The organism is Arthrospiribacter ruber (assembly GCF_019343195.1).
In the GTDB taxonomy this organism is placed as follows: domain Bacteria; phylum Bacteroidota; class Bacteroidia; order Cytophagales; family Cyclobacteriaceae; genus Arthrospiribacter; species Arthrospiribacter ruber.
The window spans coordinates 1-230,686 of sequence record NZ_RPHB01000006.1; the positions used below are offsets into that span (position 1 = coordinate 1).

The following is a 230,686-nucleotide window of genomic DNA, read 5'->3' on the forward strand; positions in this document are numbered from 1 at the left end:
CAATGCCTACGCTATCGGTGTTCCTTATGGTATCTATGCATTTCACCGCTACACCATAAATTCCATGTACCCAGAACGCACTCAAGCCAAACAGTATCAACGGCAATTTTAGGGTTGAGCCCCAAACTTTCACCGCTGACTTATATGGCCGCCTACGCACCCTTTAAACCCAATAAATCCGGACAACGCTCGCACCCTCCGTATTACCGCGGCTGCTGGCACGGAGTTAGCCGGTGCTTATTCATCAGGTACCGGCAATCTGCCACGCATGGCCTTTTTCTTCCCTGATAAAAGCAGTTTACAACCCGTAAGGCCGTCTTCCTGCACGCGGCATGGCTGGGTCAGGCTTCCGCCCATTGCCCAATATTCCCTACTGCTGCCTCCCGTAGGAGTCTGGCCCGTATCTCAGTGCCAGTGTGGGGGACCTTCCTCTCAGAACCCCTAAGGATCACAGCCTTGGTAGGCCGTTACCCTACCAACCAGCTAATCCTACGCATGCCCATCTGTTACCGATAAATCTTTAATTGGACAACGATGCCATCGTCCAATACCATGGGGTATTAATCCGGGTTTCCCCGGGCTATCCCCCTGTAACAGGCAGGTTGCATACGCGTTACGCACCCGTGCGCCACTCTCAAGATCCCCGAAAGAATCTCTACCGTACGACTTGCATGTATTAGGCCTGCCGCTAGCGTTCATCCTGAGCCAGGATCAAACTCTCCGTTGTAAAGTTTGTTTTGCCCCATGTACCATCCTTATCAGTGGACACAGAGCCAGTCTCTATCAACCCAAAAGCTGTTCCCGGCCTATCTGTATTCTTTATTATTCTCTGTCACAACATTTCAATGAACTTAACGCATTACTTTCTCAAATGCATCCGCGGTCTTTCTATTGAAAACCCTTTCTTCTTATTTCCCTCAACTCTTTAGCTGATTGGGTTTGCAAAGGTAATTCAAAATTTTATTTTTCCAAAGAAGAAAAAAGAAAATATTTTTTCTTCTTTGGCAACTACTTTCGCTTTATTTCAAAATTTTCTAGCAGTTGTTTTGCTAGCGTTCCATCGTTTTGGGAATGCAAAGGTGCAACTCTTTTTTTCATCTGCAAAACCTATTTTGAAAATAATCCTCAAAAATTGTTAAGTACATTGATAATCAACAGAAAAAATATCAATACCTAAAAGCAGGCGTCCTTCTTTTGCTTTTTTGATAAAGCTGATCTATAAAAGAGTACCTCATTGAAACTTCATGGGCCCCGCCTGAATTTCTCCACCCAAGCCTCGACAGCGTGAAATCGTAGCTATATCCTATATCCAGTCCGCTCTGAAATGAAAAACCTACCAATCCTATAATGGCATCGTTATTTGGAAGGGCATTAAAAGAAGGTAAGCCCCTATACCAAATCCCTAATACGATCGGCTCAAAATAAAGCTCTGAACCAATATCCAACTGATCAAATAAACCTTGCTTTTTATAATTAAAAGCAAAGGAAACTGTTCTTTCCTGCTGGGTATTGTTAAAATAGTCATTGATAAAGCCTGGCTTCAAGTTAAACCTCACCCCTCCATGTGCAGAATATTTTCTTGGCAAACCATCATAACCATCCATTAAATAGGATAAATCAGGCTCTGTCAAGTGATGACTGGAAATACCCACCCAGAATTTATCATTGTAAAACAACAGGCCGGAATGTAAATCAAAAAAACTGTTTTGCCTGTCGTCTATTATTCCGGAACCGGGAGAAGGCAAAATCACCCCTCTATCAATATCAAGCTGAGTCCCTAAAACCACCTCATCAAAAGCAGCTGCCCTTAATCCATAGCTGCCCTGCACACCGAAGTTTAGAAAGCTTTTCTCCCCAATCCGAAGCCTATACGTATACATAAGCCCGATTTCGTTATTCTGAAGATTGGAGAAAGACTCCCTGCTTCCATTTACAATCACACCTACCCCCGAATTGTAGTCTTCAAAAAAATGGTCAACATAAGCACTGTAAGCAATAAAACTTTGATCAATAGAAGGCCATTGATTTCTGAAATTCAAACCCAGCCTGGTAATCTCCGCACTACCTGCAAATGCAGGATTCAAATACATAGACGCCGCATAAAACTGAGAAAACTGTATATCCTGCGCTTTCAGCAGTGGCACGTACAATAGCATGATCAGCATCCAGAATATTTTCCTCATCTTATCAATTGAAATTTACCTGTTTGCTCAAATACTTCCCCATCCACTGACAGCATCTTTACTTTGTATACATAACTGCCTCCAGGTGCCAATTCCCCTTTAAAACTTCCATCCCAACCTTCAGTTTTTAAATCATTACTTTGGAAAACCATATTTCCCCAGAGATTGAAAACCAATAATTCCATTTCCACGATCCCTCTTACCTTTGGTCTAAAATACCTGTTTTCAAATTGGGTCGGTGTAAACCCTGTCGGAATCATCACCCTGTAGGAAAGGTCCAAAACCAAAGTAATCTCATCTGTAGTTGAACAGCCAAATTCATCTATCGCGGTAACCTGAATCAAATACTCTCCCCTTTCACCAAAAACATGACCGGGAGTTAAACCTGAGGCAGTTGACCCATCCCCAAAATCCCATTCTGATTCGACAATAGTCCGATTGGATTCAAAAGAAAAGCTTATCTCATCATCTATAAAAATATCCGCATCAGACGGCCTTGAAGGATCCATCAGTTGATAAGAAATCGCTAACATCAATGGCTCCGTCACATAATTGACTACAAAATTTGAGGGAGGACCAAAACACTCAAGCCCTTTTCTCTTGGCCTCAAGGGTAAACTCCCCGGGTGGCAAATCAACAGAATCAATCGCCTCCTCAATCCGAGTTTCCCCGTTAGGGCCAATTAATCTATAATCAAAAGAATCAGGATCAAAATCTTCCAAATAATCCAAAAGGTTAGGTGCTTCTTCCGGAAGGCAAGCTATTATTTCTTCCTGAATGGTAACTTCTGGAAGCTCAGGTATAGAGATCAAAATCTCCTCTGATACTACAAAACATTCATTTCTATTGGTATACCCTTCCACCTTGTAGGCTCCCGGCAATCCTGACTCATAAAAAGGCTCTTGAGTTTCTCTAACAAAAACGTCATTCAAATACCATTTGAAACTCGAATAAAGGTCATCCCCGAACGCTTCCATTCTGACTGACTCCCCCTCACATATGGAGACTTCATTGGTCTCTGTATCAAAATCCTCAAACTTTATATTCACCGGATTAGGGGATTCCTGGATAAAAAGATTGAGAGCACTCCCATTGGACTGCCTACCATAAGTGTCTATTATGGTATAATAAACTGTCAGGGTCTGGTCTATAAAATCTGCACTTGGAGTAAAAGTATAGCCAACCGCATTTCCATTTGCTCTCAATACTCCTTGCTCCAGCTCGAGTACATCAGACCGGCACCTACCTTGCAAACAAATGTCATCCAAGACAGCGTCAATCTCCTCCAATGATCTGTAAAATTGAAGGCACCTCACAGTAGAGTTTTCATTAGGCAGGTCAATGGCATCAGCTGGAATCTCAAAAAAATTGTCCTGTCCTGCGCATGTGGCCAAATCTTCAAATTCACGGGTTACAGGATTTTCCAAGCCTTCCTGATCCGCTACCTCTACGGTCAACTCCCCTATTTCGTGGATATTGACAATTGAGCCAGTTGAGGCCGCAAATCCTATTTTTAAATTTTCTGGAGCAGATTGGGTATAGGGCTGGTTTGAAAATATCACTACTCTTCTGAGTCCCGCCCCATTGTTGATATCCATTTCAAGATTTAGTAAATAACCATTCCCATTTGGATTGGGAAGTAATTCCAAATAAACCTTTCTATATCCCAGCTGATCAGGATTTGTGACACGTGGGGTGCCCTGTATCCCTGAGTTAAGGGCAAACATTTCATTCAATGGTAAAGAAATGGGAGTCTCCTCTACCGCAAGGGTTGTTTTGGCTACCAGAAAATTGTAGCCTGAAAACCCACTCCCACCAGTCCTAACCGCAATCGTGTTTGGGTAAGTAAGGTCTGTCGATAAGCCACCGTTTTTATTTTCCGAAGAATTTGAAAAATTGCCGAAAACATCAAAGCCTAAGCCGAAATAGGCTCCCGTAAGACCGGGAATTTCATTTCTTGGAGCATACCCCAAGGACCCTCCAAATCCTCCGGGAGCAAAATTTTGGGTTGCTGCATCAAATAAAAAAACCGTCATCCCATCACCTCCAGTACCACCATAGATATACATTTCAAAAGTGGCCTTGATACCAAAATTAGAAGGGAATGGAATATCAATGTATGCATACCCACTTTGATCTTGGTCTGCATCCGTCAATCGTAAGACCCCATCATCTATCCTAGCTGATCCCCCTGTGATAAATAATGGATTGGAATCGTCAGAAAAGTCCCCGCAAAAAGGAAAACCTGTTTGGGCAAATGAAAAAGATGCCATAAATAATAGGGTATAAAAAACAGCAAAAACAAAAGAGACCAGCTTTATACTTTTACTTTCAGCACTAAAATAAAATATATCCTTCAAAACCTAATTAAACTTTATGTATGCAAATTAGATCTTTTAGGTCAAAAAAAAAGCCTCCCGATTACAAGAGGCTTTTTTCCTTATCTTAAAATTGTCTGTTTCCTATCAGGACCTACCGAAACCATCCTGATTGGGACTTCCAGTGCTTTTTCCAACATGTCTACATAGTCCTTCAGCTCCTTTGGAAATCCATCATAGCTACTTATATCAGCCAAGGATTGGTTCCAGCCGGGTACGGTTTGATAAACAGGCTTCACTTCTACTGAATCCAACTCATAGGTCAACCTGTCCACCATTGTTCCATCAGGCAATTCATAGTGCGTGCAGACTTTTATTTGTTCGAAAATATTGAGTACATCAGCTTTCATCATAAACAACTGGGTCACTCCATTGATCATGATAGAGTACTTCAAAGCAGGCAGATCTATCCAACCACACCTTCTTGGTCTTCCAGTGGTGGAGCCAAATTCATTTCCTTCTTTTCTCATTGCTTCCCCATCTTCATCGAAAAGCTCCGTAGGGAAAGGACCACTACCTACTCTAGTACAGTACGCTTTAAAAATTCCGTAAACCTCTCCAATCCTGGATGGGGCCACTCCCAACCCTGTACATGCTCCTGGAGCCATTGTAGTGGAAGAGGTCACAAAAGGATAACTGCCAAAATCAATATCCAAAAGAGAACCCTGCGCGCCCTCAGCCAATACCCGCTGACCTTCTTTGAGGTACCTATTCACTTCGTACTCACTGTCCACAAGATTGAGTGTCTTGAAGAATTCTACCGCATCAAAAAACGTAGCCTCCAGCTCTGCCAATTGGCTTAGGTCAAAATCGTAAAATGACAGTATGGTTTTGTGCTTATCTACAAGACCTAGATATTTTTCCTTAAAATCAGGAGAGAGAATATCTCCTACCCTCAAAGCGACTCTTCCTATCTTATCCTGATAAGTCGGCCCTATACCTTTTAGTGTAGATCCGATTTTTTTATCCCCTTTGGATTTTTCATAAGATGCGTCCAACAACTTATGGGTTGGAATGATAATGGTGGCCTTTTTTGAAATAAAAAGGTTCTTTTTGAATGCTATATTGAACTTGTGAAGCCCTTCAATTTCCTTTTTGAGGATTACAGGGTCAAGCACTACCCCATTTCCAATAATATTGGTGATGTTTTCTCTAAAAATCCCGGATGGAATCTGATGAAGCACATGCTTGATCCCGTCAAATTCCAAAGTATGACCGGCATTGGGCCCTCCCTGAAACCTGGCGACTACATCGTATTGCGGCGCTAGCACATCCACAACCTTACCTTTTCCTTCGTCGCCCCATTGCAGGCCCAAAAGCACATCCATTTTCATTGATTTATATTTAAAATGTCTTATTGATTTCTTTTAAGCCGTGAAATTTGGAATAAGGTTAAATAATTGCAAGGAAAACAGCTTATTTATTATAGAACCTATACAGAGAAGTATGAAAGGCTAATGCTATCCTTTCAAAAATCAACTTCCACAAAATAGTAATCCATATAATTTTCATTGTCCTGTTCTTTAGCTTTGAAAAATAGCCGGTCTCCTATGGCAAAAAATAATGTACTTAAATTAGGTTCCAATTCTGATAAACTAACTTCACCAATTTTATCCCATTCATTATTAAATACTTCTAAAAATAACTGTGGATCAGTCTTGTCTTCACCCAAAGTAGCACCTCTCACCAGCCTGCAAAAGCCTTTACCATTCGGCAGTTTTTCAAAGTTTCCAAATGCAACATCTTTGTCCCATTCATCAATTAAATCCATAACGCGTTTAAAATCTTCAGGATCAATTAATTCAGTGTCCAAGTCAATTTTCTGAAAAGTCCTTTTCCTTAAAGGAAATAGTTCTGAAGCAAATTTTTTATTTCTTTCAGATTCCGTATTTAAATCAACAATTACAAACTCGTTACTGTAATTGTATGATAGAACTAAAATATCACCCTGAATAAAAATAAAAGGCATGTGGTTTTTTGAAACATTTTGAATTTCAACCTCATAGTTGTTAATCAATTCAAAGTTTGCCCACATTGGCATTTCCTTAAAACTTTTTCCCTCCAAATCAAACTTGATCAGTTTAAAATCTTTTGACTTAAAATCCCGTGCAAAGAAAAATAAATTCTCACGGTTTTGGTCATAGCCTTTATAAAACCAATCTAAATAGTAAGAAACACCACCACTTGCTATGCTATAAAAAACATTATCTCTAAATAAGTCCGACTCTATCAACCTAAAGTTTTCAATATAGGAAGGACCATCTTTATCGATCATAACATTTTTGGCATTAAATAAAACAAGCCCCAAGGATGTATATACCAAGTTATTAATTCCTTCTGTACGTCTTGGACCATCCTTTTCTAAATAAAAACCCTCTTTTACTTTTAAAGTATCTCCCTCAAAATAAATAGTGTCCAAAGAATTTCTCAACATATTATAGGATATCATTAAGCTTGAATCCAAGAAACTAGAATGTGGAAATGGATACTGGGAGCTCAGGTCTGTGTCAGCAAAATACACTGTTATTTTCGGGCTGATATCAACAAAAATTTCCTGCCCTGAAAATCGTTTTTCTTCGGAGCAGGAAATAAGGTGTGCTGCTAAAATTAAAAGAAGTGAATTTCTAAACCACTTATTTTTCAACTCAGCCTATTTTTTCTTTTGCCTCTGCTACTGTATCAAACACCGTAAAAATATTATTGAGCTTGGTGATGATCAAAAGCTTTTTTACATGGTCTGAAGGTGAAGTAAGGTACACTTCCCCTTCTACATTTCTCATTTTGGTCAGCATGGTGATCAAAAGACCGATTCCACTGGAACTGATGTACCTTACCTCACTCAGGTCCACTACAAAATTCCTGACACCGTCATTGACTGCATCTGAAACCATTTCTACCAACTTAGGCCCTACTTCATCTCCAATAAGGTCCCCTTGGATATGTAAAAAATAAGCTTTTTCTTCTTTGTCTAATTGATAGGTCAGTTTCATACAGTAGGTCTATTTTCACATTGTTCTTTTTTACAATTGCCATACAAAATCAGTGAATGGTGCAAGACTTGAAAGTTCAGAACTTCCCCCACCGTATTTTGTATGTTCTGCACTCTAGGATCGCAAAACTCCAAAACTTTATTACAATCAGTGCAGATAAGATGGTCATGCTGCTTGTAGCCATATGATTTCTCGAATTGTGCCAAGTTTTGGCCAAACTGATGCTTGGTCACCAAATCACATTCAACTAATAAATCTAAGGTATTGTAAACCGTAGCCCTACTGACCCGATAGTTTTTGTTTTTCATGCTGATATACAGCGACTCCACATCAAAATGTCCGGTTCTTCCATAGATTTCCTCCAGGATGGCGTATCGTTCAGGGGTTTTGCGTAGCTTTTTGTTTTCCAGATAGGCAGTGAATATTTTTTTTACCTCCTCAAAAACACTTTCATTTAAGGCCATGTAATGCTTTTTTTTTCAAATATAACTGATCTTATTTAGAAAAGATTCAAATAAAACCCAAAGCATGAATTAATCAAACCTCGTGACTTTTATTATACCTTCGACTTTGGAAAGATTGTCCACGAGCTTCTCCAGGTGCTGGGTACTGTGCACATACAATTTGATCGTACCCTCAAATATCCCACTGTCGGAGTCTACAGTGATGGAGCGCATATTTACTTTCAGCTCATTGGAGATGACTTTGGTGACATCATTGATCAAACCTACACGGTCTGTACCCACTATCCTCAATCCGGCAAGAAATGCTATTTCCTGTTGGCTGGTCCATCGTGCTTTTATTACCCTGTTGCCATGGTTGGAAAGTAATTCCAGCGCATTTGGGCAAGAAGTTCTGTGAATCTTGATACCCTCATTGACCGTCACAAATCCAAACACATCATCACCGGGAATAGGATTACAGCACTTGGCAAGAATATAATCCACCACGTCCATATCTTCCCCGATCAACAACTGATCATGATCCGGTCCTTTGAGGTTTTTAATTTCTTTGGTAAAAGACGACTCATCTTTTACCTTGTCCAATGAAGGTTTGCTCTTTTGTTTTTTCTGTTCTTTAAACTCCTTAAAGCTTTTGATGGAAGTCGCATCTATTACCCCCTTCCCCACTTTGTAATAAAACTCATTGGGTGTCTTTGTCTCAAAATATGCCCTCAACTGCTCCACAACCTCAGAATTGAAATCCATTTTCATCTGACGGAGTTTCCGCTGTACGATTTCTTTGCCGTCAAGCATGGTGGACTTTTTCTCCTCCTTAAGGGCATCTTTGATTTTTGCCTTCGCCCTCGAAGTTACCACAGAATTCAGCCAGTCTTCAGTAGGTTTTTGTTTATTTGAAGTCAGGATTTCTACCTGATCACCGTTTTTCAGCTTATGATTAATAGGTACCAGTCTTTGGTTGACTTTGGCACCTATACACTTAGCCCCTACTTCTGTATGGATTTCAAATGCAAAATCCAAAGCTGTCGCCCCAAAGGGCAACACCTTGAGTTCACCTTTTGGGGTAAACACAAACACCTCATCGTGGAATAGGTTGCCACGGAAATCATCCATAAACTCTATCGCTGACCCGTCATTGGACTCTAAAAGTGACCTGACCTGCATGATCCATTCATCCAGACCTGAGCTTCCTTTCGCTTGGGCAGCTTCTATTTCTTTGTATTTCCAATGTGCCGCATACCCTCTCTCCGCAATGTCATCCATCCTTGAAGTCCGGATCTGTACTTCCACCCATTGTCCGGTGTTACTCATTACTGTGGTGTGAAGGGATTCATACCCATTCGCTCTTGGGGTACTGATCCAATCTCTAAGCCGGTCAGGATTGGGCCTATAAAAATCCGTCACTATGGAATAAACCTGCCAACAATCTGCCTTTTCGTCCTCGAGCTCACTGTCAATGATGATCCTGACTGCAAAAAGGTCAAACACCTCTTCGAAGGGGATATTCTGTTTTTTCATTTTGTTATAAATAGAATAAACAGACTTAGGTCTTCCTTTTACAGTGAATTCAAAACCTTGTGCATGGAGCTCTTCCTCAATAGGAGTTATAAAGGCTTTTATAAATTTATTTCTAGATAACCGGGTTTCGTTGATTTTTTCTACAATATAGCTGTAGGTATCAGCATCCGTGTATTTGAGATAAAGATCCTCCAGCTCAGACTTGATGGCATATAGTCCGAGCCTGTGCGCAAGTGGCGCATAGAGGTACATGGTTTCCGATGCAATTTTAAGCTGCTTGTGCCGCGGCATGCTTTCCAGCGTCCTCATATTATTGAGCCTGTCCGCCAATTTGATCAGAATCACGCGCACATCATCAGAGAGGGTGAGAAGCATTTTGCGGAAATTCTCCGCCTGCTGGGAGGAGCCATAATCAAAAACTCCTGAAATCTTGGTGAGTCCATCTATGATCTGGGCAACTTTGGCACCAAAATCTCTTTCTATATCCTCCAGCTCCCAATCAGTATCTTCCACTACATCATGAAGCAGGGCAGATACAATACTGGTAGTGCCGAGCCCGATCTCCTCCACACAGACCAATGCCACTTCAAGAGGATGGTAAATGTAAGGCTCTCCGGATTTTCTCCTCATTTCCTTATGGGCCTCACTCGCTACATTAAAAGCCTTTTTGATCAGCTTGGCATCGCCTTCCTTGAGCATTGGCTTGGCCATTCGCAGTAGCCTTCTGTACCTTTTGAGTATTTCTTTTCTCTCTTCTTCTAAATCTACCTGAATCATATAGTGGTATTGAATCCATAAGCACCAATCAAAATTAGGCGCTTATTTTAATTTTTTTTTCAACTTCTTGAGGAATTTTTTCAGATGCTATTGCAAGTTAAAATTTCCTTATTACCTTTGCCCCACGTTAATGCGGATGTGGCGAAATTGGTAGACGCACTAGACTTAGGATCTAGCGCCGCGAGGCATGGGGGTTCGAGTCCCTCCATCCGCACACATCTTAACCCTCAATCACAATTCCGATTAGAATCCGGCACCGTCGGAAGCAAAATGGAAAAGAGATTGAGGGTTTTTAATTAAAATCTAACCAAAATCAATTTACCTTGGAAATCTCTTTAGACAAACATTCAGCAAATCAAGCTTCAGTTAAAATTAAATTAAATGAAGCAGATTATCAACCGAAGGTTGAGGCGAAACTTAAAGATTATGCCAAAAAGGCCAATATCAAAGGTTTTCGTCCGGGAAAGGCTCCTGTCTCCATGATCAAGAAAATGTACGGTACTTCTGTTTTGGTAGATGAAATCAATGACATTCTTTCATCTTCACTCAACACCTATTTGAAAGAGCAGACTTTTAGGATTCTTGGTGATCCACTTCCTGTATTTGAAGACGCTGACAAGATCGACTGGAAAAACCAAAAAGAATTCGAATTCGAGTATAAAATCGGATTTGTAGAAAATATAGATTTCAAATTGGATGATTCTCTTAACGCCACTGCTTACAAAGTAGAAATGTCTGACTCAGAGCTTGAAGAAGCAATCGCCAATCTTAGAAGCCAATACGGAAAGATGACCAACCCTGAGGTAAGTGAAGAAAACGACTTCATTTACGGAGACCTAAAATCTGAAGATGGTTCATTTGAAAAGACTTTCAGTCTTCCGCTTTCCAAGGTGGAGAAAAAGTCCCTGAAGAAATTTGTGGGCGTAAAGAAAGGTGATGTAATCGAAATGGATCCTTCAAAAGCTATCACTGAAGATCTAGCTCAGACTGTAGGAGTGGAAGAGGATGAGGTATCCAAACTTTCCGGAAAATTCACTTTTACGGTACAAAATATCAACAGAACTGAACTGGCAGAATTCAATCAGGAATTCTTCGACAAGCTTTTCGGTCCTGATCAGGTGAGCAGCGAAGAAGAAATGAGGTCTAAAGTACAAGAAATCATCTCTGACAACTACAACAAAGAAGCCGCTGTCTACAGCGATGAGCAATTGAAAGACAAAATCATTGCTTCAGCTAAGATTGAACTTCCTGAAGAATTTTTGAAAGAATGGTTATTCAAAGCCAACGAAGGCAAAGTAACTACTGAGCAGGTAGAAAAAGAATATCCCATCTATGCCAAGCAGCTAACCTGGACCTTGATTTCAAATCAGGTGGCAAAAGACAATGACATCAAAGCTGAACACGAAGATGTCATTGAAAAGACCAAAGAGATGATCAGAGAGCAATTTGCTTCATCAGGCATGGGCGCTCAGATGGAAGACAGCATGGACATGTTTGTAGACAATTACCTAAAAGGTAACGAAGGACAGAACTACATGCAGATGCTCACGTCTGTTCAAAATGATAAAGTATTGGCATTTGCTAAAGAAAAAGCTGGAGTGAAAGAAGAAACTATCAGCACTGATAAATTCAAGGAGATGTTGGAAAACTAATCCTGATTCAAAATCGTTATTGAAAAGTCCTTCTTTTAGTAAGGGCTTTTTTTATTTTTGTACAAGACTAAAAACGCGATTATGATCAACAGAGACGAATTCAGAAAATTCGCTGTCCACAATAGAGGAATCAGCGGAAATGCATTTGACCAATACAGTACATTTGTAGAAAATATGACCAGATCGGTCATTGAGGAAAGACCTACCAATTTCAGGGAAATCGACGTGTTTTCCAGGCTCATCATGGACAGGATTATTTTCCTCGGAACACAAGTTGACGACTTTATCGCCAATATCATCACCGCACAGCTTCTCTTCTTGGAATCCACCGATCCCAAAAAAGACGTGCTTCTTTATATCAATAGCCCTGGGGGTTCGGTGACTGCCGGACTGGGGATTTATGATACCATGCAATACATTCAGCCCGAAGTTGCCACCATTTGTACCGGCATTGCCGCTTCTATGGGAGCTGTACTTTTGGCAGGAGGAGCTAAAGATAAAAGATCTGCATTGAAGCACAGCAGGGTAATGATTCACCAACCTTCAGGAGGAATGCAGGGACAATCCAAGGACATGGAAATTTCCCTTAAACTGATTTTATCCATGAAAGAAGAACTTTACCAGATATTGGCTGACCATTCAGGAAAAACCTTTGAAGAGATCGAAAGAGATTCTGACAGAGATTACTGGATGAAAGCACCCGAAGCCAAGGAATATGGCTTAATTGATGAAGTATTGATAAGAAAATAATAAAAATGGCACAAATTACCTGTTCCTTTTGTGGGAGAAATAAGAAAGATGTGGATCTGATGGTATCAGGTATTTCAGCACATATCTGTAATTACTGTATCGATCAGGCCTATCAGATTCTGGGGGAAGAAGAAAAAAACAAAAAGCCTTCTGCCAAAAACCTGAAGCTTAAGCTTAGAAAACCAAAGGAACTCACCGGATTCTTAAATGAATATGTCATAGGACAATATGACGCCAAAAAAGTTCTGACTGTAGCGGTGTACAATCACTATAAAAGATTGGTGCAAAAAACTACCGAAGAGGACGAAATCAAGATTGAAAAATCCAACATAATCATGGTAGGTGATACAGGTACGGGAAAGACTTATCTGGCAAAAACACTCGCCAAAATTCTTGAGGTACCTTTCTGTATCGCAGATGCTACTGTCCTTACAGAGGCCGGATACGTTGGAGAAGATGTGGAAAGCATACTCACCAGACTACTTCAAGCTGCCGACTACAATGTGGAAGCGGCAGAAAGAGGGATTGTCTACATTGACGAAATAGATAAAATCGCCAGAAAGTCAGACAATCCATCCATTACGAGGGATGTCAGTGGAGAGGGTGTGCAGCAAGCTTTGTTAAAACTCTTGGAAGGTACTGTAGTCAACGTACCACCACAGGGCGGCAGAAAGCATCCTGATCAGAAAATGATTGCTGTAAATACTGAAAATATCCTGTTCATTTGCGGTGGGGCTTTTGATGGTATCGGCAGACATATTGCCAACAGGCTCAACACGCAGCCGCTTGGTTTCAGCAAAAAATCAGAAAGCAAGCAGGTGGACAGAAGCAATCTCCTTCAATATGTCACAGCACAGGATCTGAAGTCTTTTGGACTTATCCCGGAACTGATAGGAAGGCTCCCTGTAGTGACCCATTTGGATCCTCTTGACAAAGCTGCGCTAAAAAGCATCCTTACGGAACCCAAAAATGCACTTACTAAGCAGTATACCAAATTACTCGCTATGGAAGATGTCACGCTCAAGTTCGATGAGAGCGGGATTGACTACATAGTAGAAAAGGCAATGGAGTACAATCTTGGTGCCAGGGGATTGAGGTCTATTTGTGAAGCAATCATTACAGATGCCATGTATGAACTGCCATCAGACGAATCCGTAAAGGAATTGGTCATTGACAAAAAATACGCAGAGGAGCAATTTGAAAAATCCAAATTCAAAAAGCTTCAAGTAGCATAAAAAAGAGGCTGTATCATAAGTCAATGCTTTAAAAAATTGCTAAAATTTTATTTGGTTTGCAATAAGTGAAACTTTGTGTCTTAGAGTCTTCGTGGCATTATTAGCCACAAAGCCACTAAGTCACAAAGAAATTGACTCTTAAAACAGAATTTTGTTTGGTAAATAAATCTGAAGATCAATTTATGATACAGCCTCTTTTTTTATTTATCTGCATTTAGCAGCATAATCAATCTCCTGATATCCGCCTTTTCTTTTAGGTCCAAATTATACTTATTGCTAAGCTCATTAATGGTCTTGTAAACCTCATCCCCAAAATATTCAACCATTATTTTTTTCCTCGTTTTCCAAAGAAATGCTTCCCCATCTTTAAACACATAAAGATCTTCAGCATTAGAAAATGCTTTTGCCCGCTGTGAGCCATAAGTAGCTCCCGGATCATCAATCATTTTCTTGTATTTATGGTTTACCAGGGTATAATCCCCATCTACCAACACTTCAACAAACCTGTTTTTCCCAGTCCCCGGAATATCATATCCTGAACGGTACAGTTGAGGATTGGAGCTAGGGTTAAGGATAAACCCGTTGATCTTACCTGGTGAATAGGCCATCAATTCTCTGCCCTGTCTGTATTCCAAGGTGTGGTTAAAAGCGTTAAATGCGATCACCACATCACTGAGTGTATCTTTGTCCGAAAATATAATGGTTCCCGAATCAAATTCGGTCCAATATTGGGAACCTTTTACTTCAGGGTAAGGATTGGCCATCACTGGATTGCCTGTTGCCTGATCTCTGAGCATTTGCAGCTGTGCCATGGACTTTCCACAGCAAATAGTCACTGATAACAGAAGAATTAAACTAAACTTTTTCATATCCAAATATAAAAAAAGACCAGAGATTATCTGGCCTTTTTTACTATTAAATATTGGAATAATGATTAATCTTCAGAAGGATCAGGACGGGTAATCCTCAACTGCACTCTCTTGTAGTTTTCGCTTGGCTGGATTTCAGAATTTCCTTCCAATTCCAACAACAAGTCTACAGATCCACCAATAGCTCCGGTGTCAATCACATCTACAGTCAAGGAAGCTGTAGAAGAATTGGCAGGAATCACCAAGGAACCAGAAACATTGTAATCAGTACCTTCCACTGCTGTAGTACCTTCAGAAACCACTCTATAGGCTATGGTTTCATCATTAGCTCTTTGTCTAGCGACCAGGTTTACCTGGAAAGAGTGTGAGCCTACAGTATTGGCTACTGTTACCCTTGGATAATTTTGGCCAGCTACAGGAGCAGTAACAACTGCTGTCTGAAACTCTACCTCAGCACCTTCCCAGATAGGATAGTTTTGGTCGATACAAGAACCGAACGCAAAAACCATCATTACAGAAAATATAGATAATATCTTTTTCATGTTGTTATTCAATTTTAGTATCCTCTGTTTTGATTAAGGTTAGTATTACCATCAACTTCACGCTGAGGAATCAAAGGAAGGATTCTGAAATCGTCGAAAGGCACAAAGTTGTTAGCTCCCAAATATCTCTTATCCAAATCTCTTCCATATCTCTTTAGGTCAAAGAACCTGTGTCCTTCAAAAGCAAACTCTTTGAATCTTTCCAAAAGGATTTCTTCCAGGATATCTTCACCGCTTACGCTTACAGCTTCCAATCCTCTCAAAGACTTGAAGGCGTTCAATTCCGTCAATGCTTCACCGGTATTTCCCAACTGATAGTTGGCTTCCGCTCTGATCAGATGCATTTCTGACTTTCTGATTACAGGTACGTTGTCACCGTAAGCAAAACCAGCTTTTGAGATAAATTTGACACATTCGATATTTCTTGCACCTCTTACAGTACTTCCTGTAGTGTATAAATGAGCCCTTACATCATCATTTCTGGTTACATCCCAGTTGTTGTTATCTGAAGCTGGCTCTCCGATTTGCAAAGGAGCCAATCCAAAGAAATCCAACACCCTTTGGTTAGGGATAAAGTCACCCCATCCACCTTGAGCATTTTTATTATCCAAGTTAAGCAATACAGTATAAGTAGACTGAAGAGATTCATTTACACCGATAGCTTCACCGGCAATCTGGAACCTTACTTCAAACATAGCCTCAGGATGGTTTTGTGCTCTCCAACCCGCTACATAATCCATTCCACCAAGTACAGTACCTACTTCTGATTCCAAAGCCGCAGCAGCAGCATCACGGGCAGCGGCCCAGTTGCCTCTGTACAATTGAACCCTAGCCAAAAGACCTTGAGCGGCACCAACAGATGCAAACTGAGTACCTGCACGGCTGGAAGTAGACAATGCTGCAATGGATTCATTGATATCCTGTACAATCTGATTGTAATTTTCATCAATGGTCGATCTTGGAGAATTTCTCACAAAAGCTATATCCGAAGTAATGGAACCTTCCAAAGGCATTGGAATACCACCTTCATCAACCAAACCTGGCTGATAGATAGCTGTCGGAATGTAAGTATAAACTTTTACTAAATCGAAGTAATACAAAGCTCTTAAAAACTTCAATTCACCTTCCCACCTGGCTAATTGCCCTGCTGAAGCACCTTCAACACCTGAAGCAATCGCATCTAGGATCAAATTAGCTTCATTAATAGCAAAGTAAGAATTTTGCCAAAAACTTAGTCCTGAACCAGGAATAGAATTGAAGTGCGCATTAGGCTGATTATTGTTTTCCTGAATCAATCGACCAGAATTGGATGTAGTTCTTCCCACGTCTGCCAAAGCATCAGATAATCCCAAAAGATTTCTACCGTAATTAGTTGATTGCCTAAGCCTTGCATAAACTGAATTCACCGCGGCCTCTACACCGTCGGGCGTATTTAAGGCCTGATCTGCATCAATCGACTGTCTTGGATCTACATTAAGGTCACAGGAAGAAACTGCAACACCTAGACCTAAGAGCAGTGCAAATGCATACTTATATATATATTTTGTCATTTTCATTGCTGTCTGTTATTAAAATCCTAACTGTACACCGATCTGATAACTTTTTACGATTGGAATCTGACCGAGACCTCCGCCTGCAAACTCCGGATCGTAACCAGGGTAGTCAGAATATGTCCACAAATTCATACCCTGTGCGTATACTCTCGCTCTGGACAAACCTAAGTTTCTGATGGTATTTGGATTGAAAGAGTATCCAACTTGCAATTGGGCAAGACGGATAAAGTCTGCTCTCAACAAAGCTGCAGAACCGAAGTTTCTTCCTTGGCTTCTCACCTCATTACCACCGTTGGCATTACCCACGTGTCTTGGAATATCGGTCATATCACCAGGAGCTGTCCATTGTCGGTCCACTACATCTCTAAGTGCATTCAGCGCCAATCGGGTACCTGACTCTCTCAGGAAGTTGTACTGACCATCTGATACTATAGCTCCATATTCGTAAGTGAAGAAAGCAGTCAATTCAAAACCTTTATATCTGAAGGTATTGTTGAAACCACCATAATAAGGTGCCAAGTTGGATCCAAAATAAACCCTGTCAGCAGCTACCGGGAGATATGTTCTGTTTCCATTTGCATCTAACCACATTGGACGACCAGTAGCAGGGTTGACTCCAACATATTCAGCCACAAAATGTGATCCTGGAGCTTGAACTCCTGGGAACGGAGGGTTACCGACAGGCTGTCCTACTGCAATACCTGGGTTAGCTGGAAGGAAGTCCAAATCATCATACAAGGAAACTACTTCGTTTCTGATGTATGTGAAATTGAATGAAGTTCTCCAAGAGAATCCATTTCTGTCAAAATTGACCGTGTTCACTTCAAATTCCACACCTCTGTTCATCAATTCTCCAACGTTGTTAGCAATATCACTAAAACCATTGGTCCATAGGATAGGCTGATTCAACAAAAGATCTTTAGTTCTTTGGTCGAACAATTCGATGGAACCCGTTACCCTGTTATTGAAGAAACCGTAATCAATACCCAAATTGATGGTTTGGTTTGTTTCCCAACCAAGGTCAAGGTTGGCCAAAGAAGTAGGTCTGATACCTGCGTTTCCGGCATAGTTACCTGCAGTAGGAGCGCCGTAAAGGCCTCTTGCTGCGAAGTTACCGATCTGATCATTACCTGCTCTACCCCAAGATGCTCTAAGCTTCAGGTCAGTGATGATTTCTGAATCTTTCAAGAAGTCTTCCATGGCAATATTCCAACCAGCTCTTACTGAAGGGAAGATACCGTATTGTGTATTGGCACCGAATCTGGAAGATCCATCATAACGTGCAGTGGCTGTAAATAGGTATTTTTCTTTGTAGTTATAGTTCGCATTGGCAAATACACCTTGTCTTCTATAACCGGTCCAGAAACCACCCACAAATTCAGGAGTAGCACCTGAATCGATGTATCTGAATTGGAAAGTTGGGAAACCAATCGCTTCACCGTTCAATCCTTCTCTTGTTTCGGACACATATTCAAACCCACCAAGCACCGCAAGGTTATGTACATTGTTGAAGGTCTTGTTCCAGTTTACAGTATGAGTGGTGATAAATCTTGTTCTCCAGTCATTGGCAGCAGTTGCTCTACCTCTTACACCGGCTCCGTCAGGAGTCCTTGGGTCTCTGAACCTGTTTTCAGTGATCAGTCTGTAGTCGATACCTACTAAACCTCTGTAGGTAATGTTGTCCGCGATTTTATAAGTAGCTACCCCGTTACCCACTACTGCATTTGTAGTAACAGTACCAGAGTTGAAGTCATTTACCAATACAATATTTTGGTTCAATACACCTCTGATAGTGGTATTGTAGCTTCCGTCTTCGTTGAAGATGGCATTGTGTGGCAATACTGTTGAAGCAGAGAAAGCCGGGTTACCCAAGAAAGAACCATCGATAGAGAATGGTGCATTTTGGGTGATAGTTGACATGTTGATATTGGTTTCCAATGTCAATCTGTCATTCGCTTTGTGCTGTAAAGAAGTCCTAAATGTACCTCTTTCGAAGTCAACAGGACGGAAAGAAGACTCTTGATAATTATAAGAACCAGATACAAAGAAGGTAGTCCTGTCATCACCACCGGATACGTTCAGTTCATAAGTCTGAAGTCGACCTCTGCCCATCACTTCTCTTTGCCAATCGTATGTAGGCAAACCTAAGCCGATAGCGTCAAGTTCTGCCGCACTAAGAGACTCCCAGTTACTTGGACGAACTCCCATAGCATTCAAGGCATTGGCTTGAGGATTGGCTATTCCTGCATTGGTCAGACCATCTCTTCTCATTGCATACCACTCATCACCACCTAGCACATCCAAAAATTTCATTGGCTGCGTTTCACCGGCAAAAGCATTGAATTCAAATCTTGCTTTACCTTGCTTACCTTTTTTAGTAGTAATGATCACAACACCGTTAGCCGCCTGTGAACCATAAATTGCCGCAGAAGCAGCATCTTTAAGGATCTCCATAGACTCAATGTCGTTGGGATTCAAGAAAGCCAATGGGTTATCTTGTGTAAAGCTTGCGTTACCTTGGTTATTCAACTGTACACCATCTACGATAAACAAAGGCTCGTTACCGGCAGTAATTGAACCTACACCACGGATACGGATGTTTACCGCACCACCTGGAAGACCGTTGGCAGATCTTACCTGTACACCTGATGCCCTACCTTGTAATGCACGGTCAAATGACTGCATAGGAAGGTTTTCGATCAATTCTCCTTTTACGGAAGATACCGCACCGGTCACTTCTCTTTTAGGCTGCGTACCATAACCGGTCACGATCACCTCTTCCAAACTTCTCGTGTCAGGCTGCAACACCACATTCAATTGTGACCTGTTGCCTACATTGAGCTCCTGCATTTCCATACCCACAAATGAAAACACCAAGGTGTTGCTTCCTTGGGGCACATTCAGTGAAAATTGACCGTCTAAGTCTGTAGCCGTACCGATGGTGGTACCTTTTACTACGACTGACGCACCTGGAATCGGCAATCCATCCTCAGCAGAGGTTACCGTTCCAGTCACTACACGTTCTTGGGCAAATGCCGTACTGGCTGCCATCAAGAACGCTAGTCCTAGAAGTAAAATTTTCCTCATAATTATGTTATTTGATTTAATGAACTTTCAATTCTATCTATAATCTCCAAATAATGCAAAACCTTTAAAAGAAATTACACTTATATGTTTTGGTATTTAATTTAATTTTATTCTGAAAAACGGAAATATGTAGAACAGATATGTATTATTTGGATGTTATTCTCTTCAGGTAAAGAATATTATTCAAATAATCTATATTTAATAAAATATTATTCTTTTTTAACTTTCCTTAACATTGGGATAACGAAAAGTAACTAATTGATAAAATTAAATAGTACCAATTTTAATTTTTTGAGTATGAAACATTAATTATCAAACCAAAAACTATCCATTTATACTTTTTTTGAAAAATTTAATTTTATTTTCTTCCGAAAAATAGAACAATTACAAAAGCATTGATTGAAATAAATCATATTGCTATAAAATTAAACTGTTAAAGCTAAAAATTATATTTTTTTAATGGATAAAAAGAGGAAAATTAGAAATAAAATTCTGAAATAAGGCAACTAACTAAATAAACGATCACCAAATAGTATTGTTTCAATCATTTCTACCTAATTCTTTAAAAATTTTCTTGGCGACGCATGAAGATGCCGGTAAATCCCCCAAATTTTCTTTTACCAAATCATAGCCCTGCAAGACTTTCGCTTTCTGAGAAATGTCACTCAGGAGGAGATTGAGTTCACGTGCTACAGAATTACTTCTAAAATCACTTTGAATAAGTTCTTTAACCACCTCTTTTCCCGCTATAAGGTTAACCAATGAAATAAACGGAACCCTGATAAGTCTTTTGGCTATGGCATAACTTATCGAACTGGTCTTATACACGACGACTTGTGGTACCCTGAAAATCGCTGTTTCCAGTGTAGCCGTACCAGAAGTCACGATCGCAGCGGTGGCATGATGTAATAGGTCGTAAGTTTGGTCAAAAACAATCCTGATTCCGGCTTTGATGGCTGGAGTATATGCATCAGGCTTGAGATTGGAAACCCCCGCAATTACAAACTGTGCATTGGGGAACTTTCTAACCACTTCCAACATAACAGACAGCATGTTGTCCAGCTCCTGCTGACGGCTGCCCGGGAGCAATGCTATGATAGGCTGATAATTAAGCTCGTTCTTCTGATGAAAAAATGGATGAGGTTCAAACTTGGCTATTTCATCCAAAAGGGGATTGCCTACATAATAGGCTTCGACTTCGTATTTTTGAAAAAATTCCGGCTCGAATGGAAGGATGCAATACACATGATCGGTAAACCTTTTGATTTTAAGCGCGCGGCTCTGGTTCCAGGCCCAAACCTTTGGTGGAATATAATAATGCACCGGAATACCTTTGGATTTGGCAAATGCCGCTATTTTCATGTTGAATCCTCCGAAGTCTACCAAAATCAAAGCATCCGGCCGGAAACTCATTAAGTCTGACTTGACCAAAGACAGGTATTTGAGAACCTTCCTGAACCCGAGTACCACTTCCACAAAACCCATCATGGACACCTCTTTGTAATGAACCAACAGGTCCATACCGGCATTTTCACAATAGCCACCACCCATACCTCTAAAAACTGCTGCGCTGTCCAGTTTCTGGAGTTCGGTCACAAGATTGGACGCATGTAAGTCTCCGGATCTTTCGCCGCAGATGAGGTAGTATTTCATTGGAAATTTTTATAAAAAAGAATCGGCCAAAAGCCTATTCACCATAGTACTCCACAAAATTTCTGGGCGTCTCATACAAGGTCAGCTTGTACAGACTTCCTTCAGACACGATATTATTGATAGCTGGCTCAAGGATTTTCCAAAACTCCACTACCAGATTTTCGCAGCTTGCCATTTTACCTTTCATAAAATCCACATCCATATTGAGGTTTTTATGATCTACTTTGTCAATGACCAGTTCCTTAATCAAAGTACTCAATGCCTTAAGATCAACCACAAATCCTGTCTCAGGATCAGGCTTTCCCTTCACAGTAACGATAAGCTCAAAATTATGCCCATGCCAATTCACATTGGAACAAGGCCCAAACACTTCTTTATTTTTCTCTTCTGACCAGTTGGGATTCCAAAGCTTGTGGGCAGCATTGAAATGCTCTTTTCTGCAAACGTGTATCATTACTCTATTCAATTGAGTCGCAAAAATAAGGAAAAAGATGGGGAAATGATACTGTTAACGCAAATGAGAATGAAAACCAGACAGGTCTGTCCATAGGTAAATTCAAAAAACCAAAGCAAACTCAAAAGATCCGTCATGTTCGACACCCACTTAATTCATTATTAAAACCCAAAATATCAGTTGGTATCAGAAGCCTCTGCAAACCTTATCACAATCAATAATTCTCCTGAATAGAAATTGTGATCCTCCTGTTCATTGCCCTGTTTTCAGCAGAGTCATTAGGACGGATGGGCTCTCTATCTCCCTTCCCAAGTGGAATTGCCCTGCCTTCTTTGATCCCATTTTCCAACAAATACCGTTTTACACTTTCTGCCCTTCTGAGGCTAAGGTTCTCATTGTATGATGCACTGCCCACATTGTCGGTATGTCCTACTATATATATATTGACATTATAATTGGTCATCAAAAAATCCCTCAGACGCTTCAGAGAGCTCATAGACTCCGGTTTCAATTCATCTTTGTCAAAATCAAAGAAAATATTTTCAAACACAAATTCTTCACCCGGACCTATTGGGGTAAGGGAAATTTCCAGATCCTCCTGATCCTTAAGATTATCCCGGTCCACATTGTAAATTTTGGGCAGGTATCCTTCTTTTTCTACATAAAGCCCCGAAAATGATTTATCGGGATACAACATCATAAAATCTCCCGTTTTGCCATCAGATCTGAATTGGTACATTGTGCTGTCATTGGCAAGGCTCACCAAAGATAGCTTCGCGGCTACTGGCTCGCCTGTTTTGGAATTGAGCACTTTTCCTTGGGTGACAATCAACTTTTCTCCCAAAGCGATTTCTTCTGGGAATTTAAACCTGTACAGAAATGAACGTTCTACTTTTCCTTCATTGTAAGAGGTCTCAGTATAGTAGGCATAATCCCTCTGCGCAGTAATAAACAAAGAAAACTGATCCTGATGGTCATTGATGGGATAACCCAGGTTTTCCGGTTCGGTAAACTCTCCATCTACCACCCTCGATACAAAAAGATCCATCCCACCAAAACCCTGATGGCCATTTGAAGCAAAAAATAAAATCTCATTATTGAAATAGATAAAAGGGGATACCTCGTCCCTGGGTGTATTGACTGTAGGGCCCAGATTTTTGGCTTCTGCCCATGAACCATCCTCATTTCTAACGCTGTACCAGATATCATTTCCTCCATAGCCTCCCCTTCTGTTGGAAGAGAAAAACAAAATCCTGCCATCGGCCGACAAAGATGGCTGAGATTCCCATGAACGGGAATTCACATTTTTGCCCATATTGGTAGAACGCTGCCACTGCCCATTGACCCTATATGCTACATAGAGGTCGCAGCTGCCAAATGAATCCGGTGCATCACAGGAAGTATAAATCAGGATATTCCCATCTGCGGAAATGGTACAGGTCCCTTCATTATAATAAGTGTTTATATTTTCCGAAATACCTGCCGGGAGCGTCCAAGTTTCCCCGTCGTCCCCTAGGTAAGATACATAAATATCTTCTTTCTGATTGTCCATCACCCCATCCCTTTTAGTGAAAAGAATCTTTCGGCTGTCCGCAGTAAGGACAGGAAAATATTGAAGCGTAAACTGATTGATGGGGTCCGGAAGTTTTTCTTTTTTGATAACCAGTTCCTTTTGGAGGTGTTCATTCAAGAAATCCATCTGATCCTTGGAGTCTCTGTAGTTTTTTGATCTCTTGAAGTCATCCGAAAGAATAGGGTCAATATCCTGAAATTCCCTCAAAGCTTCCTGAAACTGACCTAATGAAAGGTAAATATGAGTTTTGAGCCATCCAAAATCCCCTTTTACCTGATCTGAGGCTTTGGCTGCACGCCTTTCCCCCCTTTCGACCACTTCCAATGCCTCTTTGGATCTGCCGGTGGTCAGCAATAATCTGCCCCACTTGATATAAGATTCCAAAAAATTTGCCTCTCTGTTGATTGACGCCTTATATTTTTCTATGGCTTCATTGTACTGCCTGCGAAGAACCAGTTCATCACCTTCTTCATGCATCTTTATCGCCCTATTGTCTATAATAGAGTATTTCTGTCCAAAACTTGCCTGGGACAGAAACATGAAGAGAAGAAATGCCAGCGTTAATCTCATGTTTATGGAATATCCATAAACTTATGCGTCTGAAGTGAAATTTTCCAATCCGGATGGCTTTTCACGTATTCTATGATGCGATCAAGGTGCACACTGGATTTGCTCCATTCAGGCTGCAGGAGTTTATGGCAACTTTTATTTACCAAATCTGCATGTTTTTCTGCAAAATCAAAGTCAGATGGATGAAAAATAACCACTTTTAACTCATTTGCATGTTCATAAATGCTTGGATGCGGCTTTTTGAATTTTTTAGGAGAAAAACAGACCCAATCAAAAGTACCCGAAAATGGATGTGCTCCAGATGTCTCTATATTGATGGTAAAACCATTTTTCTTCAATAATCCGGTCAATGGCCCCAGCTCATACATTAAAGGTTCACCACCTGTTATCACAACCAATCTCCCAGGATATTCAAGGGCTTGGTTGACAATATCCTCAACAGATAATATAGGCCACTTCTCTGCCTCCCAGGATTCTTTCACATCACACCACACGCATCCTACATCACATCCACCCAATCTTATAAAATAAGCAGGGGTGCCAGTATGCACCCCTTCTCCTTGAATGGTATAAAAAGCTTCCATTACCGGAAGCATAATTCCTTGATCTACTGCCTGCTTCTTGTCCATTTCAATTTTTGATAAAGCGGGTAATTGAACCGCTTGGTCTATGATTTATTAAAAGGACTGCAAAGCTACTGCAATTAATTCCAGATACAAAACCTCACCCTAAAATCGGTCATTTGGCCTGGCTCTTAACCTTATTGATATAGGCAACACTTTGCGGAATCTGCTCTACAGATCTAGAGGACTCATCTTCTATCACCAAATAGTCTATTTTATGCTTGACCGCCAATTCTATCAGTGTTTTGATATCGACATCTCCTTCTCCAAGAACCACATTAGTCTCCACATCCCCTCTACCGTCTTTGGATCCTGGAGTTCCTTTTTCCCGGTCTTTCAGGTGAAGTAATGGATACAGTTTTGGATTTGCTTTGAAATAGGCCACAGGATCTCCTCCGCCCATTTGCACCCAATATACATCCATGTTAAACTTGTAGTTTTTGGCATTTTTGACCATTTCGTCAAACAATACACCTGAGCCATGTGAAGTAAATTCATAACCGTGAGGATGATACAATAGGGTGATACCTGCTTTTTTCAACTCTGCCCCTGCTTTATTGAAAATCTCTATCGCTTCTTTGGTTTCCTTTATCGAAAAGCTTCCATCTCCATCATGTGGTATCCAAAAGCAAGTCGCATATTTTGCTCCATAAGCTTTTGCCTGGTCAATGATCTTCTGGATATTATTGTTTTTCAGGTCATTGTAATCAGCCCCGACTCCTATGACAGAAAGACCCATTTCGGAGATCATTTTCTTGTATTCTTCTTGGGTCATTCCGTATGTACCTCCTCCTTCAAGATATTTGATTCCCCAGTCAGCTACAAGCTGGTGCGAACCTTTGACATCATCTTTGGTCTGGTTGCGGAGACTGTACATTTGCAGGGCTATTTCCTGCGCCTGCACTTGGGCTGTCAAAAGAATGGCAAGCCCGAGCATTAGTGTTGTTATTTTGTTCATGGTCCAATTGGGTTTGATCTGGAATATTGTCAAAAAGCAACAGATTCCACCTTATTTTTTTACGAGTGGAATATTTACTTTTTCAATTCTGATTAGATCAATGAAAATACATAAATTGTGTATCAAAGAGCAGGTTTGATATACATTCAAAATAAGGAATCCCAAAACACTAACTTAGAAAAAATGAAACATGTAGTAGTCAGCTGGTTTGAAATACCTGTCTCAGATATGGAAAGAGCTATGTCCTTTTACGGAAAAGTTTTTGATTGTCAATTGGAAAGAAACCAAATGGGCCCTTTTGATATGGCATGGTTCCCTTGGGACCATGAGCAAAAGGGCGCTGGCGGTAGCCTGGTCAGACACAAGGAGGACTACCAGCCCAGTGACAAAGGTGTTTTGGTTTACTTTTCTTCTGAAGACATTGATACTGAACTTTCAAAAGTCAAAGTAGCCGGAGGCAAAGTCCTTCAGGAAAAAACACTGATTGCAAAGGATGTAGGCTATATGGCACTTTTCACAGATTCTGAAGGAAATAGGATTGCCCTGCATTCGCAACAATGATCTTCAGTTAAAATATAGACCTGTCAGGTTTTTGAACCCTGACAGGTCTATTTTGTTACTTCGAATCGATACCTCCCTGATCCAAGTAGAATCTTTACAATACCTTCTTCCTGATCCAGTACTTTAATACCCAATGCTTCTTTAAGCAGCTTCCCACTTAAAATTACTTGAGCAATGTCCGAAGCTTGCAGCTTTAGTATTGCCTCGGTATTGGTAGGTACGGAAAATTCATAAATGATAGAATCCTCCTCGATCTTCCAGCTGCTTTCAATTCTTCCGTACATGGAATCGTAATGACCCTTTGCCCAATTCATGACTTCATCTGGGTCAGGTTTGGGCTGCAATACAAATTTTTGAAATCCCGGAGAGCTTAGATCTCGCTGTATTCCCAAGGAATAATTTATCATCCAAGCTCCAATAGCACCAAACGAATAATGATTGAAAGAATTCATGCTATTATTGCCGCCAAAGCCATCTTCTACTGTAAAAGAATTCAGCCTTTCCCAGATGGTAGTAGCACCATTGACTACAGAATATAGCCAAGAGGGATAAGAGGTCTGTTGCAATAAACGATAAACTGTTTCATGTTTGCCAGCCTCTGAAAGTGCTGTCGCGATAGAAGCCGTTCCGATAAAACCTGTCATCAAAGAATACTCGGGCCTACTCTGGCCCAGGTCATCTACATTTTTACGCTGTATGGTTTCCAAAAAATTTGACAATGTCCTCTCTTTATATTTTTCCTCCACTGCCCTCATATCAAGAGCAATTGCATAGGAACCTTGTGTGTCCACCAATTGCCCTTTAGCCGATTGATGAACTGCGGCTGATTCTCCTGGAGGAAGTATTACTCCAGTTTGCATTCCGGATTTAATGGTCTTGCCGTCACTATTCAAATACGTCTTGTTAAAAAAGGCTCTTCTTTCAGCCCATTTTAAGTGGTATATTCCCCTCTCTGACTCATTGCCTAAAATCTCTGAAACCTTCTCCATGATTTCCAAACAGTAAATCTGATATGCAGTCCAAAGCAAAGTATTGTCATTTTTATTGTTTTCGGGACTAAGCCAGTCTCCTAATGGGCCTTCATTTAAAATCCCTTCGCCAGAGGTTTTATTCTCCAAAAAATCCACATACCGCTGCATAGCACTGTAATGATCTGAAAGCACTTTTTCATCTCCATATTGGAGATAAGTTTCCCAAGGAACGATAATCCCAGCAGCTCCCCATAATGTCCCTCCAAAACCACCACCCACTGGAGCCACATCTGGAAAGCGACCATCAGGTTTTTGAATATCCCTCATAGCCAACAGATGCCTTTTAAGAAAAAGGTTGACATCAGCCATATAAGTAGCTGTTCGGGCAAAAACATTGATATCACCCGACCAGCCCATACGTTCATTTCTTGCGGGAGTATCAGTAGGAATAGAAAGGAAGTTCCCTCGCATAGACCAAGTAATATTTTCCCAAAGTTTATTCACCAGTGGATTTGAAGTTTCATAATGTGCTGTCAGCTCATCAATGGAACTGACCACCAACCCTTGTACATCTTCTATTGGAATAGCATTATCAATTCCGGAAATTTCCAAATACCTATACCCATGAAAAGTGAAGCGGGGTTGGATGACTTCATTTCCTCCTTTAGCAATAAAAATGTCCTGAGCCAAAGCAGCACGGATATTTTCCAACATAATCATTCCTTCCAATCCCTCATGTTCAGGCAAATTAGGATACTTTACCTCAGCAAAACGCATAGTAACCTTTTGACCCGGTCTTGCATCCTTCAATTGGATTTTTGGAAAACCAACCAAATTCTGCCCCATATCATACACAAAAACCCCAGGTCTTACCTCCTCCACACTTTTTGCCTGAAGTGTTTTTACAATTTTAGGGCTAGGATCCTGATGATAGATGAATTTCATTTGATCATAGCCGCGGATAAGCTCAGCACTTTGGGGATTTCCATTGGGATCCATAAAAGCTGTTCCTTCTAAGGGCACTTCCTGAGAAAATTTCCAGTCACTATCATCAAACCCTTTTTCAGTCCAACCATTTAATTCCTTTCCAGCATCATATACCTCTCCCTGAAAAAAACTTCCATACCTAATCGGGCCATCGTGATAAATTTTCCAAGTCTCAGGATCTGAAATCACAATCTGATCAGAACCATCTTCATAACTAATAACCAATTTCGCCAAGAGCGATTGCCTGTCTCCAAAATAATTCCAATTCTCACCACTGTAAGTAATATTGCCAGACCACCAGCCTTCACTCAACCATGCCGCAATTACATTTTCAGAATCCTGTTCCAGATCAATGGAGTAAACCTGATAGGGATGATGTTTGTCATATTGGGTCAGGCCAGGATTGAAATAATCATTCCCTACACGGTATCCGTTTGCATATACTTCATAAATTCCCCTTGCTGTGATATACAATCTAGCATTTTCAATTTTCTTATTTTCAGTTCTAAAGACCGTTCTTAACATTGGACTTGCATTTCTACTGGGATCTGCCAGTATCAATGTACCGTTTTGACCTCCACTCAGCTGATATTTATTTCCGCTGATGCTTAAGCCTGGACCATAAAAAATACTTTTAGAATCATTTAATTTTTCAAAAAAAAGCAAATTGGAAGGCTGTCTGAAATTGCGAATCTGTACTTCGAAGAAATTCGCATTCTGTCCAGCCTTTAACCAAAAACCGATATCACCAAGCATAGGGAAGCTGATAAAATTATTCCCTGCTCCAATCGGATTAAGATTAAGTCCCTGTTGTTGGAAACGAGGTGCATTTGGATCAAAAGGGGAGATTCTGTTTTCAGGATTTTCTCCATTGATGTAAATGGTAAAAACTCCAAAATTGGATTCTGCAAAAATGTCATGTCGCTCATGCATATTCCCTAAATTGATAATTGACTTAGGAATCTCTAGACTTTTGAAGATCTCATCTCTCTTGTCCGAAAGGTCATAACCCACACGATATACATGCAACTTAGCCAATCCTTCTGCTTCCTTCAAGCCGGAAATATCCAATTCAAAAGCAATGAAACTATCATTCTTTCCACTTTCTACTCCTTGGATATTCAAATTTGAATCCATCAACCTTGCATCATTTGCACCAAAAACAAAAGCTGCTTGATCAGAGTTTTCCGCTATCTGAATACCATAGTGGAATTTATAGACAGAGAAATAGTGAGAATAAAATACCAGGTCATTATCTCCCCCTCCTATCCACTTTGCTCCTGACCAAGCATCATAGGAATCATCAAAAAGCCCCGTGAAAAAATTACCCTCATGGACTGCTGCATAGCCTTCATTATCCCATACCCGAAGACGATATGTGTAATTACTATTGGGCTTCAATAAATTGCTGCCATTCAAGTTGATACCAATAGCGGAAGAACTTGCAATCTTTCCTGAGTTCCAGACTTCGAAGCCTTTTTTATCATTTACTTGAATCGAATAAGCCTCTTGTACAACTCCATTTCTTTCTTCTCCAGCCAACAATTGCCAGGAGAAACGCGGGTTGGGAGTATTTATAGTAATGCCATCTTTTGGCACGCCGTATTCTACTCTGACATTTTGAATCTTTAGCTGTGCAAAAACTTGCCCGTAACTCAGCATCAATGCCAAGAATAAAAGGTATATTTTTTTCATAGAAAGTGACAGATCTTTTTTACCGAGTGAAAGTATATGTCCCAGATCCTATTTCAACTTTGACATAACCATTTTCCTCACCTAGGATTTCTAGTGATTGATTGGATGAAATGGATTTGTTGTTTTCTTTGACGGCTGAGCTGCTCGATGATGGGATATATACTGTTGCCCGTGTATTGACAGGCACTTGAACCTCTAGGCTGAATTGCCCATTGTCAAGCTTCCACTCTGAAACAATCTTTCCATAATAGGTATCAAGAGCTCCCTTTGCATGGGTAAAACCTCCCCCAAGTAATGGCTTTACTACAAATCTTTTGTACCCGGGATGTTCAGGATCAGTATCGATCCCAGCAAGATTTCTATACATCCAATCGCCGATAGCACCATAAGCATAATGGTTGTAGGAGTTCATGCTTGGCACCTGCACATCACCGTTGGGTTTGATCCCATCCCATCTTTCCCAAATGGTGGTGGCTCCCATGGTGACCGGGTACAGCCAAGAAGGATATTTTTCTCTTAGCAAAAGTTCAAAGGCTAGGTCATCATACCCAAACCTGCTTAGCACATGATTGAGGTAGGGGGTACCCAAAAATCCAGTAGTCAAGTGCACCCCATAGGATCTGATGTTCTCCACCAACCTTTTTGCTGCATCTTCCCGCATACTTTCAGGCAACATATCAAAGTGTAAAGCCAATACATAGGCTGTCTGTGTGCTGGACACCAAGCGCCCATTAGGAGTGACATACTCTTTCAAAAAGGCATCTTTTACATTTTTCAATAATGCTTCGTAATTCTTTTGGTCAGCTTCTTTCCCCAATACCTTTGCCGTATGGATCATGATCTGTACGGAATGGGCGAAAAAACATTGAGCAATCAGGTACTTATCCGTAACCGCAGCCCTTCCGTCATTGTCGTCGTCCGGTCTATAAAACAACCAGTCTCCAAAGTGAAAACCGGTATTCCAAAGGTGATCTTTTGAATTACTTTCCATAAATCCCACCCAATTCACCATACTCTCATATTGTTCTTCCAGTATTCTTCTGTCGCCATATACCATATACATGTCCCATGGAATGATTGTAGCAGCATCTGCCCAACCAGCAGAACCGGCCGCATCTTTCCCAAGCACATTCGGAATGACAAAAGGCACCGCACCATCCTCTCTCTGATCCAGTTCAAGATCTTTAAGCCACTTGGTAAAAAAGGAGTGGACATTGAAATTATAGGCCGCAGTTCTGGAAAATGCCTGAGCATCTCCCGTCCAGCCCAATCTTTCATCCCTTTGAGGGCAGTCAGTGGGTACATCCAGGAAATTACCCCTCTGCCCCCATTGGATATTGTGCTGTAATTGGTTGATCAATTCGTGAGAACTGGCAAACTCGCCGGTCTTTTCCATATCGGAGTACAATGCCACAGCGGTAAAATCTTCAGGAATGATATCTCCTTCAAAATCATCGATCCTGATATACCTAAAGCCAAAAAATGTAAAATGTGGCTCGTAAGTCTGCTCTCCTTCTTTGAGCGTATAAATCAACTCCGCTTTTGCCGCCCTTAGATTTTCGGTGTAGAAATTCCCGTCCTTATCCAGGATTTCGGCATGCGTCATCCTGAATTTATCACCGGATTTTCCCTTCACTTTGAATTGCACCCACCCTACCAGATTCTGCCCAAAGTCAAGCACTTTTTCTCCTTTGGGTGTTGTGATCATCTCTATCGGCTTGAAAGTCTCCTGCTTCCTTATAGGTTCATTGTAGGTAGCCACTAAGCTTTCATATCCGTAATCTTTGATTTGTACCGCTTTCCAATTTGTCTGGTTAAAACCTTCCTTGTTCCAACCTTCCATTTCCATACGGGCATCGTAAATTTCTCCATTGTAAATATCTGCACTAAGGATCGGTCCATAATTACACCTCCAGGAATCATCTGACAGGATCTTTTCCTTTGTCCCGTCGGTATACTCCAAAACCAGCTCCATCAAGAAGGAGATTTCATCTCCATAAAAGTCTTTCTGCCCTGAAAAACCTATGTAGCCCCTATACCAGCCAGATCCTAAAACGACTCCAAGCGCATTTTTGCTTTTGACTTTTTCAGTCACGTCATAAACCTGATACTGTATCCGGTCTTGGTAGGCTGTCCAGCCCGGAGTGAGATAGTCATCTCCGATTTTCTCACCATTAAGATACGCTTGATACAAACCTCTAGCTGTGATGTAAGCTGTTGCGGACTTGATTTTTTTAGTACTGGAAAATTCTTTCCTGAAATAGGGACTGGACCTATTTTCATCTTCCTCAAACCCCAAGCCTACCCAATCAGCCGACCAGTCTGCCGGATGAAAATAACCAGTCCTAAAGCTTCCTGTTTTGCTCCAACCAGATGACTGCCCATGATTATCCCAAGTCCTTACCTGCCAGAAATAAGTTGTATTGGACTCAAGTGGAGAGCCTTCGTATTCAACTAAGACAGATTGATCGGACTCTACTTTGCCGGAGGCCCATACCATTTGTCTAAAATTTTCACTTTTGGAAACCCTAATTTCGTAAGCTGTCTGAAGCGTGTTTCTTTTTTCAGATTCCAGATACCAGGTAAACCGGGGCACTTTGATATCCATTCCAATTGGATTTACCTGGTTTTCTACCCTCAATTGTGTGATTTCAAGCTTGGCGTGTAACCAATGGGTAGAGATCAGCAATACCGCAATTATCAAAAATGTTTTCTTCATGGCATTTTGGGTTGTCTGTAGATTTTAATCCAATATAGTCAATATGTACAATTTACAGCATCCTGAACTGTCCTGCTATTTGAATGAAAAAGCCGATTTTTATGAATTTAATGAGGTAATTGCGCTTCCATTTTGGAGCGGAGGCATCATGACTTACTTTTGGAGAAACATTTATGACTCTCGATGCACAGAATTCTACTGCTGTTCTTTCCGTTGATTTTTGCTGTTACCTCAATTTTGCCTGCTCAATCAAATGAGCCATATGTGATATTGATTTCTCTCGATGGCTATAGGTATGACTACTCAGAAAGGTTTCAGCCTGAAAATATCAGCAAACTGATATCATCAGGAACTGCAGCACAGGCACTCATTCCCTCATTTCCCACCAAGACATTCCCCAACCATTACACAATAGCGACGGGAATGAAGCCTGAAAACCACGGATTGGTCAACAATTCCTTTTTTGAACCTGAAAAAGACCAAACCTATTCAATCCGAGACAGAAGTATTGTAGAAGATGGATATTGGTATGGTGGCACACCTCTGTGGGTCTTGGCTGAGCAAAATGGCATTAAAGCAGCGAGCTACTACTTTGTGGGCAGTGAAGCTCCTGTCAGTGGCGTCCATCCCAGTTATTACTACACTTATGACGCCAGTATACCAAACCTGACCAGAATCAGCAAAGTATTCGAATGGTTAATGCTGCCAGAAGATGAAAGACCAAGACTCATTTCCATGTATTTTTCTGACATGGACGACATCGGCCATAGGTATGGACCTGATAATGACGAAGAATTGGGAAAAAGACTCTTGAAGTTGGACAGAGAGTTAGGTGCCCTTTTTGAAGGGTTAAAAAGCCTGGAATTGGATGTAAATATCTTCATCGTGTCTGACCATGGCATGACCAATGTACCAAGGGAAAACCTTTTGGACCTTGATCAGCTTACAGATGGCATCAATGCAAAAGTGGTAAACAACGGAGCACTGGCTCACCTTTATGTTGACAACCCGTTAGAAATAGAAGAAATTTATCTGAAGCTCAATACACGTGAGGGTCCATTTAAAATAAGTAAGGTGCAGGATCAGGAGTACTATAAAAATACCACTACCTACAAAAACAGGCTGGGAGATATTCTGATATTACCTGATCTGGGCTTTTACCTGGCCACCGCACAGGATATGGTCAAATACCAAAACCGGTCTGCCATGTTCAAAACGAATATTTTTGGGGAGCATGGATACAGCCCCCGATATAAGGAGATGCATGGTATCTTTTATGCAAATGGTCCAAAAATCAAAAAAGGAAAAGAAATTCCCGCATTCGAGAACTTTCATGTATATCCATTGATTTGTAAAATATTAGATCTACCTATTCCAAATGATATTGATGGTGATTTAGATGTTCTGGAAAGTATTTTAGAAAATGTACAAGATTAGAAAAGACATAGTACATAGGGATGATGTAAGTCTTCTCGTGAGGAGTTTTTATGCCAAAGTAAGGAGGCATGAAACTTTGGGACCTATTTTCAACGGAAAAATTGAGGACTGGGACTCTCACCTGGAGCGCCTGACTGATTTTTGGGAAATGGTCATCCTTAATTCAGGTCCAGGCGCTGGAAAATTCAATCCTGTCCCCGTACATAAAGAAGTAGACAGGTTTACGCAAAACAGCATCACTCAGGCCCATTTCGGAAATTGGCTTGAGCTATGGTTCAGCACACTGGACACTTATTTTTATGGAACAAACACGGATTTTGCCAAAGAACACGCAAGAAGGATGGCCCATATCCTATTTTTTAGGATAATGGAAGGTAGAGGGGCAAAAGTTTGATAAAATTATAACATGATTATCAGGTTTCTTGCCAGTAGAACCTAAATAGTGGAATAAACCTATGATTTCAAACCAGTCCCGATAAACCGGGACAAGTTATCAATGAATATCCATTAGTATCGGATTGATCAAGGCTCTCATTTAAACTAGTTTGTGGTCTAATTGCAGATACACATAAAAGACAAGTTAAACCCCTATCAACTTGAAGTGGTAATCTTGATTTTCCTTTTTCTGAAGGCTGATTTCTTTTCTTAAATGATAGACCGATTCCAAAAGCCTGGCATTTTCCAGCCCACCTGCGTCCACTCCTTTGAAACCTATGGCAGCAATTAGCCTGGCTACAGTCTTTTTTTCAGGAATGTCAGGTCCACAAAAATAAGTTTCTTTAACCAACCCCATAGGATCTGAGTTGGGATAATCCAATCCCAGGTTATTGAATGCCTTAAAAAGGCTGGCAGCTCCTGCGACATCATTTAAACGACAAGTGTTGCATTCCTGCGCTTTGGTATACTCTGCATTGGTGCAGTCAATGAGTATTTTGCCCTTCAAATCCTGCTTTCCAAGTTCTTCGGAAACTTGTGAAAGATAAGAGTTTTCGCAGCAAATCATCAATAGATCAGTTTCTGAAATAACTGTTTGAAAATTGTTTATTTTTCCAGGCGTCATGTGGAGGATTTTCCATTCAATTCCTCTTGCCTCAAAATTTTTTCTGACTCCGTATCGGACAACATTAGCTCTTGAAGATAAAGTCTCTCCAAGATATAAGGCCAATCTAGTGCCTCCTATTATTCCTATTTCCATAAAATTGAAAATTTGGGTAATGGAAAAACTGCCAGTTTTGTAATGAAAGTTTGAAGGGGTGAGTGGCAGATTTACCAAAATTATTCTTGGAAGTTAAAGTATAATAATCAACTATGCAAAATTTTCTTCGTTAAGTTTCTGTAAACCAATTTTTTAGATCTAGTATCAAAAGTTAACATTTTAAATCCATCTATTTTCAAATTGAATAATCCTACCTGAAAATAGGATTTATTACCAGTTTCAGAAACTTAAAAATCAGTTTTTCTACAGAAAAATTACCTCTTACAACACTGGAAAATTAAAGCTTTGAAGCAAAGTCTTTAGACACTTACCCTATCCTTTCCTCAGTAATATCATCAAAGGATTGGTCTTTCTATTGATAAAAGCATGATAAGATGCCGAAATAGCCAAAATTCCCGCAAATGCAAAAGCCACATAAGCTACTGAATTTTCATTATCAAGTTGTTTTGAAGCAATAGCGACAAAAGCCCACACTCCTACCCCAGCCGCTTCCCGCATATTTCTTGAAAAAGTCAAAAACAGATAGATCCCAGTTGCTATACCTAAAATCAAAACGGTCCAGAATACCTCATTTTCGAAAAATCCCAACTGATAAAGAAAAACCGAACTGTTGACTACTGAGGCGACAACGATCCATCCAGTATAAATGCAGATTGGCCACCATACAAAGGCAATGATATCCAATGGCGCATCCCAGATTTCAAGCTTAAGCCTAAAGACCAATACCATCAGACAGCCCAGCAAGGCAAAAATAACAAGTACAGAAGTACCTATCATTTCAGAAGTCCACACAATGATCCAGAGTCCATTAAAAATATTTGACAGGCCAAACCATACAGAGGAAGGCAACAATGACCTTTCTCCCTGACCTTTAAAATAAGTAATCCATTGGTAAACCAAAAACCCAAAAAGTAAGAAGTAAATCAAAGCCCAAATGGAAAAGGCATATCCGGCTGGAGTTATAAGCGTGTCATATTGCCTACTGATCTCACCTACCGATTGTCTATCTCCCACACCGGCACCATACAGGTAATTTAAATAAAGGGTTAAAGCAAATGTAAGGGTATTGAAAATCAACAGGGAAATATTCTTCATAAGTGTAATGCTTTAAGGTATAAATGAAAAATGCTTTGAATTGTTTGAACAAAATAGTTTGGTTAAAGGGATTTAGATTTAGTGAACCGTTTCGTAAAGACCTAATGCTTTTTTAAAAAACCAGGACCATAAAAAAGATTTTTGATCCAAACTCTGCTTTTTTTTAATAAATTATAAAAAAATTAAAGCATGAAAAATACCATTTATTTGTCATTGTTTTTCACCTTCATTTTCACCGCCAATAGTCCGGAGTCATGGGGCCAATCCAATAAAGTGATTTTTCAAAATGTAAGGATTGTGGATGTCCAAAGTGGAAAGCTAGGCGAACCAACAAGCGTAAGCGTAGAAGGAAACAAAATACAATCCATAAACACCGGCATCACCAACACATCAGATGCACTTGTCATAGATGGTTCGGGAAAAACACTTATGCCAGGCCTGATAGATGTACATGTCCATATGGCATTTGGAGCACTGACCATGCGGGAAATGATGTCACCAATGCTTTCTGAAGGAGTGATCATGGAGAAGGTTGGCGGCAATGCAGAAAGGATGCTGATGCGAGGCTTTACCTCTGTAAGAGATGCGGGCGGCCCTATCTTTCCTTTGAAAATGGGAATAGATGCGGGTAAACTGACAGGTCCAAGAATTTGGCCCTCGGGAGCTACGATTTCGCAGACAGCCGGACATGGAGACTTCAGAACGCCCGACGAAAAGTCGAGAAGGTTCTTCGGTGAGCCTTCAAGGGCTGAACGTTTCAATGCTACTTTTATTGCAGATGGGCGTGATGAAGTTTTGACAGCAACAAGAGAAAACCTGCGCTTTGGTGCCAGTCAGATCAAGCTGATGGCAGGTGGGGGGACTTCTTCTGCTTACGATCCTGTAGATGTGACCCAATATACCTTTGATGAAATGCGGGCTGCTGTCGAGGCAGCGGAGGATTGGGGGACCTACGTGATGGTACATGCCTACACACCTAGAGCCGTGCAGAGGGCTATCAAAGCTGGTGTCAAATGCGTGGAACATGGACAGATGCTGGATCAGAAGACTTTAAGATTGATGAAAAGAAAAGGGGTGTGGTTGAGTACACAAAACCTTGTGGAGAGTACGCCTGACATGGATCCACAAAGAGTAGAAAAACGTAAGCCTGTGATTGAAGGACAGGCGCAACTTTGGCCTATGGCCAAAAAGATGAAATTGAAGATCGCTTGGGGGACAGATTTTTTGTTCGAACCAGAGCTGAACGAACAGCAGAACTCCTATATTCTACGCCTTCAGCAGTGGTTCAGTAATGCCGAGATTCTCAAGATGGTCACAGCTGACAATGCTGAGTTGCTACAGCTTTCGGGGCTAAGAAGTCCCTATCCCGGCAAATTGGGTGTGGTGGAAGAAGGTGCATTGGCAGATTTGATTTTAGTGGATGGTGACCCTTTGGCTGACCTTTCATTGATTGCCAATCCTGCCGAAAAGTTTGTGGTGATTATGAAGGATGGGAAGATTTATAAAAATTTGGTGGAGTAAGCGGCTGGTATATTTCCTTCACTGCTAATGTTGTAAATTCTCGAATACTTCGGTAAGATCAAGTTCAAAACCAGCTACAGCATTGGACTTTACTATGTCACCTATGGTAAATAGTCGTGAAGCTATATACTTTTCATTGACCAAGGTGTAGATCAACAAAGTACATTCATTGGGATGAATTACCCAGTATTCTTTCACGCCTGATTCTTCGTACACTTCATATTTATTTTGAAGTTCTTTTTTGTTGTTTCCCGGAGATAGGATCTCTACGACTAGGTCGGGTGCGCCGATACATCCTAGTTCATCTAATTTATCAGGATCACATACCACGCAGATATCTGGCTGAACAACCGTATCAATGTCTTCGTGTTTTTTTGACTTCACAGGGAGCCTTACATCGAAAGGAGCAGCAAAAACTTCACATTTATTCCCCTTTAAAAAATTAAAAAGCTCATTCGATATTTTTAAAGATAACCTCTGATGGTTGACTCTAGGAGCTGCTGCCTGTTTGAACACCTTACCTTTGATCAACTCGACCATTTCTTCCATCTGCCAAGTCAGGTAATCCGCATAGGTATAGTGGCCATACGCCGAGGCTGGCTCTTCTACTCTGTTTTTTAAATCATCCTTTTCCATAAAATAAATTTACTCGTTTTGAAACAGAAATGAAAGACTCTAATTCCCAGTCCCTATTTCTCTCAATGTTTCAAGACTTTGTCTTGGACCTGTTACTACGACAGTCTTCAGACTGTGGTTTCTAATAATCCATTCGCCGCGGCGAATTGAATCACTCCACCTTAGTGCTTACTCCACCAAAATCACATCTATTAATCTATCAGGAAGCACTGCATAATTTGCAGCACTGCTGTACAGATATTCTTCAGGCGAAAGTACGATTCCCGCTTCTACTGGGTTATAGTGGATATAGTTTAGACACCTTAGTAGCTTGTTATTAGTGTTCAGTTCTATAGGATGACTGTGTTGCTGCCATACTTGAAAGCTTTTATTGTTGGGGTTGAATTTACCTGCTTTACTAAAATGCCAGAGCAAAAAATCTTTTCTGCTTTCCTAGGAATTCATTTGGATTTCTTCGATGATTTTTACTGAAGTGAATTTCTTGATATCTCTTATGATTCCTTCCAGAGGTTGTTCGCCACTTCTACCGGTAATAAAGTGTGCATGGGAAGACATAATGCAATAAGCACATAGATCTAAACCTTTGTTCTGCTGACAGTAACGCAATGAATCTATTAAAATGTCTCTGTAAACCCGTCATGTGAATAAATCTATCCATTCAACGATAGTAAAAGTCACAAAGTAAAGTTTTTCCTGATCTCTGATTTTGTATTTTCTGCTCATGGATAAAAGTTTTGATTGAAAAATGTAAATTAATTTCGTTCTTTCTACTTAGATAATCAATGGTGTTAGTTGATTTTTTTAGGGATTGGTTCAAGACTTAGTCTTGGACCAACTTTACGACAGTCTTCAGACTGTCCCTGTGCAGTCTGAAGACTGCAATAGTCATGGTTCAAGCCTTCAGACTTGAACCAAGCACGGCTTGAACCAATTATCCACATTTCAATCACCCGCATTCCAATACGCCATCCTTTCGCAACGCTCCACCTCAATGCTATAAAAATCAAATTCCTGTGTCACCTTACCTCGGATCAGGTAGATACCACGGCCTTTGAAGGGGTGTTTTTTGACCACAGGAGGAAAATGTACGGTGTCTATCCAGTCTCCCTCCCGGTCGACAAAGGTGCCGAAGTTCATCACATCGCCCTTCACCGTACGGGTGTATTTGATCGTAACGAGATAACCGATAATCTGTACTTGTTTGCCCAAGTACTGCTTCAAATCCCTTGCCTTGATGCTAGGTACCGTCTGATCCTTGACCAGATGAAAAGGAGAGTCTAAAGGAAACTCCAGGATATCGATCTGATCTACGATCTCTTGCCTCAGATCAGCCTCCTCAAGCTCAGGAACCTCCAATTCCCGAAATCCGGCCTGTCGGAAGAGCTCGTTGCCTGTAGCTACCGACTTGCGCTTGTTCAGGATAAAGTGCGCCTCCCAAAGCAATTCCTGCTTGCTCTTGCCCGTAAAGCGAAAACAACCAATGCGGATCAGAATCAGGGCTTGCTCCAAGCTGATGTCTACCCTAGCGATAAAGTCTGACAAGCCCGCAAACAAACCATTGGTTCTCCTCTCGCTGAGAATTTTTTCAATGCTGGCTTTTTCCAAATATTTCAGATGAACAAAACCAAGGTATACAGTTTTCCCTTTGATATTCGTCAGATGATCGCTCTCGTTGATATGCGGAGCCTGGATATCTGCCCCGTTCATGCGAAGTTCGTGGATGTAGAATTCCGTATGGTAAAATCCCCCGAAGTTATTGATCACCCCCACCATAAACTCCAGCGGGAAGTAGGCTTTCAGGTACAGACTCTGATAACTCTCCACTGCAAAGGATGCAGAATGTCCCTTGGCAAAAGAATAGCCCGCAAAACTCTCAATCTGATACCAGACTTCTTTGGTGATTTTCGGGTCTCTTCCCAATTTTTCACAATTCAGAAAAAACTGATCTTTTACCCGCTGGAATTCATCTTTGGAGCGGGACTTCCCGCTCATGCCCCGTCGCAGAATATCTGCTTCCGATAGGCTGAGTTGGGCAAAGTAATGCGCCACCTTGATCACGTCCTCCTGATAGACCATGATGCCATAGGTCTCGGGCATGATGTCCATCATCACGGGATGGGCTTGCTTGCGCCGCTCTTCATTCACATGTCTCAGGATGTATTCCCGCATCATTCCTGAGCGGGCCACTCCAGGACGGATGATAGAGCTAGCGGCAACAAGCTCAAGATACTCTTCCGCTTTCATCTTGGCCAGCAGCATGCGCATGGCCGGAGACTCTACGTAAAAGGCCCCAATGGTGTGTCCTGTTCGGAGCAGTTCCTTGATTTTGGGGTCTTTCTTGAATTGCTCTACCTGTCGGATATCAACTTGTATCCCTTGATTCTGATAGATGATCTCTAAGCTGCTTTTGATGTGGCCAAGTCCACGTTGGGATAAAATATCAAACTTATGCAGCCCGATATCCTCCGCTGTATGCATATCAATATGTGCTAGTGGAAATCCCTTCGGGGGCATTTCAGTGGCAGTATAGTAATGAATGGGTTTGTGGGAAATCAATATCCCGCAGGCATGGATGGTCAGGTGTGAAGGCATCCCGTGCAATACCTGACTGTACTTGAGAATCAGCTTCCCGTATTGATCGGGAATATGATTAGGCTTGTCGGCATGGTAGATCAGCGATTCGATCTCAGTTTTGGGCAATCCAAATACTTTCCCCAATTCCCGCAACATGGAATTGGCCTGAAAGGTGCTGTAAGAGCCTAGCAATGCCACATGCTCTTGCCCTTCCTTGTTGTATTTTTCAAAAATGTACTTCGTTACTTCATCCCGGTCTGTCCAGCTGAAGTCGATATCGAAGTCTGGCGGATTTTCCCGATACAAGTTGATAAAGCGCTCAAAATACAAGTCCAGCTCAATGGGGTCCACGTCTGTGATACCCAGGCAGTAAGCCACGATGCTATTGGCACCACTGCCACGGCCTACATGGTAGTAGTTACGTTGCTGGGCAAAGCTGACGATATCATAATTGATCAGAAAGTAGGAGACAAAGCCCTTCTGTTGGATAAGCTCCAGTTCTTTTTCCAGCCGCTTGCTGATTTCCTGCGTGAGATCTGGATAGCGATTGATTGCACCTTTGAAAGTTTCCTGTCTCAGGTAATCAAAATCCTCCCAGTCTGAGCCCAAGATGTCCCGCTTGTTTTTGACTGCTTGGAAATAGAAGGAAAATTGGCAGGCTTCCAGCAAGCGCTGAGAATTGTACAAGAGATAGCTATGACCTTCGCAGCGCGCCACCATATCCGCATAGGAATAGAGTTGATCGCTGATGTCTCCCTGTTCCTCAAGTTCGAGCTTGCTGAGCAGGGTGTTTTTGTCCACTGCCCGCAGGAGGCGATGGGCATTGAAGCCAATCTTGGAAGAGAAGCTGACAGGTTGTAGCAGTACCAGTTTATCCTTGTACCGGTACCAAGGGGACTTGAGCAGGCGATTGAGCTGGTAGGGATGGATGCCGATGAATTCATTTTCCCGTAGGGAGAATACTTTTTCCCTAAATGGATACACGACAAAGCTATGTTGAAAAGCAGGAGCTTGAGTGTCAAACTCTAGCCCTTTGGTCCGTCTATGGGAAAGGTGGCGATTGAGTTCGTAGAAGCCTTCCTGATTTTTGGCCAGTCCTATATACTGCTGCTTGACCCCATTGCGGAAGTCAATCCCAATTACAGGATGTATGCCATTCTTCTGTGCTTCACGGATAAACGGGAACACCCCAGCCACAGAGTTGATATCTGTCAAGGCCAGCGCATCCAGTTTTTTGCTTTTGGCCTCGAAGACCAGTTCTTCGATCGAGAGCGTGCCGTATTTGAAGCTGTAGTAAGAGTGGCAATTGATAAACATATACTTGGTGAAATATGCCTCCCCTTGGTCAGGGAAATAATTGGATATATACTGCGTGACATAAGCGAAGCGATATATCTTGGTATTTTCTACAAATGTTAATAAAATTAACATTTATATGTTTATAATTTAAACAAAAAGGATTTCAAAAGTCAAAGGGAACCGGGAAAATCTTTTTGAGGTCAACAAAACCGAAAAAATAAATGTTTTTTTTCGATTACAATCGAATAATTACATAATTATTTTCGATTACAATCGAAAAAATGCATATTTTTGTAAGTAATTAGATTGGAAATGATCAAGAGAATCTTAGAAGGAGAACTTAAAAGCCGGCTAAATCAAGGGAAAGTTTTGCTGGTGACTGGGCCTAGGCAGGTTGGGAAGACTACATTACTTAGGCAGTTGATAGAACGAGAGAAATTGAATGCATTATGGCTCAATTGCGATAACCCAGATGATAGGTCAGATTTGCAGGAGGTCACAATCACTCAACTCAAAGCTCTGGTAGGAAATCATGCTTTGGTCATCATTGATGAAGCTCAGCGGGTAAAGAACATAGGACTGACGCTTAAGCTTATTGCGGATGGAATGCCCCATGTGCAAGTGATAGCTTCTGGTTCATCTGCCTTGGATCTGGCAAATGAGATCAAAGAGCCACTTACAGGACGGAAAAGAGAGTTGAGCTTATATCCTATTTCTAGCGAGGAAATGATTACTTACAGTTCAGAGAGGGAAGAGAAAAGGATGTTGCATACTAGGCTGGTCTATGGATTTTATCCTGAAGTAGTCAAGAACCCAGCGGAAGCAGAAGAGATTCTCGAAGAACTCACTAATAGCTATTTATATAAAGATATTCTGACCTTGGATCAGGTGCGTAAGCCAGTCATTTTGCAGAAATTATTGCTTGCTTTAGCTTTGCAATTAGGGTCTGAGGTAACATTTAATGAATTGGGGAATACTGTTGGTATTGATAAGGAAACTGCCGAAAAATACATAGACCTGCTTGAGAAGAGTTATGTTATTTTCAAGTTGAACTCCTTTAGTCGTAATATGCGAAGGGAAATCAAAAAAGGGAAGAAAATTTATTTCTGGGACAATGGAATCCGAAATGCGATCATCAATAATTTCAATTCATTGTCCTTGAGGAATGATGTTGGAGCACTCTGGGAAAATTTCATTATTTCTGAACGTATGAAGTTTTTGCATTACAATAAGATCAAATCGAATATTTACTTTTGGAGAACCACCACAGGAATGGAGATGGATTGGCTGGAAGAGAGGGGAGGTATCATCCATGCTTTTGAGGCCAAATGGAATCCCAAAAGGAGGGCTTCACTTCCGAAGAGTTTCATAGAAGCATATCCCGGTACAGTGCACCAAGTCGTCAGCCCGGAAAACTACATGAACTTTCTTTTGTGATTCACCAAAAGTACGTTTAGCTTTACTTTTTGGCCATGGAAAACTGGATAGAATACCTAAACGACATAGTAGCATACGAAATCAGATGGAATATCTTCAAAACCATCCTGATAATCCTTGTTTTGTGGTTGATCAAAAAAGGAGCTTACCAGCTTATAGGCATAGGAAAAGACACCGATATGAAAAAGGTGTACCATTGGCGGAAAACCGTACAGTACACTCTGGTATTCATAGGGCTTTTGCTTGTAGGCAACATCTGGATCAGCAACTTCCAATCAATTACTACCTTCCTCGGGCTTCTTTCAGCGGGCATAGCCATCGCTTTGAAAGATATTTTTGTCAACATTGCCGGGTGGATTTTTATTTATTGGCGAAAACCCTTTGACGTGGGTGACAGAATTCAGATAGGTGAGCATAAAGGAGACGTGGTAGACCTTAGGTTATTTCAGTTTTCTCTTTTGGAAGTAGGCAATTGGGTTGATGCGGAGCAAAGCACAGGCAGAATTATTCATGTCCCTAACGGAAAAGTTTTTTCTGACCCTCAGGCCAATTACTCCCAAGGATTTGATTATATCTGGAATGAACAGCATCTGTACATAAGCCTTGACTCGAATCATAAAAAAGCCCAATCCCTGCTCAAAAGTATCATGACCGGATTATGCCAGGCAGATTTCAAAAACATTGAAAGGGCCATTATGAAAGCTCATAAAGAACATTTTATTTCCTTCAGCCAATACACCCCTACAGTATATCTCAAAATCCAGGAACGGGGCATCCAACTTTCGCTCCGCTATCTTTGTCATCCCAGAAAAAGGCGCGTCCTGGAGCATCAAATAGCTGAGGCAGTTTTGGAAAAATTCAGAATGGAAAAAGACATCAAAATCGTATATCCTATCACTTCTGTATACCTGGAAAAAGGTCTGGAATAAGCAAGCCCCCGAAACCGAAGTTCCTGGGGGCCCCGTCGAGGGAAGTATTTTCCCTCAATCAATGATGGTCATGTTGTGCATATTGGCAACTCACATTAGGATTGAAAGGGAAGTACATACCGGAAGGATTGGCTTTCCATATCCAAACATGTAGCTGGTAATGTGGTAATGGAGGCCCGCCCATATCAGGCTGAAACCTTAACACAGGCTCATTATTTTCATCCAAAACCTCATTACCGTGTTCATCAAGTACAGGAACCATCTGTCCTCTGCGGTGATTGTCAAATGGCACATCTCCGAGCATAGGTGGATCCAAAGTATCTACTTCATCCCCAAATAACGGTGTAGAAGGAATAATATATTCCACACCCACAAGTTTTAGCTTGCCATTTGGCATTGGTTCGTATAGCAAGACTTCTGGCGTGAGCGGATCAAATTCAGACATGATCAGTCCCATATTTGCTGCATGATGCCCCATCCCTCCCAACAGAGGGTGTTCTACGCAATGATCCAGCATATATCCATCATTTACCGCTGTTTCAAACTTTTGATACTTGACTGTAGCCTGCCGGATCTGGGCAAGCAATCGGTTTTGGTTCGAAGGATTTTGCCTAAGAAATTGTCCTATTTCATCGTTTTCCCATAGAAAAACACCCTCCTGAATTTCAGTGAGATCTTCTTCAATATTGTCAAAGGAGTCCTCAATGAAACTTTCCGAACATGCTGTCCATATGAACAGGCCAGTCAACATAATTGACACCTGATAAATCTTATTTTTAAATTTTCTCATGACTAGGTATTTGTTGTTTTGATAATCAGTAAAAAACTACTTCAATAACATCCTGTACATGGATGTACCTTAATCAAAAACCCATTTTCTCTCAACGGGTACAATTCTTAACATGAGGCCTGCATGTGTAGCTAAAGAAGAAAATCGACTTCATCATTTAAGCTGTATAAAGCTCAGTATTCAAAAAAAAAATTGCTTCACCCGATCGGGTGATTTTATCCTAAACCAGAAAAATCAATATAGTTTATGCATTCTTAAGATAGGAGAAAGAGACATTCCTCCTGGATTAAGGCCTGGCTTGCCTTCAGGCACCTCTATTCCCAAAGTCCCAAAGTACTCTTCCCAAATACTGAATAGCATCCCTGTCTCAGGGTCAACATAGGTCATCGGTTGCGGCTCAAAGACATCCACGCCATCATTGGCCTTTTTGAATGCAAAGTGAATCAACTCCGAACAATAATAGGCATCGTTTTCAAAATCAAATTCATGATCATACGGTTTCCCGATCTTGGTCTTTGCTTCAAGGATTGCATCAGGTATCAAATACCGGTAATCATCCTTTAATCTTCCTAACATGACCTTCGGACTGCCTTTTTCATCCACATACCTTTCCAAAAACTCACTTAGCAGTGTTTGACTCACTCCTTGACCAATAGCCTCAAGTACATACCACTGGTCATTTTCCATCATGAGCAATCCATTATGTGTGAAATTTTCTCCCTCGTACCCATTGGTCACTTTCCGGATAGCTTCGCAAAAATCACCACAATTCCCATCCTGAAAGAGAATATCCCCCTCCTGCCATTCAAAATCAACCTGGGCAGTAGAATTAAAATAAATTAGAAATAAAAGTAATATAAGCCTGCACATCTCTAAAAACTAAACAACCATAAAGAAGAAAATCAAAGCCACTCCAAGTACCAATATCATTTTTTTGGCTTTCTCCTTGGTCTTATCACTAATCTTTCTTTTTCTTAATACCAACACCGCTATGCTCAATCCAAAAAATTGCAGGGCTATCCCAACTCCATTCAAAGGCCCCATTGGAGCGTCCAATAAACCCAAATTGATATTGACCAATGCCAAAAGACACAATACTATTCCTGTAATCCCGAAAATAAAAGAACGCTGCAAAAGCAGGCCTTCATCCTTATCCATCCAATTCATCTTCTCTATTTTTTGCTTTTTCTTTCTTTGAAATATGCCGAGACAGCCTCCCTACCCAAAGCATTAAATGTCATATCCCTGGTGAGTCCCCCTTTTCTTCCGACTATCACTCCATACTTCATGTCCGCATATCCTTCCATTTCATGGGCATCAGGATTGAGGGAGAGCATTACATTTTTTTCAAGGGCATATTGTATCCATCTCCAATCCAGATCCAACCTCCACGGATTGGAATTGATTTCTATCACGACCTTGTTGGCAGCACAGGCGTCAATGATTGCTTTATGGTCTATCGGGTAGCCCTCTCGCCTCAACAAGAGCCTGCCTGTGGGATGTCCAAGAATGGTAGTATAGGGGTTTTCTATCGCTTTGAGCAGACGGGCAGTAGCCTTCTTCCTGTCCATACTCAGCCCTGAATGAATGGATGCAACCACAAAATCAAAACCTGACAACACTTCATCAGGATAATCCAGGCTTCCATCGGTAAGGATATCACTTTCTATACCTTTAAAAATTTTAAATGGAGACAACTCTTCATTCAGTTGATCTATTTCTTCCCATTGTTTCCGGACTTTTTCGATTTCAAGTCCACCAGCATAAGAAGCGGTCCTACTATGATCAGATATTCCAAGATATTCATATCCCTCAGCCTTGCAAAACTCCGCCATTTGTCTGAGGGTATGCTTACCGTCACTGTAAGTGGAATGGTTGTGCAAAATTCCTTTCAAATCTTTATCTGTCACTAGATCCTGAAGCTTCTCTTCTTTAGCTAAATCAAATTCTATAAATCCTTCTCTTAATTCCTCCGGAATCCAGGGCAACCCCATACTGGCATATACTTCTTGCTCTGTTTTGAATACTTCTGAACTCTTCAACCTCTCCGCAAGTGTCTGATTATCCTTGACAGGGTAAAGCAGGTGCGCCTTACTACCTGTTCTGATCATTTTCTCCATTAGAAATTTATCCTCTGAAGCAAAATGAATCAACAGATTCACCTCAGGATCAGATGCCTTCCCCCTCCACTTAAATGGGCTTGATGTTTTTTGATCCTTTTCCAATCCCTCCAGTTCTGAAAGTGCTCCTATTACATTCCCATGGTGATCCGTCTGGATGAGCCACTCCACTGTTTCAATGATTTCAATCTTTCGGGCAAATTCACCTACCGGAACGACATCTTTTACCCCTTCAATGTCCTTAATTTTTCCGGTAAGCTCCATCATGAACATTTCAATATCTGCATACAGCCATTTGCCCATATTTGCTGCCCGGAATTCCAAAGCCTGAATGATGCTTTCCTGAGTCTTTTCTCCAAACCCTTTGACTTTTGCTACCTGACCTGCCCGACAAGCTTCCATCAACTCGTGGGTGGATGTGATCCCCATTTCCTCCCATAATACTTTCACTTTTTTTGGACCAAGACCTTTGATTTCGAGAATTTCCAAAATCCCCGCAGGAGTTTTGGACATCAATTCCTCCAAATATTCACTTCCACCTGTAGTCCCAAGAGAATAAATCACCTCTGCAATACTTTTTCCTACACCATTGATTTTTTGCAGTTCTTCCAAACTCTTGTTTTCTATGGTAATGTCATCACCACGGTCTATCGCATTGACTGCGGATTGGTAGCTTCTGATTTTAAAAGTGTTTTCATCATGTAACTCCATGAGTTTTATGATGAGCTTGAGATGACGGAGTATGCTTTTTTGATCCAAAACTTTCTATCGATTGATGTACTTACAGGACAAATGTCATCAATAATTGTTTTAAATTAAAATCTTAAAAACTATCTTATGCCAGACTTCTAATCTAAGTACTATGAATTACTGGCTAGTCAAATCAGAACCTGAAGAATACAGCTACAAAGACCTCGAAGCGGCCCAAGATACCATTTGGGACGGTATCAGAAATTACCAGGCAAGAAATTACCTCAAAGAAATGAAAATCGGAGATCAGGTATTATATTATCATTCCGGTAAAGAAAAATCCATTGTCGGCCTGGCCGAAGTCAGTGAAGAAGCGTTTCCTGACAAGAAAGACACCGACGGCAAAGGCTGGGTCGCTGTAAGGATAAAGGCAAAAGCAGTACTGAAAAACCCACTAAGTCTCGAAAAAATCAAAGAAGACCCTATGTTAAGCGAACTACCTCTCTTGAAACAACCTAGGCTGTCCGTAATGCCAGTTGCGAAGGATGCTTTCGACCTTATCATCAAAACCTGCTCATGAAAACCCTTTTCCTTTCCCTCGCTTTTGCCTTCACTCTAACGCTTTTAGAAGCGCAGGTAATGTTTGTGGAAAGGTTTGAGTTTGAGTCCAAATATCAGGAAAAAGACTTCATGGTCATGAATAAGCCTGGTGGTATTATTGCTTTCAGGGCCCAGCCAGATAAAGGCTTCAACCTGCGCTCCAAGCTTCAGATTATCCTTACCGATTACCTTTTGGAGTCGGAGCGATTATCTGAAGTACGGATCAAAGACAATTTTGACCTGGTAGGTTATGACCTTGAAGGAGATTTTTTTATACCCTTTTCCAAAAAGGCTCCACAGCTACATCAGAAAGGTATCTGGTAGAAATCAACCTGAATACGGAAGAAGCCAAAGAAATTTCACTGGAGTATGTACATGCCATGGATCTTCAGGAGTTTTTTGTTCTCAATAGAAAAGCGGTTTTTTTGGGGATTTCTGAAATGCGCCCTTTGGTACAGGTTTTTGACACGGAGAGCAAGGACCTTATAACGGTGCAAGGAGTGTATTCCAAAGACACCAAAGTACTTCAGATCAGAAAAGACAGCGAGTTGGGCCTGATAGATATTCTGGTAAGCAAAAGAGACAGATTTAAAGAAAAACAGCTGACAGTATTCAGCTTTGATGAAGAAGGGAATAAAATCCGGGAAATAAACATTTCAAACCCCAGTCCTCGTGAAAAAGAATTCACCGAAGGTCTGCTCACCCCCTATTTCGAATATCAGCAAAGCATTATCGGTACTTTTGGTCGGAGAAGGAGAGAAGCATATATAGGATTTTACCTTACGGACATCAATGAATTCGGGGAGTACAACACCAAACTGTACACCATGGAAGATTTTCCGAATTTCTATAATTACCTAAAAGATAGGCCTAGGGAAAGAAAGCTTAGAGAAATTGAAAAAAAACTCCATCAGGGCAAAACTCCCTACATTAATGATGTACTGACCACCCGAGAAGTGATCCCTATGGAAAATGGTTTTCTTTTGCACAATGACCACTTCAATGCTACCAATCCCAGGTATATCCCTAGAGACGGAGTATATGCAAATGATGCCTACCGCTTCTTTCCAAACAGAACCCTTCTCCACGGCCCTCTTAACGGCTTCCATTACAACCCCATGATGTATGGCAACAGGTATCCTTATTCTACCTGGCAGCAGAATGGTTCCTATAGATTCCTTTCTTCTTATTTTATTTTCATCGACCGGGAAGGCCAAGTGATATGGGACAATGCTTTCAACCTGGACAACAAAACTGTAGATTATCCAGGCAAATTTGGTGAAGTAGCCTACGATGGACAAAGACTGCACTACCTTTTTCTCGATGAAGGCAAAATCAAAATGAGCTATATGAAAAATGGTGAGGTGATTTTTGAAAATATCCCTTTCGAACTGGAACTTATCAATGAAAGCGAAAGGATCAGAGATACGCAGGACAATAGCCTAAGTCTCAACTGGTGGTATGATGACTATTTTTTACTTTCAGGTAAACAAAGAATCAGATTTTTGAACGAGCAGGGCAGAGAAGAAAACAGGGAAGTATTTTTTATGACCAAAATCAAAGTAGACGGGGATCAGTATGTCCCGGAGGAGGGAGACTAAAATAAAAAACAAATCCCTGAAGTATTTTTTGGAATTTAAGGATACCAATACCTCCTCCCCTTCCTACTTCTTCAATAATGTTTATATTTGCATCCAAAGCAAAGCCATGCAAAAACGACTTGTACTGGATCAACAGCAAATAGACATTATCCTTAAGCGCTTTTGCCATCAGTTGATCGAAAATCACGACAATTTCGAAAATACTGTATTTTTAGGATTACAGCCTAGAGGACCTATCGTTTTAGACAAAATCACTAGCCTTCTGGAAGAAATTTCCGGAAAAAAAGTCCCTTTTGGTTACTTGGATGCTACTTTTCACCGGGATGATTTCAGACGTAGGGATCTCCCGCTCAAAGCCAATGAAACCAGGATAGAATTTCTCATAGAAGGCAAAAAAGTCATTCTTATTGATGATGTATTGTATAAAGGACGCTCAGTAAGGGCAGCCTTGGATGCCATGATAGCATTTGGCAGACCGCAAAAGGTAGAACTCATGGTGCTGGTAGACCGGAAATACACCAGAGATTACCCTATCATGCCGGATTATTACGGGATCAAAGTCAATACACTCGAAAGCCAATATGTATCTGTAGAATGGGCCCAAAACGGGTTCAGCCAAGACGCCATCTGGATCACTGAAAAAGCATAAAGACACACATGTCACAACTCAGCAGCAGACACCTCTTAGGAATCAAAGACATCAGCCCGGAAGACATTCAGCTGATTTTCGAAACAGCCGATAATTTCAAAGATGTCCTAAATAGACCCATCAAAAAAGTCCCCTCTCTCAGAGACATCACTATAGCCAATATTTTTTTCGAAAACTCCACCCGTACTAAGCTTTCCTTCGAACTGGCAGAAAAAAGGCTCTCTGCAGATGTGGTCAACTTCTCTTCCAGCAACAGCTCAGTAAAGAAAGGGGAAACCCTGATTGATACCGTCAATAACATCCTTTCCATGAAAGTGGATATGGTGGTCATGAGACACAGCAGCCCTGGTGCACCGCATTTTTTATCCAGAAACATCAAAGCCAATATCGTCAATGCAGGAGACGGTACCCACGAACACCCCACTCAGGCACTCTTGGATGCTTTTTCGATCAGAGAAAAACTGGGAGATGTGGCCGGGAAAAAAGTAGCCATCATCGGTGACATTTTACATTCTAGAGTAGCCCTATCCAATATCTTCTGTCTCCAGAAACTCGGCGCTGAAGTGATGGTATGCGGACCGGTTACTTTATTACCCAAGTACATAGACACTTTAGGAGTGAAAGTAGAGCATGATGTACAAAAAGCACTCGAATGGTGTGATGTGGCCAATATTCTAAGAATTCAATTGGAAAGACAGCAGATCAAGTATTTTCCTTCTTTGAGGGAATACTCCCTTTACTATGGAGTCAACAGAAAAATGTTGGATAGACTGAACAAGGAAATTGTCATCATGCACCCTGGACCTATCAATAGAGGAGTGGAACTAAACTCTGACGTCGCTGACTCCGAACATTCCATCATTCTCCATCAAGTAGAAAACGGCGTGGCTGTAAGAATGGCTGTATTGTACCTTCTGGCGGGGGTAAAATAAGCACAATAAAAAGGGCTACCGATTTGGAAGCCCTTTTTTTAGGGCTTCTTGGAAAATTCCTCCGGAATTAGAAAGTAGGATTGAAACTAAATTCTACTTTCTTTTTTTATGTATTTGGCCCTTGACCCAGGAGTCAATTTCAGGTTGAAAAAGTACAATTAACGGTCTGGTACTGTATGAAAATGACCTGGATTTTCCGTATGGGCACACCTATCCCATAAAGTTGCTTTTTGGATGCTTTTCTAGGCTGCTTTTTGCTTCGGTGGACTTTCTTTGGCTTTCCTTCTTTTAGCGATCAGAACAGCGTTGGCCGTCATAATACCAAAAAATATCATCAGCTTCTCCCTCTTTTCCCCTTTGACTTTGATTTTACCCAGACCGTAAAAGTTTTTGTTTGTTCCAAAAACACCTTCCATAACAGTGGCCCTCTGTTTGGATATTTCCGAGCTCAGGGTTTTTTCAGCTTTGCTTAGTTTTTTAGGGCCTTTTTTGGGGAAGCAGGTAAAGATCTTTTTCCCAGTGCAGAATACACGGTTTTTGTTGGTAGCATAGATCCTGTCAGCTCCAAGCTGTTTTGCAGGACCGAAAAACCTTTTATGTTTGGCTACCGACAGCTTAAGCCTGGTACACTCGTTGAAGGCATTGAAATCCAGTTTGTCAATAAAAGTTAGGCCATCAACCTGAAGAATGTGGGCTTTGGCGCCGAACTCCACAGGCTTTTTTTCTTTCCCTCTTACTATTGGCCGTAGATATGGTTTATGGAGTGATACAATTCTATCCTTCAGTTTTGAAGGAGGATTATCCAGTAAAAACTCCTGTTGCTGACATACTTTCTTTATCACACCGAATCTTGCAAAATCTTTCAGGTCAAGTCCTGCCCCTTTGTTTTTATCCAGAATATCCTGCAGCTGACCGATCCCTTTATTAAGAAGATAGACAAGTGCTTTTCTTCTTCTCAGCGTTTCCTTAAAGCTGTTCTTCCTTTTTCTGGAATATGACATCTGGGCCAGTTTCTGCTCCCTGAACTTGGATCTTGGTCTTTTGATACCATATTCTGAACAAATACTGAATAACTGACTCTCAAAAACCCATTCACAGCACTCCCAAAGAAGTTTTACATCGGTTGGGAAACGAATATAAGATTCATAGCAGGTGGCATCCATCAGCAGAACATGGCTGTTGCTGACATCATATTTCCAGTGGTTGATCAGGATCTCCTGAAGCTTTTCCCATTCACAGTGGCTTTCTATATATGCCCTTATACGGGTCATTATAGTCATGTCTTTTATCTGCTGGTCTTCGGCCAGTACTTTACCGCAGAAATACTGAAGTGACCAATCCGTATTGAAACGTTCCAGCAATTGCCTGTCACTGATATTAAAGTAGGCCTTCAAAAACATGAGTGCAAACATACCCTTGGAACCGAACCAGCTTGGGGCACCCCTGCCCACCCGTTCGTCCGGAAGACAGTCGATAAGTTCGTCCCAGGGAATGCTGTCATGGATTCTGCCTAACAAAGAATTCTTGAAAAAGTTATATTTTGGAGAATATCCTTCGAAATTTTTGAAAAGAGAAAGTTGCGCCATATCTTCAGATGTATTTTATTCTGCAACCTTAAAATACAAAAAAGAAAACCCCGAAAAAAGCTTAAAACAGCCGATTTCGGGGTTTTTGTGTTATGTTTTTATTAATTATTTAATTGAATATCAGTTGGTTGTGCTTTTAACAAGAAGCCCTTTTTATTCCTGCTCTTAATATAATATGTCTTAGCTGTGCAGCCTCAAAGAAACATTGCCCCTACTACAATCAGCAGTTTTCTGCACTTTTTTCTTTATAAAATATACTGGGACAAATCCCTGTTTTGAACAAGAGTGCTCAACCTTTCCTGTACCATTTCTTTGGTAATCATGATCTTGGAATTTGGCTCTATGGTATCCGGTACATCAAAGAGGAAGTCATTTAGCAAATGGCTCATGACCGTATGCAACCTTCTCGCCCCGATATTTTCTACTTCTTCATTGATCTTGAATGCCAGTTTGGCGATTTCTCTAATTGACTCGTCATTAAATTCCAGATAAACCTCTTCAGCCTCAAAAAGCGCCTGATACTGCTTGGTCAGGGCATTTTTAGGTTCTTTCAGAATTCTGTAAAAATCCTCTTCGGTCAAGCTGCTCAACTCCACCCTGATCGGGAACCTGCCCTGAAGCTCCGGAATTAGGTCTGAAGGCTTGCTGACGTGAAAAGCTCCAGCAGCTATAAATAGCACATGGTCGGTATTGATGATACCATACTTGGTATTGACCGCACTTCCTTCAACAATCGGGAGTAGATCTCGCTGCACACCTTCCCTACTTACGTCCGGGCCACCACTGCCCTTACCACTTTTGGAAGCAATCTTATCTATTTCATCGATGAATATGATACCGTTGTTTTCAGCAAGCTTTATGGCTTCTTCCTTAACCTCATCAAAGTCTATCAGCTTGGAAGCTTCTTCCTCCATCAGTACTTTCCTTGCTTCGGCAATGGTAAGTTTTCTTTTCTTGGTTCTCTTGGGCATCATACCGGAAATCATGTCCTGAATACCTGCCATGGAGGCATCGTCCATCATCCCATTACCGATCATGCCTATTCCTACCGGAGGACTTTGCTTGACATTGATTTCGATTTTGCGGTCTTCAAGTTCACCGTTTTTCAGTTTCTCCCTAAACCTATCCCGGGTTCTTTCATTAAGCTCATCTTCGGAAGCACTTTCAGGATTGAAATCCTGAACTCCCTGTGCGGCAGTAGGCTTCATAAACCCAGGAGATTTTACAGGTGGGATGAGAATATCCAATATGGCTTCTTCTACTGCTTCTGCTGCTTTTTCTTTAACCTGCTCGTTTTTCTGCTCTCTGACAAGATGTACTGATTGCTCTACCAGATCTCTCACCATACTTTCCACATCGCGTCCTACATACCCGACTTCTGTGAATTTCGATGCTTCTACTTTAGTAAATGGTGCATTGGCCACTTTGGCGAGTCTTCTTGCAATTTCAGTTTTACCGACACCTGTAGAACCTATCATAAGAATGTTATTGGGAACGATATCCTTCTGGATATCGGAATTCACATTCATTCTTCTGATCCTGTTTCTTAAGGCAATAGCCACATTCCTTTTGGCATCATGCTGCCCAATGATATATTTATCCAGTTCGCCTACTATCTGACGAGGCGTTAGGTGATTGATATCGTTTCTCATTTTCTATTCATGGTTAAAATGTTCTCCATTCATTGATTGCAGTGGAAATCCCAAATACATTGGAACCTCCTGGTATATTGTAAAACATCCTTGCGTAGGATAGTTCGAATCTTTTCACTTTAAATGCAAAGCCACCTGAAAACCCTCCTGCTCCGGCACCTGCTGCAGTTTCAAACTCTTTTCTGATAAGATGGTTGTAACCCAATCTCAAACTTAGGTGATCACTTGGCAAAATTTCCACACCGAAAACTGCCCTTCTGAAAACCTTATCCGCTGTACTTATTTGTGTTTGCCCGCTTATTGAGCTCGGAATATAAAAATCCACTTCTCTCGATTGCAGATTTCTCAAAGTCAAGTGAAACCTAAATGGGGCGTGCTCAGGCTTAAAGCTTCCTCCTACCCTGAGGTCTGAAGGCAACTGCAACTGGTGTCCTTCCAGGTAGGAACTGAGGCCAAAACCAACATTTCTTGCATTGATTCCCAAAACCAGATCCATCTCTGGATGATGGTAATTGATTCCAAAATCAAAAACCAAAGCATAGGCTTGATAACTCTCCAAAGCCGAACCCAAAAGCTTGAGGTTGGCTCCATACCTGAACACAGGTGTGCCTTGACTGTAGCCCAAAGAAAAGGCAAACTCATTTGCCCCAAACTCTCCCAAAGGCATCCCTATGGCATCATATCCCTGAAAACTTCCATAATCCATATATTGAAGTCCCAGTCCCCACACCCCGCCGGAAGCTCCGCTGAAAGTATATCCAATTGTCGCACTCTGAATTCCACCGGGAAAATTGAGGTAGTGAAACGAAGGTATGTTTGCTACAGAACTGTCCAATAGTGCAGGAGAAGCCAAAAACATCAATGGGTCACTGCCCGCAGTGATATTCACTCCTCCCAGTGCTGCCAATTTTGCCTGGCTTGGATTGTCTATGAAATTGAAAGCTGACTTGGAAGTCTGCCCATAAAGTGACCCAATCAAAAAGTACAGCCCTCCCAGACATAGTATCTGGAAGAGGCTGCCTGATTTCATAGTCTTTTTATGATTAGACCTCAACTTCTTGTTTTTAGTCGGCTGACACCGCAATTTTGGAATCCTTTGGAAAATAGAACTCCATAGGATTATCCACTTTGGATTTGAGCAAGGCCAAATCAAGAACTTCTTCCACCTTGTCCACAAAATGGAAGTTGATCCCTTTCAGGTATTCTTCGTCGATTTCTTCAATGTCCCTCTTATTCCTTTCACAAAGAATGATTTCTTTGATACCTGATCTTTTTGCAGCCAATATTTTTTCTTTGATACCACCGACGGGCATTACTTTCCCCCTCAAAGTGATTTCACCTGTCATGGCTATCTTGGATTTTACTTTCCTCTGGGTAAAAAGAGAAGCCATAGCAGTCAGCATCGTGATGCCTGCGGATGGTCCGTCTTTTGGCACTGCTCCGGCAGGCACGTGGACATGCAGGTCATAATGGTCAAAGATCCTATAATCGATACCAAGCTGATCAGATTTTGACTTGAGGTATGACAGTGCTGTCACTGCCGACTCTTTCATCACTTCACCCAATTGGCCTGAAAGGGTAAGCTTACCTTTGCCCCTGCTTAGCGAAGTCTCGATAAATAGAATTTCTCCACCTACCGAAGTCCAGGCCAGCCCTGTCACTACTCCTGCTATACTATTGTCTTGGTATATTTCTTTATCAAACATTTCACTACCTAGAATCCTTCGGACAGCTTCAGCAGTGATTTTTTTACTGTACTCTTCCTCCATTGCAATGGATTTGGCTACATTCCTAATCACCTTACCAATGGCTCTTTCCAAGCTCCTGACACCTGATTCCCGGGTATAGTGCTCGATAATCTTGACCAATGCCGCTTTGTCAAAAGCCACGTCCTTTGCTTTGAGCCCATGCTCTTTTCTTTGCTTGGGCACTAGGTGCTTTTTGGCTATTTCCAGTTTTTCTTCCATGGTGTAGCCTGTCACCTCAATGATTTCCATCCTATCCCTTAATGCAGGCTGAATGGAATCCAGTGAATTGGCTGTGGCGATAAACAAGACTTTGGAAAGGTCATATTCCACCTCAAGGTAATTGTCCACGAAGGTGCTGTTTTGTTCGGGGTCCAGCACTTCCAAAAATGCAGATGAAGGATCACCTCTAAAATCAGAACTCAGCTTATCAATTTCGTCCAACACATATACGGGATTGGAAGTCTTGATTTTTTTCATGTTCTGAATGATCTTACCCGGCATTGCCCCAACATAGGTTTTCCTATGCCCACGGATTTCGGCTTCATCATGTACGCCCCCCAGAGACATCCTGACATACTTTCTTCCCAAAGCTTTTGCAATTGACTTGCCTAACGAGGTTTTACCAACTCCCGGAGGGCCATAAAGGCATAAAATAGGCCCCTTGAGGTCATTTTTCAACTTCAGTACAGCCAAATATTCTATGATTCTTTCTTTGACTTTTTCAAGTCCATGATGATCTTTGTCGAGGATTACCTTGGCTCTTTTCAGGTCAAAATTATCTTTGGTAAACTCGTTCCAAGGAAGTTCTACCAATGTTTCTGCGTAATTGAGCGCTATGGGATATTCAGCCGCCGATGGGTTGATTCTGAGAATTTTATCCAGCTCTTTACTGAAATGTTTGGCTACTTCAGCGGGCCAGTTTTTCTTCATCCCCTTGGCGCGCAGTTCTTCAACTTCCTTTTCGGGACCCTCTTCTCCAAGTTCCGTTTGCAGGACTTTCATCTGCTGCCTGAGGAAGTAGTCTCTTTGCTGCTGATCAATATCGGTATGCACCTTTTTTTGGATTTCAGACTTCAGCTCAAGCATCTGAATGTCTTTCATCATAAATTCAAGCAGCAATGTAGCCCTTTCTACGCCATCATTGATTTCGAGAAGCTTTTGTTTGGCTTCTACGGGAGCGTTGATATTAGAAGAAAGGAAATGTGTCAAAAACGAGGTACTGTCAATGTTATCCAAAGCCACCTGTGCTTCTCTTGGAATTTCAGGATTGAGGTGGAGTATCTTGGCTGCTGCATCTTTGAGGGACTCTTCGAGCGCCTTTATTTTTCTGCTGTTTTTGGGGAAATTTTCCTCTAGATATTCCACATTGGCGGTGAAGTATGGATCTTCACTGATGGGGTTGGTTATCTGAAACCTTTTTTTCCCTTGGATGATAATAGTGGTATTGCCATCAGGCAGTACGATCATCTTTATGATCTTGGCTACTGTACCTACGTGGTAAATATCATCCCAGGATGGGTCATCGTTTTGAGGATTGATCTGTGCGCAAACACCGATCATTTTATCCCCTTTCTGGGCTTTTTTGACCAAACGAATGGAACGCTGACGCCCAACAGTAATAGGAATCACCACACCAGGAAACAATACTGTATTACGGACTGATAAAATCGGTATCTCATCGGAAAAAACTTCCTTTTGACCTGAATTTTCCTCCTCATCATCTGTAATGAGCTGGATCAGATCTCCCTCTCCTGCAAACTCCCCTACCATAAGCGATTGATATAAGTTATTTTCAAATTTGTTCATAAAGGACAATATGACAGTATAACTGTCACAATTTGTGTAAAATAAAGAAGAACCCTCAAAATACGAAGGTTCTCCCATTAAATTCAATGTATATGCCAATGTTTAATATTGTACAAATTGACAGATTTAAAATAACCTGTCCATTTTTTGAATTTTAATTCCCCCGCCAGATCAATTCAAATTAAAGTGTAAGAAACCAAGTTAGTAATCTAAAAACCCAAGAACATAAGTATTCATCTTCCTTTCCGAAATTACCGATCGATGAAAATTTATCCGTCGACCATCCACAGGCACTTGCACAACCCTCTTATTCCCAAAAAAACAAGCTAATAGCAACAAAAAAATATGGATGAACCTCCAAAAGCCCATCCATACTTAACTAACTGATCACAAGGAGATAAATTTTAAATCAACCCGTAAAAATCTTCAAAATATCATTACCAATGGCAAATACCATCAATGCCAGCAACAGTACCATACCGACTTTTTGGGCATTTTCCAGAAAACGGTCCGAAGGTGCCTGGCCGGATATCATTTCATAAAGCAGGAACATTACATGTCCTCCATCCAGCGCCGGAATCGGCAGTAGGTTCATAAATGCCAAAATCATGGAAATCAGACCCGTGATACTCCAAAATTTTACCCAATCCCACCGGCTGCCGTAAATTTTAGCCATACCAATTGGGCCACTGACGTTTTTCGCAGAAACTTCCCCGGTAAACATTTTACCCAGTGCTCTGGCGTTGACAATTACAACCCCGAAAGCCCTCTCCGTACCTTTGACTATGGACTCGCCAACAGTATACCTTTGGGTAACCAAATCAAGATTTTGGTTCAAGAATCCTATAGTTCCCTCTTCGGTCACCAAAATTTTCTTTTCAAGCTCCTGCTCATCACGTTTGATCAAAAAGCTGGCTTCTTGGTTACTGAATTCAGGCAATGCTTTTTGCAACTCATCAATATAAGTCACAGGCTGGCCATTTACTGCCAAAATCTTGTCTCCCTGCTGGAGTCCGGCTTTGGCGGCAGGACTGTCGGGAGAAATGTCATACACTTTGATAGGATGCCGGATATCAATAAACTGAGACATACTCTCCTCATCTGAAAATGAATTGATAAAACCTCTAGGGATTTCAATCTGAAGCGTCTCAGCTCCTCTCTGAACTGTATAAAAGCCTCCACTACTCAGCAAAGCTTCTCCACCCGATAACTCTCCCAAGGACCTATATGGCTGGCCATTGATATCCAATATTCGATCTCCATCCTGAAAACCTATCATCTTGCCTATATCATACGCTACGATTCCATGCTCTACTACCTGGTCTCTTGAATAATAAGTCTCACCTTTTTGATACACCAACACCACAAAAATCACAATTCCCGTAACCACATTGACAATAATCCCGCCAAGCATCACAATCAGCCTCTGCCATGCCGGCTTAGCCCTGAATTCCCATGGTTGTGGCTCGGAGGACAATTGTTCAGTATCCATGGACTCATCGACCATTCCGGAGATTTTGACAAAACCTCCCAAGGGGATGGCCCCGATAGAATATTCAGTTTCCCCCCATTTGAATCCTGCGATCTTGGGTGGGAATCCTATTGAAAATTTTTCTACCCGCATACCAAACATCTTGGCTGTGAGTAAGTGGCCAAGCTCATGCAAGCCGACCAGTATTGATAATCCCAGCAGAAGCTGGCCCACCATAATCAGTGTATCCATTATACTTTACTCTTAATTAGTTCTTGTGTAATTCTTCTAGACTCTTTGTCCGTATTTTTGTAATCCTCCAAAGAAGGATTGGCTATAAATGTTGCTTTATCGAGTGTTTCCTCAATTAAGTCTGACATTTCCAGAAATCCAACTTCATCCTTCAAAAATGCTGCCACGGCTATTTCGTTGGCAGCATTAAGAATGCAGGGTGCATTTCCTCCTTTATCCAATGAAGTGTAGGCCAACTGCAGGTTTTTGAATGTCTTCAAATCCGGCTGTTCAAATGTCAGGTTAGGATATTGGGTAAAATCAAACCTTGGGAAGTCTGCCTTCAAGCGCTCGGGATAGGTAAGAGCAAACTGAATAGGGATACGCATATCCGGCAGTCCAAGTTGTGCTTTGATCGATCCATCTTCAAACTGTACCAGAGAATGTACGATAGATTGGGGATGTACCACCACTTCGATCTGATCTTTTTCTACTGCAAAAAGCCACTTGGCTTCTATCACTTCCAGCCCTTTGTTCATCAAGGAAGCAGAGTCGATGGTGATTTTGGCTCCCATATCCCAATTGGGATGCTTGAGGGCCTGTTCTTTGGTAACAGCCTCCAAAAAACTTTTGTCTTTCCCCCTGAATGGTCCACCAGAGGCGGTCAGGATGAGCTTTTCGATTGGATTATGAAACTCCCCTACCAGGCACTGGAAAATCGCAGAATGCTCGGAATCCACAGGGTAAATGTTGACACCTTTATCCCTTGCCAGGGAGGTCACCAACTCTCCGGCCACCACCAAGGTCTCCTTATTGGCCAGTGCGATTTGCTTTCCTGACTGAATGGCATTGATCGTAGGAACCATACCTGAGTAACCCACCAAAGCAGTAAGAACCACATCTATGGTATCCATTTCTACCACCTGAGCCAAAGCCTTTTCACCGGCATAAACTTTTATATCCATCTGCGAAAGTGCCTCTTTAACCTTTTGGTAAAGACTCTCATTCGCAATGACGACACAATTGGGAAGAAATTCAATGGCCTGCTGGATAAGCAGGTCTGCATTATTCTGGGCAGTAAGTACCTCCACTTCAAAATTGTCCCTGTGCGACCTGATCACTTCAAGGGTTTGTGTCCCGATACTTCCTGTGGAGCCTAAAATGGCTACGTGTTTTTTTTCTGACATGCATTAGTGGTTGAATCAAAGACCAGAATCAGTCCCTTTTTTTCAATCTGACAAAATTACAAGGTTCAGGGAGTTTTCCTGCTTATTTTTCCGTCTTTTTGAAAAGGCTTAGATTTGGTATATTAATAGTTGTTAAATGCTTTAAGAATTTTAGGCTTTGCTTTTAACTTGTATTTGGCACTTATCGTTATGCAAAACATGAAGAATAACCTGAAAATTATACTACTGGCATTTTGTGGGGGCATTCTCGGCGCTTGGGCTTTTCAAGCTTTGAATTCTGCTGAGGAAATCCAGCATCAAGCCGCCATGGTAACTGAGACAAAAACTCCTTACAATGTCAATCATTATTCATCTGAGGACGATGGTCCAAGCTCCTACAATGCTCCCTTTTCTTTTGTAGAAGCATCGGAAAAAAGTACCCCTTCTGTAGTTTTTATAAAAAACTTCTCCGGAACGGACCAGAGAAGATACAGTATTTTCGACTATTTCTTCGGTTCAGGCCCCACCCAACGCGTGAGCACCGGATCAGGTGTCATCATCAGCAAGGATGGATACATCATCACCAACAACCATGTCATTGATCGGGCAGAAACGATTGAAGTCGTACACCAAAGGAGAACTTATCCCGCCAAGTTGATAGGGACTGATAAAAACACAGACATCGCCGTGCTAAAAATAGAGGCAGACGACCTGCCTGCCATTAAGCAAGGAAGTAGCAGGGACTTAAGAATCGGAGAATGGGTCATTGCGGTCGGAAATCCGTTCAACCTTACCTCCACGGTGACCGCAGGAATTGTCTCCGCCAAAGAAAGGCAGATCAATATCCTGGGAGGAGAATTTCCTTTGGAATCCTTCATTCAAACCGATGCGCCTATTAATCCCGGAAACTCCGGAGGAGCTCTGGTCAATGTCAAAGGGGAATTGGTAGGTATCAATACAGCCATCTTATCCAGAACTGGGTCTTACACTGGCTATGGTTTTGCCGTGCCGGTGGATATTGCTGTCAAAATCGCAAATGACCTCATTGAGTTTGGAGAAGTCCAAAAAGCAATACCTGGACTTGACGTGGTAGAAATCACGCCTGAGCTGGCCGAAGAAATGCGCTTGAGAGATTTGGATGGCGTGATAGTGACGCATGTGATCAGAAATGGTGGAGCAGAAAAAGCAGGACTTCAGAGAAATGATGTCATTACCTCCATTCAAGGCAACAATATTACAGGCAAAGGAAGCTTTGAAGAGGCCCTTTCTTATCACTATCCCGGCGACCGTATCAGGATCAATTACATCCGTAATGGAGAAAGAAGATCCGCTGACCTCACCCTTCAAAATCTTGAAGGCGGAACCGGAGTTCTTAAACGGGAGTTTTACTCTTCCAACCTTCTCGGTGCAAGATTGGAAGCTGTCAATGCCATAGAAAGAGATAGGCTGGGCATAGAATATGGAATAAAAATCACAGGAATGACAAGAGGATACCTGAGAGATCTGGGGTTAAACAATGGTTTTGTTCTCACTCAGATCAATGGAGAACCAGCCAAAAACCCAGAGAGAATCGGCAAATATCTGGAAGAGTTTAGCGGCAGACTAAGGTTAGAAGGAGTGACACCAACCGGGCAGACTTTCATGCAATCATATAATATCAGATAGACTAGTCAGGAATCACACGGAATTTTGGTAAATTGGAAAAACAGAATGCCCGGGCATTCAAAAATGAAAGAGCCGATTAGTGATACTGACTCCGATAAAAACCCAATAGAAAGATGAAAACTCCCGAATTGACCTGCGAAAAGTGTTTCGAAGACTTCAAAGAATCCATGGAAGAGCTTGGGTCGCTGGTAAAAGATGCCGAAAACCATCAGATAGATTCCAGACGCCAAAAAAGACTGATACGATCATTTGAAGTCACCCATGAACTGGCCATGAATACCATAGGTGAATATTTCCGGAAAAATCGGAACACCACTTTCAGCGGGTCAAGGGATGCCACGATTGAGGCTTTTAATGAAAACCTCATCGATGATGGTAAAGGATGGCTGGATATGATAATTGACAGGATCAAGTACAACCCCTTGTATCCAGAGGATTTTGACACTGAATTGATTTCCAATATCCGGAAGAAATACTATAGACTTCTGCTCAATTTTGAGCGCATCATGCAAGAAAAGCTGGACTGAAAAATCCGGCTTTTTTCTTTTTACAAAATTTTTTTGCACTGGTTGACACATTTCACAAGTTGGCTCCGTCTATGGAAAACAGGTCTCATCCTGAATCAACTAAACAGAAGCCCTATGAAAACCTCTTCACCACTGCAAGTCAAATGGCCTCTTTTTTATGCTTTGGCAGCTATCCTATTTCTTACACTGCCTTCCTGCCACGATGAAGTCAAAAGCTCCCATACTTTCAGGGCTATGGTCCCTGTCTATCTCAACATGGAATCCGTCAGAAGTGCTGACATCCTGATAGAATCTCCAAAGCCTCTGGACAATCCGGGAAAAATCTACATCTACGAAGAATACCTGCTAGTGAATGAGCCTCAAAAAGGAATTCATATTTTGGACAATACTGACCCCTCTTCTCCCCAGCCGGTCAATTTCATCAATATTCCGGGCAATGTAGACCTCGCTATCAACAGCGGGTATCTCTATGCAGACAGCTACGTGGACCTGCTTGTGTTTGATCTGCACGATGTGCGCAATATCACCTTGTCAGAAAGGGTCAAAGACGTTTTTGAACACATGTATATGGATATGGCACGCTCTACTATTCTCACCTTCAAAGATACTGTTATGACCTCAGAAACCGACATGATGTGGGGGTGGCAAGGAAGGCCGGGAACCTGGATGACTATTGACAGGGCCATGACCGCTTCAGCCAACTCCTCGGCATCCCAAAGCTATGGACAAGGTGGATCCATGGCGAGGTTTACCCTGCAAAGCGGACACCTCTATGCCGTCGATGATTACAGCTTGAGGGTTTTTGACGTCATACAGGCCCAAGAGCCAAAACACCTTAAAAACATCAATCTAGGTTGGGGAATAGAAACCATCTTCCCGTTTCAGGAAAAGCTGTTTATAGGCTCACAGACAGGGATGCACATTTATGACGCCAGCGACCCTTCCAACCCCCAGAAAATGTCTGTGTACGAACACATCACTGCCTGCGACCCAGTAGTGGTCAATGAGCAGCATGCATTTGTTACACTCAGAACAGGTCCAATGTGCAGATTTGGAGTGGACGAACTCCATGTCCTGGACATTCAAAACCTTTATGCGCCAAAACTGGTCAAGGCCTATCCTATGCTCAATCCCCATGGACTCTCTCTTTTTGAAAATTACCTATACCTGGCGGAGGGGAAACATGGACTGAAAAGCTTCAATGTATCTGATGTCAGGGCCATTGATGCCAACCAAATTGAATTTTTGAAATCCATGAAATCTGTAGATATCATTGCGGGACCAAAGTCCCTGATTGTAATCGGAGCAGATGGAGTATGCCAGTTTGACTACAGCAATCCCGCTCAGCTCAGAAAACTTAGCTGTATTCAGGTAAAACAACCGGCAATTGTATAACTCATGAAGACTGGCCTCCTTGTCTCTGTTCTGATACTCTGTGTACTGTTTCCTTTCATGAGCTCAGCGCAGCAGGATCGTCCATATTTCAACCTAACAGAGACCGGTCTGTCATTCGGTCAGGTCAAAACCTGGAATGACCAGTCCGATACCCGAGTGAATTTTTCTTTTCAGACCATCAATGGCGTACACATCAATTCAAAAAATGCAATAGGGCTTTTGCTGGGTATCGACAGCTATCCCGGACTGATATTGGCACCTATAGGGTTTGGCTGGAGAGGCAGCTACGGAAAGCCTTCCAGAAACAGACTGCTCTTGGGACTGGATATGGGTTATGGCTCCGCTTTTTTGGAAAAAAGGGTTGAGGATCAGTTTTTTGAAAACTGGTATGAGGGAGGTTTTATGATAAGTCCATCAATAGGATGGAGATTAAAAGGAAAATCCGGAAAAAGAGACTATGCCCTTTCTGTGGCATTTAGAAGGCAACACGCATACTACTATGAAGGCGTAAAAGGAGAGGGAGGGAATCAGCCCGGACTTCCTCCGGGATTTACTTCTATCCGTGAAGAATCCTATATTTTCAACAGTCTTATAAGTAAATTTGGAATATTTTTCTAGGAAAAGAATCCATATTCTTAGTGTATTTAGGTTATACTAGAGCAGGATCAATAGGTAAGAACAGTAAAATGTCCAATGAAATCTTCGAATTAGATTATCAAGGAAATCCCTTAGCTTACTATCAGCTGGATAGGCAAATTTACAGTATTGCAGTGGATGAAGAGGAAAGAAAAATTTATGCGGTGACCTATGATGAAGATCCGGGAATTGCGGTTTTTGAATATTAAATAACATGATTATACGCTTCTTTACCGGAAGCCTCAATTTCTGATACAAATGGGTGTTCCAAACCAATATCTATTAGTATCTAATTTCAATAAATATCGATTTAACCTGAAAATCCAAGCTTAATTTCATTACTGGTAATGTTCCGTATATTACATATAAATAACCTTTTTCTCCCATCATCAAATCGGATTATCCATCAGGAAATATTTTCTTTTACCAAGAAAAAATAATTTTTCACCTATTCCGAACTATCTTTACTTTTTATGCGTGTATCTGCGGATACAGAAAAACTCCGAATAAATATGCTTGAAGTAAACGGATTGATAAAAAAGTACGGAAAACAGAATGCCGTCAATAATATCAGCTTTATGCTGGAAGGAGGAGAGGTAGTAGGCCTATTAGGACCAAATGGTGCCGGTAAAAGTACCACGATGAAATGTATAGTAGGACTTTTGCGTAAGACAGCAGGTGAGATTCTAATTGGAGGACATGATCATCTTTCCATTCCTGCAAAAAAGCTTTTTTCTTATATCCCCGAGACACCCCATGTGTATGACCTGCTCACAGTGAAGGAACATATGCAATTTATCGCCCAAGCATACAAAGTAGACAACTGGAAAGAAAAAGCCGATCAATGGATGGAACTCTATGACCTGACTGACAAAAAAGATAAACTCGGAAGAGATCTTTCCAAAGGAATGCGGCAAAAAGTATCCATCTGCTGTGCCTTGTTGCCAGATCCGCAGGTATTGTTTTTTGATGAACCCATGATAGGATTAGATCCCAAGGCCATCAAAAACACCAAGAAGATCTTTAAAGAACTGAAAGAAAGAGGCAAGACCATCTTGGTCAGTACGCACTTGATCGATAGCGTAGAGACCATTGCTGACCGCATCATGATCATGAAAGATGGCAATATTATCGGCAATGACACCCTTAGCAACCTCAAGTCGGAATTTAGCAAAACAGACGATTCGAGTTTGGAAGATCTATTTTTAGAATTGACAAAAGATGAATGAATTCAGACTGTTGCTCAGGAAAGATCTTTTCATTCTGATCAACAACATAAAGCTGATTCTAAGAAACCCTCTAAGACTACTCCCCTACGGACTACTGGTGGGATATTTCAGCTTTTTTTATTTCAGAAGAAGCAGCAACCGCTCAGAAATAAACAGGGACCAACTGGATGAGCTTCAAGGTGTAACGGATGAACTTGTACAGCCTGACTTCGAGTTGCTGGCCATCAAAGGAGGCCTGACCTTTCTGGCATTGCTTTTTTTGATGTTTCAGCTCTACAGGGCCACGAAAAAGAATATCAGCTTTTTCAGTATGGCAGATGTTAACCTGCTTTTCACAGGACCTGTATCCGCATCCAATATCCTGATTTATTATATGATAAGGGCCATATTTCCGGCTTTAGGTGGGTCTTTACTTTTCGTGATTTACAGTACAGCGCAGCTCAATGAAGTATTTGAACTCACCACTGGCAACATATTGATAATGGCTTCAGGCTTTGCACTTTTCCTGTTTATCCTTTCCCCGATCAGGTTTTTGATCTACACATTACACACCAAGTATGATATACTTGAACATGTGAAGAGAGGAGTGTTTGGTCTTGGAATTATTCTGGGAGCAATGATTCTGATTCCCGGACTTCAAGCTGAAAAATTCTGGCAGGGAATGTTTGCCTGGATTGGGTCTCCTTGGTTTGACTTTTTCCCTCTGGTAGGCTGGAGCAGAGCAATCATCACCTATTTGGGCCATGAGAGCATCTGGACAGTTCTGGGATTTATCAGCGTGTATTTCCTTTCTTTTTTGCTCATCGTTCAGCAGGTAATTTCCCATTCGGGCCACTACTATGAAGATGTGCTTGAATCCACTAAGTCCAACGAAGAACTGAAAGAAAAAGCCAGAAAGTCCCAGGCTTCGGAATCAGCTGGAAGCCTCAATCTTAACAAAAAGTTAGACCTAAAGAATTTTGGGAACGGGGCCACAGCATTGTACTGGAGAAATTATGTGCACAGTAGCCGTCAGGACTTCCATCCTTTGTTTGGACTTTACGGGTTAATAATGGCAGGGATTGCCATTGTATTTGCCGTGCTTTCCAATTTTGACTGGTTTTCTCACAAAGTGATCTATGGCTACTTGGGTGTCTTGATAGTCCTGTACTTTTTTGCAGGAATGGGCAGGACAAACATTGGAGATATCAAGAAGCCTTTTTTTATACTTATTCCGGATACCTGGACCAGAAAATTCTGGAACATGATAAAGTTGGATATATACCAGACTTTTATCACAACAGTCATTTTGATCGTTCCTACGGTACTCATAGGAGGTTTGAGCTGGGGACTGATAATTCTTTTCCCCTTGCTATTGCAGTTGTTTTACCTTACTGGTTTCGGAATCGCCTTGGTGACGCATGTAGGCTTTGAAGAAGGCTGGGACAGGAAGCTGATGCGACCTTTGATTATAGGTGGAGTTTCCATTTTTGGGATACTGCCTTCATTGGCTACAGGCGTGTTTGTGTTTGTCATTTCTGGCCAGTTTGTGTATGCCATGCTGGGAATGGCAATAGGTATGGGTATGGTAGCAGCGATAGTAATGCACCTGACCATGGACATCATCAGCAAGGTGGAATTCAAAGAGGCTTGATCAGAGCAGTTTTTCCATCACTATCCTATAATCTTTGACCTGACCTTTTTTGATCAGATCTGTGATCATAAACCCTCTGTTCAGCCCAAAATGGATCATCTTGCCAAAGCTATTTCGCGTCTTGAACCGCACCTTTTGGTAGCCGTGATTTCTTGCCCATTCTTCCTGAAAATCGGCGAGACGACTTGCTATTCCCATTCTGCGACAAGTGGCCAGGACTCCCCCCATCCAGGAGTAAAACACACCAGGTGTGGCGGATTCATATCCAACTTTAAAACCTACTGCCTCCCCCTCTATTTCTGCCACAAGGATAAGATGTATCCTGTCAGTCAGTCTTTCATGATAGGTGATTTCAGAATAAGGCTGGAAAAACTCAGGGACTTTTTGACTGAGGGCTACGACTTCCCCAATACTTCCGTTCCTGATTTTGATAGTTTTGTTTTTCATAGGTCTATTTCCATCTTGATATCACAACGACCGTATTTCCCACATTCTTTGGGCACTTCTCTAAAGCCTAGCTTTTTGTACAGAGACAGTGCCGGCACCAACTTTGAGCTGGAGTAGAGAATTACTTTCCTTCCGCCCATTGCTTTTGCTTTTTTCAAAATACCAAGGCCAAGAAATTCTCCTATTTTCTTCCCCCTCTCCTCGGGGGATACGCCCATTTTGATCATTTCATAGACATCATTGCTGACCTTGGAAAGGGCCACAGTACCCACCACCTTTCCGGCATCGGAAGCAAAAATCACCGCCCCGCCAGGTGCAATGATTGTCTCTTCGGGATGCTCCAATTGTTTCCTGTCAAACTCTTCAAGCTCAAAAAAGGCTGTCACCCACTGTTTGTTGATCTGCTCGAAATAGGGCTGGAGTTCAGGGCTGTATTCCAGAATCTGAATATGTTGCATACTTGAGTAAATTCATCCTACCAAAATACTTATAAAAAGCAGAAAGAACAGCTCTTGAAAAGAAAAAGGCGGTGATCCACCGCCTTTAATTATTTCCGAATTCCATGGCCACCTGTTTGCCGACTTTTTCTTCCTGCTCCATTTCGAGCAATTTGGATTTTCTCCAAATTCCGCCTGCATAACCGGTAAGCTGACCATCCTTGCCCACAATTCTGTGACAAGGCATCATAATCAAAATAGGATTGGCACCTATTGCAGTGCCTACCGCCCTTACTGCATTGGGGTTACCCAGATTTTTGGCTACCTGCTCATAGGTACTTGTTTTTCCGAAAGGAATTTTATTCACTTCCATCCATACCTTGTGCTGGAAGTCAGTCCCCCCAAGTGCCACCGGCACATCGAATGTCTGTTGTTTTCCCTGAAAGTACAAACCTAGCTGTATCCTCACGTCCATCAACACATCATCCAAAAAATCCTCCGTTACGGGTGCATCGGTAAACTCCAATTTCACCACGTAACCATCCCATACCTCGACCTTAACATTGCCAAGAGGGGTTTCCATCACCGCATATTCTTTCTTCATATTTACTGACATTTTAAGGTTAAACTCACTATTTCAATAAACAATCCCACGCGCTTCCTTTACAGCGAATACTATTACAACGGACCTCATGTCCTTTTGTCTTTGAAAAAAGACTTTATTTTGTTAATTAATCTGAAAAATCAAATTTACTCCGGGTGAAGAGTTGGTAAGGTAGAAAGTATTAACCGGATTATATGTTAAAATCCATAATAAAATATGTGTCATGACAGAAAAGTTCAAAACTACGACTTACAAGGCTCCTTTGGATACCGGATATATCTTCAATTTTTCCCGCGCTCATCCCCGCCTGGATGACCAGCCGGACAGGCTTCTTCTTTCATCCCTCCTTTCCCTTCCCTGTTTTTGGCGAAAAGCTATCTACTCTCTTGATCAGTCCCCGGGCAAAAAACCATTGACGCGGCAATCCTTAGAGCCAAGGGTTAAAACCCTAGGCTATTACATTTTTCGTCCCTATGGGACTTGGCTATAGCTGATTTAATCATAGTGATGCATTGCAAAATGGCTCTATCTCACTTCTTGCGCCTAGAATTGCGATTTACCAGGCTATTGATTCTCGATTCTCAAATCTCATGTCTCATTTCTCCTTCACACCATCATCAATCTATACTTCCATACTTCCCTCACATCTGAGATGTTGACATAGAATGGCTTGTAAATAGGATTACCGGAGCAGAGCAAAAGACGCTCCTTTTCCTTGATCTGATTATAAGCAATTTTAAACGTCACTCCATCCTGTTCGGTGACTATCACATATTTTTCCCCATCCTTGATCCTTGTCCAGTCATCCACATACTCACATACTATCCACGCACTATCAGGGATAGGCAACATGGAATCCCCATCTACCTGAAAGACCCTATGCTTCTTGTCTGTAGGCAAAAAGGGCAAGGAAAACCTTGGCAAGTCCTCAATAAAGTCAGGGTCGGAAAATCCTGCCAGATAGGAAGCCTTAGCCCGCTGAGACACCACCTCTATCAGTTCCCTTCCTTCTGAATCCACGGTAGTAGTCAGGATACGGAGATTCCTGCCATGCAGGTATTGATCCGCTTCCAAAAGCTGCCTGAGCTTGTATTCGGACATGCCTTCCATATCCTTCCTGAGCAATACGTCTATAGACACTCCAAAATAATCCGAAATCGACAATATCGTCTCCAAAGGAGGATTGATATTAAGCTCATAGCCTGCCAGCTTGGACCTGCTGATACCCAAGGCATTCGCCAGCATCTCTTGGGTCAATTCTTTTTTCTTTCTTAGAAACTTAAGGTTAGAATGGAGAAACATACTTATGATTTTTAAATCTAGATCTGCCAAAAGTCAGGCAACTGTCACAGGATGATCATCCCTCTATATCAGGGATTGAAATACAAACTGACACCAATCGTCCCAGTAAGCTTACCAACCTGATTCAAATATAAAAAATTATGTTTAAATTATAAACATTATTATGTTAAAATTATTAACAAATGGAAAGGAATATCGTGCACATGGATCTGGATTCATTCTTTGTGTCAGTAGAGCGGCTCTATGACAACAGGCTCAACGGCAAGCCCATCCTCATAGGAGGCTCCAGCGACAGAGGGGTAGTAGCTTCATGCAGTTATGAAGCAAGGAAGTTTGGAGTGCACTCGGCCATGCCCATGCGCACTGCCAAGCAGCTGTGCCCTGAGGCACTGATTATCCGCGGGGATTTTGAAAAATACAGCAAAAAATCGCACGAGGTTACCGAAATCATACGGGAAGGTGTGCCTCTATTCGAAAAATCCTCCATAGATGAGTTTTACATAGATTACACCGGTATGGAGCGCTTTTTTGGCTGTTTCAAAATGGCCAAAGAGCTGCGTGAGAGGGTCATCAAAGAAACGGGCCTGCCCATTTCTCTGGGATTATCAGAAAACAAAACCGTATCCAAAGTAGCTACCGGAGAGGCCAAACCAAATAATGCCCGACAGGTCCCACATGGAAATGAGAAGCCTTTTTTGGCTCCCCTTCCTGTCAGAAAAATCCCTATGATAGGCGAAAAAACCTCCCACACCCTGTACAACATGGGGGTAAAAACAGTCAAAACCCTACAGGTAATGCCTTCAGAACTATTGGAGGCCACATTTGGAAAAAACGGAAGGGTCATTTGGGAAAAAGCCAATGGCATAGACCGCTCTCTGGTGACACCTTACTCTGAAGCCAAATCTATTTCTTCTGAAAACACCTTTGAAGAAGACACCATAGATGTCAAAAAGCTGGAATCCCACCTGATAGCCATGACCGAGCAGCTCGGAACCAAGCTCCGGCAAAAACAACAGCTCACCTCCTGTATCACTGTCAAGATCAGATATTCTGACTTTGACACCCATAATCTCCAGAAAAAAATCCCCTACACATCTGCTGACCATACTCTTATCTCACTGGTGAAGGAACTTTTCAAAAAGCTGTATAGCCGCAGACTTCTGATACGCCTGATAGGGGTCAGGTTCAGCGGGCTGGTATATGGCAATTATCAGATCAACTTATTTGAAGACACTCAGGAGCAGATCAACCTGTATCAGGCGCTTGACCGTCTCAATACCAAATTCGGAGAAAAAACAGTATGCCGCGCTGTCGGCATGCAGGTTGGGAGAAGGCGGTTCAATCCATTCAATGGAATGGCGCTATAAGACGGCACAGACAAGCTGATTGCTCTTTCCCCCATGAAGATAAGACACTGATTGTGGCGCAATTCCATTTTAAAAGAGAAGCACATGCAAAATAAAATCAGGCAGATTCCGGAACTTATTCCCCCCTAATCCACTTTAGTAGTATATTTGAAAATCAAGCAATAACAAAAACTATATACAATGGCAAAAGCAATAGAAATTACTGACGCAAACTTTGAAGAAATCATGAATTCTGAACAACCGATTTTGGTTGATTTTTGGGCAGAGTGGTGCGGACCATGCAAAATGATCGGACCAATTGTGGAAGAACTTGCGGGAGATTATGAAGGAAAGGCAATCGTAGGAAAAGTGGATGTTGATGCTAATCCAGCGGTAGCATCTCAGTTTGGCATCAGAAGTATCCCAACCTTACTCTTTTTCAAAGGCGGACAGATTGTGGACAAGCAGGTAGGTGCAGTACCCAAGGCTGTATTGGCACAGAAGCTTGACTCCCAACTTTAATAGGTGTATCCATATTCATCAAAAAAGGCCATGAAACTCGGTTTCATGGCCTTTTTTTTTATTTTTTTCGCAAAGGGCTAAGGGATCCCAAACTTAGGGCAAGACTTTTACCATGATATTTTTATAATAAATCACGCTTTCGGGATCATGGGCCTGTAGTGCAAATGTACCTCTATCTATCTTCTTCGGTCCTGCATTTTCCGGCCTATCTTTATCCTCTGATTCCACATACTCCATCACCGTCTCCCCATTGACCTTTACGGTAACATGATCCCCTTTGACAATGATATGCTGGGTATACCATTCCTTGTCCTCTACGTAAATTTCCCTCACATCATTGAAAGAATAAAGGCTACCGGTCTTTCTCCAGTCACTATGTGTTTGGTTTACCTGTACTTCATATCCTTTGTCGGGCCACCCTTTTTCCTGATAAGCAGTATGGAAAAATATTCCGGAATTGGCTTTAGGCATGGTCATGATATCTGCTTTGAGTTCAAAATTCTTAAAATCGGCATTGTTCACTTCACCAACATAGAAGGCATGTGCCCTAGGCCCATCTACCTTGATCACGCCATCTACTACCTGAAAAGAGTCAGGGTTCTCGGCAATTTTCCATCCATCCAGGCTCTTGCCATCAAACAAGGGAATCCATCCCCCCTCCTGTGCCCAAGTATACACGGACACAAATAGAAACGCTAAAAGCAATATTGATTTTTTCATAGTATATGGTAATAAGGTTAATAATTTTTCTGGCAAATCAAGCATTACAGGTGATCCGAGATCTCTACATTCCCACTCATTTTGGAAACCCCTCCTGACACGATAAACTTCATCACATCGGCACTTCTCACATTTTCCAGAATCCGTACATTTTCTCTGGGAACCAAATATAAGTTGCCGGAAAAATTGTAGCTATGAGGAAAATATATGGCAACCAGATCTTCCTCCCCCAAGACAGAAAGGTCTTCCTGAGTAATAAAACCAAGCCTGAACATATTATTGGAAAGCTTGACGATCACAGGAGTGTTGAATTTTTTCTTATCTCCTACAAAAGCAGACATAAGGTCTTTGATACTGGTATAAAGGATATTGACCAAAGGCACCTTAAACATCCATTTTTCAAAGATGTCAAACAGAGGCCTTGTCACAAAAATACTTGCCAAAAACCCCATAAATGTAATGAAACTGAACATGATCAAAATCCCTAACCCCGGCACCGGAATAGGTATAATTCCATCCAGGAACTTAAGAATAAGAATGATCACGTAGACCGTTAGTGCCAATGGCACCACAAAAAGCAGCCCTCTTAAAAAATACGTAATGAATCTTTTGGTTGTAAAAGACATCGTTTTTCCTTTATTTGAATTGTTTTTATCTATTAAATATAAGCACAAGTAATGGCTAAATTGTCAAGAATCTTTTTGTTATTGTTTTTTACATCACAAATCCTCTCTTCTTGTAAGACTGTTCGTACCGTAGAATCGCCTATCAAGGAAATGGAAAGGTCCTGTTATCAGTATATTTTGGATTTCGACCCTATTTCAGATCCTGAAAGTCTTCACTTGGATGATTTTTCAGATAAAACTAAAGAACAGTTTTCTGAAAACTCACTTTTCTTCATACGCATATTGGGACTTACTGACGAAATAGAGAGTGTGTTGAATGATGACTTTGATGATCAGCTCAGCAAATTCAAAAGCATCCAAAAGGCCGTCAATGAAATCACTTTAGCAGAACTAGAAGTCCAGGCATTTACCTCAGCCCTAAGGTGTGAAGAAGACCAATATGAACAAATGGCCTGGAACCTGGAAACGATGTCCAATGATAAACAAAGCAATAAAACTGTGTCGGGTATTATTCTGGATGCATCTGCAAATATTGCGGGTGCGGCCATCATATTATTTTGGGCACAGGGAAATACTACCCGTCAGCTTATAGGGATAGGTGCATCATTGACGCAAATCTATCTTAATGTGCGGGGAAGATCTATCACCTACAATACCGAGATTTCCCACAAAATAAATGTACTGGAGGAATTTTCGAAAGATCAGGAGTGGTGCGAATCAATCCCGGACAAAATCTGGGCTTACGTAAACTATGTAAAAAGAGAAGTCCCTAATAAGAACATCAGAGATCAGCTTTTGGATGCTTGGACAGATACTGTTATAGAGCAAAACAAGGATCTGTTCTTTTCAGAAGGAGGAACATACAACTCTACTCAACTGAGGGCAAGGGCTGCTATGCTTGAACAGCTTGCTTCACTTACAGAAGGAATGCTTCAAGATCTATTAGTACTTAGAAAAGAGCTTCAAACTATATTATAGTATAGAAAACTACCGAGGTTTTTCCACATCGCAAGAAGTAACAAACCGGCCATCGTCCTCAAACAATGCCGCCCTGTACTTCAAATAGTATTCAAAGGCCATAGAAAAATTCTCTTCTCTCATTTTTGATCAGGTGTTACATGTAACAGCAAAAACAACATCTCATCGAAAAAGGACGTCAAATCACTCTATTTGTAGCAAAAAAAGAGGCTGTCCTATTCTCATAAGACAGCCTCTTAATAATAATTTTTGTTATTTCTTACAGGTCAATCCCCATGAAGGACATAAAGGCTATACCCATCAATCCAGTGATCAACATGGTAATTCCCAATCCTTTAAGACCATTTGGAACATTGGAATATTTCAGCTTTTCTCTGATAGCCGCAAGTGCTACTATTGCCAAGAAGAAACCAATTCCTGACCCAAAACCATACACTGCAGCTTCTGCCAAAGTATAATCTCTGGTAGCCATAAAAAGTGAACCACCAAGGATGGCACAGTTTACCGCAATCAAAGGAAGAAATATACCCAATGCACCGTAAAGCGCTGGAGCGAATTTTTCTACAATCATCTCTACCAGCTGCACCATAGCAGCAATGATAGCAATGAACATGATGAATCTTAAGAAAGAAAGGTCGATTGTAGCAAATGATTCACCCAACCAGGCCAAAGCACCTTCTTTAAGTACATATTCATTCAACATCCAGTTAGCGGGCGCTGTAACAGTCAATACGAAAATTACCGCTGCACCCAATCCAAGGGCTGTACTTACTTTTTTGGATACCGCCAGGAATGAACACATTCCAAGGAAGTAGGCAAAAACCATGTTGTCAATGAAAATTGACCGTATTGCGAGATTAAATAATTCCATAGCTCTCAGTTTTATTAATGTTCAACATAACCTGTTTTGGTACGCTGTACCCAGATAATAAGACCTAATATGATGAAGGCACCTACTGGAGACACCATCAATCCGTTGGTAGCAAGGCTGAAATCTTCCCCGAACAAACCGGAGACAGCATCGTACACTGGCACACCAAATACTGAGCCTGAACCCAACAACTCACGGAAGAAAGCTACAGCCAAGATAATCCATGAATATCCCAAAGCTGAACCAAAACCATCAAGTACAGAGTCATAAGGTTTGTTTCCTAAAGCAAAGGCCTCCAATCTACCCATTACTATACAGTTGGTAATGATCAGACCGATGAAAACGGATAATTCCTTATACATATCAAAAGCAAAGGCTTTCAATACCTCATTTACAAGGGTTACAAGAGTAGCGATAACTGCCAATTGTACAATAATCCTAACCCTGGATGGGATTGTATTTCTTAAAAGAGATATGGTAAGGTTGGCCATAACCATTACAAAGATTACCGAGATAGCCATTACCATGGTAGGTTGCATCTGGGTAGTCACCGCCAAAGCAGAACATATTCCCAATACCTGTATGGTAATCGGATTGTCATCCACTAATGGATCGGAGATTAATTTTTTTCTTCTTTTCGACAATAGAGGCTCAGCTGCCTTCTTAACCTCTGCCGCTTGTGCTGTTTCAGTGCTCATTATATCAAGTTTTATGAAACGTTCTAGATTAATTTATTGAAGCTACTTCCTCTGAGCTGCTCCCGGACTTTTTGGTCTTGAGGTACTCTTTGTAGTGACTCAGGTAGTTTTTCAACATATCATTGACTCCATTGGCTGTAATGGTAGCTCCTGAAAGACCGTCCACTTTATGTGGATCATCTGAGTAGTCCTTTCCTTCGCCTTTTTGCATCCTAACAGATACCAGCTCACCTGAATCATCAAATATTTGTTTTCCATCGTACCTGGCCTGCACATTGCTGGCGGTGATTCTTGCACCCAAACCAGGTGTTTCGGCCGCGTGTCCAAAAGTCACACCTTCGATGGTAGTAACGTCTGTCTGAAGTGCCAGGTATCCCCAGATACTGTCCCAAAGACCTGAACCATATACTGGAAGGATTATAGATTCCACTGAGTCCTCATCTCCTTCAGCATGGAAAATAAATACAGGGTATTGTCTTTCCTCTGGTGATTTTTTGAAATTCTTTCCGATATCCACATTTTCTGCAACTATCGGATTTCCATCGCTATCTTTTTCTATTTCCTTACCATTGATATCCACTACTTTGGAAGAGATTCTTTTTTCGTAGAATTCCAATACTTCCTCCGGTGACATGGCGGAAATTTTTTCTCCCTCCAAAACAGCTCCTAGGATTTGTTTTTTGGTATCCAATTCTACTGCCTTTTTCTGAATGGGGGCAAGTACTTGTGAAGTTCCCGACAACAGTAGCCCTAGGACTACTGTCATAATTACCGAGAATGTGATGATATATGCATTAGACTGTTGCACGTTGTAACCTCCTTTTCTTGTTTGCTTTTACTACATAATGATCGATCAATGGAGCAAAGACGTTCATAAACAGAACGGCCAGCATGATACCTTCAGGATAAGCAGGATTGGTTACCCTGATAATCACAGTTAGAATACCAATCATAAATCCGTAGATCCATTTCCCTATCTCAGTCTGTGCTGCTGATACCGGATCAGTAGCCATAAACACTACACCAAATGCTAAACCACCGATTACCCAGTGATACTCAGGTGGCATTGCCATATACTCATTTACGGCAAATAGGTTCATCACAGCTGCCATAATATATGCACCTGCAAATCCACTCACGATAATTTTCCAGCTTGCTACTCCTGTACCGATCAAAATAGCAGCTCCTATAAGCGCCATCAACGTAGACGTTTCACCAATTGATCCCGGTATCCATCCGATGAAAAGGTTCCAAAACTCAAACATCCCTGACTGTATCTCTGAATTATGACTTGCCAAAGCGGATTTGACGCTCTCTCCTTCCAAGCCTGCATTGTATGCTACTGCCAAGGCAGTGGCCCCTGAAAAACCGTCAACTGGAGTTTTATCGCCTATATAAGTCCAAACCTGATCACCTGAAATCTGCATTGGGTAAGCAAAGTACAAAAAGGCCCTTGCAGTCATCGCGACATTCAGGATATTCATACCTGTACCTCCAAATACTTCTTTGGCAATTACTACCGCAAAAATGGTGGCCAAAGCGACCTGCCATAATGGTATAGTAGCCGGAATTACCAGTGGAATTAGCATCCCAGTCACCAAAAACCCTTCATTAATAGGGTGCTTCCTGATTACCGCAAATGCCGCTTCGACAAGCCCTCCTGCTGCGTAAGCCACTATTACAACTGGCAAAACCAGCTCAAGGCCTATCAACATTTTAGGACCGAAATCCTCCCACAATCCTGCTGTCTGACCTGTAGCTAAAAAGTGCTGATGACCGGTATTGTAAATACCGAACAACAAACATGGGATCATGGCTACCACTACGGTAATCATCATCCTCTTAAGATCAATAGCGTCTTTTACTTGAGCACCTTTTATTCCATTGGTATGATTGGGAGAAAACAAGAATGTCTCCCCTGCTTCATACGCATAATAAAATTGCTCTAATTTTCCACCTTTTTGAAAAAGCGGCTTCTGTTTGTCCAACAGATCTCTCAGAAACTTCATATTAATTAACTGTATTGAATTAAATCTATACCTTTTCTAACAATTTCCTGCACAGGGTGTTTGGACACATCTACAAATTCACAAAGTGCCAAATCCTCTTCTATAATTTCATATATACCAAGTTCCTCCATTTCATCGAAATCTTCAGCCATGATGGCCTTAAGCAAATATACTGGAAGAATATCCATAGGAGTCACGCTCTCAAATACACCTGTCTGTACAAATGCCCTTTCCTCACCTCTTGCATTGGTATCCAATACATACTCCTTGTTGGGGTTCAAGAATGAAAGCAATCCAAGAGCTCTGTGATAGCTCAATTTGTCTGTAGTCGGCTTCATCCATCCCAAAAACTCATAGTAGTCACCTTCAGGAAGCACAGTGATATGGCTGGAGTAATAACCTAAGTAGCCATCTCTGTTAATTTTCTCCCCTGTAAGTACATTGCCGGAAACCACTCTGACGTGATCTTGCTTAAGATTACCATCTATCATAGTATCCACGCAAGCACCCACAATAGTTTTGGTATAAACTGCCTTTTTCACTTCCGATCCGGTCACAGCAATTACTCTTGAAGCATCATATTTACCTTCCAAGAAAAGTTTTCCAATTTGGGCAACTCCAAAGGGGCTGATTGTCCATGCAACCTCACCTTTGTTGATTGGATCTAAGTGATGGATTTGGACGCCTACGTTTCCTGCAGGATGTGGTCCTGAGAATTTATTGATTTCAACTCCCTGTACATTTGAGAAAACCGCAGGAATCTCAGCCTGCCCATTGAGGTTAAGGTGGATTTTTCCACTTGTAAGCTTTGAAAGTACATTGATACCAGCTTGGAAATTTTTCTCCTCTCCCTGAAGTGCGAAGCCTAAATCAGGAGCTAATGGATGTGTGTCAAAACCGGAAATGAAAATAGCTTTGGGGCTGTCTTCAGGGTTAGCAACAATTCCGTATGGTCTTTGGATAAGCTGAGGCCAAACACCCCCTTGCGTCATTTGCTTGACGGCGTCTTCTCTGGAGATAGACTGCAGGGAGGATTCAGTATACTTGGGAAATTCCTCGTAGCTGATCTGCTTGTCTGCTAGGATTTTGATCTCAAGAAGCTTTCTTTTTTCACCTCTTTTGACTTCAACAATTTCCCCTGAAACCGGCGCAACATATTGCACCTGATCCATGGCTTTGTCAAATAAAACAGGAGTACCTGCTTTTACAATATCCCCTTCATTCACAGTCACTTTAGGCCTTTGCATACCGATGAAGTCGGTAGGTTTGATTGCAAAAGTCTTGGCTGGACCGAAGTTTTCAAGCTGCTTTTCAGCTTTTCCTACGAGCTTAATGTCGAATCCCTTCTTAAGCTTTACAGTTTTTGACATATGATTTTTGAACTATATGGTCTTTTGAAAAACGCCTCAAATCTAATAAAATAGATCAGTTATTAGAAGATAATTTTGGTAATATTTACATTTAAACAGGGTGAACGGAATCATTATTCACTTCTCCGAAGATCAACTGTCGCTCAGGACCATACCTTCTTCCATGGAATAAATATGACGCATCACTCGCTCCATCAACCACATAGGCGTGGAAGTAGCTCCGCAAATACCAACCTTTTCAGCATTTTGAAACCAGCTTGGATCGAGTTCTGTTTCGTTTTCTACAAAATAACTTTTATCGTTGATAGATTTGCAAACCTGATAAAGGGCTTTGCCATTTGAACTTTTCTTCCCGGAAACAAACACAATGACATCATTTTCAGCTGAAAATTTAGCCAATTGCGGCTCCCTGTTGGACACTTGCCTACAGATTGAGTCATTGGCATTGAAATCAAGCTCGTTCAGCTCTCCTTTCGCTTCACGTATCCTGTTTTCTATTTTCTCCTTGAGTTCATAAAAACCCTTGGTGCTTTTTGTAGTCTGGCTAAAGAGCGTCACCGGACGTGAAAAATCAATTTTATCCAAATCCTTGTCTTCCATCACGACGATTGCTTTTTCCAAGGTCTGCCCCGTAAGCCCTATGACCTCAGCATGTCCTTTTTTGCCATAAATGACAATCTGTCCATTTTCTTTCTCCATTTTGTCAAAAGCAGTTTTGACCCTGTGCTGTAGTTTCAGCACCACTGGACATGAAGCATCTATGAGCTCAATGTTATTTTGAATGGCAGTCTTGTAGGTTTCAGGTGGTTCCCCATGAGCCCTGATCAATACCTTGCAATCACTGAGGCCCTGGAGCTGATCCCTGTCAATGACCACCAAGCCCTTGTCACTCAGCCTTCTGACCTCCATGTCATTGTGCACGATATCACCCAAGCAATATAACTTATCAGAGCCTTCCATCTCATCTTCTGCCATTTTGATGGCAAATTCGACCCCAAAACAGTAGCCGGAATTTTTATCAATAATTACTTCCATGTTACATCTATTTTTTCGGAAATCTTTTCCTGGGCCAGTACGACTATACGATTGACCTGATCTTCAAACTCCAAATGGCTTGTATCTATTTCCACAGCGTCATTAGCTTTCAATAGTGGGCTTTCTTTGCGGCTTGAATCAATTTCATCCCTTTCGGACAGATTTTGGATGATTTTCTCAATAGCAACCTCTACCCCTTTTGCTTCAAGTTCACGCTGCCTTCTGGCTGCCCGAATTTGAAGATCGGCTGTCATAAAGATTTTAAGCTCCGCTTGGGGAAATACCACTGTACCAATATCTCTGCCATCCATGACAACCCCTTTATCTTTACCCATTTTCTGCTGCTGCGAAACCAGTTCTTGCCTGACTTCCTTTAGTTTACTCACCTCACTAACGTATTCAGAGACCCTCATGGTTCGGATTTCCTGTTCTACATTATTCCCATTGAGATAAGTTTCCTGTTCTTGTGTATGAGGGTTAAGTTTGAAGGTAATATCCAAAACATCCAAATGCTTTAAAACATCAGCCTTGACCTCAATATCCACCTTATTGTCCAAAAAATACAGAGTTGCAGCTCTGTACATTGCCCCGGAATCTATATATGTATATCCCAGCCTTTTGGCCACTGATTTGGCAGTGGAGCTTTTCCCGCAACCTGAGTAACCGTCTATTGCAATCACAATTTTTTGCATCTAAATAAAAGTATCCTCGCTTTAAATTCAGGCGCAAATATAGGCATTAATGAGGAGAGATGTAGAATATTAAAAAATTATCTAAGTGCTTGTAAATTTGGGGCTGAGAGGATGATCACCAATAGAAAGGGGCTGTATCAATTTTTCACTTCTTCAAATTTTGCCTTAAACTTCCCCTCTGTAATCTCAACATATCTGGCAAGTTCAGAACTATATAACTTAGCAGTAAACACTCCTTCATAATACTTACTGCTCTTTGAAGTAACTGTCAGATCAAACGTTGTCTGAGTCTGATAAGCTAGGTCAGTAAGACTCCCTGCCGAGTACTTGTTTTCCTGTCCGTCTTCATACATTGCCAAAATCGATTCTGCATTTACGTTTCCAGGGTGCCTGAAAGTAGAACCTTCAGGTTCTATCTGGGAAAAAATCACTGAAAAACCATCCCTAACTTGTAGGTCTCCGGTTGACCCGGTAACCAAAACCGCAGTTATATCTTTTGATGAATCGATCGCTTTCATGTAAAGCACTAAACCTTCGCCTTTGTAAACTTTCAAGACTCCATCGGCTTTGAAACTCATGAACTCTATATTATCTTTAAGCGGATCATCAAATTCCTCATCGAGTCCACATTGGAAAAATAACAAAGCAGCAAAAACAATCAATAAATATCTTTTAATAGCTTTCATACCTGAGCTCATTTAACGAATAATAAAATTCCAATCCACAAACACTGTCAATTTGGAGGAAAAATGAACCATATTGAATTCGCTTCCCTATCTATTTGCTTTGTTATTTTGGATTTATAAATTGAAAATAGGAATCCTTTCCAAGTAGTGAAATAAAAAACGAGTATCCGTGAACCGGAAAGCATTATAAGCTGAAAGGCATTTATTATCCGCTTTCTGAAGTTATTTAATTTGTTGTTCAACAACTTAAGATTAAAACAAACCAACATGAAAAACATATCAATTTTTGGCCAATTTGTGGATATCCAAAACAGAAAGATCTTTTCGGCTGAAGTAACTGTTGGAAATGGGAAAATCCTTTTCATAAAGCCTATTGTTGAAAATAAAAGCCTGCCTTTTATACTTCCCGGATTTATTGACGCCCACGTTCATGTGGAGTCCTCCATGCTGGTCCCCTCGGAATTTGCAAGATTGGCAGTGTGCCACGGAACTGTAGCGACCATCTCTGATCCTCATGAAATCGCCAATGTCTGTGGCATGGAAGGCGTAAATTACATGATAGAAAATGGCAACAAGGTCCCTTTTAAGTTCTATTTCGGAGCTCCCTCATGTGTTCCTGCTACACCATTTGAAACAGCAGGAGCTGAAATTTCTGCTTCTGACATCGATCAGCTTTTGAAAAGGGAGGAAATTGTCTACCTGGCAGAAATGATGAATTGGCCGGGCACAGTGAACAGAGACCCTGAAGTCATGGAAAAAATTTCTCTGGCCAATAAATACGGCAAGCCAGTCGATGGCCATGCGCCGGGACTTAAAGGAGAACTGGCAAAAAAATATGCATCAGCAGGAATTAGTACCGATCATGAATGCTTTACACTGGAAGAAGCTTTGGATAAGGTAAAACTCGGGATGAAAATTGCCATCCGTGAAGGAAGCGCAGCCAAAAATTTCGAAGCTTTGATCGATCTGATTGACGAATTCCCTGAAATGGTGATGTTTTGTTCTGATGACAAGCATCCTGACAACCTAGTCGAAGGACATATTAACACATTGGTAGCCCGAGCAGTGAAAAAAGAAAAGGACCTTTTTGATGTACTCAGAGCAGCTTGTCTTACTCCTATTGAGCACTACAAGCTAAAAGTAGGCAGTTTAAAATCGGGCGATCCAGCTGATTTTATTTTGGTAAAAGACCTCAAGGATTTTGAAGTGCTATCTACTTACATAGATGGGCAAAAGGTATCCGAAAGTGGAAAATCCCTTATTTCACAAACCCCAAATGCTATTATTAACAATTTCAACACTTCACTTAAACAAAAACAGGATTTTCGATTATCTGCCGTCAATCAAAAAGTAAGGGTCATCGAAGCATTAGACGGTCAATTGATCACGCCGTCCGTAGAAGGTTCAGTTATTGTAAAAGACGGATGGGCTATGGCCAATCCTGATGAGGACATCCTAAAGATATCCGTTGTAAACCGCTACGAAGAAGCTACTCCTGCAATTGCTTTTATCAAAAATTTCGGTCTGAAAAGTGGAGCCATCGCATCCTCAGTTGGGCATGATTCACATAATATCCTGGCAGTGGGCGTGGACGACGAATCTATCTGCAAAGCTGTCAATCTTTTGATCCAGGAAAAAGGAGGGGTTTCCGCAGTGGATGGTGAACAGGAAATAGTGTTACCGCTTCCCGTAGGAGGAATCATGTCAGACAAAGACGGTTATCAGGTAGCAAAGGCCTACACGGCTATCGACAAAATGGCAAAAGAAATGGGCTCAACTTTACAATCTCCATTTATGACACTTAGCTTTATGGCATTACTTGTCATTCCTGATCTTAAGCTGAGTGATAAAGGCCTCTTTGATGGACAAAAGTTTGAATTTACAGATATCTTTCTTCCCTAATTTTCTTTGGAAAACATTTTTAAAAATTTTGTATAAAGAATTTTATGCTTTATAAAAACCAATAAATAATACAACGTATTGTTTATTGTTATTTTATCAAGTATTCATTTCCGAAAACTACCCATCTACTGAATTAGTGAGGATTAGTGGGAAATCACTAAACCCTGAGGTTCAGTTGGAAGTTTGTATATTTAGGAAAGTATAAACCCAAATTAACTAAAATAATATCAATATGATGAATTTTGAGCTCAATGAAAATCAGCAAATGATCGCTCAAATGATCAGGGATTTTGGAGCAAAAGAGATTACTCCTTTCAGAAAAGAATGGGATGACAACCAACATTTCCCGGTGGAACTTTTTAAAAAACTTGGTAAATTAGGACTAATGGGCGTTTTGGTCCCTAATGAATATGGAGGTTCTGGCTTTGGTTATTTCGAATACGTAACTGCCATTGCAGAACTTTCCAAACTGGATCCATCAGTGGGGCTTTCCATGGCAGCACACAACTCCCTTTGCACGGGACATATCATGATGTTTGGCAATGAGGAGCAGAAAAAAAAGTATCTCCCTAAGCTTGCAACTTGTGAATTTTTGGGAGCTTGGGGACTTACCGAGCCCAATACCGGTTCGGATGCCGGCAATATGAGAACAGTAGCTGTCAAGGATGGTGATCACTATGTAATCAACGGAGCCAAAAATTTTATCACTCATGGCGTATCAGGTGATGTGGCGGTGGTGATTGCCAGAACCGGAGAAGTAGGTGATTCCCATGGCATGACAGCATTTGTAGTAGAAAGAGGTACTCCCGGATTTAAAGGAGGGAGAAAAGAAGACAAACTGGGCATGCGTGCCTCAGAGACAGCCGAAATGATTTTTGAAGATTGCAGGGTACACGAAAGCCAAGTATTAGGTGAGGTTGGAGAAGGATTTATCCAATCGATGAAAATCCTGGATGGTGGAAGAATTTCCATCGCCGCATTATCATTGGGAATTGCAGAAGGAGCATTGGAAGAGTCTATCATTTACTCCAAAGAAAGAGAGCAGTTCAATCAACCTATCAGTAAATTTCAGGCTATCTCATTCAAATTGGCAGATATGGCTACACAGGTTGAGGCAGCGAGGTTGCTTACTTTCAAAGCTGCCGATCTGAAAAACAGAGGGGAAAAAGTAACTTTAGCAGGTGCTAAAGCCAAGTATTTTGCCTCAGAAGTTTCGGTAAGTGTTTCCAATGAGGCGGTACAGATTTTCGGTGGATATGGTTTTACCAAAGACTATCCGGTGGAAAAATATTATAGGGACGCCAAGCTTTGCACTATCGGAGAAGGAACCTCAGAGATACAAAAACTGGTGATTTCCAGGGAGATTTTGAGAGGTTGATATAAAATTGATACTTATTGATATTTGGATATTGATATTGGTTTGAACCCAGTAGGGAGATTTGAATATCATTGAGCTTTTCCAAAGTTTTAAACTTTGGAAAAGCTTTTTAAAATTTTTCTCATATCACAGAATATGTATATCCGCAATTCTACCACTAACCAATTTAAATAAGTACCAAGATCAATCCGATACTAATAGATATTGGATACTTATTGATATTAGCTAGAAATCATAGGTTTGTCCAATTATTTAGGTTCTACTGGTAAGAAAGCGGATAATCATATCACAGAAAAAGGATTTTTTTGAAGCAAACTGAAAGCTTTGTTTTTAATATGGCTTTCTAGAAAATTTATTTCTGAAATCCAGGTCATTTTTTTAGCAAAACCAGCTAACTTAACTAATGAACACCCTCAATCTTCCTTCTATAAACTACATAGTTTTCATCTTCTGTGGCAGGGTTTGCAGGCAATGGCGATTAATAAGCAAATGATGATTAAATCTTTAATAATTTTTCGCATATATTTTACCATTTTGAAAAAATCAAAGCTAAACAATCATTTAAGGTTTCCTTGATTCTCAATTGAAAAAAATCTCTTTAATCCAAGTCAGTAATTCTCGAATTTATTCCCCTCTAGTGGAGTCTTTACACAAAATATTGCACTCCTTTTTCCCCAATATTCACCTCAAGCTTTGACTCCTGGAAAAGGTCTCGTATCCTATTTCTTATGTCTTAAGTCTTAAGTCTTAAGTCTTACACCTTACGTCTTTTTCCCTCAAACCATCCCCCCAGCTCCCAAGAGCAAATAAATACCGGCAGCCAAAGCAGCTCCCAAAATCGGCCCCAGTATCGGCACCCAACTGTAAGCCCAGTCACTGCGGCCTTTTCCTTTGATAGGTAAAATCTGATGCATGATCCTTGGCCCAAGGTCACGGGCAGGATTGATGGCGTACCCAGTAGTACCTCCCAAACCCAAGCCAATAACCCATACCAAAAAAGCCACTGGTAAGGCACCCAAAGACCCTAAACCGATTGGAGTCCCCGTTCCATCTTCAATCACGGGATCGGTAGAATATAGAATCACTAAGATCAATACAGAAGTGCCTATTATTTCCGAAAATAGGTTTGACGGAAGATTTCGGATAGCAGGAGCTGTCCCAAAAGGAGCAAACTTCAATCCCGGATCATCTGTAGCGTCAAAATGGTCTTTGTACACCAACCAGGCGATCCCTGAGCCAAACATGGCTCCTAGAACCTGCGCAAAGACATATTTGGGCACCAAACCCCAAGCAAAATCACCCGTGATGGCCAAACCAATACTTACGGCAGGATTAAGATGAGCTCCACTATAAGGACCGGCAACCACCACACCGATAAAAACACCGAGCGCCCAGGCAGTGGTAATCACCATCCAGCCTGATCCATTTCCTTTGGTTTTGTCTAACACCACATTGGCTACGACACCAGACCCCATGGCTATGAGCAGGGAGGTACCTACAAATTCAGCTACAAATACATCCATTATTCTACCCAGCTTTTAGATCGTTCAACTGCTTTCTTCCAAAAATGAAGGTTTTTGTCCACAATCTCCTTTTCCATCTTAGGTTCAAATTTTTTATCCGATTTCCAAAGGTCCTGAAGCTCATCCATATTTTTCCAAAAACCTACTGCAAGTCCGGCTAAAAATGCTGCCCCCAACGCAGTAGTTTCGATGATTTTTGGTCTTGAAATGACACAATCAAGGATATCTGCCTGAAACTGCATCAGGAAATCATTGGCAGTTGCTCCACCATCCACACGCATCTCCTTGGCTGATTCCCCTCCATCTTTTTCCATAGCTTTGAGCACATCATACACCTGATAAGCGATAGCCTCAAGCGCGGCCCTTGTCATGTGAGCTATAGTTGTACCTCTGGTAATTCCAAAATATGCTCCCCTGGCATTTTGATCCCAATGAGGTGCCCCCAACCCAGAAAGTGCAGGCACAAAATAAACGCCGTCATTGTCATCCAGGCTTTCTGCCAACTTTTGGCTTTCTTTCGCATCTTTAAAAAAGTCCAAGCCATCTCTCAGCCACTGTATGGCAGCTCCTCCTATAAAAACAGAGCCTTCAAGTGCATAACTCACTTTCCCGTTCACTTCCCACGCAATTGTGGTCAAAAGTCTGTTTCCGGAAGTAACCGGCCTTTCGCCGGTATTCATGACCATAAAGCATCCCGTTCCATAGGTGGTTTTGGCCATGCCCGGCTCCACACATTGCTGCCCAAAAAGCGCAGCCTGCTGATCACCAGCTATACCTGCAATTGGTATTTGATGCGAAAGGATATCTCCTGAGGTTTTCCCATACTCCTCGGAAGAGGAGCGCACTTCAGGTAATATGGATTTGGGGATATCAAACAACTCGAGAAGTTCTTTGTCCCATTTTCTTTCATGTATATTAAAAATCATGGTCCTGCTGGCATTGGACACATCGGTAACGTGGCACTTGCCTCCTGTAAGTTTCCAGACCAACCATGAATCCACCGTTCCAAAGGCAAGTTCGCCTTTTTCAGCCTTTACTCTTGCCCCCTCCACATTGTCTAAAATCCACTTGATTTTAGTGGCAGAAAAGTACGCATCCAGTATCAGTCCTGTTTTTTTGTTAATCAGGTCAGCTTTTCCTTGTTCCTTGAGCTCATCACAATAAGCAGATGTCCTACGGTCTTGCCAGACAATTGCATTATGAATTGCCTTACCTGTCTTTCGGTCCCAAATAATGGTAGTTTCTCTCTGATTGGTGATGCCAATGCCTGCAATTTCAGAAGCCTTAATACCTTCATTGGCCAGTGCCTCAATCATTACAGAAGATTGACTGGACCAAATCTCATGCGGATCATGCTCCACCCATCCTGACTTTGGAAAGTGCTGTTTGAAATCTTTTTGAGCTACAGAAATGATTTTTCCTTTTTTGTCAAAAACTATTGCTCTTGAAGAAGTAGTACCTTGGTCAAGAGAAAGGATATACTGGGACATCAAAATTGGGGTTTATGGTTAAATCTTTACAAAGAAATAAAGTAGAAATACATAGAAATATAGTTGAAATAAGGTAGAAATATGGGTGATATATTGAAGTCAAATTATTGTACTTGGAATATTTCGCTCAATACAACTTTTACAATATATCGCTACTGGAGTATTTCCAATATATTATAGCCAAAACCTAATTCTGCGAAGCATATTTCTATCATATTTCACGAAGTATATTTCAACTTTATATCGCGAAACATATTTCTATTTTATTTCACTTCCAATATATACTTATTTGCAGTTTTATTGAAATCCTGCAATTCGGCTTCTATCCACTCCTTATCAAAGCCCATCGCATCGGCCATGATTTCAGCTACTTTTGGTGCTATCTCCAAGGAAGCCCTAGCATCCAAAAACAATATCCTCAACCTTCTCGCCAGTACATCCTCAACTTTTGCAGGCATTTCCTGTTCTACGATCCACTTGATCTCGGCTACTGTGAATGGATAGTCAGGATGGAGTTTTCGTCCTGATTTCTTATCCTTCTCCATCATCTGCCTGATCAATATTGCGTCTGCTCCAAAACCTGCTAAGTGGTCATCTGAGGATTCTTTTGTATAGCCATGAACTTTGATTCCGGCAGAAGTACTTTCTTTGATTGACTCTCCAGTGATTTCAGGATACTTTGACACTGTATCTTCCCCCATTTTCCTGAAAGTGGTCCATTTGCCCCCTGTGATAGACACCAATCCACTTTCAGAAATAATCACCTTATGGCTACGGGATATTTCCTTTGTTTTAGCACCTTCCTCCTTTGGGGCAGCCAAAGGCCTTAGGCCGGCAAAAACTGACAACACATCTTTTCTCTCCGGCTTTGTGGAGAGATAAGCCTGAGCTGTCTCCAGCACAAATCCTATTTCTTTTTCCAAAGCCTCAGGCTCCAATTTGGCTTTATCCCTTAGGGTATCAGTGGTACCCACGACCAATTTCCCCAACCACGGCACGGCAAAAAGCACCCTCCCATCGGAAGTTTTGGGAATCATCAAAGCATCCTTCCCGCCAAGAAAAGACTGGTCAAAAACCAAATGGATTCCTTGACTTGGCCGTATACTTTTAGGTGCATCAGGCTTATCCATTCTAAGAATTTTATCCGCAAAAACACCAGTTGCGTTTACTACCATTTTGGCCCTAATGTCATGTTTTTCTCCGTTGATTTCATCCTTAAACCTTAGGCCATTTATCTTTCCCTGATCATCTTTATGCAGCGAAGTGACCTTGGCATAATTTAGTACGCAGCCCCCCATCTCATCACAGGTCTGGGCGAGCGCTACGATCATTCTGGCATCATCAAATTGACCATCGTGGTAGACTACTCCTCCTTTCAGCCCTTTTTGCTCGATCTGAGGCAGTCTTTTTACGGTCTCTGATTTTGAAATAAACCGGGATTTACCCAGCCTTAGACGGCCTGCCATCCAATCATAAATTTTGAGACCGGCACTGTACTGAACCCTGTCAAACCAAGTGTAAACCGGAATAATAAAAGGCTGATTGTAAGTCAGGTGCGGGGCATTCGCGATCAATCTGCCACGCTCTTTGAGGGCTTCAAAGACCAAACCCACATCACCTTGGGCCAGATACCGAACACCTCCGTGCAGGAGTTTGGTGCTTCTGCTAGAAGTACCTTTGGCATAATCGGCCTTTTCTAAAAGAATCACATTCAATCCTCTTGACAGTGCATCTAACGCTACCCCAAACCCTGATGACCCACCACCAATCACCGCAATGTCCCAGACATTATTTTTGTTTTTCTTGACCTTTTCCAGACTTACTGACCGCTTCATATCTCAATTTTTTTCAATCAAATATAAACAAAAAGAAACAAAAGAAAACAAAACGAAAGTAATTTTTGATACTAATTGAAAAAATGAATACATTTATAAATAAAACGAAATCACTTTAGGTATAAATATGACCATTGCAGAAAGACACAAGTATATTTTGGACAAGCTGGAAAAGCATGGCTTTGTCAACGTAGCTGACCTGAGTAAGGAAATGGATGTCACGCCGGTCACTATTAGGAAAGATTTGAAAATCCTAGAGGATAAAGGACTACTTTACCGATCTCATGGCTCTGCTACTCCAAAATCCCCTTATGTCAATGACCGACCTGTACAGGAGAAAAAACTTGTCAGAACAGAAGAAAAGTATAAAATCGCTCAGGAGGCAATCAGGTTTGTCGAAGATGAAGACGCGATTATAATAGGGTCTGGGACTACGGTAGTTTCCTTTGCCCAAGCTATACCGAACCAAATGAAGCTCACCGTCCTGACAGCAGCAATGAACGTAACTTTAGCTTTGATTGACTCTCCAAATGTGGAAATTGTACAACTCGGAGGAGTGGTAAGAAAAAGCAGCAGTTCAGTAGTCGGGCATTATGCAGAAGAAATGCTTGAGCAATTTGCCTGCTCCAAATTATTTCTGAGTGCAGATGGAATCAGTCTGGACCATGGACTTACCACTTCACACATGATGGAAGCCCACCTGAATGCGCAAATGATCAAAGGAGTCCAAAAAACCATAGTTTTGGCAGATTCCAGCAAATTTGGAAAAAAAGGATTTGGAAAAATCTGCAATTTGGAAGATATAGATATCATCATTACAGATCCCGGAATACCCGTACATTACAGACAAAAATTGGAAGAGCTGGGCATAGAAGTAAGAGTTGCTGATTAAGCTACAATCTGAGTCAAAAGTCTCTCTGCAAAAGAAAGCTTCACCAATAATATTGAATTAAGCTATCAAATTTCAAAATTCACCGAATGTCTTTCTTTTTACTTTAGAACTTCCATCACTGGCCATTTCTACCATAAAAATGAAGTTGTACTCAATATCTTCCAGTTCCTCATACTTGTCTTCATTTCCTACAAAATAATTAACCAAATGGTGGACAGTGTTGCTATGCCCTACCACCAGTGCATTCCCTTTCCTTTTCCTCAACTCTTTAACCAAAGCATCATGGTCTTTGGGATCATAATCTTCGATGGAGATACCTGAATTGGCAGCGACATGACGCACTGTAGCATAAGTCCTTTTGGTAGGCGTACTAAAAACATGCTCAATTTCCTTATCTTCCATTAATTGGCCCAACTTCACGGATCTGGCATTGCCTGCTACACTTAGTTCGGGGTCATCACCTACCAACTGCTTTTCAGCATGCCGAACCACATAAATGGTTTTTGCCTCCTGCTTAGGCGCACAGGAAAAAAAGAATAGAAAGGCTACAAAAACTAAAATAATTTTTCTCATTTTATTGTATTTTTCGATTTCCATTTCCTCAATTTAAAGACAGACTTACATATCTTGGTTCTCATTTTTCGTCTCTCGCCTCTCTTCCCAACCCCTCATCCACTAAACGTATTATCCAAATGCTGGTCTTTGGCTTTTACAGGTTCAAATTCCAGGTATTGCTCCCAAAAAGACTCCTCTGGAAGCGCTGCCCGCAGGTAAACTTTCTCTTTTTTGATAGGATGTACAAACACCAAATGGAAAGCATGCAGATTGATACTCGCATCTGCATTGGGCTTATGGAAGCCATACTTCAAATCCCCGCGTATCGGACAGCCCATTGACGCCAACTGCACCCTGATCTGATGCGGCCTTCCGGATATTGGCCTTACTTCCAACAACCAATGGTCATTGAGTTTACCCAAAGTTTTGTAGTTCAGTTCAGCCTTTTGGGAACCCTCCACTTCTTTATCATGAGCAGTGACAGTATTTCTTTTTTCGTCCTTTACCAACCAGTGAGTGAGTTTCCCTGATTCTTCCTTTGGCTTTCTTTTGACAATGGCCCAGTAAACTTTATGGATATCCCTTTTCCTGAACAGCTCCATCATCCTTTCCAGACCTTTGGATGTCCTGGCAAATACCACCAAGCCACTTACAGGCCTATCCAACCTGTGTACCGGATGTAAAAAGACCGCTCCCGGCTTGTCGTATTTTTCAGCGATATACTTTTTGCAATAATCGGTCAGCGTCTTATCACCTGTTTTGTCTCCCTGCACAAGGACCCCTGCTTTCTTATTTACCACCAGCAAATGATTGTCCTCATAGACTACTGAAAAATGTTTATTGTTCATTATTACGGTTTTAATTTGACACAAAGATATTTATAAAATTCAAAAGGGCTTGAAAGCTGTATAAATGTTAATTTCGTAGTTGTTCGGAACATTTTCTTTTTGAATTCATTAATATTATAAAACTTGACCTATTGAACTTTTATGGATGTAAAGAAAACATTAAGCGACACGAAAGACATTTTGAAAAAAACTGCAAAATACATTGGCCAAGATCAACCAATTGTGTACAGTGCAGCGATTGCCTTCTTCACTTTGTTTTCATTACCTGCTATTCTGGTCGTCATTGTCTACATAGGAATGTTATTTTTTGAAAAGGAAGAAATCAAAGGTGAAATTGTCAGCCAAGTTGAAAGAAATGTAGACAGTGAAGCTGGTGAGCAGGTAAGTCAATTACTTAGCAATGTCTTAGACATGCCAGAAACTTGGTTAACAGTCATCATCGCCATTCTGGTGATTTTCAAAAGTGCTACAATGATTTTTGGAATTCTCCAAAAAGCACTCAATTCTATTTGGAAAGTCAAACTTAAGAAAGGCACTAACTTTTGGAGAGTTGCCAAATACCGATCAATCCCATTGCTTTTCGTCTTGGGACTGGGGCTCTTATTGGTCCTTACTCTTTTTGTAGATATACTTCAATCCTATGTTTCCAATCTTGCCTCTGGGATTTTACCCAAAGAACTTGAATCCGTCCTTTTCTATATTGGGAAGCTGGTATTTAACTTCTCAATCGTGATGCTCTTTTTCACTATTGTACACAAAACACTCCCTGACGCAATCATTCAATGGCAAGATGCTATTGCAGGAGGACTTATCACCACAATTCTTTTCCTGATTGGCACCAGGGTGATCAATATTATCATTTCCAATCTTAGCCTTGATAATTATTATGCTGCTGCCGGATCACTTGTGATCATCCTCTTATGGATTTTTTACAGTTCGGTAATTCTTTTCCTTGGCGGAGAAATCACAAAAGCTTACGCAGACCAAAGAGGCCATCAAGTTCAGGCCAAGCCTATAGCTATCAAATACACTTTGTCTGAAGACAGCGAAGAGGACTGAAACTCACTAAATTCAGAACTCAGAAGTAAAATGGAAATTGATTTCAGGATAATTTTCCTGTACCATTTGCAACCAAGCCCTTGATTCTGCCATAAACACTAGCTTTCCATCTTTATCCTTGGCAATATGTCTGCTCTTACTTCTGACAAACTCTTCCAATTGCTTTTTGTCCCCGCAGCTGATCCAACAAGCTTTATATAAGTTCATCGGTGCAAACTCCACTGATGCATTGTATTCATTTTTGAGCCTAAACTGGATCACTTCAAACTGAAGCTGTCCCACAGTACCCACTACTTTCCTAGCACCCATTTCATAGGTAAAATATTGAGCTACACCTTCTTCCATCAATTGCTTAAGTCCCTTCTCAAGCTGCTTGGTTTTCATGGCGTCTTTATTGATGACTTCCTTGAAGATTTCTGGAGAAAAAGAAGGTATTCCTTTGAATGTCATGTCCTCTCCCTCAGTGAGCGTATCTCCGATTTTAAGATTTCCAGTATCAAATAGCCCTACGATATCTCCAGGGAATGCCTCATCTACCATTTCTCTATCCTGAGCCATAAATTGGGTCACATTGGAAAAACGAAGAGGCTTAGGACCTCTTACATGATTATAAGGCTTGTTTCTTTGAAACTTACCGCTACATATTCTCAAAAAAGCAATTCTATTTCGGTGGTTAGGATCCATATTTGCGTGGATCTTAAAAATAAAACCTGAAAACTTGGACTCATCCGGCAAGACTTCCCTATCTTCCGTATGCCTGCTTTTAGGGGTCGGAGCTATCTTGATAAAAGTGTCCAGCATCTCATTAACTCCAAAATTATTCACAGCAGAGCCGAAAAATACCGGAGCTACTTTACCTTCTAGGTATTCTTTGGTATCAAAATCCGGATACACTCCCTCGATTAGTTCTACGTCTTCACGAAGCTGATCGGCATGGCTTTTCCCGATCATGTCATCCAGCTTATTGTCACCCAAATCTTCAAACACTTCTCTTGCATCGCTGAGCTTTCTTTGGCTTGGTGAAAAAAGATTGAGTTTTCTATCGTAAAGGTTGTACACCCCTTTAAAGCTTTTACCCATTCCTATAGGCCAGGAAAGTGGCCTTACCTGGATATTGAGTTTTTCCTCCACCTCGTCCAACAGTTCGTAAGGATCCCTGCCCTCTCTATCCAGTTTATTGATAAAACAGATCACAGGTGTATTTCTCATCCGGCAGACTTCCATGAGCTTTTCGGTCTGAATTTCCACCCCTTTGACACAATCGATAACCATAATCACAGAATCCACTGCTGTCAGCGTCCTGTATGTATCTTCGGCAAAATCCTGGTGACCAGGAGTGTCGAGAAGATTGATTTTTACCCCTTGATATTCAAATCCCATTACTGAGGTAGCCACGGAAATGCCCCTTTGCTTTTCTATTTCCATCCAATCCGACTTGGTAGCAGTATCAATTTTATTGGACTTGACAGCACCCGCAGTCTGGATGGCACCACCGAAAAGCAATAATTTTTCGGTCAAAGTGGTTTTCCCCGCATCCGGGTGAGCTATAATGGCAAATGTCCTTCTTTTTTGTATCTCTTTGGTCAAACTCATCTAATCTCCTGATTTGGTTTTTATTCCAGCCCGCAAAGGTAGGATTAAATCCCTTCTCATGGAAATACGAAAAAATTATTGTTGCCCTATAAAAATTTTAAGCCATCCCAGGGTTGACAAAATCTTCTCTTTTAAAACCTGATATACCCTCACTACTTCCCTGAAGAATGATCCTGAATGTAGTACCTACCCCTGGCTCAGAGCTCTTCACAAATATTTTCCCATTGTGGTATCCCTCAATGATTCTTTTGGCAAGGGTCAGGCCAAGACCCCAACCTCTCTGGCGCGTGGTAAATCCCGGATTGAATACTTTTCTGTAATATCCCTTCTCCATCCCCTTACCAGTATCAGTGATGTCTACGATGACATATTTTTCACTTTCCTTGATGATATCTATAGATATAACCCCCTGTCCTTTCATGGCATCTACTGCATTCTTGCAGATGTTTTCGATAACCCATTCGAACAAAGGCTTATTGAGCATTGCTTCAATATCTTTGGAATAGCCATTGACTTTCATTTCTACTTTGGAAGAAATTCTTGGCCTCAAGTATCCGATCGCCTCATCTATTACCAAAAAAACATTTTCCGCCTGAATAGAAGGAGTACTTCCTATTGAGCTAAACCTCTCCGTGACCATCCTTAGCTTGACCACATCTTTGTCCATCTCCTGGATTACTTCTTTATTTTCTTCCCAAACTGGGGAATTTCTGAGATAATCAATCCAGGCCATCAGGGATGCAATTGGTGTCCCCAATTGATGGGCGGTTTCTTTGGTCAGACCGGCCCACACCCTGTTTTGCTCAGCTACTTTTGATTGATTGAATACGGCATAGGCCAGAATCCCGAACACCAAAATCACCGAAAGCTGCACATAAGGGTAATACTTAAGTGAGGTCAAAAGCTCTGAGTTTCTATAATAAACCATCGCATCCTCTGTGGAAATCGGTTCGTACTCTGCTTTCATCGCCTCCAACTCCCTCCGCAGGACTCTCTCCCGTCCCTCTTCAGAGGCATTTTTCTTGAACTTAATATTTCTGTAATCAATGATATTCTCCGCCTCATCGACCACAATTACAGGAATAGAGGTATTCTGCTGGATGATTTCCTGATTGATAAAAGTGAGGTTATCAGCATTGATTGAAGCATACTCGAGTGCCTTCGCAAGTAATTCTATCTGTCTTTTTTCACGTTCTTTCAACTCTTCTACCAAAAGATTGGTATAATATATAGAACCGAAACTGATGATTACCGAGCAGGCGATTATGAGCCATTTAATTTTACTCTTATTGGTATAAAGGTCTAGGGTAGCAATATCCTGAAGTCTGTTCTTCATCAATGGGTATGGAGGGAAATAATATTATAGATAACTCATTTTATCGATAGATATTATCAATCTGACAAAATAACCTATTGGGCACTATCGGTCTTAAATTTGCGTATCATATAAAGAAACCAAAAATATAAATATTATGAGCACAAACGACATAGGATTAAAAATAAAAGACAGTAAGTTTTTGGTAGAAAAACTAAACAGCCTATTGGCTAATTACGAAATCTACTACCAAAACCTTAGAAACTTCCACTGGAATGTCACAGGACCAAATTTCTTTGAGCTTCATGCAAAGTTTGAGGAGCTGTACAATGAGGCCAATGTAGGTATTGACGAAACAGCCGAGAGGATTCTCACTTTGGGAGCAAGACCCTTCTCTTCATTTGAAGAATACATCCAAAATGCCGAAATCAAAGAAGCTAAGGATGTAAATGATGGGAAAAAGATGGTGGAAATCGTCAGAGATAACCTTAATACTCTTTTGGAATTGGAAAGATCTGCTTTGGAAACTGCAGCAGAGCACGGTGATGAAGGTACCGTATCACTTATGAGTGAATACATTACCGCCAAAGAAAAGACTGTGTGGATGCTTTCTGCTTACCTCAAGTAAGCTATGCCCAGAACGGTAATTTTAGAAATTACAGAATAAAAAAGGCTGGATCGTGGATCCGGCCTTTTTGCTCTTATACGTTTACATGTCTTTCAGCATGATAGGAAGACCTTACCAAAGGTCCTGATTCCACATACTTCAAACCTCTTTTCAATCCTTCTTCTCTGTAATGAGCAAAGAGGTCTGGATGTATAAATTCAGCCACTTCAATGTGCATTTTAGTAGGCTGCAGATATTGTCCCAAAGTGAGGATATCACAGCCATGTGCCACTAGGTCATCCATAGCTTTATAAACCTCTTCCTTCTTTTCCCCTAGACCTAGCATAATACCGGTTTTGGTTCTTTTGCCATACTCTTTGGTCAATTTGATCTGCTCAAGGGACCTGGCATATTTGGCTTGAGGCCTGACTCGTCGGTAAAGAGATTCCACTGTTTCCATATTGTGTGAGACCACTTCCTGACCTCCACTTATCATCCTGTACAATGCATCCCAGTTGGATTTTACATCAGGAATCAAAGTTTCTATGGTAGTCTCAGGAGAAAGCCTTTTGGTCTCAACCACCGTTTGATACCAGATTTCAGCACCTCTGTCTTTCAGCTCGTCTCTATTTACGGATGTAAGTACGGCATGCTTTACGCCCATTAGTTTGATTGCTTCAGCAACCCTTCTCGGCTCATCTGTATCATATTCTGGAGGTCTCCCCGTAGCTACTGCACAGAAGGAACACGAACGGGTACATACATTTCCTAAAATCATAAAAGTAGCAGTACCAGCACCCCAGCACTCCCCCATATTGGGACAATTGCCACTTTCACATATGGTATGCAGCTTATGTTGGTCAACTAACTTTCTTACTTTGGCATATTCTTTTCCTACAGGCAATTTCACCCTCAGCCAATCAGGTTTTTTCCTTTTGGTTGCCTCTTCGGATATTACTGGTAGTTCGATCATTCTGATTTTGATTTTACTTTGGCGAAATTACTTCCAAAGATTCATTTTACCCAATTGAAGTCTTATTTCCTGAAGCCGTAGAAAAATGTAAAGTAAACTGATTGGAATATCTGCCTGTTTTCTACAGTTGGCATCAGGGGTATTTCTCTTGTAAAACCCTCTAATTGATAGCCTAGTTCCAATCCTGTTACATTTGATTTGAATACGCCAAATTCAAAATTTACCGCAGCTTTTGCATTGGCTCCGACTGCTACATCTGACCTCCCTATACCTTCAAAGATCCTTCCTGGTCCAAGTATATTGAAAGGGCTCTGATGCACAGCAGGGTCAAACTGCTCTCTTACGGTTTCGACCCTACTCACAGAATATTCAATAAAATATGGAGCAATTAATCCTAAAGTAGGCCCAACAGCACCCAATAAAGAAACTTGCACCCCTTGCTGAGGAGCTTTTTTAAACAAAATCAACTCTCTCCCATAGTATGGTCTTATCGAATAAAGATAGTTGGATTTGCCAAAAATATACGAATTGCCCAATACTGTGGTGTACCTGACTTCTTTGGGGTTTTTGACATTCGCCAGGTCCATCCCAAAAAACTGAAAGTTGGTATCATCTATGCGCATCCCATACTTAAATGAAAAACCTCCTATAAGACCCCCATTGGTATTTTTATTGATCCCTACTAATATCTCGGTATCATACTCGTAGTCCCCTGCATCTGATCTCTGACCGTACACCATTCCGGTGCATAGTAAAAAAAATAAAGCTGCCGTATATTTAATACCTCTCATAATGTGTCGCTTGGGAAATTAACGCTAATTTCGTTTGTAAGTTATAGAACTAAAAATAAAAATAAGAGTTTATGCCTACTATAAAAAGTTCATATTCCGGAAATCTCAGAACCGAAATGACCCATATCCAGTCCGGGAACAAGATCATCACTGATGCACCGATTGACAATAATGGAAAAGGCGAGGCGTTTTCTCCTACAGATTTGGTAGCAGCTGCTTTGGGAAGCTGCATGGTGACCATCATGGGTATAGTAGCAATGAGAGAAAATTTAATTCTTGAAGGCCTAAGCTGGGAAATCACCAAAGTGATGCAATCCAACCCTAGAAAAATCAGCGAAATAATCGTAGCGTTTCATTGGCAGTCTCCTCCCTTAGATCAAAAAATTTTACAAAAACTAAAAAATGCAGCTTTGACCTGTCCTGTTGCATTGAGCTTGGATCCTTCCATCAAGCAGACGGTAAGTTTTAATTTTTAGACTCAAAAAAATATTATTAGCTATTGTAGCACTCTCGATGTTGCCTGCGTCTAGTATTCGATTAATTGGTAGATAGAAAGTCCCCATCATTGGAACAGCACCTGATAAAGGAAGCAAGAAAAGGAGATCCTAAGTCTCTGGAAATGCTTTATAAGCATTTTTATGGCTATGCCATGAGCATTGCGTTGCGTTATTCCAATGGAAGGGATGAGGCTTGCGAAATTGTCAATGACAGTTTCATGAAAGTATTTGACAAACTGCCTCAATATAGTGAAACCAACTCTTTTAAAGGATGGTTTAGGAGAATCCTGGTGAATACTTCTATTGACTATTACAGGAAAAATGTCAAACATTTTTCTGCTATGGACATAGAAAAGGTAGACACCCAGAGTTATGAACCTGAAATTATCAGCCAGCTAACAAAAGAAGATATACTCACCTTATTGCGATCACTCCCGGAAATGCTGAGAATTGTCTTCAACATGTACGAAATAGAAGGTTATTCCCATAATGAAATTGCGGAAAAATGTGGCATACCTGCCAGCACTTCCAGGACCTATTTGGCGCGTGCCAAGCAGAAGTTAAGAGATAAGGTGACTGAGTTAAATAAAATAAGAAATGAAGGAGCAGTTCGATAAAAAACTGACAGATAAGATCAAAGCCTCCTTTGAAAGCCATCAGGAGGAATACGATCCCAAAGAATGGGAGAAGTTGTCTGTTGCCTATTTTGGAAAACCCAAAGGAGCGGCCTTCCCTTCTTGGGCATATTGGGCTGCGTCTTTGGCCGCATTGCTCTTGGTCACATCCGTCCTGGTGTTCAATTCATTGGATACTTCCCAGGACAGTCATGTTACTACAGAACAGATAAAAACCGAAGAAGAAACTCTTGAAGACAACATTGTAAACCAACAGAAATCAATATCTGATTCTTTATTAGAAGAAAAGAGTATTGCATCTTCAGAAAAACCAACAAGAGAACTTCCTCGCGCCAGATCTATCCAGAAAACTACTTCCGAAAAAACCCGAGATCAATCTCCAGAAAAGAATAGCCAAGAGACTGCCCTTAGTGACCAAACTACTATTTCAAAGTCAGAGATACAGCCTGAAAAGGAAAAAATAGCTGAAGCTGAAAGCAAAGACTCAATCTCTCCCTCTTACTCAAATCAAAGCTCCAAAGCTGAGGAAGAGGTAAAGGCTCAAGAGAAAATAAATAAATGGCTGGCAGATGCGGAAGAAAAAGCACCAAAGAAAGATGAAGCCAAATCCGAGCCTTTAAAATTAGGTGTATTTGTAACTCCCCAATCTACTAGCAGCTCAACTCAGGCAGTGAACTTAGGAGCTGGAGTTATTACCGAGCTGCCCGTCTCGAACAAATTTAAAATCGATTTGGGAATTGCTTATGCACGTCAAAACCTGTCTCCAGGTGTAGCAGAATACTCCAACGTAATGGTTGCGCAATCACTTTCATACTCAGACAGGTCCGCCATGATGTCCAGCAACTTTATTACTACCTCTAATGAATTGAGTTTTGGACAATTGGAAATCCCCTTCAACTTGAAGTACAAGGTATTGGAAAACAAAAAATCAGATTTATACCTTATTTCTGGCGTATCCAACATGCTTTACCTCAATCAAAGAAATACTGTAACCTATAATGCTGTCAATTTCGCTAATTCAGGATTGGTTGGTGCACAGACTGAACTGAGAACCATCTCACAGACATTCACTCCAGATTCCCAAAGCCTTTCCAACAATACCAGCATTGGGCAATTACTGAATCTTAGCGTAGGATATGAACAATCTCTTAGCAACGGAACGTTTATTTCTGTGGAGCCCTTTTACAAGCTCTCAATTGGAAATCAGACATTCATTAACCAACAATTCTCAATCGGGGGTATTAATCTTAGAATGAATTTCCAACTAAAGGATAAAAAATAAAGTAATGAAGAAGTTTAGTCTATGGGTATTAATAGGATTTCTGTTGGCATGTTCTCCCGACTCGGATGAACTTCCTAATGAAAATATCGAAAGAGATGACAGAAAGTTACAGGAGTATTTTTCCCTAAATAGTGTAAGTCCAAATCAGACCAGTTTAGGAATCTTTTATGAAAAACTGGAATCCAATGATCTTGGCAACCAAATCAGTAACGGTGACATACTGGGGATATATTATGAAATCAGGACATTGGAAGGCAGGGTAATCGACAGTTATCTGGACGAAAACAGACCTCCCAGACTCTACATTCACGAAGACGGAGGAACTATTCCCCGCGCGATCAATTTTGCATCACCTTTTGCAAAAGAAGGTGAAACATTACTAGTCTACGCTCCTTCATATTTAGGATATAAAGATTACAGCTTCCAGCAATTGATACGACCGGATGAAAACCTAAGAATACAAATCAAGTTCAGCAAAATATTCAATGAACTGGAAATCATTGAAATGGAAGAAAATAGCATCAATGATCACATACAGTCCAACAACCTCCAAGGATATGAACAATCCGATTCAGGACTTTTTATAAGGAAAATCAATGAAGGAGATGAAACAAGTCCTAAAGGAGAAGAAGGCAGAATGATATTGATTACTTATAGCATCACACACCTTAACGAGACCCAGCCTGTTGCGCAGGTCACCTCTCAGGCAAATGCTTTTCAGGTGACTTTGGGAAGTGAACAAAACGTTCCTTTCCTGGAAGAGGCTTTTGCTGGACTATCAAAAGGTGCTGAAATCAGTATCATTGCACCCTCCCACTTAGCTTTTGGAGCGACCACACAGGTTTTTCCATTTTCCATTAGGAGAAACCTGGTAGAAAAAGGAAGGCTAAACCAGTCTGTACGCCCATTTGAACCAATTATTTTCAATGCAAAAGTTGTCGAAGTGCGTTGATGGAATAATTATACAATTTTGGTTTCTACTTTACTTTTGGCCAATTTTGGGAAATATAAACCCAAATAAATTATGAGTTACCTTTTTGAGAGTTTCATAGGCTGGAAATCCTATTGTGAGGAGAAAAATATGGCTCTGTACGAGTCAGTGATTGAATATGAAGTAACACAAAAAGGAAAATCCGAATCCGACATTTGGAAAAATCTGGATAAAGCCTACCAAGTAATGAAAGAGGCAGTCGAAACAGGTCTTAAAGATGACATGTCCTCTAGAAGCGGTATGATCAATAATGGAGCTAAAAAAGTATATAATCATTCCCAGGCAGTTCTTTCTCCGGAATTTCAAAAACTGATCTCAAGGGCTTTGGCAGCTAAAGAAGTAAACTCATGCATGGGCAGGGTGGTAGCTGCCCCTACTGCCGGCGCCTCGGGGATACTGCCAGGAACATTATACACTCTTCAGGAAATTCATCAACTTTCTGACCAAAAGATTTTTGAAGGCCTACTGGTTGGTGCAGGAATAGCTCTGATCATTGAGCAAAAGGCAAGTTTGGCAGGAGCAGTGGGAGGGTGTCAGGCAGAGACAGGTTCAGCCGCTGCTATGGCCTCAGGAGCGATTGTTTTTTGCTTAGGAGGTTCTGTTGACCAGATTTTCAATGCTGTTGCTATCACTATACAATGTATGCTAGGATTAGTTTGTGACCCTGTTGCTGGCTTGGTTGAAGTGCCCTGTGTAGTGCGAAATGCAAGTGCCGCAGCAATTGCCTACAGCTCCGCTCAGATTTCTCTTGCTGGAGTTGGTGCTGTCATACCTGTGGATGAATGCGTCGAGGCCATGGGTGAGATCGGCGCCAACATGGAAACAAAATATAAAGAAACCGCGCTAGGGGGTTTGGCTGCAACTTTGACAGGCCAGGAAATTTCAAAAAGAGTCCTGATACAGGATATCGAAATCCTACCGGACGAAGAGCTACCCGAGTAGCTTTTGGAAAACGGTAAATGACAAAATCCAGTCAATAGAAAGTCCCATCAAAAATGCCCAGACCAATCCGCTTATTAACATTGAAAACAGAATTTTCTCCTTTTTAACGTTGAAAGCCACCATAATAATGGTCCCGCCTATAGGGGTCAGAAAAAGAGGTGTGCAAACTGCAATTCCAATTATTCCAAACTTTTGCCAAAGCTGTACAATTCTTCTCTTCCTCTTGGTAAATCTCTTTTTCTTTACGGTCAATGTCCAATGAGACTTAAACCAATTTCCCAAATAGGTAACGAATACAACTGAGGTCATCATTCCACCAACTGTCACCAAAACTATCTCAAAGATGCCATATCCTGCAGCAGCACCAAGCACAGGACCTGCAATAAATTTGAATAGACATGCGAAAAAAATCGCTGAAAACTTCAAAAAATATTCAATCATAATAAGAAGAAAATATATGCCACATAAAGAATCACCAATACGCCACCTTCTACCCTACTGATAATATTACGCGTTCTCAGAATAGGGAACAGTAATAAAGTAAATCCAATCATCCAGAGAAAATCAAACTTTAAAAATGAATCACTGACTCCAATAGGACTGATCATAGAAGTTATTCCTATAATTGCCAGCACATTCATGATATTGCTTCCCAAAATATTCCCTATAGCGATATCCGTCTTTTTCTTCCATGCAGCAATGATAGAAGTGACGAGTTCAGGCAAACTCGTTCCAATAGCAATTACCGTAACCCCAATCACTCTTTGACTGATGCCGAATTTCTCTGAAATTTTGACTGCACTATCCACAAACATATCAGAACCAAAATACAAACCGGCAATGCCTAAAATCAACAATCCAATCGCCTTAATTATAAACTTGCGCTTCTTAGACTCTTCTTTAGTCCCTTCAGCTTCAATTCTTTCTATTTTCTTGAAAAAATAAAAATTAAGACCTATCAGAAATACAAAAAGAACCAGGCCTTCTACCCTGGAAAGTATACCATTGAATGCCAAAAAATAAAATACCAATGAGGTCAATAAAGTAAAAAAATAATCCAGTTTTAGGACTGATTTATGAATGACAATCGGATACATGACTGCGCTAATACCAAGAACTAGTGAAATATTGGAAATATTGCTTCCAATCACATTCCCAAGGGCAATATCACTACTTCCTTTTAAAGCTGCATTGATACTCACCAAAAGCTCAGGGGCAGAAGTTCCAAAAGCGACTATGGTCAAACCAATCAAGCCAGGACTAAGACCCATAGAAGACGCAATATCGGAAGCTCCGTCTACCAAAAGTTTTCCCCCCAGCAACAAAATAATTAAGCCCAATACTAGAAGGACATATTCCATTTAACTACAGTTTTGGGCCAAAAGCAAGATCTCCGGCATCTCCCAGACCGGGTACTATGTATGATTTATTATTGAGTTCTCTATCAATAGCGCCAACCCAGATTTTCAGGGGAACTTCAATATGTTTTGAAATATATTCCAATCCTTCGGGGGCTGCGATTACACCTGCAATATGTACCACTTTGGGGGTCCCTATCTTAAGCAAATTAGAGACTGTTTTTACTATTGACTTTCCGGTCGCCAGCATCGGATCAATTAATATAACTTCTCTATCTGTAACATCCGGTGTGGCCTGATAAGAAAAATCAATTTCTATTTTATCCCCATTTTCTTGCCTAAATGCGCCGACAAACCCACAGTCAGCTTTATCAAAAACATTTAAAAAACCTTGAAAAAAAGGCATAGAAGCCCTCAATACACAAATTAATAGTGGCTGTTCATCCAAAAATTTTCCTTTTGTTCTTTCAATAGGAGTCTGAATATCCATTTCGGAAAAAGACAGCTCCTTAGATATTTCATAAGATAGGATTTCCCCGATCCTTTGAAGATTCAACCTAAACTTGGCTCTATCTCCTTGGATTGTGACATCTCTTAATTCGCTCAAATACTGATGCGCTATATTATTATTGTCAGCTAATACAAACATACTCTTCCGTCTTTTGAGAACTACTTTGGTAATTTTCCCATCTTCTTAAATAAAGGTAAAGGTAGGGAAAGGACACAAAAAAAGCCTAACCAAAATGGCTAGGCTTTCATATATTTTAATTTTCTTAATTATTTCACTTCGAAGCTAGTTCTTCTAGCAAGTTGTCTTGCTTCAGCAGATCTCTTATCTACACTGGTATCTTCACCGAAACCTTTGTAAGAAAGTCTTCCACTATCGATCCCAGCTGCGATCAATAGATCGTAAACTGACTTAGCTCTTCTTTCGGACAGCTTCATGTTGTAGTCTTCAGGACCAATTTCGTCAGCATAACCTTTGATTTCAAGATTAACACCTGGATTTCTCTTCAAGAAATTTGCTACATAGTTCACAGAAGAGGAAGAATAACCAAGTGGCTTAGAGCTGTCGAATGCGAAATAAACATTCACATAACCATCATTGATTGCTTGCTTGAAGAAATCAACTTCTTCAACTTCTTCAACTGGACATCCGTCATTAGAAGCAGGTCCAGGTACGAAAGGACACTTATCTAAGTGATCAGGTATACCGTCACCATCAGAATCCAAGGTTCTTCCGTGAGAATCTACTCTTGCACCTGCAGGCGTATTAGGTTCCTTATCAAGATAATCAGGAACTCCGTCACCATCAGAATCCTTTAACATGTCCTTAATTTCACCAACTTGTTGAGCCAGTTCTTCTTTAGTTGCATACTTATCCGCAGCAATGTACCAGTCAGCATGCTGACTCTTGCTTCCAAGATAGATATTCAAGCCGATAGTACCAGTCCACCAAGTACCATTGGCTCCAAAGAAACCATTGTTAGTCGCAGCAGGCACATTAGGATTGGTAGCTGTACCAGGCATTGTGCTAGGTAGGATCCAAGAGTCTCCGTCAAAAGTGACGGTTTGACGACCATTTAATATGGTACTGATATCCCCTACTAAGGCAACTCTTTCAGACAATTTTACTTGGCCAGTTAAACCAGCAATAATATTGTAAACATTATCATTAAAATCGTTGATAGCATTTTCCTGAGGTCTCACTTGTCCTATACCACCGCCAAGGTGTCCAAGTAAGCTGACTCTTCTTGAAAATGTCTCCCAATTCATAATTCTACCCAGATTGGCTACACCTTGAAGGTTGATTCTGTGATAGTTTGTAGAAAAGGACGGACTGTTGCCGCTTGCCTCACTGAATGAGCCGAAACCAAAATCTAGTTTCGCACCAAATTTCTCATTGAACATATATCTCACCCCAAGGTCAGCATGTCCAATATTCAAGGTTGGAGACAAGAAACCTGGAGTTAACGGAGCCATTGGTTTATTGAATCCACCACCAAATTCGACAGACCATCTGTTGTAGTCGTCATCTTGGGCGTTGACTCCGAAAGCCAAAGCACCAGCCATGATTGTTGATAGTAGTAATTTTTTCATAATAAAAAGTTCTTTTTCAAATTTTGAGTGTTTAATTGATTTGACTGCAAATTTATAAACTTTTAACTTATCACAAATGTATATTAATATTTTAAAACTTTAAACTTTCTGAAAAATCTTTTCCATTTTCCAGCTTGAATACTATAAATTTAAACACCGCATAAATTATGCCATTAATCAATGTTTTAAGTGATCTTTTAGAAATCCAGAGCACGTCAGGCGATGAGTCTTCAATGCGGGAATTCCTGCTCAATTACATCAACCAACGAAAGGATAGTTGGAATGTTTGCCCTGAAATCCACTTTGGCACACAACTACATGACTGTCTGCTACTTAAATTTGGAAACCCGCGGGGAGCTGTCTTTGCACACATGGACACTATAGGCTTTATGAGCAGGTACCAAAACCAACTTATTCCAATAGGTGGGCCAGAGGTTGAAAACGGGACATACTTGATAGGAGAAGATAAGTTTGGCCCAATACGTTGTAGGGTCTTTGAGGAAGATGGGAATTTATTCCACGATTTCGGCAGAAAAATCACTCCCGGCACTCGTTTGTCCTTTGAACAAAATGTTAAAATCAGTGAAAATTTTATTCAGGCGGCTTATCTGGATAACCGGTTAGGTATCTATAATGCTTTGAATTTGTGTGAAAACCTGGAAGATGGATGGGTTGTCTTTTCTACTTTTGAAGAGCATGGAGGAGGCAGTGTACCTGCTATTTTAGAATTCATCCAAAAGACCTCCCCCATTCACTTTGCCCTGATTTCTGATATTACATGGATCACAGACGGAGTTCTGCATGATGAAGGTGTGGTTGTTTCAATTAGGGACAAGCATATTCCCCGCAAAAAATTTCTGGATAAAATAATTGACCTGGCAGCCGAGAGCAACATACCTTACCAGCTTGAAATAGAAAGCTCTGGTAGCAGCGATGGTAGGGAGGTACAGTTCTCCCCATACTTTATAGATTGGTGTTTTATTGGGGCACCTGAAGACAATGTGCATAGTCCAAAAGAGAAAGTTTCACTCTCGGATTTGGATGCAATGTTGAAAATGTACGTCTATCTGATGGCCCGTCTATAAGTATTAGCAGATTTTAGGCGGTCACAGAAATCATTTTTTATATATTTGTACTTGCTCCCTTGAGGAGCTTTTTTATTTGGAAATGATAGAGATCAAAAACAAAAAGTTTATTCCGTTTCTCGACTCCGCTAATTTAAAAGACAAAATCGAGGAAATGGGCAGAAAAATCTCACAGGATTTTGAAGGTAAAACTCCGGTACTAGTCGGTGTACTAAATGGAGCTTTCATGTTTCTTTCTGATCTGTGTAAAGAAATTTCTATCCCAATGGAGGTGTGTTTTGTCAAAATATCTTCCTATCAAGGTCAACATTCCACTGGCAAAGTCAGGGAACTTATCGGCCTTGATGTCGATATAGAAGGAAGGGAAATAATTATAGTAGAAGATATTGTGGATACAGGGCTCAGTATGTCACACTTACTTAAAATGCTGAAAGAGAAAAATCCTTCCGGAATAGCTATCGCCACTTTATTACACAAACCAGAAGCCTTGCAAAAAGACATAAAAATGGATTATATTGGATTTAACATCCCCAATAAATTTGTAGTCGGGTACGGTTTGGACTATGATGGAGTCGGAAGGAATATCCGGGAAATTTATCAATTAAATACAGACTAAATCAAAAACGTATAAAATGCTGAACATCGTTTTATTTGGCCCTCCTGGAGCAGGAAAGGGAACTCAAAGTGAAAAGATCATTCAAAAATACAATTTAACCCATTTATCCACCGGAGATCTTTTTAGAAAACATCTTGGAGAAGGGACAGAATTAGGTCTTCTGGCTAGAAAATACATGGATGAGGGAAGGCTGGTTCCTGACGAAGTAGTTATAGGAATGGTGGGAGAAAAGATCCGATCCACTTCAGAGACCAGTGGATTTATTTTTGATGGTTTCCCAAGGACCGTGGCGCAAGCCCAAGCTTTGGACCACCTCATGGAACAACACAGCATGAGTATCTCTGGTATGATTGCGCTTGAAGTCGATGAAGATATCCTCAAAGAAAGGATAAGGGAAAGAGGGAAAACCTCAGGAAGAGTCGATGATCAGGATGAAAACAAAATCAAAACCAGAATTGAAGTTTACCTAAAAGAAACGCTTCCAGTAGCCGAGTACTATAAAGCGCAGGGAAAACTCAAAAAAATCAACGGAGTAGGAACGATTGACGGGATCTTCTCTGATATCTCGGAAGTTATCGACAAGTACTAGTCGAAGAATTTCCCTACCTTTGCAGAAAATTATTTTTGGCTAAGCAGTAAAGCTTAGCCATTTTTATTAGAAAACTTAAAAGTAGTGGCAGATTCCAACTTTATCGATTACGTTAAATTCTGTTCCCGTTCAGGAGCAGGAGGTGCAGGTTCCGTCCATTTCAGGAGAGAAAAGCACGTACCAAAAGGCGGCCCGGATGGAGGAGATGGCGGTCGTGGAGGTCATATTATTTTGAGAGGAAATGCCCAACACTGGACACTATTGCACCTGAAATATAAAAAGCATGTCATCGCCGAAGATGGAAAAGGTGGAGAAGGAGGAAGAAGAAAAGGCAGAGATGGCGCGGACATCATTCTGGAAGTGCCTCTTGGCACTGTAGCAAAAGATGCTGAAACCAAAGAAACCCGCTTCGAGATCACAGAAGACGGCCAAGAAGTCATTCTTACTTCAGGTGGAAGAGGCGGTTTGGGAAATGACCATTTCAAGACATCCACCAATCAGGCTCCCCATTATGCACAGCCCGGAGAGCCCGGCATAGAAGAATGGATCATTTTAGAACTTAAGCTTCTGGCAGACGTGGGGCTGGTCGGTTTCCCAAATGCAGGAAAATCAACATTACTTTCAAGTATCTCTGCCGCAAAGCCCGAGATTGGTGATTACCCTTTTACTACCCTAGTGCCAAATCTAGGAGTGATTCCTTACAGGGATGACAGGTCATTTGTAATGGCTGACATTCCTGGTATTATCGAAGGGGCTTCCGAAGGAAAAGGTCTTGGATTAAGATTTTTGAGACATATAGAACGTAATTCTATACTTCTATTCCTCATACCAGCAGATGCGGATAGCATCTCAGATCAATACAAGATCCTCCTCAAAGAACTTAAAAAATACAACCCTGAGTTATTGGATAAAAAAAGGCTGCTAGCCATTTCTAAAGCCGACATGCTTGACGACGAGCTTATGGAGCAGATGAAGTCGGACATTCCCAAAGAATTGCCCACAATTTTCATCTCTTCAGTATCCCAGTACAACCTGGACAAACTTAAAGATATGCTTTGGCAGGCAATTACTGCCGAGTAAATGTCAGTTTGTCAGTAATATGGGTATGGCAAATAAATTGATAAAATTGGATTGAAGATAAAAATATCGAATAAGATGCAGGAAAAAGAAACGATCAAAGAGGAGCAGTTAACTGCAAATGAGAACGAAACCAAGCAAGAAGAGGGATCAGAAAATTCAGAAAACAACCAATCCGATGTAGATGGGAATCAGAGTGAAATTTCCCTTGAAGAAAAACTACAACAGGAAGTGCAGGAACTGAAAGATAAATACCTCAGGCTATACTCTGAGTTCGACAATTATAGAAGGAGGACTTCAAAGGAGAAACTTGATCTAATCAAAACGGCTTCTGAAGACCTTGTCAAAGAAATCCTGCCGGTAATAGACGATTTTGAAAGAGCTTTCAAAGCCAGTGAGCAGGAAGAAGACACCCAAAAAGTAAGAGAGGGAAATCAGCTCGTTTTCCAAAAACTTCTGAAAGTTCTGGAATCCAAAGGAGTGAAGTCAATGGATGACCTGATTGGAAATACATTTGATCCAGAGACTCAAGAAGCCATTACTCAGATCCCTGCTCCTAGCGAGGACTTGAAGGGTAAGGTAATAGATGTGGTGGAAAAAGGCTATACCCTTGGCGATAAAGTGGTAAGGTATGCCAAAGTAGTAACAGGAGCATAATCAACAGTCATGGCAAAAAGAGATTATTACGAAATATTAGGAATAACCAAAAGTGCAAGTCCTGAGGAAATTAAAAAAGCCTACAGAAAACTTGCCATCAAGTACCACCCTGATAAAAATCCGGACAATCCTGAAGCAGAAGATAAATTCAAAGAAGCTGCTGAAGCATACGAAGTACTGAGCAATCCGGATAAAAAGCAAAGGTACGACCAGTTTGGTCATCAAGGCCTCGGAGGCAATGGTGGATACGGTGGTGGCGGTATGAATATGGACGACATATTCTCGCAGTTTGGTGATATTTTTGGAGGAAGCGGCTTTGAGTCTTTCTTTGGAGGGGGACGTGGAGGCAGAAGAACTAAAAAAGGCACCAACCTCCGTGTCAAGCTTAAGCTGAACTTAAAGGAAATCGCTAACGGTGTAGAGAAAAAAATCAAAGTCAAAAGACAGGTTCTCGCTGATGGCGTAACGTTCAAAACCTGTAGTACCTGTCAGGGTAGCGGACAGGTTAAAAAAGTCGTCAACACCATGTTGGGCCAGATGGTATCTGCCAGCACTTGCCCGAGCTGTGGAGGAAACGGTCAGATTGTAGATAAAAAGCCCGCAGAAGCCGATCCCAGGGGGCTTATCATCAAAGAAGAAGTTATATCCATCAACATCCCCGGCGGCGTTGCTGACGGCATGCAACTGAGTATGTCAGGTAAAGGAAATGAAACCGCTGGAGGTATTCCTGGAGACTTACTGATTGTAATTGAGGAAATTGAGGATGACACCTTGCAAAGAGATGGCAACAATGTGGTTTTCGACCTTTATGTCAGCTTCATCGATGCCGCCCTCGGAGCATCATTGGAGGTCCCTACCATAGATGGTAAAGTCAAAATCAAACTGGAACCCGGAACACAAAGTGGAAAGATCCTTAGGCTGAAGGGCAAAGGAATCAAAGACATCAACGGATACCACAGAGGAGATCAGTTGATACATGTAAACGTATGGACTCCAAAGCAGCTTAATAAAGAAGAAAAAGCCGCACTGGAAAACCTAAGAAACTCTGAGAATTTCAGACCAGACCCTGGCACCTCAGAAAAAAGCTTCTTCGACAAAATGAAAGAATTCTTCTAATTGAACCAAGCCGGATAAAAATCCGGCTTTTTTTTTACCTTTAGGAACCTTTTATGCTAAGCGCCGTAGTTTATCCGTATGTTGAATAAAGTATGCTTAATAATTTGCCTAGTATTTGGAGTTAGGCTTGAAAGCAATTCCCAGATTATTAAGGAGTTTAAAGTCGATGAAAAACACGGGTTTAATCTTATCCAACTCGACTTCAATGTTTATAAAGGAATATCAGAGATCCAAAGAAAACAAGGTGACAACCCTCTTCTTATTCACTGTGACCTTTCTAAGGTAAATATCCTTCCTACATTTTTTCACGAAAATGTCAATGGAGTATTGACAACCGCCCTTACTCATCGCAATGTGGAGTCAGAAAATCTAGGCAAAAGCCTTTCATACAAGCTCTTCTCCAATTCCAATGATGACTTTGACCACAAGTGGAATGTTGGACTCAACTCAAACTATCTATTCAACCTCAATTTCAATTTTGGGATAGGAAAAGCGAATTTTGACTTTTCCCATCTCCCTATTTCCAACTGCAAAGTAAATTCCACAAGTGCAGACATCAATTTGAATTACAGTAAAAAAATGGCCAATTCGGTCAAAATGGACACCTTAATGGTCAAAATCAATATGGGCAATCTTGAGGCAAGACATCTTAATTTTACAAATGCCAAACAAATGTTTTTTGAAGCCAACTATGGAACCCTGAACCTCTCTTTTTCAGATAAGATGCCGGAGGCTTGCCATATTTTTGCTACTGTTGGTGCAGGGAAAGTAGACTTGATACTTCCGGATGAATCCCAGCCTTTTATCCTCAAAATCAAATCCACAGCCATGTGCCGCACCAATGTACCCAAGTCACTTAAAGATATAGGCAACAAAACTTATGTCAGTAAATCATACCGCGAAGACGCCGAAAATCTGATGTCATTTGTGATAGATGTTTCTGTAGGTTCAGTCAACATCAGGTAAAATCCAGCAGTTTTGCTTATTTTTAGAAAAACTCAATCCTTTGGAAATTTTAAAAATTACAGGACTAAACAAAGCCTTCGGACGCAACCATGCGCTTACAGACATTGATCTCTCTGTACCCAAAGGTGCTGTATACGGCCTTTTAGGGCCAAACGGAGCAGGAAAAACCACTCTCATCAGGATAATCAACCAAATCATTGATGCCGACTCTGGCTCGATTTTTTTTAAAAATGAACTTTTGGAACCAAAACACATTTCCAAAATCGGTTATCTTCCCGAAGAACGTGGGCTTTACAAAAAAATGAAGGTCTGGGATCAATTGATATATTTTGCCAGACTTAAAGGATTAAGCGCTTCCGATGCAACAAAAAAAGTTGATTTTTGGCTTGACAAAATGAACATCAATAGCTGGAAAGAGAAAAGGATAGACGACCTCTCAAAAGGAATGGCTCAGAAAGTCCAGTTTATCTCTGCTGTTATACACGAGCCTGAATTTCTAATCTTGGACGAGCCCTTTTCGGGTTTTGACCCTGTAAATGCTGAAATCATCAAAAACGAAATTCTTGAGCTCCAAATGAAAGGAATTACCCTAATGTTGTCCACCCATAGGATGGAATCCGTAGAGCTGCTCTGCGACCATGTCGCCATGATCAATCGCTCCAACAAGATCCTTGATGGAAAACTCTCCGACATCAAGCAGCAATTTAGACCGCACGAATACAAAGTAAAATTAAAACCCTTTTCGGGTGAATTGCCAAGTGAGTGGAACATTGAAGAACATGCCGAATCAGTAAGCTTCAGCATCAAGCTTAACGGGACTCCAGTGAACAAGGTACTGACTGATCTCATGAGTTTCGGTGAAATTGTCAGCTTTACTGAACGGATTCCAAGTATAGAGGAGTTGTTCATCCAACAAGTAAAACACGAGTCCCATGGGTAAAGTATGGCTTGTCATCAAAAGGGAATACCTCTCCAGGGTTCAAAAGAAGTCATTCCTTCTGGCCACTTTATTGACACCACTGATTTTCCCGGCCATTATGGGGATATTCTTATGGATAGCGCTGGACGAATCCCAAGGATCAGCCCTGAGAATTATAGAAGTGGTGGATGAAAACAATATGTTTTTTATCGAAAGTTCGGAACAATACGCTTTCTCTTATTCGGATACTGACTTAGAAGAAGGCAAAAACCTGGTCAGGTCAGGAGAAAGGTTCGGCTTTCTTTATATCCCCAAAATAGAACTGTCAAACCCAAAAGGAATCATTTATTACGGAGACCGGAACCCCAGCATGAGCTTTATTAGCCACCTCGAATCAAACCTTAAAAGAAGGATAGAAGAACAAAGGCTTTTTGAATCGGGAATAGATCCAGAGGTGATTGCTGCTTATCGTACCCGTATCAGCATTCAATCAATCACTTTGGACAACAGCGGTGAGGAAAAGTTTTCTGATGCCACAGTGAATTATGCCATTGGTTTTTTCACAGGCATCCTGATCTACATTTTCATCTTTGTCTATGGCAATCAAATCATGCACGGCGTCATAGAAGAAAAGTCCAGCCGGATAGTCGAAATCCTTGTTTCCTCGATAAAACCATTTCAGTTGATGATGGGTAAAATCATAGGGATAGGTGCTGTCGGACTAACCCAGTTCCTGATCTGGATCGTATTGATTTCTTCGATTTCGATATTGGTAATGGGGTATTTTGGCATGCAGATGCCTCAGCAGCAAGCCATGGAATTAGCAAACCCTGAATTGCTCAACTCCATAAACGAAACCCCTGAATTATTTAACATTTTAAAGGTCATCAAAGAAATTAATTTTGTGAAGATTGCCCTTACATTTATATTCTATTTTATAGGAGGATATTTGCTTTATGGTGCATTTTTCGCTGCTATAGGTGCTGCAGTGGATGCCCCGTCCGAGGCCCAGCAGTTTATGCTTCCGATTACCATTCCTCTCTTGATTGCATATATGGGACTCTTTGTATTTGTACTCAATGACCCAAGCAGCAACGTTTCCTTTTGGTTGTCGGTAGTACCATTTACCTCTCCTATTGCTATGATGGGAAGGGCCAGTTACGGCATACCATTTTGGGACTTGGCATTGTCCATGTCATTATTGATTTTCGGGTTCTTGTTCAGCACTTGGATCGCCGGCAAGATCTACCGCATAGGCATCTTAGTACACGGCACCAAAGTGAATTACAAAACCCTTTGGAAATGGATCAAAACTGAATAAAAAAAACCGCAAATGCGGTTTTTTTTATTCCTCTGAAAAATTGAAGCTATCTACTTGCTCCTTGACCCAGTCTTTATATTTTAGAAGTCTGTATTCTTTCCACTTGTCGTTATATTTCCCAGAGCTATCTATGAGGAATTTAAAGCCTGTCGCCACTTTTGGCTTGCTCAAGGCATTGAACAGTTCATCCTGAAAGCCTCTTTCTTTCACTTCCCTCTCCGTGAAAACCTCCATCATCTGATGCTCCTGATTCAGTTCCATTTTGGTAAACTCCGCATAGTTGTCGGGATTTTCGTCGATTTCATCCAAGACATCTTCCTCTTCAGGAGTTAGGTCATAATTGAAGTAGTCCTCGTCATCAGGCATGTGGTGGATTTTTTTGTTATCAATCTGATAAAAACAAATCATCCCCTTAAGCAGAAGTCCTGCAATATTCTCTACTTCTTTTTCTGTTAGGGTTAGCATTTTTGAAAAGCTATGGTTTTTTAAGAAAATTAATTAACAGTAAATACAATATCAAATTTTTTATATACGGATATAAATGTTTTTGGTCATCCCTCTAAAAGCTCCTTTAATAAAGGCAAATTTAAGTCATGTCCTCCATCATAGTATCGTTTTTCAATATTTAATTTCATAGACTTCAGGATTTTCTCTTGTTTTTGTAAAGACTCTTCTGTAATAAACTCATCTCTGGTGCCCAGTGCTATATATGTCTTTGTTTTATGAAATTTGGTCTTTTTCTCATCTAGAATCAAATCATGAGCAAAACCTCCTCCCCAGAGCACCAAAGTATCTACTTCATAATCCAGATTGGAGACCCACCTTGAAGCAGTGGCCGCTCCCTGACTAAAACCAAGAATTTTTAATTTTGGAGGTTTTGGGTATTTCAATAAGAGAAGACGAAGGAGTTCGTCAAAATAATTTTGATTATTCCTGATTGCAGTTTCTCTTTCGTGCCTGGTCATCCAATTGGCACCAACTCTACCAGAAAACCCTTCTAAATAAGCATGATTGTTTGCTTCAGGCACCACTACCAACCGCTCTTCTTTAAAAATTGGGGCCAATTTTTTAAGAAAAAATTCAGCAAGCTGACCGTAACCGTGAAAGGCCATCAAAATTTCTGTCTCCTCCCGATTGACTAAATGTGAGAGCCAATAATTTGAGGTATATTCGAATTTAACCGTTGCTTTCATTATCCATTAAGATCATTAAACCTAAAAGGGAGTAATTGGTCAATTCCTCGTGCCCTAAGCAGTTCACCTTGAGGATTGAGCATCATTATTTCTATTGGGCTTCCAAACTTCACCTCATATTCGTTGATGGTTTGCCTGCATAGCCCACATGGTGTCACTGTAGCCCAAACTTGGTCATTTCTTCTTTTGGCCACTATTATAATTTTTATCGGCTTAGTATCTGGAAAATTCCCCATTGCATAGCTCAAAACAGCTCTTTCTGCACAAACTCCTACTGGGAATGACACGTTTTCCTGATTATTGGCCTCAAATAACTTTCCATTCTCCAAAAGTAAAGAAGCACCTACCATAAAATTAGAATAAGGTGCATGAGCATGGTCTACCACTCTTTTGGCATTTTCTACCATTTGTATTTCAATATCAGACCACTCTTCACGTGGTACAACTTCAAGTGACACTGTCAGCTTTATTTCTTTCCTCATCTTTAAAAATTAAAAAGGAACACAATTAACAAAATAATATCGGATTTGTTCTTCAGGGTCTTTTTTGGTTTGTAATTTTACTCTTACCATAATACTCCTTAAATATAAACCCAATCAACCTAAATGAAAAAAATATTGATCCTTGGAGCCGGAAAATCCTCCACATTTTTGATTGAACACCTTGCAAAAACAGCAGAATCCAAAAACAGAGAAATTATAGTAGCCGATCTTTCTGAAGAAACAGCCACCAAAAGAATTCAGGGCCTTCCACATACCAAAGCCATCCGGTTTAGCTCAGATGAGCAAATGGAAAGAGAAAACCTTATCCAAAGTGTGGATGTAGTTATATCCATGTTACCTGCTTTTCTTCATCCCATCATCGCCAAAGACTGTCTAAAGTACAACAAGCACCTCTTTACTGCTTCTTATGAATCGGCAGAATTAAAGAAGTGGAAAGAAGAAATAGAAAGTAAAAACCTTCTGTTTCTCAATGAATGTGGGCTTGACCCCGGAATAGACCACATGTCTGCCATGCAGATCATCGACAATCAAAAGGCGCTTGGCAATGAAATCATTTCTTTCAAATCATTTGCAGGAGGGCTGTTAGCACCTGAATCTGAAGACAACCCGTGGAAATACAAATTCACCTGGAACCCTAGAAATGTCGTCTTGGCTGGGCAAGGTGTGTCAAGGTTCATCCGAAACGGAAAATATAAATATGTCCCCTATCACATGCTTTTCAGGAGACTGGAAAAAATCACTTTTGAAGAAATAGGTGAATTTGAAGGATATCCAAACAGAGACAGCCTCAGCTACAGACCCATCTATGGGCTGGAAAACATTCCAACCATACTAAGAGGGACTTTAAGAAGGACAGGTTTTTGCACGAGCTGGGATGTCTTTGTACAATTAGGAATGACAGATGATTCTTTTGAAATGAGTTTACCGGAAGGCTTTACCAAAAGAATGTTTGTCAATTCATTTTTGCCATATCACCCAGATAAAACTGTTGAAACTAAAATTACGGAACTGCTCCCATGGGTGAATGAGGAGATTCTATCAAAAATTAAATGGACAGGCTTATTTGACAACACTGTATTGCCAAAATTAAAAGGCAGTCCTGCGTCTATATTACAACTGATTCTGGAAGAAAAGTGGGCTCTCAAACCTGAAGACAAAGACATGATTGTCATGCAGCATCAATTTGAAGTCAATACCGGAACCAAAACGAAAAAGATAATCTCAAGCCTTGTCTGTATTGGTGAGAATCAAGAACGAACTGCTATGGCTAAAACAGTGGGCCTGCCACTTGCTTTGGCTGTTGATCTGTTTTTAGATGGAAAAATCAAACAAAAAGGTTTGGTTTTGCCGATTTCACCTGAAATTTACATCCCCCTGCTTTCTGAGCTGAAAAAACAGGGGATTACTTTTAAGGAGAAAGAAGAAGATCTGGGCTGAAATCAATCAAAGCTCCAATTGGACGGAGGACTCAATGTAGCTCCGGGAACAGTAAGACAATCATCAGGAATAATTCTTGGGGTGGCACGAAACTCCAAGTCGCTAGGCTGTATATAAATAACTTTGGTCGCTACATCAGCCGCAATGAAATAACCCAAAACTGTTTCATCAGGATCATCTAAACTGATGATGTTACCACGGATATTGGCGGGTGGCTGATCAAAAACACTTCCGGTAATACTGAGCTGCTGATCAACCAATCTTAAGTACCTATGGGCATTTTGGGATATTCCCAGCTGTTTAAGTTCAGCACGGTAAGTATCCTTAAATCGCAATCCATTATCCTCTATAAAAGCAACAGGCCTTCTAGTCTCAAGACCATTAAAGTCTTCGTCTGAAGCCAAAGTGAAGCTTTGAATTCTATTCGACTCTACCAAGTAACATATAGCACAGCATTGTTTTGGAGCAGGTCCCCTAGGATCAGTGGGATGAGTGGGTGGGTTGGTATAAAGTTCTGGATTGGCAACCAGAACGAATGACCCGGGTGCTGTTCTCCAATAATAATAGTTTGTTTGGTCACCTGGATCTTTAAATTCAGCAATAAGCTGCACTCCTACCCTTGTTTCCAATCTGCTTTCAGTCGCTAATTCTACAGATCGTAAGGACACGTTATCAATAGGAGCAACCTGATTGACCCTCTCAGGAAAAGAAGCATATTCTCTTCCATCCTGCAACCTGATCTGTAAAGTATAAGCCAGCCCTAATTTGGCAGTGAAATTCTCAGGTGTTTCATAAATACCAGGTTCAATCTCCGTGAGGAAAGTAACCAAACCCTCACTATCTCTTACATTTACCTGCGCTTGTCTAACCGGCCTGATCAACCCTTCAAATACAGATCCGTAAGTGTCAGTTCTGGTCAGTTTGATCTGATGGGGCCCAGGGTCTGTTGTGATAAACCCTTCAATAGTAAGCAACTGTTCACCTTCTTCGATGTTCACATTATAGGGATCAATACAGGAAAGAGTAAAAAGAAATAATATATAAACTAATTTTCTAAGCATTTTAATCAGAATTTAAGCGAATAACTTAAGGTTGGGAGTGGAACTCCTAAGATAGCCAATCGGAAAGCCTGGGGAGGCGATCCCGGCTGATCTGCAAAAAATATGGAAAATGGATTTTTCCTTCCATAAGCATTCATGACCGCAAATGTCCACTCACCATCGTAAAATTTGCCCTCTCCCTGAAATTGGAAGTTCAATGACAGGTCCAAACGATGAAAATCAGGAATCCTTTGCAGGTTTCTATTCCTGAAAAAGGCAAGCGAATTGCCTGCAAAATCAAACTTAGCCTCAGGGAATGTGACAGGCCTTCCTGTACTGTAGGAGAAAGTGGCTGAAAGCGAGGTAAATGAGCTGATCTTGTAATTACCGATCAAAGTCAGGTCGTGAGGCTTATCAAAATTAGCAGGGAACCAGTTCCCATCATTTATAATCTCTTCTTCAAACGGGGTAATCACCCTTCTCAGAGCTCTGGAATAAGTGTAAGATGCCCAACCCGTAGCCCTTCCCAAGTTTTTCTTTACATAAAGCTCTAAACCATATGCCTGCCCTTGACCTGGGATGATTTCAGTTTCCAAATGATTCTGCATCAATAGCCTAGCCCCATCCTTATACTCAACCACATTTTGAATGTCCTTGTAATACACCTCAATGGATGTTTCAAAAATATTTCCTTTAAAGTTTTTATAAATACCTAAAGAGTATTGATCCACGATCTGCGGTCTCAAAAACTGATCACTCAGCTTCCAAACGTCTGTAGGAGCTATCGTTGCGGTATTTGAAATTAAGTGGATGAACTGATACATTTTATTGTACCCGGCCTTTATCGAGGTTTTACTATTGATACTGTACCTAATGGAAGTCCTCGGGCCCCAACCGTCATAAGTCTGTATGGTCTCTCCATCTGCATAGGTACGTTCTCCAATCACATTACCCTGGTTGAGGGGAAGATTTTCCGCATATTCTCTTACTGTTCTAGGACCAAAATATGAATAGGTATCATATCTTATTCCATAAGAGAAACCGAATTTTTCCCCAAACTCCAAATCATGTTGAAAGAAAAACCCGGACTCCATACCATATTCGTTCTGGACTTTTTGGGGAAGAATTCCTGACTCACCATTTCCCGAAGGAGTAAGCTCTCCGGGTTGAATCGTTATTCTTTTGGTATCAGCACCTATGTTAATCCTATTGTTTTCTCCCAATTGATAGGTGAAACTAAGCCTGGCACCTGTATCGATGATCCCTGAAGTCAAATCAAAATTGTTGATTCCGGATTGGTTGAAAATCGAAAAGTCATATAAGGTATGAAATCCGATAATATCTACTGAAGCCCTTTCTCCAAATTGACCTAGGTACCTCAGAGATTGACTTTGATTGGTCCAGGAAATTGTGGTATCTGAAGCCAGGGCAAAGTCATCATAACTCCTATAAAAACTGTAAGTAAGGTTATGATTTTCATTAATTTCTCCATAAAGAATCCCGTTGACATCATTAAAGTTGGCTTGACTTGTTCTCAAGTCAGGGTTATTGAGAGAATTTAAAAGCCAATTGATGTATGAGCCCCTAAAACTTAATTGGGCAGAAACCACATCCTTTACGACAGGTCCGTTGATCGAGGCTTTACCGGAAACTGTTCCTACCATCATGTCTCCTCCCCAATTTGTCAAGCTTCCCGATTTGGGAGCAATATCCAGGATTGAGGATCCCCTTCCCCCAAATCTGGCAGGAATCTGAGCCTTGTAAAGTGTAAAGTCATTGACCACATCCGGGTTGAAAGCTGTAAACAAGCCGAATAAATGGGTAGGATTATATACCGGAGCTCCGGCAAAAGTAATCAGGTTTTGATCTGCACCACCTCCCCTAACATTCAGGCCTGAGGAGGCCTCCCCTACCTGGCTCACACCAGGCAAGGTAGCTACTGATCTTATAATGTCTACTTCTCCCAAAAAAGGCGGAAGTTCTTTGAGGGTATTCATGCTAATGGAAATGGCACCCATTTCAGTACTTCTGATGTTTTTCTCAGGATCCCTACCAAAAATAACCACATCATCCAAAGTGAAATCTTCCTGGATCATCGTAAGATTTATCCTTCCCTCACCTACTGCCACTATCGGATAGATAATTGTCTCATAACCAACATACCTGAACTCCAAAATATATTCAGCTCTATCCAGATTTAATGTAAATGAACCATTATTATTCGTTACTTCAGTTTTATTCAGCTCTCTTACAGTTACCGTCGCTCCGACCAAAGCATCACCCGTGATTTCATCTATCAATCTACCTGTAATGCGGAGATTTTTCATTTCTCCAATATCTCTGCCCACCACGGTTCTTTTTTCTTGCGCCTCTACTATTCCTGATAAAAAGAGCTGAAGTAGTAGAACAATGGGTAAAATTTTTCTCATATTCATTTCATTAAAATGCAAAAGGATCGAATCTCCAGAATTCCACCGAACCACCGACTTGGCTTTCCGGGCTCCTTAAAAAGTAGATTACCTCATCTACCACATAAGCTCCCGCAATTCTCGCAAGGTTAGGTCCAGTAAAATCGTTTTTCCTTAACCAATTAAGTGTGTTCATATCTAATTCCCACATTTGACTGGACCTATTACCTAACCCCAGGAACACTTTGTTTCCCATATTTACTGCAAACCCATTTCCATTATTACCCAACTCACCAGGATATCTTCCAACAATAGTCCAAGAGTAGTCTTCTGGGCTGAACATGATCAAGTCTCTTGTTTCAGGATTGACAAAGTACTGCCTGTTTTGGTAAGAAAATGAGAAATTATTATTTAAAATCCTATATGGAACAGTTCCAACTATTGACCAATCCCCACTAGAAGGGTCATATTCATAAACTTCATTACCTTCGTCTCCACCAGCTAAATACAATTTGCCAGAAAGCTCAAATCCCTTTCCATTGATAAAATTAAAGGGAAGGTCTGGCAAAATTTCAAAGTTTCCATTTTCTAATTTGACAAAATCCCTTACTGGCAAGAATGGGAAAAAAGAGGCCGAACCTCCTCCGAAATAAGTATTGGAGGAAAAAGCCCTCCTTAGCACTCTTGATGGGGGATCAATCTGAATCCATTCAGATTCCCCAACATTATATTTCCAAAATGTATTATTTAATGCCGAACTTTGATCCGTGCCCATCCCGGAATAGAAGGTATTACCCTCTTGAAGGCTGACACCTTCTATATAGCGGACATTGCCCGGAAATTCAAAAAGCTTGGTATAGACTCCCGTACTATATTCATAATTTCCTTGAACCTGTAGCTCTCTTTCTTGAATGATCACTTTGACAGTCACTGAGCTCTCATTCCCAATTGGAGGAACCCTCACCCTCAAGACTGATTCAAAATCTATATCAAGAACTTCCGCCTCATTGTCTCCAAAAAAAACACGGACATCCTGTGTCAAATTCACACCTGTAATGGTCACTATGGTACCTGCCGCTCCATCAGTCGGACTGAAATTGAACACATTTGGGCTTAAGGTTTCTATATTCAATACATTTCCAAAAAGAATTCCATCTGGTAATTCTGCAAAAGCTTTGACAAAATATGGCCTTTCGATCGATAAGCCGCTTGTTTCGCCGATAAACCGCCCTGGATTCTCCCTAGCTCCTAGAGATATTATAATAGGTTGGGAAAAACCTTCATTATCAGAAATATAAAACCCGTGGTCGGAGGCATTGATAGCTTGGGTAGTTATAACCCTTCCTGATAACCTCATTCTTTCACCACTTACCAATAAGGCATCCTCTGTTACAATTGAAGGATTTAAATCTATCGGATCTTCACAAGAAAAAATCAAAATTGCTAAAAACAACCAAATTAAAGTCCTGGATACTACATTAATCATTTAACTCTTCATTTAGAAAGTTTTTAAAATTAAGTGAATATTCAATTTTAAAAAATTTTAAGCCTTATGCTTAATAAAAAAAAATTAAATAGTTTTAAAAAATGATCAAGAACGGACTCAGTATTTTTTTATACCATTCAGAATATACACCTTGATCATCTTTTATATTCACTTCTATTTCAGAATAATCCCCCTTACTTTTAGAAAAAAACGAAATATATCTAAAAACCCTTCCTTTATTTTTATTTTTTATAATTATGCTTTTACAATTGAAAAGTTGGGATTTTTCTGCCATAGCTTTGAAAACTTTCATTTCGTATTCCGGAAGAATCAGCCATAACTCTCCTTGTTCAGACAAAAGAGAACGAACTCCATCAAGCAATTCTTCAAAAGCCAAACTATCATTATGAATTGCTAGATTTCTTTTCGAATCTGGGGATTTGAGATGATTTGAGAAATATGGAGGGTTGCTGACGATCAGGTCAAACTTCTCTTCTCTAATAGGTGCAAAATCTTTAAAATCTGCTAACCTAAAACTGATCCTGTCTGCCCAAGGTGAGCGATTTGCATTTTCTTCTGCCTGCTTCCAAGCTTCCTGGTCAATTTCCACCCCTTCAATCTTCGCCTGCTCAAACCTTTGGGCCAGCATCAATGAAACCACTCCGGTTCCCAATCCAATTTCCAGTATCTTTTTAAAATCGCCCCCTTCTCCTGCCAATGCACCCAGCAATACTCCGTCAGTACCAACTTTCATGGCGCATTTATCCTGATAAATTTCAAACTGTTTGAATCTAAAAGGCTTGCTGCTCATTTTCTAAAAAATCAAATATTCCCTGATTCATATCCTATATCTGCAGGCAAAATTGGCTGTTCGGCTGCTGCTACCGCCAATTGGTCGCAGCGCTCATTTTCTATATTGCCCGCATGGCCTTTCACCCAGACAAATTTGGGCCTGTATTTTAAATGTAAAGGAATATATTTTCTCCAAAGATCAGGGTTTTTCTTATCCTTGAAGCCCTTTTTCTGCCAGCCCCAAAGCCATCCTTTTTCTACAGCATCCACTACATATTTACTATCAGAGTAAATAGTGACAGGAATCCCTTCCACCTTGATTTCTTCCAATGCCTTGATGACTGCGAGAAGCTCCATCCTATTGTTGGTAGTCAACCTGAACCCTTCTGAAAGCTCTTTCCGGTGCTGTCTAAATTTGAGCACTGCACCATAGCCTCCGGGACCAGGATTGCCTTTGGCTGCTCCGTCCGTATAAATTACAATCATTTACATTTATTAAAATAAGCCTGAATCTGAGCTCAGTGCTGTTTTGAAAATTTTAATGGCAATGGATAAAAGGATAATACCAAAAATCCTTCTTAACACATCCAAACCTGTTTTTCCCAACTTCCTTTCCAGCCAATTGGTACTTTTCAACACCACATAGACTATGCTCAAATTGATAATGATCCCGACCCCTATATTGAGTTGGGAATATTCAGACTTGAGGGTAAGAATGGTAGTCAGGGTACCCGCTCCGGCAATAAGCGGAAAAGCTATGGGCACTATGGACGCACTTGTGGTCGAGGCATCCGGATCTGGCTTGAACAGCTCAATTCCCAGTATCATTTCTGCTCCCAGAGCAAAAATGATCAGTGCCCCGGCTATCGCAAAATCCTCCACTCCTATTCCAAAAAGACCGAGGATTGATTTGCCAACAATAAGAAACAAAATCATCAACAAGCCAGCTGCAATCGTGGCTTTACCGGACTGTATATGCCCTACTTTTTTTCGCAGATTGATGATGATGGGTATAGACCCCAGAATGTCAATCACTGAAAACAATATCAGCGTCACAGAAAAGATTTCCCTGATGTCAAACATATCAGAATGCCTTAATAAAGCCTATCAATTTTTCAATTTCACTTTCGGTAATTGCAGGAAAATTGGCTATCCGGAAACTACTGGACTTCAATGGTCCATAACCGCTGCCAAGTTGCATACCTTCTTTTTCAGCCTCTTTTTTGATCCGAACAATCATCTCTTCCTTACCTTCTACCGCCAAGACTGTAGTACTTCGTGTCTCTGGATTCTGAACTAGCATTCGGAATCCAGCCGTATTGGCAACGGCATCTTCCAGCTTCCTCATTCTGCTCCTTAGTCCTGCGTCTACATGCTGGATTTCTTCCAAATCCTGTAAGACACGCTTGAGCAAATAAATCCCAAAGACATTTGGAGTATAGTGTGTCTGGTAAGACTGTGCATTTTCCAACATAAAGCTTAAACTGTTGTATCTGCCCCTTTCTCCCTTTCTATCCACTTTAGCTATGGCATCTGGCGAAACTAAAAGTATCCCCAAACCGGCAGGAAGCCCAAAACATTTCTGTACCGAAGCATACCAAATATCTGCTGCATGGAAATCCAATTTTACACCCCCCATTGAGGATGTGGTATCCACTGCAATTATCTTATTCGGATACTTTTTTCTGACGGCATCTATGACATCCATTCTTACTTGGGTGGCATTGGATGTTTCATTTTGGGTGATGGCTATAAGATCATATTCATTCCCTACTTGGAGTGCATCTACATCTATTACTTCCCCCGGTGCTATTTTATGGGCAAAAGTCTTCGGCTCAATGTGCTTGGCGTAATCCAACCATTTTTTTCCAAATGACCCAGAGAAGATGTGATATCCTGCCTGCTCCACTACGGATTGGCTGATGATTTCCCAGTTTTCGGTAGCAGATGAGGTGAAAAGCAACTTGTAAGAATCCGGAAGATGGAGCTTTTCCCTGAAAAGGGTTTCTGTCTCTTGGTACATATCCATGAATACCGCAGACCGGTGGTTTGCACTCAACACACCCTCTTCATAGGCCTCCTGCATGTACTGAGGCAGTTTATCATAGACCTTGGAAGGACCCGGAGCAAATGTCAGTTTCATAATTGTGGATTTTGAAAATAAGAAATAGCTAGCTCATAGCCTTTAAGTCCAAGGCCAGAAATCATGCCTATACACGCTTTACTGATGATACTTTTGTGCCTGAATTCCTCTCGCTTGTAGATATTGGAGATATGCACTTCCATCACGGGAGACTTTACACCTGCTATGGCATCAGAAATAGCAACCGACGTATGCGTATAACCGCCGGCATTGAGGATGATTCCATCATACTCAAAACCTTTTTCGTGTATTTTATTGATAAGATCTCCTTCTACATTAGATTGGAAGTATTCGAGCACTACTTCAGGAAATTTGTTCTGAAGGGTGCCAAAATAATCCTCAAAGGAAGTGTGACCATAAATATCCGGCTCCCTTTTTCCCAAAAGGTTAAGATTTGGCCCATTGATGATGATGATTTTCAAAGTATGTCTGTTTAGTGGTTTGAGGCCTCAAAAGTATCAGTTATTTGGCAGATTGCCCAAAACAATCACAAGAGCCTTTTTTTATTTGAGAAAAAAATGGAATTTTAATTTCAAGATGAGATCCAATTACTGAAATGAGCCTATATACTCCTGAATTTCCAGCCTTAAAAATTTTTTCATCGTACTAAAATCATATATGAAAAGACCTCCTCAAATGACTTTCAAGTACTTATTGGTTCAAAGCGGAATTGTTGCGATTCTGGTAACACTCATTCAGGTTTTTTGGATGGAAGAAAACCCCGAACTTCTCAAGGCACTGATTTTCTTTGTCATTTTCTATGCAGTTTACCTTTTGATCCTCTGTCTGATGTACAAAATCAATCCTTTCAAAAAGAATTTCAAAAGTCCCTACAAATAACCATCGACACCGTGTCTTCATCCTGGGAAAATCTTATCAGGCAATTCCAACACTATTTGAAGATCGAAAGGTCTTTGAGCAAGAATTCCATCTTGGCTTATTTACAGGACATGGAAAAACTAAGCAAATACATGGAGACAAATTACCCAGAAATAAACCCTGTAAATGCAAAACTGACCCACCTAAGGGATTTCGTCAATACCATCGCTACCTTGGGTGTTTCTGAATATACCCAGGCACGGATAATATCAGGGATCAAAGCATTTTTTCGGTTCTTGATGTACGAGGACATGATTCAGGAAGACCCTTCTCAACTGCTGGAATCTCCGAAGCTTGGCAGGAAACTTCCCGACACATTAAGTTTTGAAGAAATCAATTCTATCCTTGAAAGTATACAGCTAGGGCTGCCGGAAGGACACAGAAATAGGGCTATGCTGGAAATTCTCTACTCTTCAGGACTGAGGGTTTCTGAACTGACCGACCTTAAGATGGCCAATATCTACACAGACATAGGATTTCTCCGAGTAATTGGAAAAGGAAACAAAGATCGATTGGTCCCTGTAGGAAAAGATGCCCTTAAGTACCTCAAATATTATATCGAAGAAATCCGCGCCCACCAATCCCCTGCCAAAGGGCATGAAGAATTTGTTTTTCTTAACCGCCGAGGCAAAAAACTGAGCCGGGTAATGATTTTTTTGATCATCAAAAAACAAGTAGAAGCAATCGGTCTGAAAAAAAATGTCAGTCCCCATACATTCAGACACAGTTTTGCCACACACATGATAGAGGGAGGAGCCGACCTGAGAGCAGTACAGGAAATGCTGGGGCATGAAAGCATCACAACTACGGAGATTTACACACACCTGGACAGAGACTATTTGAGACAGGTTCTGAATGAATTTCATCCAAGAAAGTAAGGTTTGTATATTTTTTTCTGTAAAAAAAGATTAGTTTTAAATTTGTTTTTAGTTTAAAATAAACTAAATTTAACTGACAAAACTTATTCGATATGAAATACTTAAGCGTTTTTTTCTTCGTGTTATTTTTATTGAATTTCCAACCTGCAGAAGCACAAAGTCCGGAACCATCCGGATTATTGATGTACAATCAAAAATCCGGAAAAACAAAATTTATCCCGGAGAACAAAAGAGTGACCCTTACCAATTATAGGGGATTCAGGTCCAGTGGAAAGCTAAAGGTTATTTCAAAAGAAGAAGTTTTGGTACATGGTAGAAGATTCAGAGTGGCGGAATTGTCCAAAGTGCGGAGAAATTATTTGGGTACAAAAATAATAGGAGCTGTATTACTAGTCGGCGGACAAACAGTCATAGAGGTTGAAAAGGCAGTTTCGACAGGCATGTTTGACAGCAGTGTAGAAACATTGCGTGATCCACAGGTTTCTGCGGCAGGCTTTATTATGATGGGCGCATCTCTTCCTTTATTGTTATATGCCCCAAATTACAAATATGACAAATGGACTTATGAGGCTGTCCCAAGCCAAGCTCTTGAAGAATTCCAGTATTGATTAAGTAAAATTATACCGTTAAAAATCAGTTTAATTTATTGTATTCGCGGGCAAGTTCTATTTTTGCATTGTCTAAAAATTATCTGCCCGTGTATAAATCCATCCTAAAGCCGCTACTTTTCACAAAAAACCCTGAAAGCGCTCATCATTTTACTTTTTCCTGGATCAAAAGGACCTTTAACCTCCCTATAGTAAAAAGTGTCATTCAATCCAGTTTTAGATATGAGCACCCACTTTTAGAAAGAGAAATACTTGGGTTGAAATTTAAAAATCCAATCGGATTGGCTGCAGGCTTTGACAAAGACGCCAAACTCATTGACGAAATGGCCATGCTAGGTTTTGGGTTTATAGAAATTGGAACCCTCACTCCAAAACCTCAAGAAGGCAATCCACTACCAAGATTGTTCAGACTTCCTCAAGATCAAGCTCTGATCAACCGGATGGGATTTAACAATGGCGGCGTACAAGAGGCCGTACAAAGGCTCAAATCCAGAAAAACAGGTATTTTGATAGGAGGAAACATCGGGAAAAACAAAGTAACTCCCAATGAAACCGCTCTGGAGGATTATATCATTTGCCTGGATACTTTACATCCTTACGTTGACTATTTTGTCGTAAATGTCAGCTCCCCCAACACACCCAACTTACGGGAATTGCAGGAAAAAGAACCTCTGAAAAAGCTGTTGCTAGGTGTAAAAGAAGCCAATGAAGAACATCAAAACCCAAAACCAATACTTTTGAAAATAGCTCCTGACCTCACCGTAGGTCAGCTGGATGACATAGTAGAAATCATCATGGAGAGCGGTATTGACGGGGTAATAGCCACCAATACAACCATAGACAGAAGTATGCTAACTACTTCGGCAAAAGAGGTGGAATCTATCGGTGCAGGTGGATTGAGCGGAAAAGTGCTGGCAAAAAGAAGTACTGAAGTGATCCGATACCTTTACAAGCAATCCAACGGAGCTTTCCCCATCATAGGTGTAGGTGGTATATTCTCCGCTCAGGACGCCATAGATAAACTTGAAGCTGGGGCAAGTTTGATCCAGGTATACTCGGGCATGATTTATGAAGGCCCTTCTTTGGTAAAGCAGATCAAGAAAGGATTGGTCAAATATTATCAACAAGCGAAAAAATAAATTCAGTATATTTCACCCTATCTTGACGACAAAAAAGAGGAATCAACATCGTAAAATGGCTTCAGAAAAACCCAGAGCAAATACTTTTAGAAAGAAAAACGAATCGAAATCAAACGGAAAAGAAAAAAAGAAAGCAAGCTTTTCCTTAGGTTTCGTCAAGGACAAGAGAATACCACTGACTTTGGGTATTATTCTTTTGTCCATTTCTCTTTTTTTGTTTTTTGCATTTGTCAGTTACATGTTTGAAGGCAAAGCTGATCAAAGCCTTGTCGCTTCCGAATTGGAAGAGGACATTCGCAGCACAGCCTCAGAAGCCAGAAACTGGCTGGGACTCTTTGGAGCAAAGGTATCCTACATCATCATCCATAAGTGGTTTGGATTGGCAGCATTCCTTTTGCCTCCATTTGTCTTCCTTTTAGGTTTTCGGATGGCTTTCAAAAAGTCTTTGTATCCTATTCCTAGATATTTGGTATTTTCCCTGTTTTTCACTTTCTGGATCTGCTTGGTAACCGGATACCTTGGAAAAATATCTACTGGATACAATGAATATGCTGATTGGAGCGGAGGCTTTGGATATGAGCTGGGAACTTTGGCCCATGAATTTTTGGGTTGGGGGACATTTATTTTGATTGGAGGATCACTATTGATCTTTACTGTTTTCTTTTTCAATATCCAACAGATGTCTTTATTTGGTTCTTCAAGAAGTGAGGAGGAAGATGAACTAGAAACGGCAACCAAGCCTCTTGCTAAATCACCTTTCGAAAAAATAGAGGAAGAACCTCTACTTAAGGATTATGAAGAAGAGATTCCTGAACCTGAGGAAGAGGAGGGTCTTGAAGATGATGGGAGTAGCTGGACCATAAAGTCAGATGCAGCATCAAATAAAAATACTTCATCTCAGCAACAAGAGCTTTCTCTGAATATTGAAGTCCCTAAAGAAGAACCTGCACTTGAGCCTCAGCCCGAAGAAAAGCGTTTTTCTGTTACCAAAGCAGAAGGGGAAGAAAAAACCGCTAAGGAAGTCGAAAACCTGGACCCTTATGACCCTACTTTAGACCTCCCGCATTATAAGTACCCGACTTTGGAACTGTTGAATTCCTACGATTTACAAAAAGTCACCGTAACCCGTCAGGAGCTGGAAGACAACAAAAACAAGATTGTAGAAACTCTGGTCAATTTCAAAATAGGAATTCAGGAAATCAAGGCAACTATTGGCCCTACAGTGACGCTGTATGAAATTGTCCCTGATCCGGGAGTGAAGATTTCAAAAATCAAGAACCTTGAAGATGACATTGCCTTGAGTCTTGCAGCTTTAGGAATCCGAATTATCGCACCGATCCCAGGAAAGGGCACGATTGGTATTGAGGTTCCCAATAAAAACAGGGAACTTGTGCCTGCTAGGGCTGTAATTGGCACAGAGAAGTTCATGAAAAGTGACAAGGACTTGCCAATTGCTTTGGGCAAGACCATCTCCAATGAAGTATTTGTTGTGGATTTGGCCAAAATGCCCCATCTTCTGATGGCGGGTGCTACAGGCCAAGGTAAGTCCGTGGGTCTGAATATGATTTTGGCTTCATTGGTCTATAAAAAGCATCCCTCCCAATTAAAGTTTGTATTGGTAGATCCCAAAAAGGTGGAACTTACCCTTTTCAACAAAATTGAAAGACATTTCCTGGCCAAACTTCCCGGATCCGAAGAGGCCATCATAACCGATACCAAAAAAGTAATCTACACCCTCAATTCTCTCTGCATTGAGATGGACAACCGCTACGACCTGCTCAAAGATGCCGGTTGCAGAAACCTTAAAGAATACAACGCCAAGTTTATCGCCAGAAAACTCAATCCTGACAAAGGGCACAGATTTATGCCGTATATCGTACTTGTCATAGATGAGCTGGCGGACTTGATGATGACAGCGGGGAAGGAAATTGAGGGGCCGATTGCGAGGCTGGCCCAGCTTGCCAGGGCTATTGGAATACACTTGGTAGTAGCCACCCAAAGACCTTCCGTGAATGTGATCACAGGTATTATTAAAGCCAATTTTCCTGCAAGATTGTCTTTCAGAGTGACTTCAAAAATAGATAGTAGAACCATTCTAGATGCGGGAGGGGCCGATCAGCTTATCGGGCAGGGAGATATGCTATTGTCGTCAGGTTCGGAGATGACACGTCTTCAATGTGCCTTCTTGGACACTCCTGAGGTAGACGCCATCTGTGATTGGATCGGGGAGCAAAAAGGGTACTCAGATGCCTATCTTCTACCGGAATTTGAGGGCGAAGAAGGAGATGGTGGTCTCTCAGATATTGATCTAGCAGACCGGGATCCATTGTTTGATGATGCTGCAAGGCTAATAGTCCTTCATCAGCAAGGCAGTACCTCTCTGATTCAAAGAAAACTTAAGCTCGGATACAACCGAGCTGGAAGGATAGTAGATCAGCTCGAGGCGGCCGGAATAGTTGGCCCTTTCGAAGGAAGTAAAGCAAGGGAAGTCCTTGTGCAGGATGAAGCAAGTTTGGAACGGTTATTGAACAATTTGTAGATACTTGCCATTTTAAATGACAAGGGAAATTTCAACAAATTCAAAAATGAAAAAAACCACTCTTCTTGCCTTATTTCTTTCTTTGATTTCGATGCTTGCATTCTCCCAAAAAGACGCCGATGCAAAAAAAATATTGGATGGGGTAAGCAGTAAGTACAAATCCCTTAAGGGGCTTCAAGCAAGCTTTGAGTTCACCTATTCGGATGTTGCAGACGGCAGAAGCCAAAGCCAGTCAGGTGAAATCTCCATCAAAGGCGATAAATATCACCTCAAACTTCCAGAGCAGGAGATCTTCAATAATGGGAAAACGGTATGGACATACATTGAGTCCGGAGGATATAAAGAAGTAACCATCAACAATGCATCTGATATTGAAGACGAACTGACTCCTTCCTCAGTCTATACCATTTACCAAAAAGGTTACAATTACCGACTTTTGGGCGAGAGAAAAGAAAATGGAAATACCATTCAGGAAATAGAACTGACAGCAGAAAAATCCAGTGCTCCTTTTCAGAAAGTCAAACTATTTGTGGACAAAGACAAAAAAGACCTGATGGGCTGGGAAATATTTGATGATCAAGGAGGTGTATTCAAATACAGGTTCAAGTCTGTCAACACCAATGTAGACCTGAATGAAAGCTATTTCACTTTCAACCCTCAAAAATACGGAAAAGTAGAAATCATAGACTTGCGCTGATAGATACATTAAAATCAGCGCAGCAATTTTTTTATCCTTACTTTTGGAAAAAACACCCAAAATGGACAGCAAAGAACTTTTCAGCCAAATAAAATCCAAGCAATCCTTTTTATGTGTAGGACTGGATACAGACCCCGCTAAAATACCCCAATATCTTCAGCGGGAAAAAGACCCGATATTTGAATTCAACAAGCAGATCATTGACCATACGGCTGAGTATGCAGTAGCCTATAAGCCCAATATTGCATTCTATGAGGCTTTGGGTCCAAAAGGTTGGGAAAGCCTTCAAAAAACCCTGGAATACATTCCGAAAGAAATTTTTACCATTGCCGATGCCAAGCGGGGCGATATAGGAAATACTTCTAAACTTTACGCAAAGGCATTTTTTGAATCCATGGATTTTGACTCTATCACCGTAGCGCCTTACATGGGTAGGGACAGCGTATTACCCTTCTTGGAATTCAAAGATAAATGGGTTATTCTACTCGCACTGACGTCTAATGAAGGAAGTGAAGACTTTCAGATAATTCCGTCTACTGATGGTGAGCTTTTGTTCGAGTCTGTTTTGAAGAAAAGCAGGCAATGGGGAAATCCAGACAATCTGATGTATGTGGTAGGTGCTACCCGAGGAGAAAACATCGCAAAAGTAAGGGCCCTTGTTCCAGATCACTTCTTTTTGGTACCGGGAGTAGGTGCACAAGGAGGAAGCTTGGAAGATGTGGCCAAATATGGCATGAACAAACAATGTGGACTTTTGGTGAATTCTTCCCGCGGAATTATCTATGCAGGAAATGACATGGATTTTGGAAAAAAAGCAGGAGAAGAAGCTGAAAAATTACAGAAAGAAATGGCAATACTGCTCGAAAAATACCTTTAGAAGAGAAATCGATTCAAACTAGCGGAAACACTTTTTTGAAGGTCTACCTTGAGTTCCAAAAGACTGATATCAAACTTTTTGATCTCAATGGGCTCATCGTAAACCCTTAATCTGATATCCTCAGGTTTATCGTCTTGATAATGTTCCATTAAAGCAAGGACGGTTTCCTGATCAGGAACTTCCATTTTAACTTTGACTATTCCGTCCTGAATCATGTCGAGCTTCTTGGCTGCTCCCCTGGAAAGGTCTATACTTCTTTTCGATGATTGTGGCAGTCGGTCATTGATCCTCACCCACACTTCCTTTCCATTTTTCAGGTTGGTCACTTTTAGCATGGTCCCAAAAGGAAGGTTTTTGTGCGCAGCCGTCAATTCTTCCATATTAAAGATCTCACCATTAGCAGTCTTCCTCTGATGGAATCTCTTGCCGTAGTAACTGGCCACCCCTTCTTGGATGAGCAAGTCTTCATTTCCGTTTTCAGCACCATTCCCTGAAAAACCCAGGAGAGGCAAACTCAAAAGAAATATTAAAAGGCTGATTTTTTTCATATGCGGCTAATTAGCAAATTAAAGACCAATTTTTTTAAATCCAAAAATCACTTGATTTTAAACTTGATTAAAAAAAATCCAGCACCAGAAAAAGATCCTAGTTTACTTTAATTTACCCGCTAATCAAACAGGTCTTAAATCCTTGCTCAAGTCATGAATAGCAATGCCAACACCATCCCATTAACTAAAAGGCGAAGCAATCTTTAAAAAAAGTGAAGACGTTAAGTATATTTAAACCATGAAGATCCTCCACACCGCAGATTGGCATTTGGGAAAAAGACTTCAGGAGTATTCCCGGATCGAAGAACAAAAAGAAGTATTAGATGAAATCATTGCAATCGCCGATCGCGAAGCTATTGACCTGGTGCTATTGGCCGGGGATATCTTTGATAGCTTCAATCCCAGTCACGAAGCCGTAGAACTGCTCTTTAAAACCCTCAGAAGGCTTTCCAATAATGGGAAAAGACCCATCATCGCAATTTCAGGAAATCACGACAGCACACAGTTTGTAGAGGCTCCTGACCCTTTGGCAAGGGAAATGGGAATCTTTTTTTACAGCCGATATGATTCCGTGATCCCTGTGGGGAAATTTGAAAACGGAATAGAAGTCCTGCAGTCGGAATCCGGCTTTATGGAGCTCAGATTATCCGGTCACGATTTCCCAATAAGGATTATCCTAGCTCCCTATGCCAATGAGACACTTCTGAAAACTTACCTCGGAGAAGAAGACAGAGAGCAGCAATTCAGAACTTTGCTGGCAGACAAGTGGCAAGATCTAGCCAATCAATATTGTGATCCCTCTGGTATCAATCTTTTTATCGGTCACTTTTTTTTCACTCAGGAAGGCGAACCTCTACAGCAAGAACCGGAAAGCGAAAGGCCTATCCTCCATATAGGCGGTACACAGGCTCTTTTCACCGCAGATATTCCCAGCCAAATCCAATATGCTGCTTTGGGCCACTTGCACCGGTACCAAGCGGTAAGCAAAGAGCCCTTTCCTGTGGTATACTCTTCTTCACCTTTGGCATATTCATTCAGTGAAGCTGATCAGCAGAAGCAGGTAGTGGTGATTGAGCTGACACCCGGATCCAAACCAAGCTACAGCCCCATTGGACTAAAAAAAGGGAAGCCTTTATTCAGAAAAACATTCTCAAATCTGCAGGACTGTGTAGAATGGCTGGAAAATAATCCGGAATGCTATGTCGAGCTGACTTATGAAACAGAAAGTTCTATAGATGCAGATACGCGAAAAGCTATCATGAAAGTCCATCATGGAATAGTAAGCCTGATTCCAAAAATCAGCAATCCTGGATCAGTCGTGAACCTCGGTATTAAATCAGAAGACCTGGAGAAGGATATGGGAAGTCTTTTTTCACAATATTATGAATCTCAAAAAGGACTACAGCCTAATGAGGAATTATTACAGATTTTTAAAGAAATAATCAGCCATACAGATGATACCCATTAAACTGGAAATAGAAGGACTTTACTCTTACAAAAGCAAACAGGTAATTGACTTCAATCAGTTGACCTCAGCTGGTCTGTTTGGAATATTCGGAGCTGTGGGCAGCGGCAAGTCTTCGATTTTAGAAGGAATTCTATTGGCCCTTTATGGTAGTACCGAAAGGCTTTTGGCTAGAGGGGAAAGGGACAGCATGATGAACCTGCAATCAGACAAGTTGCTGGTCAATTTCTATTTTTTTGCAGGAAAAGGAAACTCCAAGGAATATCTGGCCAGATATGAAGCAAAAAGGAATAAAAAAAATCCTGATAAAGTAGACACCGGTGATCATGGTATCTATTTAAAATCAGGAGAATCATGGGCGAGGACAGAGGAAAGTGCAGAATCCGTGGTCGGGATGAAAAAAGACCATTTCAAGCAGACCATCATCATTCCTCAGGGCAAGTTCCGTGAATTTGTCGAATTGGGACCAAAGGACAGGGCAGAGATGATGAAGGAGCTTTTCGGGCTGGAGCGATTTGACCTCTATGACAAAACGGTAAGGCTAAGAGCTGTCACCAAAGACCGAAAACTTGAACTGTCTACCCGAATAGATACCTTGGGAGAGATTGCTCCGGAATCTATACCAACTTTGAAAGCAGAACTGACTGAAAAATCAGAACTCTTGGATAAGGAAAAGGAGCTTCTGGAAGCTGCACAAAAGGAGGCAGAAAGACAGGAAAGTCTCTTTAAGTCATTCGAAAACTGGAAAAACCTCAAATCCAAGTGGGAATCGATTCAGCAACTGAAGCCCTCAATGGATGAAAAGAAAAAAAAATACAGGGACTATCTCACGGTAAAATCTGAAATAAAACCTGTTTTCGATAAGCTTCAGGAAGAAAAACTGGAGGCGGAAAAATTCTCCAGAAGTGTTGCCGTATGCCTAAAAGCCAAAGCCAATTTTGAAGAAAGTATTCTTAAAAAAGAAGAAGAGCAACGGCAACTCCAGGAAGATGTCAACAGAAATCCTGCCCGAGAAGCAAAAATCAGAGATTTCAAAAGGATAATCATGATTAAAGGGCATTTGGAAGAAAAGGAAAAAGTGAAAAAAATAGTCGAGGACTGTGCTTTGCAATTTGAATCTGCCAAAAAAACCCTGAATACCCTCAAAGCAAATATTCAAAAAACAGAACAAGAATCTGAGGATATCACACTCCCGGACCAACAACAGTTGACCCAGCTCAGCACGGTAAAAAACCTATGTGCTGAAGCTGAAAAAAAATCGCATGAAACAACAATGCGACTGGAGAAAGAAACGAAAGCTCTGGAAGATCAAAAATCAAAAGCCCAAAATCTGAAATTAAACCTTCCAACAGGGTTCGAAAACTTCAAAGACTGGAGCCAAAACACTGAAGACAAGTTGTCCATTCTTGCCAAAAAAAGAGAAAAGCTTATCATCCGTATTGGCCTTCTTTCCCATGCACACACTTTGCAAAATGGTGAGCCTTGTCCCTTGTGCGGAGCTTTGGAACATCCCCTCCCGCTCAATCAAAGTACAGAAGACAGTGAACTGTCAGAATTGGATGAAAAAATCCGAATGGCTAAGCTGGAGATCAAAAGAGCAGGACAACTGGATGGGGAGTTGAACCTGGCAACCCAACAAATCCAAAACCATCAAAAGAATAGTGCGCAATTGGAGGAAGAGGTAAATAAACTGAATCATGATATCAAGTCCTATCGGGAGTCCATAGGTTCGTTTGGATTGTCTGATATGGAAGCTCTTGACCTGTTCCTGGATTCTGCCAAGCAAAATGCCGCAAAGAAAAAGCAACTTGAGACTGATCTGAAACACCTACGTAAGGAAGTAGAAACGGCAATCGATACCAAAGAAAAAGCAGATGCAAAATCGCAGACTGCCACAGCCGAGTTGGAAAAACTCAACAGCCTGATCGCAGACAAAAACTCACAGCTGGAATACCCTGACTTCAGTAAAAAATACCTGGACCAGCAAGTCACTGAACTTCAAGTGCAAATCCAGAACACTGAAGCAGCAATATTAACACTCAAAAACCGACTGGAAAGTAAAAGAAAAGCACTGGAGGATGAAAGACTCAAACAATCCGAAAACCTGACAGAGCTAAGGACTTTCTCGGAAAGTCTGGAAACAAGTAAGAAAAATATCGCGAAGCTAGAACTTGAATTTGAAAGCAGTATTCAACAGAATGGTTTTGTAAAAGATTCCTATTTCTCCCAGTTATTGGAAAACGATATGGATGCTGACAAAGCCGATAAGGAAATCCGTGATTTTGAAAGGCAGCTAACCGAGACCAAAACCAGACTGGAAGATCTGGAAAAGATACCGGGGCTCTTGGACTTTGATCCGGATAAAAAAGAACAGGCCAAAGCAAAACTCAAAGAAGTCGAAACCAAGAGTGAGGCCCTACAAAAAGAAATTACCCTGATCCATAAACAAATTGAGGAAACAGAAGAAAAACTCAAGCTACTTCAATCCCTTGAAGAAGAACTTGAAAAAACAGAGAAGCGCTTGAGTTATCTGGACGAACTGGCCAATCTCTTTAAAGGAAAAGGTTTCGTGCAATATATCAGCAGTATTTTCTTACGCGAACTATGCCATACCGCCAACAAGCGCTTTATGCAGCTTACCAAAAACAACCTGAGCATAGAAATCGACGAACAAAACACTTTTTTGGTCAAAGACTATCTCAATGGAGGCAAAACACGCCTACTGAAAACCCTTTCCGGTGGACAGACCTTTCAGGCCTCATTATGTCTGGCTTTGGCGCTGGCCGAAAAAGTCAAATCCCTGAATCAGGCGGATCAGTCCTTTTTCTTCCTGGATGAGGGTTTTGGTGCTTTGGATAAAGAATCGCTCAGGGTGGTCTTTGAAACCTTAAAATCCCTGCGCCATGAAAACAGGATAGTCGGCATCATATCACATGTAGAGGATTTACAACAGGAAATAAGCGCCTATGCCAGAGTGGAACTTGATCCAGAGAAGGGTAGTCAGGTAGGGTATTCGTTTTGAAATATGAGATATGTGATATGAGATTCGAGACGTGTGGAGTTTATAGGTAATAGTTTTCTTACGTTTTTTGATTATTTTAAAATCATGAAATTATCAAAACTCCCCTTTTGCTCTGTTTTCCCGATATTCACCATATTTCTTTGTTTCGTGTATTGTAGTCCAAAGGAAGAAGAGATTGAAATGGAAGAAATTGAAGGAAAAGCCAGCTATTATGCACGAAGGTTTGAGGGCAAAAAAACAGCGAGTGGGGAGATTTTTGAAAACCAAGAACTTACAGCAGCCCACCGTTCCTTGCCATTCGATACAGAAGTGGAAGTTGTCAATCCAGAAAACGGAAAGTCTGTAATTGTCAGAATAAATGACCGTGGCCCATACCGCAGGGGAAGGATCATTGACTTGACCCGGGCAGCTGCACGTGAATTAGGCATGTTGGATTCAGGAATTATTGATGTGATTATCCGCTATCCCAAATTGGCCGAGGATATTGAAAAGAAACAATAAAAAATATTTACTTTTCTTATTGAGTTATTTTACTCAATACATTGAGTAAATTTTTAAAAACACATATAAAAACTTGATTTACATGTGTTTACAAAAACATTTTTAAGCCATAATATAAAAAAAGACAGTCAACTAACTGCCTTTTTAAAATAAATCCACCACATCCATTTCCAAAAACTCCTGCCAAGGAATCCCTCCTCTTCCGACTAAAAAGGTCCTGTGCGGCTTAAATTTTTCTCCAAATGCCTGAAGTCCGGAGAGCTTTCCTACAGCACCCGACTTTACTTCCAGACCAATCACCCTTTTTTTATACTCTACAACAAAATCCACTTCGTCATTCCCTTCCTTCCAGTAAAGTAAAGATAGTTTTTTATCCTTAAATGTCTGATTGATTAAATGCGCACCCACAGCCGATTCTACCCACCTTCCCCATACCTTGGGTTCTTCAAGCAGAGATTCTAGACTTTCATTGGAAATCCCGGACATAATCGCTGTATTATGCACCTGAAACTTTGGACTGGATGCACGCTTTCTGACCATATTGGGGCTAAATTTTTCCAATCCACCCAGTAATCCTGCATCATTGAGCAAATCAAGGTAATTGGCCAAAGTAGTTGTATTACCTGCTTCCGTAAGTTGCCCCATGATTTTGGTCAAGCTCAAAACCTGCCCAGAATATGCAGACCCCAGCTCAAACAATCTCTTCATCAATGCGGGCTTATCCACTCTTGTCAACATAAGGATATCTTTGGAAATACTGGTCTCCAAAAGTGAGTCTCTTATATAATTCTTCCAGCGATCTTCGTCATCCTTTAGCATTATAGCTCCTGGATAGCCCCCAAACCAAACATATTCTTCAGGACTTAAACCAAAAGCCTCCTTCATCTCCTTCAAAGACCAATGGCCTAGATAAGTCGCTTCAAACCTACCCGCCAGTGATTCAGTAAGCCCTTGCTGAAGCATCAGCCTGGAAGACCCCAACAGGATTAGTCGAATGTCTATTTCCTCTTGGCTGTCTTTGTCCCATTCTGCTTTTATCTGTTCACTCCAGTTATGGATTTTTTGTACTTCGTCAATTACCAGAAGGAAAGGTTTATCAGACTGCAGGGCCTGTTGCTGCCTAGCAAGATCCCATTGCTGGGCTATCCACATGTGGTCAGTAGCAGGAACAGCATCGGCAGCAGCCAACTTGGAAGGATAATCAAGGTCTGACATGATCTGTCTCACCAAGGTGGTCTTACCTATTTGTCTTGGACCGTAAAGCACCTGAATAAACCTTCTTGGTTCATCCCGAAGCCGGATTAACAATTTGTTTTTCTCAATCCTTTGAAACGTCATCTATTTGTAAATATGTTACTTACAAATTTACTAAACTTATTTAGTAAATTTACTCATCATATTGAGTAAAATTTTAAATACACATGTAAATAATTGATTAACATGTATTTACAAAAATATTTTTAAGAGAATTTTTCAATGAAACAATAAAAAAGCCAAACCTTTTTAAGGCTTGGCTTTGTACGAAGTAAGGTAACTGCTCCGCTATTTTATAGAATATTTTCATTTACCCAATCTATCTCTTTTTTCCTGATGGTATGCTCATAATCCTCGAAAATCAAGGTTTTAACGACTGCCCCCAATTTAGTCATCAACTTTTCGGAAGCTTCTATCCTGCTTAATGGCACATGAGGGTCCTTAAATCCGGATCCTATAAAAACCTTGGTCTTCTTAAAATCACCTGAGTACTTTTCTTCCCTAATATTTTCCCCTATCAGTCCTCCTGTAAAAGCAATTACTCCTCCGTACTTTCCGGCATTTTGCGTTGCATATTCCAAAGCCAGACACGCTCCTTGGGAAAAACCGATAAAGAATATCTGCTCACTTGTATAGCCATGGTTATAAGCCTTATGGACCAACTCATCGATTGTTTTGATTGATTGGGAAAAAGAAGGCTCATTATTTTTATCAGGGGCCATAAAGCTGTAGGGATACCACGTATTCCCCGGAGCTTGAGGAGCAAGGATAGTGAAACCACTTAAATTCAAGCTTTCTTTGAGACTAACAATACTTTCAGCAGTGCCTCCTCTACCATGAATCATGATGGCTATTTTACCGGACTCACCCAACTTATTCCCTTTTGCCAAAATATCACTCATAATCTGATACGTTTAAAGTTACTTTTGCAAGTTTAGATTCTATTTTATCACGTTGCGACTCTACCCATTCCGGTAACTTTAGCGCTTCTCCGAGATGAGCTTCATCTTCATCTATAGCAAAGCCCGGTTCATCAGTCGCTATTTCAAATAATACTCCGCCAGGCTCTCTAAAATATATGGACTTGAAATAATTCCTGTCCTTAACTTCAGTAACACGGTACCCATTACTCATTAATATATTTTGAATCTCGAGTTGGGATTTATCATTTGCTGTTCTGAAAGCAATATGATGGACAGTACCCGCACTCTGTACACCTTGTCGGCCATTAGGATCCACCAAGATATCTACAATATCACCAGGGAGACCTTTAGTGCCATACCTGTACCTTCCATTTTCTTCACCGATAAACTTATAATCCATGTATTTGGTGAGCAACTCTTCTGTTTGATCCTTTGAATTTAGATTTAGAGTAGCTCCATAAAAACCCATGATTGCAGAATCTGAAGGAATATGACCTTTAGTCCATCCTGGTCTGGAATCTTTATCATTGGCTATGAGCTCTATTCCCATACCATCATGGTCCTCAAACCTTATCAGCTTTTCTCCGAATCTTTCCAGAACACTTGAAACGGTTACATTGAATTTTTTCAACCTTTCCTGCCAGTAGGCTATTGAATTTGCAGGAATGGAAAAGGCAGTATATGTCAACTCCCCGGTTCCTTTGGTACCTTTTCTGGCACCTTCAAATGGAAAAGTAGTAAATACAGTACCAGGTGTACCCAATTCATCTCCGAAATAAAAATGGTACACATCGGGAGCATCAAAATTGATAGTTTTTTTTACCATCCTTAGCCCCAAGATACCAACATAAAAATCAATATTTTTCTGAGGATGGCCTGCTATGGCTGTTATGTGGTGGATACCTGAAATAAGCGCTGACATATCTTAATTTTTTTTATTTTAAATAAGACCGAAGCTTTTCAGCTCCGGTCATTGAATTTTTATTGTTTTACCAATTGCACGCTGAGCAAAAGCTTCACTTGGTCAGAAACTACCACGCTACCAGCTTCTGTTACAGCATCCCATTTTAGCCCGAATTCTTTTCGGCTGATTTTTCCTTCTATTTCAAAACCTGCTTTGGTATTTCCATAAGGATCACCTGCAACTCCTCCAAAATCTACGTCCAATTCAACCTCTTTAGTAAAATCTCTAATAGTAAGATCACCTTTTAGTTTGTCACCATTCAAAATTCCTTCAAACTTTAGGTGCGGGAATTTTTCGGCATTGAAAAAATCATCTGATTTAAGGTGTGCATCTCTATCTTTTTGATTGGTATCTATAGAATCAATTTTGGCACTGAATGACACTTTTGCTCCTTGAAAGTCATCAGAACTTGTCTCAGCAGCTCCATCAAACTCTCGGAAATATCCAGTAACGGTAGAGATTACAAGGTGCTTTACTTTGAATGAAACTTCTGAATGTGTTGGGTCAATCGCCCATTTAGTTAATGTACTCATTGTTTTGCTATTTTATTGTGAAAGTTTAATTGATTTATATATACATTAATTGTCTATACACTGAATTGTTTAATTTTTTTTTATACCCTCAGTTTGTCCAAAAGATTATTGAGAAGTTCAATCTCACTTTGATCAAGGCTGATCAGCTCTCTATTGAGGATGTGAATTTTCTCCTGAAGTTCTTCAAGAACTTTCAGTCCATCTTCTGTTATTTTCACATCCACCTGCCTTCTGTCAGTTGGACATTCTTCCCTTACGACCATTCCTTTTTGTTTCAGTTTTTCAACAAGTCTTGATGCATTGGACATTTTGTTGAGCATACGCTCTTGGATGGAAGAAACAGTGATAGGGTTGCCGTTTTGTCCTTTAAGTATCCTCAATACATTGTATTGCTCAGGTGACAGGCCAAATGGCTTGAAAAGGCTACTTTGCTTGCTGACAATGTAACTATTTGTATAAAGTAAGTTTACCACAGCTTTATTATAAATGTCCTTAAATACTTTTTGCTGGATTGCCTCTTCTATCTTCATCTGTATAAATTGCTGATGTATTTAATGTATATACACTTAAATACATGAAAAGGTTTCGGTTTATGATAAATTTTTTTGTTTTTTTTATCGGATGCCTATTTAGGGCATCTCTAGAAGGCCTCTATCCATTCTTTTATCAAACGGTTGACTTCATCTGGTTTCTCGATACTGCTGCTGTGCCCTGCCCCAGGAACTATATGCAAGTCAGCATTGGGAATGGACATTTGGATAAACTTAGCCTTTTCAGGTTTAGTAGCCACATCTTCGTCACCTACCACCACCATAGTGGGGCACTTGATATTTCTGATCTCATCCTCCACACCTTTACGGTAGATCACAGCCTCTACTGATCTTGTAATGGTTTTTTTATTGGATTGAAGTTCTTTGACCCATCTTTTATAAGCTGCCTTATTACGGGGATTTTCTATCCAACTCTGGGCAAACATAATTTTCATCACTGAATTTGCCACAGTGGGAATCACACCAAACCACTTGACTACCCCATTCAAAAATTTATATTTCGGAAGATTCTCCACAGGTTCTGTATTGGCAGAAGTCTCCAATAGAATCAAAGATTTTATTTTATCAGGATACCTTGCAGCAAGTCTCATCCCCACAAAACCTCCCATAGAAAGTCCTGCAAAGTGCACAGGCTGCCCGATGGCTTTTTCTATAAATTCCAAAGCGTCCATGGTCAACAGATCCATGTCGTAAGGCCCCTCCGTTACTTCGCTTTGCCCCTGCCCTCTGTGATCATAGGCAAACACAGTATAAAACTTACTAAGATATTTTATTTGTGCCTCGAACATTTTGTGACTCCAAAGCAAGCCATGGGAAAATAAAATTACTTCCTTTCCTTCGCCTTCTTTCACGTAGAAAAGTTTGACATTATTTAATTGAATATATGGCATAATAGAGAAATTAGGCGAGCGACAATAATATATCATTCATTTGATTACCAATCCAAACCTGGTTGTTTTAGCTTTCTTGACTCTTCCCGGGCCTTATGTTGGTCTACAATCTTACGGACATCCTCCAACAACTGTTTGGCATCATATACAATTCCGTCTTTTACAGTGTATTTTACTCCGCCTACCCTCACTGGTTCATTGTCATCACCTATCCTGATTGCTCCTGTACCATAAAGCACTTTGAAATTTTGCAAGGGGTTTTCTTCTAAAATCACAAAATCAGCAAGTTTACCCACTTCAACGCTGCCCAATTCCTTGTCCACTCCCAAAGCCTCTGCTCCATGCAGGGTGGCTGACCTAAAAACTTCTAAAGGATGAAAACCTGCTTCTCTGAGCAGCTCCATTTCTCTTATGTAAGCAAAGCCATACAATTGATAAATAAATCCTGAATCAGACCCAGTAGTTACTCTGCCTCCTCTGTTTTTATATTCATTGACAAAGGTCATCCACAATCGGTAATTTTCTTTCCATTGGATTTCATCATCCGTCGTCCAGTCAAACCAGTATGAACCATGCGATTCCCTACTAGGCTTATAAAACCTCCACAAAGAGGGCAAGGTATATTCTTCATGCCACTCTGCCCTTCTGGCACGCATCAGGTCCCTGTTGGCTTCATAAATGTTAAAAGTAGGATCAATTGTAAAATCCAAATCAAGTAATTCTTGCATTACTTTATTCCAGTGCTCAGAATATGGTGCGGCAGCCTGTCTCCAGAGTTTTCCTGCTTCAGCAAACCTGTGCTGCTCATTCTGATAGTTATAATCCAGTCTATAATCCTGAATGGTCCTGTCTGCAAACAAAGCTTCAGGTAATCCGTACCAATGCTCCATACTAGTCAGCCCGGCTCTTGCAGAGTGCAGAACATTCCATCTTGCCACATCCATTTGGGCATGGTGCATGGCTGATCTCAGACCAAGCCTTTTATTTTCTTCCAATGCTGCCTGCATCACTTCAGGTTTGGCTCCAAAAAACTTAATTCCATCAGCCCCCCTGCTTTTATTTTGGTTGACCCAGGCTTTGGCTTCTTCCGCATTTGTAATGGCCTTATCGGCTCCCTGTCCAAATACGGTATAGGCAAAGATTCTCGGAGCAGTTATGGTATTGTCCAGTGCCTTATTCTTATGCTCCAAGACCCAATCGAGGCCGTTCCCAGCGGCAGGCTCTCTTATTGTGGTAATGCCATGTGCCATCCAAAGTTTGAACACATACTCTGCAGGGGTTCCCTGACCGGCTCCTCCAATATGCCCATGCATATCTATAAATCCTGGAAGCAGATAATGTCCTTCAAGATCCAACACTTTATCATTTGGACCAGCTTGAGGCCTCCTTTCTTCTTTGATATCTAATCCAGGATAGCCTACTATTCTCACTTCCTTGATGATATTTTTCTCTACCACGATATCTACAGGACCAATTGGAGGTGCTCCAGTCCCGTCCACCATGGTCACTCCCCTGATAATAAGCTTATCAAAAGGACCTTCTCCTTCGGCTCTGTTAGGAGATGGCATTACTTGGGAAAAAGCGAAATTTGATACAGTATAAAAGCAAAATAGCAGTAGAATTCGGTTCATATCGGATGTTTTTTTGATTTTTATAAATTAACCGAATTCCAAAAGAATAAAAAAACCGCTAATCCCTTAATATCTCCATTGGAGGTCTTTTGATAATCTTGCTTCCATTGAGCCAGCCCAACACCACAGTCAAAGCAGTGATGACAACATATACTATCGCTGCTTCCTTCCATGCAGGACGAAACGGCAACTGAAAAACAAACTGACTCAATAAAAACGCTGCCAAAAATGACAAGATGATCCCACTCAGAGAAGCAAGACTTCCTAAAAAGAAATACTCCATTGTATTGATGCTGCTTACCTTCGCAGAGCTTGCACCAAGTGTCCTCAGAAGAATACTTTCCCTCATCCTTTGATATTTACTGATGATCAATGAGCTGATCAATACCACTATCCCTGTAGCAATACTGAAAAAGGCCATGAACTGAATCACAAAACCAATTTTGGAAAGAATCTCCTCCAATGTTTCTACTATGGCTCCTAAATTCACCACAGATACATTAGGATATGCCCTGACGATTTCCGATTGAACTTCAGCTGCCTGCCTATCATTTTTTGTCTTGGTAATTACCACATGGAATTTTGGAGCATTATCCAGTACATTCTCAGGAAACAAGACAAGAAAATTTGTAGAAACCTGATTGAATTTCACATCTCTAAAACTTCCAACGTATGTTTTGAGTGGTCTCCCCTGCACATTGAAAATGATTTCATCTCCTATATTTACCCCAGTTCTATTGGCATAACCTTCATCAAAAGAAACAAATATTGAATCTCCTGCCTGCTCCACTTTCCTAAGTTCACCTTTGACCAATCTCTCAGAAGCAATTAGACTGTCCCTGTAGGTAACCCTGAATTCCCGGTTATATAAACCTCTTGATCTTCTTTCTTCTTCAGGTAATGTATCATTTGATTTCCTGTTTATACCATTTATCGATTCCAAAGCCATGGTTACTATTGGAACCCTCTGCATGATTGGCAAATCCCTTTTCTCCAATGCTTTCACCACATCATCAACCTGTCTGGTCTGGATGTCAAAAAGCAACATGTTAGGCTGATCTTCCTTATCAGCAAACTTTACTTCATCCAATAATTGACCTTGCACAAAGAATAGAGTACTGATCATTGCAGTTCCCAGTCCAATTGTGGCAATTAGTGAAACAGTCTGGTTATTTGGCCTATATAAATTGGACAAAGACTGTCTTATGGTATACCTAAGGGAAATCGGTAAAAACCTCCTTATTGACCACATTACTAAAAGAGCAACGGACCAAAGGGTCAGGAAAGCAAAAATGATAAATCCTGTAAATCCAGCTGCAAACCAAACTCCTCCTAACAAAAAATAGCTGAATCCGAAAACAAATAAAAGAATTGCCAATATCACCCCCCACCTGAGCGGGTCTTTCTTTATACTAATATTGTTTTCATCAGGCCTAAGGGTAGCCATAGGTGAAACTTTCCTGATTTTCAAAAGGGGCAAAAGACCAAAGAGAACAGAGACGAACAATCCTGTTATCAAACCAAATCCCACACTGGTCCAGGCTACCCCCAGACTAACCTCTACCGGCAAAAAATCCGCAAAAACTGCTGGAAGAAGATATTGAAGCAAAGTCCCTAAAATAGCACCTACTACAGCACCAGCCATGCCCATGAGCAAAATCTGCAAAAGATAAATTTTCATTGCTGTCCATGCAGTAACTCCCAGGCACCTCAAGACCGCAACTGAGGCTACTTTTTCCTTAACAAATACATTGACGGCCGATGCCACCCCTACACAACCCAACAAGAGAGCAACAAAAGCCACAAGACTTAAAAAATTGGCCAGATTTTCAAAAGCGCGACCGGTCTGATTTCTTCTGGACTCTACTGTAGTGTAGTTTACTTTTTGTTCCTCCCAAGCTTCTTCATATTGCTCTATCAAAAGTTCGATCTCTATATCGGGCCCAAGTTGGTAGTATTTCTGATAATTGAGCCTGCTACCATATTGGATCAATCCGGTAGCTTCCGAATATTCCATGGGAATATAAACAGCAGGTGCCACAGTAGCTGTTATTCCTGTCTGCCCGGGTACTTTCTGTAACTCTCCCTCGATTACAAAAGTCAGTTCTCCGACTTTTATACTGTCCCCGACCTCAGCATTGAACTGGGCCATGAGAATCTTTTCCACAAGCGCTTTTCTCCCACCATCCCTAAAGCTTTTATCAGCACCTTCAGGGACTGTTTCAAGTCTGCCATAATAGGGGAAATCCCCTTTGAGCGCCCTTACTTGAGTCAATCTACTTTCTCCTGTTGAAGGAAAAGCCACCATGCTGGCAAAGTTGATTTCTTCCGCAACAGCTGAAGCCAAGTTATCTATTTCTTGATCACCAATAGGCTGATTATTACCCAATACCAAATCAGCTCCTAGTAGCTCTTTTGCCTGGCTGTCTATATCCTTGCTTAAATTATCTCCAAATGAACTTATGGCTACCAAAGCCGCTATTCCTACTACCATGGCAGAAACAAACAACATCAGCTTTGAGAAATTTTTTCTAAAATCTCTCATGGCCATTTTCAAAACCCAAGAATTATTACCCATTCCCAACCTCCTGAACTTTACCTCCTCTGATATTGATAATCCTATTGGTCTTTTTGGCAAGCTCCAGGTCATGGGTTACCAAAATCAGAGTGGTTCCCTGATCTTTATTTAACCTGAATATTAGCTCCTCTATTAGCTCTCCGGTCTCTGTGTCAAGATTTCCTGTAGGTTCATCAGCAAATAGAACCTTGGGTTGATTGGCAAAGGCTCGGGCTATCGACACCCTTTGTTGTTCACCTCCTGAGAGCTGAGTTGGATAATGCCCTAACCTATCTCCAAGTCCAACCTTTTCAAGAAGACTCTTGGCGATCTGCCTGGCATCTTTATTCTTCTTGAGCTCTAAAGGAACCATTACATTTTCTAAAGCGGTAAGCGTTGGCAACAATTGAAAGTTTTGAAAAATAAAACCAATGTGCTGGTTTCGTACCTCAGCTCTTTCATCTTCAGTCAGGCTTTCCAGACTTTTATCCACCAACTTCACTGAACCATTACTTGCGGCATCCAGGCCTGCACAAAGACCTAACAAAGTGGTCTTCCCACTTCCTGAAGGGCCTACTATAGCTATACTATCTCCTTGGTCTACAGAAAAACTAACCTCATCCAAAACTGTAAGAACCCGGTTACCACTTTTATAAGTTTTGCTGACATTTTTTACTTCTAGTATGGCCATATATAGATTAGATGAGTAAGTTAATTGCCTTTAACCTTAATACCCTTAAATTGTTGAATGATTGTAAAGGTTCCTATTAAAGGACAGTATTTTATCTAAATATCAAAAATATTTCACCCAATGAGTTCTCAAATATTCTTCGGACGAAACCCCAAGGCCAAAATTCACACGATCAGCCTTTTATTTATCTACGGCATACTCAACTTCACACTACTTTCATGCGGGCAAAATCAGCCTCAAGAAAAGAAAGAAGAACAAAGTGAAAAGAGCATGACAAGTGACAAACCCATTATTCTATTCTTCGGAAACAGTCTGACTGCCGGATATGGAATAGAAGAAGATGAAGCATATCCTTCTTTGGCGGGACAGAGACTGGACAGTCTAGGCTACGATTACCAGGTAATCAATGGGGGACTGAGTGGTGAAACTACCGCAGGCGGACTAAGCAGACTGGATTGGTTTTTGGAAGAGAAACCTGAAATCTTCGTACTGGAACTTGGAGGCAACGATGGGCTTCGAGGGATCGAAATTGAAGAAACAAAAAAGAACCTCAAAGCTATAATAGCAACAGTCAGAACTAAATATCCTGACACTGGGATTATTCTTGCAGGCATGCAAATTCCCCCAAATATGGGACAAGACTACACCAAAAGATTTGCTGAAATTTATCCTGAAATTGCAAAAGAGGAAAATGTCACACTCATTCCTTTTCTACTTGAAAGAGTCGCAGGCAATCCAGATCTAAATCTAAGAGATGGCATCCATCCTACCGAAGAAGGGCACAAAATTGTCCTGGAAAACATTTGGCCTTACCTATATGCACAAATTAAAGATGCTTAACTGTATTATTAAAATTGAAAGGAAATTTTTTCACAAATTTGATTATTAAAAATTTTTACAGAACTTTCAGAAATAAAATAAAAAAATTAGAAAACATGAGTTTTGAAATCAAATCTTCCGGAGAGTCTTATGATGTGATCATTGTAGGGTCTGGTGCTGGAGGCGGGATGGCCTCCAAGATTCTTTCAGAAGCAGGCCTTTCTGTCGCTGTATTGGAAGCAGGAAAAGACTTTGATCCGGCCAAAGACGAAGACAGGACCCAATTGAGACCGGCATGGGAATCACCAAGAAGAGGGGCTGGAACCAGAGTTAGACCTTTTGGAGACTTTGACCAAGCTATTGGAGGCTGGGATATTGAAGGTGAACCTTACACCCGTGCAAAAGGAACCTCTTTCGATTGGTTCAGGTCCAGAATGGTTGGGGGAAGAACCAATCACTGGGGAAGAATTTCCCTGAGGTTTGGCCCAAATGATTTCAAAAGAAAAAGCATAGATGGAATGGGGGACAACTGGCCTATAGGCTATGACGACCTCAAGCCATATTATGACAGGGTAGACAAGCTCATTGGTGTATTTGGCACCAAAGAAGGAATATATAATGAGCCGGATGGATTTTTTCTTCCTCCTCCGAAGCCCCGACTTCATGAAATGTACATCATGAAAGGGGCAAAAAAAGCAAATATGCCCGTAATTCCTGGAAGGCTTTCTATGTTGACCAGACCTATCAATAACGAAAGGGGAGTATGCTTTTTTTGCAATCAATGTAACAGGGCCTGCCAGGCATATGCGGATTTTTCTTCAGGAACATGTCTTGTCAAGCCTGCTATGGCTAAGGGAAAAGTAGAACTCTACACCCAAGCGATGGTAAGATCTGTTACTACTGACGAAAGCGGAAATGCCACAGGGGTGTCCTTTATCAGCAAAGTGGACATGAAAGAATACAAACTCCGCTCCAGGGTAGTGGTATTAGGTGCCTCTGCCTGCGAATCTGCCAGAATAATGCTTAATTCAAAATCAAAGACCCACCCCAACGGCGTTGGAAACAGCAGTGGCATGGTCGGCAGATACCTGCATGATTCTACCGGAGCGGACAGAATGGGCATTATGCCAGAACTTATTGACAGAGAAAGGTACAACGAAGACGGTGTTGGAGGCATGCATGTATATACACCATGGTGGCTGGACAACAAAAAACTGGATTTTGCCAGAGGCTATCACATCGAATATTGGGGAGGGATGACCATGCCATCTTATGGGATAGGTTTTTCTATGGACACGATGAGAAAATACCTAAAAGATGAGTTTGGAAATCCAAGCCCTAACGGTGGCTATGGGGAAGGCCTCAAAAAAGACATCAGGAGGATTTACGGATCTACCTTGGGTATGTCCGGCAGGGGAGAAAGTATACCCCAATTCACCAATTACTGTGAGATAGATAATAATGTGGTAGATAAATATGGTATTCCTGTACTAAAATTCCATTATCAATGGACAGATCAGGAAGTGAAGCAGGCCAAGCACATGCAGGATACTTTCGAGGAGATCCTTACAGAATCAGGAGCTGTACTTCTAGGAGAAAAACCAGGGCCAGAAACCATGTACGGACTGGCTACTCCAGGACGGATTATCCATGAAGTAGGGACCACAAGAATGGGAGACAACCCATCTACGTCTGTTTTAAACAGCAACTGCCAGGCGCATGACTGTAAAAATCTCTTTGTAGTAGATGCAGGTCCATTTGTGTCGCAAGCTGATAAGAATCCTACTTGGACTATCCTGGCATTGGCTTGGAGAACTTCTGATTATATCGTAAACGAATTGAAAAAGAAAAATATCTAACCAAGGGAATTATGAACAGAAGAGAAAACCTTAAACTCCTTTTCACAGGATCCTTGGCTACAGGCCTCCTTTTGACCAATTGCAGCCCGGAAGACAAGCAAGCAGATCTTTCCCCAAAAATCGCGGGAGGAACTCCAGGTGGAAGAATTGAAGAAGAGATACAGCGAGATCAAAGACTACTTTCAGAAACTTTCCTCACTGAAGAAGAAAGAGAAAAATTGAATGTCTTGGTAGATATCATTATGCCAGCTGATGAAGAATCAGGCAGTGCTTCTGAAGCTGGAGTAGTTGATTTTATTGAATTCATGATGAAAGATGCTCCTTCCTATCAAACACCCATGAGAGGCGGCTTGATGTGGCTGGACAGCTACAGCAATGATCAATATGGTAAATTATTTTTGGACTTGTCCGAAAATGAAAGAATGGAGGTAATCGATAAGATTGCCTGGCCGGAGAAAGCAGCTCCGGAAATGAGAGGTGCTGTTTCATTTTTCAACATTCTTAGAAACTTGACAGCAACAGGGTATTTCACCTCAGAAATGGGATACAAATACTTAGGATACAAAGGAAATACGCCCAATGCTTGGGATGGTGTTCCAAAGGAGGTAATGGAAAAACATGGGGTAGAACTACCTGAAAAGTATCTATCATACTATTTAAAACCAGAAGAAAGAGGAACTGTCGCTGTTTGGGACGATGAAGGAAATTTAATTGGATAACCCTTATGTTGAAAATCCCTCAAAAATTTGAGGGATTTTTTTTATTAAAATAACTAAATTAAATAATTTTCTCACTATTAGTGAGTATGTTATAATTTTTTAAGGATATTTTTCAACAAAAAAACTAATGTTTTTTAAATAATTTCGTGTAAAAAATAACCAATCAATTCAAATATGAAATTTATAAAGACAACATTTCTATTGTTTTTAGCTATCACCTTTTGTAGCGCACTTGCACCTGTATATGGCCAAAAGATTGAAAACTATTCAGGGCTTGAAGGATTTACCACAACATCAAATATTGAGATTCTGGATGATTTCAGCCAAACAGAAGGCCTTATTAAAATCGGAGATGCTTTTTCCAAAGCAAGAGGAGCTACTGCTTTTTCGGCGATAAATAACCTCAATAGAAGAGCTAAAAGAAAATTACTGGAGGAAGCTACTGTACGTGGTGCATCGCATGTTTTTATTACCAAAGGGTTTCCTGATGATGGAATTGGTCTGACTACCATTTTTATTGGCCGCTTATTCACTTATCAGGCAATTTTTTATAAAAGTGAGGACAAAGTCCTGAGCGAAAATCAAGTAAAAAACATTCTATCCGGACACAGGTTTGTCAATACACAAAATATGAGCACAAACAGAAATGCCTTCAACGCAAATCATATAAGGATAGGAAGTGGAAAGCTTTTTACTATTGATGAAAATGCAGAACTATCTACAAGGAAAGGCAAAATTTACCTTACCACAAAATCTCCAAAGCCTATTGGGATAATTAAAGCAGATGAATTTGAGATTATTGGAATCAATGAAAACCACATTTTGCTCTCACAAGAATTGGTACCGGATAAAAAGTACCGGGCATTCCTGATGAAAAAAGACGCCAAATGATAAAAAAAATGAGGGGTGAAATTCACCCCTCATTTTTTATTTTATCTGTTCCATCAATTCTTTTACTGCAGCTTCAATCTGGGCATCTTTCCCGTACAAAATTTCTTCAAAAGGACTGTTTACTTTGATATCTGGCTCAAGCTGTAGGTTTTCCAAAGGTCTGTCCTCTTCAACACCATAGAATGCTATCATTGGAATACCAAATACTATAGTAGGATCAATCTGGGTTTCCCACCAAACTGCCGTGCTGGTACCTGGCACTGGCATGCCTATAAGCTTTCCAATACCTTTGGCACGATAGGCATAAGGAAAGGCATGTGCATCAGAATAATTACTCTCACTCATAAGGACTACACTTGGTCTAGACCATTTGTCTCTAGGCTCCCCTCCTCGTGCAACAAAACCATATGGTCTAAATGTAGCATACGGCTTTCCATCAAGAAAATTGGACAAATCTTCATGTAGCCATCCGCCACCATTGAACCTTGTATCCACAATCAATGCTTCTTTATCCGCATTCTTCCCGAGAACTTCATCATATACTGTTCTGAAACTGTTGTCATTCATACCCTGAACATGGACATACCCTATTCTTCCCTCACTTAGACTATCCACCATGTCGCGCATAGTAGTCACCCATCTTTTGTATAGGAGCTGATTTTCTGTTCCAAGGGCTATTGGCTTCACACTTTCTTCCCATCTTTCACCTGATTTTGGGTCATATAGAGATAACAGGATATTTTTCCCAGCCTTCCTATTGAGGGTTTTATTCCAATCCATATCCAGATCCAAAACTGCACCGTCAATTTTCTCTATCACATGGCCAGCTTTTACCTTGCTGTCAGCTTTATCCAAAGGACCTCCGGTAATGACTTCTGTAATCCTCAAACCACTCTCCTTGGATGATTCATCATAGAACAAGCCCAATGAAGCTGTCTGATCCCCATTTTCTGGCCTGGGAGAATATCTTCCCCCTGTATGAGAACCATTAAGCTCACCTAGAATCTCACTCAGCAGCTCCTGGAAATCATAATTGTTATTGATATGAGGCAAAAACTTAGCATAAGCATCTCTGTACATCTCCCAATCTACCCCATGAAGATCTGGGTCATAAAACTTCTTTTTCACCTGTCTCCATGCATGATTAAAAATATAATCTCTCTCTGCTGAAGCATCCAATACCATTTCTTCATTAATCCCTATATTCGAGACCTTCCCACTGCCAGTATCAATTTTTGACAGCCTACCATTGGCCAATACAAAAAGATTTTTCCCTTCTTTATCCAACTCAATTCTTCCAGGTCCAGAGTTAGTTTTGGCCAGAGATTTCAGTTCTTTGGTTCGGGTATCAAAAGCCCAAACATCATACCTGTTCTCAAAATTGGCCATTAAGTACAACTTATCCCCATCAGGAGACATGTCAAATGAGGATAAGTTCAAGGATCCTGTAGTAAGCCTTAATTTCCTATTTTCTAATCCTTCCAGGTCAAATTTCAGGGGTTCATCGTTCTTTTTCTTCTCGTCTGAACTTTTATCACCCTTATCTTTCTTTTCCTTTCCCTTGATTAGGTCAAAATCATCTTTGCTTAATCTAAATCTGTCATATGCAGCCTGGTCAAAGAAAAGTGCATAGACATCCAGTTCTCTTGCTCCCTGGAGTGCCAATGGCTTCTTCCCGTCTCTATCGTTGGCCCAGACAAGGGCTTTCCCGTTCATCGCAAATCTTCCTTGGCCATCAGAAAATCCACTGTTGGTAAGGTTAACTCCTTCTCCCCCCTCATTGACATCATACAAAACCATGTGACTTGCACCATAAAGTCCAAGTGAATTCTTGGCAACAAGCCATTTGCTGTCCGGACTCCAGGTAAAATCCTGATCCCCATCCCTGTAGGAAAAATTCTCTCCAGCCGGTATAATTGTTTTGGATGATCTACTTTCTAGATCATATACCTTGAGGATATTTCTTTCTTCAAGGTAGGCGATTTTTTTCCCATCTGGTGATACCAAAGGTTGAAACTCATCCTTATCACTTGCAATCACAGCTTCCTCTTTGATAATAGTGGCTGCAAAGAAATAAGGCTCTTCTTCCCTTACAATGCTGGCCTTGTAAATATCCCAGCTTTCTCCTCTTTCAGATGAGTAATAGAGTGTACGGCCATCCTTATCCCAACTTAGCATTCTTTCTTGGGCTGGAGTATTGGTAATCCTTTTGGTCTGACTGTTGTCGGCAGAAGTTACAAACACTTCCCCCCTAAAAACAAAAGCTACTTCTTTCCCATTTGGAGAAAGTGCCATTTCAGTAGCACCGCTGCTTACAGAGACGATTTTCTGGTCATTCCCACTGAAATCCCCAAAAATCTCTACTTCTACTTTACTTGGCTGACCGCCATCTCGAAGTGAATACACCTCTCCATTCCAAGAAAAAGCCAAAATCCCATTCTTTGAAATACTGAGATGCCTTACGGGATGATCTTTAAACGCTGTCAGTTGAACTTCTTCATTGGTACCAAGACTTTTTTTAAACACATTTTGGGCTCCGTTTTTTTCGCTAAGGTAATAAACAGAAGTTCCATCATTTGAAAAAACAGGCTCTCGATCTTCACCTTCGAAATCGCTTATCTGCTGATAGCTATTTTCATTTATGTCATACATCCAAATATCCCTTGTCACTGAGGAGGTATGCCTTTTTCTCCATTCATCCTCGTACCCTTTTCGGTCTTGAAAAACCAACCTGTTTCCTTTAGGATCAAATGAAGCATGTTGCATACCAGCTGAAGAAATCAAAAAGCTTCTACCGCCCTCTGCCGGCACCGAATACAATTTGCCGAATAATCCCTTATTTGGAAACCTCACTGAAGTATTTAAGTCGTTACGTGGAGAGCTAAATACAACCTCCTTTCCATCTGGAGTAAAATCCCATGGGAAATCATTTCCCGAATGGTACGTCAATCTCTTGGCCTCCCCTCCCTCAGAAGGAATTATAAAAACATCGAAATTGCCAAACCTGTCACTAGCAAAGGCAATACTCTTACCGTCAGGACTCCATACTGGCATCATGTCATGTGCATTATGGAGAGTAAGGGGAAGGGCTTTCCCTCCTTCTACGGCCACTTTGAACAAGTCCCCTTTGTAGCCAAACACAATTTCTTTTCCATCTGGAGAAATTGCCGGATATCGCAACCAGAGAGGATTATTCTGTGCAGACACACCTAACTGAATGCTTACAATAAATAGTAATACTAAAACTCTTCTCATTGAAAATTACATTTGGATCAGAGGGAAAATTAGTAAAGCTCCCAAAAAACTCATACTTAAAAATTATAAATGGTCTAAAAAAAAAGCAGCCCTTCTGGACTGCTTTTCAATTTTTCAATCTGATTATTTCAATTATGCTTTTCTTTTCGGAAATACAGCACTTTCTCCCAAGAGCTCTTCTATCCTTAGCAACTGATTGTATTTGGCCATCCTGTCTGAACGGGAAGCTGATCCTGTTTTGATCTGTCCGCAATTCACCGCTACAGCCAAATCAGCAATTGTTGAATCTTCAGTTTCTCCAGACCTGTGAGACATTACGCATGTCCACCCTGCCTTATGCGCCATGGCAATCGTATTCAAGGTTTCTGTTAAAGTTCCTATTTGATTTACTTTGATCAGAATGGAGTTGGCTGATTTCTCATTGATTCCTCTTTCCAAAAACTTCACGTTGGTAACAAGCAGGTCATCTCCTACCAATTGAACTTTACCACCGATTTTGGCAGTCAGCATAGCCCAACCTTCCCAATCGTCTTCAGCACATCCATCTTCTATGGAGTCAATAGGGTATTTCTCAGAAAGTTCAGCCAAATAAGCAACCTGCTCTTCTCTGCTTCTAATTTTACCAGAATCACCTTCGAATTTCTTGTAATCGTATTTTCCATCAACAAAGAATTCTGAAGCAGCGCAATCCAGTGCAATAGTGATTTCTTCACCTGCTTTATAACCTGCCTTTTCAATAGCCTCAAGTATACTTCCCAAAGCTTCTTCAGTACCTCCTGAAAAGTTAGGCGCAAAACCACCCTCATCACCTACAGCAGTCACAAGACCTTTATCATGGAGGATTTTCTTTAAATGATGGAAGATTTCTGCCCCCATTCTAATAGCTTCAGTAAAGCTTGGTGCCCCTACAGGACGGATCATAAACTCCTGGAAAGCAATAGGTGCATCAGAATGCGAACCGCCATTTATGATATTCATCATAGGTACTGGAAGAGTGTTGGCATTAACACCGCCTACATATCTGAAAAGTGGCTGACCTGCCTCCATAGCAGCGGCTTTGGCCACCGCCAAAGAAACGCCCAAAATGGCATTTGCCCCCAATTTACTTTTATTGGCTGTACCATCAAGGTCAATCATGATCTGATCGATGGTATTTTGTTCAAATATATCCATACCCACCAATTCAGGAGCTATCACTTCATTTACGTTTGCGACTGCTTTCAATACACCTTTACCAAGGTACTTACTTTTATCTCCATCACGTAATTCTACTGCTTCATTTGCTCCTGTTGAAGCTCCACTTGGAACCGCTGCTCTACCAAAGGCACCAGTTTCTGTAAAAACATCAACTTCAATGGTTGGATTACCACGAGAATCCAGAATTTGTCTAGCGTGGATTGATTGAATCAAAGTCATAATTTAAAAGGTTTAATAGTTGTTAATTATTTCATCAAAGATACAAAATCATCAAATAAGTATCTGGAGTCATGGGGTCCAGGCGATGATTCGGGGTGATATTGTACCGAAAATGCTGGTTTATTTTTTAGCTTGATCCCAGCTACTGTATTGTCGTTAAGATGCACATGGGTCATTTCTACCGTATCGCTCTTTTCTACATCCTCACGCTTCACCACGAAGCCGTGGTTTTGTGAAGTTATTTCACTTTTCCCTGTCAGGATGTTTTTAATAGGATGATTCAGACCTCTGTGGCCATGATGCATTTTGTATGTAGAAATTCCACATGCCTCAGCTAAAATCTGATGCCCCAAACAGATCCCGAATACCGGCTTACCTGTTTCTAAAATCTCTTTGGTGGTTTCCACAGCGTATTCCATTACAGCTGGATCACCGGGCCCGTTGGAAAGAAAGTAACCATCGGGATTCCAACTTTGCAATTCTTCAAGCTTTGTTTTGGCAGGAAAGACTTTGCAATAAACACCTCTGTCCGCAAGATTTCTAAGGATATTCAGCTTAATCCCAAAATCCAGACATGCCACTTTAATTGAAGCATCTTCACTACCATAGTAAAAAGGTTCCTTTGTACACACTTGAGAAGAAAGCTCCAGGCCATTCATATCAGGCACCAAATTGAGCTGTGCCTTCAATCCAGCCAAATCATCTTCATATTCTGAGCTGATAATAGCATTCATGGCTCCCTTAGCCCTTATGTGACGAACCAGCTTCCTGGTATCAATATCTGCGATTCCTGTAATTTTGTATTTATCAAGATATTCCTGAAGTGATCCACTGGCATCCAGTCTAGAGTATATCTCAGAAAAACTATTGACTACAATGCCTGCTATAGTGGGGTGATCGGATTCCACTTCAGAATCAATCACACCATAATTTCCGATATGAGAGGTTGTAGTTACAATAATTTGGCCCGTATATGAGGGGTCTGTATAGATTTCCTGGTAACCTGTCATTCCGGTATTGAAACATATTTCACCACCGTTTGTACCGGCACTACCGATGAGGGATCCTTTGAACATGGTCCCATCTGCAAGAAGAAGTGTTGCTTTTTGTTTTTTCATTTCAATATTTTGGACTCGCCAAAGTTAATTATTTTAATGTTAGAGGCCTAAAGGAATTAGGATGGATATAAAAAAAGGGATTGAACCGAAGTCCAATCCCTTTGATATGTAAAAGAAAATAACATGAATTAATCTTCAGATTTTTCTTCTTTTTTGTCGTCTGTGCTTTCGCCTTCAGCTTTTGCTGCAGGAGCTTCAGTTTCTGCATCAGATGAATCGGCAGCTTTACCGGATCCTCTTCTGCTTCTTCTTGTTGTTTTCTTGGCAGGCTTGGCGTCTTTCAACATCAACTCGTTGAAATCAACAATTTCGATAATACACATCTCAGCATTATCCCCCAGTCTGAAACCGGTTTTGATAATTCTAGTATACCCACCATTTCTTGCAGCTACTTTCTCAGCTACTTCACCAAAAAGAGCTTTGATCCCCTCTTTGCTTTGCAAGTAAGAGAATGCTATCCTTCTATTGTGAGTAGTATCTTCTTTTGCCCTTGTGATCAAAGGCTCTACATATTTTCTTAGTTCCTTAGCCTTGGCAAGCGTTGTAGAAATACGCTTGTGAAGAATCAGGGAAGTCGCCATATTGGAAAGCATGGCCTTCCTGTGACTGGCTGTCCTGCCAAGGTGATTGAATTTCTTACCGTGTCTCATTTTATTTATTCTTCATCAAGTTTATACTTAGACAAGTCCATTCCGAAAGTTAATCCTTTCTCTTGGATCAACTGCTCTAGTTCTGCCAAGGACTTCTTACCAAAGTTGCGAAATTTCATCATATCAGAAATCTCAAGCCTAGCAAGGTCGCCCAAGGTTTTCACATCAGCAGCTTTTAGACAGTTGAAAGCACGAACGGAAAGATCCAAATCACCAAGTGGTGTTTTAAGAAGTTTTCTCATGTGAAGAAACTCCTCATCTATCGGTTCCGGCTCAGAAACGCCTGTAGAATCAAGAACCATTGTCTGATCTGAAAACAACATAAAATGTTGGATCAGAATTTTAGCCGATTCCTGAAGCGCTTTCTCAGGATGGACAGATCCATCTGTGGTTACTTCAAGTATCAGTTTTTCAAAGTCAGTTTTTTGCTCAACCCTTGTATTTTCCACGCTATACTTCACATTCTTGATCGGAGTGAAAATAGCATCGATGGGAATGACACCGAAAACCTGCTCTTTTGGTTTTGATTCTTCAGCAGGAAGATAACCTCTTCCTTTTTCAACTGTCAACTCAATTTCAAAACTTTTGCTGTCATCCAAGTGGCAGATGACCAACTCAGGATTCAAGACCTCAAAAGAGGTAGTAAACTTTGCGATATCTCCAGCAGTGAAAACAGACTGATTTGAAACCTCAACAGAAATTTTTCCATCAATTGAGTCGTGGACTTTTTTGAATCTTACTTGCTTAAGGTTTAGAATGATATCTGTCACATCTTCCACAACACCCTCGATAGTAGAAAATTCGTGAACTACACCTGGTAGTTTCACAGAAGTAATGGCATAGCCTTCCAAAGAAGACAAAAGAATTCTTCTTAAAGCGTTGCCTATGGTGACCCCATAGCCCTTCTCTAGTGGCTTAAAGGTGAATAAACCGTGGAAGTCATCGGCTTTTTCCATCACCACTTTCTCGGGCATTTGAAATGCTAGTATGGACATATCAATAGTTCTATTTAAGTCTGAAATGTTATTATTTAGAGTAAAGTTCGACGATCAGTTGTTCCTTGATGTTCTCAGGGATATCATCTCTGGAAGGAACTGATACAAACTTACCCGATAAAGATGAATTGTCCCACTCCAACCATGGGAAACGGTTGGATTTTCCTGCTAAGCTGGAAGTGATGGCTTCAAGGGATTTAGAACGCTCCCTTACAGAAACTACATCACCTGGCTTAAGTGAATAAGATGGGATATTCACAACCTCACCGTTTACAAGAATATGCTTGTGGGAAACCAACTGTCTTGCACCTCTTCTGGTAGGGGCAATTCCCAACCTGAATACAGTGTTATCAAGTCTAGATTCCAACAGTACAAGGAGGTTTTCACCAGTTATCCCTTGCTTTCTGGAAGCAATGTCAAACATTTTGGCGAATTGTCTTTCCAACACACCGTAGATGTATTTGGCTTTTTGTTTTTCTGCAAGCTGAATAGCATATTCAGATTGCTTCTTTCTTCTACCTCTTCCGTGTTGTCCAGGAGGGTAATTTTTCTTTTGGAGAGCTTTGCTGTATCCTTCGATAGGCTCACCGAATCTTCTGGCGATTTTTGCCTTTGGACCTGTATATCTTGCCATTCTTTATCTTCTTTTAAGAAATTAAACTCTTCTACGTTTTGGAGGACGACATCCGTTGTGCGGAAGTGGAGTCACATCTATTATCGTAGTAACATCTAGACCTACGTTTTGCAAAGTTCTGATAGCAGATTCTCTACCTGCACCTGGACCTTTTACAAAAACCTCAATTTTTCTCAAACCCAAATCATAGGCTACTTGACCACAGTTTTGTGCGGCCATCTGAGCAGCGTAAGGAGTATTCTTTTTGGAACCTCTGAAACCCATTTTACCGGCAGAAGCCCAAGAAATAACCTGACCTGAATTATTGGTAATAGAGATAATGATGTTGTTGAAAGAAGCTTTAATGTGGGCTTGGCCTACCGCTTCTACCTTCACTACTCTTTTTTTACCTTTAGCTTTATCGTTTCTTTTCTGAGCCATAATCTAATTCAAGATTTATTTAGTTGCTTTCTTCTTGTTAGCAACAGTTTTTCTCTTACCTTTTCTAGTTCTTGCGTTATTTTTGGTTTTTTGACCTCTAACAGGTAGACCCTTTCTATGTCTCAAACCTCTGTAGCAACCAATATCCATCAATCTTTTGATGTTTAGCTGAATTTCAGATTTCAGAGCTCCCTCTGTTCTGAATTCCTCAGCAATGATATTTCTAATAGCGGTAGACTCTTCGTCATTCCACTCACCAGCTTTCTTATCTAAAGAAATTCCTGCTTTAGCCAGGATCGCTTTGGCTGAACTTCTACCTATTCCGAAGATATAGGTCAAGCCAATCTCACCACGCTTGTTGTCTGGTATGTCAACACCTGCAATTCTTGCCATAATGATTAACCTTGTCTTTGTTTAAACTTAGGATTCTTTTTGTTGATGACGTAAAGTTTACCTTTTCTTCTGATCACTTTACAGTCAGCACTTCTCTTCTTAATTGATGCCTTAACTTTCATGTGTCTATAATTTATATTTCGACCACCACATATAATTGTCTATGAAACCCGAAAGTCTTTCATCCGACACTTATACGACAATTTACTTGTATCTGTACACGATTCTTCCTTTGGTCAAGTCGTATGGAGAAAGCTCCAATTTGACTTTATCTCCAGGGAGAATCTTTATGTAATTCATTCTCATTTTACCAGAAATATGGGCGATCAATTGATGACCATTTTCCAGTTCCACTTTAAACATCGCATTTGACAATGCTTCCACTATTGTTCCATCTTGCTCTATAGATGTCTGCTTAGCCATATTTAGAATTTAAAATTTTCTTCTATGTACTTATGTGTAGTAAGTATTTCTGTTCTGTCTTCAAATATCGCAACTGTATGCTCATAGTGAGCAGAAGGTTTACGGTCTGCAGTCCGAATAGTCCAGCCATCTCTTTCCTGAACGATATTTCTGGATCCAAGATTAACCATTGGTTCAATCGCTATTACCAATCCATCTTTGAGAATAGGACCACTGCCTCTCTTGCCGTAGTTGGGTACTTCAGGGGATTCATGTAAATTCTTTCCCAATCCGTGTCCCACTAATTCGCGGACCACAGTATACCCTTTTGATTCTACAAACTTTTGAATGGCATTGCCAACATCTCCGATTCTGTTACCAAATACGGCCTTTTCAATACCTAAATAGAGAGATTCCTTTGTTGCTTTGAGCAAGGACAATACTTTTGGAGAAACTTCACCGACAGGGTAAGTATAAGCGCAATCGCTATGAAAACCTTGGTGAAAGACTCCACAATCTACTGAGATTATATCGCCATCTTTCAAAACATAATCACTTGGAAATCCATGTACTACTACCTCATTTACTGATATGCAGAGAGAAGCAGGAAATCCATTGTAACCTTTAAAGGAAGGCACACCATCATTATCTCTGATGTACTCCTCCGCTATTTTATCCAGAAAAGAGGTCTTTACCCCTTCTTTAACATATTTCGCAACTTCGCCGTGAGCTTTACCTAGAATCTGAGCACTTTGTTTGATTATCTCAACCTCTTCCGAAGTTTTGTAATGGATCATATTGCAGCAGCAAAGTTAGAAGGATTGTTTTTCATGTTGCCACTTTTCATCATTCCTTCATAATGTCTCATTAACAAATAACTCTCAATCTGTCTCAAAGTATCCATGATCACACCCACCATAATCAAAAGCGAGGTACCTCCATAAAACTGGGCGAATGAACCACCAACTCCAGCAATAATTGCAAAGGCTGGCAAAATCGCCACAATTGACAAAAGGATAGATCCTGGAAGCGTAATTCTAGATATAATATTATCTATAAAGTCTGCTGTTGGCGCTCCTGGTTTAATACCTGGAACGAATCCACCATTCCTTTTCAGGTCTTCTGCAATCTGCTCAGGGTTAACTGTGATAGCAGTGTAGAAGAAGGTGAACAGAATAATCATTATAGCAAATACCAAATTGTACTGCCAAGATGTAAAGTCACTAAATGTACTACCAATATAATTGGCGATATCATTATCAGCAGACCATATCTGTGCAATCAAAGCCGGCAAGAACATTAGAGATTGAGCAAAGATAATCGGCATTACCCCAGAGGCGTTAACCTTAATCGGGATATACTGTCTTTGACCTCCATATACTTTTCCACCCACAACTTGCTTTGCATACTGAACAGGCACTCTTCTCGTAGCTTCAGTCAAAGCTACCACACCTACTACTACAAAGAACAATACGGCAGCTTCTATCAGAAGCAAAAGCATACCGGAAGTTCCTTTGGATACTGCTTCTGCGATCATAGCTCCAGGAAGCGCTGAAATAATACCGATCATGATCAACATGGAGATACCGTTCCCGATTCCCTTCTCGGTGATCTTTTCCCCCAACCACATACAAAACATGGTACCGGCAGATAATAACACCAAGGAGCTGAACATAAACAGAGAGGTACTTACCATAACAGCACCTGTAGGCAAAATGGTTGCAGTAATGTAACCGATACCCTGTGCCACTGTGATGGCTATTGTAAGGACTCTAGTGATCTGATTGATTCTTTTTCTACCAGATTCACCTTCCTTTTGTAACTTCTGAAAATAAGGAACCCCAACAGTCAACAACTGCAACACAATGGAAGCAGAAATGTAGGGCATAATACCTAATCCGAAGATAGAAGCATTACTGAAGGCACCACCAAGAAATGTATCTATCAAACCGAAGATACCTTCCGGAGCATCTCCCAATTTAGAGGGATCAACACCTGGTAGTACAATAAAAGAACCTAATCTAAAGACAACCAAAAATCCGATTGTATTGATAATTCTGATTCTCAGATCTTCAATAGAAAAGATATTCTTAACTGTTGAGATAAACTTTTTCATTTAATTAAAGCTTGTTTACTGTTCCGCCAACTTTTTCAATTGCTTCTACAGCGGAAGCAGAGAAAGAATGAGCACTTACATTTATTTTGGCTGTAAGTTCGCCTCTACCCAAGACTTTTACAACATCTTTTTTAGAAACTAGTCCATGAGAGATCAAAGTTTCCAAATTGATGGTATCCAAGTTCTCGGATTTAGCTAGCTCTTCAAGGACATTCAAGTTGATAGGCTTGTACTCAACTCTGTTAAGAGATTTGAACCCAAACTTAGGAACTCTTCTCTGAAGTGGCATCTGACCACCTTCAAATCCTAGCTTTGATTTATATCCTGATCTAGACTTGGCGCCTTTATGACCTCTTGTAGAAGTACCACCTCTACCAGAACCCTGTCCACGGCCAATCCTTTTTCTCGATTTAATGGAACCTTCAGCAGGTTTCAGTGTATGTAATTTCATGATTAAGCTTCCTCCACTTTTATAAGGTGACTTACTTTTCTTATCATTCCTGCCATATGTGGGTTATTTTCCACTTCGACAGTCCTGTTTATCTTACCTAATCCAAGAGCCTTGATTGTATCTTTCTGATCTTTTGGTCTCTTGATAGTGCTTCTAACCTGAGTTACTTTCAATTTAGCCATCTTCTTAACCGTTAAATACTTTAGACATCTTAACACCTCTTTGCTGAGAAACTGTGATAGCATCTCTTAGCTGTACCAAAGCATCAATAGTAGCTTTTACCACATTGTGTGGGTTGGAAGATCCTTTGGACTTAGCCAATACGTCTGTTACGCCGGCACTTTCCAAAACAGCTCTCATCGCACCACCGGCAATTACTCCAGTACCTGCAGAAGCTGGCTTGATCAAAACAAATCCACCACCAAATTTACCAAGTTGCTCATGAGGAATAGTTCCTTTAAGTACTGGAACTCTCACAAGATTTTTCTTGGCATCTTCAATTCCTTTGGTAATGGCATCAGTTACCTCATTGGCTTTTCCAAGACCATAACCAACAACGCCATTTCCATCTCCTACTACAACAATTGCAGAGAATGAGAACCTTCTACCACCTTTCACCACTTTGGCTACTCTATTGATGGCTACTACTCTCTCTTTAAGTTCAGTATCTGTTGCCCTAATGGGTTTTCTTTTAACTTGAGACATAATATCTGATTAAAATTTAAGGCCTCCTTCTCTTGCACCTTCAGCAAGAGCTTTGACATTACCATGATATAAGTATCCACTTCTATCAAAAACGACTTCAGTGATACCATTGGCTACCGCTCTTTCAGCAAGTTTTTTACCTACTTCTTTAGAAACAGCAACTTGAATGTTTTTCCCATTTCCAAGCTCTTTGGATGAGGCATGGGCCAAGGTATGACCTTTAAGGTCATCAACCAATTGTGCATAAATCCCAGTATTGCTTTTAAATACTGATAAACGAGGTCTAGAATCAGTACCGGAAATTTTCCTTCTGATACCTTTTTTGATTCTGAGTCTTCTTAAGTTCTTATTAAAAGCCATCTTAATTATTTTTTACCGGCAGTTTTACCAGCCTTACGTCTTACATTTTCACCTACGAAGCGTACACCTTTACCTTTGTAAGGTTCTACTTTACGCAATGATTTGATTTTAGCAGCAACTTGGCCAACCAATTCCTTATCTATTCCTTCTAGCGTTACTAGAGGGTTTTTACCTTTAGGAGTTTCCGTTTTAAGTGAAACACTCTCCGGCAATGCAAAGAAAATGTTGTGAGAATAACCAAGGGATAGCTCTAATACCTGACCCTGGTTAGACGCCTTATAACCTACACCGACCAACTCAAGTTCTTTCTTGTATCCTTCAGATACCCCAATTACCATGTTGTTGATCAAAGACCTGTAAAGTCCGTGAAGGGATTTATGTCTTTTTGACTCTGTAGGTCTATCAATGACAACTTGGTTGCCTTCGACCTTAACAGTGATGTCGGGATTCACATCCCTACTTAGTGTACCCTTGGGACCTTTAACAGTCACTTCATTATGAGAAGTAACGTCTACAGTAACACCCGCGGGCAGATCTATTGGTTTTTTACCTATTCTTGACATGACGTTATATTAATATACGTAGCAAAGTACTTCTCCACCTACTCCTTCATTTCTTGCTTCTTTGTCGGTCATGATGCCTTTGGAAGTGGAAATGATGGCAATACCTAGACCGTTGATTACTCTAGGCAATTCTTCATGTTTTACATATTTTCTTAGACCTGGCTTACTAATTCTGCTCAGGCTCACGATGGCATTCTGCTTAGTGGAAGGATTGTACTTCAAAGCGATTTTGATGGTACCTTGAGGTCCATTTTCATCAAATTTGTAGTTTTGTATGTATCCTTTATCATGAAGCACCTTCGTGATCTCCTTCTTAATATTAGAAGCAGGTATCTCAACGATTCTATGAGATGCCTTGATGGCATTTCTTAATCTTGTTAGATAATCAGCTATTGGATCAGTCATAATTATATAAGTCTAACTACACGGCCCCTTTTACGGGCGTGCAAAGTTACACAATGATTTTTAGAATAAAAACTCTTGTTTATTTTTTACCAGCTAGACTTAGTGACTCCAGGGATTTTACCAGCTGATGCCATTTCTCTAAATGTCACCCTGTTGATACCAAATTTCCTCATGTATCCTTTAGGACGGCCGGTCAATTTACATCTGTTGTGCAATCTTACCGGGGAGGAGTTTCTTGGTAATTTATCCAAAGCCTCATAGTCTCCTGCAGCTTTAAGTTCAGCTCTCTTCTTAGCGTATTTAGCTACTAAGCGCTCTCTTTTTCTTTCGCGTGCTTTTAGTGACTCTCTTGCCATAATTAGTCTTGGTTATTTTTGTTAACGAAAGGCATTCCGAAAGCTTTCAAAAGTGCATAGCTTTCCTCATCTGTATTGGCTGTAGTCACAAAAGTGATGTCCATACCAGAGATTCTATTCACCTTCTCAATGCTGATTTCAGGAAAAATAATCTGCTCGGTAACACCTAGCGTATAATTTCCTCTTCCATCAAATCCTTTGTCACTGATTCCTTTAAAATCTCTAACCCTAGGAAGTGCTACGGTCATCAATCTGTCAAGAAATTCATACATCTTATCTCCTCTGAGTGTAACTTTGGCTCCAATTGGCATTCCTTCTCTCAACTTAAAGTTGGAAACAGAAGTTTTTGCAATTGTTGCCACAGCTCTTTGACCTGCGATGAGAGATAGTTCTTCTACCCCTTGGTCTACAAGTTTCTTGTCCGCTACTGCAGCTCCTATACCTTTATTGATCACGATTTTGGTCAATTTTGGTACTTGCATTACTGAGGAATATTGGAATTTCTCTTTCAATGCTGCTACAATTTCAGCATTATATCTTTCTTTTACTCTAGGTTTAGCCATTGATCACCTCCCCTGTTTTCTTAGAATACCTAACTAATTTTCCGTTCTCTCCGACTTTTCTACCTGTTTTGGTAGCTTCGCCTGTTTTTGGATCAACCAACATGAGGTTGCTTACATGGAGAGCTGCTTCTCTTTTCTCAATTCCTCCCTGAGGATTGTTGGCTGTAGGCTTCACGTGTTTGGTAACCATATTGATACCTTCCACGATTGCTCTTCTTTTCTGAAGATCTACAGATAGCACTTTACCCGATTTGCCTTTGTCATCCCCTGACAACACCTTTACGGTATCACCAGTTTTGATATGCAATTTTGGTTGCTTATTAAATTTCCTTTCCATGATTACAATACTTCTGGGGCCAAAGATACAATTTTCATAAACTGCTTTTCTCTCAACTCTCTAGCTACAGGGCCGAATATACGTGTACCTCTTGGCTCGTCATTGTTATTTAAAAGCACGGCTGCATTATCTTCAAATCTGATATATGAGCCATCTTTTCTTCTGATTTCTTTCTTCGTTCTCACGATCACCGCTTTGGAAACGGTACCTTTTTTCATGCTGGAGGAAGATAGAGCAGATTTTACGGTTACAACAACCTTATCACCTATGGATGCATACCTTTTTTTGGTACCACCCAATACGCGGATCACAAGTACTTCTTTAGCACCGGAATTGTCCGCTACGCCTAGTCTGGATTCTTGTTGTATCATAATTACTTCGCTCTTTCGATTATTTCAACCAATCTCCAACGCTTACTCTTACTCAGCGGACGAGTTTCACTAATTCTGACGATATCGCCTTCATTAGCATCATTTTTCTCATCATGAGCCATAAATTTAGTAGTCTTAGCAACGAATTTACCGTAGATGGCATGTTTTACCCTTCTTTCCACGGCAACGGTAATGGACTTATCCATTTTGTTGCTGACTACCTTTCCAATTCTTTCTTTTCGAAGATTTCTTTCAGTAGTAGCCATTCTATTATTATTTAGCTAATTTTTTTTCGGTCAAAGCTGTGTTCAATCTTGCAACTGTACGCTTCGCCTCCTTTATTTTATTCGGATTCTCAATTGGAGAAATAGCATGAGCAAATCTCAATTTTGTAAGATTCTCCTTCTCAGCGGCTAATCTCTCTACGATCTCACTTTCGGTAAGTGATCTGATTTCTGAATTTTTCATAGTTATTATTATCCAACGTAATCTCTACGTACTACGAATTTTGTACTTACTGGTAGTTTTTGTTGAGCAAGTCTCAAAGCTTCCTGCGCAACTTCCAAACTAACACCGGTTGCTTCGAAAAGAATGGTTCCTGGCTTAATTACTGCTACCCAATATTCCGGAGCACCTTTACCTTTACCCATACGTACCTCAGCAGGCTTTTTGGTTATTGGCTTGTCTGGAAAAATTCTGATCCAAACCTGACCTTCTCTTTTCATTGCTCTGGTCATCGCGATACGAGCTGCCTCGATCTGACGCGATGTAATCCATCCTGCTTCCAGGGATTTGATGCCAAAGTTGCCGAAAGAAAGCGTGTGCCCTCTTTGAGCAAGTCCTTTGACTCTACCCTTATGCATTTTTCTATATTTAGTTCTCTTTGGCTGTAACATGATTTCTCACTTAAAAGGTGAAATTAGTTATTTCTCTTTCTTCTTTTAGGCCCGCCTTCTCTTCTCTTACCTCTTGCATTGCCAGCACCTTTTGGTTCGTTGGCTGCACCGACATTCGGAGAAAGGTCTCTTTTACCGTAAACTTCACCTTTGAAAATCCACACTTTGATTCCAATGATTCCGTATACTGTATTGGCTTCAGAAATAGCATAATCGATGTCAGCTCTCAGTGTATGCAAAGGAATTCTACCTTCTTTGTACATTTCGGATCTAGCCATTTCAGCACCGCCTAATCTACCGGAAAGTTTGATTTTGATACCTTCTGCACCTACTCTCATGGAAGCTGCAATGGATTGCTTCATAGCTCTTCTGAAAGAGATACGAGCCTGTAGTTGTTGAGCTATTGATTCACCAACAAGTTTGGCATCAAGCTCGGGTCTTTTGATCTCAAAAATATTGATCTGAACGTCTTTGTTGGTCAATTTTTTGAGCTCTTCCTTCAGTTTGTCAACTTCGGCACCACCTTTACCGATAACAACACCTGGACGGGCTGTATGGATAGTAAGGGTTATTCTCTTAAGGGTTCTTTCGATGATTACCTTAGAGATACCTCCTTTAGGGATTCTGGCAAGTACGTACTTTCTGATTTGTTGATCTTCATACAATTTATCAGCGAAGTCTTTACCTCCGTACCAATTGGAGTCCCAACCTTTGATAATTCCGAGCCTAAAACCAATAGGGTTAATTTTTTGTCCCATAGTCTGATTTTAATTAGATTTTTCAGTTGTTTCTACTTCATCAGCGGTAACTTCTGTAGAGTTGAATGAATCAACAATAAGGGTTACATGATTTGATCTTTTACGAATTCTATGAGCTCTACCCTGAGGAGCAGGTCTTAGTCTTTTCAGCATGCGTCCACCGTCTACGAAGATGGTTTTCACATAAAGATCTGCTTCTTCCAATTTTTCGTCAGGGTTTTTAGCCTGCCAGTTGGCCACTGCAGAAAGTAAAAGTTTCTCCAATTTGATTGCTCCGTGATTGGGGGTAAACTTCAATATACTCAATGCATGTCCTACTCTTTTACCTCTTACAAGGTCAGCTACCAATCGCATTTTGCGAGTAGAAGTAGGAACGTTGTTTAATCTTGCTACTGCTTCCATGATTATCTCTTTCCTTTATCTTTTTTGGCGATGTGACCTCTAAAGTTTCTAGTAGGTGCAAACTCTCCTAATTTATGGCCTACCATGTTGTCTGTTACAAATACTGGAATAAACTTATTCCCATTATGCACAGCAAAGGTATGCCCTACGAAATCCGGGGATATCATAGATCTCCTTGACCAGGTTTTGATCACGGATTTCTTTCCGGATTCGTTCATTACATCTACTTTTTTCGCCAAGTGATGTTCTATATAAGGACCTTTTCTTAATGAACGTGCCATAATTATTTGGTTCTTTTACTGATGATGAATTTGTTAGAATACTTTTTACGAGATCTGGTCTTCTTGCCTTTTGCCAACAAGCCTTTTCTTGATCTCGGATGACCTCCTGAAGAGCGGCCTTCACCACCACCCATCGGGTGATCTACTGGGTTCATGGCTACACCTCTTGTTCTTGGTCTTCTTCCTAACCAACGATTTCTACCAGCTTTACCCAAAACGACGTTCATGTGGTCTCCGTTGGATACTGTACCTACAGTGGCCATACAAGTTCCAAGAACTAGTCTCATTTCACCTGAAGGGAGTTTGATTGTTACATACTTCCCATCTCTGGCTACTACCTGAGCATAACCTCCTGCACTTCTTGCTAATACACCACCTTTACCTGGCTTCAACTCGATGTTGTGTACAATTGTACCCAAAGGCACATTTGCAAGATTCATCGCGTTACCAACTTCCGGAGCTACGCTCTCGCCAGCTACGATTTCCTGACCTACTGTCAAGCCTTCAGGTGCAATAATATATGCTTTTGCTCCATCTTTATAATAGAGCAAGGCAATCCTTGCTGTCCTGTTTGGATCGTACTCTATGGCTTTTACTACAGCTGGTACACCGAACTTATCTCTTTTGAAGTCGATGATTCTATATCTCTGCTTATGACCTCCACCAATATATCTGGAAGTCATTTTACCTGAATTATTTCTACCGCCTGATTTGCTCTTAGGAGCCAACAAAGACTTCTCTGGCTTTGACTTGGTAATCTCGTCAAAGGCAGGAGCTACTCTGAATCTGGTTCCCGGGGTTACAGGCTTTAATTTTTTAACTGCCATGATTTTGATTCAATTAAATTTCTCCGTAAAAATCAATAATATCTCCTTCAGCCACCTGAACGATAGCCTTTTTGAAGGCATTGCTGAAACCGGATACAATTTTTGTCTTTGTATATCTTGTCTTTGGCTTGCCTGCATACCTCATAGTACGAACTTCAACAACCTTGACGTCATACATTTTCTCAACGGCTCTTTTGATTTCTGGCTTAGATGCTTTTTTCTCAACAATGAATCCGTAAACTCCTTGTTCGTTCATCGCAGAAATCTTTTCCGTAATCAAAGGTTTTTTTAGTATCTCCATTTTCTTACTGCAATAAAAGGGTTTCCAACTTACTTACTGAACCTTCGCACAAAACCAAGTTATCTGCATGTAGCAAATCATAGGTGTTGATGCTATCAACAGTAATCACCTTTGCTTTAGGAAGATTTCTGCTGGACAAATAAACCTGCTTATTATTTTCTGGAAGAACCAAAAGCGTCTTTTTATCTGATAAAGAAAGTCCGTTCAAAAACGAAATATAGTTTTTGGTCTTGATGCTGTCAAAAGACACATTTTCCAAAACTGTAAGTCCGTTTTCTTTCACTTTATATGTCAAAGCTGACTTTCTTGCCAATTGCTTAAGCTTTTTGTTTAGCTTGAAAGAATAGTTTCTTGGACGTGGTCCAAATACTCTACCTCCTCCTTTAAACAAAGGAGATTTGATAGAACCAGCTCTTGCTCCACCAGTTCCTTTTTGCTTTTTGATCTTTTTGGTAGATCCAGCAATTTCATTTCTTTCTTTGGCTTTATGAGTACCTTGTCTTTGGTTGGCCAAATACTGCTTTACATCCAGATAGATCGCATGATCATTAGGCTCAATGGCGAAAATGTCATCAGAAAGGGTAACCTTCCTACCTGTGTCTTCTCCGTTTTGTTTTAATATTGCTAATTCCATATGCTTACTTCTCTAGAATTACGAAAGAATTTTTTGGACCAGGAACCGAGCCACTCACCAAAAGCAAGTTCTTTTCCGGATAGATTTTGAGGACTCGCAGGTTGATCACTTTCACCCTGTCGCCACCAGTTCTTCCGGCCATTCTCATTCCTTTAAATACTCTTGAAGGCCAAGAACATGCACCGATGGAACCTGGGTGTCTCTGTCTGTTGTGCTGACCGTGAGTCTGACCACCTACACCACCAAAACCATGTCTTTTTACTACACCTTGAAAACCTTTACCTTTTGAAGTACCGATCGCATCGATGAAGTCTCCTTCTACGAATACTTGACCAGCTTCAACAGTTTTTCCAAGATCAACCTGACCTTCGAATTCGACCCTAAAGTCTCTGAATTCCACAACTTTCTGCTTTGGAGTGGTCCCGGCCTTTTTGAAATGACCGATAAGCGGCTTAGGAGTGTTTTTCTCCTTACGCTCACCATATCCCAATTGAACAGCGTTGTACCCGTCTGTTTCCACATTTTTTACTTGCGTCACTACGCAAGGACCAGCTTCTATTAGCGTGCATGCGACATTTCGTCCATCGGCACTGAAAATGCTAGTCATTCCTACTTTTTTTCCTATTATTCCAGACATCTTCTGTTGTATAATAAACTTGAAACCCAAGTGCTTACACACATGGGCCCTTTTTAAGGACTGCAAAGTTAGAAATTAATATTCACCTTACAAACCCCAACTATAATATTTTCAAATATTTACGAAAATTAATTTGGATTTTGAAAGGAGAACCAAACCTACTAGCAGTCTGACTATAGTTATTACTGGGAATACAAAAGAAAAACCCATCCGCCAAGGCGGACAGGTTTCTCTTATTTGAGTCTTTAATTTACTGTCAGACTTTGATTTCAACATCAACTCCACTTGGAAGCTCGATTTTCATCAAAGCATCGACAGTTTTTGAACTGTTGCTGTAAATGTCTACCAATCTTTTGTAAGTACAAAGTTGATATTGATCTCTAGCTTTCTTGTTGACGTGCGGAGACTTCAATACGGTAAATTTTTCCTTTTTAGTTGGCAAAGGAATTGGCCCTACCACAATAGCACCGGTAGATTTCACCGCTTTAACGATCTTTTCTGATGACTTATCCACCAATGTGTGATCGTATGACTTTAATTTTATTCTGATTTTCTGATTCATTTTCTTCTAAGATTTAGGCTTTCTCACCTTTAACTTTAGCAATTACAGTTTCAGCAATATTTGAAGGAACAGCCTCGTAATGGGAGAACGTCAAAGATGCTGTAGCTCTACCTGAGGATATGGTTCTCAGATCTGTCACGTAACCAAACAATTCTGACAATGGTACAGAAGCTTTGATTACAGAAGAAGTACCTTTTGTATCCATACCTTTCATCAAACCTCTTCTTCTGTTGAGGTCACCTGTGATAGGACCTGTATATTCATCTGGGGTAACCACATCAACCGCCATGATTGGCTCAAGCAATTGCGGCTTACATTTTTTGGCTGCCTCTTTGAAACCGATCCTTGCTGCAAGTTCGAATGACAAAGCATCTGAATCGACATCGTGGAAAGATCCGTGGAATAGCCTTACTTTCATCGCCTCGATAGGATATCCAGCAAGAGGACCGTTTTTCATAGCCTCGTTGAATCCTTTTTGGATAGCAGGGATAAATTCCTTAGGAATCACACCACCTACAATACCATTAACGAAATCCAATCCTGGCTTAATCTCTCCGGATTCAGGATCTGGATCTTTTGGTCCAAGCTCGAATACGATGTCGGCAAATTTACCTTTACCACCAGTCTGCTTCTTGTAGACTTCTTTGTGTTCAACAGATCCAAACAATGCTTCTTTGTAAGCAACTTGAGGAGCACCTTGGTTGATTTCAACTTTGAACTCTCTCTTCAACCTGTCGATGATAATGTCCAAGTGAAGTTCACCCATACCTCTTAGGATGGTCTGACCGGTTTCATGATCAGTATTAACCTGAAGTGTAGGATCCTCTTCTACCAATTTGGCAATGGCCATACCCAACTTGTCAACGTCAGCCTGAGTTTTAGGCTCAATAGCATAACCGATAACAGGCTCTGGGAAAATCATGGACTCCAACACCACTTTACGGCTTTCGTCGCATAGGGTATCACCAGTCTTAATATCTTTAAATCCTACTACCGCACCGATATCACCGGCCTGAAGTCTTGGGATTTGATTTTGTTTGTTGGCATGCATCTGGAAAACCCTGGAGATACGCTCCTTATTTCCTGATCGGCTATTGAACACATAAGAACCTGACTCAAGAACTCCTGAGTACGCTCTTACGAAACAAAGACGTCCTACAAATGGGTCCGTTGCGATTTTGAAGGCAAGACCAGTAAATGGCTCACTTTCGCTTGGGGAGATCCTTACGTCTCTTTCCTCGCTATCCAATGCATGAGCAAAAATATCGTCTTTATCCAATGGAGAAGGCAACAATTCCATAACAAGGTCAAGCATTGTCTGCACACCTTTGTTTTTGAATGAAGAACCACATACCATTGGTACGATTTTCATGTCTATTGTAGCAGCTCTAAGAGCCTTCAAAATTTCAGCTTCAGTGATTGAATCCGGATCATCGAAGAATTTCTCCATCAATGACTCATCATAATCAGCTACAGCTTCCAATAGATGCTCTCTGTATTCTGCAACTTCTTCCTGCATATCTTCAGGAATAGGAACTTCTTCGAAAGTCATCCCCATATCTTCTTCGTTCCAAACGATAGCTCTGTTGTTGATCAAATCAACTACACCACGGAATTTATCCTCAGCACCGATTGGAAGCTGCAAAGGAACTGCATAGCTCCCTAGCATTTCTTTCACTTGCTTACACACTTCAAGGAAGTTGGCTCCGGCACGGTCCATCTTATTTACGAAACCGATACGGGCCACTTTATAATTATCTGCCAATCTCCAGTTGGTCTCTGACTGAGGTTCTACTCCGTCAACAGCACTGAAAAGGAAGACTAGACCATCCAATACCCTCAAGGACCTGTTTACTTCTACTGTGAAGTCAACGTGACCTGGAGTATCAATGATATTTATTTGATATTTCTGATCTCTGTAATTCCAGAATACAGTAGTAGCAGCAGAAGTAATGGTAATACCTCTTTCCTGCTCTTGGGCCATCCAGTCCATAGTAGCAGCTCCATCATGAACTTCACCTATTTTGTGGCTGACACCTGAATAAAAAAGTATTCTTTCTGTAGTAGTCGTTTTACCGGCATCAATGTGTGCTGCAATCCCGATATTCCTGGTAAATCTTAAATCTCTTGCCATTATAAATTAAAATCTAAAGTGAGAGAATGCTTTATTTGCTTCTGCCATTCTATGCGTATCATCTTTCTTCTTCACAGCTGCACCTTCTCCTTTGGAAGCGGAGATGATTTCACCTGCAAGTCTGTCCATCATAGTTTTCTCACCTCTTCTTCTGGCATAAGTGATCATCCACTTGATCCCCAGTGACGTTTTTCTTTCAGGTCTAACTTCCATTGGAACCTGGAATGTAGCACCACCAACCCTACGACTCTTCACTTCTACAGCGGGAGTAATATTGTTAAGCGCTTTTTTCCAAACCTCAAGACCGTTCTCACCTACTTTTTCTTCAACCTTCTCGATCGCATCGTAGAAGATTTTGTAAGCAATACTCTTCTTACCATCCACCATTAGGCAGTTAACGAACTTCGTTACCAAAGTGTCGTTGAACTTTGGGTCAGGAAGAATATATCTCTTCTTTGGTTTCGCTTTTCTCATTTCTTTGTAATGTTTTTAATCAATTATTTTTTTGCTGGAGCGGCCTTAGGACGCTTAGCACCGTACTTAGAGCGACCTTGCTTACGGTCTTTAACTCCTGCAGTATCAAGTGCACCTCTGATAATGTGGTAACGCACACCTGGAAGATCCTTCACACGACCACCTCTGATCAAGACGATTGAGTGCTCTTGTAGATTGTGACCTTCTCCTGGAATGTAGGCATTGACCTCCTTACCATTTGTCAACCTTACCCTAGCTACTTTTCTCATAGCGGAGTTAGGCTTCTTTGGAGTGGTAGTGTACACCCTGGTACATACACCTCTTCTTTGAGGACAAGCATCCAAAGCCCTAGACTTTGACTTGGTCTCAAGAGTGGTTCTACCTTTTCTTACTAACTGTTGTATAGTAGGCATTTAATAGATAAAATTAATTTGACTTCCTTAAACTTGTGAATTTTGGACTGCAAAGGTAGGAAAACCGATAAAACAAACAAAATTAAGCTGTTATATTTTAATTAAGCCTCTCCAAAAGTCCCCCCGAAATTCATCGGAAAACTGGGGCCCTCTGATCCGCTTTCGATTTTTCCAAATGCAGCTTCATATTTACTTATGTTATCTTTCAGTGCCGCCAGTAGCCTTTTAGCATGATCCGGGGTCATAATTATCCTGGATTTGACCTTGGCCTTGGGCACTCCTGGCATCAATCTGATAAAGTCCACGACAAATTCTGAATTGGAATGGGCTATCATAGCCAAGTTGGAGTAAACTCCTTCGGCAACTTCCTCTGACAACTCTACATTGATTTGTTGATCCTGTGCAGGTTTATTTCCTTTTCCGTCTTCCATATTGATTGGGATTAGATAAAAAAAGGCCTGCGCGAACAGGCCTTTTTATTAAGTATATCAATTTATTTAACTGACTCCTTAGACTTTTTTGAAGACCTTTCTTTTTCTCCTGAAAGTCTGTCATAATCCTCCTGAGAACCGACGATAATGCTTTGGATCTTACGCTGACCAGTACCGGCAGGGATCAAATGACCCACAATCACGTTTTCTTTCAATCCTAACAATTCGTCACGCTTACCTCTGATCGCAGCTTCACTCAAAACCTTTGTGGTTTCCTGGAAGGATGCAGCAGAAATAAAGCTTTCTGTACCCAATGAAGCGGCAGTAATACCTTGTAAGGTTGGCTTGGAAACTGCTGTCTCCGCATCCCTCACCTGTACAAGCTTCAAATCCTTTCTCTTGAGACTTGAATTTTCATCTCTCAGTCTTCTGGCAGTAACAATCATTCCTGGCTTAAGGGTAGACGAATCTCCCGAATCCATTACAACTTTCTTATCAAGAATATTGTCGTTTTCTTCACGGAAGGCCCATTTGTCTACTACTTGACCTTGAAGGAAGTTGGTATCACCAGCATCAAGAATTTCAACTTTCTGCATCATTTGGCTTACAATTACCTCAATGTGCTTATCATTGATTTTCACACCCTGAAGCCTGTAAACCTCTTGAATCTCATTTACAAGATATTCCTGAACGGCTGTTGGTCCTTTGATAGATAGAATATCATTAGGAGTAATAGCGCCATCAGATAGAGGTTCACCCGCTCTGATAAAGTCATTTTCCTGAACAAGGATGTGCTTACTTAAAGAAACCATGTATCTCTTCTTAACACCATCTTTTGATTCAATGAAAATTTCTCTGTTACCTCTTTTGATACCACCATAAGTAACTACACCGTCGATTTCAGAAACTACAGCCGGGTTGGACGGGTTTCTGGCCTCAAACAATTCTGTTACTCTAGGAAGACCACCGGTAATATCTCTTGTCTTACCAACTGATCTTGGGATTTTCACCAAAATCTGACCGGCACGAACTTTTTCACCTTCTTCTACAGACAAGTGAGCTCCAACCGGAATATTATATGACTTAGCTTCCTCACCATAATTTACAATTACAGCAGGGTTCTTGGTCTTATCCTTAGTGTCTATGATTACTTTTTCTCTGTAACCTGTCTGATCATCAACTACTTCTTTGAAGGTAATTCCCTGAATAATGGAATCGAATTCTACCGCACCGTCATACTCAGAAAGAATTACGGCATTGTATGGATCCCAAGTACAAAGAGAGTCTCCTTTGGCGATCTTTTGACCATCTTTTACATTTAACACTGCTCCATAAGGAACGTGATTGGAAACTAAAGTCTTACCTGATTTAGCGTCGTTTATCTTGATCTCTCCTGACCTACCCATTACGATAGACACAGGTTCGCCATCTTTGTTGGTAGTCTCAATCCACCTTAATTCTTCTTCAAACTCAACCACACCATCAAATTTGGCATTGATTGTGGATTCGGCAGAAATGTTGGATGCTGTACCACCCACATGGAAGGTTCTCAATGTAAGCTGTGTACCAGGCTCACCGATTGACTGTGCTGCAATAACACCTACAGATTCACCTGCCTGTACCATTCCTCCTGTAGACAAGTTACGTCCATAACATTTGCTACATACACCTCTTCTAGTTTCACAGGTAAGTACTGACCTGATTTCCACTTCCTCAATGGCTGATTCATCCACTTTTCTTGCGATTTCCTCAGTGATCTCAATTCCTGCTGGTACCAATAGCTCTTCAGAAATAGGATCATATACATCATGGACGGATACCCTACCCAAAATTCTCTCAGATAATGGCTCTACGATTTCGTCATTGTCTTTCAATGCGGAAACCACTAGACCTCTTAATGTACCGCAATCTTCTTCAGAAACAATCATGTCCTGAGCCACGTCAACAAGTCTTCTTGTCAAATATCCGGCATCAGCAGTTTTCAAGGCTGTATCTGCAAGACCCTTTCTCGCACCGTGGGTGGAGATAAAGTACTCCAATACATCAAGACCTTCTTTAAAGTTGGAAAGAATCGGGTTTTCGATGATCTCGCCTACTGAACCTTGTAGGTTTTTCTGTGGCTTTGCCATCAATCCCCTCATACCTCCAAGCTGCCTGATCTGCTCTCTGGAACCCCTAGCGCCAGAGTGCATCATCATATAAATGGCGTTGAACCCTTGCTTATCTTCCTCCATCTGACGCATCAGGATGTTGGTAAGATTAGAGTTAGTTCTAGTCCAGATATCAATTACCTGGTTATATCTTTCATTGTCCGTAATCAAACCGAACTGGTAGTTATTTACCACTTGATCCACTTCTTCTTTCGCTTTTGCGATCAATGGATCTTTTTCTTCAGGAATAATGACATCATTAAGTCCCATAGAAAGACCACCTGTGTAGGCCATTTGGAATCCTAGGTGTTTGATGTCATCAAGGAATTGTGCAGTTCTTGCAACTCCACAAATTTTGACTACTTCGGAAATGATCTGTTGAAGCTTCTTTTTCGTCAAAAGTTCATTAACAAATCCTACTTCTTCGGGAACAAACTGATTGAAAATCAATCTACCTGCTACTGTTTCTATAGTCTTAGAAGACAATTCACCATTTTCATCTCTTACATTCACTTTACACTTGATGTAAGCATGCTGGGAAACTCTGCCTTCATTCATGGCGATGATCACTTCTTCTTCACCATAGAAAGTCATGCCCTCACCCAAAACCGGCTCCTCAGGAGTAGATCTTTTTCCTTTGGTTACATAGTACAGACCAAGAACCATGTCTTGTGAAGGCACTGTGATTGGGGCGCCGTTGGCAGGGTTAAGAATATTGTGCGAAGAAAGCATCAAGGTAGAAGCTTCCAAAATCGCTTCATGACCTAGCGGCACGTGAACAGCCATCTGGTCACCGTCAAAGTCGGCGTTGAATGCTGTACACACCAATGGATGAAGTTGAATCGCTTTTCCTTCGATCAGTTTTGGCTGGAAAGCCTGTATACCTAGCCTGTGAAGCGTTGGAGCACGGTTAAGCAATACAGGGTGTCCTTTCAATACATTTTCGAGGATATCCCATACTACAGGATCTTTTCTATCAACGATCTTCTTGGCAGATTTCACTGTTTTAACAATACCTCTTTCGATCAGCTTTCTGATAATAAAAGGCTTGAAAAGCTCGGCAGCCATGTTTTTAGGCAATCCGCATTCGTGTAGTTTCAACTCAGGACCTACTACGATTACAGAACGACCGGAATAATCCACCCTTTTACCCAAAAGGTTTTGACGGAATCGACCTTGCTTACCTTTAAGCATATCTGAAAGTGACTTCAACGCTCTGTTTCCGTCGGATCTTACAGCATTTACCTTTCTGGAATTGTCAAACAAAGAGTCAACAGCTTCCTGAAGCATCCTTTTTTCGTTTCTCAAAATCACTTCAGGTGCTTTGATATCAATCAGACGCTTCAAACGGTTGTTACGGATGATCACTCTTCTGTACAAGTCGTTCAAATCAGAGGTAGCAAACCTACCACCGTCCAAAGGCACCAATGGTCTCAATTCCGGTGGAATAACAGGAACCATTCTTACCACCATCCACTCAGGACGGTTTTCGATTCTGGTTCTTGCATCTCTGAATGCCTCTACTACTTTCAGCCTTTTGAGGGCTTCTGCTTTTCTCTGCTGAGAAGTATCAGTAGCAGCTTGGTGTCTCAAGCTATAAGAAAGGTCGTCAAGATCAAGTCTTGCCAACAACATTTCAATAGCTTCAGCACCCATTTTGGCGATGAATTTGTTTGGATCGTCATCATCAAGCATCTGATTTTCTTTCGGAAGCTTGTCCATAATATCCAAATACTCATCCTCAGTCAAAAAGTCTAAATACTGTATTCCATCTTCGGCTTTGATTCCTGGCTGGATGACAGCATATCTTTCGTAGTATACAATCTGATCAAGCTTTTTGGTAGGAAGTCCCAACAAGTAACCAATTTTGTTGGGAAGAGACTTAAAGTACCAGATGTGAGCAACAGGAACCACTAATTCGATGTGCCCCATTCTCTCTCTTCTAACTTTCTTTTCAGTCACTTCAACACCACATCTGTCACAGATGATACCTTTATATCTTATGCGCTTATATTTTCCACAATGACATTCCCAGTCTTTTACAGGACCGAAAATCCTCTCACAAAACAACCCGCCCATTTCAGGCTTGTATGTTCTGTAGTTGATTGTTTCGGGCTGCGTTACTTCACCATGTGAACTATCCAGAATGGATTCTGGAGAGGCCAAACTAATAGTGACTCTTGAGAAGTCGTTGTTTAGTTTTTTGTTTTTTCTGAACGCCATAATTGTTGAAGAGTATGTGAAGGGCCTTGCGGCCCAGTTTTTTTAATTAATCAAGGGTAATTTCAAGGGCTAGACCTCTTAGCTCGTGTACAAGTACATTGAACGATTCCGGAATATTTGGTTTCGGAAGGTTTTCTCCTTTTACAATCGCTTCATAAGCCTTAGCTCTACCCACTACATCATCAGATTTGACAGTAAGGATTTCCTGCAACACGTGTGAAGCACCGAAGGCTTCAAGTGCCCAAACTTCCATCTCTCCAAATCTCTGACCACCAAATTGTGCTTTACCACCAAGTGGCTGCTGCGTAATCAATGAGTATGGTCCGATAGATCTAGCGTGCATCTTATCGTCTACCAAGTGACCGAGTTTAAGCATGTAAGTAATACCTACAGTCACCGGCTGGTCAAATTTCTTACCAGTCAAACCATCATAAAGATAAGTCCTACCGTAAGAAGGCAAGCCTGCAGCATCAAGTTCAGCGGACACCTCTTCCATAGTGGCTCCATCAAAAATCGGTGTTGCATATTTTTTACCCAACTTCATACCGGCCCAAGCCAATACCGTTTCATAAATCTGACCAATGTTCATCCTAGATGGCACACCAAGTGGGTTAAGAACAATATCCATTGGAGTACCGTCCTCAAGGAATGGCATATCTTCGTCTCTCACGATTCGGGCAACTATACCTTTGTTACCGTGACGACCTGCCATTTTATCCCCTACTTTCAGTTTCCTTTTCTTGGCAATATACACCTTGGCCAACTGAACTATACCAGCAGGCAATTCATCACCTACTTCTAGGGTAAACTTGTCTCTCTTAAACCTACCTGAAATTTCATTTCTGGAATTCACGTAGTTTTTGACAAGCTTTTGAATCAGTTCGTTGGTATGGGCATCCTCAGTCCAATCATCAAGAATAATATCAGAAATAAGGTTAGCCTCTTCAGGTACATTGTAGTTAGACTCATCCCTGTATGGGTTCTTAGAAGGGAAGAGGTTCTGCTCGATGTTTTTCGCATTGAACTTCACTCCTTTACTGATGATTTCATCACCGAACTTGTGCTTCACTCCCTGGGAAGTTTTTCCATCCAAAAGTGTCACAAGCTTGTTGATCATCTTCGCCCTAATACCCAAAAGATCCTTAGCATATTGGCCTTTAAGTTTTTCAACTTCCGCCTTCGCTTTAGCTCTTAAGTCCTTGTCCTTTTTAGGCCTAGAGAACAACTTGGTTTCTATCACCACACCATTTAGAGATGGGGAAGCTTTCAAGGAAGCATCCTTAACATCACCTGCTTTGTCGCCAAAGATAGCTCTCAAAAGCTTCTCTTCAGGAGTAGGGTCTGTCTCCCCTTTAGGAGTGATTTTACCGATGATAATATCTCCTTCTTTTACTTCAGCACCTATTCGGATGATACCATTCTCGTCAAGGTTTTTCACAGCCTCTTCAGATACGTTTGGTATCTCAGAAGTAAGCTCTTCTTCACCTCTTTTGGTATCTCTTACTTCCAATTGGAATTCTTCAATGTGTAAAGAAGTAAAGATATCTTCTCTTACTACCCTTTCAGAAATTACAATCGCATCCTCAAAGTTGTATCCTTGCCAAGGCATGTATGCAACTTTCAGGTTTTTACCAAGTGCAAGTTCTCCTTTATTGGTAGAATAACCTTCCACCAACACCTGACCTTTGGATACTTTCTCACCTTTCAACACCAAAGGAGTAAGGTTGATAGTAGTATCCTGGTTGGTTCTTCTGAACTTCACCAAGTCATATGTTTTATATTCATCACTGAAATTGACAAGAAGGTCATCATCAGTAAGGTCATATTTGATTGTGATTTTTTTGGCATCCACATAATCCACCACACCGTCAGCTTCAGCGAGGATCAAAGATCTACTGTCAATCGCTGCCTTACCTTCCAAACCAGTACCAACAATAGGTGCTTCAGCTTTAAGAAGTGGAACTGCCTGACGCTGCATGTTTGATCCCATCAAGGCTCTGTTGGCATCATCATGCTCCAAGAATGGAATCAATGAGGCAGCTACAGATACAATTTGATTAGGAGCAATATCCATGTAGTTGATGTCCTTTGGCTCAAGTACAGGGAAGTCACCTTCAAATCTTGCTTTAACTTTTTCATTGATAAAGTTTCCTTGGTCATCTAAAGGTGCATTGGCCTGAGCGATGTAATTCTCATCTTCTTCTTCAGCAGTAAGGAAAAGGATATCCTCCTCTTTCATACTTACTTTTCCATCTTTTACCTTTCTGTATGGCGTCTCCAAGAAGCCCATAGAATTGACTTTGGAATGCACACAAAGGGATGATATCAATCCAATGTTTGGACCTTCAGGAGTTTCGATGGTACAAAGTCGACCATAGTGGGTGTAGTGAACGTCCCTAACTTCGAAACCTGCTCTTTCTCTGGAAAGACCACCTGGACCCAAAGCTGATAACCTTCTCTTGTGGGTCAACTCAGCCAATGGGTTGGTTTGATCCATAAACTGAGAAAGCTGATTGGTACCAAAGAAGGAATTGATTACAGAAGAAAGGGTTCTCGCATTGATAAGGTCTACAGGCTTGAAGTCCTCGTTATCCCTAACGTTCATTCTTTCCCTGATTGTTCTCGCCATTCTGGCAAGACCAACACCGAACTGGCTATAAAGCTGCTCACCAACAGTTCTTACCCTTCTATTAGAAAGGTGATCAATATCATCAACTACTGCCTTAGAATTGATCAACCCGATAAGGTATTTTACGATATTAATGATATCTTCTGTAGTCAAAACAATTTTTTCGGAATCAATATCAAGTCCTAGCTTTTTATTGATTCTGTATCTGCCCACTTCACCTAGGTCATATCTCTTGTCAGAGAAGAAAAGACCATGTATTACTTCACGAGCAGTTGACTCATCAGGTGCTTCTGTATTTCTAAGCTGCCTGTATATGACTTCAACAGCTTCTTTCTCTGAATTGGAGTTATCCTTTTGAAGGGTATTGTAGATGATTGAGAAATCAGCAACGTTGACATCCTCTCTGTGAAGGATGATAGACTTAGAACCAGAATCCAAGATCAATTCGATATCTTCTTCAGTAAGAATTGAGTCTCTTTCAAGAAGTACTTCATTTCTATCAATTGACACTACTTCACCCGTATCCTCATCTACGAAATCTTCTACCCATGTCTTAAGTACACGTGCAGCAAGTTTTCTACCGACAACTTTTTTTAGATTGCTCTTATTGGCATCTATTTCTTCAGATAAACCGAACAAATCCAAAATCTGCTTATCAGATCCGTAACCTATTGCCCTCAACAAAGTGGTTACAGGGAATTTTTTCTTCCTGTCAATGTAAGCGTACATGACATTATTGATGTCGGTAGCAAATTCTATCCAGCTTCCCTTGAAAGGAATGATTCTAGCTGAGTACAATTTGGTACCGTTGGTATGCTTACTTTGAGCAAAAAACACACCTGGAGACCTATGCAATTGGGATACAATTACACGTTCCGCACCATTGATGACAAATGACCCTTTCTCAGTCATGTAAGGAAGATTACCTAAGAAAACTTCCTGTTCGATGGTCTCGAAATCCTCATTGTCTTCATCATGACACAGCAAACGGAGTTTAGCTTTAAGAGGTACTGAATAAGTCAAACCTCTGTCAATACATTCTCCGACACTATATTTCGGTGGATCTACGGCGTAGTCAATGAATTCAAGGGTGAAATTTTCCCTGGAGTCAGAAATAGGGAAATTTTCAGAGAAAACCTTGAAAAGACCATCTTGCCTTCTTCTTTCAGCAGGAGTATCAAGTTGAAAAAAGTCTTTGAAAGATTGAAGTTGGATATCTAAGAAATCCGGATAGTCTTTGACTACCTTAATAGATGAGAAACTTTTCCTTACGGTTTGATTCTGGATAGCCAAGGCAGTATATGTTTTTAGTGAAAATTATTATTTGAAAGCGACAATTTTCGCTTGAAATAGTGCAATTTTTTACCTGTGCACAAACAGGAAAAGACCTGACTCTTTTTCAGTCAGGTCTCTGTCATAACCTTACCCTAAAAAGGAAAGGCTATTCAAATTATTTGATTTCTACTTCAGCACCAGCTTCTTCGAGAGATTTTTTCAAACCTTCAGCCTCGTCTTTAGCGATACCTTCTTTCACTGCTTTAGGAGCACTGTCAACCAATTCTTTAGCTTCTTTCAAGCCAAGACCTGTCAATTCTTTAACAAGCTTAACTACAGCCAATTTCTGACCACCAGCTGCTTTCAAGACAACATCAAATGAAGTTTTTTCTTCGGCTTCGGCAGCAGCACCACCACCAGCACCTGGAGCAGCAACAGCTACTGCAGCAGCAGCAGGCTCGATTCCGTAGTTATCCTTCAATATATCAGCCAATTCTTTTACTTCTTTTACAGTCAAGTTTACTAACTGTTCAGCAAGTTGATTAAGATCTGCCATTGTATTAATATTTAAATTGTTGATTTTTTACTTAATGATTTGATATAGATTATTCTTTTTCAGAAAGAGTTTGAACAAGTCCGGCCAAAGTATTCTGTCCACTCTGTAGAGCAGAAATAAGGTTTTTGGCAGGAGATTGAAGAAGTCCGATAACGTCTCCAAGAAGTTCTTGCTTAGATTTCAAGCTAGAAAGCATTTCTAACTGATTCTCGCCCACAAACACATCAGAGTCTATGGAAGCACCTTTGAAAACAGGTCTCGTTTCTTTTTTACCTAGTTTCTTTCTAAAGTCCAAAAGAACTTTTGCAGGTAAATTACCCACTTCTTTTGAAAATATAATTCCTGAGAAACCTTTTAGGGCATTAGAAGAAAGCTCTTCATAATTACCGTCTAGGTTTTCCAAGGCCTTTTTGATAAGGGTGTTTTTGTAAACTTTGTACTCTACACCTTTTTCAAAACATGTCCTTCTGAAGGCATTTACCTGAGCTACATTGAAACCCGATGCATCTGTGATGTAGAAGTAAGGGTTTTCTCTGAATTTCTCGGTAAGACCTTCGATTATTTCTAATTTTTCTTCTCTAGTCATGATTAAATTCCTTGAATACTACCTTTATCTACTTTGATACCGGGAGACATTGTACTTGATAAGTGAATGCTCTTAAAATATGTACCTTTTGAAGAAGTTGGCTTCAGTTTAGAAATGGTATTGATGAGTTCTTTAGCATTATCCTGAATTTTTTCAGGACCGAAAGACACTCTACCGATGCTTGCATGAATGATTCCGAATTTATCAACTTTGAAATCAATCTTACCAGCTTTTACTTCTTTTACTGCCTTACCTACTTCTAAGGTAACTGTACCGGATTTTGGATTTGGCATAAGACCTCTTGGACCCAATACCCTACCCAATCTACCTACTTTTGCCATAACGTTAGGCATGGTGATAATGACGTCAACGTCAGTCCAACCGCCTTCGATCTTAGCAATATAGTCGTCTAGACCTACATAATCAGCACCAGCTTCTCTAGCTTCCTCTTCCTTGTCAGGAGTACAAAGTACCAATACGCGTACTTCTCTACCAGTTCCGTGTGGCAATGCTACCACACCTCTTACCATTTGATCAGCTTTTCTTGGATCTACACCCAGACGGATGTCTAGATCTACAGAAGCGTCAAATTTGGTATTGGTGATTTCCTTTACAATGGAAGAAGCATCCTCTAGGGAGTACTGCTGGCTTGGGTCGTACTTAGAAAGAGCTTCTTTTTGCTTTTTTGTTAACTTAGCCATAGTTTTTTAAAATTAATCCTCCCAGGGAGCTTTACCAGAAACAGTGATACCCATACTTCTAGCGGTACCTGCAATCATTTTCATGGCAGATTCCACTTTGAAAGCGTTCAAGTCAGGCATTTTCACTTCAGCAATTTCCTTTACCTGATCCCAGGTAACTGACCCTACTTTTTTCCTGTTAGGTTCTGCTGATCCACCTTTGATTTTTGCCGCCTCGATAAGCATGTTAGCTGCAGGAGGAGTTTTTACGACAAATTCAAAAGATTTATCAGAGAAAACAGTAATCAAAACAGGTAACACCTGACCCATTTTATCTTGGGTTCTAGCATTAAACTGCTTACAGAACTCCATTATGTTCAAACCCTTGGAACCAAGGGCTGGACCTACTGGAGGTGATGGATTTGCCTGGCCACCTTTCACCTGTAATTTCACATAACCAGTGATTTCCTTAGCCATTTCCTAGTCTTGTTTTTCTACTTGTATAAAGTTTAATTCAACAGGTGTGTTTCGACCGAAGATCTTGACCATAACATTCAATTTCTTCTTGTCTTCAAACACCTCTTCTATTGTACCCGAGAACCCACTGAAAGGACCGTCCATTACTTTTACGGTCTCTCCAACTATAAATGGGGTATCCAATTTCTCTGCAAACTCATCAATCTCCTCAACACGTCCTAAGATCCTGTTGACTTCTGATTGACGTAATGGCTCAGGGGTTTTGGAAGCCCCCCCTTGGTTTGACCCTAAGAAACCGATTACTCCCGGTATGCTTGTAATTACGTGATTGGCTTCACCATGTGATAAGTCGGCATTGATCAAAACATATCCAGGAAAGAAATTTCTTTCCCTCACACGTTTTTTACCGTTACGCATTTCGTAAACTTTTTCGGAAGGTATAAGGACTTCAGGAATAAATTCCTCAAGCTTCTGGCGGAGAATTTCATTGTCCAAATAAGATTTGGCTTTTTTCTCCTGACCAGCTACCACCCTAAGTACATACCACTTATGTTCAGCCATCAGTAATTTTTCTATTCAGATTAGAACAAATCGTAGAACCACTTCATTAAATTCTCGAATCCCAAATCAATGAGGCCAATCACCAATGCAAAAATGATAGATGCTACTATCACTAATACAGCACTGTTTTGCAAAAACGAATAAGAAGGCCAAGTCACCTTGTTCCTCATTTCGTCTATGGATTCTACTACAAAATTTTTAATATTCATGGTCTACTGTCATTTTGCACGGGCAGAGAGATTCGAACTCCCATCAACGGTTTTGGAGACCGCTATTCTACCATTGAACTATGCCCGTAGAATAATTGGCTCCCCAAAAGGGAACGCAAAAGTAGTTACAATTGGAATAAGAAACAAATGCGATCCCAAAAAATAATTCAGGATCGCATTTGATTTTATTATATTCTGGTAAATTTAGTCAAGAATTTCAGTCACCTGACCAGCACCTACAGTTCTACCACCTTCTCTGATAGCGAAACGTAGACCCTTCTCAAGAGCAACTGCGTTCAACAAATTCACTTCGATAGTAACGTTATCACCTGGCATAACCATTTCAACGTTCTCAGGAAGCTTGATCTCACCAGTTACGTCTGTAGTTCTCAAGTAGAACTGAGGACGATATTTGTTAAAGAATGGAGTGTGACGTCCACCTTCTTCTTTGGAAAGAACGTAAACTTCTGCTTTAAAGTGAGCGTGAGGAGTTACAGATCCTGGCTTACAGATGATCATACCTCTCTTGATTTGAGATTTTTCAATACCTCTCAACAAAAGACCTACGTTGTCACCAGCTTCACCTCTGTCAAGAATTTTACGGAACATCTCAACACCAGTCACAGTAGACTTAAGGCCTTGAGCTCCCATACCAATAATATCTACAGGATCACCTGAGTTGATTACACCTCTTTCGATTCTACCTGTAGCTACAGTACCTCTACCTGTGATAGAGAATACGTCTTCTACCGGCATCAAGAAGTCTTTGTCAACTAGACGCTCAGGAATTGGAATGTACTCATCAACAGCATTCATCAATTCCATTACAGTTTCAACCCATTTGTCTTCACCGTTCAAAGCACCAAGTGCAGAACCGGAAATAACCGGGATGTTGTCACCGTCGAATTCGTAGAAAGAAAGCAATTCTCTTACTTCCATTTCCACAAGCTCCAGAAGCTCTGGATCATCGACCATGTCGACTTTGTTCAAAAATACTACTAGTGCAGGTACACCTACCTGACGTGCAAGAAGGATGTGCTCTCTAGTTTGAGGCATTGGTCCGTCAGTTGCAGCTACTACAAGGATAGCGCCATCCATCTGGGCAGCACCAGTTACCATGTTCTTTACGTAATCCGCGTGACCAGGACAGTCTACGTGAGCGTAGTGTCTCTTTTCAGTTTGGTATTCTACGTGAGAAGTGTTAATGGTAATACCTCTTTCTTTTTCTTCAGGAGCGTTATCAATTGAAGAAAAATCTCTTAATTCAGAAAGACCTTTTTTCGCCAAAACTGTGGTAATGGCAGCAGTCAAAGTTGTCTTTCCATGGTCTACGTGACCAATCGTACCGATATTAACGTGCGGTTTGGAACGGTCAAAGGTTGCTTTTGCCATGCGTGAAAATCCTCTGTTTTAGTTAAAGATATGAATTAGTTAAATTTTTCAATGTTTCAGAGCCAACGACGGGATTTGAACCCGTGACCCCTTCCTTACCAAGGAAGTACTCTACCCCTGAGCTACGTCGGCTAATAACATTCTTATGCCTATAAAAGCATAGAGCGGGAGACGAGGCTCGAACCCGCGACCTGCAGCTTGGAAGGCTGCCGCTCTACCAACTGAGCTACTCCCGCTTTTGTAAAACCGAATGCAAAAATAATAAAATTTTTGGCATTTCAATTTTGTGGGGGAAACAGGATTCGAACCTGTGAAGACATAAGTCAACGGATTTACAGTCCGTCCCAGTTGGCCGCTTTGGTATTCCCCCAACTGATTATTCCAATAAGATTTCAAAGCTTATCCAGCTTTTCGTTGTCTTAACGGATGGCAAAATTATACCCTTTTCCTAAACATTCAAAATAATGCTAATTTTTTTCCCTGTAATTTTCACTATAACCATTTAACCTGATAAAAATCAAGTGATTAATTTTATTCTAAGTAAGGAGAAAGGAAAAACTCCATGTATTCTTTGGCCATTTGATCTTCTTCTGATTCGAAGATCGCTTTAGCTCGGTCAACCACTCCTTCTTCATCAATGAATCCAAACAAAGCCATAAATGCCGCAATCCGGACGTAGGAAGCTCTATGGGTTCCTGCCAAACTCTCCAGTTTATCAATAGCTGCTATTGAGTCCTCGCCCTGTAGCTTGGAAAAATAATCTCCATAGTAACCAATAAAATAATAGAGGGATTGCCCACTTAACCCTTCAAGCTTTCGGTGAAACCAAGGTGCCTGTTCAGTATTTGGGTCAGCAATAAAATAATCAGCGAGCGCTACCAATATTCTAATATTCCCTGAATCTTTAAATCTTCCCGCAATCTCACTCCTGTTTGGATTGTTCTCATTTTCCAAATACACTTGAAGTGCTGTACCTGCCACATAATAAGATGGGTCATTCATCCATCTTAAAAAAGCAGGCGAATACTTCTCAGAGTCGATCTGCCCTAGTAGTTCTATTGCACCAAGTCTAACCGTATTTTTATTATCACTTTCCGCAATTTCAAAAAGCAATTCCTCCAGACCATTAATATTTCCGATCCACTCCGGATTCTGTGCCATCTTCATTAAGGCCATTTCACGGATTGCCCAGAATTCATCTTTGAGCGCTTTTTCAATTATTCCCAATACTTCCGGTGCGCTGGAATAATCTGAGGTCAGGCTATCCAATGCCTCATACCTTGCCACTCCCTTTTGTGATTTTTCAAACTGCTTCAAAAAGTGCTCAAATCCTCGATAGGATTTCATTTCAGCCAATAACACCTTCTCTTCATCTATAAAAAGTAGATCCAAAGGTGAAGGATTTTCCAAAGCAAACTGCTGCCATTCTTTTTCCAAAACAAACTCTTTCTCCAAACGCTCACCTTCAGCGTACCAACTCACTTTAAATGGCAGTCTATATAAAGGTGTATTTTCAAAGTCCTGCCTTTGTGCGACTGTAATCAGTAAGTTTTCGGGCTGAGAATAGTCCACTTCATATTCCAGCACCGGATGACCTGAATCCAAAAACCACTGATTGAAATACCAGTTGAGATCCATACCGGTAACTTCTTCAAACGCCAGCCTCAGGTCATGCACTTCGACACTTTGAAAAGCATGCTTCTTCAGATAGTGAGTCAACGAACCAAAAAAGGCCTTATCACCTAAGTGATTTCTCAGCATGTGAAGGATGCGCCCTCCTTTGGCATAAGAATGACTATCAAACATGTCCTCAGGATCATCATAATAAAACCTGATCAGATCAACTTGTTTTCGCTGCGCTTCTGACAAATATTGCTCCATCTCGGACACGTGGTGTAAGTCTGCTTCATCCCTTCCAAGTTTGTAATCATACCAAAGGTACTCTGAGTAGTTGGCAAAAGCCTCATTCAAAGTAAGGTTGGACCATGATTCATTGGTCACATAGTTCCCGAACCATTGATGGAAAAGCTCATGTGCAATTATGCCATCCCATTCAGAATCGATCGCCTCTCTTTCGTCAAGATTGAGCTCTTCCATAAACACTGAAATAGTAGTATTCTCCATGGCTCCCGAGACAAAATCCCTTACCACTACCTGATCGTATTTTTGCCAAGGATACCTTACCCCGAGCAAATCAGAAAAGAATCCTATCATTTCAGGAGTGTTCCCAAAGACAATTTTAGCCCCTTCAGCAAATTTCTCTTCCACATAATAGTTGACCTGTATATCCTCCCAGCTGTCTTCAATCTCTGAAAACTCACCCACAACCACCGCTGCCAAATATGGCGCATGTGGCAGATCCATTTCCCAATGATCGGTACGGGTACCATCTTCATTTGTAGTCTGGGAAATCAATTTACCATTGCTGATGGTCCTGTATTTTTCTTCAACCGTCAATTTAATATCCTGAGTAGCCCTTTCGTTGGGGGTATCAAAAGTCGGAAACCACTTTGAATTATGCTCGGTCTCTCCTTGAGTCCAAATTTGTGTAGGCTTGTTTTCAGCTTTATCTGCGTTGATAAAATACAAACCCTTCCTATCCGTAATTGCTGCACTGCCTGTTCCCGAGTTTTCATTAGGCATGGCAGTGTACTTAATTTTTACGCGAAGGGTGTCACTGGAATGAAACTCTTTGGGCAGATAGACCGACACTTTTTTCATGTCATATCTAAAATTCAGATCATCTTGGTTTTCTTCCACCAGCATTGAAATATTATGGATTTCAAAATCCTTGGCATCTAAAGTCAGCACTTTCTGTGGAAAAAAGTAAGGCTTTACCGTCAGCACAGCCTCTCCGTTTACCCATTCATTCTCATAATCAAACCTCAGGTCCAAAGAGGTATGAAGAAGGTCAAAATCCCTTGTCCTTGTACCTCTGTATTCTGCAATCTTTGCCTCAAGCTTTTTGACCCTTTCATTTTTCTTTAGATCAACCAAAGAAGTATCCTGGGTGTATTCCGAATTTGATTCCTGCTGCTGATCTGTACTGACTTTAGCCGTCTGACATGACCATGCCACCAGAAATATAAAAACCAGAGAGGCTTTGTAATTGTACCACTTCATAAAAATGATTTTTGAGATTAATCGTATATTGTCCGCAAAATAACGGAAATGTATTCAGCTAGTATCAATAATTCAGTTTTTACTGTCGAAAAATCAAACGGATCAATCAAGGTAAATGATATCTTCTTTCAATGGGACATTACCAAAACAGGGGATTATCATTACCAAGTGGTTTTTGAAGAAAAATCATTCAATCTGGAATTGGTCTCTATCGATCAAGAAAGCAAAACAGTGATTTTGAAGCTTAACAACAAGCCTTGTGAGATTCAGATCAAGGACAAATTCGATCTTTTACTGGACAAGTTAGGCTTAAATATGGCCACCTCCACCGCAGCAAAAGATATCAAAGCACCTATGCCAGGTTTGATTTTCGACATCAAAGTGAAAGAAGGGGACGAAGTAAAGAAGGGAGACCCCGTGCTTATATTGGAAGCCATGAAGATGGAAAACATTCTGAAATCCCCTGGAGATGGGACAGTACAGGCTATCAAAATCAAAAAAGGGGAAAGTGTAGAGAAAAATCAGGTACTTATCCAATTTTAGTGGATCGCTTTTTAGTTTTCTGCCATAAGGCTTTATATTTGTCAGATTTAAAAAGTCAGAATTTTATACAATTCCCTTCCTTATTACCAAAAAAACAAAATGAAATACAAAAGGATATTATTGAAGCTGAGCGGTGAAGCCCTGATGGGAGAAAAAAATTACGGTATTGATTCCAACAGGCTCGAGCAGTATGCCAATGAAATCAAAAAAGTAAAAGATCTGGGCGTAGAAATCGCCATAGTAATAGGAGGAGGTAATATTTTCAGAGGGGTACAGGCCGAAAAAACCGGTATAGACAGGGTGCAGGGAGACTACATGGGCATGTTAGCCACTTTGATCAATGCGATGGCCCTGCAAAGTGCCTTAGAACAAAGTGGAATGTTTACCAGACTGATGTCAGGTATCAAAGTAGAAAGTGTCTGTGAACCATTTATCAGACGACGTGCCATCAGGCATTTGGAAAAAGGAAGAATTGTGATTTTTGGCGCTGGAATCGGCAATCCATATTTCACAACTGACTCTACAGCCAGCCTAAGGGCAATAGAAATAGAGGCAGATGTGGTACTAAAGGGAACCAGAGTGGATGGAGTTTACACCGCTGATCCTGAAAAAGACAAAAATGCCACCAAGTACAACACCCTTTCTTTCCAGGAAGCTTACGAAAAAAACCTCAACATCATGGACATGACCGCCTTTACGCTATGTCAGGAAAACAACCTGCCAATAGTGGTGTTTGACATGAATAAAACAGGCAATTTGGAAAAGTTAATTACCGGAGAAGAAATAGGAACTTTAATAACTTCAAATTAATCCAGAACTATAAAAGACATGGAAGAGATTCAACTTTACCTGGAAGAAGCAAAAGAACTCATGCAAAAAGCAGTAGATCATACTGCTGGAGAATTGGTCAAAATCAGAGCAGGAAAGGCTATGCCAAACTTGCTTGATGGCATAATGGTATCTTACTACGGAGCCCCTACACCTCTGCAGCAGGTATCTTCTGTAACTACACCTGACGCCAGAACGCTTACGATCAAGCCTTGGGAAAGAAACCTCATCGGTGAAATTGAAAAGGCAATCATCAATTCCGATCTTGGACTCGCGCCTCAAAACAATGGAGAAATCATCATTCTCACCATTCCTCCTTTGACTGAGGAAAGAAGAAAAAATCTTGTAAAGCAGGCCAAACAGGAATGTGAGACAGGAAAAATTTCAGTTAGAACAATCAGAAAAGATACCAATGAGTCTCTCAAAAAACTTCAGAAAGAAGGAGTAGCAGAAGATGAAGTGAAAAGAGCTGAAGAGAAAGTTCAAAAACTAACGGATCAATATATTGCCAAAATCGATGAACTTTTGGAGAAAAAAGAAGCTGAAATTATGACCGTATAAATTCAGAGGAATTTAATAATATGTATATCCGCAATCATACCAATAACCAATTTAAATAAGGGCCTAGATCAATCCGATACTAATAGATATAGGATATTTATTGATATTGGCTAGAAATCATAGGTTTGTTTCTTTATTTAGGTTCTACTGGTAAGAAAGCGGGTAATCATGTTTAATAAAAAAGGCTTTCAGTAATCTGAAGGCCTTCTTTTTGTTTTTTGTCTGGCTGTAAAATGTTAGGTGCTAAGAATTAAGGAAGATTACTTTTCACCAAATCGACAAGCTTTACACCCGCTCTTCCGGCCACTTCCACTACCTCTTCATGGGTGAATTCTTTGGCAGATTTAGGGATACTTTCATTTGTAATTACAGAAATAGCCAAAACCCTTATCCCCATTTGGTGGGCACAGATGATCTCAGGAACAGTACTCATCCCTACTGCATCTCCTCCAATGATCCTTAAATAATTGATTTCTGCTTTGGTCTCAAGATTCGGTCCTGTTACTCCTACATACACACCGGATTTCAAATTATATCCCAATTCCAAAGCTGATTCCTTGACTTGAGCACTCCATTGCTCATCAAGGGGGGCAGACATATCAGGAAACCTCGGACCAAGTCTATTATCATTTTTTCCTCTTAGCGGATTGGCCGGAAGCAGGCTTATGACATCTTCTATCAACATAATATCTCCTGCTTCAAAATCGGCATTTAGACCACCTGCTGCATTGGTAACTACAAGGTTTTCTACTCCTAAAAGCTTCAATACTCTTAATGGGTAAACCACTTGGGACATTCCATATCCTTCATAGTAATGAAATCTCCCGTTCATAATCCAAAGCCTTTTGGAATCTATCTCAGCCATGACGAGCTCACCTGAGTGTCCAACTACAGTAGAAATCGGAAAATGGGGAATTTCACCATAAGCAAACCTTTTGAGTATGGTTAGGTGATCCATCAATAGACCCAGGCCAGAACCCAGTACAATCGCAGTTTTTGCAGTTTCCCCACTATGATTTTTCAAAAAATCACAGGTCTCCTGCAAGTCATCCCAAGAAAACGCTTTCACATCAGTCATATAAATCAATTCACAAAGTTGCTATCAGTGACTTTATGATCGTTCCCATTCCGGGTTCGGCAATGGCCGCCGCAGCAAGAACTTCTTCAATTTTTACTTTCTTGATGTTTCCAGGAGAGCAAAGATCAGTGATGGCCGAAATAGCAAAGACAGGAAGATCCATATGCCTTGCCACAATCACCTCTGGAATCGTACTCATACCAATGGCATCAGCACCTATAGTCCTCAGGTATTTGTATTCTGCTTTGGTTTCCAAATTCGGTCCTTGCACAGCAGCGTACACTCCCTGATGAACTTTCAGACCATTGTCTTCAGCAATATCCATGGCCTTTTTCACCAACGAGAGATCATATGGTTCTGACATATCCGGAAACCTGACACCAAATCCATCTAAATTCTTCCCTCTTAAAGGGTTTTCAGGGAAAAGGTCAATGTGGTCATTGATGACCATTAGCTCTCCTATTTTGTAATCTGGATTCAGTCCTCCGGCTGCATTGGACACAAATAGATGTCCTATACCCAACTTTTTCATGACACGGACAGGAAAAGTAACTTCTTTCATGGAATATCCTTCATAGTAATGAAACCTGCCCTGCATGGCGATCACAGATTTTCCCGAAAGTTTTCCGAAAATCAATTTTCCTTTATGGCTTTCAACAGTGGAAACAGGGAAAAATGGGATTTTGTCATATGGAATTTCATGGAGGATTTCGATCTGACTGATCAGCTGACCCAGTCCGGTACCTAAAATAATCCCCACTTCTGACGGCTGGTCAAACTCTGAGATAATGTATTCTACCGCATGTCCTATTTGTTCCAAATAACTGATTGTTGGTTCTTGTCTCATATTAAATTCATCTAAAATTGGAAGGATTTTGATTCAGCTAAATAATTTTCTACAACTTACGAAACTAAATAACAAACCTGTTTGTAGTGTAGCTGCAATAATTTAAGAATTCTATTTCGATGATAAAGATAATAGTAGGTACCAACCGTAAAAACTCTCTTTCCCACAAACTGGCATTGATCTATCAAAATAGCCTGAAAAATTTAAATACTGATGCCGAAATTCTTGATCTTAAAGATCTCCCTCACGACTTTCTGTTTTCAGCTCTATATGAAAACAATGGGAAAAATCCAGGATTCAATGATTTTCACAATAAGGTAAAAGAAGGAAGTAAGTTTGTCTTTATCGTTCCGGAATATAATGGTTCTTTTCCAGGAATATTAAAAGCATTTATAGACGGGATGACTTACCCTAATGCATTTAGAAATAAAAAATGTGCCTTGGTCGGGCTCTCATCAGGAATAGGCGGGGGTGGCATCGCTTTGAGCCACCTCACCGACATCTTCCATTACCTGGGAATGCATGTACTTGCCTTCAAGCCAAAGTTGGCTAAAATAGAAGACAGTTTGTCAGATAACCTGCTCACCAACAGGCTGTACATGGAATTACTTCAGACCCAAGCTGAAATGCTGATTGATTTTTAGTATCAATCTACATTATCGTGAAGAAACTTATTGTTCTTCAAAAACTCATTTTCATCAGTCAGATTGAATCTGGAGAGGTTTCTCTCAGAGCTGTGCTGCACATCTGAAAGCTTCACCTGCTTTCTGACATATGCCGGAGTCTCTAATTTTTCCTTGAAATCCTCAGTATTCTGTGAATGATTACTTCTCATATTTTTTAGCTTTTCAAATCGCTCATAAGCTTTTTGAATCGCCTTTTGTCTTACCTGCTCATAATAGTCATTGCCAAAGGCAGGCTTTACTTCTTCCTGACTTTCAGCCTTGGGCAACTCTGGTGCCTGCTCCTCCTCTTCATCTAATTTGTAGACTATCTTTTCCTCTGGCTTTTCGACAGATACGATTTCAAAGTTTTCTTCTTCTTCTTCAATTTCCTCTACCTGTACAGGCTTTACTTCAGGGGCTTGCTCTTTTTCTACCGACTTCACCGGTTCAGCTTTTTGGGCATGATCGTTGGCTACAGGGATAGGCCTTTGGAAAGTGAAGGTGTAAGATTGGCCTGGATTGACACTTTCTTCAACATTGGAAGTTTTGCCGGATTCCAGGTCGATTACCTTGATGGTTTTTTCTTCCACAACTTCTTCTGTTTTAGCTTCAGGAGCTGGGGCAGCTTCTTTTCTGGCAGGTGAAGCTGTAGTCAGTTTATCCATTTCGAAACCTGTAGCGATAACAGTAACCCTGATTCCTTTTCCTAGATCCTGATCAATACCCTGACCAAAAATCACTTCTGCTTCTTCTCCTGCTCTCTCCTGGATGTATTCAGTGATTTCACTCAATTCATCCATAGAAAGTTCGTCATCCTCTCCAGACATAATAGAAAGAAGGATTTTCTGGGCACCTCTAATATCTACATTATTGAGTAGTGGGGAAGCAATGGCTTTTTCGGCAGCTCTGATTGCTCTGCCTTCTCCCTCTTCACTTGCTGAACCCATTACAGCAGCTCCTGCATCTTTCATCACGGTTTTAACATCTTCAAAATCCACGTTTACATCCTGATGTACTGTGATGATTTCAGCAATTGACTTGGCCGCAGTAGTCAAAACATTGTCCGCTTTGGCAAAAGCTGATCTGATGGCCAGATTGCCATAAATTTCTCTCAATTTATCATTGAGAATCACAAGAACGGTGTCGCAATTTTCACGCAAAGACTCTATACCGGACTGAGCAGATTGCATCTTCTTCCTACCTTCAAAAACAAAAGGTGCTGTCACTATTCCTACAGTAAGGATATCCATATCCTTTGCGATTTTGGCAATCACCGGTGCAGCACCGGTACCGGTTCCACCACCCATACCAGCAGTAATAAATACCATCTTGGTATTGTCGGATAGTAGTTCCCTTATGTCTTCTTTGCTCTCAAGAGCAGCATTTTTCCCTTTTTCGGGATTAGCACCAGCTCCCAAACCTTCGGTAAGGTTGGCACCTAACTGAAGTCTCAATGGAACCGGGCTGCTTTTCAATGCCTGTGCATCCGTATTCACTACTACGAATTCTACATCCTTAATACCCTGGTTATACATGTGGTTCACAGCATTGGAGCCGCCACCGCCTACGCCTATCACCTTAATGATTGACTTGTGGTTTTTTGGTAAATCAAATTTGTACTCTTTCATGTTATCTGACATTTATTTATGTGTTGGTGAATAAAATTTTCATGGTTTAAATTTTCAGGGAAATGAAAAGCACTGCTTTTCACCTCCCCCAATATGATAAGCCCTAGTAATTATTATCTTCTGCGATATCATCCGAGATCATATCTTTTAGTCTGTTTTTTATATTGGAAAATATCCTAGTACCGAAATCCCCTTTATTGGTTTTTACCTGCACTTTGGTCCCTTCACGTTCATATCTCTGCTTGTAAGTCTCTTCCCTTTCGTCGAAGGATTTAAATCCGGCCAGTACCAACCCTACTGATGTGGCGTACATGGGACTTTTGATCTCATCCACTTTACATTTGCCTAAATGTTCGTTCGGATATCCGATACGGGTATCCAGTCCAGTCATGTATTCAAATAGTTGCGCCACGCCTGACAGAAGTGACCCGCCTCCAGTCAGTACAATACCGCCAGCCAGTTTTTTATAATGACCACTTGCTACGAGTTCATTTTGCACATGCTCAATGATTTCTTCCATTCTCGCCTGAATGATGGAAGCCAGGTTTTTGATTGATATTTCTTTTGGCGGTCTGTTTCTCAAGCCGGGAATAGATACTATTTCATTGGGATTCGCCTCTTCAGAGATTGCTTTTCCAAATTTTGTTTTAAGAAGCTCAGCTTGATGATGAAGCACCATACATCCCTCTTTGATATCTGTAGTGATGATGTTACCCCCTAGAGGAATCACTGCTGTATGCCTGATGATGTTGTCATGGAAAATCGCAATATCCGTAGTACCCCCACCGATGTCTACTAAGCAGACACCTGCTTCCTTGTCCTCTTCACTCAATACAGAAAGAGAGCTGGCAAGTGGTTCCAGAATAAGGTCTTTTGAAATAAGGTCAGCGCGCTTGATACACCTATTGATATTACTGATTGCTGTAGATTGGGCAGTGATGATGTGAAAGTCAGCTTCCAGTTTGCAACCGGACATACCAACAGGATCTTTGATACCATCTTCGTAATCCACAGTGTAATCCTGTGGCATTACATGGATAATGGTATTACCAGGAGGTACTACTATGTTTTCCATGTCATTGGAAAGCCTTCTGACATCTTCGATGGTGATCTCTCCCTGACTGGGATTACACATGATACTACCATGATGAACTGAACTCCTGATGTGCTGCCCTGCAATACCTACTATCACGTTTGCAATATCCACTTCAGCCATATCAGAAGCATCTGATACTGCTTTTTGAATGGCATTAACCGTCTTGTCAATATTGGTCACAATACCACGGATCACTCCGTCTGATACTGCCTTTCCCACGCCCAGCACTTCGAGCTTATTGAATTCGTTTTTGCGTCCAACAATCGCACAGATTTTGGTAGTCCCAATGTCCAGTCCTACAATAAATTTGTCGTTTTCCATAGCATCATCAATTATTCACAAACAATCTGACCTTTATATTTTACATTCACCCTGCTGTATGTATTCCACCCTTTTACCGGCAAAATCTCATCATAAAACAGGTTGATCTTTTTAAACTTCTCTTCAAGATCCGCGGCATCTCCCAACTCTATCACTTGCCTTCCCACCTGCTGATGCAGCCTGATATCTGATTTTTTTTCCATTTCCAACTCTGTGATCTGTGCCCTCCAAAATTCATCCCTGTGGATAAACTGGATCAGTTCTAACAGCTCTTTATGATCGGTATTCAGCTCCTTTTCCTGCAAAAGCTGCTCGGCATATTCCCCATAAAGCAACAATACCCGGGTCGTGTACTGTGGCGAGGTTGGCAAAATCAGGCCCTCTGTAGAAATGTAACCATCAGCCGCTCTTGGCCTGACTATTCTGGCCATCGGCACATGCTGCTCCACCTCGATCTTGATATTTCCTTTTTGGTCTGAATACACTTCTGCATTTTTCACAAAAGGATGTTTCTCTACCTTTCTTTCAATCTGATTGAGGTTCAGTTCTAAGAAAGACACTCCTGATTTCATAAGAGGAAATTCCACATACAACTGCTCCAATAGATCCGCCTCATCCACGAAATAGACATCTGCAACAGACTTGATGGAGATTTCCACTTCTGAAAATTTCCTTTCTGCATGCTTTTTTTCCACGAAGCCTATAAAGCCAACCAAAATCAACAGCAGAAAACTGACCCCCAATATTTTCTTCAGTTTAGTTTTCATAGGTTTTCATCAAGTTTGCAATAGGTCCTACCAATCTGTCAATATCTCCGGCACCAATCGTCACCAGTAACTCAGGCTTACTTTTGGCCAGATAATCCAACAAGTTCTCCTTGGTCTGAAGTGACTTATTAGCTGATCCTATATCCTCCAGCAACATGGCCGAATCAACCCCTTCTATGGGAAGCTCCCGTGCCGGATAGATATCCAAAAGCAGCACTTCATCCGCCAGGGAAAGACTTTCAGAAAATCCCTTCGCAAAATCCCTAGTCCTCGAATACAGGTGCGGCTGAAACACTGCAGTCAATTTATAATGTGGATACATAGCCCTCACCGAGCTCAAAAATGCCCTGATCTCCTCAGGATGATGGGCATAGTCATCTACATATACCTTTCCTTCTTCCTGAACATGGATTTCAAACCTCCTTTTCACTCCCTTGAAGCTGCTCACGGCTTCCTTCACCTCTTGAGGCTTTACTCCCATAGTTAGGGCAATGGAAATCGCCGGAAGGATATTTTCCACATTATGGAATCCAGGCATACCTAATTGGATATCTTCCAAAGCGCAATTTTCGTCTTGATAGTCGAATATGAATGCACCGGCTTTAGGCCTGATGTTAAGCGCTTTTACTTTACCTGAATTGATACCATAAGAAATGACTGCCAGGGATTTGTTAGGCTTTTCAATCTTATGCAATGCATTGGACTGGATATATAGCCTGCCTTTTGGAGCAATCAACGCTATAAATTTTTGGAAGCCTTCTACAAGATGATCGGGATCGCCATAAATATCCAGATGATCGGGATCCACGCTTGTCACTACAGCAGTATCAGGATGAAGATGGAGGAAAGACCTGTCAAATTCATCTGCTTCCACTACTACTGTAGCTTGACCTTTGGCCTCATCATGTAAAATCAGATTGCTTTGGTAATTCTGGGTTACACCTCCAAGAAATGCCGCTACGTTTTTACCCGTATGCTTTAAGATATGTGCGATCATACTGGAAGTGGTCGTTTTTCCATGAGTTCCTGCTACGGCGATGGTCGGCATATCTTTGGTGATCATTCCCAATACCGCAGCTCTCTTTTGCAATTCAAATCCATTATCCCTGAAGTAATTGAGCTGAGGGGAATCTGCCGGCATAGCGGGAGTCCATACGATAAGGCTATTGGCCTTATTTTCTCTCACCCTTGCAGGAATCTGCTCTACCAAATCATCAAATGTTACCTGCATGCCCTCTCTTACCAACTCCTCAATCAAAGGTGAAGGGGTACGGTCATAGCCAGACACTGGTATCCCGACATGGTTAAACCACCTTGCCAAAGCACTCATGCCTATTCCTCCTATTCCTAGAAAGTGGACGCTATGTAAGCCCTTCAGTTTCATCCGATAATTCTTTCCAATGCTTCTATTATTTCCTCGGCCGCATTTTCTTTGGCCATATTTCTAATATTTTTTCCCAGTTCTTCCGCTTTTCCCTTCTTTTCAAAAAGCGCATCGACTGTTGCTTTTACCTGTCCGACAGCCTCATTGTCTCTTAATAAGATGGCTGCATTTTTCTGTACATAAGCCATGGCATTTTTGGTCTGATGGTCCTCTGCCACATTGGGCGAAGGAATAAAAACCACGGGTTTTCCTACCAAGCTCAATTCAGATACAGAAAGCGCTCCAGCTCTGGATACAACCACATCAGCAGCTGCATAAGCCAGATCCATTTCTTTGATAAATTCTTTCACATGAATGTGCTTCAGTCCGGACCCTTGAACCTTCTGCTCCATTTCTCCGAAGTAAAACTTGCCACATTGCCAAAGTACCTGGTATCCAGAATCCTCAAAAGCTTTCATGTCATATAAGATCGCTTGGTTGATGGTCCTAGCCCCCAAACTACCTCCCAACACCAATAGAGTTGTTCTGCTGGAATCTAGTCCAAAATGGCTCAGGGCCTGTTCTCTTTTGCCTTCTAGATTCAGAATATCTTTTCTCACCGGATTGCCGGTATAATTGATTTTTGACTTTGGAAAAAACCTATCCATCTCCGGATAAGCCACGCAAATGGCTTTAGCTTTTTTGGCCAATAGCTTGTTGGTAAGTCCAGCATAGGAGTTCTGCTCTTGGATCAAGGTGGGAATCCCCTTTCCCTGAGCCACATACAAAAGAGGGCCACTGGCATATCCTCCCACTCCTACCACCGCTTCAGGCGCAAAATCTCTAATCAATGCTTTGGACTTATTGAGGCTTTTGAGCAGCTTAAAGGGAAAGCTGAGATTGGATAGGCTCAGACTCCTCTGAAGTCCAGCAACTGGCAAGCCTTCAATTTTATACCCTGCTTCCGGCACTTTTTGCATTTCCATTTTTCCTTCTGCCCCAACAAATAGAACCTCTGCTTCAGGATACCTTTCTTTCCAGGCATTGGCTATAGCAATAGCTGGATAGATGTGGCCTCCTGTGCCTCCTCCGCTGATCATGATTCTATATGTCTTTTCCGTTTTCTTCACTTTATGCTGTTTGAAATACTTTCTTGGAGCGGTTTCCCTCTACTACTGTATCCACCGAATCTTCATGATCTCCCCTGCTTACACTTAGGATAATCCCCAAGGAAAACCCTGTAAACAACAAGGAAGTCCCTCCCATACTCAAAAGTGGCAATGGAAGTCCCGTCACCGGCCCTATCCCAACAGCCACACCCATATTTACCATGGCCTGAAGCACCAAAGCAAAGCTCAGACCTGCAGACAACAGACCTCCAAAAGGTTTGGTCGAAGATGCTACTATTCTCATACCTCTGTAAAGCAAGGCCAGATAAAGAAAGAGCACCGTTCCTCCACCAATGAGCCCATATTCTTCGATGATGATGGCATAGATAAAATCAGAATAAGGGTGAGGAAGTGAATTTCTTTGTTCTGATTTTCCCGGCCCCTTTCCGGTAATTCCTCCTGTACTGATGGCTATATAAGATTGCTCTACCTGATACTGCAAAGTGTCATCTTTGGACATGTAGTTTTCTATCCTCGAAAAGAAAGTAGCCCCTCTTTGACCAACCATAGCGGAGACAGATATAAACAAGGCACCGAATAGGACGCACATGATCAAGTACTTACCGGGAACCCTGCCGATAAACATCAATAAGAAGCAAGTGAAAAAGAGCAACAGGGCCGTGGACATATTGGCAAGTCCGATCAACATGCAGATCAAACCTATTACCAAAATGATCGTGAGAAAGGACTTTTTCAATTCTTCCAAGCTCTTTTGCCTCTTGGCAAGGATACTGGCCAAAGTGGCTATCAGACCAAGTTTAGCAATATCTGATGGCTGAAAAGCCTTGTTGATGATCGGGATATTGATCCACCTGCTGGCTTCATTCAGATTGGTACCAAAGAAGTAAGTGAAAATCAACAATGGAATAGAAATAACCAGCAAAAGCCTGCCCACCAAACCGTACCATTTGTAAGGCACCTTATGGGCAACCCACATCACCAAAAGCCCTCCAAAAACCATCATAGAATGGTCAAAAAGGTACTTTTCGGTATTTCCTCCCTTGAACTTATAAGCCAAAGAACCAGTAGCCGAGTAAACCACCAGAATACTGATGATGGACAGCAGTATCACGATACCCCAAATGATGGGATCCCCTTTGAGGTTTCTATCGATCCATGATTTAAGTGCTACTATCATTTTCTTTCTGATTTTAATTCACCCACAGCCGCCGAAAATTGCTGCCCCCTATCTTCATAATTTTTGAACAAATCAAAGCTGGCACAGGCAGGAGACAAAAGGACTACTTCCCCTTTGCTTCCCAATTCCAATCCCCACTTTACTGCTTCTTCAATTTTTGTGGTTTCCCTGATTTCATTGATCCTGCCATCAAAGGCTTCCTTCAATTTTTTATTATCCTTTCCAAGACAAATCAGTGCTTTGATCCTGTTGTCTATCAATGGTAAAATCTCAGTGTAATCGTTGCCTTTATCGACTCCACCTGCAATCCAAATCACAGGCTGTTCAAAACTCTCCAGGGCATATTTGGTCGCATCTACATTGGTCCCCTTACTGTCATTGACAAAGCTTATCCCGTCAATAATACCTACAGGCTCCATTCTGTGGGCAGCATTTTTGAAATCCATCAAGCCTTCCTTAATACTGCTTTCTTTCACTCCGGCCAACGTCGCAGCCAAAGAAGACATCATAGCATTCAGCATGTTGTGCTTGCCTTTTAGCACTATTTCTTTTGGATTGATTTCGATGGTTTTTCCCGGGGTGGCAATCTTGATGTTCAGACCATCAAAATATCCCCCTTTTGGCCCTTCCGACACTGTTGAAACCGGATAAGGGTCAGCAAAAAGCCCCCTTGCCTCTAAGGCTTCCCGGATCAATGTGCTGTCTTGAAGGAATATTGCGGCGTCATCATTTCCCATTCTCTTGAAAAGAGAAAGTTTGGAAGCTACATATTTTGAAAGGTCATAATCATACCTGTCCAAATGGTCAGGGGTGATATTGGTAAGGATGCCGATTTTCGGTTTCAAGGTCTGCAGGCCATCCAACTGAAAGCTACTCATTTCCAGTACCCACCAAGCATGATCTCTATCAACCAACTGTCCTGCCCAACTTTGACCAACGTTGCCGGCCAAACCCACATCAAGACCTCCTTTTTGAAGCAAATGATAAGTCAATAGGCTAGTCGTTGTCTTTCCATTGGTACCGGTGATTCCGATTATCTGTCCTTTCGAATGCCTGCCGGCAAACTCAAGCTCATCAATGATATTGATTCCTTTGGCGATGGCTTTTTGGACTATGGGAGCTGTAAGTGGTATTCCCGGACTTTTGATAATCTCATTGGTACTCAAGACTTCAGCCTCTGAGTGAGCTCCTTCTTCAAATGCGATTCCCTTTTGAATCAACTGTTCTTTTCTGGACATGGAAATCTGACCCATATCGGAAACCCATACGGTATAGCCAAGTTTATGCGCAAGCATTGCTGCTCCAACACCGCTTTCTCCTGCTCCCAATATGACGATCCTCTTCTCCATTTATCTCAATTTCAATGTTGCCAAAGTGATGATTGCCAATAGAATCCCTATAATCCAAAACCTCACGACGATTTTGGATTCATGAATATTTTTCTTCTGATAATGATGATGCAAAGGTGACATGAGGAATATCCTCCTGCCCTCTCCATATTTCTTCTTGGTGTATTTGAAATATCCTACCTGAAGGATCACTGAAACATTCTCGATAACAAAAACCCCACAGAGCACAGGAATCAACAGCTCTTTTCTCAATGTCAGAGAAAGTACTGCGATCACTCCGCCAAGCATCAGACTGCCTGTATCTCCCATAAAAACCTGAGCCGGATAGGCATTGTACCATAAAAACCCAACACATGCGCCTACAAATGCAGCACAGAAAATCACCAACTCTCCTGAGTTAGGGATGAAAAACACATTGAGGTATTGGGAGAAAATGGCATTACCTGAAATGTAGGCAAAGATAGCAATGGCCAGACCTATAATGGCCGAGGTCCCAGCTGCAAGCCCATCTATTCCATCTGTAATATTGGCCCCATTTGAAACAGCTGTGATGATGAAAATTACCAAAATTATATAGAGAAAAGGGGTAACCTTTTCTCCAAAGAAACCCAAAAATGTCTCATAATTGAGCTCATTGTTTTTCATGAAAGGGATGGTGGTCTTTGCAATTTTCACATCCCTGTAAGCGGGAGTTTCAACCACTCCTTCTTCTATAGAAACTGGGTTGGTAAACTGCCTCACCACTACACCCTCATGGAAATACAGGGTAGCCCCTACAATGATACCAATAGTAATCTGACCTACTATTTTGAATCGGCCAGCCAGGCCTTCTTTATTTTTCCTGAATACTTTAATGTAATCATCCAAGAACCCTATCGCTCCAAGCCACACGGTAGTGATGAGCAACAAAATAATATAGATGTTGTAGACATTGGCAAAAAGAAGGGTAGGAATAATGATACCTGCAATGATCATAAGGCCTCCCATGGTTGGGGTTCCCTTCTTCTCCTGCTGTCCGGCAAGGCCAAGGTCTCTTACCGTCTCTCCTATCTGCTTGGCACGGATCCAGTCGATGATGTTTTTCCCAAAAGTCACCGTAATGATCAAGGACAAAAGCGCTGCCATACCTGCCCTGAAGGAGATATAGCGGAACACCCCTGTCCCAGGGATATCCAACACGCCGTCCAAATAATCAAAAATCGGATATAACATATTATTCTTTATTCAAAAGTTGAAGCATTTCATTTACTACTTTTCTATCATCAAAAGGGTATTTTACACCTTTGATTTCCTGATAAGTTTCATGGCCCTTTCCTGCCACTAGGATGATATCCCCTTTTTTTGCCATCACCACAGCGGTCTTGATCGCCTCTCTTCTATCTGAGATGGTAAGGGTCTTTTTGAAATCCACAGGATTGATTCCTGCTTCCATTTCTTTAAGAATTTCATCTGGGTTCTCGTCTCTGGGATTATCAGAAGTAAGGATCACTTTTTCACTAAATTGGGCAGCAATTTTGGCCATGATAGGCCTTTTGGTTTTGTCCCTGTTTCCGCCGCAACCCACTACCGTAATCACCTGCTCACCACCGGTCCTGACACCGGAAATGGTTTTCAGCACATTCTCCAAGGCGTCAGGAGTATGTGCATAATCCACAATGGCAGTAATACCGGATACAGTCACTTTGTCAAATCTTCCCTGAGCTCCTGGTACTTTTGACAGCTGCATGAGAACTTCCTCCTCTTCTTCTCCAAGAAGGACCGCTGTACCAAACACCGCCAAGAGGTTGTATGCATTGAATTCGCCAATCATTCTGAACCATACCTGCTTGTTGTTGATATCCAATTCCAAGCCTTCTATGGTATTGGAAAGTACTTTTCCTTTGAAATCAGCAGGATACTTCAGACCAAAAGTCTGGTGGGTGGCTTTGCAATTTTGAAGCATGACCATGCCTCTTTTATCATCTGCATTTACCAGAGCAAAAGCAGATTTGGGCAAATCGTCGAACAGCTTCTTCTTGGCTTTGATGTACTCATCAAAAGTCCCATGGTAATCCAGATGGTCATGGGAAATGTTAGTGAAAATTGCCCCATCAATACTCAGTCCCGCAGTTCTTCCCTGCACAATGGCATGGGAAGAAGCTTCCATAAAACAATGAGTGCAGCCTTTATCCACCATGTTCCTAAGTAAAGACTGTATAGAAACTGCATCAGGAGTGGTATGCGTGGAAGGGATTACTTCTTCATTGATTTTGTTTTCTACGGTAGAAAGCAAACCAACTTGATAGCCCATTTCCACAAACAACTGAAACAGAAGCGTGGCGGTACTGGTCTTTCCATTTGTACCGGTAACCGCCACAAGCTTCAGCTTTTCAGATGGATTTTCGAAATAATTAGCAGCCATAATGCCCAAAGCCACATTGGACTGTGAAACTTGCACATATGTGACATGGTCATGCAGTTTTTCGGGTAGCGTCTCACACACGATGCTGGTAGCACCATTGCCGATCGCTATCTCAATAAAACTGTGTCCATCCACTAGTGTGCCCTTGACTGCTACAAAAACAGATTGAGGTATTACTTTTCGGCTGTCAAAGGAAAGCCCACTCACCTCCCTGTCCATGTCACCCACGGTAGAGGTAAGAGAAACTTTGTACAATATGTCCTTCAACACCTTCATTTATCCTAATATCAAATTGATCACATGATTTTGCTGTACAGGAGATCCCGGGGAAATGGATTGGTTTTTCACCCTTCCTTTTCCTTGGTAAATCACCCTCAGCCCTTTGTTTTCCAGCACATAAAGAGCATCCCTCAAAGGCAAGCCACTTACATCCGGCACCACTGGGGATTCTGTCTGATTGGCCTGCCACTGTATGGACCTATCCATTGACTTGGACCTGACGTATCCCTCATTCACTCCATTGGCATGATTGGAAATTCCAAACTTGTTGCAGATCAACTGCAATTCATCTACTTTACCAGCTTGGATATATGGGAAATCTGATGTTTGCTGGGCCAGGTAAACATCTGCCGGAGTTTTTTTATTGAGCCTCAAGTCCTGCGCATGGATTTTGTCTGCGATTTCTTTGAAAACAGGAGCAGAAATATCTCCTCCGTAGGCATTGAAACCTTTTGGACTATCTATCACTACAATGGCGGAATACTTTGGATTGTCTGCCGGAAAATATCCCACGAAAGAAGTATAATACCTTCTGGTATACCTTCCTTCTTCAAGTTTTTGGGCAGTACCTGTTTTTCCGGCAATTTTATACTGATCATTATGAACATTTTTGGCAGTTCCATTTTTCACCACGCCCTCTAACAGTTCCTGCAGTTGTTTGATCGTCTTTTCAGATGCGATGCTCTTTCTCAGCACTTCAGTCTGAAAGCTCTTCTGAACATAATTCCCTTTAGCAATAGATTCGACAATCATTGGCTTTACCATCTTACCATTATTGGCCACTGCATTATAAAGTGTCAATGTATGCAATGGCGTCAGCTTGGTCTCATAACCTATAGACATCCAAGGCAAAGTGGTGCCATACCAGTTCTTTTCTCCAGGTTTTTTAAAATAGGGAACACCTTCACCTTTCAGCTGGAAGTCCAAAGGCTTGTCCAAACCGGCCTTTTCAATATAGGACATGAATTTTTTCGGATTGTGCCCAAAGCTCTGATCCACAAGCTTGGAAATGCCTATATTTGAAGATTTTTCAAAGATTTCCCTGACGGAGATTCTGCCATAGCCACCTGTTTTGGCATCTGTCATTTTCCTGTCATAAAACTGGAAAACTCCGTCTCCGGTATCTACTGCATCATTGAGATTGACCTTTCCTTCTTCGAGAAGTGCCAACATGGACATCAACTTAAAAGTAGAGCCTGGCTCAGTCAAGCCTTGGTCTCCTATCGCATAATTGTAACTTTCACTGTAGCCCCTGCCATTCTTGTTTTTTTGAAGATTGGCCAGCGCTTTGATTTTTCCAGTGGCTACTTCCATGACGATGACCGTACCAAATGCAGCGTCCTTTTCCATAAGCTGCCTGTACAAGGCAGACTCTGCGACATCCTGAATGTTAACATCCAAAGTGGTGTGTACATCATATCCATCTTCCGGTTTGATATCTTCCGCATTGAAAACCGGCTTCCAATAGCCACCGGCAATTTTTTGGAACATTGCCTGCCCATTTTTTCCTTCTAGGTAATCATTAAAGCTGTATTCTATCCCTGCACCATATCGGTCTTCATTCAGAAATCCGACTGTTCTGCTTGCCAATGAATTGAAGGGCCTGTACCTTTTTTCCACTTTTTCGAAGATGACTCCTCCACCCATTCTCCCTTTGTTGAAGATAGGCCAGGTGCTCATCATCTGCATGTCCTGATATCCAATCTGCTTTCTATTGAGAATAAGGTATCTTTTACCATTGCTTTTGGCATCGGTGATCATTTTCTTGTAGGAAGCTTTAGACCGGTCTTTGTAGAAATCTGCCAATAATCCTGACAATTGATCAATACCTTCATTGAACACGTTGGTCTTGGCAACAGTAGGATCCAACACTACCCTGTAAAATGGTAAAGAGGTTGCCAGTAGACTTCCATCTGCCGCATAAATATTTCCGCGGGTAGCACTAACTTGTCTGTATTTAAAATTAGCAGATTCTGCCTTTGCTGTCCATTTCTCACCTTCCACAAACTGTAAGCGCACAATCTTAAACAAGATCGCACCGGCTATCAGGGCCACTATCAAAAAAGCAAGCCTTACCCTTAGCACTATGGAACGTTTGATATTCACTTCTTCAATTTGATTTTTACCGGTGGTTCATTGATTTCTTCTATCCCAAGAGGCGCTATTTTTTTAACCACTTCTGACTGCTTGCTACTGAGCATGTACTCAGCTTCCAGAGTAGTCACATCTGCACGGATGTCCTCCACTTCCTTTTGCATGATCTCAATTTTGCGGACCATGTTTTCGGCGCTGTGGTTACTCCATATATATATGAGTGCCAAAAGAGCTACATATAAGAATGGCGGAACAAACTGAACAGGAACACCATCACCCAAAACCCCTGACATATTGAGCTTCTCTTCAATCAGGGTAAAAAGGTTCTTGCCACCTCTATTGGAGGAATTTCCCTTCTTAAGCTTCTTTTTGAAAGTGTTCTGGCGCATTTTATAGTTTTTTTGCTATCCTCAGTTTAGCACTACGTGCTCTGTTGTTCAATTCAATTTCCTCTTTGGAGGCTATCACTGCCTTTCTTGTGATCGGCTCTAGTGGTCTTAGAAGGTTTCCAAAGAAGTCCTTCTCTACTTCTCCCTGAAATTTGCCCTTGTTGATGAAGTTTTTCACCAACCTATCTTCCAAAGAGTGATAACTCATGATCACCAATCTGCCTCCGGGCTTTAGGACTTCTACCGTCTGTAGCAGCATGTCTTCCAAGGCTTTCATTTCATCATTTACTTCAATCCGAAGTGCCTGAAATACCTGAGCGTAATATTTGAAGTCCTTTCCTCTGGGCGCATAGCCCTTCAAAAAAGACTTGAATTCCCCGGTAGTACCAAAAGGCCTGGAAGCCCTTTCAGCGACCACAGCCTGTGCAAGTGTTTTGGCATTTTTGATTTCGCCGTAAATGCCGAATATCTTGTGCAGCTGCGCTTCTTCGTAAGTATTGAGCACCTGCTGCGCAGTAAGCTCAATGTCGCTGCTCATTCTCATATCCAAGTTGCCGTCAAATCTGGTAGAGAACCCTCTTGTTGGTTCGTCGATCTGATGGGAAGAAATCCCCAGATCAGCCAGAATACCGTCGACTTTTGTAACCCCGTATAGTCTGAGGTATTTTTTAAAATCCCTGAAATTGGCAGCCACAAAGGTGAACCTGTCATCTTCCGGTACATTGGCCTCTGCATCAGCATCCTGATCAAAGCCATACAAATGCCCTTTGTCCAAATGCCGGAGAATTTCTTTGGAATGACCACCCCCACCAAATGTCAGATCCACATAGGTACCGTTGGGGTCAATAGCCAAGCCTTCAATGCAGGGGGCTAGCATTACTGGGATATGGTAGGGAGAAGCTGTCATGACTTACGAGAGATATTGATCCATCAATTTTGACAACTCCGCCTGATCGACGACAACATTCTGACGGTATTTCTCCGGACTCCAAATCTCCACAAATCCACCTAACCCTATCAGGATGGCATCCTTTTCTATACCTGACCAGCTAAGAAAAGTCTTGGGAATCAAAAATCTCCCGGCATTGTCCAACTCCACTTCAGTCATACTTTCAAAAAAACTCCTTTTGATAAGCCTTTGCACAGGATCTCTGTCCGATAAAGCAGAAACCTTGTGCAACAATTTTTTAAACTCAATCTGGGTATATAGCGCAAGACAGCCGTCGTCACCTTGACGCAGAATCAGCTCGCCACCATTCGACTCTGGAATTGCCGCCTTCATCTTGGCAGGCAAAGCCAGACGTCCTTTGGCGTCGACCTTACATTCAAACCGACTTTTGAACATTCCCATGGGCTTATCTTGAGTTTGCTATAAATACAAAAGTAAGAAAAGCATCCACACATTCCACCACTTCTTCCCACATTTCTCCACTTTTTTATAAAACTATCTAAAAGTTTGAATTATCACAATGTTTTCAAAAAAAAATCACAATAATTTCACTTGAAGATCAGGCAGTTGAAAACCTTTTCCCAATAGGAAAAATTGGCCTATTTTGGCCATAAAAGCACAAAATTCCATTCATAAATAAGCTACTTCGTCTACTTTCTACCAAACCTATGAAATGATGGAAAAAAGTGGGAGAAAATCCCAAATATTTTAACTTTTCACACCAAAACCGGTATGTCCTTATTCAAGTTAACCTACAATACATCCAATAAAAACCTTTCGTGGAACTTTAATTTGACAAAGTCAATTTAACCTATCATTATTGTAGGCTATTAATTTTGTAGAATCGCCCTAAAACTTATATATAACAAGATTTTTATGAAAAACCATTTGCTATTGGTATTCTGTATGCTTCTATTGGCATGTAGTAAAGAGGAGAAAAAAAAGTCAGTATTACAGGAAAAACACTTGGTCAAACTGGATATTTCTCCTGATGAAATTCCATTTGAGCTCGTTTTTAAAAAAAGTGGGGAAAAGTGGTTTGCCGAAATATACAATGCTGAGGAGGTTTTGGAATATGATGAAGTAACTGTAAGTGATGACTCTGTAAAGATCACCTTGGGAATATTCGATGCAGACCTATTGGCGGCTATTACTGAGGACGGTTACCTTCAGGGAGCTTTTGTCAAAAATCATTTACCTGACTATAGCGTCCCACTTTCCTCCACTAGACCGACAGGAAAGAGGTTCCCCGTCAGTGTAAAACCTGAAGTGGATTTTTCAGGTAGATGGAAAGTGGATTTCAGAAATGGAGATAACTCTTACGAGGCCATAGGAGTCTTTGAACAAATTGAAGATAAAATCAAAGGTACATTTTTGACCAAGCTTGGTGATTATAGGTATTTGGAGGGAAATGTCAGCGGTAGAAAATTTTCCCTAAGCGCATTTGATGGAAGCCATGCCTACCTATTTACCGGGGAACTGGAAGAAAATGGCAAAATGACGGGTGAATTCAGAAGTGGACCAAATTACCGGGAGTCCTTTTCTGCCGAAAGAAATGAAACTTTCGAGCTTCCTGACGCCTATTCGCTTAGCTATCTAAAAGATGGCTATGACAAGCTGGACTTCAGTTTCCCAGACCTGGAAGGTAATCCGGTTTCTCTTTCGGACCCGAAATACAAGGACAAGGTTGTTCTGGTACAGCTATTTGGAACTTGGTGCCCGAATTGTATGGATGAAACCCGGTTTTTAGGCCCTTGGTATGATCGCAACAAAGACCGTGGTGTAGAAATAATAGGACTGGCTTTTGAGTACAAGCCTGATTTTGAGTATGCAAGTAGTAGAGTCAAGAAGAGCAAGCAAAAGCTCAACGCCAACTACACCTTTTTGGTAGCCGGAGAAAGCAATAAAGAGAAAGCTTCTCAAGCATTACCTGCACTCAATCAAGTGGTGGCATTCCCAACCTTGATTTATATAGATAAAAAAGGAAAAGTAAGACACATTCATACTGGTTTCAATGGACCAGGTACAGGGTCGCATTATGAAAAATGGGTAGAAGACCACAACAAACTGGTAAATGAATTGCTTAAAGAATAAAAAACCAAAAAGGCCCTTAATCGGACCTTTTATTTTTTCCTCTCTATGGTATATCGGACCAGACCTTCCAGCGAATCCCTATAATCTGACTCAGGAAATTCCCGAAGAATCTGAAGGGCATCTTCAAAATACTGCTTCATCACTTCAGTAGCATATTGTAGACCTCCGGAAGCCTTGACAAAATCAATGACTTCATTCACAGATTTTTTATCTTCGTTTTTATTGCGAATCAGGTAAATGATCCTCTTTTTATCCAGCCATGATGCATTGTTCAAGGCATAGATAAGCGGCAGGGTCATTTTTTTTTCTTTGATGTCAATCCCAACAGGCTTGCCGATTTCATCTTCACCATAGTCAAAAAGGTCGTCTTTGATCTGAAAAGCCATCCCCACTTTCTCACCGAAATCACGCATTTTTTCTATGAGGTCTTTTTCAGCACCGGAAGTAGCCGCACCCACAGCACAACAGGAAGCAATAAGACTTGCTGTTTTCTGCCTGATGATTTTGTAATACACTTCTTCGGTGATGTCAAGTTTTCTGGCTTTTGCTATCTGCAACAATTCTCCCTCGGACATTTCACGGACCGCCTGAGAGACTATTCTCAATAGCTCAAAATCGCCATTATCCACACTCAGCAAAAGTCCACGGGAAAGGAGATAATCCCCTACCAATACCGCTATCTTATTTTTCCACAGGGCATTGACTGAAAAAAAACCTCTACGGTAATTGGCATCATCCACCACATCATCGTGAACCAATGTGGCAGTATGCAATAGCTCGATCAAAGCAGCTCCACGATAAGAAGATTCAGTAACTCCTCCACTTACACCAGCAGTCAAGAATACAAACATTGGACGCATCTGCTTTCCTTTGCGCTTCACTATGTAATTGGTGATGTGATCAAGCAATTTGACCTTACTTTTCATAAAGTCACGGAATTTTTTTTCAAATTCCGTCATTTCCGTAGCAATAGGTGCTTGTATCTGTTTGAGGTCAGGCTTCATAAAACAATTCGGACACAATAATACGATGGATTCCCCCTAGGTCAAAACCCACGATCAATTATTACATAAACTAACAAGCTGCGGAAAAAAACGTTTGGACCCAGCACTGTTTCTTTTTGAAAATTAGATTCATCCCAAAACCCTCGACTCTTTTGGAAAGCTACATGAACCTTCACCTCACCTTTTTTATTATATTTGTCTTTTATCCAAACTAGAAACACCCTTGGCTGAGACCTACATCAAACATAAATATGAGCCCATTTTGCCCCAAAAGGACGAATGGCCAGTGGTGAAGCTCAGTAAGAGCCGGAAGGAATTTGTCAAAACTGTCGCCGAAGCCAGTAAGCGATCAGTTCTTCAGATCACCAACAACAACATGGACCTGCTCAAAGAAGAGCTGGAAACCACTTTATACCGTGAAAAACTCCGTATCAAACAAAATCCTTGGGCCGTAGATCCTGATGATGATGAAGATTTTTGGAGAAAAGTAAGATCAAGGCTAGTACAGCTCAGTGGAGACACCAGCCTCAACAAAACCCAGAAAAAGAAAAAATATGTAGAAATTCTGGATGACATCACCATGCGATACGCAGAGGAGATTGCCAGTAATTTCATTCATTCGCACTACAAACTGACCAGAAGGATAGTCACCTACGGTTTTTCAAGACTTTTGAATGCAGCAAGGGTCAAAGGATTCAAATCTATCTTCAGCAACCAGTACACCCTTCAGGACAAAATCCAGATTGTAGGTGAAACAGACCAAATAAGGGACTTGGCATGCAAAGGTACCATCGTCATGGTTCCGACCCATTTCTCCAATTTGGATAGCATTTTGATTGGATGGATCATATCCGTCTTAGGACTACCACCTTTTATATATGGAGCGGGGCTCAACCTTTTCAATATTGGCATTTTTGCTTATTTCATGAATGCCCTCGGTGCTTACAAAGTAGACCGGAGGAAAAAAAACCTCCCTTATCTGGAAACACTGAAGACTTATTCTGCAGAAGCAATACAGTTTGGGGTACACAGTTTGTTTTTCCCAGGAGGTACCCGTAGCAGGTCTGGAATGATTGAGAAAAAACTCAAACTAGGACTTTTGAGCACGGCTGTAGAAGCCCAGCGGGCCAATTTTCAAAAAGGAATAAAAGGGATAGAAGGGAAAGTGTTTATCGTTCCTGTCACCATCAATTATCATTTTGTATTGGAGGCTCCAAGCCTGATCAAAGAACACCTCTCATTAACCGGCCAGGAAAGATATTATAAAGAGTCTGATGAATTTTCGACTTCATATAAAATCTCCAAGTTTTTGGTCAAGTTCTTTACCAAGGGCTCGGATATTTCTGTGTCTATAGGCAAGGCCATGGATGTTCTCGGCAATTACATCGATGCTGATGGGAACAGTCTTGACAAACATGGACGGGTCATCAATACCCGTGATTACTTCATGGCCAATGGAAAAGTCAATGTAGATGTACAAAGGGAGGAAGAATACACCCACCATTTGGGCAAAAGAATAGTGGAGGAATTCCACAAAATAAACAGGATTTTCAGTTCACACTTTGTGGCATTTGTTGCTTTTCAAATGATCAAAAGGGAAAATAAAAAACTTGACCTCTATAGCCTTTTGAGATTACCTGAGGAAGATATAGAAATCTCTTACGAGGACTTCAAGTCAACCTGCACTGGCCTTTTGGACAAAATCAAAGATCTTGCCTCCGATGGAAAAGTGCAGATAGCCCCTCATATGAGAGAGAGCATCGATCAGATCATAGATCATGGCTTGGCCAATGTAGGAATGTACCATGCCAAGCGCCCTCTTGTAAAGAACGAATCCGGAAACATCGTCACTCAGGACATGTCTCTTTTGTATTTTTATCACAACAGACTGGTAGGCTATGAGCTCGAAAAGCAATTTAAGTGAAAAATCCATAGGTGTAGTAGGTATGGGTAGCTTTGGAACTGCCATAGCCAATATCCTTGCTAGCAAAAACAAAGTCATTGCCTATGCGCGAAGGATGGAAATAGTAGATGAGATCAATACCAAACACAGTGTGGAGGGTCTGAAAATACATGAAAGCATAGAAGGTACCCATGATCCAGAATACCTTTGTAAATCCTGCGACACCATATTCCTGATGGTTCCTTCTGCGGCATTTATGGAAGTGGTAAGGGCATTTTCACCATTTCTCTACCCCTATCACATGGTCATCCATGGCACAAAAGGACTTTGCCTCAATCTCCCTTCCAACAAATCTCTGGATGAAGTAGGGAAAATAAGCAGAAAAAATATACTTACAATGAGTGAGGTCATCCTACAGGAAACCGTGGTCATCCGAGTGGGCTGCCTTGCCGGCCCCAATTTGGCCAGAGAACTGTATGCCAGTCAGCCTGCCGCAACTGTGGTGGCTAGCCGGTTTAATGAAGTGATTATGGAAGGACAACGTCTCCTCCGCAATGACAAATTTCAGGTATATGGAAACTCTGATATTGTGGGAGTAGAACTTAGTGGAGTATTGAAGAATATCATCGCCATTGCTGCAGGAGCTTTGGCGGGATTGGGTTTGGGAGAAAATGCAAAAGGACTCTTGATATCAAGAGGAATGGTGGAGCTGGTTTACTTAGGCAATGCTCTTGGAGGAAGCCTGAAATCATTTATTGGCCTTGCAGGGATAGGAGACCTGGTCACGACATGTAATTCTACACTCTCCAGGAATTACACTGTCGGCTATCGTTTAGCTCAAGGAGAAAAACTTACTGACATCCTGAATTCCATGGAAGAGGTAGCTGAAGGCATCAATACGGTCAGGTTGATGAAAGCATTTGTGGAAGGCACAGGAATGAGGGCACCGATCACAGAAAACCTCTATAAAGTATTGTTTGAAGACCTGAAAATAGAAGAGGCTTTACAGTATTTGATGAAATATCCATTTAGTGTGGATGTGGACTTTTTATAATTATCATGAAAAAAGCTATTTGACATCGTCGCCAATAATAATAGATTTTGAAAGCTTCAGACAAACTACTTAAAAGGGGAATTAAGCGTTGGGACCTGGTCTTTCTCATCATCAATTCTGTGATCGGTGCGGGGATTTTCGCTTTACCTGCCAAAGTATTTGCCTTATCTGGGGTTTATTCTATATTGGCTTTTTTGGCCTGTGCCTTGGTCATGATGGTGTTAATACTCGTCTTTGCGGAGGTAAGTTCCAGGTTTGAGCAGACAGGAGGACCTTACCTGTATACGCTGAAAGCTTTTGGCCCTGTTCCTGCCTTCGTAATCGGGTGGCTTTTGATGCTCACCCGCCTTTTTAGCTATGCTACCTTGATCAATCTTATGGTACTGTATCTTTCCTTTTTTTCTGAGGCATTCAGTCAGCCTGAGGTAAGGATAGGGATGATATTGCTAATAACGTCACTCATCGCTTTTGTCAATTGGATAGGGGTAAAAAACACCGCTCAGATCAGCAACATCCTTACCGTGGCGAAATTATTTCCATTGGCAGTTTTTATTGGTGTGGGGTTATTTTTCATTGATTTTGACCTGATCGAGCCTGGGCCTTTGCCCAGTATGGAAGATTTTTCGGCTTCTACACTTTTGTTGATTTTCGCCTTTGGAGGATTTGAGGCAGGTTTGGTCAACAGTGGTGAAATAGTCAATCCCCGGAAAAACCTTCCTTTTGGCCTGATCACCGCCGCTGCTATCATTGCAGGTTTTTATATCATGATACAAGTGGTATCGATCGGAACTTTACCTGACCTTGCAAGTTCTGACAAGCCCCTCGCGGATGCAGCGACAGGCTTTATGGGTTGGTATGGAGGCATGTTCATCACCATTGGCGCAGTAATTTCCATCATGGGCACTTTGAATGTACAGATACTGAGTGGATCCAGATTACCTTATGCATTGAGTCTGGAAAATCAACTGCCCAAACTATTTGGAAAAGTACATCCCCGCTTTGCCACACCTTTTATTTCTATTGCCTTTTTTGCAAGCCTTACTGCCTTTGTAGCAATCGTTTGGGGCTTTATGAGTTCACTGGCTGTTTCGGTTATTTCCAGGTTAATTCTATATGGAGTTGTATCAGGAGCTTTGATTAAACTGAGGAAAAGTCAAGCAAAAACCGATTATTTCAAAATTCCTTATGGAAACTTCCTGGCAATTGCAGGGATTTTGGCTACTATTTGGTTATTGTCCGGAAGTCAGTCAGAAGAAATATGGGACACCGTGATTTGGACAGGTCTGGGTTTGGGAATTTTTGCCATCCACAGGATTTTTTCCAAGTACAAAAATAGCAATGAGGAAAATTAGATAGGTTTTATTAGCTTTAGGTACAAGCGTTTGAAAACCTATGATTTACCCAAAAGCCCTTCACCCCTTCCTTTTCATTTTGCCTCTGGCATTATTCTTTTCCCATTTTTTATGCTTCTCAGCCTTCGCCCAAAAACAAAAAGTATGGCTGGACTCTGACACAGGAAATGAAATTGACGACCTGTATGCTATCGTCCGCCTACTTAAAGATCCATCGGTGGAGGTGGTAGGTCTAAGTTCTGCCCATTTCAACAATCCTGACTTATTGGTGTTTGAAAAATGGAATCACTATGATACCAAAGGGCTTAACACATTAGAGGACTCCCAAAGGCTCAATGAACTGATTCTTAACACCATGGGGTTGACCCAAATACCACACCCAAAAGGAGCAGACAGACAAATAGGCCGTGCTTGGGGCGGTAACGAACCTAGGGACTCACCCGCAGCACAGCAAATCATCCAATTGGCAAATTCTCTTCCTGAAGGCGAAAAACTGGACGTACTGACCTTAGGCGCCTTGACCAATATTGCCTCGGCAGTGATATTGGATCCCGAAATCATTCCTAAAATCAGGATTTACTCACTTGGAGCCAAATACAATCAGCAAACCAGAGCCTGGAGCAAGAATGAATTTAATATCAGAAATGATCTTAATGCATTTGATTACCTACTGGATTTGAAAAATCTGGATTTTACTGTCATGCCAGTGGATACCGCACTTCCTCTCAAATTTGATAGAGAGGATACCTTTAAGAAAACAGATGATTCCATCCCGCTAGAAAAAATTCTCTCAGATAGATGGCGTGAACATGCTACCAATGACAAAACAAGAGTAATGTGGGACCTTGCATTGGTTCAGGCTTATCTTCTCCCACATTTATCAGAAACGCTTATGGTCAATAGCCCCAGTGAAAACAAATCATTTACGGTCAAGATTTTTTCCAAAATAGATGAAAAGGCCCTGATAGACGATTTCTGGACTACTTTAAGAAAATGATGATGAAAAGATCGCATATTGCTTTGGTCATGGCTGCAGTATATTTGATGGCCTGCCGTTCTGAAAATACTTTTGAACTCCCTGACTACTCCCAATGGCAGCATGTAGGAGGCACCTGGGATGCTGCCCGCTATTCTTCGCTAAGTCAGATCAGCAAAGAAAATGTCAAAAACCTGGAAGTTGCCTGGACCTATAATACCGGAGATGCGACAGAGCGAAGTCAGATTCAGACCCAACCCATCGTAGTGGGGAATATCCTATATGGTGTAAGTCCCCAGCTGAACGTTTTTGCCCTTCAGGCCCATACCGGAAAACCTATTTGGCGGTTCAATCCATTTCAGGTTTTGGGAGGGGAAAACTCATGGGCAGGTCTCAACAGAGGGCTTACTTATTGGGAAAGTGGAAATGACAGAAGAATATTTACATCAGCCAGCAATTTTCTAATTGCATTAGATGCTGACACAGGTTTACCCATTGAGTCATTCGGAGAAAATGGAATGGTAGATCTCAAAAAAGATCTGGACACAGATCTTGAGGATTTTTTATTGGTAAGCAACAGCCCGGGGGTAATTTATGAAGACAAAATTATCATGGGAATGCGGCTATCTGAAGGGCTAGATGCGGCGCCTGGCCATATCCGAGCCTATAATGTCCGAACAGGAGAAAGGGAGTGGATTTTTCATACCATACCACATCCTGGTGAATATGGCCATGACACATGGGATAAGGAGCACTGGGAGCAAATCGGAGGAGCTAACAACTGGGCAGGCATGACGGTAGACCAGCAAAGAGGAATAGTATACGTCCCAACTGGATCAGCTACTTATGACTTTTGGGGCGGATATCGTCACGGGGAAAATCTCTTCGCCAATACTTTATTGGCCTTGGATGCCAATACCGGAGAAAGAATCTGGCATTTTCAGGGTGTCCACCATGACATTTGGGACAGGGACTTCCCTTCCATGCCCAATCTGATACGTATCAAAAAAGACGGAAATTGGGTTGATGCTGTGGCACAAACCTCCAAACAAGGGTTTGTATTTGTATTTGACAGGGAAAATGGTGAACCGATCTGGCCCATAGAGGAAAGAGTAGTGCCACAATCCACACTTCAAGGTGAAAAAAGCTGGCCAGCCCAACCTCACCCTACCTTACCCGAACCATTTATGCGGTTGTCTTATACAGACGACAAGATCCTCAATTTGACTCCGGAATGGGAAAAAGATATTCGGCTAAAATTGGAAAACGCAAAATACGGAAATATGTGGGAGCCTCCTAGTGACGAACACAGTATTGTACTGTTTCCCGGAATGGACGGAGGCGCAGAATGGGGAGGCTCCTCTTTTGACCCACTTACCCAAACCCTCTATGTAAATGCCAATGAAGTCCCTTGGCTTATCAAAATGAAACTCAATCCAGACTATGATAATATTGGTCAAAAAGTATATGTCAACTATTGTGGCAATTGCCACGGAATAGATGGAAAAGGCAATCCTCCTGCTTTCCCTTCATTGGAAAATTTGCATCAAAAATATAACTGGAAAAGCCTGGACACCATCATCAAAAACGGAAAAGGAGCCATGCCCGCATTTTCTCATATTTCGGATTCAGACAGAAAGTTATTGACTGACTACCTTTTGGGAAATGAAAGAATAGCTGAGCAGGACAAAAAGGAATTGGAAGGCGGTGTTGAGCAGCTTTTTCCACAGTACTACATGGAAGGGTATACCCGTCTTCTGACGGAGGATGGGTATCCCGGCATCAATCCGCCTTGGGGTACCCTGACAGCTATTGACATGAATACCGGGAAGATCAAATGGCAATCCGTTTTGGGAGAGTTTGAGGAATTGACGAAAAAGGGATTAGAACCTACTGGCACAGAAAACTATGGAGGACCGGTCACCACTGCCGGAGGGCTGGTGTTCATTGCAGCTACCAAAGATGAAAAGATCAGGGCATTTGATAAGGATTCGGGCAAAGTCTTATGGGAAGCCAGCCTCCCGGCGGCAGGACATGCCACCCCGGCAGTATTTGAAGTAAATGGCAAACAATATGTGGTCATTGCCTGTGGTGGTGGTAAAGGCACCAAATCCGGTGATGCCTATGTAGCTTTTGCTTTGCCTGATTGAGCTTTAGAAATTTTGAACCACAACCTCCCCTGAAAATTGTTAAAAGAAACAAAAGGGAAAAATTCAATATTTGAACTGATTGCTGTAAACTACCGCAACAAAGCTTTAAATTTTGTCTTAAGTCTTGTGTCTTGAATCTTAAGTCTGATTTTTTCCCAAAATATGTTTCACAATCTGCTCGGCATGCACTATGGAATTCTCAATAAAAAATTCTCTGGTATTTAATCCACCACAGACTACCCCAGCCAAATAAACACCAGGCACATTGGACTCCTGATTGGTCTGATCGTAGCAGGGCTGACGCTTTTCATCCAGACTTAACTCTACACCCAACTGATCCAAAAGGGCAAAATTGGGCACATAACCGGTCATGGCCAGGACAAAGTCATTTTCAATTGTAACATCCCCTTCCGGTGTATTGATCACCACTTCATTTTCCCTGATTTCTTTGACCAAAGAATTGGTAAAAGCCTTGATTGAGCCTTCTTTGATACGGTTTTCTATATCAGGCTTGACCCAGTACTTAACTTTGGGATCCACACCTTCATCCTTCAATACCATGGTTACATCTGCACCCTTTCGCCAAGTTTCCAAAGCTACATCTACTCCTGAATTGGCTCCGCCCACAACCAGTATTTTCTGGCCAATGTAGGGCCAGGGCTCTTTGTAATAATGAGTGACTTTTGGCAGATCTTCCCCTGGTACATTCATCAGGTTGGGAAGGTCATAAAACCCCGTAGATAAGATCACATTCTTGGTCTGATAAGTATTTTTGGAGGTTTTAATTTTAAAAATCCCATTAGACTTCTCCAGGGTTTTCACCTCTTCGTACAGATTTACTTTTAGTTTCCAGGTTTTGGCTACCCTTCTATAATATTCCAGGGCCTCAGTACGGGTTGGCTTGTGGGAAACAGACATAAAAGGTATGCCTCCCATTTCAAGTTTTTCGGAGGTCGAGAAAAAAGTCATATTAAGCGGATAGTTGTAGAGTGAGTTTGTAAGCACACCTTTTTCTACAATGACGTAGTTCAGACCTGCCTTTTCACACTCAATACCGCAGGCTAAGCCAATCGGCCCACCGCCTACTATCAAAACATCTAAATCCTGGTATTTTTCCATGTTTAGCTAACAGGTTCAGCCGGCATTCTGTTCCACCTTGGAACGGATTTCAAAATCCAGCTTGGTATCCTGATGTATGCCTTTCACTTGGTCAAATACACGCTCCACCATCTCTACTTTCCCGCTGTGATCCCAAAGCAATACCGTGCCATTGACGGTTCCATAATAGTTGCCTACATTGATAAATTGTGCGGAAAGCAGGATTTCCTGTTCGGGAGTAGCACCTGTATCCGGTAGCAATTCCGGATCTTCTGTATCCTTGGATTGCTGTCCTTTCATCAAAGAGATCGGTTCGTAGACGTCCTTCTGAATATGAACAGAAAGGTTATTTTTTGCTTTTGTCAGCTTGCCCCAGGGGGTTTCAAGTACTGCATTACTCAATCCGTAAAGACCTGGCTCGAGTTTTTGAACTCCCGTCCCCGATTTATTGGAAAGATAATAAAGGCTTCTTTCGTCCCCTACCAGCAAGTTGAAGCCCTCATATTGATCCATTTCAGCAGCGATATCCTTCAAATAGGCCTCAGGATCCAATTTTCCTTCCAAAAAATTCTTTACCAAGTCTCCTCTTGATTTTTCATATTTCCGGGGATTTTTCAGGTCCCGATAATTGGTAAGTGCTGCAAACCTCCCACTTGGGTGCATGCCCAGCCAGGTTCCTCCAGCGCGAAGGTCTTTGCCCGCATAAATGCCGGATTCCCATTGATGAAGGGACTGCGAAGGCCTTTCAAAAAACTCGTCTCTATTGGCTACAAGGATCAACTTGTATTTCGGATGATTATTCCAGTTAAAAGCTAATAAACACATGTTGCAAAATAGTGAAAAGGCCGAAATATTTCGGCCTTAATCATTTAATTTCAAACTTTCTCTTCTTGATAGGTGGGGTAGTCCGTGTAGCCTTTTTCACCTTGAGTGTAAAAAGTATCCTGATCCCACTCGGCTAGTTCTGCGCCGGCTTCAAACCTCTCCACCAGATCCGGATTGGATATATATGGCTTACCGTATGCGACAGCATCTGCCAGTCCTTCCAAAATATATCTATTGCCTTCTTCCTGATCAAAATTTGCATTGATAATCAGAGTCCCTTTATAGACAGGTCTATATCTTTTGGCAATTTCCGGTTCAACAAAAGGCACTTCCGATACATCATTGAATGGCTCGGACAAATGAAGATAAGCCAGATCATACTCATTGAGCTTTTCAATGATATAATCGAATGTTGGTATGCTTTCCTCGTCCATTGTCATACCAAAAATACCATGAAGAGAGGGGTTCAACCTCAGCCCAATTCTGTTTTCGGGTATTTCCTGCTTGATGGCATCAATGATTTCAAATAATATCTTTGCCCTATTTTCTATGCTGCCTCCGTAGGCATCAGTTCTCACATTGGATGTCCTGCTAAAAAATTGATGCAACAAATAGCCATTGGACGAATGGATCTCTACCCCATCAAAACCTGCTGCCCATGCATTTTTCGCGGCATTTCTGAAATCTAAAATGGTTTGCTGTATGTCTTCCAAAGTCATTTCCTTAGGAGTGACTGTTTCCTTGAATCCCTTGGGAGTATATGACTTTGCATTTGGGTTGATAGCAGATGGCGCATGGGGCAGATCACCACCATGGAAATCCGGATGGGAAATTCTGCCTACATGCCACAGCTGTATAAAAATCTTTCCACCTTCATCGTGTACTGCCTGAGTTACTTTCTTCCAGCCTTCTACTTGGGCTTCTGAGTAGATACCCGGTGTGAAAATATAGCCTACAGCTCTTTTGGATATCTGAGATCCTTCTGTGATGATCAATCCTGCAGAAGCCCTCTGCCTATAATATTCAGCATGTAAGTCAGTCGGAGCATTTTCAGGGTTGTCTGCCCTATTTCGTGTCATTGGTGCCATTACCACCCTGTTTTTCAGTTCTAAATCCCCTAAAGTGAGTGCTTGTAACAATGGTTGTTTATTCATAATAGTTGGTCTATTTAAAATTATATGTATAGTCAACTAATGAAAAAAGAGGATGGTTCAAATAAATTGCTTTAACACCTGATAGTATCAGCATTTGATGAATCAATTAAAAACCATCCCAGTCTTCTGGTGCTTCTGTAGGTAAAAAAGGCATTGGAAAGCCCGAGGCTTGTTGTAAGTAATCCCTACAATCATTTGGCACTGTTGTTTGAGGGCGGAGATAAAACTCTAAATTATCCCTTCTAATATAAACTCTTAAAAGTTGAATGTCAGTAGCGAAAAAATACCCCAAAACCTGCTCTTCCGGCCTATTGAGATTGATGACATTTCCCCTAATATTAGCCGGAGGAGGATCAAATACAGAGCCTGTCAACCTAAGCTGCTGATCTGATAGTTTTAAAAACCTGTGAGCCTCAGCACTGACAGACATATGCTGTATATCTAGTCTGTATGTTTCTTTAAAGCGAAGCCCATTGTCCCTAACATAGGCTATAGCCCTGCTTTGGTAATTTCCATTGAACTCCAAATCATCAATGGTATTGATATTGGCAGGACGGGGAGTGTCTTTATGAAAACACCTTGAGCAACAATCCTTGGGTGCAGGACACCTGGGGCATGTCGGGTGAGTTGGCGGCAGGGTATAAAGTTCTGGTTCGGTAATCAACACAAAATCTGATTCAAGCATTCTCCAATAATAAAAATTCTGTTGGTCTGCTGGGTCTTGAAAATGCCCTAATACCTGAACTCCGATTTCATCATTCATCGGGTCGGTAGATGCCGTCCTCACTGCATTATAGGTAACTGAATCCATCTTTGGGACCGGGTTAACCAATTCAGGTAAGGAAACCAAGCGCTCTCCGTTTGACAATTCGATATCTAAATTGTAGGATCGGCCTACTTTGGTAGAAAATTCTGAAGAGCTCAGATAAGTCCCTGACATCTCACTTTCCAAAAATCTTTCAATGTTACCCAAATCATCTTTTACTAAAACCAAAGCTCCTCTGACCGGTAGGTTTCTACCGACATTGTCCAGACCATAAATTCCTGCCCTGGATAAGCGAATTTGCTGAACATGCGGCTCACTGGTCAGGAAGGCTTCAATATTCAACAAGCCTTCAGGTTCCAAACTGGGAACTCCAAATGGGTCAATGCAACTGATAAAGACAATCAATAATGCTATTGCCGTTTTACTTGCTTTCATACTGAATGAATCAAAAAAGATTTATGATTAAAAAGCCTCCGGATCAAACTCCCAAAACTCTGTTCTTGGATTGATCAAGTATGACCTTAAGAAATACAATAATCCGTCCTTACTGTAAGCACCTGTAATCCTGCCCCTGGCATCTCCTGTAAAGTTCTGTTTTCTGCCCCAATCCAAAATCTCCATATCCAGCTCCCAAATTTCCCGGGCATTGTTGTATAAGCCGATAAATACTTTATCGCCCATCACCAAGGCAAAACCTCCGGAATCAGTCGTATTCTCTATCATAGGAGAAGGATACCTGGATACAGTTTGCGATTGGGCTGTAAAGGGATTGTATTGAATAAGGTTATTGTCTCGATCAATCCAATAAAGATGATCATTATACACAAAATGAACCATTCCCTTATCTACATTAGAAGGCAGATTGGGTCGGATTTCCCAGGCATTCGAAGCGGGGTCGTAGCGGTATACTTGTGAGCCCACTCCTATAGTCCCACCTGCGATGTAAAATTGGCCTTGAATTTCGTAGCCAAAGCCATCTGAGATATTGATAGGTGCCGGTGGCAGTTCCTTGTATTCCAACCCATCAAAATGCCAATAATTATCACTGGGGATTTGAGGTCCAAATATACTGGTCTGAAAAAACCCTCCTCCAAAATACCCTGTATGGGAGTCTGATGCAGCCCTTTGCATTCTTGCCTCAAAGCCGGTTTTAACCCATTCTCCCTGTGCAAAGTTATATTCCCATATAAAATCAGTGGATTGGTTGCCACTATCTCTTCCCATTCCTGCAAAAAACCTTTCTCCTTGCTGGAAATAAATATTTTCCACAATTGACAGCCCCTCTAAAGCATTCGCATCCAACAGGTTGAATCTCCCCACTGCATACCTGAAGGGAGTTTCCACTTCCAATTCAATCCCTCTTGTTACTACTCTGATTTGCTCAGAAATACTCGAAGCGATGGGAGGCACAGTCACACGTACCTGAAACCCGAATATCACCTCTCTTACCTCCGCCTCTCTGTCTCCAAAAAACACCCTTGTATCATCCGCCAGATTGATTCCTGTAATGACAATCTCACCCCCACCAAACTGAACAAGAGGTTCATATCCCAATATGGCAGGATTCAATGTTTCAAAACTCAATGTATTAGCAAAAATCATTTCTCCTGCTCTGACCACAAAAGCTTTAACAAAATAATTTCTCCCTAATTGCAGCCCACTCACTTCTCCGACAAACCTCCCTGGTCTTTCAGTTGCTCCAAGAGAAATGATGATAGGGTCTAAGAAGCTCTCCTCTTCTGCAAAATAAAACCCATGATCCTCTACCGGGATATTTTCAAAAGCAATAATTCTACCTAGGACAACAGCACGCTCTCCACTGACATTGACTATTTCTTCCGTCAAAAGATTCAGCGTACCTACTTCTTCGATTTCACAGGAAAAAGTAAACAAAAGCAATGTCAGAAAAAGAATTTGTGTAAAACGTCCTTTCATAAGCAACAATTTAAGGTTATCTGTTGGGATTCCAATCTGCCGGAGGAATCTGAGGATCATTTGGCCT

The 230,686-nt window shown here is 41.1% G+C and carries 219 protein-coding genes, 5 tRNA genes and 1 rRNA gene (1 of these 225 cut by a window edge); 70 read left to right on the forward strand and 155 right to left on the reverse strand.

Annotated features, from left to right (window positions below):
* The 8 genes from EGN73_RS12785 to EGN73_RS12820 all read right to left on the reverse strand — a co-directional run.
* Nucleotides 1–727, reverse strand: a 16S ribosomal RNA gene (locus tag EGN73_RS12785); the annotation flags it as partial.
* Between the two features lie 439 nt (nt 728–1,166).
* On the reverse strand, nt 1,167–2,183 hold the full coding sequence (locus tag EGN73_RS12790; protein WP_219290409.1) for a PorP/SprF family type IX secretion system membrane protein: 1,017 nt from the start codon (nt 2,181–2,183) through the stop codon (nt 1,167–1,169).
* On the reverse strand, nt 2,180–4,456 hold the full coding sequence (locus tag EGN73_RS12795) for a PKD domain-containing protein (RefSeq protein WP_219290413.1): 2,277 nt from the start codon (nt 4,454–4,456) through the stop codon (nt 2,180–2,182). The genes EGN73_RS12790 and EGN73_RS12795 overlap by 4 nt, the downstream gene beginning before the upstream one ends.
* A gap of 167 nt (nt 4,457–4,623) precedes the next feature.
* Nucleotides 4,624–5,895, reverse strand: coding sequence for an adenylosuccinate synthase (locus EGN73_RS12800; protein WP_219290416.1), 1,272 nt, complete (start codon nt 5,893–5,895; stop codon nt 4,624–4,626).
* 134 nt (nt 5,896–6,029) lie between these two features.
* Nucleotides 6,030–7,205, reverse strand: a complete 1,176-nt coding sequence (locus EGN73_RS12805) for a hypothetical protein (RefSeq protein WP_219290419.1) — start codon at nt 7,203–7,205, stop codon at nt 6,030–6,032.
* A gap of 1 nt (nt 7,206) precedes the next feature.
* A complete protein-coding gene (locus tag EGN73_RS12810) occupies nt 7,207–7,551 on the reverse strand; it encodes an STAS domain-containing protein (RefSeq protein ID WP_219290422.1) in 345 nt (114 codons plus the stop codon).
* Complete coding sequence (locus EGN73_RS12815; RefSeq protein WP_009034047.1) at nt 7,548–8,015, reverse strand: Fur family transcriptional regulator; 468 nt, start codon at nt 8,013–8,015, stop codon at nt 7,548–7,550. Before EGN73_RS12815 ends, EGN73_RS12810 begins: the two co-directional genes overlap by 4 nt.
* Before the next feature lie 69 nt (nt 8,016–8,084).
* Entirely contained in the window at nt 8,085–10,307 is a 2,223-nt protein-coding gene (locus tag EGN73_RS12820; RefSeq protein ID WP_219290425.1) for a RelA/SpoT family protein, read from the reverse strand.
* Nucleotides 10,308–10,439: 132 nt separating this feature from the next.
* On the opposite strand from EGN73_RS12820, the gene EGN73_RS12825 reads away from it, so the two are divergent.
* The 4 genes from EGN73_RS12825 to clpX all read left to right on the forward strand — a co-directional run bounded on the left by EGN73_RS12825 (nt 10,440) and on the right by clpX (nt 13,944).
* Nucleotides 10,440–10,521 (forward strand) — tRNA-Leu (locus EGN73_RS12825).
* A 109-nt stretch (nt 10,522–10,630) separates the two neighbouring features.
* On the forward strand, nt 10,631–11,959 hold the full coding sequence (gene tig, locus EGN73_RS12830; RefSeq protein ID WP_219290428.1) for a trigger factor: 1,329 nt from the start codon (nt 10,631–10,633) through the stop codon (nt 11,957–11,959).
* An 81-nt stretch (nt 11,960–12,040) separates the two neighbouring features.
* Entirely contained in the window at nt 12,041–12,709 is a 669-nt protein-coding gene (locus EGN73_RS12835) for a ClpP family protease (RefSeq protein WP_281422272.1), read from the forward strand.
* Nucleotides 12,710–12,714: 5 nt separating this feature from the next.
* Nucleotides 12,715–13,944: an ATP-dependent Clp protease ATP-binding subunit ClpX gene (clpX, locus tag EGN73_RS12840; protein WP_219290431.1), complete on the forward strand. Its 1,230-nt coding sequence runs from the start codon at nt 12,715–12,717 to the stop codon at nt 13,942–13,944.
* A gap of 200 nt (nt 13,945–14,144) precedes the next feature.
* Here clpX and EGN73_RS12845 read toward each other — a convergent pair whose 3' ends face one another.
* From EGN73_RS12845 to EGN73_RS12885, 9 genes are all read right to left on the reverse strand, one after another.
* Nucleotides 14,145–14,756: a hypothetical protein gene (locus EGN73_RS12845; RefSeq protein WP_246611576.1), complete on the reverse strand. Its 612-nt coding sequence runs from the start codon at nt 14,754–14,756 to the stop codon at nt 14,145–14,147.
* A gap of 122 nt (nt 14,757–14,878) precedes the next feature.
* A complete protein-coding gene (locus EGN73_RS12850) occupies nt 14,879–15,355 on the reverse strand; it encodes a DUF4843 domain-containing protein (protein WP_219290438.1) in 477 nt (158 codons plus the stop codon).
* Between the two features lie 14 nt (nt 15,356–15,369).
* Nucleotides 15,370–16,905: a RagB/SusD family nutrient uptake outer membrane protein gene (locus tag EGN73_RS12855; protein WP_246611577.1), complete on the reverse strand. Its 1,536-nt coding sequence runs from the start codon at nt 16,903–16,905 to the stop codon at nt 15,370–15,372.
* A gap of 18 nt (nt 16,906–16,923) precedes the next feature.
* Nucleotides 16,924–19,995: a SusC/RagA family TonB-linked outer membrane protein gene (locus EGN73_RS12860; RefSeq protein ID WP_219290445.1), complete on the reverse strand. Its 3,072-nt coding sequence runs from the start codon at nt 19,993–19,995 to the stop codon at nt 16,924–16,926.
* A 540-nt stretch (nt 19,996–20,535) separates the two neighbouring features.
* The gene (lpxB, locus tag EGN73_RS12865) at nt 20,536–21,648 is read right to left on the reverse strand and encodes a lipid-A-disaccharide synthase (RefSeq protein WP_219290448.1); all 1,113 of its coding nucleotides are present in this window, start codon (nt 21,646–21,648) and stop codon (nt 20,536–20,538) included.
* Nucleotides 21,649–21,682: 34 nt separating this feature from the next.
* The gene (locus EGN73_RS12870; RefSeq protein WP_219290451.1) at nt 21,683–22,102 is read right to left on the reverse strand and encodes a 6-pyruvoyl trahydropterin synthase family protein; all 420 of its coding nucleotides are present in this window, start codon (nt 22,100–22,102) and stop codon (nt 21,683–21,685) included.
* A gap of 214 nt (nt 22,103–22,316) precedes the next feature.
* Nucleotides 22,317–24,245 (reverse strand): OmpA family protein, encoded by a 1,929-nt coding sequence (locus tag EGN73_RS12875; RefSeq protein WP_219290454.1) that lies wholly within the window; start codon nt 24,243–24,245, stop codon nt 22,317–22,319.
* Nucleotides 24,246–24,247: 2 nt separating this feature from the next.
* Nucleotides 24,248–24,874 (reverse strand): 7-carboxy-7-deazaguanine synthase QueE, encoded by a 627-nt coding sequence (locus tag EGN73_RS12880; RefSeq protein WP_219290457.1) that lies wholly within the window; start codon nt 24,872–24,874, stop codon nt 24,248–24,250.
* A 109-nt stretch (nt 24,875–24,983) separates the two neighbouring features.
* The gene (locus EGN73_RS12885; protein ID WP_219290459.1) at nt 24,984–25,826 is read right to left on the reverse strand and encodes a sugar phosphate isomerase/epimerase family protein; all 843 of its coding nucleotides are present in this window, start codon (nt 25,824–25,826) and stop codon (nt 24,984–24,986) included.
* A 183-nt stretch (nt 25,827–26,009) separates the two neighbouring features.
* Here EGN73_RS12885 and EGN73_RS12890 point away from each other — a divergent pair, with 183 nt between their 5' ends.
* Entirely contained in the window at nt 26,010–26,387 is a 378-nt protein-coding gene (locus tag EGN73_RS12890; RefSeq protein ID WP_219290462.1) for a VOC family protein, read from the forward strand.
* A 47-nt stretch (nt 26,388–26,434) separates the two neighbouring features.
* Here the strand turns inward: EGN73_RS12890 and EGN73_RS12895 are convergent, their stop codons facing one another.
* Both EGN73_RS12895 and EGN73_RS12900 read right to left on the reverse strand, forming a co-directional pair.
* Nucleotides 26,435–30,040, reverse strand: coding sequence for an alpha-L-rhamnosidase (locus EGN73_RS12895; protein WP_219290465.1), 3,606 nt, complete (start codon nt 30,038–30,040; stop codon nt 26,435–26,437).
* A gap of 19 nt (nt 30,041–30,059) precedes the next feature.
* Nucleotides 30,060–32,759 (reverse strand): glycoside hydrolase family 78 protein, encoded by a 2,700-nt coding sequence (locus tag EGN73_RS12900; RefSeq protein ID WP_219290468.1) that lies wholly within the window; start codon nt 32,757–32,759, stop codon nt 30,060–30,062.
* 183 nt (nt 32,760–32,942) lie between these two features.
* Here EGN73_RS12900 and EGN73_RS12905 point away from each other — a divergent pair, with 183 nt between their 5' ends.
* Nucleotides 32,943–34,196 (forward strand): alkaline phosphatase family protein, encoded by a 1,254-nt coding sequence (locus EGN73_RS12905; protein WP_219290471.1) that lies wholly within the window; start codon nt 32,943–32,945, stop codon nt 34,194–34,196.
* Nucleotides 34,183–34,590 (forward strand): group III truncated hemoglobin, encoded by a 408-nt coding sequence (locus EGN73_RS12910; RefSeq protein WP_219290474.1) that lies wholly within the window; start codon nt 34,183–34,185, stop codon nt 34,588–34,590. The genes EGN73_RS12905 and EGN73_RS12910 overlap by 14 nt, the downstream gene beginning before the upstream one ends.
* A 186-nt stretch (nt 34,591–34,776) precedes the next feature.
* Here EGN73_RS12910 and EGN73_RS12915 read toward each other — a convergent pair whose 3' ends face one another.
* Both EGN73_RS12915 and EGN73_RS12920 read right to left on the reverse strand, forming a co-directional pair.
* The gene (locus EGN73_RS12915; RefSeq protein ID WP_219290476.1) at nt 34,777–35,391 is read right to left on the reverse strand and encodes an NADPH-dependent F420 reductase; all 615 of its coding nucleotides are present in this window, start codon (nt 35,389–35,391) and stop codon (nt 34,777–34,779) included.
* Nucleotides 35,392–35,724: 333 nt separating this feature from the next.
* Nucleotides 35,725–36,507 carry a hypothetical protein gene (locus EGN73_RS12920; protein WP_219290478.1) on the reverse strand — a complete coding sequence of 261 codons (783 nt, stop codon included), beginning with the start codon at nt 36,505–36,507 and terminating at the stop codon, nt 35,725–35,727.
* A gap of 189 nt (nt 36,508–36,696) precedes the next feature.
* Here EGN73_RS12920 and EGN73_RS12925 point away from each other — a divergent pair, with 189 nt between their 5' ends.
* Nucleotides 36,697–38,028 (forward strand): metal-dependent hydrolase family protein, encoded by a 1,332-nt coding sequence (locus EGN73_RS12925; protein WP_219290480.1) that lies wholly within the window; start codon nt 36,697–36,699, stop codon nt 38,026–38,028.
* A 24-nt stretch (nt 38,029–38,052) separates the two neighbouring features.
* Here the strand turns inward: EGN73_RS12925 and EGN73_RS12930 are convergent, their stop codons facing one another.
* The 3 genes from EGN73_RS12930 to EGN73_RS12940 form a co-directional block, all read right to left on the reverse strand.
* A complete protein-coding gene (locus EGN73_RS12930) occupies nt 38,053–38,664 on the reverse strand; it encodes a Uma2 family endonuclease (RefSeq protein WP_219290482.1) in 612 nt (203 codons plus the stop codon).
* A gap of 168 nt (nt 38,665–38,832) precedes the next feature.
* Nucleotides 38,833–39,078, reverse strand: a complete 246-nt coding sequence (locus EGN73_RS22520) for a hypothetical protein (RefSeq protein WP_246611578.1) — start codon at nt 39,076–39,078, stop codon at nt 38,833–38,835.
* 528 nt (nt 39,079–39,606) lie between these two features.
* Complete coding sequence (locus tag EGN73_RS12940; RefSeq protein WP_219291352.1) at nt 39,607–42,555, reverse strand: DNA polymerase III subunit alpha; 2,949 nt, start codon at nt 42,553–42,555, stop codon at nt 39,607–39,609.
* Between the two features lie 294 nt (nt 42,556–42,849).
* On the opposite strand from EGN73_RS12940, the gene EGN73_RS12945 reads away from it, so the two are divergent.
* A complete protein-coding gene (locus tag EGN73_RS12945; RefSeq protein WP_219290484.1) occupies nt 42,850–43,974 on the forward strand; it encodes an ATP-binding protein in 1,125 nt (374 codons plus the stop codon).
* Between the two features lie 35 nt (nt 43,975–44,009).
* Nucleotides 44,010–44,903 carry a mechanosensitive ion channel family protein gene (locus EGN73_RS12950; protein WP_219290486.1) on the forward strand — a complete coding sequence of 298 codons (894 nt, stop codon included), beginning with the start codon at nt 44,010–44,012 and terminating at the stop codon, nt 44,901–44,903.
* A 58-nt stretch (nt 44,904–44,961) separates the two neighbouring features.
* Here the strand turns inward: EGN73_RS12950 and EGN73_RS12955 are convergent, their stop codons facing one another.
* The 4 genes from EGN73_RS12955 to polX form a co-directional block, all read right to left on the reverse strand.
* Nucleotides 44,962–45,693, reverse strand: coding sequence for a hypothetical protein (locus tag EGN73_RS12955; RefSeq protein ID WP_219290488.1), 732 nt, complete (start codon nt 45,691–45,693; stop codon nt 44,962–44,964).
* Nucleotides 45,694–45,927: 234 nt separating this feature from the next.
* Complete coding sequence (locus tag EGN73_RS12960; RefSeq protein ID WP_219290491.1) at nt 45,928–46,563, reverse strand: YiiX/YebB-like N1pC/P60 family cysteine hydrolase; 636 nt, start codon at nt 46,561–46,563, stop codon at nt 45,928–45,930.
* A gap of 9 nt (nt 46,564–46,572) precedes the next feature.
* Complete coding sequence (locus tag EGN73_RS12965; RefSeq protein WP_219290494.1) at nt 46,573–46,860, reverse strand: hypothetical protein; 288 nt, start codon at nt 46,858–46,860, stop codon at nt 46,573–46,575.
* A gap of 5 nt (nt 46,861–46,865) precedes the next feature.
* Entirely contained in the window at nt 46,866–48,572 is a 1,707-nt protein-coding gene (polX, locus tag EGN73_RS12970; protein WP_219290497.1) for a DNA polymerase/3'-5' exonuclease PolX, read from the reverse strand.
* A gap of 103 nt (nt 48,573–48,675) precedes the next feature.
* Between polX and EGN73_RS12975 the strand changes: the two genes are divergently transcribed.
* The 5 genes from EGN73_RS12975 to EGN73_RS12990 all read left to right on the forward strand — a co-directional run bounded on the left by EGN73_RS12975 (nt 48,676) and on the right by EGN73_RS12990 (nt 52,285).
* Nucleotides 48,676–49,083, forward strand: coding sequence for an EVE domain-containing protein (locus EGN73_RS12975; RefSeq protein WP_219290500.1), 408 nt, complete (start codon nt 48,676–48,678; stop codon nt 49,081–49,083).
* Nucleotides 49,080–49,427: a hypothetical protein gene (locus EGN73_RS22530; protein WP_246611581.1), complete on the forward strand. Its 348-nt coding sequence runs from the start codon at nt 49,080–49,082 to the stop codon at nt 49,425–49,427. The genes EGN73_RS12975 and EGN73_RS22530 overlap by 4 nt, the downstream gene beginning before the upstream one ends.
* A gap of 56 nt (nt 49,428–49,483) precedes the next feature.
* Entirely contained in the window at nt 49,484–50,704 is a 1,221-nt protein-coding gene (locus tag EGN73_RS12980) for a transcriptional regulator (RefSeq protein WP_246611582.1), read from the forward strand.
* Between the two features lie 106 nt (nt 50,705–50,810).
* Nucleotides 50,811–51,353: a bifunctional pyr operon transcriptional regulator/uracil phosphoribosyltransferase PyrR gene (gene pyrR, locus EGN73_RS12985; protein WP_219290503.1), complete on the forward strand. Its 543-nt coding sequence runs from the start codon at nt 50,811–50,813 to the stop codon at nt 51,351–51,353.
* 8 nt (nt 51,354–51,361) lie between these two features.
* On the forward strand, nt 51,362–52,285 hold the full coding sequence (locus tag EGN73_RS12990) for an aspartate carbamoyltransferase catalytic subunit (protein ID WP_219290506.1): 924 nt from the start codon (nt 51,362–51,364) through the stop codon (nt 52,283–52,285).
* Nucleotides 52,286–52,527: 242 nt separating this feature from the next.
* On the opposite strand, the gene EGN73_RS12995 is transcribed toward EGN73_RS12990, so the two are convergent.
* The 6 genes from EGN73_RS12995 to EGN73_RS13020 all read right to left on the reverse strand — a co-directional run bounded on the left by EGN73_RS12995 (nt 52,528) and on the right by EGN73_RS13020 (nt 61,966).
* Nucleotides 52,528–53,871, reverse strand: a complete 1,344-nt coding sequence (locus EGN73_RS12995) for a transposase (RefSeq protein ID WP_219290509.1) — start codon at nt 53,869–53,871, stop codon at nt 52,528–52,530.
* Between the two features lie 245 nt (nt 53,872–54,116).
* Nucleotides 54,117–55,523 (reverse strand): ATP-dependent protease ATPase subunit HslU, encoded by a 1,407-nt coding sequence (gene hslU, locus EGN73_RS13000; RefSeq protein ID WP_219290512.1) that lies wholly within the window; start codon nt 55,521–55,523, stop codon nt 54,117–54,119.
* A gap of 13 nt (nt 55,524–55,536) precedes the next feature.
* Entirely contained in the window at nt 55,537–56,553 is a 1,017-nt protein-coding gene (gene porQ / locus EGN73_RS13005) for a type IX secretion system protein PorQ (RefSeq protein WP_219290515.1), read from the reverse strand.
* Nucleotides 56,554–56,587: 34 nt separating this feature from the next.
* A complete protein-coding gene (gene lon, locus EGN73_RS13010) occupies nt 56,588–59,077 on the reverse strand; it encodes an endopeptidase La (RefSeq protein ID WP_219290519.1) in 2,490 nt (829 codons plus the stop codon).
* Between the two features lie 409 nt (nt 59,078–59,486).
* Entirely contained in the window at nt 59,487–60,800 is a 1,314-nt protein-coding gene (gene rseP, locus EGN73_RS13015) for an RIP metalloprotease RseP (protein WP_219290522.1), read from the reverse strand.
* Entirely contained in the window at nt 60,800–61,966 is a 1,167-nt protein-coding gene (locus EGN73_RS13020; RefSeq protein WP_219290525.1) for a 1-deoxy-D-xylulose-5-phosphate reductoisomerase, read from the reverse strand. Before EGN73_RS13020 ends, rseP begins: the two co-directional genes overlap by 1 nt.
* Before the next feature lie 198 nt (nt 61,967–62,164).
* Here EGN73_RS13020 and EGN73_RS13025 point away from each other — a divergent pair, with 198 nt between their 5' ends.
* The 7 genes from EGN73_RS13025 (at nt 62,165) to EGN73_RS13055 (ending at nt 69,030) form a co-directional block, all read left to right on the forward strand.
* Nucleotides 62,165–63,610: a S1C family serine protease gene (locus tag EGN73_RS13025; protein ID WP_219290527.1), complete on the forward strand. Its 1,446-nt coding sequence runs from the start codon at nt 62,165–62,167 to the stop codon at nt 63,608–63,610.
* A 113-nt stretch (nt 63,611–63,723) separates the two neighbouring features.
* The gene (locus EGN73_RS13030) at nt 63,724–64,137 is read left to right on the forward strand and encodes a nucleotidyltransferase substrate binding protein (RefSeq protein ID WP_219290529.1); all 414 of its coding nucleotides are present in this window, start codon (nt 63,724–63,726) and stop codon (nt 64,135–64,137) included.
* A gap of 114 nt (nt 64,138–64,251) precedes the next feature.
* Nucleotides 64,252–65,532, forward strand: coding sequence for an LVIVD repeat-containing protein (locus EGN73_RS13035; RefSeq protein WP_219290531.1), 1,281 nt, complete (start codon nt 64,252–64,254; stop codon nt 65,530–65,532).
* 3 nt (nt 65,533–65,535) lie between these two features.
* On the forward strand, nt 65,536–66,150 hold the full coding sequence (locus tag EGN73_RS13040; protein WP_219290533.1) for a hypothetical protein: 615 nt from the start codon (nt 65,536–65,538) through the stop codon (nt 66,148–66,150).
* 68 nt (nt 66,151–66,218) lie between these two features.
* The gene (locus tag EGN73_RS13045; RefSeq protein ID WP_219290535.1) at nt 66,219–66,377 is read left to right on the forward strand and encodes a TolB-like 6-bladed beta-propeller domain-containing protein; all 159 of its coding nucleotides are present in this window, start codon (nt 66,219–66,221) and stop codon (nt 66,375–66,377) included.
* Between the two features lie 303 nt (nt 66,378–66,680).
* The gene (locus EGN73_RS13050) at nt 66,681–67,397 is read left to right on the forward strand and encodes an ABC transporter ATP-binding protein (protein WP_219290536.1); all 717 of its coding nucleotides are present in this window, start codon (nt 66,681–66,683) and stop codon (nt 67,395–67,397) included.
* Nucleotides 67,390–69,030: a putative ABC exporter domain-containing protein gene (locus EGN73_RS13055; RefSeq protein ID WP_219290537.1), complete on the forward strand. Its 1,641-nt coding sequence runs from the start codon at nt 67,390–67,392 to the stop codon at nt 69,028–69,030. Before EGN73_RS13050 ends, EGN73_RS13055 begins: the two co-directional genes overlap by 8 nt.
* Here the strand turns inward: EGN73_RS13055 and EGN73_RS13060 are convergent, their stop codons facing one another.
* The 3 genes from EGN73_RS13060 to EGN73_RS13070 all read right to left on the reverse strand — a co-directional run bounded on the left by EGN73_RS13060 (nt 69,031) and on the right by EGN73_RS13070 (nt 70,518).
* Complete coding sequence (locus EGN73_RS13060; protein WP_219290539.1) at nt 69,031–69,477, reverse strand: GNAT family N-acetyltransferase; 447 nt, start codon at nt 69,475–69,477, stop codon at nt 69,031–69,033.
* Nucleotides 69,474–69,935 (reverse strand): GNAT family N-acetyltransferase, encoded by a 462-nt coding sequence (locus EGN73_RS13065; RefSeq protein WP_219290542.1) that lies wholly within the window; start codon nt 69,933–69,935, stop codon nt 69,474–69,476. The genes EGN73_RS13060 and EGN73_RS13065 overlap by 4 nt, the downstream gene beginning before the upstream one ends.
* 85 nt (nt 69,936–70,020) lie before the next feature.
* Nucleotides 70,021–70,518, reverse strand: a complete 498-nt coding sequence (locus EGN73_RS13070; RefSeq protein ID WP_219290544.1) for a methylated-DNA--[protein]-cysteine S-methyltransferase — start codon at nt 70,516–70,518, stop codon at nt 70,021–70,023.
* A 223-nt stretch (nt 70,519–70,741) separates the two neighbouring features.
* On the opposite strand from EGN73_RS13070, the gene EGN73_RS13075 reads away from it, so the two are divergent.
* On the forward strand, nt 70,742–71,008 hold the full coding sequence (locus tag EGN73_RS13075; protein ID WP_219290547.1) for a hypothetical protein: 267 nt from the start codon (nt 70,742–70,744) through the stop codon (nt 71,006–71,008).
* Nucleotides 71,009–71,124: 116 nt separating this feature from the next.
* Here the strand turns inward: EGN73_RS13075 and EGN73_RS13080 are convergent, their stop codons facing one another.
* Complete coding sequence (locus tag EGN73_RS13080; protein WP_219290550.1) at nt 71,125–71,820, reverse strand: XRE family transcriptional regulator; 696 nt, start codon at nt 71,818–71,820, stop codon at nt 71,125–71,127.
* A 182-nt stretch (nt 71,821–72,002) separates the two neighbouring features.
* Here EGN73_RS13080 and dinB point away from each other — a divergent pair, with 182 nt between their 5' ends.
* Both dinB and trxA read left to right on the forward strand, forming a co-directional pair.
* Nucleotides 72,003–73,187, forward strand: coding sequence for a DNA polymerase IV (gene dinB / locus EGN73_RS13085; RefSeq protein ID WP_219290552.1), 1,185 nt, complete (start codon nt 72,003–72,005; stop codon nt 73,185–73,187).
* A 180-nt stretch (nt 73,188–73,367) separates the two neighbouring features.
* A complete protein-coding gene (gene trxA / locus EGN73_RS13090) occupies nt 73,368–73,688 on the forward strand; it encodes a thioredoxin (protein WP_219290555.1) in 321 nt (106 codons plus the stop codon).
* A 93-nt stretch (nt 73,689–73,781) separates the two neighbouring features.
* On the opposite strand, the gene EGN73_RS13095 is transcribed toward trxA, so the two are convergent.
* Nucleotides 73,782–74,408: a 3-keto-disaccharide hydrolase gene (locus EGN73_RS13095; RefSeq protein ID WP_219290558.1), complete on the reverse strand. Its 627-nt coding sequence runs from the start codon at nt 74,406–74,408 to the stop codon at nt 73,782–73,784.
* 44 nt (nt 74,409–74,452) lie between these two features.
* On the reverse strand, nt 74,453–75,034 hold the full coding sequence (locus tag EGN73_RS13100) for a DUF502 domain-containing protein (RefSeq protein ID WP_219290561.1): 582 nt from the start codon (nt 75,032–75,034) through the stop codon (nt 74,453–74,455).
* A gap of 150 nt (nt 75,035–75,184) precedes the next feature.
* Here EGN73_RS13100 and EGN73_RS13105 point away from each other — a divergent pair, with 150 nt between their 5' ends.
* A complete protein-coding gene (locus EGN73_RS13105) occupies nt 75,185–76,012 on the forward strand; it encodes a hypothetical protein (protein ID WP_219290563.1) in 828 nt (275 codons plus the stop codon).
* 259 nt (nt 76,013–76,271) lie between these two features.
* Here the strand turns inward: EGN73_RS13105 and nqrE are convergent, their stop codons facing one another.
* The 8 genes from nqrE to EGN73_RS13145 all read right to left on the reverse strand — a co-directional run bounded on the left by nqrE (nt 76,272) and on the right by EGN73_RS13145 (nt 83,373).
* A complete protein-coding gene (gene nqrE / locus EGN73_RS13110) occupies nt 76,272–76,883 on the reverse strand; it encodes an NADH:ubiquinone reductase (Na(+)-transporting) subunit E (RefSeq protein ID WP_219290566.1) in 612 nt (203 codons plus the stop codon).
* Nucleotides 76,884–76,897: 14 nt separating this feature from the next.
* Nucleotides 76,898–77,581, reverse strand: a complete 684-nt coding sequence (locus EGN73_RS13115; protein WP_219290569.1) for an NADH:ubiquinone reductase (Na(+)-transporting) subunit D — start codon at nt 77,579–77,581, stop codon at nt 76,898–76,900.
* A 28-nt stretch (nt 77,582–77,609) separates the two neighbouring features.
* Nucleotides 77,610–78,389: an NADH:ubiquinone reductase (Na(+)-transporting) subunit C gene (gene nqrC / locus EGN73_RS13120; RefSeq protein WP_219290571.1), complete on the reverse strand. Its 780-nt coding sequence runs from the start codon at nt 78,387–78,389 to the stop codon at nt 77,610–77,612.
* Nucleotides 78,376–79,590 carry an NADH:ubiquinone reductase (Na(+)-transporting) subunit B gene (locus EGN73_RS13125; RefSeq protein ID WP_219290573.1) on the reverse strand — a complete coding sequence of 405 codons (1,215 nt, stop codon included), beginning with the start codon at nt 79,588–79,590 and terminating at the stop codon, nt 78,376–78,378. Before EGN73_RS13125 ends, nqrC begins: the two co-directional genes overlap by 14 nt.
* 5 nt (nt 79,591–79,595) lie before the next feature.
* A complete protein-coding gene (locus tag EGN73_RS13130) occupies nt 79,596–80,960 on the reverse strand; it encodes a Na(+)-translocating NADH-quinone reductase subunit A (protein WP_219290575.1) in 1,365 nt (454 codons plus the stop codon).
* A gap of 132 nt (nt 80,961–81,092) precedes the next feature.
* A complete protein-coding gene (locus tag EGN73_RS13135) occupies nt 81,093–81,995 on the reverse strand; it encodes a 4-hydroxy-3-methylbut-2-enyl diphosphate reductase (RefSeq protein WP_219290578.1) in 903 nt (300 codons plus the stop codon).
* Complete coding sequence (cmk, locus tag EGN73_RS13140; protein WP_219290581.1) at nt 81,986–82,687, reverse strand: (d)CMP kinase; 702 nt, start codon at nt 82,685–82,687, stop codon at nt 81,986–81,988. Before cmk ends, EGN73_RS13135 begins: the two co-directional genes overlap by 10 nt.
* 137 nt (nt 82,688–82,824) lie before the next feature.
* Nucleotides 82,825–83,373, reverse strand: a complete 549-nt coding sequence (locus EGN73_RS13145) for a hypothetical protein (RefSeq protein WP_219290584.1) — start codon at nt 83,371–83,373, stop codon at nt 82,825–82,827.
* 267 nt (nt 83,374–83,640) lie between these two features.
* Between EGN73_RS13145 and ade the strand changes: the two genes are divergently transcribed.
* Nucleotides 83,641–85,275, forward strand: a complete 1,635-nt coding sequence (gene ade, locus EGN73_RS13150) for an adenine deaminase (RefSeq protein WP_219290587.1) — start codon at nt 83,641–83,643, stop codon at nt 85,273–85,275.
* A 235-nt stretch (nt 85,276–85,510) separates the two neighbouring features.
* Nucleotides 85,511–86,653, forward strand: a complete 1,143-nt coding sequence (locus EGN73_RS13155) for an acyl-CoA dehydrogenase family protein (RefSeq protein ID WP_219291355.1) — start codon at nt 85,511–85,513, stop codon at nt 86,651–86,653.
* 776 nt (nt 86,654–87,429) lie between these two features.
* Here the strand turns inward: EGN73_RS13155 and EGN73_RS13160 are convergent.
* The 3 genes from EGN73_RS13160 to EGN73_RS13170 all read right to left on the reverse strand — a co-directional run bounded on the left by EGN73_RS13160 (nt 87,430) and on the right by EGN73_RS13170 (nt 91,501).
* A complete protein-coding gene (locus tag EGN73_RS13160) occupies nt 87,430–88,176 on the reverse strand; it encodes an MIP/aquaporin family protein (protein WP_219290591.1) in 747 nt (248 codons plus the stop codon).
* Nucleotides 88,176–89,666, reverse strand: coding sequence for a glycerol kinase GlpK (glpK, locus tag EGN73_RS13165; RefSeq protein WP_219290593.1), 1,491 nt, complete (start codon nt 89,664–89,666; stop codon nt 88,176–88,178). Before glpK ends, EGN73_RS13160 begins: the two co-directional genes overlap by 1 nt.
* 263 nt (nt 89,667–89,929) lie before the next feature.
* Nucleotides 89,930–91,501, reverse strand: coding sequence for a glycerol-3-phosphate dehydrogenase/oxidase (locus EGN73_RS13170; protein ID WP_219290595.1), 1,572 nt, complete (start codon nt 91,499–91,501; stop codon nt 89,930–89,932).
* 127 nt (nt 91,502–91,628) lie between these two features.
* On the opposite strand from EGN73_RS13170, the gene EGN73_RS13175 reads away from it, so the two are divergent.
* The gene (locus EGN73_RS13175; protein ID WP_219290597.1) at nt 91,629–92,393 is read left to right on the forward strand and encodes a DeoR/GlpR family DNA-binding transcription regulator; all 765 of its coding nucleotides are present in this window, start codon (nt 91,629–91,631) and stop codon (nt 92,391–92,393) included.
* A 72-nt stretch (nt 92,394–92,465) separates the two neighbouring features.
* Here EGN73_RS13175 and EGN73_RS13180 read toward each other — a convergent pair whose 3' ends face one another.
* Nucleotides 92,466–92,966 carry a SixA phosphatase family protein gene (locus EGN73_RS13180; RefSeq protein WP_219290599.1) on the reverse strand — a complete coding sequence of 167 codons (501 nt, stop codon included), beginning with the start codon at nt 92,964–92,966 and terminating at the stop codon, nt 92,466–92,468.
* 95 nt (nt 92,967–93,061) lie between these two features.
* Nucleotides 93,062–93,796 (reverse strand): RluA family pseudouridine synthase, encoded by a 735-nt coding sequence (locus tag EGN73_RS13185; RefSeq protein ID WP_219290601.1) that lies wholly within the window; start codon nt 93,794–93,796, stop codon nt 93,062–93,064.
* Between the two features lie 141 nt (nt 93,797–93,937).
* On the opposite strand from EGN73_RS13185, the gene EGN73_RS13190 reads away from it, so the two are divergent.
* Nucleotides 93,938–94,855: a YihY/virulence factor BrkB family protein gene (locus EGN73_RS13190; protein ID WP_219290603.1), complete on the forward strand. Its 918-nt coding sequence runs from the start codon at nt 93,938–93,940 to the stop codon at nt 94,853–94,855.
* Between the two features lie 12 nt (nt 94,856–94,867).
* On the opposite strand, the gene EGN73_RS13195 is transcribed toward EGN73_RS13190, so the two are convergent.
* Entirely contained in the window at nt 94,868–96,448 is a 1,581-nt protein-coding gene (locus tag EGN73_RS13195) for a peptide chain release factor 3 (RefSeq protein ID WP_219290605.1), read from the reverse strand.
* 97 nt (nt 96,449–96,545) lie between these two features.
* Complete coding sequence (locus tag EGN73_RS13200) at nt 96,546–97,784, reverse strand: ATP-binding protein (protein ID WP_219290606.1); 1,239 nt, start codon at nt 97,782–97,784, stop codon at nt 96,546–96,548.
* Between the two features lie 136 nt (nt 97,785–97,920).
* On the opposite strand from EGN73_RS13200, the gene EGN73_RS13205 reads away from it, so the two are divergent.
* On the forward strand, nt 97,921–98,391 hold the full coding sequence (locus tag EGN73_RS13205; RefSeq protein WP_219290609.1) for a Dps family protein: 471 nt from the start codon (nt 97,921–97,923) through the stop codon (nt 98,389–98,391).
* Between the two features lie 73 nt (nt 98,392–98,464).
* Here EGN73_RS13205 and lipA read toward each other — a convergent pair whose 3' ends face one another.
* Both lipA and EGN73_RS13215 read right to left on the reverse strand, forming a co-directional pair.
* On the reverse strand, nt 98,465–99,343 hold the full coding sequence (lipA, locus tag EGN73_RS13210; protein WP_219290612.1) for a lipoyl synthase: 879 nt from the start codon (nt 99,341–99,343) through the stop codon (nt 98,465–98,467).
* 62 nt (nt 99,344–99,405) lie between these two features.
* Nucleotides 99,406–100,134, reverse strand: a complete 729-nt coding sequence (locus EGN73_RS13215) for a hypothetical protein (RefSeq protein WP_219290615.1) — start codon at nt 100,132–100,134, stop codon at nt 99,406–99,408.
* Nucleotides 100,135–100,205: 71 nt separating this feature from the next.
* Here EGN73_RS13215 and EGN73_RS13220 point away from each other — a divergent pair, with 71 nt between their 5' ends.
* The 5 genes from EGN73_RS13220 (at nt 100,206) to sdaAA (ending at nt 104,481) form a co-directional block, all read left to right on the forward strand.
* Nucleotides 100,206–100,610 carry an OsmC family protein gene (locus tag EGN73_RS13220; RefSeq protein WP_219290618.1) on the forward strand — a complete coding sequence of 135 codons (405 nt, stop codon included), beginning with the start codon at nt 100,206–100,208 and terminating at the stop codon, nt 100,608–100,610.
* A gap of 89 nt (nt 100,611–100,699) precedes the next feature.
* Nucleotides 100,700–101,248 (forward strand): RNA polymerase sigma factor, encoded by a 549-nt coding sequence (locus EGN73_RS13225; RefSeq protein WP_219291359.1) that lies wholly within the window; start codon nt 100,700–100,702, stop codon nt 101,246–101,248.
* Entirely contained in the window at nt 101,229–102,548 is a 1,320-nt protein-coding gene (locus EGN73_RS13230; protein ID WP_219290621.1) for a cell envelope integrity TolA family protein, read from the forward strand. The genes EGN73_RS13225 and EGN73_RS13230 overlap by 20 nt, the downstream gene beginning before the upstream one ends.
* A gap of 4 nt (nt 102,549–102,552) precedes the next feature.
* The gene (locus EGN73_RS13235) at nt 102,553–103,500 is read left to right on the forward strand and encodes an FKBP-type peptidyl-prolyl cis-trans isomerase (RefSeq protein WP_219290623.1); all 948 of its coding nucleotides are present in this window, start codon (nt 102,553–102,555) and stop codon (nt 103,498–103,500) included.
* A gap of 72 nt (nt 103,501–103,572) precedes the next feature.
* On the forward strand, nt 103,573–104,481 hold the full coding sequence (gene sdaAA / locus EGN73_RS13240; protein WP_219290626.1) for an L-serine ammonia-lyase, iron-sulfur-dependent, subunit alpha: 909 nt from the start codon (nt 103,573–103,575) through the stop codon (nt 104,479–104,481).
* Here sdaAA and EGN73_RS13245 read toward each other — a convergent pair.
* From EGN73_RS13245 to EGN73_RS13260, 4 genes are all read right to left on the reverse strand, one after another.
* Nucleotides 104,470–104,922, reverse strand: a complete 453-nt coding sequence (locus EGN73_RS13245) for a hypothetical protein (RefSeq protein WP_219290629.1) — start codon at nt 104,920–104,922, stop codon at nt 104,470–104,472. The two genes, sdaAA and EGN73_RS13245, sit on opposite strands and share 12 nt — an antisense overlap.
* Entirely contained in the window at nt 104,919–105,842 is a 924-nt protein-coding gene (locus EGN73_RS13250; RefSeq protein WP_219290631.1) for a calcium/sodium antiporter, read from the reverse strand. Before EGN73_RS13250 ends, EGN73_RS13245 begins: the two co-directional genes overlap by 4 nt.
* A gap of 4 nt (nt 105,843–105,846) precedes the next feature.
* Complete coding sequence (gene upp / locus EGN73_RS13255) at nt 105,847–106,488, reverse strand: uracil phosphoribosyltransferase (RefSeq protein WP_219290633.1); 642 nt, start codon at nt 106,486–106,488, stop codon at nt 105,847–105,849.
* A gap of 128 nt (nt 106,489–106,616) precedes the next feature.
* The gene (locus tag EGN73_RS13260) at nt 106,617–107,939 is read right to left on the reverse strand and encodes an OmpA family protein (RefSeq protein ID WP_219290635.1); all 1,323 of its coding nucleotides are present in this window, start codon (nt 107,937–107,939) and stop codon (nt 106,617–106,619) included.
* A 167-nt stretch (nt 107,940–108,106) separates the two neighbouring features.
* Between EGN73_RS13260 and EGN73_RS13265 the strand changes: the two genes are divergently transcribed.
* From EGN73_RS13265 to EGN73_RS13305, 9 genes are all read left to right on the forward strand, one after another.
* A complete protein-coding gene (locus EGN73_RS13265; RefSeq protein ID WP_219290637.1) occupies nt 108,107–109,024 on the forward strand; it encodes a zinc-binding metallopeptidase family protein in 918 nt (305 codons plus the stop codon).
* Nucleotides 109,025–109,106: 82 nt separating this feature from the next.
* The gene (hpt, locus tag EGN73_RS13270; RefSeq protein WP_219290639.1) at nt 109,107–109,640 is read left to right on the forward strand and encodes a hypoxanthine phosphoribosyltransferase; all 534 of its coding nucleotides are present in this window, start codon (nt 109,107–109,109) and stop codon (nt 109,638–109,640) included.
* 16 nt (nt 109,641–109,656) lie between these two features.
* On the forward strand, nt 109,657–110,229 hold the full coding sequence (locus EGN73_RS13275; RefSeq protein ID WP_219290641.1) for an adenylate kinase: 573 nt from the start codon (nt 109,657–109,659) through the stop codon (nt 110,227–110,229).
* Nucleotides 110,230–110,313: 84 nt separating this feature from the next.
* Nucleotides 110,314–111,309, forward strand: a complete 996-nt coding sequence (obgE, locus tag EGN73_RS13280) for a GTPase ObgE (protein ID WP_219290643.1) — start codon at nt 110,314–110,316, stop codon at nt 111,307–111,309.
* A 75-nt stretch (nt 111,310–111,384) separates the two neighbouring features.
* Nucleotides 111,385–111,963 carry a nucleotide exchange factor GrpE gene (locus EGN73_RS13285; protein WP_219290645.1) on the forward strand — a complete coding sequence of 193 codons (579 nt, stop codon included), beginning with the start codon at nt 111,385–111,387 and terminating at the stop codon, nt 111,961–111,963.
* Between the two features lie 9 nt (nt 111,964–111,972).
* Complete coding sequence (gene dnaJ, locus EGN73_RS13290) at nt 111,973–113,079, forward strand: molecular chaperone DnaJ (protein ID WP_219290648.1); 1,107 nt, start codon at nt 111,973–111,975, stop codon at nt 113,077–113,079.
* A 78-nt stretch (nt 113,080–113,157) separates the two neighbouring features.
* Entirely contained in the window at nt 113,158–114,045 is an 888-nt protein-coding gene (locus tag EGN73_RS13295) for a hypothetical protein (RefSeq protein WP_219290650.1), read from the forward strand.
* A 40-nt stretch (nt 114,046–114,085) separates the two neighbouring features.
* Nucleotides 114,086–114,985 carry an ABC transporter ATP-binding protein gene (locus EGN73_RS13300; protein WP_219290653.1) on the forward strand — a complete coding sequence of 300 codons (900 nt, stop codon included), beginning with the start codon at nt 114,086–114,088 and terminating at the stop codon, nt 114,983–114,985.
* A complete protein-coding gene (locus EGN73_RS13305; RefSeq protein ID WP_219290658.1) occupies nt 114,978–116,285 on the forward strand; it encodes an ABC transporter permease in 1,308 nt (435 codons plus the stop codon). Before EGN73_RS13300 ends, EGN73_RS13305 begins: the two co-directional genes overlap by 8 nt.
* Before the next feature lie 24 nt (nt 116,286–116,309).
* Here the strand turns inward: EGN73_RS13305 and EGN73_RS13310 are convergent, their stop codons facing one another.
* The 3 genes from EGN73_RS13310 to EGN73_RS13320 form a co-directional block, all read right to left on the reverse strand.
* Nucleotides 116,310–116,750, reverse strand: a complete 441-nt coding sequence (locus tag EGN73_RS13310; protein ID WP_219290661.1) for a UPF0158 family protein — start codon at nt 116,748–116,750, stop codon at nt 116,310–116,312.
* Between the two features lie 86 nt (nt 116,751–116,836).
* Nucleotides 116,837–117,478: an alpha/beta hydrolase gene (locus EGN73_RS13315; protein ID WP_219290664.1), complete on the reverse strand. Its 642-nt coding sequence runs from the start codon at nt 117,476–117,478 to the stop codon at nt 116,837–116,839.
* Nucleotides 117,478–117,960: a cytidine deaminase gene (locus EGN73_RS13320; RefSeq protein WP_219290666.1), complete on the reverse strand. Its 483-nt coding sequence runs from the start codon at nt 117,958–117,960 to the stop codon at nt 117,478–117,480. Before EGN73_RS13320 ends, EGN73_RS13315 begins: the two co-directional genes overlap by 1 nt.
* A gap of 123 nt (nt 117,961–118,083) precedes the next feature.
* Here EGN73_RS13320 and EGN73_RS13325 point away from each other — a divergent pair, with 123 nt between their 5' ends.
* Nucleotides 118,084–119,418, forward strand: coding sequence for a saccharopine dehydrogenase family protein (locus tag EGN73_RS13325; RefSeq protein ID WP_219290668.1), 1,335 nt, complete (start codon nt 118,084–118,086; stop codon nt 119,416–119,418).
* Between the two features lie 2 nt (nt 119,419–119,420).
* On the opposite strand, the gene EGN73_RS13330 is transcribed toward EGN73_RS13325, so the two are convergent.
* The 8 genes from EGN73_RS13330 to aroQ form a co-directional block, all read right to left on the reverse strand.
* Complete coding sequence (locus EGN73_RS13330; RefSeq protein ID WP_219290670.1) at nt 119,421–120,479, reverse strand: DUF4249 domain-containing protein; 1,059 nt, start codon at nt 120,477–120,479, stop codon at nt 119,421–119,423.
* 5 nt (nt 120,480–120,484) lie between these two features.
* The gene (locus EGN73_RS13335; protein WP_246611584.1) at nt 120,485–122,887 is read right to left on the reverse strand and encodes a TonB-dependent receptor; all 2,403 of its coding nucleotides are present in this window, start codon (nt 122,885–122,887) and stop codon (nt 120,485–120,487) included.
* Nucleotides 122,888–122,897: 10 nt separating this feature from the next.
* Nucleotides 122,898–124,352 carry an IPT/TIG domain-containing protein gene (locus tag EGN73_RS13340; RefSeq protein ID WP_219290673.1) on the reverse strand — a complete coding sequence of 485 codons (1,455 nt, stop codon included), beginning with the start codon at nt 124,350–124,352 and terminating at the stop codon, nt 122,898–122,900.
* A gap of 94 nt (nt 124,353–124,446) precedes the next feature.
* Complete coding sequence (locus EGN73_RS13345; protein ID WP_219290674.1) at nt 124,447–125,163, reverse strand: tRNA1(Val) (adenine(37)-N6)-methyltransferase; 717 nt, start codon at nt 125,161–125,163, stop codon at nt 124,447–124,449.
* Nucleotides 125,164–125,174: 11 nt separating this feature from the next.
* Nucleotides 125,175–125,630, reverse strand: a complete 456-nt coding sequence (gene rnhA, locus EGN73_RS13350) for a ribonuclease HI (protein ID WP_219290676.1) — start codon at nt 125,628–125,630, stop codon at nt 125,175–125,177.
* A gap of 9 nt (nt 125,631–125,639) precedes the next feature.
* Nucleotides 125,640–126,227, reverse strand: coding sequence for a MarC family protein (locus tag EGN73_RS13355; RefSeq protein WP_219290679.1), 588 nt, complete (start codon nt 126,225–126,227; stop codon nt 125,640–125,642).
* Between the two features lies 1 nt (nt 126,228).
* Nucleotides 126,229–127,287 carry an aminotransferase class V-fold PLP-dependent enzyme gene (locus EGN73_RS13360; protein WP_219290682.1) on the reverse strand — a complete coding sequence of 353 codons (1,059 nt, stop codon included), beginning with the start codon at nt 127,285–127,287 and terminating at the stop codon, nt 126,229–126,231.
* On the reverse strand, nt 127,284–127,709 hold the full coding sequence (gene aroQ, locus EGN73_RS13365; RefSeq protein WP_219290685.1) for a type II 3-dehydroquinate dehydratase: 426 nt from the start codon (nt 127,707–127,709) through the stop codon (nt 127,284–127,286). Before aroQ ends, EGN73_RS13360 begins: the two co-directional genes overlap by 4 nt.
* 214 nt (nt 127,710–127,923) lie before the next feature.
* Here aroQ and EGN73_RS13370 point away from each other — a divergent pair, with 214 nt between their 5' ends.
* The 7 genes from EGN73_RS13370 to pyrF all read left to right on the forward strand — a co-directional run bounded on the left by EGN73_RS13370 (nt 127,924) and on the right by pyrF (nt 134,904).
* Nucleotides 127,924–128,127 carry a hypothetical protein gene (locus EGN73_RS13370; protein ID WP_219290688.1) on the forward strand — a complete coding sequence of 68 codons (204 nt, stop codon included), beginning with the start codon at nt 127,924–127,926 and terminating at the stop codon, nt 128,125–128,127.
* An 11-nt stretch (nt 128,128–128,138) separates the two neighbouring features.
* Entirely contained in the window at nt 128,139–129,044 is a 906-nt protein-coding gene (gene xerD, locus EGN73_RS13375; RefSeq protein ID WP_219290691.1) for a site-specific tyrosine recombinase XerD, read from the forward strand.
* Nucleotides 129,045–129,136: 92 nt separating this feature from the next.
* Nucleotides 129,137–129,652, forward strand: coding sequence for a hypothetical protein (locus tag EGN73_RS13380; RefSeq protein WP_219290693.1), 516 nt, complete (start codon nt 129,137–129,139; stop codon nt 129,650–129,652).
* An 89-nt stretch (nt 129,653–129,741) separates the two neighbouring features.
* Nucleotides 129,742–130,791: a quinone-dependent dihydroorotate dehydrogenase gene (locus tag EGN73_RS13385; protein ID WP_219290696.1), complete on the forward strand. Its 1,050-nt coding sequence runs from the start codon at nt 129,742–129,744 to the stop codon at nt 130,789–130,791.
* Between the two features lie 55 nt (nt 130,792–130,846).
* The gene (locus EGN73_RS13390; RefSeq protein ID WP_219290699.1) at nt 130,847–133,330 is read left to right on the forward strand and encodes an FtsK/SpoIIIE family DNA translocase; all 2,484 of its coding nucleotides are present in this window, start codon (nt 130,847–130,849) and stop codon (nt 133,328–133,330) included.
* A gap of 46 nt (nt 133,331–133,376) precedes the next feature.
* Nucleotides 133,377–134,027 carry an outer membrane lipoprotein periplasmic chaperone LolA1 gene (lolA1, locus tag EGN73_RS13395; RefSeq protein ID WP_219290702.1) on the forward strand — a complete coding sequence of 217 codons (651 nt, stop codon included), beginning with the start codon at nt 133,377–133,379 and terminating at the stop codon, nt 134,025–134,027.
* A 61-nt stretch (nt 134,028–134,088) separates the two neighbouring features.
* Complete coding sequence (pyrF, locus tag EGN73_RS13400) at nt 134,089–134,904, forward strand: orotidine-5'-phosphate decarboxylase (protein ID WP_219290703.1); 816 nt, start codon at nt 134,089–134,091, stop codon at nt 134,902–134,904.
* On the opposite strand, the gene EGN73_RS13405 is transcribed toward pyrF, so the two are convergent.
* The gene (locus tag EGN73_RS13405; RefSeq protein WP_219290705.1) at nt 134,901–135,452 is read right to left on the reverse strand and encodes a septal ring lytic transglycosylase RlpA family protein; all 552 of its coding nucleotides are present in this window, start codon (nt 135,450–135,452) and stop codon (nt 134,901–134,903) included. The genes pyrF and EGN73_RS13405 overlap by 4 nt on opposite strands.
* Before the next feature lie 238 nt (nt 135,453–135,690).
* Between EGN73_RS13405 and EGN73_RS13410 the strand changes: the two genes are divergently transcribed.
* From EGN73_RS13410 to EGN73_RS13420, 3 genes are all read left to right on the forward strand, one after another.
* On the forward strand, nt 135,691–136,920 hold the full coding sequence (locus EGN73_RS13410; RefSeq protein WP_219290707.1) for a metallophosphoesterase family protein: 1,230 nt from the start codon (nt 135,691–135,693) through the stop codon (nt 136,918–136,920).
* Nucleotides 136,907–139,939, forward strand: a complete 3,033-nt coding sequence (locus tag EGN73_RS13415; RefSeq protein ID WP_219290709.1) for an AAA family ATPase — start codon at nt 136,907–136,909, stop codon at nt 139,937–139,939. The genes EGN73_RS13410 and EGN73_RS13415 overlap by 14 nt, the downstream gene beginning before the upstream one ends.
* Nucleotides 139,940–140,023: 84 nt before the next feature.
* Nucleotides 140,024–140,440 (forward strand): septal ring lytic transglycosylase RlpA family protein, encoded by a 417-nt coding sequence (locus EGN73_RS13420; protein WP_219290710.1) that lies wholly within the window; start codon nt 140,024–140,026, stop codon nt 140,438–140,440.
* 144 nt (nt 140,441–140,584) lie between these two features.
* Here the strand turns inward: EGN73_RS13420 and EGN73_RS13425 are convergent, their stop codons facing one another.
* From EGN73_RS13425 to EGN73_RS13465, 9 genes are all read right to left on the reverse strand, one after another.
* Nucleotides 140,585–141,778, reverse strand: coding sequence for an ATP-binding protein (locus tag EGN73_RS13425; RefSeq protein ID WP_219290712.1), 1,194 nt, complete (start codon nt 141,776–141,778; stop codon nt 140,585–140,587).
* 209 nt (nt 141,779–141,987) lie between these two features.
* Nucleotides 141,988–142,596 carry an alpha/beta hydrolase gene (locus tag EGN73_RS13430; RefSeq protein WP_219290714.1) on the reverse strand — a complete coding sequence of 203 codons (609 nt, stop codon included), beginning with the start codon at nt 142,594–142,596 and terminating at the stop codon, nt 141,988–141,990.
* Nucleotides 142,589–143,539: a ring-cleaving dioxygenase gene (locus EGN73_RS13435; protein WP_219290716.1), complete on the reverse strand. Its 951-nt coding sequence runs from the start codon at nt 143,537–143,539 to the stop codon at nt 142,589–142,591. The genes EGN73_RS13430 and EGN73_RS13435 overlap by 8 nt, the downstream gene beginning before the upstream one ends.
* Before the next feature lie 59 nt (nt 143,540–143,598).
* On the reverse strand, nt 143,599–144,114 hold the full coding sequence (locus EGN73_RS13440) for a YceI family protein (RefSeq protein ID WP_219290717.1): 516 nt from the start codon (nt 144,112–144,114) through the stop codon (nt 143,599–143,601).
* Between the two features lie 80 nt (nt 144,115–144,194).
* Nucleotides 144,195–144,644 (reverse strand): MarR family winged helix-turn-helix transcriptional regulator, encoded by a 450-nt coding sequence (locus EGN73_RS13445; RefSeq protein WP_219290718.1) that lies wholly within the window; start codon nt 144,642–144,644, stop codon nt 144,195–144,197.
* Between the two features lie 110 nt (nt 144,645–144,754).
* Entirely contained in the window at nt 144,755–145,555 is an 801-nt protein-coding gene (locus EGN73_RS13450; RefSeq protein WP_219290719.1) for an alpha/beta fold hydrolase, read from the reverse strand.
* Nucleotides 145,556–145,599: 44 nt separating this feature from the next.
* Complete coding sequence (locus EGN73_RS13455) at nt 145,600–147,186, reverse strand: amidohydrolase family protein (RefSeq protein ID WP_219290720.1); 1,587 nt, start codon at nt 147,184–147,186, stop codon at nt 145,600–145,602.
* A gap of 58 nt (nt 147,187–147,244) precedes the next feature.
* Nucleotides 147,245–149,764: an ABC transporter permease gene (locus tag EGN73_RS13460; protein ID WP_219290727.1), complete on the reverse strand. Its 2,520-nt coding sequence runs from the start codon at nt 149,762–149,764 to the stop codon at nt 147,245–147,247.
* Complete coding sequence (locus tag EGN73_RS13465; protein ID WP_219290729.1) at nt 149,757–150,434, reverse strand: ABC transporter ATP-binding protein; 678 nt, start codon at nt 150,432–150,434, stop codon at nt 149,757–149,759. The genes EGN73_RS13460 and EGN73_RS13465 overlap by 8 nt, the downstream gene beginning before the upstream one ends.
* Before the next feature lie 120 nt (nt 150,435–150,554).
* Between EGN73_RS13465 and EGN73_RS13470 the strand changes: the two genes are divergently transcribed.
* The 4 genes from EGN73_RS13470 (at nt 150,555) to EGN73_RS13485 (ending at nt 154,722) form a co-directional block, all read left to right on the forward strand.
* A complete protein-coding gene (locus EGN73_RS13470) occupies nt 150,555–151,274 on the forward strand; it encodes an arylesterase (protein WP_219290733.1) in 720 nt (239 codons plus the stop codon).
* Nucleotides 151,275–151,369: 95 nt separating this feature from the next.
* Nucleotides 151,370–153,112, forward strand: a complete 1,743-nt coding sequence (locus EGN73_RS13475; protein ID WP_219290735.1) for a GMC oxidoreductase — start codon at nt 151,370–151,372, stop codon at nt 153,110–153,112.
* An 11-nt stretch (nt 153,113–153,123) separates the two neighbouring features.
* Nucleotides 153,124–153,831, forward strand: a complete 708-nt coding sequence (locus EGN73_RS13480) for a gluconate 2-dehydrogenase subunit 3 family protein (RefSeq protein WP_219290738.1) — start codon at nt 153,124–153,126, stop codon at nt 153,829–153,831.
* A 174-nt stretch (nt 153,832–154,005) separates the two neighbouring features.
* Complete coding sequence (locus EGN73_RS13485) at nt 154,006–154,722, forward strand: hypothetical protein (RefSeq protein ID WP_219290741.1); 717 nt, start codon at nt 154,006–154,008, stop codon at nt 154,720–154,722.
* Nucleotides 154,723–154,758: 36 nt separating this feature from the next.
* On the opposite strand, the gene EGN73_RS13490 is transcribed toward EGN73_RS13485, so the two are convergent.
* From EGN73_RS13490 to EGN73_RS13740, 51 genes are all read right to left on the reverse strand, one after another.
* A complete protein-coding gene (locus EGN73_RS13490; RefSeq protein WP_219290744.1) occupies nt 154,759–157,977 on the reverse strand; it encodes a S41 family peptidase in 3,219 nt (1,072 codons plus the stop codon).
* Between the two features lie 132 nt (nt 157,978–158,109).
* The gene (eno, locus tag EGN73_RS13495) at nt 158,110–159,393 is read right to left on the reverse strand and encodes a phosphopyruvate hydratase (protein WP_219290747.1); all 1,284 of its coding nucleotides are present in this window, start codon (nt 159,391–159,393) and stop codon (nt 158,110–158,112) included.
* A gap of 26 nt (nt 159,394–159,419) precedes the next feature.
* Nucleotides 159,420–160,511, reverse strand: a complete 1,092-nt coding sequence (gene carA / locus EGN73_RS13500) for a glutamine-hydrolyzing carbamoyl-phosphate synthase small subunit (RefSeq protein ID WP_219290749.1) — start codon at nt 160,509–160,511, stop codon at nt 159,420–159,422.
* Between the two features lie 128 nt (nt 160,512–160,639).
* Entirely contained in the window at nt 160,640–161,161 is a 522-nt protein-coding gene (gene rplQ, locus EGN73_RS13505; RefSeq protein ID WP_219290752.1) for a 50S ribosomal protein L17, read from the reverse strand.
* A gap of 5 nt (nt 161,162–161,166) precedes the next feature.
* Complete coding sequence (locus tag EGN73_RS13510; RefSeq protein WP_219290755.1) at nt 161,167–162,156, reverse strand: DNA-directed RNA polymerase subunit alpha; 990 nt, start codon at nt 162,154–162,156, stop codon at nt 161,167–161,169.
* 31 nt (nt 162,157–162,187) lie between these two features.
* A complete protein-coding gene (rpsD, locus tag EGN73_RS13515; RefSeq protein ID WP_219290759.1) occupies nt 162,188–162,790 on the reverse strand; it encodes a 30S ribosomal protein S4 in 603 nt (200 codons plus the stop codon).
* A 21-nt stretch (nt 162,791–162,811) separates the two neighbouring features.
* Complete coding sequence (gene rpsK / locus EGN73_RS13520) at nt 162,812–163,210, reverse strand: 30S ribosomal protein S11 (RefSeq protein WP_009034192.1); 399 nt, start codon at nt 163,208–163,210, stop codon at nt 162,812–162,814.
* Nucleotides 163,211–163,225: 15 nt separating this feature from the next.
* Nucleotides 163,226–163,603: a 30S ribosomal protein S13 gene (gene rpsM / locus EGN73_RS13525; protein ID WP_219290763.1), complete on the reverse strand. Its 378-nt coding sequence runs from the start codon at nt 163,601–163,603 to the stop codon at nt 163,226–163,228.
* Between the two features lie 5 nt (nt 163,604–163,608).
* Nucleotides 163,609–163,725 (reverse strand): type B 50S ribosomal protein L36, encoded by a 117-nt coding sequence (ykgO, locus tag EGN73_RS13530; RefSeq protein ID WP_009053196.1) that lies wholly within the window; start codon nt 163,723–163,725, stop codon nt 163,609–163,611.
* Nucleotides 163,726–163,807: 82 nt separating this feature from the next.
* The gene (gene infA / locus EGN73_RS13535) at nt 163,808–164,026 is read right to left on the reverse strand and encodes a translation initiation factor IF-1 (RefSeq protein WP_219290765.1); all 219 of its coding nucleotides are present in this window, start codon (nt 164,024–164,026) and stop codon (nt 163,808–163,810) included.
* 2 nt (nt 164,027–164,028) lie between these two features.
* Nucleotides 164,029–164,802, reverse strand: a complete 774-nt coding sequence (gene map / locus EGN73_RS13540) for a type I methionyl aminopeptidase (protein ID WP_219290768.1) — start codon at nt 164,800–164,802, stop codon at nt 164,029–164,031.
* The gene (gene secY, locus EGN73_RS13545; RefSeq protein WP_219290771.1) at nt 164,799–166,121 is read right to left on the reverse strand and encodes a preprotein translocase subunit SecY; all 1,323 of its coding nucleotides are present in this window, start codon (nt 166,119–166,121) and stop codon (nt 164,799–164,801) included. Before secY ends, map begins: the two co-directional genes overlap by 4 nt.
* Nucleotides 166,122–166,125: 4 nt before the next feature.
* Nucleotides 166,126–166,572, reverse strand: a complete 447-nt coding sequence (rplO, locus tag EGN73_RS13550) for a 50S ribosomal protein L15 (protein ID WP_219290774.1) — start codon at nt 166,570–166,572, stop codon at nt 166,126–166,128.
* Nucleotides 166,573–166,574: 2 nt separating this feature from the next.
* Entirely contained in the window at nt 166,575–166,754 is a 180-nt protein-coding gene (gene rpmD / locus EGN73_RS13555) for a 50S ribosomal protein L30 (protein WP_219290777.1), read from the reverse strand.
* Nucleotides 166,755–166,758: 4 nt separating this feature from the next.
* Nucleotides 166,759–167,277, reverse strand: coding sequence for a 30S ribosomal protein S5 (gene rpsE, locus EGN73_RS13560; protein ID WP_219290779.1), 519 nt, complete (start codon nt 167,275–167,277; stop codon nt 166,759–166,761).
* Between the two features lie 9 nt (nt 167,278–167,286).
* Nucleotides 167,287–167,637, reverse strand: coding sequence for a 50S ribosomal protein L18 (rplR, locus tag EGN73_RS13565; RefSeq protein ID WP_219290782.1), 351 nt, complete (start codon nt 167,635–167,637; stop codon nt 167,287–167,289).
* Nucleotides 167,638–167,642: 5 nt separating this feature from the next.
* Nucleotides 167,643–168,200: a 50S ribosomal protein L6 gene (gene rplF / locus EGN73_RS13570; protein ID WP_219290785.1), complete on the reverse strand. Its 558-nt coding sequence runs from the start codon at nt 168,198–168,200 to the stop codon at nt 167,643–167,645.
* A 9-nt stretch (nt 168,201–168,209) separates the two neighbouring features.
* A complete protein-coding gene (gene rpsH / locus EGN73_RS13575; RefSeq protein ID WP_219290788.1) occupies nt 168,210–168,605 on the reverse strand; it encodes a 30S ribosomal protein S8 in 396 nt (131 codons plus the stop codon).
* 86 nt (nt 168,606–168,691) lie between these two features.
* On the reverse strand, nt 168,692–168,961 hold the full coding sequence (gene rpsN, locus EGN73_RS13580) for a 30S ribosomal protein S14 (protein ID WP_014772305.1): 270 nt from the start codon (nt 168,959–168,961) through the stop codon (nt 168,692–168,694).
* A 2-nt stretch (nt 168,962–168,963) separates the two neighbouring features.
* Nucleotides 168,964–169,524 carry a 50S ribosomal protein L5 gene (gene rplE / locus EGN73_RS13585; protein ID WP_219290791.1) on the reverse strand — a complete coding sequence of 187 codons (561 nt, stop codon included), beginning with the start codon at nt 169,522–169,524 and terminating at the stop codon, nt 168,964–168,966.
* Nucleotides 169,517–169,861: a 50S ribosomal protein L24 gene (gene rplX / locus EGN73_RS13590; protein WP_219290793.1), complete on the reverse strand. Its 345-nt coding sequence runs from the start codon at nt 169,859–169,861 to the stop codon at nt 169,517–169,519. The genes rplE and rplX overlap by 8 nt, the downstream gene beginning before the upstream one ends.
* 2 nt (nt 169,862–169,863) lie before the next feature.
* The gene (gene rplN, locus EGN73_RS13595) at nt 169,864–170,232 is read right to left on the reverse strand and encodes a 50S ribosomal protein L14 (protein WP_219290795.1); all 369 of its coding nucleotides are present in this window, start codon (nt 170,230–170,232) and stop codon (nt 169,864–169,866) included.
* Nucleotides 170,233–170,234: 2 nt separating this feature from the next.
* Nucleotides 170,235–170,498, reverse strand: a complete 264-nt coding sequence (gene rpsQ, locus EGN73_RS13600; protein ID WP_219290798.1) for a 30S ribosomal protein S17 — start codon at nt 170,496–170,498, stop codon at nt 170,235–170,237.
* A 7-nt stretch (nt 170,499–170,505) separates the two neighbouring features.
* A complete protein-coding gene (rpmC, locus tag EGN73_RS13605; RefSeq protein ID WP_219290801.1) occupies nt 170,506–170,700 on the reverse strand; it encodes a 50S ribosomal protein L29 in 195 nt (64 codons plus the stop codon).
* 8 nt (nt 170,701–170,708) lie between these two features.
* The gene (gene rplP, locus EGN73_RS13610) at nt 170,709–171,128 is read right to left on the reverse strand and encodes a 50S ribosomal protein L16 (RefSeq protein ID WP_009034210.1); all 420 of its coding nucleotides are present in this window, start codon (nt 171,126–171,128) and stop codon (nt 170,709–170,711) included.
* 23 nt (nt 171,129–171,151) lie between these two features.
* Nucleotides 171,152–171,886 (reverse strand): 30S ribosomal protein S3, encoded by a 735-nt coding sequence (gene rpsC / locus EGN73_RS13615; RefSeq protein ID WP_219290804.1) that lies wholly within the window; start codon nt 171,884–171,886, stop codon nt 171,152–171,154.
* 9 nt (nt 171,887–171,895) lie between these two features.
* Nucleotides 171,896–172,288 carry a 50S ribosomal protein L22 gene (rplV, locus tag EGN73_RS13620; RefSeq protein ID WP_219290807.1) on the reverse strand — a complete coding sequence of 131 codons (393 nt, stop codon included), beginning with the start codon at nt 172,286–172,288 and terminating at the stop codon, nt 171,896–171,898.
* A 2-nt stretch (nt 172,289–172,290) separates the two neighbouring features.
* Nucleotides 172,291–172,569 carry a 30S ribosomal protein S19 gene (rpsS, locus tag EGN73_RS13625; RefSeq protein WP_219290810.1) on the reverse strand — a complete coding sequence of 93 codons (279 nt, stop codon included), beginning with the start codon at nt 172,567–172,569 and terminating at the stop codon, nt 172,291–172,293.
* A 2-nt stretch (nt 172,570–172,571) separates the two neighbouring features.
* Nucleotides 172,572–173,396, reverse strand: a complete 825-nt coding sequence (gene rplB, locus EGN73_RS13630) for a 50S ribosomal protein L2 (protein ID WP_219290813.1) — start codon at nt 173,394–173,396, stop codon at nt 172,572–172,574.
* A 13-nt stretch (nt 173,397–173,409) separates the two neighbouring features.
* Nucleotides 173,410–173,697 (reverse strand): 50S ribosomal protein L23, encoded by a 288-nt coding sequence (rplW, locus tag EGN73_RS13635; protein ID WP_219290817.1) that lies wholly within the window; start codon nt 173,695–173,697, stop codon nt 173,410–173,412.
* Between the two features lie 4 nt (nt 173,698–173,701).
* On the reverse strand, nt 173,702–174,331 hold the full coding sequence (gene rplD, locus EGN73_RS13640) for a 50S ribosomal protein L4 (RefSeq protein ID WP_219290820.1): 630 nt from the start codon (nt 174,329–174,331) through the stop codon (nt 173,702–173,704).
* 4 nt (nt 174,332–174,335) lie between these two features.
* Complete coding sequence (gene rplC, locus EGN73_RS13645; RefSeq protein WP_219290823.1) at nt 174,336–174,968, reverse strand: 50S ribosomal protein L3; 633 nt, start codon at nt 174,966–174,968, stop codon at nt 174,336–174,338.
* Nucleotides 174,969–175,224: 256 nt separating this feature from the next.
* Nucleotides 175,225–175,530, reverse strand: a complete 306-nt coding sequence (gene rpsJ / locus EGN73_RS13650; RefSeq protein WP_106134403.1) for a 30S ribosomal protein S10 — start codon at nt 175,528–175,530, stop codon at nt 175,225–175,227.
* A gap of 13 nt (nt 175,531–175,543) precedes the next feature.
* Entirely contained in the window at nt 175,544–177,664 is a 2,121-nt protein-coding gene (gene fusA / locus EGN73_RS13655; protein ID WP_219290826.1) for an elongation factor G, read from the reverse strand.
* A 6-nt stretch (nt 177,665–177,670) separates the two neighbouring features.
* Nucleotides 177,671–178,138, reverse strand: coding sequence for a 30S ribosomal protein S7 (gene rpsG, locus EGN73_RS13660; protein ID WP_219290829.1), 468 nt, complete (start codon nt 178,136–178,138; stop codon nt 177,671–177,673).
* 23 nt (nt 178,139–178,161) lie between these two features.
* Nucleotides 178,162–178,551 (reverse strand): 30S ribosomal protein S12, encoded by a 390-nt coding sequence (rpsL, locus tag EGN73_RS13665; RefSeq protein ID WP_009183384.1) that lies wholly within the window; start codon nt 178,549–178,551, stop codon nt 178,162–178,164.
* A 101-nt stretch (nt 178,552–178,652) separates the two neighbouring features.
* Nucleotides 178,653–178,982, reverse strand: coding sequence for a DUF3467 domain-containing protein (locus EGN73_RS13670; RefSeq protein ID WP_219290831.1), 330 nt, complete (start codon nt 178,980–178,982; stop codon nt 178,653–178,655).
* A gap of 62 nt (nt 178,983–179,044) precedes the next feature.
* Nucleotides 179,045–183,355, reverse strand: a complete 4,311-nt coding sequence (gene rpoC / locus EGN73_RS13675) for a DNA-directed RNA polymerase subunit beta' (RefSeq protein WP_219290833.1) — start codon at nt 183,353–183,355, stop codon at nt 179,045–179,047.
* Between the two features lie 46 nt (nt 183,356–183,401).
* Complete coding sequence (gene rpoB, locus EGN73_RS13680; RefSeq protein ID WP_219290835.1) at nt 183,402–187,277, reverse strand: DNA-directed RNA polymerase subunit beta; 3,876 nt, start codon at nt 187,275–187,277, stop codon at nt 183,402–183,404.
* 157 nt (nt 187,278–187,434) lie between these two features.
* On the reverse strand, nt 187,435–187,815 hold the full coding sequence (gene rplL / locus EGN73_RS13685; protein WP_219290837.1) for a 50S ribosomal protein L7/L12: 381 nt from the start codon (nt 187,813–187,815) through the stop codon (nt 187,435–187,437).
* Between the two features lie 49 nt (nt 187,816–187,864).
* On the reverse strand, nt 187,865–188,401 hold the full coding sequence (rplJ, locus tag EGN73_RS13690; protein WP_219290839.1) for a 50S ribosomal protein L10: 537 nt from the start codon (nt 188,399–188,401) through the stop codon (nt 187,865–187,867).
* Between the two features lie 2 nt (nt 188,402–188,403).
* The gene (gene rplA / locus EGN73_RS13695; RefSeq protein WP_219290841.1) at nt 188,404–189,102 is read right to left on the reverse strand and encodes a 50S ribosomal protein L1; all 699 of its coding nucleotides are present in this window, start codon (nt 189,100–189,102) and stop codon (nt 188,404–188,406) included.
* Nucleotides 189,103–189,114: 12 nt separating this feature from the next.
* Entirely contained in the window at nt 189,115–189,558 is a 444-nt protein-coding gene (rplK, locus tag EGN73_RS13700) for a 50S ribosomal protein L11 (protein WP_009034228.1), read from the reverse strand.
* 3 nt (nt 189,559–189,561) lie between these two features.
* A complete protein-coding gene (gene nusG / locus EGN73_RS13705) occupies nt 189,562–190,119 on the reverse strand; it encodes a transcription termination/antitermination protein NusG (protein ID WP_219290844.1) in 558 nt (185 codons plus the stop codon).
* A gap of 20 nt (nt 190,120–190,139) precedes the next feature.
* Complete coding sequence (secE, locus tag EGN73_RS13710) at nt 190,140–190,328, reverse strand: preprotein translocase subunit SecE (RefSeq protein WP_219290847.1); 189 nt, start codon at nt 190,326–190,328, stop codon at nt 190,140–190,142.
* Between the two features lie 17 nt (nt 190,329–190,345).
* Nucleotides 190,346–190,416: transfer RNA gene (locus EGN73_RS13715), tRNA-Trp, on the reverse strand.
* 116 nt (nt 190,417–190,532) lie between these two features.
* Nucleotides 190,533–191,720: an elongation factor Tu gene (gene tuf, locus EGN73_RS13720; protein WP_219290851.1), complete on the reverse strand. Its 1,188-nt coding sequence runs from the start codon at nt 191,718–191,720 to the stop codon at nt 190,533–190,535.
* Between the two features lie 60 nt (nt 191,721–191,780).
* Nucleotides 191,781–191,852 (reverse strand) — tRNA-Thr (locus tag EGN73_RS13725).
* Nucleotides 191,853–191,883: 31 nt separating this feature from the next.
* A tRNA-Gly gene (locus EGN73_RS13730) sits at nt 191,884–191,956 on the reverse strand.
* Nucleotides 191,957–192,007: 51 nt separating this feature from the next.
* Nucleotides 192,008–192,090 (reverse strand) — tRNA-Tyr (locus tag EGN73_RS13735).
* Nucleotides 192,091–192,251: 161 nt separating this feature from the next.
* Nucleotides 192,252–194,843: a M1 family aminopeptidase gene (locus EGN73_RS13740; RefSeq protein WP_219290853.1), complete on the reverse strand. Its 2,592-nt coding sequence runs from the start codon at nt 194,841–194,843 to the stop codon at nt 192,252–192,254.
* A gap of 48 nt (nt 194,844–194,891) precedes the next feature.
* Here EGN73_RS13740 and EGN73_RS13745 point away from each other — a divergent pair, with 48 nt between their 5' ends.
* The 3 genes from EGN73_RS13745 to frr all read left to right on the forward strand — a co-directional run bounded on the left by EGN73_RS13745 (nt 194,892) and on the right by frr (nt 196,775).
* Entirely contained in the window at nt 194,892–195,386 is a 495-nt protein-coding gene (locus tag EGN73_RS13745; RefSeq protein WP_219290856.1) for an acyl-CoA carboxylase biotin carboxyl carrier protein subunit, read from the forward strand.
* Nucleotides 195,387–195,485: 99 nt separating this feature from the next.
* Nucleotides 195,486–196,196: a UMP kinase gene (pyrH, locus tag EGN73_RS13750; RefSeq protein ID WP_219290859.1), complete on the forward strand. Its 711-nt coding sequence runs from the start codon at nt 195,486–195,488 to the stop codon at nt 196,194–196,196.
* Nucleotides 196,197–196,214: 18 nt separating this feature from the next.
* Nucleotides 196,215–196,775, forward strand: a complete 561-nt coding sequence (gene frr / locus EGN73_RS13755; protein WP_219290862.1) for a ribosome recycling factor — start codon at nt 196,215–196,217, stop codon at nt 196,773–196,775.
* Nucleotides 196,776–197,025: 250 nt separating this feature from the next.
* Here the strand turns inward: frr and EGN73_RS13760 are convergent, their stop codons facing one another.
* Nucleotides 197,026–197,853: a purine-nucleoside phosphorylase gene (locus EGN73_RS13760; protein ID WP_219290864.1), complete on the reverse strand. Its 828-nt coding sequence runs from the start codon at nt 197,851–197,853 to the stop codon at nt 197,026–197,028.
* Nucleotides 197,854–197,863: 10 nt separating this feature from the next.
* A complete protein-coding gene (locus EGN73_RS13765; RefSeq protein ID WP_219290866.1) occupies nt 197,864–198,700 on the reverse strand; it encodes a purine-nucleoside phosphorylase in 837 nt (278 codons plus the stop codon).
* Between the two features lie 119 nt (nt 198,701–198,819).
* Here EGN73_RS13765 and EGN73_RS13770 point away from each other — a divergent pair, with 119 nt between their 5' ends.
* Complete coding sequence (locus EGN73_RS13770; RefSeq protein WP_219290868.1) at nt 198,820–199,344, forward strand: NADPH-dependent FMN reductase; 525 nt, start codon at nt 198,820–198,822, stop codon at nt 199,342–199,344.
* Nucleotides 199,345–199,346: 2 nt separating this feature from the next.
* On the opposite strand, the gene ftsZ is transcribed toward EGN73_RS13770, so the two are convergent.
* The 13 genes from ftsZ to mraZ all read right to left on the reverse strand — a co-directional run bounded on the left by ftsZ (nt 199,347) and on the right by mraZ (nt 214,710).
* Nucleotides 199,347–200,993, reverse strand: a complete 1,647-nt coding sequence (gene ftsZ, locus EGN73_RS13775) for a cell division protein FtsZ (protein ID WP_219290871.1) — start codon at nt 200,991–200,993, stop codon at nt 199,347–199,349.
* A gap of 103 nt (nt 200,994–201,096) precedes the next feature.
* Nucleotides 201,097–202,410, reverse strand: coding sequence for a cell division protein FtsA (ftsA, locus tag EGN73_RS13780; protein WP_219290874.1), 1,314 nt, complete (start codon nt 202,408–202,410; stop codon nt 201,097–201,099).
* Nucleotides 202,411–202,421: 11 nt separating this feature from the next.
* Nucleotides 202,422–203,177, reverse strand: a complete 756-nt coding sequence (locus EGN73_RS13785; RefSeq protein WP_219290877.1) for a cell division protein FtsQ/DivIB — start codon at nt 203,175–203,177, stop codon at nt 202,422–202,424.
* Nucleotides 203,167–204,561, reverse strand: coding sequence for a UDP-N-acetylmuramate--L-alanine ligase (gene murC / locus EGN73_RS13790; protein WP_219290881.1), 1,395 nt, complete (start codon nt 204,559–204,561; stop codon nt 203,167–203,169). The genes EGN73_RS13785 and murC overlap by 11 nt, the downstream gene beginning before the upstream one ends.
* The gene (gene murG / locus EGN73_RS13795; protein ID WP_246611592.1) at nt 204,558–205,640 is read right to left on the reverse strand and encodes an undecaprenyldiphospho-muramoylpentapeptide beta-N-acetylglucosaminyltransferase; all 1,083 of its coding nucleotides are present in this window, start codon (nt 205,638–205,640) and stop codon (nt 204,558–204,560) included. The genes murC and murG overlap by 4 nt, the downstream gene beginning before the upstream one ends.
* Before the next feature lie 31 nt (nt 205,641–205,671).
* The gene (locus tag EGN73_RS13800) at nt 205,672–206,847 is read right to left on the reverse strand and encodes an FtsW/RodA/SpoVE family cell cycle protein (RefSeq protein WP_219290887.1); all 1,176 of its coding nucleotides are present in this window, start codon (nt 206,845–206,847) and stop codon (nt 205,672–205,674) included.
* Nucleotides 206,844–208,196: a UDP-N-acetylmuramoyl-L-alanine--D-glutamate ligase gene (gene murD, locus EGN73_RS13805; protein WP_219290890.1), complete on the reverse strand. Its 1,353-nt coding sequence runs from the start codon at nt 208,194–208,196 to the stop codon at nt 206,844–206,846. Before murD ends, EGN73_RS13800 begins: the two co-directional genes overlap by 4 nt.
* Nucleotides 208,197–209,408 carry a phospho-N-acetylmuramoyl-pentapeptide-transferase gene (mraY, locus tag EGN73_RS13810; protein WP_219290894.1) on the reverse strand — a complete coding sequence of 404 codons (1,212 nt, stop codon included), beginning with the start codon at nt 209,406–209,408 and terminating at the stop codon, nt 208,197–208,199.
* A gap of 1 nt (nt 209,409) precedes the next feature.
* Nucleotides 209,410–210,873: a UDP-N-acetylmuramoyl-L-alanyl-D-glutamate--2,6-diaminopimelate ligase gene (locus tag EGN73_RS13815; RefSeq protein ID WP_219290897.1), complete on the reverse strand. Its 1,464-nt coding sequence runs from the start codon at nt 210,871–210,873 to the stop codon at nt 209,410–209,412.
* Nucleotides 210,874–212,982, reverse strand: coding sequence for a penicillin-binding protein (locus EGN73_RS13820; RefSeq protein ID WP_219290901.1), 2,109 nt, complete (start codon nt 212,980–212,982; stop codon nt 210,874–210,876).
* On the reverse strand, nt 212,979–213,359 hold the full coding sequence (locus tag EGN73_RS13825; protein WP_219290904.1) for an FtsL-like putative cell division protein: 381 nt from the start codon (nt 213,357–213,359) through the stop codon (nt 212,979–212,981). Before EGN73_RS13825 ends, EGN73_RS13820 begins: the two co-directional genes overlap by 4 nt.
* A gap of 1 nt (nt 213,360) precedes the next feature.
* Entirely contained in the window at nt 213,361–214,266 is a 906-nt protein-coding gene (gene rsmH / locus EGN73_RS13830; RefSeq protein WP_219290907.1) for a 16S rRNA (cytosine(1402)-N(4))-methyltransferase RsmH, read from the reverse strand.
* Between the two features lie 3 nt (nt 214,267–214,269).
* Nucleotides 214,270–214,710, reverse strand: coding sequence for a division/cell wall cluster transcriptional repressor MraZ (gene mraZ / locus EGN73_RS13835; RefSeq protein WP_219290910.1), 441 nt, complete (start codon nt 214,708–214,710; stop codon nt 214,270–214,272).
* Nucleotides 214,711–215,184: 474 nt separating this feature from the next.
* Here mraZ and EGN73_RS13840 point away from each other — a divergent pair, with 474 nt between their 5' ends.
* Nucleotides 215,185–216,402, forward strand: a complete 1,218-nt coding sequence (locus tag EGN73_RS13840) for a peroxiredoxin family protein (protein WP_219290912.1) — start codon at nt 215,185–215,187, stop codon at nt 216,400–216,402.
* 29 nt (nt 216,403–216,431) lie between these two features.
* Here the strand turns inward: EGN73_RS13840 and EGN73_RS13845 are convergent, their stop codons facing one another.
* Nucleotides 216,432–217,406 carry a polyprenyl synthetase family protein gene (locus EGN73_RS13845; RefSeq protein WP_219290916.1) on the reverse strand — a complete coding sequence of 325 codons (975 nt, stop codon included), beginning with the start codon at nt 217,404–217,406 and terminating at the stop codon, nt 216,432–216,434.
* Nucleotides 217,407–217,629: 223 nt separating this feature from the next.
* Between EGN73_RS13845 and EGN73_RS13850 the strand changes: the two genes are divergently transcribed.
* Genes EGN73_RS13850 through EGN73_RS13870 form a run of 5 tightly spaced genes read left to right on the forward strand, consistent with a single transcriptional unit; the run spans nt 217,630 to nt 224,841 of the window.
* The gene (locus tag EGN73_RS13850; RefSeq protein WP_219290919.1) at nt 217,630–219,330 is read left to right on the forward strand and encodes a 1-acyl-sn-glycerol-3-phosphate acyltransferase; all 1,701 of its coding nucleotides are present in this window, start codon (nt 217,630–217,632) and stop codon (nt 219,328–219,330) included.
* Nucleotides 219,305–220,363: an NAD(P)H-dependent glycerol-3-phosphate dehydrogenase gene (locus EGN73_RS13855; RefSeq protein WP_219290922.1), complete on the forward strand. Its 1,059-nt coding sequence runs from the start codon at nt 219,305–219,307 to the stop codon at nt 220,361–220,363. The genes EGN73_RS13850 and EGN73_RS13855 overlap by 26 nt, the downstream gene beginning before the upstream one ends.
* Before the next feature lie 47 nt (nt 220,364–220,410).
* Complete coding sequence (locus tag EGN73_RS13860) at nt 220,411–221,715, forward strand: APC family permease (protein WP_219290924.1); 1,305 nt, start codon at nt 220,411–220,413, stop codon at nt 221,713–221,715.
* A gap of 40 nt (nt 221,716–221,755) precedes the next feature.
* Nucleotides 221,756–222,712, forward strand: a complete 957-nt coding sequence (locus EGN73_RS13865; RefSeq protein ID WP_219290927.1) for a nucleoside hydrolase — start codon at nt 221,756–221,758, stop codon at nt 222,710–222,712.
* 29 nt (nt 222,713–222,741) lie between these two features.
* Nucleotides 222,742–224,841 carry an outer membrane protein assembly factor BamB family protein gene (locus tag EGN73_RS13870; RefSeq protein ID WP_425515032.1) on the forward strand — a complete coding sequence of 700 codons (2,100 nt, stop codon included), beginning with the start codon at nt 222,742–222,744 and terminating at the stop codon, nt 224,839–224,841.
* Between the two features lie 138 nt (nt 224,842–224,979).
* On the opposite strand, the gene EGN73_RS13875 is transcribed toward EGN73_RS13870, so the two are convergent.
* From EGN73_RS13875 to EGN73_RS13900, 6 genes are all read right to left on the reverse strand, one after another.
* Nucleotides 224,980–225,960: a YpdA family putative bacillithiol disulfide reductase gene (locus EGN73_RS13875; RefSeq protein WP_219290933.1), complete on the reverse strand. Its 981-nt coding sequence runs from the start codon at nt 225,958–225,960 to the stop codon at nt 224,980–224,982.
* Between the two features lie 15 nt (nt 225,961–225,975).
* Nucleotides 225,976–226,764 carry an NRDE family protein gene (locus tag EGN73_RS13880; RefSeq protein WP_219290936.1) on the reverse strand — a complete coding sequence of 263 codons (789 nt, stop codon included), beginning with the start codon at nt 226,762–226,764 and terminating at the stop codon, nt 225,976–225,978.
* A 50-nt stretch (nt 226,765–226,814) separates the two neighbouring features.
* Nucleotides 226,815–227,918: an alkene reductase gene (locus EGN73_RS13885; RefSeq protein WP_219290939.1), complete on the reverse strand. Its 1,104-nt coding sequence runs from the start codon at nt 227,916–227,918 to the stop codon at nt 226,815–226,817.
* A gap of 106 nt (nt 227,919–228,024) precedes the next feature.
* Complete coding sequence (locus EGN73_RS13890) at nt 228,025–229,119, reverse strand: DUF4249 domain-containing protein (RefSeq protein ID WP_219290942.1); 1,095 nt, start codon at nt 229,117–229,119, stop codon at nt 228,025–228,027.
* A 27-nt stretch (nt 229,120–229,146) separates the two neighbouring features.
* Nucleotides 229,147–230,619 carry a hypothetical protein gene (locus EGN73_RS13895; protein WP_219290945.1) on the reverse strand — a complete coding sequence of 491 codons (1,473 nt, stop codon included), beginning with the start codon at nt 230,617–230,619 and terminating at the stop codon, nt 229,147–229,149.
* A gap of 16 nt (nt 230,620–230,635) precedes the next feature.
* A protein-coding gene (locus tag EGN73_RS13900; RefSeq protein ID WP_219290948.1) for a DUF4249 domain-containing protein crosses the window boundary here: on the reverse strand, nt 230,636–230,686 show its 3' portion. 1,050 nt of this gene lie beyond the right edge of the window; only the last 51 of its 1,101 coding nucleotides appear in the window; the start codon falls outside the window, past its right edge; its stop codon occupies nt 230,636–230,638.

What these genes read in the sequence shown, in the direction of transcription:
- EGN73_RS12790 (WP_219290409.1), bottom strand. Translation starts at nt 2,183, where the DNA reads ATGAGGAAAATATTCTGGATGCTGATCATGCTATTGTACGTGCCACTG.
- EGN73_RS12795 (WP_219290413.1), bottom strand. Translation starts at nt 4,456, where the DNA reads ATGGCATCTTTTTCATTTGCCCAAACAGGTTTTCCTTTTTGCGGGGAC.
- EGN73_RS12800 (WP_219290416.1), bottom strand. Translation starts at nt 5,895, where the DNA reads ATGAAAATGGATGTGCTTTTGGGCCTGCAATGGGGCGACGAAGGAAAA.
- EGN73_RS12810 (WP_219290422.1), bottom strand. Translation starts at nt 7,551, where the DNA reads ATGAAACTGACCTATCAATTAGACAAAGAAGAAAAAGCTTATTTTTTA.
- EGN73_RS12815 (WP_009034047.1), bottom strand. Translation starts at nt 8,015, where the DNA reads ATGGCCTTAAATGAAAGTGTTTTTGAGGAGGTAAAAAAAATATTCACT.
- EGN73_RS12820 (WP_219290425.1), bottom strand. Translation starts at nt 10,307, where the DNA reads ATGATTCAGGTAGATTTAGAAGAAGAGAGAAAAGAAATACTCAAAAGG.
- EGN73_RS12835 (WP_281422272.1), top strand. Translation starts at nt 12,041, where the DNA reads ATGATCAACAGAGACGAATTCAGAAAATTCGCTGTCCACAATAGAGGA.
- clpX (WP_219290431.1), top strand. Translation starts at nt 12,715, where the DNA reads ATGGCACAAATTACCTGTTCCTTTTGTGGGAGAAATAAGAAAGATGTG.
- EGN73_RS12845 (WP_246611576.1), bottom strand. Translation starts at nt 14,756, where the DNA reads ATGGCACAGCTGCAAATGCTCAGAGATCAGGCAACAGGCAATCCAGTG.
- EGN73_RS12850 (WP_219290438.1), bottom strand. Translation starts at nt 15,355, where the DNA reads ATGAAAAAGATATTATCTATATTTTCTGTAATGATGGTTTTTGCGTTC.
- EGN73_RS12855 (WP_246611577.1), bottom strand. Translation starts at nt 16,905, where the DNA reads ATGACAAAATATATATATAAGTATGCATTTGCACTGCTCTTAGGTCTA.
- EGN73_RS12860 (WP_219290445.1), bottom strand. Translation starts at nt 19,995, where the DNA reads ATGAGGAAAATTTTACTTCTAGGACTAGCGTTCTTGATGGCAGCCAGT.
- lpxB (WP_219290448.1), bottom strand. Translation starts at nt 21,648, where the DNA reads ATGAAATACTACCTCATCTGCGGCGAAAGATCCGGAGACTTACATGCG.
- EGN73_RS12870 (WP_219290451.1), bottom strand. Translation starts at nt 22,102, where the DNA reads ATGATACACGTTTGCAGAAAAGAGCATTTCAATGCTGCCCACAAGCTT.
- EGN73_RS12875 (WP_219290454.1), bottom strand. Translation starts at nt 24,245, where the DNA reads ATGAGATTAACGCTGGCATTTCTTCTCTTCATGTTTCTGTCCCAGGCA.
- EGN73_RS12880 (WP_219290457.1), bottom strand. Translation starts at nt 24,874, where the DNA reads ATGGACAAGAAGCAGGCAGTAGATCAAGGAATTATGCTTCCGGTAATG.
- EGN73_RS12885 (WP_219290459.1), bottom strand. Translation starts at nt 25,826, where the DNA reads ATGAACAAAATAACAACACTAATGCTCGGGCTTGCCATTCTTTTGACA.
- EGN73_RS12890 (WP_219290462.1), top strand. Translation starts at nt 26,010, where the DNA reads ATGAAACATGTAGTAGTCAGCTGGTTTGAAATACCTGTCTCAGATATG.
- EGN73_RS12895 (WP_219290465.1), bottom strand. Translation starts at nt 30,040, where the DNA reads ATGAAAAAAATATACCTTTTATTCTTGGCATTGATGCTGAGTTACGGG.
- EGN73_RS12900 (WP_219290468.1), bottom strand. Translation starts at nt 32,759, where the DNA reads ATGAAGAAAACATTTTTGATAATTGCGGTATTGCTGATCTCTACCCAT.
- EGN73_RS12905 (WP_219290471.1), top strand. Translation starts at nt 32,943, where the DNA reads ATGCACAGAATTCTACTGCTGTTCTTTCCGTTGATTTTTGCTGTTACC.
- EGN73_RS12910 (WP_219290474.1), top strand. Translation starts at nt 34,183, where the DNA reads ATGTACAAGATTAGAAAAGACATAGTACATAGGGATGATGTAAGTCTT.
- EGN73_RS12915 (WP_219290476.1), bottom strand. Translation starts at nt 35,391, where the DNA reads ATGGAAATAGGAATAATAGGAGGCACTAGATTGGCCTTATATCTTGGA.
- EGN73_RS12920 (WP_219290478.1), bottom strand. Translation starts at nt 36,507, where the DNA reads ATGAAGAATATTTCCCTGTTGATTTTCAATACCCTTACATTTGCTTTA.
- EGN73_RS12925 (WP_219290480.1), top strand. Translation starts at nt 36,697, where the DNA reads ATGAAAAATACCATTTATTTGTCATTGTTTTTCACCTTCATTTTCACC.
- EGN73_RS12930 (WP_219290482.1), bottom strand. Translation starts at nt 38,664, where the DNA reads ATGGAAAAGGATGATTTAAAAAACAGAGTAGAAGAGCCAGCCTCGGCG.
- EGN73_RS12940 (WP_219291352.1), bottom strand. Translation starts at nt 42,555, where the DNA reads ATGTTTATCAATTGCCACTCTTACTACAGCTTCAAATACGGCACGCTC.
- EGN73_RS12945 (WP_219290484.1), top strand. Translation starts at nt 42,850, where the DNA reads ATGATCAAGAGAATCTTAGAAGGAGAACTTAAAAGCCGGCTAAATCAA.
- EGN73_RS12950 (WP_219290486.1), top strand. Translation starts at nt 44,010, where the DNA reads ATGGAAAACTGGATAGAATACCTAAACGACATAGTAGCATACGAAATC.
- EGN73_RS12955 (WP_219290488.1), bottom strand. Translation starts at nt 45,693, where the DNA reads ATGAGAAAATTTAAAAATAAGATTTATCAGGTGTCAATTATGTTGACT.
- EGN73_RS12960 (WP_219290491.1), bottom strand. Translation starts at nt 46,563, where the DNA reads ATGTGCAGGCTTATATTACTTTTATTTCTAATTTATTTTAATTCTACT.
- EGN73_RS12965 (WP_219290494.1), bottom strand. Translation starts at nt 46,860, where the DNA reads ATGAATTGGATGGATAAGGATGAAGGCCTGCTTTTGCAGCGTTCTTTT.
- EGN73_RS12975 (WP_219290500.1), top strand. Translation starts at nt 48,676, where the DNA reads ATGAATTACTGGCTAGTCAAATCAGAACCTGAAGAATACAGCTACAAA.
- EGN73_RS22530 (WP_246611581.1), top strand. Translation starts at nt 49,080, where the DNA reads ATGAAAACCCTTTTCCTTTCCCTCGCTTTTGCCTTCACTCTAACGCTT.
- EGN73_RS12980 (WP_246611582.1), top strand. Translation starts at nt 49,484, where the DNA reads ATGGATCTTCAGGAGTTTTTTGTTCTCAATAGAAAAGCGGTTTTTTTG.
- pyrR (WP_219290503.1), top strand. Translation starts at nt 50,811, where the DNA reads ATGCAAAAACGACTTGTACTGGATCAACAGCAAATAGACATTATCCTT.
- EGN73_RS12990 (WP_219290506.1), top strand. Translation starts at nt 51,362, where the DNA reads ATGTCACAACTCAGCAGCAGACACCTCTTAGGAATCAAAGACATCAGC.
- EGN73_RS12995 (WP_219290509.1), bottom strand. Translation starts at nt 53,871, where the DNA reads ATGGCGCAACTTTCTCTTTTCAAAAATTTCGAAGGATATTCTCCAAAA.
- hslU (WP_219290512.1), bottom strand. Translation starts at nt 55,523, where the DNA reads ATGAGAAACGATATCAATCACCTAACGCCTCGTCAGATAGTAGGCGAA.
- porQ (WP_219290515.1), bottom strand. Translation starts at nt 56,553, where the DNA reads ATGAAATCAGGCAGCCTCTTCCAGATACTATGTCTGGGAGGGCTGTAC.
- lon (WP_219290519.1), bottom strand. Translation starts at nt 59,077, where the DNA reads ATGAACAAATTTGAAAATAACTTATATCAATCGCTTATGGTAGGGGAG.
- rseP (WP_219290522.1), bottom strand. Translation starts at nt 60,800, where the DNA reads ATGGATACACTGATTATGGTGGGCCAGCTTCTGCTGGGATTATCAATA.
- EGN73_RS13020 (WP_219290525.1), bottom strand. Translation starts at nt 61,966, where the DNA reads ATGTCAGAAAAAAAACACGTAGCCATTTTAGGCTCCACAGGAAGTATC.
- EGN73_RS13025 (WP_219290527.1), top strand. Translation starts at nt 62,165, where the DNA reads ATGAAGAATAACCTGAAAATTATACTACTGGCATTTTGTGGGGGCATT.
- EGN73_RS13030 (WP_219290529.1), top strand. Translation starts at nt 63,724, where the DNA reads ATGAAAACTCCCGAATTGACCTGCGAAAAGTGTTTCGAAGACTTCAAA.
- EGN73_RS13035 (WP_219290531.1), top strand. Translation starts at nt 64,252, where the DNA reads ATGAAAACCTCTTCACCACTGCAAGTCAAATGGCCTCTTTTTTATGCT.
- EGN73_RS13040 (WP_219290533.1), top strand. Translation starts at nt 65,536, where the DNA reads ATGAAGACTGGCCTCCTTGTCTCTGTTCTGATACTCTGTGTACTGTTT.
- EGN73_RS13045 (WP_219290535.1), top strand. Translation starts at nt 66,219, where the DNA reads ATGTCCAATGAAATCTTCGAATTAGATTATCAAGGAAATCCCTTAGCT.
- EGN73_RS13050 (WP_219290536.1), top strand. Translation starts at nt 66,681, where the DNA reads ATGCTTGAAGTAAACGGATTGATAAAAAAGTACGGAAAACAGAATGCC.
- EGN73_RS13055 (WP_219290537.1), top strand. Translation starts at nt 67,390, where the DNA reads ATGAATGAATTCAGACTGTTGCTCAGGAAAGATCTTTTCATTCTGATC.
- EGN73_RS13060 (WP_219290539.1), bottom strand. Translation starts at nt 69,477, where the DNA reads ATGAAAAACAAAACTATCAAAATCAGGAACGGAAGTATTGGGGAAGTC.
- EGN73_RS13065 (WP_219290542.1), bottom strand. Translation starts at nt 69,935, where the DNA reads ATGCAACATATTCAGATTCTGGAATACAGCCCTGAACTCCAGCCCTAT.
- EGN73_RS13070 (WP_219290544.1), bottom strand. Translation starts at nt 70,518, where the DNA reads ATGAAGAAAGAATATGCGGTGATGGAAACCCCTCTTGGCAATGTTAAG.
- EGN73_RS13075 (WP_219290547.1), top strand. Translation starts at nt 70,742, where the DNA reads ATGACAGAAAAGTTCAAAACTACGACTTACAAGGCTCCTTTGGATACC.
- EGN73_RS13080 (WP_219290550.1), bottom strand. Translation starts at nt 71,820, where the DNA reads ATGTTTCTCCATTCTAACCTTAAGTTTCTAAGAAAGAAAAAAGAATTG.
- dinB (WP_219290552.1), top strand. Translation starts at nt 72,003, where the DNA reads ATGGAAAGGAATATCGTGCACATGGATCTGGATTCATTCTTTGTGTCA.
- trxA (WP_219290555.1), top strand. Translation starts at nt 73,368, where the DNA reads ATGGCAAAAGCAATAGAAATTACTGACGCAAACTTTGAAGAAATCATG.
- EGN73_RS13095 (WP_219290558.1), bottom strand. Translation starts at nt 74,408, where the DNA reads ATGAAAAAATCAATATTGCTTTTAGCGTTTCTATTTGTGTCCGTGTAT.
- EGN73_RS13100 (WP_219290561.1), bottom strand. Translation starts at nt 75,034, where the DNA reads ATGTCTTTTACAACCAAAAGATTCATTACGTATTTTTTAAGAGGGCTG.
- EGN73_RS13105 (WP_219290563.1), top strand. Translation starts at nt 75,185, where the DNA reads ATGGAAAGGTCCTGTTATCAGTATATTTTGGATTTCGACCCTATTTCA.
- nqrE (WP_219290566.1), bottom strand. Translation starts at nt 76,883, where the DNA reads ATGGAATTATTTAATCTCGCAATACGGTCAATTTTCATTGACAACATG.
- EGN73_RS13115 (WP_219290569.1), bottom strand. Translation starts at nt 77,581, where the DNA reads ATGAGCACTGAAACAGCACAAGCGGCAGAGGTTAAGAAGGCAGCTGAG.
- EGN73_RS13125 (WP_219290573.1), bottom strand. Translation starts at nt 79,590, where the DNA reads ATGAAGTTTCTGAGAGATCTGTTGGACAAACAGAAGCCGCTTTTTCAA.
- EGN73_RS13130 (WP_219290575.1), bottom strand. Translation starts at nt 80,960, where the DNA reads ATGTCAAAAACTGTAAAGCTTAAGAAGGGATTCGACATTAAGCTCGTA.
- EGN73_RS13135 (WP_219290578.1), bottom strand. Translation starts at nt 81,995, where the DNA reads ATGGAAGTAATTATTGATAAAAATTCCGGCTACTGTTTTGGGGTCGAA.
- cmk (WP_219290581.1), bottom strand. Translation starts at nt 82,687, where the DNA reads ATGCAAAAAATTGTGATTGCAATAGACGGTTACTCAGGTTGCGGGAAA.
- EGN73_RS13145 (WP_219290584.1), bottom strand. Translation starts at nt 83,373, where the DNA reads ATGAAAGCTATTAAAAGATATTTATTGATTGTTTTTGCTGCTTTGTTA.
- ade (WP_219290587.1), top strand. Translation starts at nt 83,641, where the DNA reads ATGAAAAACATATCAATTTTTGGCCAATTTGTGGATATCCAAAACAGA.
- EGN73_RS13155 (WP_219291355.1), top strand. Translation starts at nt 85,511, where the DNA reads ATGAATTTTGAGCTCAATGAAAATCAGCAAATGATCGCTCAAATGATC.
- EGN73_RS13160 (WP_219290591.1), bottom strand. Translation starts at nt 88,176, where the DNA reads ATGGATGTATTTGTAGCTGAATTTGTAGGTACCTCCCTGCTCATAGCC.
- glpK (WP_219290593.1), bottom strand. Translation starts at nt 89,666, where the DNA reads ATGTCCCAGTATATCCTTTCTCTTGACCAAGGTACTACTTCTTCAAGA.
- EGN73_RS13170 (WP_219290595.1), bottom strand. Translation starts at nt 91,501, where the DNA reads ATGAAGCGGTCAGTAAGTCTGGAAAAGGTCAAGAAAAACAAAAATAAT.
- EGN73_RS13175 (WP_219290597.1), top strand. Translation starts at nt 91,629, where the DNA reads ATGACCATTGCAGAAAGACACAAGTATATTTTGGACAAGCTGGAAAAG.
- EGN73_RS13180 (WP_219290599.1), bottom strand. Translation starts at nt 92,966, where the DNA reads ATGAGAAAAATTATTTTAGTTTTTGTAGCCTTTCTATTCTTTTTTTCC.
- EGN73_RS13185 (WP_219290601.1), bottom strand. Translation starts at nt 93,796, where the DNA reads ATGAACAATAAACATTTTTCAGTAGTCTATGAGGACAATCATTTGCTG.
- EGN73_RS13190 (WP_219290603.1), top strand. Translation starts at nt 93,938, where the DNA reads ATGGATGTAAAGAAAACATTAAGCGACACGAAAGACATTTTGAAAAAA.
- EGN73_RS13195 (WP_219290605.1), bottom strand. Translation starts at nt 96,448, where the DNA reads ATGAGTTTGACCAAAGAGATACAAAAAAGAAGGACATTTGCCATTATA.
- EGN73_RS13200 (WP_219290606.1), bottom strand. Translation starts at nt 97,784, where the DNA reads ATGAAGAACAGACTTCAGGATATTGCTACCCTAGACCTTTATACCAAT.
- EGN73_RS13205 (WP_219290609.1), top strand. Translation starts at nt 97,921, where the DNA reads ATGAGCACAAACGACATAGGATTAAAAATAAAAGACAGTAAGTTTTTG.
- lipA (WP_219290612.1), bottom strand. Translation starts at nt 99,343, where the DNA reads ATGATCGAACTACCAGTAATATCCGAAGAGGCAACCAAAAGGAAAAAA.
- EGN73_RS13215 (WP_219290615.1), bottom strand. Translation starts at nt 100,134, where the DNA reads ATGAGAGGTATTAAATATACGGCAGCTTTATTTTTTTTACTATGCACC.
- EGN73_RS13220 (WP_219290618.1), top strand. Translation starts at nt 100,206, where the DNA reads ATGCCTACTATAAAAAGTTCATATTCCGGAAATCTCAGAACCGAAATG.
- EGN73_RS13230 (WP_219290621.1), top strand. Translation starts at nt 101,229, where the DNA reads ATGAAGGAGCAGTTCGATAAAAAACTGACAGATAAGATCAAAGCCTCC.
- EGN73_RS13235 (WP_219290623.1), top strand. Translation starts at nt 102,553, where the DNA reads ATGAAGAAGTTTAGTCTATGGGTATTAATAGGATTTCTGTTGGCATGT.
- sdaAA (WP_219290626.1), top strand. Translation starts at nt 103,573, where the DNA reads ATGAGTTACCTTTTTGAGAGTTTCATAGGCTGGAAATCCTATTGTGAG.
- EGN73_RS13245 (WP_219290629.1), bottom strand. Translation starts at nt 104,922, where the DNA reads ATGATTGAATATTTTTTGAAGTTTTCAGCGATTTTTTTCGCATGTCTA.
- EGN73_RS13250 (WP_219290631.1), bottom strand. Translation starts at nt 105,842, where the DNA reads ATGGAATATGTCCTTCTAGTATTGGGCTTAATTATTTTGTTGCTGGGG.
- upp (WP_219290633.1), bottom strand. Translation starts at nt 106,488, where the DNA reads ATGTTTGTATTAGCTGACAATAATAATATAGCGCATCAGTATTTGAGC.
- EGN73_RS13260 (WP_219290635.1), bottom strand. Translation starts at nt 107,939, where the DNA reads ATGAAAAAATTACTACTATCAACAATCATGGCTGGTGCTTTGGCTTTC.
- EGN73_RS13265 (WP_219290637.1), top strand. Translation starts at nt 108,107, where the DNA reads ATGCCATTAATCAATGTTTTAAGTGATCTTTTAGAAATCCAGAGCACG.
- hpt (WP_219290639.1), top strand. Translation starts at nt 109,107, where the DNA reads ATGATAGAGATCAAAAACAAAAAGTTTATTCCGTTTCTCGACTCCGCT.
- EGN73_RS13275 (WP_219290641.1), top strand. Translation starts at nt 109,657, where the DNA reads ATGCTGAACATCGTTTTATTTGGCCCTCCTGGAGCAGGAAAGGGAACT.
- EGN73_RS13285 (WP_219290645.1), top strand. Translation starts at nt 111,385, where the DNA reads ATGCAGGAAAAAGAAACGATCAAAGAGGAGCAGTTAACTGCAAATGAG.
- dnaJ (WP_219290648.1), top strand. Translation starts at nt 111,973, where the DNA reads ATGGCAAAAAGAGATTATTACGAAATATTAGGAATAACCAAAAGTGCA.
- EGN73_RS13295 (WP_219290650.1), top strand. Translation starts at nt 113,158, where the DNA reads ATGTTGAATAAAGTATGCTTAATAATTTGCCTAGTATTTGGAGTTAGG.
- EGN73_RS13305 (WP_219290658.1), top strand. Translation starts at nt 114,978, where the DNA reads ATGGGTAAAGTATGGCTTGTCATCAAAAGGGAATACCTCTCCAGGGTT.
- EGN73_RS13310 (WP_219290661.1), bottom strand. Translation starts at nt 116,750, where the DNA reads ATGCTAACCCTAACAGAAAAAGAAGTAGAGAATATTGCAGGACTTCTG.
- EGN73_RS13315 (WP_219290664.1), bottom strand. Translation starts at nt 117,478, where the DNA reads ATGAAAGCAACGGTTAAATTCGAATATACCTCAAATTATTGGCTCTCA.
- EGN73_RS13320 (WP_219290666.1), bottom strand. Translation starts at nt 117,960, where the DNA reads ATGAGGAAAGAAATAAAGCTGACAGTGTCACTTGAAGTTGTACCACGT.
- EGN73_RS13325 (WP_219290668.1), top strand. Translation starts at nt 118,084, where the DNA reads ATGAAAAAAATATTGATCCTTGGAGCCGGAAAATCCTCCACATTTTTG.
- EGN73_RS13330 (WP_219290670.1), bottom strand. Translation starts at nt 120,479, where the DNA reads ATGCTTAGAAAATTAGTTTATATATTATTTCTTTTTACTCTTTCCTGT.
- EGN73_RS13335 (WP_246611584.1), bottom strand. Translation starts at nt 122,887, where the DNA reads ATGAGAAAAATTTTACCCATTGTTCTACTACTTCAGCTCTTTTTATCA.
- EGN73_RS13340 (WP_219290673.1), bottom strand. Translation starts at nt 124,352, where the DNA reads ATGATTAATGTAGTATCCAGGACTTTAATTTGGTTGTTTTTAGCAATT.
- EGN73_RS13345 (WP_219290674.1), bottom strand. Translation starts at nt 125,163, where the DNA reads ATGAGCAGCAAGCCTTTTAGATTCAAACAGTTTGAAATTTATCAGGAT.
- rnhA (WP_219290676.1), bottom strand. Translation starts at nt 125,630, where the DNA reads ATGATTGTAATTTATACGGACGGAGCAGCCAAAGGCAATCCTGGTCCC.
- EGN73_RS13355 (WP_219290679.1), bottom strand. Translation starts at nt 126,227, where the DNA reads ATGTTTGACATCAGGGAAATCTTTTCTGTGACGCTGATATTGTTTTCA.
- EGN73_RS13360 (WP_219290682.1), bottom strand. Translation starts at nt 127,287, where the DNA reads ATGAAACTGACATTTGCTCCGGGTCCTTCCAAGGTCTATGATAAACTG.
- EGN73_RS13370 (WP_219290688.1), top strand. Translation starts at nt 127,924, where the DNA reads ATGACTTTCAAGTACTTATTGGTTCAAAGCGGAATTGTTGCGATTCTG.
- EGN73_RS13380 (WP_219290693.1), top strand. Translation starts at nt 129,137, where the DNA reads ATGAAATACTTAAGCGTTTTTTTCTTCGTGTTATTTTTATTGAATTTC.
- EGN73_RS13390 (WP_219290699.1), top strand. Translation starts at nt 130,847, where the DNA reads ATGGCTTCAGAAAAACCCAGAGCAAATACTTTTAGAAAGAAAAACGAA.
- lolA1 (WP_219290702.1), top strand. Translation starts at nt 133,377, where the DNA reads ATGAAAAAAACCACTCTTCTTGCCTTATTTCTTTCTTTGATTTCGATG.
- pyrF (WP_219290703.1), top strand. Translation starts at nt 134,089, where the DNA reads ATGGACAGCAAAGAACTTTTCAGCCAAATAAAATCCAAGCAATCCTTT.
- EGN73_RS13405 (WP_219290705.1), bottom strand. Translation starts at nt 135,452, where the DNA reads ATGAAAAAAATCAGCCTTTTAATATTTCTTTTGAGTTTGCCTCTCCTG.
- EGN73_RS13410 (WP_219290707.1), top strand. Translation starts at nt 135,691, where the DNA reads ATGAAGATCCTCCACACCGCAGATTGGCATTTGGGAAAAAGACTTCAG.
- EGN73_RS13415 (WP_219290709.1), top strand. Translation starts at nt 136,907, where the DNA reads ATGATACCCATTAAACTGGAAATAGAAGGACTTTACTCTTACAAAAGC.
- EGN73_RS13420 (WP_219290710.1), top strand. Translation starts at nt 140,024, where the DNA reads ATGAAATTATCAAAACTCCCCTTTTGCTCTGTTTTCCCGATATTCACC.
- EGN73_RS13425 (WP_219290712.1), bottom strand. Translation starts at nt 141,778, where the DNA reads ATGACGTTTCAAAGGATTGAGAAAAACAAATTGTTAATCCGGCTTCGG.
- EGN73_RS13430 (WP_219290714.1), bottom strand. Translation starts at nt 142,596, where the DNA reads ATGAGTGATATTTTGGCAAAAGGGAATAAGTTGGGTGAGTCCGGTAAA.
- EGN73_RS13435 (WP_219290716.1), bottom strand. Translation starts at nt 143,539, where the DNA reads ATGTCAGCGCTTATTTCAGGTATCCACCACATAACAGCCATAGCAGGC.
- EGN73_RS13440 (WP_219290717.1), bottom strand. Translation starts at nt 144,114, where the DNA reads ATGAGTACATTAACTAAATGGGCGATTGACCCAACACATTCAGAAGTT.
- EGN73_RS13445 (WP_219290718.1), bottom strand. Translation starts at nt 144,644, where the DNA reads ATGAAGATAGAAGAGGCAATCCAGCAAAAAGTATTTAAGGACATTTAT.
- EGN73_RS13450 (WP_219290719.1), bottom strand. Translation starts at nt 145,555, where the DNA reads ATGCCATATATTCAATTAAATAATGTCAAACTTTTCTACGTGAAAGAA.
- EGN73_RS13455 (WP_219290720.1), bottom strand. Translation starts at nt 147,186, where the DNA reads ATGAACCGAATTCTACTGCTATTTTGCTTTTATACTGTATCAAATTTC.
- EGN73_RS13460 (WP_219290727.1), bottom strand. Translation starts at nt 149,764, where the DNA reads ATGGGTAATAATTCTTGGGTTTTGAAAATGGCCATGAGAGATTTTAGA.
- EGN73_RS13465 (WP_219290729.1), bottom strand. Translation starts at nt 150,434, where the DNA reads ATGGCCATACTAGAAGTAAAAAATGTCAGCAAAACTTATAAAAGTGGT.
- EGN73_RS13470 (WP_219290733.1), top strand. Translation starts at nt 150,555, where the DNA reads ATGAGTTCTCAAATATTCTTCGGACGAAACCCCAAGGCCAAAATTCAC.
- EGN73_RS13475 (WP_219290735.1), top strand. Translation starts at nt 151,370, where the DNA reads ATGAGTTTTGAAATCAAATCTTCCGGAGAGTCTTATGATGTGATCATT.
- EGN73_RS13480 (WP_219290738.1), top strand. Translation starts at nt 153,124, where the DNA reads ATGAACAGAAGAGAAAACCTTAAACTCCTTTTCACAGGATCCTTGGCT.
- EGN73_RS13485 (WP_219290741.1), top strand. Translation starts at nt 154,006, where the DNA reads ATGAAATTTATAAAGACAACATTTCTATTGTTTTTAGCTATCACCTTT.
- EGN73_RS13490 (WP_219290744.1), bottom strand. Translation starts at nt 157,977, where the DNA reads ATGAGAAGAGTTTTAGTATTACTATTTATTGTAAGCATTCAGTTAGGT.
- eno (WP_219290747.1), bottom strand. Translation starts at nt 159,393, where the DNA reads ATGACTTTGATTCAATCAATCCACGCTAGACAAATTCTGGATTCTCGT.
- carA (WP_219290749.1), bottom strand. Translation starts at nt 160,511, where the DNA reads ATGAAAAAACAAAAAGCAACACTTCTTCTTGCAGATGGGACCATGTTC.
- rplQ (WP_219290752.1), bottom strand. Translation starts at nt 161,161, where the DNA reads ATGAGACACGGTAAGAAATTCAATCACCTTGGCAGGACAGCCAGTCAC.
- EGN73_RS13510 (WP_219290755.1), bottom strand. Translation starts at nt 162,156, where the DNA reads ATGTCCATACTAGCATTTCAAATGCCCGAGAAAGTGGTGATGGAAAAA.
- rpsD (WP_219290759.1), bottom strand. Translation starts at nt 162,790, where the DNA reads ATGGCAAGATATACAGGTCCAAAGGCAAAAATCGCCAGAAGATTCGGT.
- rpsK (WP_009034192.1), bottom strand. Translation starts at nt 163,210, where the DNA reads ATGGCTCAGAAAAGAAACGATAAAGCTAAAGGTAAAAAAAGAGTAGTG.
- rpsM (WP_219290763.1), bottom strand. Translation starts at nt 163,603, where the DNA reads ATGGCAAGAATTGCAGGTGTTGACATACCAGACAACAAGCGTGGTGAG.
- ykgO (WP_009053196.1), bottom strand. Translation starts at nt 163,725, where the DNA reads ATGAAAGTTAAGGCATCAATTAAGAAGAGAAGTGCTGACTGTAAAGTG.
- infA (WP_219290765.1), bottom strand. Translation starts at nt 164,026, where the DNA reads ATGGCTAAGCAGACATCTATAGAGCAAGATGGAACAATAGTGGAAGCA.
- map (WP_219290768.1), bottom strand. Translation starts at nt 164,802, where the DNA reads ATGATCCATTACAAAACTTCGGAAGAGGTTGAGATAATCAAACAAAGT.
- secY (WP_219290771.1), bottom strand. Translation starts at nt 166,121, where the DNA reads ATGAAAAAGTTTATCTCAACAGTTAAGAATATCTTTTCTATTGAAGAT.
- rplO (WP_219290774.1), bottom strand. Translation starts at nt 166,572, where the DNA reads ATGAAATTACATACACTGAAACCTGCTGAAGGTTCCATTAAATCGAGA.
- rpmD (WP_219290777.1), bottom strand. Translation starts at nt 166,754, where the DNA reads ATGGCTAAATTGAAAGTAACTCAGGTTAGAAGCACTATCAAGAGACCA.
- rpsE (WP_219290779.1), bottom strand. Translation starts at nt 167,277, where the DNA reads ATGTCTCAAGTTAAAAGAAAACCCATTAGGGCAACAGATACTGAACTT.
- rplR (WP_219290782.1), bottom strand. Translation starts at nt 167,637, where the DNA reads ATGGCTTTTAATAAGAACTTAAGAAGACTCAGAATCAAAAAAGGTATC.
- rplF (WP_219290785.1), bottom strand. Translation starts at nt 168,200, where the DNA reads ATGTCAAGAATAGGTAAAAAACCAATAGATCTGCCCGCGGGTGTTACT.
- rpsH (WP_219290788.1), bottom strand. Translation starts at nt 168,605, where the DNA reads ATGACTGATCCAATAGCTGATTATCTAACAAGATTAAGAAATGCCATC.
- rpsN (WP_014772305.1), bottom strand. Translation starts at nt 168,961, where the DNA reads ATGGCAAGAGAGTCACTAAAAGCACGCGAAAGAAAAAGAGAGCGCTTA.
- rplE (WP_219290791.1), bottom strand. Translation starts at nt 169,524, where the DNA reads ATGGCTAAACCTAGAGTAAAAGAAAGATATAATGCTGAAATTGTAGCA.
- rplX (WP_219290793.1), bottom strand. Translation starts at nt 169,861, where the DNA reads ATGGAAAGGAAATTTAATAAGCAACCAAAATTGCATATCAAAACTGGT.
- rplN (WP_219290795.1), bottom strand. Translation starts at nt 170,232, where the DNA reads ATGATACAACAAGAATCCAGACTAGGCGTAGCGGACAATTCCGGTGCT.
- rpsQ (WP_219290798.1), bottom strand. Translation starts at nt 170,498, where the DNA reads ATGGCTACTACTGAAAGAAATCTTCGAAAAGAAAGAATTGGAAAGGTA.
- rpmC (WP_219290801.1), bottom strand. Translation starts at nt 170,700, where the DNA reads ATGAAAAATTCAGAAATCAGATCACTTACCGAAAGTGAGATCGTAGAG.
- rplP (WP_009034210.1), bottom strand. Translation starts at nt 171,128, where the DNA reads ATGTTACAGCCAAAGAGAACTAAATATAGAAAAATGCATAAGGGTAGA.
- rpsC (WP_219290804.1), bottom strand. Translation starts at nt 171,886, where the DNA reads ATGGGACAAAAAATTAACCCTATTGGTTTTAGGCTCGGAATTATCAAA.
- rplV (WP_219290807.1), bottom strand. Translation starts at nt 172,288, where the DNA reads ATGGAAGCAGTAGCAAGATTAAACAACGTTCCTACTTCTACTCGCAAA.
- rpsS (WP_219290810.1), bottom strand. Translation starts at nt 172,569, where the DNA reads ATGGCACGTTCATTAAGAAAAGGTCCTTATATAGAACATCACTTGGCG.
- rplB (WP_219290813.1), bottom strand. Translation starts at nt 173,396, where the DNA reads ATGGCAGTTAAAAAATTAAAGCCTGTAACCCCGGGAACCAGATTCAGA.
- rplW (WP_219290817.1), bottom strand. Translation starts at nt 173,697, where the DNA reads ATGGAGATACTAAAAAAACCTTTGATTACGGAAAAGATTTCTGCGATG.
- rplD (WP_219290820.1), bottom strand. Translation starts at nt 174,331, where the DNA reads ATGGAATTAGCAATATTAAAACAAAACGGAGAAGACACAGGTAGGAAG.
- rplC (WP_219290823.1), bottom strand. Translation starts at nt 174,968, where the DNA reads ATGTCTGGAATAATAGGAAAAAAAGTAGGAATGACTAGCATTTTCAGT.
- rpsJ (WP_106134403.1), bottom strand. Translation starts at nt 175,530, where the DNA reads ATGAATCAGAAAATCAGAATAAAATTAAAGTCATACGATCACACATTG.
- fusA (WP_219290826.1), bottom strand. Translation starts at nt 177,664, where the DNA reads ATGGCAAGAGATTTAAGATTTACCAGGAATATCGGGATTGCAGCACAC.
- rpsG (WP_219290829.1), bottom strand. Translation starts at nt 178,138, where the DNA reads ATGAGAAAAGCGAAACCAAAGAAGAGATATATTCTTCCTGACCCAAAG.
- rpsL (WP_009183384.1), bottom strand. Translation starts at nt 178,551, where the DNA reads ATGCCTACTATACAACAGTTAGTAAGAAAAGGTAGAACCACTCTTGAG.
- EGN73_RS13670 (WP_219290831.1), bottom strand. Translation starts at nt 178,982, where the DNA reads ATGGAAGACGGAAAAGGAAATAAACCTGCACAGGATCAACAAATCAAT.
- rpoC (WP_219290833.1), bottom strand. Translation starts at nt 183,355, where the DNA reads ATGGCGTTCAGAAAAAACAAAAAACTAAACAACGACTTCTCAAGAGTC.
- rplL (WP_219290837.1), bottom strand. Translation starts at nt 187,815, where the DNA reads ATGGCAGATCTTAATCAACTTGCTGAACAGTTAGTAAACTTGACTGTA.
- rplJ (WP_219290839.1), bottom strand. Translation starts at nt 188,401, where the DNA reads ATGACTAGAGAAGAAAAATTAGAAATAATCGAAGGTCTTACCGAGAAA.
- rplA (WP_219290841.1), bottom strand. Translation starts at nt 189,102, where the DNA reads ATGGCTAAGTTAACAAAAAAGCAAAAAGAAGCTCTTTCTAAGTACGAC.
- rplK (WP_009034228.1), bottom strand. Translation starts at nt 189,558, where the DNA reads ATGGCTAAGGAAATCACTGGTTATGTGAAATTACAGGTGAAAGGTGGC.
- nusG (WP_219290844.1), bottom strand. Translation starts at nt 190,119, where the DNA reads ATGGCTGAACATAAGTGGTATGTACTTAGGGTGGTAGCTGGTCAGGAG.
- secE (WP_219290847.1), bottom strand. Translation starts at nt 190,328, where the DNA reads ATGAATATTAAAAATTTTGTAGTAGAATCCATAGACGAAATGAGGAAC.
- tuf (WP_219290851.1), bottom strand. Translation starts at nt 191,720, where the DNA reads ATGGCAAAAGCAACCTTTGACCGTTCCAAACCGCACGTTAATATCGGT.
- EGN73_RS13740 (WP_219290853.1), bottom strand. Translation starts at nt 194,843, where the DNA reads ATGAAGTGGTACAATTACAAAGCCTCTCTGGTTTTTATATTTCTGGTG.
- EGN73_RS13745 (WP_219290856.1), top strand. Translation starts at nt 194,892, where the DNA reads ATGTATTCAGCTAGTATCAATAATTCAGTTTTTACTGTCGAAAAATCA.
- pyrH (WP_219290859.1), top strand. Translation starts at nt 195,486, where the DNA reads ATGAAATACAAAAGGATATTATTGAAGCTGAGCGGTGAAGCCCTGATG.
- frr (WP_219290862.1), top strand. Translation starts at nt 196,215, where the DNA reads ATGGAAGAGATTCAACTTTACCTGGAAGAAGCAAAAGAACTCATGCAA.
- EGN73_RS13760 (WP_219290864.1), bottom strand. Translation starts at nt 197,853, where the DNA reads ATGACTGATGTGAAAGCGTTTTCTTGGGATGACTTGCAGGAGACCTGT.
- EGN73_RS13765 (WP_219290866.1), bottom strand. Translation starts at nt 198,700, where the DNA reads ATGAGACAAGAACCAACAATCAGTTATTTGGAACAAATAGGACATGCG.
- EGN73_RS13770 (WP_219290868.1), top strand. Translation starts at nt 198,820, where the DNA reads ATGATAAAGATAATAGTAGGTACCAACCGTAAAAACTCTCTTTCCCAC.
- ftsZ (WP_219290871.1), bottom strand. Translation starts at nt 200,993, where the DNA reads ATGAAAGAGTACAAATTTGATTTACCAAAAAACCACAAGTCAATCATT.
- ftsA (WP_219290874.1), bottom strand. Translation starts at nt 202,410, where the DNA reads ATGGAAAACGACAAATTTATTGTAGGACTGGACATTGGGACTACCAAA.
- EGN73_RS13785 (WP_219290877.1), bottom strand. Translation starts at nt 203,177, where the DNA reads ATGAAAACTAAACTGAAGAAAATATTGGGGGTCAGTTTTCTGCTGTTG.
- murC (WP_219290881.1), bottom strand. Translation starts at nt 204,561, where the DNA reads ATGAAACTGAAGGGCTTACATAGCGTCCACTTTCTAGGAATAGGAGGA.
- murG (WP_246611592.1), bottom strand. Translation starts at nt 205,640, where the DNA reads ATGATCAGCGGAGGAGGCACAGGAGGCCACATCTATCCAGCTATTGCT.
- EGN73_RS13800 (WP_219290887.1), bottom strand. Translation starts at nt 206,847, where the DNA reads ATGATAGTAGCACTTAAATCATGGATCGATAGAAACCTCAAAGGGGAT.
- murD (WP_219290890.1), bottom strand. Translation starts at nt 208,196, where the DNA reads ATGGAGAAGAGGATCGTCATATTGGGAGCAGGAGAAAGCGGTGTTGGA.
- mraY (WP_219290894.1), bottom strand. Translation starts at nt 209,408, where the DNA reads ATGTTATATCCGATTTTTGATTATTTGGACGGCGTGTTGGATATCCCT.
- EGN73_RS13815 (WP_219290897.1), bottom strand. Translation starts at nt 210,873, where the DNA reads ATGAAGGTGTTGAAGGACATATTGTACAAAGTTTCTCTTACCTCTACC.
- EGN73_RS13825 (WP_219290904.1), bottom strand. Translation starts at nt 213,359, where the DNA reads ATGCGCCAGAACACTTTCAAAAAGAAGCTTAAGAAGGGAAATTCCTCC.
- rsmH (WP_219290907.1), bottom strand. Translation starts at nt 214,266, where the DNA reads ATGACAGCTTCTCCCTACCATATCCCAGTAATGCTAGCCCCCTGCATT.
- mraZ (WP_219290910.1), bottom strand. Translation starts at nt 214,710, where the DNA reads ATGGGAATGTTCAAAAGTCGGTTTGAATGTAAGGTCGACGCCAAAGGA.
- EGN73_RS13840 (WP_219290912.1), top strand. Translation starts at nt 215,185, where the DNA reads ATGAAAAACCATTTGCTATTGGTATTCTGTATGCTTCTATTGGCATGT.
- EGN73_RS13845 (WP_219290916.1), bottom strand. Translation starts at nt 217,406, where the DNA reads ATGAAGCCTGACCTCAAACAGATACAAGCACCTATTGCTACGGAAATG.
- EGN73_RS13855 (WP_219290922.1), top strand. Translation starts at nt 219,305, where the DNA reads ATGAGCTCGAAAAGCAATTTAAGTGAAAAATCCATAGGTGTAGTAGGT.
- EGN73_RS13865 (WP_219290927.1), top strand. Translation starts at nt 221,756, where the DNA reads ATGATTTACCCAAAAGCCCTTCACCCCTTCCTTTTCATTTTGCCTCTG.
- EGN73_RS13870 (WP_425515032.1), top strand. Translation starts at nt 222,742, where the DNA reads ATGGCTGCAGTATATTTGATGGCCTGCCGTTCTGAAAATACTTTTGAA.
- EGN73_RS13875 (WP_219290933.1), bottom strand. Translation starts at nt 225,960, where the DNA reads ATGGAAAAATACCAGGATTTAGATGTTTTGATAGTAGGCGGTGGGCCG.
- EGN73_RS13880 (WP_219290936.1), bottom strand. Translation starts at nt 226,764, where the DNA reads ATGTGTTTATTAGCTTTTAACTGGAATAATCATCCGAAATACAAGTTG.
- EGN73_RS13885 (WP_219290939.1), bottom strand. Translation starts at nt 227,918, where the DNA reads ATGAATAAACAACCATTGTTACAAGCACTCACTTTAGGGGATTTAGAA.
- EGN73_RS13890 (WP_219290942.1), bottom strand. Translation starts at nt 229,119, where the DNA reads ATGAAAGCAAGTAAAACGGCAATAGCATTATTGATTGTCTTTATCAGT.
- EGN73_RS13895 (WP_219290945.1), bottom strand. Translation starts at nt 230,619, where the DNA reads ATGAAAGGACGTTTTACACAAATTCTTTTTCTGACATTGCTTTTGTTT.